This is a genomic window from Algoriphagus zhangzhouensis (genome assembly GCF_900148515.1).
Taxonomy (GTDB): domain Bacteria; phylum Bacteroidota; class Bacteroidia; order Cytophagales; family Cyclobacteriaceae; genus Algoriphagus; species Algoriphagus zhangzhouensis.
On record NZ_FRXN01000003.1, the window covers coordinates 636786 to 867471 of the forward strand.

The 230686-nt window shown below is 39.8% G+C and carries 181 protein-coding genes, 2 tRNA genes and 1 other RNA gene (2 of these 184 only partly in view); 101 read left to right on the forward strand and 83 right to left on the reverse strand.

The genetic code is table 11. The features are described 5' to 3' along the window. The 3 genes from BUF13_RS13080 to BUF13_RS13090 all read left to right on the forward strand — a co-directional run. Positions 1 to 150 carry the 3' end of a sulfatase family protein gene (locus BUF13_RS13080; RefSeq protein WP_073572239.1) on the forward strand. Its footprint begins 1263 nt before the window's first position, so 150 of the gene's 1413 nt are visible here — the last part of the coding sequence; the start codon falls outside the window, past its left edge; its stop codon occupies positions 148 to 150. Between the two features lie 101 nt (positions 151 to 251). Then, on the forward strand, positions 252 to 1778 hold the full coding sequence (gene purH / locus BUF13_RS13085) for a bifunctional phosphoribosylaminoimidazolecarboxamide formyltransferase/IMP cyclohydrolase (protein ID WP_073572240.1): 1527 nt from the start codon (positions 252 to 254) through the stop codon (positions 1776 to 1778). Positions 1779 to 1990: 212 nt separating this feature from the next. Next, positions 1991 to 4063: a S9 family peptidase gene (locus BUF13_RS13090; protein ID WP_073572241.1), complete on the forward strand. Its 2073-nt coding sequence runs from the start codon at positions 1991 to 1993 to the stop codon at positions 4061 to 4063. A 75-nt stretch (positions 4064 to 4138) separates the two neighbouring features. On the opposite strand, the gene BUF13_RS13095 is transcribed toward BUF13_RS13090, so the two are convergent. Continuing rightward, positions 4139 to 5482, reverse strand: coding sequence for a vanadium-dependent haloperoxidase (locus tag BUF13_RS13095; RefSeq protein WP_083586452.1), 1344 nt, complete (start codon positions 5480 to 5482; stop codon positions 4139 to 4141). A 207-nt stretch (positions 5483 to 5689) separates the two neighbouring features. After that, complete coding sequence (locus BUF13_RS13100) at positions 5690 to 7210, reverse strand: glycoside hydrolase family 43 protein (protein ID WP_166669832.1); 1521 nt, start codon at positions 7208 to 7210, stop codon at positions 5690 to 5692. A gap of 234 nt (positions 7211 to 7444) precedes the next feature. Between BUF13_RS13100 and cysS the strand changes: the two genes are divergently transcribed. From cysS to BUF13_RS13140, 8 genes are all read left to right on the forward strand, one after another. Then, positions 7445 to 8938, forward strand: a complete 1494-nt coding sequence (cysS, locus tag BUF13_RS13105; RefSeq protein ID WP_073572243.1) for a cysteine--tRNA ligase — start codon at positions 7445 to 7447, stop codon at positions 8936 to 8938. Beyond that, positions 8928 to 9905: a M28 family peptidase gene (locus BUF13_RS13110; protein WP_073572244.1), complete on the forward strand. Its 978-nt coding sequence runs from the start codon at positions 8928 to 8930 to the stop codon at positions 9903 to 9905. Before cysS ends, BUF13_RS13110 begins: the two co-directional genes overlap by 11 nt. 76 nt (positions 9906 to 9981) lie before the next feature. Further along, the gene (locus BUF13_RS13115) at positions 9982 to 11007 is read left to right on the forward strand and encodes a LacI family DNA-binding transcriptional regulator (RefSeq protein WP_073572245.1); all 1026 of its coding nucleotides are present in this window, start codon (positions 9982 to 9984) and stop codon (positions 11005 to 11007) included. 182 nt (positions 11008 to 11189) lie between these two features. Continuing rightward, positions 11190 to 14636 (forward strand): ThuA domain-containing protein, encoded by a 3447-nt coding sequence (locus BUF13_RS13120; RefSeq protein ID WP_073572246.1) that lies wholly within the window; start codon positions 11190 to 11192, stop codon positions 14634 to 14636. 57 nt (positions 14637 to 14693) lie between these two features. Continuing rightward, positions 14694 to 15248: a GNAT family N-acetyltransferase gene (locus BUF13_RS13125; protein WP_073572247.1), complete on the forward strand. Its 555-nt coding sequence runs from the start codon at positions 14694 to 14696 to the stop codon at positions 15246 to 15248. A 94-nt stretch (positions 15249 to 15342) separates the two neighbouring features. Continuing rightward, the gene (locus BUF13_RS13130; protein WP_073572248.1) at positions 15343 to 16962 is read left to right on the forward strand and encodes a mechanosensitive ion channel family protein; all 1620 of its coding nucleotides are present in this window, start codon (positions 15343 to 15345) and stop codon (positions 16960 to 16962) included. Between the two features lie 55 nt (positions 16963 to 17017). Next, complete coding sequence (locus BUF13_RS13135) at positions 17018 to 17614, forward strand: DUF2911 domain-containing protein (RefSeq protein ID WP_073572249.1); 597 nt, start codon at positions 17018 to 17020, stop codon at positions 17612 to 17614. A gap of 116 nt (positions 17615 to 17730) precedes the next feature. Next, positions 17731 to 18828 carry an acyltransferase family protein gene (locus BUF13_RS13140; protein ID WP_073572250.1) on the forward strand — a complete coding sequence of 366 codons (1098 nt, stop codon included), beginning with the start codon at positions 17731 to 17733 and terminating at the stop codon, positions 18826 to 18828. A 7-nt stretch (positions 18829 to 18835) separates the two neighbouring features. On the opposite strand, the gene BUF13_RS13145 is transcribed toward BUF13_RS13140, so the two are convergent. The 6 genes from BUF13_RS13145 to BUF13_RS13170 form a co-directional block, all read right to left on the reverse strand. After that, the gene (locus tag BUF13_RS13145) at positions 18836 to 19255 is read right to left on the reverse strand and encodes a hypothetical protein (RefSeq protein WP_073572251.1); all 420 of its coding nucleotides are present in this window, start codon (positions 19253 to 19255) and stop codon (positions 18836 to 18838) included. Positions 19256 to 19261: 6 nt separating this feature from the next. After that, positions 19262 to 20299, reverse strand: coding sequence for a proline iminopeptidase-family hydrolase (locus BUF13_RS13150; protein WP_073572252.1), 1038 nt, complete (start codon positions 20297 to 20299; stop codon positions 19262 to 19264). 111 nt (positions 20300 to 20410) lie between these two features. Beyond that, entirely contained in the window at positions 20411 to 21577 is a 1167-nt protein-coding gene (locus BUF13_RS13155) for a Gfo/Idh/MocA family protein (RefSeq protein WP_073572253.1), read from the reverse strand. A 99-nt stretch (positions 21578 to 21676) separates the two neighbouring features. Further along, the gene (locus BUF13_RS13160) at positions 21677 to 22696 is read right to left on the reverse strand and encodes a sugar phosphate isomerase/epimerase family protein (RefSeq protein WP_073572254.1); all 1020 of its coding nucleotides are present in this window, start codon (positions 22694 to 22696) and stop codon (positions 21677 to 21679) included. A 92-nt stretch (positions 22697 to 22788) separates the two neighbouring features. Continuing rightward, the gene (locus BUF13_RS13165) at positions 22789 to 23997 is read right to left on the reverse strand and encodes a cupin domain-containing protein (RefSeq protein WP_073572255.1); all 1209 of its coding nucleotides are present in this window, start codon (positions 23995 to 23997) and stop codon (positions 22789 to 22791) included. Between the two features lie 79 nt (positions 23998 to 24076). Continuing rightward, entirely contained in the window at positions 24077 to 25132 is a 1056-nt protein-coding gene (locus BUF13_RS13170; protein WP_073572256.1) for an aldose 1-epimerase family protein, read from the reverse strand. 522 nt (positions 25133 to 25654) lie between these two features. Here BUF13_RS13170 and BUF13_RS13175 point away from each other — a divergent pair. The 7 genes from BUF13_RS13175 (at position 25655) to BUF13_RS13205 (ending at position 35274) form a co-directional block, all read left to right on the forward strand. After that, on the forward strand, positions 25655 to 26254 hold the full coding sequence (locus BUF13_RS13175) for an RNA polymerase sigma factor (RefSeq protein ID WP_073572257.1): 600 nt from the start codon (positions 25655 to 25657) through the stop codon (positions 26252 to 26254). A gap of 183 nt (positions 26255 to 26437) precedes the next feature. After that, on the forward strand, positions 26438 to 27316 hold the full coding sequence (locus BUF13_RS13180) for a FecR family protein (RefSeq protein WP_073572258.1): 879 nt from the start codon (positions 26438 to 26440) through the stop codon (positions 27314 to 27316). Positions 27317 to 27474: 158 nt separating this feature from the next. Then, a complete protein-coding gene (locus BUF13_RS13185) occupies positions 27475 to 30939 on the forward strand; it encodes a SusC/RagA family TonB-linked outer membrane protein (RefSeq protein ID WP_073572259.1) in 3465 nt (1154 codons plus the stop codon). A 27-nt stretch (positions 30940 to 30966) separates the two neighbouring features. After that, on the forward strand, positions 30967 to 32433 hold the full coding sequence (locus BUF13_RS13190) for a SusD/RagB family nutrient-binding outer membrane lipoprotein (RefSeq protein WP_073572260.1): 1467 nt from the start codon (positions 30967 to 30969) through the stop codon (positions 32431 to 32433). A 26-nt stretch (positions 32434 to 32459) separates the two neighbouring features. After that, positions 32460 to 32903, forward strand: coding sequence for a hypothetical protein (locus tag BUF13_RS13195; RefSeq protein WP_073572474.1), 444 nt, complete (start codon positions 32460 to 32462; stop codon positions 32901 to 32903). Between the two features lie 39 nt (positions 32904 to 32942). Next, complete coding sequence (locus tag BUF13_RS13200) at positions 32943 to 34112, forward strand: pyridoxal phosphate-dependent aminotransferase (RefSeq protein WP_073572261.1); 1170 nt, start codon at positions 32943 to 32945, stop codon at positions 34110 to 34112. A 16-nt stretch (positions 34113 to 34128) separates the two neighbouring features. Further along, positions 34129 to 35274, forward strand: a complete 1146-nt coding sequence (locus BUF13_RS13205; RefSeq protein ID WP_073572262.1) for an AEC family transporter — start codon at positions 34129 to 34131, stop codon at positions 35272 to 35274. Positions 35275 to 35324: 50 nt separating this feature from the next. Here the strand turns inward: BUF13_RS13205 and BUF13_RS13210 are convergent, their stop codons facing one another. The 4 genes from BUF13_RS13210 to BUF13_RS13225 form a co-directional block, all read right to left on the reverse strand. Further along, positions 35325 to 36131, reverse strand: a complete 807-nt coding sequence (locus BUF13_RS13210) for a 3-keto-disaccharide hydrolase (RefSeq protein WP_073572263.1) — start codon at positions 36129 to 36131, stop codon at positions 35325 to 35327. Next, complete coding sequence (locus tag BUF13_RS13215; RefSeq protein WP_073572264.1) at positions 36128 to 38818, reverse strand: c-type cytochrome; 2691 nt, start codon at positions 38816 to 38818, stop codon at positions 36128 to 36130. Before BUF13_RS13215 ends, BUF13_RS13210 begins: the two co-directional genes overlap by 4 nt. Before the next feature lie 209 nt (positions 38819 to 39027). After that, positions 39028 to 40539 carry a RagB/SusD family nutrient uptake outer membrane protein gene (locus tag BUF13_RS13220; protein ID WP_073572265.1) on the reverse strand — a complete coding sequence of 504 codons (1512 nt, stop codon included), beginning with the start codon at positions 40537 to 40539 and terminating at the stop codon, positions 39028 to 39030. A 45-nt stretch (positions 40540 to 40584) separates the two neighbouring features. Then, positions 40585 to 43686, reverse strand: a complete 3102-nt coding sequence (locus BUF13_RS13225) for a SusC/RagA family TonB-linked outer membrane protein (protein WP_073572266.1) — start codon at positions 43684 to 43686, stop codon at positions 40585 to 40587. 342 nt (positions 43687 to 44028) lie between these two features. Between BUF13_RS13225 and BUF13_RS13230 the strand changes: the two genes are divergently transcribed. From BUF13_RS13230 to BUF13_RS13240, 3 genes are all read left to right on the forward strand, one after another. Further along, positions 44029 to 47178, forward strand: a complete 3150-nt coding sequence (locus tag BUF13_RS13230) for a PVC-type heme-binding CxxCH protein (protein ID WP_073572267.1) — start codon at positions 44029 to 44031, stop codon at positions 47176 to 47178. Positions 47179 to 47277: 99 nt separating this feature from the next. Next, positions 47278 to 48387, forward strand: coding sequence for an FG-GAP repeat domain-containing protein (locus BUF13_RS13235; RefSeq protein ID WP_073572268.1), 1110 nt, complete (start codon positions 47278 to 47280; stop codon positions 48385 to 48387). Between the two features lie 214 nt (positions 48388 to 48601). Further along, positions 48602 to 50161 (forward strand): arylsulfatase, encoded by a 1560-nt coding sequence (locus BUF13_RS13240; RefSeq protein ID WP_073572269.1) that lies wholly within the window; start codon positions 48602 to 48604, stop codon positions 50159 to 50161. 72 nt (positions 50162 to 50233) lie between these two features. Here the strand turns inward: BUF13_RS13240 and BUF13_RS13245 are convergent, their stop codons facing one another. Beyond that, positions 50234 to 51916, reverse strand: coding sequence for a sulfatase family protein (locus BUF13_RS13245; RefSeq protein ID WP_083586453.1), 1683 nt, complete (start codon positions 51914 to 51916; stop codon positions 50234 to 50236). A 194-nt stretch (positions 51917 to 52110) separates the two neighbouring features. Here BUF13_RS13245 and BUF13_RS13250 point away from each other — a divergent pair, with 194 nt between their 5' ends. From BUF13_RS13250 to BUF13_RS13260, 3 genes are all read left to right on the forward strand, one after another. Beyond that, a complete protein-coding gene (locus BUF13_RS13250) occupies positions 52111 to 53400 on the forward strand; it encodes a nucleoside hydrolase-like domain-containing protein (protein WP_073572271.1) in 1290 nt (429 codons plus the stop codon). 149 nt (positions 53401 to 53549) lie between these two features. Further along, positions 53550 to 55097: an arylsulfatase gene (locus tag BUF13_RS13255; protein WP_073572272.1), complete on the forward strand. Its 1548-nt coding sequence runs from the start codon at positions 53550 to 53552 to the stop codon at positions 55095 to 55097. A 201-nt stretch (positions 55098 to 55298) separates the two neighbouring features. Next, on the forward strand, positions 55299 to 55634 hold the full coding sequence (locus tag BUF13_RS13260) for a HopJ type III effector protein (protein ID WP_073572273.1): 336 nt from the start codon (positions 55299 to 55301) through the stop codon (positions 55632 to 55634). Positions 55635 to 55702: 68 nt separating this feature from the next. On the opposite strand, the gene BUF13_RS20650 is transcribed toward BUF13_RS13260, so the two are convergent. Beyond that, the gene (locus BUF13_RS20650) at positions 55703 to 55873 is read right to left on the reverse strand and encodes a hypothetical protein (RefSeq protein WP_166669833.1); all 171 of its coding nucleotides are present in this window, start codon (positions 55871 to 55873) and stop codon (positions 55703 to 55705) included. 838 nt (positions 55874 to 56711) lie between these two features. Between BUF13_RS20650 and BUF13_RS13265 the strand changes: the two genes are divergently transcribed. The 3 genes from BUF13_RS13265 to BUF13_RS13275 all read left to right on the forward strand — a co-directional run bounded on the left by BUF13_RS13265 (position 56712) and on the right by BUF13_RS13275 (position 62029). Then, positions 56712 to 59942, forward strand: coding sequence for a SusC/RagA family TonB-linked outer membrane protein (locus tag BUF13_RS13265; RefSeq protein WP_073572274.1), 3231 nt, complete (start codon positions 56712 to 56714; stop codon positions 59940 to 59942). Between the two features lie 11 nt (positions 59943 to 59953). After that, on the forward strand, positions 59954 to 61429 hold the full coding sequence (locus BUF13_RS13270; RefSeq protein WP_073572275.1) for a SusD/RagB family nutrient-binding outer membrane lipoprotein: 1476 nt from the start codon (positions 59954 to 59956) through the stop codon (positions 61427 to 61429). Positions 61430 to 61540: 111 nt separating this feature from the next. Further along, on the forward strand, positions 61541 to 62029 hold the full coding sequence (locus tag BUF13_RS13275) for a hypothetical protein (protein WP_073572276.1): 489 nt from the start codon (positions 61541 to 61543) through the stop codon (positions 62027 to 62029). A 99-nt stretch (positions 62030 to 62128) separates the two neighbouring features. On the opposite strand, the gene BUF13_RS13280 is transcribed toward BUF13_RS13275, so the two are convergent. Continuing rightward, entirely contained in the window at positions 62129 to 62845 is a 717-nt protein-coding gene (locus tag BUF13_RS13280) for a 3-ketoacyl-ACP reductase (RefSeq protein WP_073572277.1), read from the reverse strand. A gap of 173 nt (positions 62846 to 63018) precedes the next feature. On the opposite strand from BUF13_RS13280, the gene BUF13_RS13285 reads away from it, so the two are divergent. From BUF13_RS13285 to BUF13_RS13305, 5 genes are all read left to right on the forward strand, one after another. Beyond that, positions 63019 to 63588: a Crp/Fnr family transcriptional regulator gene (locus BUF13_RS13285; protein ID WP_073572278.1), complete on the forward strand. Its 570-nt coding sequence runs from the start codon at positions 63019 to 63021 to the stop codon at positions 63586 to 63588. 176 nt (positions 63589 to 63764) lie between these two features. Further along, positions 63765 to 65348 carry a sulfatase-like hydrolase/transferase gene (locus BUF13_RS13290; protein ID WP_073572279.1) on the forward strand — a complete coding sequence of 528 codons (1584 nt, stop codon included), beginning with the start codon at positions 63765 to 63767 and terminating at the stop codon, positions 65346 to 65348. Positions 65349 to 65439: 91 nt separating this feature from the next. Beyond that, entirely contained in the window at positions 65440 to 66000 is a 561-nt protein-coding gene (locus BUF13_RS13295) for a YdeI/OmpD-associated family protein (RefSeq protein WP_073572280.1), read from the forward strand. Positions 66001 to 66025: 25 nt separating this feature from the next. Further along, positions 66026 to 66676, forward strand: a complete 651-nt coding sequence (locus BUF13_RS13300; RefSeq protein ID WP_073572281.1) for an NAD-dependent epimerase/dehydratase family protein — start codon at positions 66026 to 66028, stop codon at positions 66674 to 66676. A gap of 76 nt (positions 66677 to 66752) precedes the next feature. Continuing rightward, complete coding sequence (locus tag BUF13_RS13305; RefSeq protein WP_083586454.1) at positions 66753 to 68066, forward strand: sulfatase family protein; 1314 nt, start codon at positions 66753 to 66755, stop codon at positions 68064 to 68066. A gap of 92 nt (positions 68067 to 68158) precedes the next feature. On the opposite strand, the gene BUF13_RS13310 is transcribed toward BUF13_RS13305, so the two are convergent. Then, positions 68159 to 69541: a sulfatase family protein gene (locus tag BUF13_RS13310; protein WP_073572282.1), complete on the reverse strand. Its 1383-nt coding sequence runs from the start codon at positions 69539 to 69541 to the stop codon at positions 68159 to 68161. 121 nt (positions 69542 to 69662) lie between these two features. On the opposite strand from BUF13_RS13310, the gene BUF13_RS13315 reads away from it, so the two are divergent. The 4 genes from BUF13_RS13315 to BUF13_RS13330 all read left to right on the forward strand — a co-directional run bounded on the left by BUF13_RS13315 (position 69663) and on the right by BUF13_RS13330 (position 72268). Next, the gene (locus tag BUF13_RS13315; protein WP_073572283.1) at positions 69663 to 70829 is read left to right on the forward strand and encodes an MFS transporter; all 1167 of its coding nucleotides are present in this window, start codon (positions 69663 to 69665) and stop codon (positions 70827 to 70829) included. Between the two features lie 80 nt (positions 70830 to 70909). Beyond that, positions 70910 to 71341: a DoxX family protein gene (locus tag BUF13_RS13320; RefSeq protein WP_073572284.1), complete on the forward strand. Its 432-nt coding sequence runs from the start codon at positions 70910 to 70912 to the stop codon at positions 71339 to 71341. Further along, entirely contained in the window at positions 71338 to 71814 is a 477-nt protein-coding gene (locus BUF13_RS13325) for a glutathione peroxidase (RefSeq protein WP_073572285.1), read from the forward strand. The genes BUF13_RS13320 and BUF13_RS13325 overlap by 4 nt, the downstream gene beginning before the upstream one ends. 1 nt (position 71815) lies before the next feature. Next, positions 71816 to 72268: a MarR family winged helix-turn-helix transcriptional regulator gene (locus BUF13_RS13330; RefSeq protein ID WP_073572286.1), complete on the forward strand. Its 453-nt coding sequence runs from the start codon at positions 71816 to 71818 to the stop codon at positions 72266 to 72268. Positions 72269 to 72372: 104 nt separating this feature from the next. Here BUF13_RS13330 and BUF13_RS13335 read toward each other — a convergent pair whose 3' ends face one another. Together BUF13_RS13335 and BUF13_RS13340 are read right to left on the reverse strand one after the other, a co-directional pair. Beyond that, entirely contained in the window at positions 72373 to 73017 is a 645-nt protein-coding gene (locus BUF13_RS13335) for an NAD(P)-dependent oxidoreductase (protein WP_073572476.1), read from the reverse strand. A 130-nt stretch (positions 73018 to 73147) separates the two neighbouring features. Further along, a complete protein-coding gene (locus tag BUF13_RS13340) occupies positions 73148 to 75520 on the reverse strand; it encodes a TonB-dependent receptor (protein WP_073572287.1) in 2373 nt (790 codons plus the stop codon). Positions 75521 to 75704: 184 nt separating this feature from the next. Between BUF13_RS13340 and BUF13_RS13345 the strand changes: the two genes are divergently transcribed. The 11 genes from BUF13_RS13345 (at position 75705) to BUF13_RS13395 (ending at position 87078) form a co-directional block, all read left to right on the forward strand. Further along, positions 75705 to 76739, forward strand: a complete 1035-nt coding sequence (locus BUF13_RS13345; protein WP_073572288.1) for a sensor histidine kinase — start codon at positions 75705 to 75707, stop codon at positions 76737 to 76739. Beyond that, positions 76736 to 77428: a LytR/AlgR family response regulator transcription factor gene (locus tag BUF13_RS13350; RefSeq protein ID WP_073572289.1), complete on the forward strand. Its 693-nt coding sequence runs from the start codon at positions 76736 to 76738 to the stop codon at positions 77426 to 77428. The genes BUF13_RS13345 and BUF13_RS13350 overlap by 4 nt, the downstream gene beginning before the upstream one ends. A gap of 17 nt (positions 77429 to 77445) precedes the next feature. After that, positions 77446 to 78378 carry an FAD-dependent oxidoreductase gene (locus tag BUF13_RS13355; RefSeq protein ID WP_073572290.1) on the forward strand — a complete coding sequence of 311 codons (933 nt, stop codon included), beginning with the start codon at positions 77446 to 77448 and terminating at the stop codon, positions 78376 to 78378. 194 nt (positions 78379 to 78572) lie between these two features. Beyond that, complete coding sequence (locus tag BUF13_RS13360) at positions 78573 to 79751, forward strand: DUF3500 domain-containing protein (RefSeq protein WP_083586455.1); 1179 nt, start codon at positions 78573 to 78575, stop codon at positions 79749 to 79751. A 28-nt stretch (positions 79752 to 79779) separates the two neighbouring features. After that, the gene (locus tag BUF13_RS13365; protein WP_134204466.1) at positions 79780 to 80445 is read left to right on the forward strand and encodes a hypothetical protein; all 666 of its coding nucleotides are present in this window, start codon (positions 79780 to 79782) and stop codon (positions 80443 to 80445) included. A gap of 182 nt (positions 80446 to 80627) precedes the next feature. Beyond that, positions 80628 to 81569 carry a bifunctional Delta(1)-pyrroline-2-carboxylate/Delta(1)-piperideine-2-carboxylate reductase gene (gene lhpI, locus BUF13_RS13370; protein ID WP_073572292.1) on the forward strand — a complete coding sequence of 314 codons (942 nt, stop codon included), beginning with the start codon at positions 80628 to 80630 and terminating at the stop codon, positions 81567 to 81569. Positions 81570 to 81629: 60 nt separating this feature from the next. Beyond that, positions 81630 to 83303: an N-acyl-D-amino-acid deacylase family protein gene (locus BUF13_RS13375; RefSeq protein WP_073572293.1), complete on the forward strand. Its 1674-nt coding sequence runs from the start codon at positions 81630 to 81632 to the stop codon at positions 83301 to 83303. A gap of 94 nt (positions 83304 to 83397) precedes the next feature. After that, positions 83398 to 84288 carry an arsenite methyltransferase gene (locus BUF13_RS13380; protein ID WP_073572294.1) on the forward strand — a complete coding sequence of 297 codons (891 nt, stop codon included), beginning with the start codon at positions 83398 to 83400 and terminating at the stop codon, positions 84286 to 84288. Between the two features lie 279 nt (positions 84289 to 84567). After that, positions 84568 to 85485 (forward strand): NosD domain-containing protein, encoded by a 918-nt coding sequence (locus BUF13_RS13385; protein ID WP_073572295.1) that lies wholly within the window; start codon positions 84568 to 84570, stop codon positions 85483 to 85485. 201 nt (positions 85486 to 85686) lie between these two features. Beyond that, on the forward strand, positions 85687 to 86598 hold the full coding sequence (locus BUF13_RS13390) for a carboxypeptidase-like regulatory domain-containing protein (RefSeq protein ID WP_073572296.1): 912 nt from the start codon (positions 85687 to 85689) through the stop codon (positions 86596 to 86598). A 60-nt stretch (positions 86599 to 86658) separates the two neighbouring features. Further along, positions 86659 to 87078 carry a hypothetical protein gene (locus BUF13_RS13395; RefSeq protein WP_073572297.1) on the forward strand — a complete coding sequence of 140 codons (420 nt, stop codon included), beginning with the start codon at positions 86659 to 86661 and terminating at the stop codon, positions 87076 to 87078. 35 nt (positions 87079 to 87113) lie between these two features. On the opposite strand, the gene BUF13_RS13400 is transcribed toward BUF13_RS13395, so the two are convergent. From BUF13_RS13400 to BUF13_RS13420, 5 genes are all read right to left on the reverse strand, one after another. Further along, the gene (locus tag BUF13_RS13400) at positions 87114 to 87965 is read right to left on the reverse strand and encodes a sugar phosphate isomerase/epimerase family protein (RefSeq protein ID WP_073572298.1); all 852 of its coding nucleotides are present in this window, start codon (positions 87963 to 87965) and stop codon (positions 87114 to 87116) included. A 54-nt stretch (positions 87966 to 88019) separates the two neighbouring features. Next, positions 88020 to 89024, reverse strand: a complete 1005-nt coding sequence (locus tag BUF13_RS13405) for a ThuA domain-containing protein (protein WP_243839744.1) — start codon at positions 89022 to 89024, stop codon at positions 88020 to 88022. Positions 89025 to 89229: 205 nt separating this feature from the next. Further along, complete coding sequence (locus BUF13_RS13410) at positions 89230 to 90114, reverse strand: phytanoyl-CoA dioxygenase family protein (RefSeq protein ID WP_073572300.1); 885 nt, start codon at positions 90112 to 90114, stop codon at positions 89230 to 89232. 244 nt (positions 90115 to 90358) lie between these two features. After that, positions 90359 to 91861 (reverse strand): RagB/SusD family nutrient uptake outer membrane protein, encoded by a 1503-nt coding sequence (locus tag BUF13_RS13415; RefSeq protein WP_073572301.1) that lies wholly within the window; start codon positions 91859 to 91861, stop codon positions 90359 to 90361. 18 nt (positions 91862 to 91879) lie between these two features. After that, positions 91880 to 94978, reverse strand: coding sequence for a SusC/RagA family TonB-linked outer membrane protein (locus tag BUF13_RS13420; protein ID WP_073572302.1), 3099 nt, complete (start codon positions 94976 to 94978; stop codon positions 91880 to 91882). Positions 94979 to 95420: 442 nt separating this feature from the next. On the opposite strand from BUF13_RS13420, the gene BUF13_RS13425 reads away from it, so the two are divergent. After that, complete coding sequence (locus BUF13_RS13425; RefSeq protein ID WP_073572303.1) at positions 95421 to 96845, forward strand: Gfo/Idh/MocA family oxidoreductase; 1425 nt, start codon at positions 95421 to 95423, stop codon at positions 96843 to 96845. Between the two features lie 323 nt (positions 96846 to 97168). Then, positions 97169 to 98266, forward strand: coding sequence for an acyltransferase family protein (locus tag BUF13_RS13430; protein WP_073572304.1), 1098 nt, complete (start codon positions 97169 to 97171; stop codon positions 98264 to 98266). 42 nt (positions 98267 to 98308) lie between these two features. On the opposite strand, the gene BUF13_RS13435 is transcribed toward BUF13_RS13430, so the two are convergent. From BUF13_RS13435 to BUF13_RS13445, 3 genes are all read right to left on the reverse strand, one after another. Next, the gene (locus BUF13_RS13435) at positions 98309 to 100411 is read right to left on the reverse strand and encodes an FG-GAP repeat domain-containing protein (RefSeq protein ID WP_073572305.1); all 2103 of its coding nucleotides are present in this window, start codon (positions 100409 to 100411) and stop codon (positions 98309 to 98311) included. Positions 100412 to 100576: 165 nt separating this feature from the next. Next, positions 100577 to 101809 (reverse strand): M48 family metallopeptidase, encoded by a 1233-nt coding sequence (locus tag BUF13_RS13440; protein WP_073572306.1) that lies wholly within the window; start codon positions 101807 to 101809, stop codon positions 100577 to 100579. A gap of 8 nt (positions 101810 to 101817) precedes the next feature. Then, positions 101818 to 102864 carry a PorP/SprF family type IX secretion system membrane protein gene (locus tag BUF13_RS13445; RefSeq protein WP_083586456.1) on the reverse strand — a complete coding sequence of 349 codons (1047 nt, stop codon included), beginning with the start codon at positions 102862 to 102864 and terminating at the stop codon, positions 101818 to 101820. An 83-nt stretch (positions 102865 to 102947) separates the two neighbouring features. On the opposite strand from BUF13_RS13445, the gene BUF13_RS13450 reads away from it, so the two are divergent. The 5 genes from BUF13_RS13450 to BUF13_RS13470 all read left to right on the forward strand — a co-directional run bounded on the left by BUF13_RS13450 (position 102948) and on the right by BUF13_RS13470 (position 117032). Beyond that, the gene (locus tag BUF13_RS13450; RefSeq protein ID WP_073572308.1) at positions 102948 to 108473 is read left to right on the forward strand and encodes a T9SS type B sorting domain-containing protein; all 5526 of its coding nucleotides are present in this window, start codon (positions 102948 to 102950) and stop codon (positions 108471 to 108473) included. Continuing rightward, a complete protein-coding gene (gene yaaA, locus BUF13_RS13455) occupies positions 108473 to 109225 on the forward strand; it encodes a peroxide stress protein YaaA (protein ID WP_073572309.1) in 753 nt (250 codons plus the stop codon). The genes BUF13_RS13450 and yaaA overlap by 1 nt, the downstream gene beginning before the upstream one ends. Positions 109226 to 109321: 96 nt before the next feature. Beyond that, on the forward strand, positions 109322 to 112831 hold the full coding sequence (locus BUF13_RS13460) for a T9SS type B sorting domain-containing protein (RefSeq protein ID WP_073572310.1): 3510 nt from the start codon (positions 109322 to 109324) through the stop codon (positions 112829 to 112831). A 104-nt stretch (positions 112832 to 112935) separates the two neighbouring features. Next, complete coding sequence (locus BUF13_RS13465) at positions 112936 to 115677, forward strand: hypothetical protein (protein ID WP_073572311.1); 2742 nt, start codon at positions 112936 to 112938, stop codon at positions 115675 to 115677. A gap of 110 nt (positions 115678 to 115787) precedes the next feature. Continuing rightward, on the forward strand, positions 115788 to 117032 hold the full coding sequence (locus tag BUF13_RS13470; protein ID WP_073572312.1) for an MFS transporter: 1245 nt from the start codon (positions 115788 to 115790) through the stop codon (positions 117030 to 117032). A 45-nt stretch (positions 117033 to 117077) separates the two neighbouring features. Here the strand turns inward: BUF13_RS13470 and BUF13_RS20530 are convergent, their stop codons facing one another. Then, the gene (locus BUF13_RS20530) at positions 117078 to 117338 is read right to left on the reverse strand and encodes a hypothetical protein (protein WP_134204468.1); all 261 of its coding nucleotides are present in this window, start codon (positions 117336 to 117338) and stop codon (positions 117078 to 117080) included. A 166-nt stretch (positions 117339 to 117504) separates the two neighbouring features. Between BUF13_RS20530 and BUF13_RS20535 the strand changes: the two genes are divergently transcribed. Next, positions 117505 to 117939 (forward strand): DsrE family protein, encoded by a 435-nt coding sequence (locus BUF13_RS20535; RefSeq protein WP_134204470.1) that lies wholly within the window; start codon positions 117505 to 117507, stop codon positions 117937 to 117939. Positions 117940 to 117993: 54 nt separating this feature from the next. Here BUF13_RS20535 and BUF13_RS13485 read toward each other — a convergent pair. Further along, positions 117994 to 118067, reverse strand: a tRNA-Arg gene (locus tag BUF13_RS13485). 180 nt (positions 118068 to 118247) lie between these two features. On the opposite strand from BUF13_RS13485, the gene BUF13_RS13490 reads away from it, so the two are divergent. Then, entirely contained in the window at positions 118248 to 118994 is a 747-nt protein-coding gene (locus BUF13_RS13490) for a porin family protein (protein ID WP_073572315.1), read from the forward strand. Between the two features lie 53 nt (positions 118995 to 119047). On the opposite strand, the gene BUF13_RS13495 is transcribed toward BUF13_RS13490, so the two are convergent. After that, the gene (locus BUF13_RS13495) at positions 119048 to 119668 is read right to left on the reverse strand and encodes a PA-phosphatase (protein ID WP_073572316.1); all 621 of its coding nucleotides are present in this window, start codon (positions 119666 to 119668) and stop codon (positions 119048 to 119050) included. After that, positions 119668 to 121122 (reverse strand): RNA polymerase factor sigma-54, encoded by a 1455-nt coding sequence (gene rpoN, locus BUF13_RS13500; protein WP_073572317.1) that lies wholly within the window; start codon positions 121120 to 121122, stop codon positions 119668 to 119670. The genes BUF13_RS13495 and rpoN overlap by 1 nt, the downstream gene beginning before the upstream one ends. A gap of 175 nt (positions 121123 to 121297) precedes the next feature. On the opposite strand from rpoN, the gene asnS reads away from it, so the two are divergent. Next, positions 121298 to 122749 (forward strand): asparagine--tRNA ligase, encoded by a 1452-nt coding sequence (asnS, locus tag BUF13_RS13505; protein ID WP_073572318.1) that lies wholly within the window; start codon positions 121298 to 121300, stop codon positions 122747 to 122749. Positions 122750 to 122782: 33 nt separating this feature from the next. Here the strand turns inward: asnS and BUF13_RS13510 are convergent, their stop codons facing one another. The 17 genes from BUF13_RS13510 to BUF13_RS13590 all read right to left on the reverse strand — a co-directional run bounded on the left by BUF13_RS13510 (position 122783) and on the right by BUF13_RS13590 (position 138671). After that, positions 122783 to 124264, reverse strand: coding sequence for a sulfatase (locus BUF13_RS13510; RefSeq protein WP_073572319.1), 1482 nt, complete (start codon positions 124262 to 124264; stop codon positions 122783 to 122785). A gap of 76 nt (positions 124265 to 124340) precedes the next feature. Continuing rightward, positions 124341 to 125528 carry an MFS transporter gene (locus BUF13_RS13515; RefSeq protein WP_073572320.1) on the reverse strand — a complete coding sequence of 396 codons (1188 nt, stop codon included), beginning with the start codon at positions 125526 to 125528 and terminating at the stop codon, positions 124341 to 124343. A gap of 57 nt (positions 125529 to 125585) precedes the next feature. After that, a complete protein-coding gene (locus BUF13_RS13520) occupies positions 125586 to 127055 on the reverse strand; it encodes a bifunctional ADP-dependent NAD(P)H-hydrate dehydratase/NAD(P)H-hydrate epimerase (protein WP_073572478.1) in 1470 nt (489 codons plus the stop codon). Between the two features lie 4 nt (positions 127056 to 127059). Next, on the reverse strand, positions 127060 to 128373 hold the full coding sequence (locus BUF13_RS13525; RefSeq protein WP_073572321.1) for an MFS transporter: 1314 nt from the start codon (positions 128371 to 128373) through the stop codon (positions 127060 to 127062). A 71-nt stretch (positions 128374 to 128444) separates the two neighbouring features. After that, on the reverse strand, positions 128445 to 128906 hold the full coding sequence (locus tag BUF13_RS13530; RefSeq protein WP_073572322.1) for an ExbD/TolR family protein: 462 nt from the start codon (positions 128904 to 128906) through the stop codon (positions 128445 to 128447). 1 nt (position 128907) lies between these two features. Then, positions 128908 to 129540: an ExbD/TolR family protein gene (locus BUF13_RS13535; protein WP_073572323.1), complete on the reverse strand. Its 633-nt coding sequence runs from the start codon at positions 129538 to 129540 to the stop codon at positions 128908 to 128910. 1 nt (position 129541) lies between these two features. Continuing rightward, positions 129542 to 129871: a hypothetical protein gene (locus tag BUF13_RS13540; protein WP_073572324.1), complete on the reverse strand. Its 330-nt coding sequence runs from the start codon at positions 129869 to 129871 to the stop codon at positions 129542 to 129544. A 61-nt stretch (positions 129872 to 129932) separates the two neighbouring features. Then, positions 129933 to 130742: a MotA/TolQ/ExbB proton channel family protein gene (locus BUF13_RS13545; RefSeq protein WP_073572325.1), complete on the reverse strand. Its 810-nt coding sequence runs from the start codon at positions 130740 to 130742 to the stop codon at positions 129933 to 129935. A gap of 624 nt (positions 130743 to 131366) precedes the next feature. Further along, on the reverse strand, positions 131367 to 131942 hold the full coding sequence (locus BUF13_RS13550) for a YceI family protein (RefSeq protein ID WP_073572326.1): 576 nt from the start codon (positions 131940 to 131942) through the stop codon (positions 131367 to 131369). Positions 131943 to 132324: 382 nt separating this feature from the next. Then, positions 132325 to 132412, reverse strand: a tRNA-Ser gene (locus BUF13_RS13555). A gap of 95 nt (positions 132413 to 132507) precedes the next feature. Next, positions 132508 to 133575 (reverse strand): asparaginase, encoded by a 1068-nt coding sequence (locus BUF13_RS13560; protein WP_073572327.1) that lies wholly within the window; start codon positions 133573 to 133575, stop codon positions 132508 to 132510. Then, positions 133572 to 134348 (reverse strand): TatD family hydrolase, encoded by a 777-nt coding sequence (locus tag BUF13_RS13565; protein ID WP_073572479.1) that lies wholly within the window; start codon positions 134346 to 134348, stop codon positions 133572 to 133574. Before BUF13_RS13565 ends, BUF13_RS13560 begins: the two co-directional genes overlap by 4 nt. Then, positions 134345 to 135448, reverse strand: coding sequence for a glycosyltransferase (locus BUF13_RS13570; RefSeq protein WP_073572328.1), 1104 nt, complete (start codon positions 135446 to 135448; stop codon positions 134345 to 134347). The genes BUF13_RS13565 and BUF13_RS13570 overlap by 4 nt, the downstream gene beginning before the upstream one ends. Beyond that, complete coding sequence (locus BUF13_RS13575) at positions 135449 to 136072, reverse strand: polysaccharide deacetylase family protein (RefSeq protein WP_073572329.1); 624 nt, start codon at positions 136070 to 136072, stop codon at positions 135449 to 135451. Next, positions 136073 to 137284: a PP2C family protein-serine/threonine phosphatase gene (locus tag BUF13_RS13580; RefSeq protein WP_073572330.1), complete on the reverse strand. Its 1212-nt coding sequence runs from the start codon at positions 137282 to 137284 to the stop codon at positions 136073 to 136075. It abuts the gene before it with no gap. Positions 137285 to 137287: 3 nt separating this feature from the next. Next, the gene (locus BUF13_RS13585; protein WP_342039404.1) at positions 137288 to 137545 is read right to left on the reverse strand and encodes a hypothetical protein; all 258 of its coding nucleotides are present in this window, start codon (positions 137543 to 137545) and stop codon (positions 137288 to 137290) included. After that, positions 137532 to 138671 carry a glycosyltransferase gene (locus BUF13_RS13590; protein WP_083586457.1) on the reverse strand — a complete coding sequence of 380 codons (1140 nt, stop codon included), beginning with the start codon at positions 138669 to 138671 and terminating at the stop codon, positions 137532 to 137534. The genes BUF13_RS13585 and BUF13_RS13590 overlap by 14 nt, the downstream gene beginning before the upstream one ends. A 21-nt stretch (positions 138672 to 138692) precedes the next feature. Between BUF13_RS13590 and ruvC the strand changes: the two genes are divergently transcribed. Further along, complete coding sequence (gene ruvC / locus BUF13_RS13595; RefSeq protein ID WP_073572333.1) at positions 138693 to 139268, forward strand: crossover junction endodeoxyribonuclease RuvC; 576 nt, start codon at positions 138693 to 138695, stop codon at positions 139266 to 139268. Positions 139269 to 140094: 826 nt separating this feature from the next. On the opposite strand, the gene BUF13_RS13605 is transcribed toward ruvC, so the two are convergent. Then, positions 140095 to 140658 (reverse strand): porin family protein, encoded by a 564-nt coding sequence (locus tag BUF13_RS13605; RefSeq protein ID WP_073572335.1) that lies wholly within the window; start codon positions 140656 to 140658, stop codon positions 140095 to 140097. A gap of 86 nt (positions 140659 to 140744) precedes the next feature. Here BUF13_RS13605 and BUF13_RS13610 point away from each other — a divergent pair, with 86 nt between their 5' ends. From BUF13_RS13610 to katG, 4 genes are all read left to right on the forward strand, one after another. Further along, a complete protein-coding gene (locus tag BUF13_RS13610; RefSeq protein ID WP_073572336.1) occupies positions 140745 to 141308 on the forward strand; it encodes a Crp/Fnr family transcriptional regulator in 564 nt (187 codons plus the stop codon). A gap of 74 nt (positions 141309 to 141382) precedes the next feature. Beyond that, positions 141383 to 142678: a parallel beta-helix domain-containing protein gene (locus tag BUF13_RS13615; protein ID WP_073572337.1), complete on the forward strand. Its 1296-nt coding sequence runs from the start codon at positions 141383 to 141385 to the stop codon at positions 142676 to 142678. An 11-nt stretch (positions 142679 to 142689) separates the two neighbouring features. After that, positions 142690 to 143784: an SO2930 family diheme c-type cytochrome gene (locus BUF13_RS13620; protein ID WP_073572338.1), complete on the forward strand. Its 1095-nt coding sequence runs from the start codon at positions 142690 to 142692 to the stop codon at positions 143782 to 143784. A gap of 278 nt (positions 143785 to 144062) precedes the next feature. Further along, positions 144063 to 146336 (forward strand): catalase/peroxidase HPI, encoded by a 2274-nt coding sequence (gene katG / locus BUF13_RS13625; protein ID WP_073572339.1) that lies wholly within the window; start codon positions 144063 to 144065, stop codon positions 146334 to 146336. A 70-nt stretch (positions 146337 to 146406) separates the two neighbouring features. On the opposite strand, the gene BUF13_RS13630 is transcribed toward katG, so the two are convergent. From BUF13_RS13630 to BUF13_RS13660, 7 genes are all read right to left on the reverse strand, one after another. Beyond that, positions 146407 to 146985, reverse strand: coding sequence for a porin family protein (locus BUF13_RS13630; protein ID WP_073572340.1), 579 nt, complete (start codon positions 146983 to 146985; stop codon positions 146407 to 146409). 65 nt (positions 146986 to 147050) lie between these two features. Then, positions 147051 to 148127, reverse strand: a complete 1077-nt coding sequence (locus BUF13_RS13635) for an alanine racemase (RefSeq protein ID WP_073572341.1) — start codon at positions 148125 to 148127, stop codon at positions 147051 to 147053. A 1-nt stretch (position 148128) separates the two neighbouring features. Then, the gene (locus BUF13_RS13640; protein WP_073572342.1) at positions 148129 to 148569 is read right to left on the reverse strand and encodes a GNAT family N-acetyltransferase; all 441 of its coding nucleotides are present in this window, start codon (positions 148567 to 148569) and stop codon (positions 148129 to 148131) included. Further along, a complete protein-coding gene (locus BUF13_RS13645) occupies positions 148566 to 150002 on the reverse strand; it encodes a sodium:solute symporter family protein (protein WP_073572343.1) in 1437 nt (478 codons plus the stop codon). Before BUF13_RS13645 ends, BUF13_RS13640 begins: the two co-directional genes overlap by 4 nt. Positions 150003 to 150188: 186 nt before the next feature. After that, entirely contained in the window at positions 150189 to 150938 is a 750-nt protein-coding gene (locus BUF13_RS13650; protein WP_073572344.1) for a succinate dehydrogenase/fumarate reductase iron-sulfur subunit, read from the reverse strand. A gap of 23 nt (positions 150939 to 150961) precedes the next feature. Beyond that, entirely contained in the window at positions 150962 to 152896 is a 1935-nt protein-coding gene (locus BUF13_RS13655; RefSeq protein WP_073572345.1) for a fumarate reductase/succinate dehydrogenase flavoprotein subunit, read from the reverse strand. Positions 152897 to 152908: 12 nt separating this feature from the next. After that, entirely contained in the window at positions 152909 to 153589 is a 681-nt protein-coding gene (locus BUF13_RS13660) for a succinate dehydrogenase cytochrome b subunit (RefSeq protein ID WP_073572346.1), read from the reverse strand. A 320-nt stretch (positions 153590 to 153909) separates the two neighbouring features. On the opposite strand from BUF13_RS13660, the gene BUF13_RS13665 reads away from it, so the two are divergent. The 3 genes from BUF13_RS13665 to fabD all read left to right on the forward strand — a co-directional run bounded on the left by BUF13_RS13665 (position 153910) and on the right by fabD (position 158093). Next, a complete protein-coding gene (locus tag BUF13_RS13665; protein ID WP_073572347.1) occupies positions 153910 to 156687 on the forward strand; it encodes a T9SS type B sorting domain-containing protein in 2778 nt (925 codons plus the stop codon). Further along, on the forward strand, positions 156684 to 157118 hold the full coding sequence (locus BUF13_RS13670) for a thiol-disulfide oxidoreductase DCC family protein (RefSeq protein WP_073572348.1): 435 nt from the start codon (positions 156684 to 156686) through the stop codon (positions 157116 to 157118). Before BUF13_RS13665 ends, BUF13_RS13670 begins: the two co-directional genes overlap by 4 nt. Positions 157119 to 157217: 99 nt before the next feature. Then, entirely contained in the window at positions 157218 to 158093 is an 876-nt protein-coding gene (fabD, locus tag BUF13_RS13675) for an ACP S-malonyltransferase (RefSeq protein WP_073572349.1), read from the forward strand. 34 nt (positions 158094 to 158127) lie between these two features. Here fabD and folK read toward each other — a convergent pair whose 3' ends face one another. Then, the gene (gene folK, locus BUF13_RS13680; protein ID WP_073572350.1) at positions 158128 to 158613 is read right to left on the reverse strand and encodes a 2-amino-4-hydroxy-6-hydroxymethyldihydropteridine diphosphokinase; all 486 of its coding nucleotides are present in this window, start codon (positions 158611 to 158613) and stop codon (positions 158128 to 158130) included. A 70-nt stretch (positions 158614 to 158683) separates the two neighbouring features. Between folK and sppA the strand changes: the two genes are divergently transcribed. Next, the gene (gene sppA, locus BUF13_RS13685) at positions 158684 to 160450 is read left to right on the forward strand and encodes a signal peptide peptidase SppA (protein ID WP_073572351.1); all 1767 of its coding nucleotides are present in this window, start codon (positions 158684 to 158686) and stop codon (positions 160448 to 160450) included. A gap of 829 nt (positions 160451 to 161279) precedes the next feature. Here the strand turns inward: sppA and BUF13_RS13690 are convergent. Both BUF13_RS13690 and BUF13_RS13695 read right to left on the reverse strand, forming a co-directional pair. Next, positions 161280 to 162173, reverse strand: coding sequence for a flavin reductase family protein (locus BUF13_RS13690; protein WP_073572352.1), 894 nt, complete (start codon positions 162171 to 162173; stop codon positions 161280 to 161282). Positions 162174 to 162270: 97 nt separating this feature from the next. Next, a complete protein-coding gene (locus BUF13_RS13695; RefSeq protein WP_073572353.1) occupies positions 162271 to 163560 on the reverse strand; it encodes an aminopeptidase P family protein in 1290 nt (429 codons plus the stop codon). Between the two features lie 150 nt (positions 163561 to 163710). Between BUF13_RS13695 and BUF13_RS13700 the strand changes: the two genes are divergently transcribed. Genes BUF13_RS13700 through BUF13_RS13715 form a run of 4 tightly spaced genes read left to right on the forward strand, consistent with a single transcriptional unit; the run spans position 163711 to position 168227 of the window. Then, a complete protein-coding gene (locus BUF13_RS13700) occupies positions 163711 to 164937 on the forward strand; it encodes a M16 family metallopeptidase (RefSeq protein ID WP_073572354.1) in 1227 nt (408 codons plus the stop codon). Between the two features lies 1 nt (position 164938). Next, entirely contained in the window at positions 164939 to 165583 is a 645-nt protein-coding gene (locus tag BUF13_RS13705) for an O-methyltransferase (protein WP_073572355.1), read from the forward strand. A gap of 59 nt (positions 165584 to 165642) precedes the next feature. Then, a complete protein-coding gene (locus BUF13_RS13710; RefSeq protein ID WP_073572356.1) occupies positions 165643 to 167223 on the forward strand; it encodes a LysM peptidoglycan-binding domain-containing protein in 1581 nt (526 codons plus the stop codon). A 14-nt stretch (positions 167224 to 167237) separates the two neighbouring features. After that, positions 167238 to 168227 (forward strand): DUF3078 domain-containing protein, encoded by a 990-nt coding sequence (locus BUF13_RS13715; RefSeq protein ID WP_073572357.1) that lies wholly within the window; start codon positions 167238 to 167240, stop codon positions 168225 to 168227. Here the strand turns inward: BUF13_RS13715 and BUF13_RS13720 are convergent. Both BUF13_RS13720 and BUF13_RS13725 read right to left on the reverse strand, forming a co-directional pair. Then, the gene (locus BUF13_RS13720; RefSeq protein ID WP_134204472.1) at positions 168224 to 168586 is read right to left on the reverse strand and encodes a hypothetical protein; all 363 of its coding nucleotides are present in this window, start codon (positions 168584 to 168586) and stop codon (positions 168224 to 168226) included. The genes BUF13_RS13715 and BUF13_RS13720 overlap by 4 nt on opposite strands. A gap of 206 nt (positions 168587 to 168792) precedes the next feature. Then, positions 168793 to 169938 carry a DNA polymerase III subunit gamma/tau gene (locus BUF13_RS13725; RefSeq protein WP_073572359.1) on the reverse strand — a complete coding sequence of 382 codons (1146 nt, stop codon included), beginning with the start codon at positions 169936 to 169938 and terminating at the stop codon, positions 168793 to 168795. Positions 169939 to 170179: 241 nt separating this feature from the next. Here BUF13_RS13725 and ssrA point away from each other — a divergent pair. Then, positions 170180 to 170580, forward strand: a transfer-messenger RNA (tmRNA) gene (gene ssrA, locus BUF13_RS13730). A gap of 232 nt (positions 170581 to 170812) precedes the next feature. Here the strand turns inward: ssrA and BUF13_RS13735 are convergent. Beyond that, complete coding sequence (locus BUF13_RS13735) at positions 170813 to 171700, reverse strand: hypothetical protein (protein WP_073572360.1); 888 nt, start codon at positions 171698 to 171700, stop codon at positions 170813 to 170815. A gap of 861 nt (positions 171701 to 172561) precedes the next feature. Between BUF13_RS13735 and BUF13_RS13745 the strand changes: the two genes are divergently transcribed. From BUF13_RS13745 to BUF13_RS13770, 6 genes are all read left to right on the forward strand, one after another. Continuing rightward, positions 172562 to 173056 (forward strand): hypothetical protein, encoded by a 495-nt coding sequence (locus BUF13_RS13745; RefSeq protein ID WP_073572362.1) that lies wholly within the window; start codon positions 172562 to 172564, stop codon positions 173054 to 173056. A 95-nt stretch (positions 173057 to 173151) separates the two neighbouring features. Beyond that, a complete protein-coding gene (locus BUF13_RS13750) occupies positions 173152 to 174312 on the forward strand; it encodes a helix-turn-helix domain-containing protein (RefSeq protein ID WP_073572363.1) in 1161 nt (386 codons plus the stop codon). 91 nt (positions 174313 to 174403) lie between these two features. Continuing rightward, entirely contained in the window at positions 174404 to 175597 is a 1194-nt protein-coding gene (locus BUF13_RS13755) for a serine hydrolase domain-containing protein (RefSeq protein WP_073572364.1), read from the forward strand. A 600-nt stretch (positions 175598 to 176197) separates the two neighbouring features. Next, on the forward strand, positions 176198 to 178909 hold the full coding sequence (locus BUF13_RS13760) for a glycosyl hydrolase (protein ID WP_073572365.1): 2712 nt from the start codon (positions 176198 to 176200) through the stop codon (positions 178907 to 178909). Between the two features lie 323 nt (positions 178910 to 179232). Continuing rightward, positions 179233 to 182259, forward strand: a complete 3027-nt coding sequence (locus BUF13_RS13765) for a SusC/RagA family TonB-linked outer membrane protein (protein ID WP_083586458.1) — start codon at positions 179233 to 179235, stop codon at positions 182257 to 182259. Between the two features lie 34 nt (positions 182260 to 182293). After that, positions 182294 to 184042: a RagB/SusD family nutrient uptake outer membrane protein gene (locus BUF13_RS13770; RefSeq protein WP_073572366.1), complete on the forward strand. Its 1749-nt coding sequence runs from the start codon at positions 182294 to 182296 to the stop codon at positions 184040 to 184042. Between the two features lie 190 nt (positions 184043 to 184232). On the opposite strand, the gene BUF13_RS13775 is transcribed toward BUF13_RS13770, so the two are convergent. Together BUF13_RS13775 and BUF13_RS13780 are read right to left on the reverse strand one after the other, a co-directional pair. Beyond that, positions 184233 to 186758, reverse strand: coding sequence for an ABC transporter permease (locus tag BUF13_RS13775; protein WP_073572367.1), 2526 nt, complete (start codon positions 186756 to 186758; stop codon positions 184233 to 184235). Then, positions 186751 to 187428, reverse strand: a complete 678-nt coding sequence (locus tag BUF13_RS13780) for an ABC transporter ATP-binding protein (RefSeq protein ID WP_073572368.1) — start codon at positions 187426 to 187428, stop codon at positions 186751 to 186753. The genes BUF13_RS13775 and BUF13_RS13780 overlap by 8 nt, the downstream gene beginning before the upstream one ends. A 247-nt stretch (positions 187429 to 187675) precedes the next feature. Here BUF13_RS13780 and BUF13_RS13785 point away from each other — a divergent pair, with 247 nt between their 5' ends. After that, positions 187676 to 188359, forward strand: a complete 684-nt coding sequence (locus tag BUF13_RS13785; protein ID WP_073572369.1) for an arylesterase — start codon at positions 187676 to 187678, stop codon at positions 188357 to 188359. Here BUF13_RS13785 and BUF13_RS13790 read toward each other — a convergent pair. The 4 genes from BUF13_RS13790 to BUF13_RS13805 are packed head-to-tail and all read right to left on the reverse strand — an operon-like array spanning position 188320 to position 191833. After that, complete coding sequence (locus BUF13_RS13790) at positions 188320 to 189384, reverse strand: ATP-grasp domain-containing protein (protein ID WP_073572370.1); 1065 nt, start codon at positions 189382 to 189384, stop codon at positions 188320 to 188322. The two genes, BUF13_RS13785 and BUF13_RS13790, sit on opposite strands and share 40 nt — an antisense overlap. A 1-nt stretch (position 189385) precedes the next feature. Beyond that, positions 189386 to 190081, reverse strand: a complete 696-nt coding sequence (locus BUF13_RS13795) for an LbetaH domain-containing protein (RefSeq protein ID WP_073572371.1) — start codon at positions 190079 to 190081, stop codon at positions 189386 to 189388. Between the two features lie 31 nt (positions 190082 to 190112). Then, positions 190113 to 190961, reverse strand: a complete 849-nt coding sequence (locus tag BUF13_RS13800; RefSeq protein WP_073572372.1) for a glycosyltransferase family 2 protein — start codon at positions 190959 to 190961, stop codon at positions 190113 to 190115. 8 nt (positions 190962 to 190969) lie between these two features. Next, on the reverse strand, positions 190970 to 191833 hold the full coding sequence (locus tag BUF13_RS13805) for a beta-keto acid cleavage family enzyme (RefSeq protein WP_073572373.1): 864 nt from the start codon (positions 191831 to 191833) through the stop codon (positions 190970 to 190972). 127 nt (positions 191834 to 191960) lie between these two features. Between BUF13_RS13805 and BUF13_RS13810 the strand changes: the two genes are divergently transcribed. The 7 genes from BUF13_RS13810 to BUF13_RS13840 all read left to right on the forward strand — a co-directional run bounded on the left by BUF13_RS13810 (position 191961) and on the right by BUF13_RS13840 (position 201817). Beyond that, positions 191961 to 193007: a sugar-transfer associated ATP-grasp domain-containing protein gene (locus BUF13_RS13810; protein ID WP_073572374.1), complete on the forward strand. Its 1047-nt coding sequence runs from the start codon at positions 191961 to 191963 to the stop codon at positions 193005 to 193007. 184 nt (positions 193008 to 193191) lie between these two features. Next, positions 193192 to 194937 (forward strand): GMC family oxidoreductase, encoded by a 1746-nt coding sequence (locus BUF13_RS13815; RefSeq protein WP_073572375.1) that lies wholly within the window; start codon positions 193192 to 193194, stop codon positions 194935 to 194937. Between the two features lie 3 nt (positions 194938 to 194940). Continuing rightward, positions 194941 to 195651, forward strand: a complete 711-nt coding sequence (locus tag BUF13_RS13820) for a gluconate 2-dehydrogenase subunit 3 family protein (protein ID WP_073572376.1) — start codon at positions 194941 to 194943, stop codon at positions 195649 to 195651. Between the two features lie 90 nt (positions 195652 to 195741). Then, complete coding sequence (locus BUF13_RS13825) at positions 195742 to 196929, forward strand: hypothetical protein (protein WP_073572377.1); 1188 nt, start codon at positions 195742 to 195744, stop codon at positions 196927 to 196929. Further along, the gene (locus tag BUF13_RS13830) at positions 196926 to 198065 is read left to right on the forward strand and encodes a hypothetical protein (protein WP_073572378.1); all 1140 of its coding nucleotides are present in this window, start codon (positions 196926 to 196928) and stop codon (positions 198063 to 198065) included. The genes BUF13_RS13825 and BUF13_RS13830 overlap by 4 nt, the downstream gene beginning before the upstream one ends. Next, positions 198062 to 199219: a hypothetical protein gene (locus BUF13_RS13835; RefSeq protein ID WP_073572379.1), complete on the forward strand. Its 1158-nt coding sequence runs from the start codon at positions 198062 to 198064 to the stop codon at positions 199217 to 199219. The genes BUF13_RS13830 and BUF13_RS13835 overlap by 4 nt, the downstream gene beginning before the upstream one ends. 93 nt (positions 199220 to 199312) lie before the next feature. Continuing rightward, entirely contained in the window at positions 199313 to 201817 is a 2505-nt protein-coding gene (locus tag BUF13_RS13840) for a WD40/YVTN/BNR-like repeat-containing protein (protein ID WP_073572380.1), read from the forward strand. Positions 201818 to 201868: 51 nt separating this feature from the next. Here BUF13_RS13840 and BUF13_RS13845 read toward each other — a convergent pair whose 3' ends face one another. From BUF13_RS13845 to BUF13_RS13895, 11 genes are all read right to left on the reverse strand, one after another. Beyond that, positions 201869 to 202468, reverse strand: a complete 600-nt coding sequence (locus BUF13_RS13845) for a porin family protein (protein ID WP_073572381.1) — start codon at positions 202466 to 202468, stop codon at positions 201869 to 201871. Between the two features lie 78 nt (positions 202469 to 202546). Continuing rightward, entirely contained in the window at positions 202547 to 202918 is a 372-nt protein-coding gene (locus tag BUF13_RS13850) for a response regulator (RefSeq protein ID WP_073572382.1), read from the reverse strand. Between the two features lie 123 nt (positions 202919 to 203041). Continuing rightward, positions 203042 to 204427 (reverse strand): sodium-dependent transporter, encoded by a 1386-nt coding sequence (locus BUF13_RS13855; RefSeq protein WP_073572383.1) that lies wholly within the window; start codon positions 204425 to 204427, stop codon positions 203042 to 203044. Between the two features lie 41 nt (positions 204428 to 204468). Then, positions 204469 to 205386 carry an SDR family oxidoreductase gene (locus BUF13_RS13860; protein WP_073572384.1) on the reverse strand — a complete coding sequence of 306 codons (918 nt, stop codon included), beginning with the start codon at positions 205384 to 205386 and terminating at the stop codon, positions 204469 to 204471. After that, positions 205376 to 206221, reverse strand: coding sequence for a peptidylprolyl isomerase (locus tag BUF13_RS13865; RefSeq protein WP_073572385.1), 846 nt, complete (start codon positions 206219 to 206221; stop codon positions 205376 to 205378). Before BUF13_RS13865 ends, BUF13_RS13860 begins: the two co-directional genes overlap by 11 nt. Next, entirely contained in the window at positions 206218 to 207153 is a 936-nt protein-coding gene (gene hemC / locus BUF13_RS13870; protein WP_073572386.1) for a hydroxymethylbilane synthase, read from the reverse strand. The genes BUF13_RS13865 and hemC overlap by 4 nt, the downstream gene beginning before the upstream one ends. Further along, on the reverse strand, positions 207150 to 208058 hold the full coding sequence (gene rimK, locus BUF13_RS13875; protein ID WP_073572387.1) for a 30S ribosomal protein S6--L-glutamate ligase: 909 nt from the start codon (positions 208056 to 208058) through the stop codon (positions 207150 to 207152). Before rimK ends, hemC begins: the two co-directional genes overlap by 4 nt. A gap of 5 nt (positions 208059 to 208063) precedes the next feature. After that, positions 208064 to 208492 (reverse strand): ATP-dependent zinc protease family protein, encoded by a 429-nt coding sequence (locus BUF13_RS13880; RefSeq protein WP_073572388.1) that lies wholly within the window; start codon positions 208490 to 208492, stop codon positions 208064 to 208066. Between the two features lie 7 nt (positions 208493 to 208499). Then, positions 208500 to 209636, reverse strand: a complete 1137-nt coding sequence (locus BUF13_RS13885; protein WP_073572389.1) for a DNA polymerase III subunit — start codon at positions 209634 to 209636, stop codon at positions 208500 to 208502. A gap of 9 nt (positions 209637 to 209645) precedes the next feature. Then, entirely contained in the window at positions 209646 to 210842 is a 1197-nt protein-coding gene (locus BUF13_RS13890) for a GlmU family protein (RefSeq protein ID WP_073572390.1), read from the reverse strand. A 69-nt stretch (positions 210843 to 210911) separates the two neighbouring features. After that, complete coding sequence (locus BUF13_RS13895) at positions 210912 to 211157, reverse strand: type B 50S ribosomal protein L31 (protein ID WP_073572391.1); 246 nt, start codon at positions 211155 to 211157, stop codon at positions 210912 to 210914. Between the two features lie 231 nt (positions 211158 to 211388). Here BUF13_RS13895 and BUF13_RS13900 point away from each other — a divergent pair, with 231 nt between their 5' ends. From BUF13_RS13900 to BUF13_RS13925, 6 genes are all read left to right on the forward strand, one after another. After that, positions 211389 to 213086 carry a hypothetical protein gene (locus BUF13_RS13900; protein ID WP_073572392.1) on the forward strand — a complete coding sequence of 566 codons (1698 nt, stop codon included), beginning with the start codon at positions 211389 to 211391 and terminating at the stop codon, positions 213084 to 213086. Positions 213087 to 213136: 50 nt separating this feature from the next. After that, positions 213137 to 214969 (forward strand): ABC transporter ATP-binding protein, encoded by a 1833-nt coding sequence (locus BUF13_RS13905; RefSeq protein ID WP_073572393.1) that lies wholly within the window; start codon positions 213137 to 213139, stop codon positions 214967 to 214969. Between the two features lie 50 nt (positions 214970 to 215019). Further along, complete coding sequence (locus tag BUF13_RS13910; RefSeq protein WP_134204474.1) at positions 215020 to 215379, forward strand: hypothetical protein; 360 nt, start codon at positions 215020 to 215022, stop codon at positions 215377 to 215379. Between the two features lie 167 nt (positions 215380 to 215546). Further along, positions 215547 to 217232: an arylsulfatase gene (locus tag BUF13_RS13915; RefSeq protein ID WP_073572395.1), complete on the forward strand. Its 1686-nt coding sequence runs from the start codon at positions 215547 to 215549 to the stop codon at positions 217230 to 217232. Between the two features lie 92 nt (positions 217233 to 217324). Next, positions 217325 to 218863 carry a YifB family Mg chelatase-like AAA ATPase gene (locus BUF13_RS13920; RefSeq protein ID WP_073572396.1) on the forward strand — a complete coding sequence of 513 codons (1539 nt, stop codon included), beginning with the start codon at positions 217325 to 217327 and terminating at the stop codon, positions 218861 to 218863. Positions 218864 to 218959: 96 nt separating this feature from the next. Next, the gene (locus BUF13_RS13925) at positions 218960 to 219700 is read left to right on the forward strand and encodes an MBL fold metallo-hydrolase (RefSeq protein ID WP_073572397.1); all 741 of its coding nucleotides are present in this window, start codon (positions 218960 to 218962) and stop codon (positions 219698 to 219700) included. On the opposite strand, the gene BUF13_RS13930 is transcribed toward BUF13_RS13925, so the two are convergent. The 3 genes from BUF13_RS13930 to BUF13_RS13940 form a co-directional block, all read right to left on the reverse strand. Next, the gene (locus BUF13_RS13930; RefSeq protein ID WP_073572398.1) at positions 219697 to 220530 is read right to left on the reverse strand and encodes an MBL fold metallo-hydrolase; all 834 of its coding nucleotides are present in this window, start codon (positions 220528 to 220530) and stop codon (positions 219697 to 219699) included. The genes BUF13_RS13925 and BUF13_RS13930 overlap by 4 nt on opposite strands. After that, the gene (locus BUF13_RS13935) at positions 220527 to 220922 is read right to left on the reverse strand and encodes a PAS domain-containing protein (protein ID WP_073572399.1); all 396 of its coding nucleotides are present in this window, start codon (positions 220920 to 220922) and stop codon (positions 220527 to 220529) included. The genes BUF13_RS13930 and BUF13_RS13935 overlap by 4 nt, the downstream gene beginning before the upstream one ends. A 121-nt stretch (positions 220923 to 221043) precedes the next feature. Further along, on the reverse strand, positions 221044 to 221493 hold the full coding sequence (locus tag BUF13_RS13940; protein WP_073572400.1) for a hypothetical protein: 450 nt from the start codon (positions 221491 to 221493) through the stop codon (positions 221044 to 221046). Positions 221494 to 221641: 148 nt separating this feature from the next. Between BUF13_RS13940 and BUF13_RS13945 the strand changes: the two genes are divergently transcribed. Beyond that, positions 221642 to 222067, forward strand: a complete 426-nt coding sequence (locus BUF13_RS13945; RefSeq protein WP_166669834.1) for a rhodanese-like domain-containing protein — start codon at positions 221642 to 221644, stop codon at positions 222065 to 222067. Here BUF13_RS13945 and BUF13_RS13950 read toward each other — a convergent pair. Next, entirely contained in the window at positions 222064 to 223173 is a 1110-nt protein-coding gene (locus BUF13_RS13950) for a trans-sulfuration enzyme family protein (RefSeq protein WP_073572401.1), read from the reverse strand. The genes BUF13_RS13945 and BUF13_RS13950 overlap by 4 nt on opposite strands. A gap of 140 nt (positions 223174 to 223313) precedes the next feature. Here BUF13_RS13950 and BUF13_RS13955 point away from each other — a divergent pair, with 140 nt between their 5' ends. The 3 genes from BUF13_RS13955 to BUF13_RS13965 are packed head-to-tail and all read left to right on the forward strand — an operon-like array spanning position 223314 to position 225297. Next, positions 223314 to 223844: an RNA polymerase sigma factor gene (locus BUF13_RS13955; protein ID WP_073572402.1), complete on the forward strand. Its 531-nt coding sequence runs from the start codon at positions 223314 to 223316 to the stop codon at positions 223842 to 223844. Beyond that, positions 223841 to 224515, forward strand: coding sequence for a hypothetical protein (locus tag BUF13_RS13960; RefSeq protein ID WP_073572403.1), 675 nt, complete (start codon positions 223841 to 223843; stop codon positions 224513 to 224515). The genes BUF13_RS13955 and BUF13_RS13960 overlap by 4 nt, the downstream gene beginning before the upstream one ends. Positions 224516 to 224541: 26 nt before the next feature. After that, complete coding sequence (locus BUF13_RS13965) at positions 224542 to 225297, forward strand: mitochondrial porin family protein (RefSeq protein WP_073572404.1); 756 nt, start codon at positions 224542 to 224544, stop codon at positions 225295 to 225297. Between the two features lie 59 nt (positions 225298 to 225356). On the opposite strand, the gene BUF13_RS13970 is transcribed toward BUF13_RS13965, so the two are convergent. Further along, positions 225357 to 225833, reverse strand: a complete 477-nt coding sequence (locus tag BUF13_RS13970; protein ID WP_073572405.1) for a DUF4293 domain-containing protein — start codon at positions 225831 to 225833, stop codon at positions 225357 to 225359. Between the two features lie 103 nt (positions 225834 to 225936). On the opposite strand from BUF13_RS13970, the gene truA reads away from it, so the two are divergent. The 6 genes from truA to hemE form a co-directional block, all read left to right on the forward strand. Then, on the forward strand, positions 225937 to 226695 hold the full coding sequence (gene truA / locus BUF13_RS13975) for a tRNA pseudouridine(38-40) synthase TruA (protein WP_073572406.1): 759 nt from the start codon (positions 225937 to 225939) through the stop codon (positions 226693 to 226695). Positions 226696 to 226701: 6 nt separating this feature from the next. After that, positions 226702 to 228474: an ABC transporter ATP-binding protein gene (locus BUF13_RS13980; protein WP_073572407.1), complete on the forward strand. Its 1773-nt coding sequence runs from the start codon at positions 226702 to 226704 to the stop codon at positions 228472 to 228474. 38 nt (positions 228475 to 228512) lie between these two features. Continuing rightward, the gene (locus BUF13_RS13985; protein WP_170865148.1) at positions 228513 to 229097 is read left to right on the forward strand and encodes a hypothetical protein; all 585 of its coding nucleotides are present in this window, start codon (positions 228513 to 228515) and stop codon (positions 229095 to 229097) included. A gap of 3 nt (positions 229098 to 229100) precedes the next feature. Next, positions 229101 to 229619 (forward strand): hypothetical protein, encoded by a 519-nt coding sequence (locus BUF13_RS13990; protein WP_073572408.1) that lies wholly within the window; start codon positions 229101 to 229103, stop codon positions 229617 to 229619. A 79-nt stretch (positions 229620 to 229698) separates the two neighbouring features. Continuing rightward, a complete protein-coding gene (locus tag BUF13_RS13995; RefSeq protein ID WP_073572409.1) occupies positions 229699 to 230235 on the forward strand; it encodes a hypothetical protein in 537 nt (178 codons plus the stop codon). Between the two features lie 111 nt (positions 230236 to 230346). Beyond that, positions 230347 to 230686, forward strand: the 5' end (the start) of a protein-coding gene (gene hemE, locus BUF13_RS14000) for a uroporphyrinogen decarboxylase (protein ID WP_073572410.1). 686 nt of this gene lie beyond the right edge of the window; 340 of the gene's 1026 nt are visible here — the first part of the coding sequence; it begins with the start codon at positions 230347 to 230349; its stop codon lies beyond the right edge, outside the window.

Sequence of the window (230686 nt, forward strand, 5' to 3'; positions counted from 1 at the left end):
GAAACCTTTGAGTTATATGATTTCGATTCGGACCCGTCAGAAAGTAACAACATCATTGACCAACACCCTGAGATAGCCGCCAAAATGAAAAAGGAACTTGCCGATTGGATTCTTTCTGTGGGAAAAAGTAGAGCTGGAGGAGATTATTAATCTAAATCCAGGATGAATTCTCTTCCCCTCAAGATCAAGCCTTTTCGACCTTTTTTCCTACCTTTGCAAACTCATTAGAAATCATACAAATCCATTTCGTAATGGCAGTTAAAAAAATCGAATCTGCACTGATCTCAGTCTTCTACAAAGACAATCTTGAACCTATCATCGCTTTGTTGAAAAAGCATGGCGTAAAAATCTATTCTACCGGTGGTACTCAGAAGTTTATCGAGGAGCAAGGAGCTGAAGTTATTCCTGTTGAGGAGTTGACTAGCTACCCATCTATCTTCGGCGGACGAGTTAAAACCCTTCACCCAAAGATTTTTGGTGGAATTCTTCACAGAAGAGACAACGAAAGTGATTTGGCTCAAGCAACAGAATTCGATATCCCTGCAATCGACTTGGTCATCGTTGATTTGTATCCATTCGAGGAAACAGTTGCTTCTGGAGCTTCTGAGGCTGACATTATCGAGAAAATCGATATCGGCGGAATCTCTTTGATCAGAGCTGCTGCCAAAAACTTCAAAGATGTAACCATCATCGCTTCAAAAGCGCAGTATGGAGAATTGGAAGCAAAACTTTCAGAGCAAGATGGAGGAACTACCATCGAAGACAGAAGATACTTTGCTGCTCAGGCATTCCAGGTTTCTTCCAACTACGATACGCATATCTTCAACTACTTCAACCAAACTGAAAGCATCCCAGCTTTGAAAGTCTCTGAAAGCAAAGCAAAGGCTCTTCGTTACGGAGAAAACCCTCATCAAGCTGCTCATTTCTATGGTGACTTGGAAGATCTGTTTGATCAGTTGAATGGAAAAGAACTTTCTTACAACAACTTGGTTGACGTTGACGCAGCTGTCAATTTGATCGCTGAATTCCCTGAGCAAACTGCTTTTGCGATCTTGAAGCATACCAATGCTTGCGGATGCGCAACTGCTGACACTGTAAAAGAAGCTTACCAAAAAGCATTTGCTGCTGATACTACTTCCGCTTTCGGAGGTGTATTGATCACCAATAAAACTCTAGACAAAGCTGCTGCTGAGGAAATGCACAGCTTGTTCTTTGAGGTTTTGATCGCTCCGGAATTTACTGAGGAAGCTTTGGAAATTTTGACTGGTAAGAAAAACAGAATCTTGCTTCGTCAGAAAATGGCTTTGCCAGGTACCAAAATGATCAAAACCCTTTTGAATGGTGTGATCGAGCAGGATAAAGATTTGGCTACTGAGTCCAAAGAAGACTTCAAAGTAGTTACCAAAGTAGCTCCTACTGCAAGCGAAATAGATGCGTTGGTTTTTGCTGCCAAAGTATGTAAACACACCAAATCAAACACCATCGTATTGAGCAACGACTCTCAGCTTTTTGCTTCTGGAGTTGGACAAACTTCCAGAGTAGATGCTTTGCGTCAAGCAATCATCAAGGCTGCAGAATTCGGATTTGATTTGAAAGGTGCAGTGATGGCTTCTGATGCTTTCTTCCCTTTCCCTGACTGCGTAGAGATCGCTCATGAAGCTGGAATCACCGCTGTGGTTCAACCAGGTGGATCTATCAAAGACCAACTGAGCATTGATTATTGTGATGCCAATGGAATGGCAATGGTAATGACAGGTGTAAGACACTTCAAACATTAATTCTAGATATAAGATCTTGGAATCAAGATTCAAGACCTCCGGGATTTAATTTCCGGAGGTCTTTTTTTGTGCTTCACGTCCGGTTAAAAAGGTTTGAATTTATGAGCAAAATCAATAATTCAAGATTTTTCCTGCCTCCCATGTATTTAGGCCAGCAATTCAAATTAAAAACCCTTATCATCGCAGCTGAATAAATTTAACCCAAATAGAAAATGAAGAATATGTTCTTCCTAGCAGCCGCATTGGCTGCTACAGTTTCTGTTACTCAAGCTCAGGACAAACTAAAAACTATGCCTGGCTATGAGCAATATCAAAAAGTAGCACCTCAAATTTATACCGCTGTAAAATCCGGAGCAATCTCAGCAAAATGGAGTGAAGATGGTAGCTCTTTTGAATATTCCCAAGACGGGAAACTCTTCAAATACGATGTCAAGTCCAAAAAAGCGACTGAAATCGGAGATGCCCCAAAACCAGAACCTAGAAGAAGAACCGGTCCAGCCAGAGGCCGTCAATATGATTCTTCTGTTTCTCCAGACGGAGCTTTAAAAGCATTCACAAAGGACAGAAACATGTACCTCAGCAATGCTGATGGTTCAGGAGTAGTTCCTTTGACGACAGATGGAAACGAGACCAATCAGGTAAAATACGGAATTGCAACCTGGGTTTATGGAGAGGAATTGAGACAAAACACCGCTATGTGGTGGTCTCCAGACAGCAAAAAGATCGCTTTCTATCGATTCGAGGAGAAAGATGTCAAGAAATACTATGTCCTTTTGGATCAATTGAGCCTGTACGACTCTTTGGAAATCGAAGCCTATCCTAAAGTGGGTGAGCCAAACCTTCCTGTGGATTTGATGGTCTATGATTTAGACACCAAAAAGCTTACGAAGCTAGACACCAGAGACGGAAAGCCGTTCCAAGACGGTGAATTAGGTACTTACATTTATGATATCTCTTGGACTCCTGACGGCAAAGAATTGCTTTTCCACAGTACCAATAGACTTCAGAATGTCATGGAGCTTCGTGCCGCCAATCCAGAGACAGGAAAAAGCAGAACTGTAATCCGTGAAGAATGGCTTCCAAGTTGGGTAGATAATTCTCCAGAGATGAAGCCTTTGGACAATGGAACTCAGTTTATCTGGGCTTCAGAGCGAAGTGGGTTCAAAAACTATTACCTATACAACTACGATGGGACTTTGGTAAGCACTATCACTTCCCATCCTTATGAAATTGCAGGTATTGTTAAGGTAGATGAGAAAAACGAGACACTTTACTACATGGCTAGAAGTGGTGACAACCACATGAAAATGCAGCTTCACCGAGTGAAGTTCGATGGAACTAAAGATGTCCGTTTGACAGATCCAAGCTTGAATCACAGCGTTTCTATTGCTCCAAATGGAAAGTATTTCGTAGATGTTGCGCAAGCTCATGATGTAGCTCCTTTCACCAATTTGATCGATGCGAAAGGCAAAGAAGTGGCTGAGTTGGAGAAAAGTGACATGAGTAAGTTCGAAGAGCTAGGTTTGAAAAAAGTGGAACATTTCACTTTTACCTCAAAAGATGGAGTAACTCAACTTGACGGCTTGATTCACTTCCCTTCTGATTTTGATCCTAGCAAAAAGTATCCGGTTATCTTGAGCAACTATGGTGGCCCTGCTACCAATGCATTCCGCGAGACTTTCGTCAATCCTGATCCTTTGACTGAATATGGATTTTTGGTATTGAACATTGATGGAAGAAATGTAAGAGGCAGAGGAAAAGAGCTATTGGACCAATTGTATGGCAATTTGGGCTTGGTCGAGATGGATGACTTTGCTGAAGGTGTCAAATCTCTTCATGATCGTCCTTACTTTGATAAAGAGCGTGTGGGTGTTTATGGTACTTCTTACGGAGGAACCACAGCCGCAACCATGCTTTTGAGATTCCCTGAGCTTTTCCATGCAGCTGTAGCAAACTCTTCTGTAACTGACTGGAGAAACTATGACAACATCTATACAGAGCGATTCATGGGAACTTTGGAAACTAACCTAAAAGGCTACAACAGATTCAGTTTGATGAATATGGCTGACCAATTGGAAGGCGAGTTGTTGATTTTCTTTGGAACTGCAGATAACAATGTACATCCATCCAATTCTCTTCAATTGATCAAAGCATTCCAAAATGCCGGAAAAAGCATCGAAGTTCAAGTGGCTCCAGATGGAGGTCACACGGCTTTGAACAGAGACAGAATGATGGAGTTCTTCATCAAACATTTGGTAACTGACTATCAAAAAGTAGTTAGATAAACTTTTATAGATCGATATTAAAAAGCCCTATTTCAAAATGATGAAATAGGGCTTTTTGATTGGTATTGTTCAGAATTACCTCTTGAATTGTATTTCACCAATATTTGCTCCAACCTCAATCCCTTGATCAACACCAACTTCAATAGCGGATCGAAAATGGATTCCTCCATAAAGTCTACTTATAGCAGCCTCATCAGCAAAATCATAAAAAGACTCAAAGTTTCGTGGACTTCCATCGATATCACCTCGAGACAAATGCATGTTATCTGTAAATGAATGTTCTTCGCCGAATAGATCTGTCAACACTTTTGCTGCCGCTCCCGACTGAACAGAGTGTCCAGAAGGGTATTCTGGAAAAGGTGGGGTATTCAAAGGTATTTCCCAATCAGGATCAATGTTAGTATGTATAAATGTAATTGGGCGAATTAAGTTATAAATGTATTTCGCATTCCAACAAGACACAAAAGCATCATTGACAGCCATCCCCAACTTGGCCAAAGTGACAGCACCAAGCCCTAAGTCTCCATTTTCAATTCGGAGGATTTCTAATGCAATAGACAAAGAATGACCTCCAGGGGTCGCAGTAGTCTGAGGATCATCACTCCAAAAATCAGCAATTGTCTTTTCTTCTGTGGTAAGGTGCCCTACGGTTTCATACACCTCCATTGCCTCTAAATAAAATGGAGAAGTAGGTAATATAGAATAGGCAGGTGGTGGCGCAGGCAATACCTCTTCTAAGTTGACTTTCATCCAAACTCGCGCTTCTCTCCAATAGGGCTGAAGGGCTGGCTGGTAAGCAGGAGGAGTTGGTACCCAAGATCCCGGAGTAGTAGGCGGAACATAGCTACTTGGGAAATTATTCAAATAGGCATCTTGATAAGAATCTGTGTCAGAAAAGTCTGACATGGCAATTCCTACAGCTTCCCCAAAAGCAACTGATCTGTCAATTACATCTTGAGATTCCAATTCATATTTAGAATCCCATTTTTGCTTAATTTCATTAATCAAATCCAGATTCTCCGCACTTGCATTTGGAAACACATGGACTACCAATTTGGCCAATGTTGCATTGGCTACCAGATCCCAATTGTAGGGCACATCGGATTCAATTGCTGGAATAGTCCCTAAAGGAAACACCTCTAGCTGACCTTGCAAAGATTGATATTCAGGCATTCCCGGCACCATACTCTCATACAAACCTACACCGATATACCCCATAGCTCGAGCCACAACTGGAGGAGAAAACCCGGGACATTCTTTAGATAATTTGAGGATAATTTCTCCCCAGTCAGAAACAATTTCTCCAGAATAATCAGAAACTACAGGGTAGTCAATTGGCTTTTCTTCATCGGGTTGACAGGAAAAGAATATTAGTCCCAAAAATAGAATGGGGCTAAATCTTAAAAAGATTTTATTCATGATAAAGTAAAATTAGATTTTGATTAGGGCTCCAAAAAATTCAATCCCTTGCATCAAAAATTGATGGAACATAATTAAACAGAAACCAAAATTGATTCTACTTTTTAACAAATCCAATATTATTTGGACTTTTTAAATCTAATTTTCAATATTTTATTAAACTAATTTTTAAATAAACAATATTTGTTAGGTACTTATATATCGATATCAATATTTAATTTGGAAAGCCTCAAAGCTACCCATCTGATTATCAGTAGCAGAATCTGCTTTCACAGAAATTCCAGCCTTCATTCCCCAGGACCACCAAGCAAGATTGTCTCCAATGACATTTGTAGCTAAGTCCGTCCAAGAGTTTCCATCCAAACTATATGAGAAAACAAACTCCTTCCCCTCTTTCATTTGGGCATTTAAATAGACTTTTTCCGAAGGTTCCAATTCGATTTTCTCCAACTCTTCCCAGTTCCCTCCACTTTGTTTCCAAATAATCAAGGAATCTCCTTGGGCTCCTATACCCAGATTATTATCTCGAGTCACATAAAAAGTCAGACTTTTAAGGGCATCCCCTCCTATTTCCACAATAGTCTCAAATGTACCATTGGCCGCATCAGGACTGATTCCCAAGAATGCTGGATATTGGCCATTGCTGTCATCTTTGAGTTCCAATTTTCTCTTAGAAAGCTCATAAGACACATTTTCAATCCCCACATCAAATCTCCATTTTGGATTCAATTCATTTCCATCAAAATCATCTCTGAAATCCTGAACGATCAAACCCCTATCGGATTCAGCATTGAAATAAGGCCAGCCTTTATTCTTATCCCATTCGATTTGACTTAGGAGTACAGTTCTTCCAATATTCGGAAAACCGGTAGAGGGATAAGCATGATACAGGTAATACCAGTCTTCTCCTTTTTGAAGTGCGGTACCATGCCCCGGACATTTCCAATTTTCATTTCCAACCAAGATTGGATTCCCGTCATATTTTTCCCAAGGTCCTTCCATGGTTTTTGCTCTTGCTACTCCTACTTGATAGTCACAATTGGCCCCACAACACGCATTTCCAGAATATAGCATATACAAGTAGCCATCATGTTCCAAAATAGTCTGTCCTTCGATCCCACCTCTTTCCCAGGATTCCGCCTCGGCAGTTACCACTTCGAAAGCTTCTCCCTCCAGGGAAAGTCCATCCTTGCTCAATTTGGAGCCCAAAAGCTGAATTGGTTTTCCTTCTGTCAAGCCATAGGCTTTCCAAGTGATGTACAGATCTTCTCCTTCTTGATAGACGAAGGCATCAATGGCTTCCTCTCCCCACTCAATGATTACCCCATGATCTTCAAAACCTTTGCTGATATCATCAGTGCTCGCGACTCCTATACAGGATACTCCATCGGTTCTTCGCGCGGTGTAATAGCAATAAAACTTCCCATCCTTATAGAAAAGCTCAGGGGCCCAAAAACTATTGAGTGTCCAATTGGGCTTTTCCCGGAATACGTAATCAACAAAATCCCAATTCTTCAAATCCTTAGATTGATAAATCGGATAAAATGGTCCCCAATCATTGGATGAGCCTGTGGCATAAAAAACACCATCTACTTCAATCATACTGGGATCTGGCAACTCACCCGGAATTACTTGCTGCTGAACAAAAGGTGTCTTTTCTTCTTGAATTGGGCTACAGGCCAAAAGGGCTGCTGAAAAACATAAGGTCAAAAAGGCAGTCTTGGTCATCTTTTGAAAATTTGAAAAGCTAAAACTCTTAAATAATAGAAAAGTCAATTTCATAGTGTGATGATTAATTTGACAATGTAAACCCCCATTTTTCAAAATCTAATTCAAATATGATGGTTGGCAGGATATTAGTTTTCATTTAGCCCGACAAATACCCTATTTTGCCCATTGGTTATCAACCCTAAGCCTGAAAAAATCGTAATTCCTATTTCGTAAATCGTATTTTTGCAACTTATGAAGTCGCATCAACTGAAAATATACAATACCCTTTCAAGGGAAAAAGAAGAGTTTCAAGCCATCAATCCTCCTTTCGTAGGAATGTATGTCTGCGGTCCTACAGTCTATGGAGATGCACATTTGGGCCATGCCAGACCGGCTGTCACTTTTGACACAGTCAATAGATATCTATCCTATTTGGATTATCGGGTTCGCTATGTCCGAAACATAACAGATGTCGGCCACCTCCAAGGTGATGCGGATGAAGGCGAGGATAAAATTGCCAAAAAAGCCAAATTAGAGCAGTTGGAGCCTATGGAAGTAGCCCAACAGTATACCGATTCTTACCATCGGGATATGGCGGCATTGAATACCTGGAAGCCAAGCATCGAACCTAGAGCAACAGGTCATATTCCTGAGCAAATCGCCTTGGTGGAAGCTATTTTGGCAGAAGGACTTGCCTATGAAGTAAACGGCTCTGTTTATTTCGATGTATTGAAATACAACGAAAGCTATAAATACGGCAAGCTTTCTGGAAGAATCCTAGATGAGCTAATGAGTGGAAGCCGTGATTTGGACGGCCAAGGTGAAAAGAGAAATCCTGTTGATTTTGCTCTTTGGAAAAATGCAGCTCCTGAACACTTGATGAAATGGGATTCTCCTTGGGGAATTGGTTTCCCGGGATGGCATTTGGAGTGTACAGCTATGAGTTCAAAATACTTGGGAACTCAATTTGATATTCACGGAGGAGGAATGGACTTGATGTTCCCGCATCACGAATGTGAGATTGCTCAGGGCAATGCATGCAACCATCAAGATCCTGCCCGCTATTGGATGCACAACAACATGATCACCATCAACGGTCAAAAGATGGGGAAATCACTGGGTAATTTCATTACGCTTCAGGAGCTTTTCACAGGAGATCACAAACTTCTGGAACAAGCATATAGCCCGATGACTATCCGTTATTTCATGTTGACGGCTCATTACAGATCCACTTTGGACTTCTCCAATGAAGCACTTCAAGCGGCTCAGAAAGGTTATAAAAAGCTAATCAATGGCTTAAGAATAGCTCGTTCTCTGGAGTTTTCTCCAGAGTCTGGAGCCGATTTGGATGAAAAGCAAATCCAGCAAATCGAATCAAGCATTGCTGCAGCATTCCGAGCTATGGATGATGATTTCAACACCGCACAGGCGATTGGACACCTTTTCAACTTGTTGAAAAAAATCAATTCCATTTTCACAGGACAGTTGAAGTATTCATCTTTGGGAGAGGAGATATTCAATAAGCTAAAAGATACCTTCATCACCTTTGTAGTGGATATTTTGGGTCTTTTGGAAGAGAAAAGTGAAGTGCAGGAACCTATGTTGAGCTTGCTACTGAAACTTTACTCTGAAGCCAAAACAGCAAGAGATTATGACAAAGTGGACGAGATCCGTGCAGGATTGAAATCAATGGGCTTTGTAGTAAAAGACATGAAAGAAAAAATTGACTGGGCATATGAAGAATAGAATCTGGCTTTTAGCCCTGTTGATTTTTGCTTGGGCTTGTTCTGGGGAAAAAACAACAGAATCCACAGTCCCAGAAGTAGTAGTCAAACCCTATCCTAAATTCAACGCTGATTCGGCATATACCTATGTTGAAAAGCAGGTGAGTTTTGGACCTCGAGTACCCGGTACCGCAGGACACCAAGCCACCAAAGATTGGCTTATTTCCAAATTCGAGGGATTTGGATGGGGAGTACAAACTCAGGATTTCCAAGCAAAGACCTATGATGGTTTGACCTGGGACTTGAGTAATATTATCGCCTCCTATAATCCAGGAGCCACCAAAAGAATCTTATTGGCAGCTCACTGGGATACCCGAAGAATTGCCGATAAGGATACTCAAGACATTGATCAACCGATTGATGGAGCAAACGATGGTGGATCTGGAGTAGGAGTTTTGTTGGAAATTGCTCGTTCGGTTTCCGCTCAAGAATTGAAACCGGATGTAGGGATTGACATCATTCTTTTCGATGGAGAAGATGATGGTGAACCTGACCATGCTTCGATGAGAAACAACTCTCAGATTTGGTGGTGCTTGGGATCCCAGTATTGGTCCAAAAACAAACATGCACCTAATTATTCCGCTTATTATGGAATCTTGGTGGATATGGTTGGAGCAAAAGGAGCGCGTTTTTTCAGAGAGGGATACTCAAGAAAATATGCCTCTGGTATCTTGAAAAAAGTTTGGGATAATGCTGCTCAAGTAGGACATTCTGCATTCTTTATCAATAGAGATGCTCCTGAGATTACAGACGATCACGCCTTTGTAAATGAATATGGCCAGATCCCAATGATTGATATTATTGAGTTTTCTCCTGATTTGGGATTTAGCAGGTATCACCATACTCATATGGATAATATGGAACTGATTGATAGACGTTCCTTGCAAGCTGTAGGAGAAACTGTTTTATTTACAGTTTACCAAGAATAGGTTTACTCCAAAAACGCCTTGATTTCAAACGTTTTAGGCATTAATTGAATAGATATTTAAGGAAACTTATTATACCATGAAAAAAGGGCATCAGGTTACTATGAAGGAAATAGCCAAGAAACTGGGAGTCTCAGTTTCCACTATTTCTCGTGCTTTGAAAGATTCACCCGAATTGCATCCAGAGACGAAGAGAAAAATCGTCGAGATGGCTAAAGAGATGAATTACCAGCCCAATTTATTGGCTCAGAGTCTCCGAATCAGCAGAACCAAAACTCTTGGAGTGATTGTACCAGAAATCACTTCACACTTCTTTGCCTCTTGTATAAGCGGGATTCAAGATCATGCAAACCGTAGAGGATACAATGTCATGATCTGTCAATCCAATGAATCAATAGATCAAGAAATTGCCAATATCAAAACTTTGGTTTCTTCCCAAGTTGATGCCTTACTGATTTCTCTTAGTCGGGAAACCAATCATTACGAGCACCTATACGAGCTATACAGCAGAGAAATCCCTTTTGTTCTTTTTGACCGCGTTCAGGAAGACATCCCTGTTTCGAAAGTAACTTTCAATGATGCTGGCGGTGCCTACCAGGTGACTCACCACTTGTTGGAGATGGGTTGCAAAAACATTGTTTATGTCTCAGGACCAGAGGATCTTTATATTTCCAAAAAAAGAAAAGAGGGTTATCTGAAGGCATTAAAAGAATATGGGATCGATGAAAACCCTGAATATATCAAAGTTTCAGATTTGACTTTAACAGGAAATATTCAAGTAGCAAAAGCAATTGCGGAAATGAATCCAAAGCCCGATGGTGTGTTTTGTATGATTGACCCAGTGGCTGTGGATGTATTGACTTATTGGAAGTCAGTTGGATTGAAAGTACCAGAAGATATAGCCTTAGCTGGCTTCACTGACAATCCTACCGCTGCAGTAGTAGAACCTCCTCTGACTACAGTTTCTCAACCTGGATATGAGATGGGGAAATTGGCTGTAAGTCACTTGTTGGATCAACTGGATGGACAAGCTTCTGATGACCCGATTTCTATTGTACTAGAGACTACTTTAGTTCCCCGAAAATCATCTAATAAGCACTTGTAAAGCAGTTTTTATTAACGAATTGAGCCTCCTTTTTAGAAATTTTTAAAAAAGGAGGTTTATTTTTTTTCTTTAATGTTTCTCCTTGAAAAATTAGCTCTTTTTTGTCCTGAAAAATCCGCGAAATTCAATTACTTAGTGCAGGAAATTTGAATATCACCTCTTTTCCCCAAACTTAACCATTTATGAAATACCCAAAGAACCTAACAAACCTAGTGGTTTTGCTCCTAGTTGGTTTGCTCTGCTTTACAGGCTGTAGCAACAAAAGAGAAGGAGAGCCCAAAGTATTAATTTTTTATAAAACAGCAGGATTCGTGCATGAATCCATTCAAGACGGTATCGTTGCTATCGAAAAACTTGGAGCCGAAAACGGTTTTGAAGTTGATAAAACGGACAATGCTGAGGACATCAATGAAGATAATTTGGCAAAATACGCTGCAGTTATCTGGCTAAGCACTACTGGCGATGTCTTAAACCAATATCAAGAAGCTGACTTCGAAAGATATATCCAATCTGGAGGTGGTTATGTAGGTATCCACGCAGCAGCTGATACAGAATATGAATGGGGTTGGTATGGAAAATTAGTTGGAGGATACTTCATAGATCATCCAGGCATCAACGATCCACACCCTAACGTTCAGCCAGGAACAGTCCATAAATCTGGAGTTTCCAATCCTGCCGTGGACTTTTTGCCCGATCCATGGGATAGAACAGACGAGTGGTACAGCTATAAAAACATCAACCCAAACACCACCAAACTTTTGATGTTAGATGAAGCTTCTTATCAAGGTGGATACGATATGGGAGAGCACCCTACTTCTTGGTTCCATGACTTTGATGGAGGAAGGGCATTCTATATCGGCGGAGGTCATACAAAAGAGTCTTTTGTAGAAGAAAACTACTTGAAGCACCTTTTAGCAGCAATTGAGTATGCAATCGGAGGCAATGAAAAGCTGAATTATACAGCAGCTAAAAGCAAGCGAGTTCCTGAGGAAAACAGATTTACAAAAACCATTTTGAAGCAAGGTGAATTCACAGAACCTACCGAAATGACTATTCTACCAAATCTGGATATTTTGGTAGCTCAGAGAAGAGGTGAAATCCTGTATTTCAATGATGAAACTGAAGAGCTGACTGAAGTAGCCAAACTGGACGTGTATTGGCAAAGTGGAGTTCCGGGAGTCAATGCTGAAGAAGGCTTGATGGGAATCCAAAAAGATCCGAATTACGCTCAAAACAATTTTGTATTTGTTTACTACTCTCCTTCAGGAGATGAGGAAATCAACAGACTTTCCAGATTCGTTTTCAAAGATGGAGTTTGGGACATGAGTTCAGAAGTTGTGATCATGGACATTCATTCCGATCGCTATATCTGCTGCCATACAGGAGGTTCTATCGCCTTTGATGGTGATGGAAACTTATTCCTTTCTTTGGGAGACAACTCTACTCCTTTCAACCAAAATGACGCAAAATATGTCTTGAACGGCTATGCTCCATTGGATGGAACCGAAGGCAGAAAGCAATGGGATGCGAGAAGAAGTTCTGGAAACGCAAATGATTTGAGAGGTAAAATCCTTAGAATCAAAGTTCAAGATGATGGTTCTTACACTATCCCAGAAGGAAACCTTTACCCTGAGGGAACAGAAGGCACTCGTCCTGAAATCTATGTTCAGGGAAATAGAAACCCTTATAGAATCTCGGTCGATCAAAAAACAGGCTTCTTGTATTGGGGTGAAGTTGGTCCTGATGCAAACAATGATTCCTTGGATATCAAAGGCCCAAGAGGATATGATGAAGTAAACCAAGCTAGAAAAGCAGGAAACTTTGGATGGCCATACGCTATTGGAGACAATTATACCTACCGCGAATTCAACTATGCCACTGGTGATCCTGGTTCCAGATTTGATGCTGCGGGTCCAATGAATAATTCCCCTCACAATACAGGGATTAAACAGTTGCCTCCTACTCAATCGGCATTTATCTGGTATCCTTATGCAGCTTCACCTGATTTCCCTCAAGTAGGAACAGGAGGAAGAAACGCAATGGCTGGTCCAGTTTACTACTCTGACATGTTTACTGCAGATACCAAGTTCCCTGATTACTTTGATGGAAAACTGATCATTTACGATTGGATTCGAGGTTGGATTAAAGTAGTAACCATGGAAGAAAATGGAGATTTCTCCAAAATGGAGCCTTTCATGCCTAACACCAAATTCAATTCATTGATTGATATGGAATTGGGACCTGATGGTAGAATCTACACTTTGGAGTATGGAAATGGATGGTTCTCTAAGAATCCAGATGCTGCTCTTTCAAGAATCGATTACAATGGAGGCAACAGAGCACCTGTTGTAACAGACCTATCAGTAGATCATTCTTCTGGTAAAGCTCCATTGAAAGTTACCTTGACTGCCAAAGCAAGCGATCCTGAAAATGATCCAATTTCTTACCAATGGGATTTGGGTAATGGAAAAACTGAAACTACAGACTCTCCTACCCTGACTACTACATTGGATGCAATAGGAGATTACGAAGTTACTGTGAAAGCTACAGACCCTTCTGGATTGGAAGGCATAAGCTCAAAACTTCCTATCTATGTAGGGAACGTTGCGCCAGTAGTGTCTATCAAAGTAATTGGAAACCAATCTTTCTTCTTCCCAGGCAAGCAAGTAGCCTATGAGGTAATCGTCAATGACGAAGATCATCCTGAGGCAAGCACAGATACCCAAAACTTGTATGTTGCAGCAGATTATATTGAAGGACTGGACCAAGCTGAGGCTGACATGGGCCACAAAATCATGAGTGAGGCGATGACAGGAAAAGCTTTGACTCAATCTATGACTTGTAAAACATGTCATAAAGAGAATGAAGCTTCCATTGGACCTCCATTCGCTGAAGTAGCTAAAAAGTATAGAGCTGGAGATGCTGATTATTTGAAAAACAAGATCAAAAATGGAGGTAGCGGAGTATGGGGAGAAACTGCCATGCCTGCTAACCCTGATTTGAAAGATGTCGATTTGAATGCCTTGGTAGCTTATGTACTTTCATTGAAAGGTGATCAAAAGCCAAGTTTAGGAGCAAAAGGAAGTCTTAACCCAACCATGGGTAAAACTCCAACTCCAACAGGAGCATTGATGATCAATGCAAGCTATACCGATGCTGGCGGTGAAAATATCAAACCTTTGTCTGGAAGTAGCACATTGGTTTTGAGAGGAAATACTTTAAGCATGGGATCAGCTTCCAATCTGGAAGGCTATACCTCAATGGCATTCGATGGCATGGATCTTTTGATGGCTCCAAGCGAACCTGGATCCTTCTCTTTGCCAAATATTGACATGACAGGAATTGGTTCGATCACTTTCGTAGTAGCGACCCAAGAGCCATTGTCAATCCCTGTAGAATTTGAAATCAGAGAAGGTAGCCCTACAGGAAAAGTTTTAGGTTCTGGAACATTTATTCAGAAAAACACTGTCAAAGCTCCGGGTATGCCAATTATCAATGATATTGCTACAATTCCGATTACTGGAGAAACAGATGGTGAAAAACATCCAATCTATATCCTAACCAGTCCTGGTGAAGGTGGAGAATTGGGAACATTCATCATTCTAAACGCAGTATTTAACGCAAAATAATTTGACCGCCAACCATAAATCTAAGCCGGGTTCTTTGGGGCCCGGCTTTTTTAGTCCATGGAAAAAACAATCATCCGTCAGTCTTCATCAAATTCTGATTTAGAAGGAATTCTAAAACTTCAGCGAGAAAACTTATTGGAAAATCTAGATCAGGAAACCATCCAAAAAGAAGGTTTTGTTAGAGTGAAACATTCATTGGAAGACCTTGCAAATCTCCAAAAAGATGAAGGACATGTCATTGCTGATTTTCAGGGTAAAGTTGCCGCATATATTTTAGCGATGACCAAACAATCCAGGGACAAAATCCCTATGCTTTTACCCATGTTTGAGCAATTTGATTCCATTTCCTATGCTGGAAAGAAGGTTTCAGATTTTAATTATATGGCTGTGGGCCAAGTCTGTGTAGGTAAAGATTTCCGTGGAATGGGACTCTTTGCTGAAGCTTATCAAGCATACCGAGATTTTTTCAAACCAAAGTATGATTTCGCAATTACAGAGATTTCTCTCAATAATAAGCGATCACTAAGAGCTCATGAAAAAGTAGGTTTTGAAACCATACACACCTTCAAAGACCAATACGAAGAATGGGCAATCGTTCTTTGGAACTGGTAAAATCGAAATCACAAAATTTATTTTTAAATTCACACTTGATTACAAACGTTTATTTCATAAAAACTATTTTACCAGTTATTTCCAACTGTTAAAAATGAAAAAAGCTCTATCAGTAGTTTTCAATATTATTCTACTTGGTCTTTCCTTATATGGATTTGCTCAGGAAAATGACAGACTTCCAAAAAAGCCGAGATTAGACTCAATTCCTGTAATCTTTTTTGAGGATACTCTTCATTTTATATCTACCTCCATAGGTCCTTTTAGTCCTGCTGAACGGGCCAATCAGATGAGTTCAAAACTATCGCAATTGGTAGAAGATGAGAAATTTGACACCACTTTGCTTTCGCTTAGGGAAGAAGATTTAGCGATTGAACTGCTTCATGGTAATACAATCATAGGAAGTGTCACCGATAAGGATGCAGAGAAACAAAATCTCAGCAAATTAGAATTAGCTGAAATTCAGCTTCAAAATATTAAAGACACCTTTCGGGAAAACCACTCCAATCACACTTTAATCACCCAATTGATTAGAGTAGCCATCTTGCTAGGGGTTTTACTAGGAGTATTCCTTTTGGTAAGGCTGATCAATTTTGGGTTTGATAAACTCATCAAGTTCATTTTCAATAAATTTAAGCACCTATTCAAAGGAGTTACCATTCGAAATTTTGAGGTGATATCCGTGATTAGGCAGGAGCGCTTGTTTTTGATTTTTTTCAAGGGTCTCAAAATCGTTGTTATTGCTTTTTTACTCTATCTATCTCTCCCGGTAATTTTCAGCGTATTCCCATCTACGAAGGCACTCGGAACCAAATTGCTTGGATACATCATTGATCCATTCAAAGCTATTTTCAGCTCTTTTCTGGGATACATTCCAGAGATGATCATGATCTTTGTGATTGGGGTTATTACTTTCTATATCGTAAGGTTTGTCAATTACATCTCTGGAGAGGTCGAACACGAACGCTTAAAAATTCCTGGATTCTATCCAGACTGGGCCAAACCAACTTTTAATCTTACAAAGGTCATCATAATTGCCTTCGCCTTTATAGTTATCTTCCCTTACCTGCCTGGGTCGGATTCCCCAGCTTTTCAGGGAGTCAGCGTATTTTTAGGCCTTTTGATTTCCCTTGGTTCTTCATCTGCCATAGGCAATATCATTGCGGGACTTGTAATAATTTATATGAGAGCTTTCAAATTAGGAGACCGAGTAAAAATCGGCGATACAACAGGAGATGTGATTGAAAAAACCATGCTCGTCACCAAATTGAAAACTATAAAAAACGAAGAAGTAACCATTCCAAATTCAGCCATATTGAATGGAAAAACCATCAATTATAGCAGTGTAGGTGAACCTGGATTGATTTTACACACGTCGGTTACCATCGGTTATGATGCACTATGGAGAAAGGTTCATGAATTACTTATTGGGGCAGTACAAAAAACAGAATTTCTCAAAATGGACCCTGCTCCTTTTGTATTGCAAACCAGCCTTGATGATTTTTATGTAAGCTATCAGATTAATGGATATACTGATCAACCACAGAAATCGGCATTTATTCTCTCTAACCTCCACGCAAATATTCAAGATGGATTCAATGAGGCTGGTATTGAAATCATGTCCCCTCATTATCGGGCCAATAGAATAGGTGACAATCTTACTTTCCCGCCTCAATATATCTCCGAAGAAAAAACAGATTCCAATTCTCAAGAATAAAGAGAGGGATTCTAAAATTTTTGCTAGTTTCAGACACAAAACATAAATCCAAACCATGAAAAAAATCAAAAGTACTTTTGCAGTGATTGCATTGACAGTTTTTACATCAATCGCTGCATTTGCTCAATTACAAACCCCTTCTCTAAGTCCAGCTTCCAGCGTATCCCAAGTAGTTGGATTCACCAAAATCAATATTGACTACTCTTCTCCGGGTGTAAAGGGAAGAAAAATATTCGGAGAAATTGAAAAATATGGCGTGACCTGGAGAGCCGGTGCCAATGCTCAAACCATCATCGAGTTCAGCACTCCTGTCAGCGTAGGTGGTCAAAACCTTAGAGCGGGTAAATATTCCATCTTTATCACTCCGACCGAATCTGGCGATTGGACTGTTCACTTGAACAAAAAAGCTGAATCAGTATTTGCCTACATGGTAGATGGAAAAATTGACGAGGCAGCAGTAGCTAAAGATGATGCAGTTTCATTAAAAGGAAAAACCGAGAGAGGTGGTAGCACTGAAAGGTTGACCTACACCATCTCAGCTGGTGACAATAAAACTGCCATGATCTCTATGGCTTGGGAAAATATCAAAGTCACATTCCCTGTAGACACACAAGTAGACCAAAAACTGGAGCAGTTCAAATCTCAGTTTTAATCTCAAAAAGCTTTAAGCCTTCCAAAATCGGAAGGCTTTTTTATTCCCCACCCATCAAATTTTACCCTTCATTTTTTCAGCATTTTTTATCTTAGGTATTTCTCATTCAACACATTATGACCACCATCAACCCTACCCAGCGATTAGTTTCATTGGACGTCTATAGAGGAATCACCATGTTTCTTTTAGTTGCAGAGGCATCATTGGTTTATGATTCTCTTTTGGAGCTTTTCCATGAAGGAAATCCACTTCACACATTTTTTGTCCAGTTTACCCATCACCCTTGGAACGGTTTGAGATTTTGGGACCTGATCCAACCATTCTTCATGTTTATAGTGGGGGTGGCCATGCCTTTTTCTTTGAATAAAAGATTGGCTTTAGCTGAAAATCGAGGCAAAGTAACTTCCCATATTTTGAAACGCTGCCTGATCCTTTTCCTTTTTGGAACAGGATTACACTGCATCTATTCTGGCAAATTGGTTTTCGAACTTTGGAATGTTCTGACCCAATTGTCATTTACGATCTTGGTCACCTATTTCCTATTGGACAAAGGATGGAAAGTTCAATTGGGCGTTTCTTTGGGTCTTTTAGCTTTAACAGAAATCATGTATAGATTGTATAACCCTGAAGTTCCTTTTGAACATGGAACCAATTTTGGGAACTATACTGACATGATCTTGATGGGCAAAATCAATAATGGAGGTTGGGTTGCTATCAATTGTATTCCGACAGCAGCGCACACGATTTGGGGTGCGATTTGTGGAAATATTTTGCTTTCCAAGAAAGCAGATTCAGATAAAATCAAAACCATTGCCCTCTCGGGAATTGTTGCTTTGGTCATCGGCTTTGGTCTCGATCTGGCAGGCATCACTCCTATCGTCAAAAGAATCAGTACCACAGCTTTCGTCTTTGCCTCTGGTGGCTGGGCCTTATTGGTATTAGCACTTTCATTTTATTGGGTAGATATCAAAAACCACAGAAAGGGAATTTTTCCATTCTTGATTGTAGGGATGAACTCCATTTTCATCTATCTCTTTGCAGAAATCCTTGGCAGATGGCTGAATAGAACGGTAGGCATTTTCACCACTGGCTTTCTCTCATGGACTGGAATGAATGAGCACCTACTAGCTGTAATCACAGCATTTGCAACATTAGGAGCATTGTGGGGACTTTGCTATTTCTTATATAGAAAAGGGATTTTCTTCAGGGTTTAAATCACTTTCAAAAATAGAAGCAAAAAATCAGGAAGAAGATAAAAAGCAATGGTCCAAAACCAAAAGCCATATAGGTCCTTAAGTACTTCTTTCTTTGGGTCTCTTCTAATTGGACTTTGGGTTCTTCCTTTGGAACTAAAATAAAATTTAGTCTCCTATGGATAAAGTAGGTGAAAATAATGGTAATACCTGAAAGGATCAGAGTCCAAATTACCTCCTTATTTTCTGATTCAAACTGATACCTAAAACCAAATTCCACTGCGATCAAAGCGGAAATAATTAATCCATACAAACAAGGGAAAAACACTAAGGTAAAAAGCCCGAAATTATCACCAGACCTAGCGTATTCCACCCCATACTTTTTCAATTCCTGTGTATAAAAGAAGTTTCTAAAATTTAAATAGTGTTTTTGAAAAAAGTAAAACATTACAATTTAGAATTTCCCTTCATCCACATCTTTCAAAAATTGAATCAAGCCCGGGAAAAAGTGCTCTGGATCATCGAATTGAGACAAATGAGACCCTTCAGGACAATATAGATATCGGGCATTTGGGATCTCCTGAGACATCCATTCCATGTGTTTGGGATCCATGGTATCATGCTCTCCACCCACCACTAAGGTTGGAATGGTAATCGTTGACAATTGATCTCGAACATCCCACCCCTCCAAGCTAGCTCCTGGGGTAATCCCAAATTCGGAATGACCCTGCATAAAAACATAAACATTGGGATTCACCTGAGACATCATTCTGGTGATTTCCTCTGGCCATTCATCCATGGGTTTTCTCAATACATGTTGAGGGTAATGATATTCTCCAAGCAATTCCATGTATCGCGGATTTTCGAAATCACCTCTTTTCTCTATTTCCATCACCTCCGCAAAAACTTCTGGCGGCATTTGCGGGCCTAAAACCTCCTTGGCGTATTTTTCATATTCATCCAAGCTGGACATCATATTACAAATGACCAATCCTTTCAGATTATTCTGATATTTGAAAGAATACTCCATTCCTAGCATTCCTCCCCAAGATTGTCCAAGCAAATAGAAATTATCCTTATTTAGACCCAGTTCTTTTCTGACCTGCTCTACTTCATCCACAAACCTCTCAATCGTCCAAAGACTGGGATCATCAGGCTGGTCCGAACCAGCTGATCCTAATTGATCATACCAAATGAATTCTATTCCTTCCTGTGGCAAATAGTCTTTGAAATTGGCATACTGCTCATGAGTCATTCCAGGCCCACCATGAAGCAGGAGTAATTTGATTCGTGGGTTATCGCCTACTTTCTGAGTCCAAACCTTCATTTCTCCTTTTGGCGTCTGAATAGGAATCATTTTGACTTCATCAATCATAGCCTTCATCTCTCCATTATCAGGAATTAGATCCTCGAGTGAATCACTTTCTTTTTCATTTTTACAAGACCAACAAAGTAAAGTGAGAGCGAATAGAATAAAGTAGGATCTTTTCATAAGGCTGGGATGATTTTAGAATAAATTACCACAATTCTAAATCTTGCTCAAATTCAGGGCATAAAAAAATCCAGACTAAGTAGCCTGGATTTTTCCATTACATAACAAACCTTATACTTTTTCTACCCAATCCACTCCGGTATCTTTCCATGCTCTTTCATTGGCTGAATTGATCACGGCTTCACATACTTTTTGAGTTTCAAAGGCATCTCTAAATGTTGGATGACAAGCCTCTCCAGTCTGAAGACTATGGAAGAAATCGGCTACTTGATGGATAAATGAATGCTCATATCCGATGGAAGTACCCGGAATCCACCATCTGTCCATATAGGGATGATCTCCGTCAGTGACGTGAATAGATCTCCAGCCACGAACGATACCTTCATCGTCATGGTCAAAATATTCTAATCGGGTCAAATCATGCAAATCCCATCTGATAGACGCATGTTCCCCATTGATTTCAAATGTATAAAGAGCTTTATGGCCTCTTGCATATCGAGTCGCTTCAAAAAGTCCCAAAGAACCATTATCAAAATGACACTGAAAAGTACAAGCATCATCGATTCCTACAGCTTTCTTTTCGCCAGTTCCTTGATGAACTCTCTCTTTGATAAATGTCTCAGTCATGGCAGAAACATCTTTGATCCCACCATTGATCCACATAGCAGTATCGATACAGTGCGCCAAAAGATCACCTGTAACACCTGAACCTGCAGCTGCCACATCCAATCTCCAAAGCGCATCTCCACCTTGAGGCAAATCTGGACTGATCGTCCAATCTTGAAGGAAGTTTGCTCTGTAGTGAAAAATCTTTCCAAGCTTACCTGAAGCCACAATATTTTTAGCCAAAGTCACTGCTGGGATTCTTCTGTAGTTATACCAAACAGTATTTTTCACACCGGCTTCCTCAACAGCTTTTAGCATTCCTTCAGCCTCTTCTACAGTTCTTGCCAATGGCTTTTCGCAAAGAATCATCTTTCCAGCTTTTGCTGCTGCAATGGCGATCTCAGCATGTTTATCATTTGGAGTACAAATATCTACAGCATCGATATCATCTCGCTCAAGTACTTTTCTCCAATCAGTTTCGTAGGAAGCATATCCCCATTGCTCAGCAAATGCTTTTGCTTTTTCTTCTCTTCTGGAGCAACAAGCCTGCAATACAGGAACGTATTCATAATCTGGAAAAAAGTCTTCCATACGCTTATAGCCATTCGTATGGATTCGGCCCATCAATCCAGTTCCGATAAGCCCTACTCTGATTTGTTTTTTATTACTCATGTTTTTTGAATTTGAAATTTGAAGATTGAGTTTAAAGGTTGAAAAATTGGAAATTTGTAAGGTTTCAGCTTTCTCATTTTAGCCTTCTACCTTTCAATTTCAGCCTTCCCATCCATGTGCCTCACGAACCGAAATCAAGGCCGCAAGAATATCATTCCAGGTTTGTTGGCTTTCCATCACAGAATTTGTGAACATACATCCATCCCAGCAAATGTGCTGAACTGCTTTGGTCAATTTCCCATCACTATCTCTCAACCAGTAACCTGCATCGTGAGCTATATCCAACAACCCATTCGGGTCTGTGGCCTGGCAGTGTCTGCCTGTTTTATCATGAGAACCTGAACCGAATACAGATCCGTCATTTTGAGCTACGTGGAAGTCAATCGTCCATGGTCTTAGCGCATCGGTCACAGTCTTCAATGCCGCTTCAATTGCACCACGATCCTTCTCGTCTTCTTTTGCCAAGATTCTATGCTCTGGAGCATTGTAACCCATGGTGTACAAAAAGGTATGGGACATATCCGCCTGGAAACCTACATTTTTTCTATCCACCCTTTCTAAAAGGTCCACCATATGTTTCCAGCTATGCATAGCACCCCAGCAGATTTCTCCCTCAGCAGCAAGTCTTTCACCAAAATCCGCAGCTACATCGGCAGCTTCCTGAAAAGTCTGAACAATCAGCTTGGTATTGCCTTCAGGGTCTTTTGCCCAATCGGAAACTCCCGCCGCTGAATCAATTCTCACCACACCATAATGTCTTACACCCAACTCCTTTAGCTTTTGACCAAATTCACAGGATTTTCTGACCATATCCACAAAAGTCTTTCTCTGCTCAGCAGATCCCATCGCAGATCCAGCCCAAATCGGGGCAACTAAAGAGCCTACATTCAGATTGTATTTGGAAACTTTATCCGCCAGTTTTTTGGCTTCATCTGGATTATTCAAGTCAAAGTGCGGCTCTAAAAGTCCCACATCAATTCCGTCGAATTTGACACCATTAACCTCTGCAGCGGCCGTCATTTCCAACAAAGAATCAAAAGGGATCACTGGCTCAGAATCTGGTCCTTTTCCGACCAATCCCGGCCAAGTGGCATTATGAAGTTTAGGGAAGTTATTCATAGTTATTAGGGATTTAAATATTGAAAGATTGGAAAAATTGAGAATCAAGCTCTAAGGGTAAAAGCGCTGGATTCTCATATCCTCCTATTAATTTACAAAACTGTCAAGTCAGGGTTTCTTGGTCCAAAATGCTTCAACATCACGATAGGATCAGTTTTAGACATATTGGTAATTTTCACACCTGCTTTTGCCGCATCTTCAGACACGAAGTACTCATCATGAGTCAACTGACCAAAACGGATCAAAGCTGGGGTTTCAATATCCCAAGCACCCATTTTTCCATAACCCTGCATCATGATCATACCATAAGCTGCAGAATCTGTAATGGTCACCGTCTCACCAGGAAGAACTGTCAATTCTTTAGCTGAATAATCATGAGATCTATAGCAAATCCAGTTTTCATGATATCCAGCTGCGTGCATTTCATTGACATCAGAAACTGGCTTCGGCTCCATATAGTGATTATCCATCAAGTTTGGATTTACATTGAGATCCCAATCGATCATCTCAACCAATAATTCATAATCTCCCCAACGGTTCTTCGGAGTAGCATTCCAAAGTAGTTCTTCAGGGATAATCGCCTCATTTACCAAAGATTGGTACATGGCAAAAATATCGGAAGCCTTCTGAGGCTCATAAGTACAAAGGGAACCTGGCGCATGAAGCATCCCTGGAGGAACATCCCATCCTGTACCCGGTTGCAATCTGAATGCTTGAGAATAATTGGTGATTTTATTATCGCCTTTATTGAAGTTTTTCAAACAGTCTAGGATGATCTCTTTGCTTGTTCCCGGAGCGATCCCAAAGAAGGTATATGGAAAATCACCTCCGTGGTTATTGAGCTGAGGAGGGAAATAATAGGCCTCTGGCTTTCCGTTTTGATTGGTCAACTTTCCAAATTCATCGCTTGGGTGAATGTGATGAGGAAGTGGTCCCATGTTATCAAAAAACTTGGAATACATCGGCCAGGACTTGTATTGATCCCAAAGTCTGGATCCAATAACCTGAGCTCCTAATTCATCGATTGCATCTTTTAAAAGGAACAATTCGGTTTTACCTCCATCTTCATAGGCAATATGCGATAGGCCTTCATTTTTGGAAGTCAAAGGACCATTTTCTGCAGGGGTAGTAGACGAAAACCAACGCTCGTCAATTCCTCCTCTTGCTCCACCTAATGCATAATAATCATCTGGATGTAGCTTTATTCTTCTTCCCGGCACACAAAAGGATCGGGGTACCCATGTTGGGGTGAGTCTTAAAATTCCTTCCCCCTGCTCGAGGGCCTTTTTTGCTAAACTCATGGTAATGGTTATTAGATTTTTGAGTTATTATTATTGAAAAATTGAACTTAGGGAAATTCCCCCTTGGCCAATTTATTTACTAGTTAAATTCATTCACTTCATCTCCAGTCAACACTTCCAACTTCAAATTATAGGTCCTCTTTTCTCCAGGCTCAAGCAGGATCAAGCTCCCATTTTCTCTTGCATTTTTCTGACCTATCGGCGGGTGAGTAGCTGGCTCTAATGCCGTCACGTATTCGCCTTTTCCCCAATGCTGCCAATTGATTAACCAAGGCAACTGATTCTTGGAAAAAGTGATTTTCAATGCCAAGCCCAAATCGTCATTGGCATAACCGCAAACAACTGTCCCTCTAGAATCAGCTTTTGGATCTATAAAAGCCACATCTTCACCAAATCCAGCATGCTCATCCATTGGAGGTGCGCATCTGGTAAATTCATGTTTTATATTAAACTGGGTATTGTTAGCATCTGTCGCCTTAGGCTTCTTTTCCCCTTGCCAAATGATTCTTGCTCCTTCATCGATCAATGGCCAACCACAATTGATATGGTACAAAAGCATATGAGGTGCTTTCTGATTTCCCAGATTAGCCACAGTATCTTGTATCTGGATCTCTGCACTTCCAATCCTCCCAGAAATCTTCCTGGTCATTTCCAAATGAGGTCCAAAAGTGGAAGATTCTCTGACTTTAGCTACTATCTCAAAATCAAGATCCCCTGAATGTATATCAGGCTGTTTGATAGAAACCAATTCAGCTGGAGTATTCGAATATTTACCATGCAATCCTTTGGCACCGCTTTCATCTTCATTAGGCGGTCCGGCATTGGACAAACCACAGGTGGTCAAAAGCCCGCCAGCAAAAGTTCTTAGCCATTCAATGCCCTTGTCAGAGAATGCCTGTGGGGAAGCGACTCCATTATGTGAGATCCAAGCAAGACTATGTTCATTATGAAAGGCATCTACGATGTCCATCCCTCTATCAAGGACCAACTTATACCTTAGACCTGTCCCCGTATTTATCCAGGCAATTCGGGTTCCTCGACCTAATCCATTGTCTAAAACGGAGGTTTCGATGCCTCCCAACTGCTGAAAGTTGGATATTTTATTTTTCCAATTGGATACTTTTCCGAGGTTCATTTTGGGTATAATAGAATCTGTTAAACCTATAAAAATGCCTTCCAGAGTCCATCCTGCTGTATCAGGACAAAACTTGGATTGAATTTTAAAAGTTAAAAAATGAACGGAATAAAATTCCGCCGTTAATCAAAAAATCAATCTCTAATTTTTAAAGGCGATTTATTTCAAACTAAAAATCCCATACACCAACACTCCAACCTTTTGTTAAGGAAAGAAAATCTTACTCCACAATTAAAAAAACATAAAACTCATTTCAACAAGGATGAATTAGCCCATCTAATATTTGAAATGCATAAAACATAGCTCAAAAAGACTAAAAATGTAATCAATTGACATAAAGACACTTACATTTAAATTATTTCAGAGAAACCAGTTTTATCAAAAGTCACATATTTTTTATCTTTTTATACAAATTATCAAACCATGATTTGACTTTTCAACAAATTTTAACTCAATTCAATAAGATTATTTACCCTGTTTTTAAGTTTTACTCAATTTCAAATCTCTTTTTCCCTTCTTTTTATGTCCGAAAAATCAAATATCGACAACAGGCTTCTCAAGGGAATTAAAAATGGATCTGACCTAGCTTTTGAAGAAGCCTACAACAGATATTGGAAACAGCTTTTCAATTTTGGAATGAAAAAACTTGATCAAAGGGAGACCGTGGAAGGAATTGTTCAGGAAGTCTTTATTGATCTTTGGGTTCGTCGCAGTAAGTTGGAAATCAATCAAACGCTTTCAACCTACCTTCACTCTTCTGTAAACTATAAAATCATCAATCAATACAAATCTCAATCAGTCAGGAGAAAATATCTAGACACACTGAAAAGTCAATATGCACATTTGGAATTTTCAATTGAGGAAATGATCCATTTTAATGACTTAAAACTAAGAATCAGTAGTATAACTGAGGAATTTCCCTCCCAAAGAAAAAAAGCCTATGACTTGAGGTTCAATAAGGGATTGAGTTATAAAGAAATCGCCGAAACTATGAAAATCTCCGCCAGTACTGTGGAGAAACATTTAATCAGAGCCATCAAAGACCTTCGAATAAGCCTTAAAGAGCTGACTTTAACTGGCAGCCTACTCCTATCACAAGACTTTTTATTCTGCATTATCTAATTAATTCAAAATAACCACCAGACAAAAGGGCATTTAACAGACCAAATACAAACTTTTTTAAAATTTTTTAATTTTTTATTCAAATCACACTGGAGGAAAATTCATTCTCAGTTGACTAATAGGGGAAAACGATCCAAAATACCCAAACATTTCCTAACTAGCTTCTGAGAAACTTAAACAAGCATGCAGAACGACAAGGAGTATTTGGATGGATTAGATGAAAGCGAAAAAGTCGCTTTGAAATCAAAGTTGTTGAAAGGAATTCGAAAAGGAATAGCTAAAGAAGACGCTCGAAAGAAAACAAGGGAATCAATTTGGAGAACAACAAAAATTGCCGCCTCATTCTCCCTTATCATTCTAGGCCTTATTTCAGTTTGGGTTTGGACAGGAAAAAATGAAGTGAACTATCGGACCTCTGATAATGAAATCCTTGAAATATCATTACCCGACAGCTCAACTGTCATTCTCAATTCCAACTCTAGCTTGACATATCAAACTAGTAGGTTTTCGGGTTTTGACAGAAAAGTAAAGCTAGAAGGTGAGGCTTATTTTTCTATCCAAAAAGGCAACAACGGAGAACTCTTTGAAATAAATAAGGAAAGTGATTTAAGCGTAACTGTTTTAGGCACACAGTTTAGTGTCAAAAGCTCGGAGAATCTTCAAAAAGTAATCCTTATAGAAGGTAGTGTAAAGCTAGATTTTCATTCTGAAGAAAGCTCTTCTGAATACCTAATGACTCCTGGGGAAGCAATCAGGTTAACCACGGGTAATAATCAGCTGCACTCTAAAAAGTTTGAAGACCCTGAAATTTTGATTTCATGGAAAAGCCGAAAGCTAAAACTGAAAAACCAATCATTGTCTGAAGTTCTAAATACCGTAGCGGAGATTTACGACTTAAAATTAGACTTGGAAGGGATTAGCCATGACAACAATAGGGTTTCAGGAAGTTTACCGCTGTATGACGACCCAATGGAAGTTTTTACGAATCTGGAAATTTTGTTTGAAACTCCCATCGAATTAAAAGGGAATCAAGTCAACGTAAAACACTCCGAACTCAATTAACTATTTCTAAAGAGCAATAGACCAAAAGTGATATAAAGATTTAACCGGGTCATACGGAACCGGATAGAGATATAGAAGCTAGCCGCAAGGCTTGGAATGATTAGTAATAAACCCAAAAGCACCTACTAGTACCATTCTAACCTCTAACCTTTTTATCTATGCTCTCAAATTTTACACGCTGCTTGCTGGTCGCAGGGATAGCGAGTGTCATATCGACACCGTCTATCGTCGGGGCCCAATCACTTCAACTCGCCAAGGGTCCTAGCCCCACTTTAGCGATAGCCTCCAAATCTCTGGAGTCTGCATTTAGAGATCTTGAAGAGATCTATTCCATTTCGATTGCCTATAATTCAAGTTTGGTTACAGGCAGTACTACTCAAACTACTATCAACTCCAAACTTTCAGCAGAGGAGAATCTCAGTAGAATCCTGAAAGGAAGCCGTTTGAAGTACCAAAAAGGTTCAGGGAATTTTTATTTGATAGTAAAAGACAACGATTTCCAACCCAATTCAGCGCCTAGCTCCACTTATTTAAACTCTCCAAAAACTGAGGTTAAACAAGCAAATAGAACCATCCAAGGTGTGATATTTGACGATACGGAAATGGGCATCCCTGGTGCCAGTATTTTAATCAAGGACACTAAAATCGGTGTCGTCACAGATTTGGATGGAAAATTCTCATTGACTTTCGACGAAAGCATCCCTAACCCTGTCTTGGTTGTTTCCTTTATTGGTTTTACTACGAAAGAAATCCCTGTAACATCCCAATCTGAATACAGCGTATTCTTGATTCCTTCAGATTTAGCCTTGAGCGAGGTGGTGATTACAGCATTTGGTTTGGCAAGGGACAAGAAAGCACTAGGCTATACCACGCAAAGCGTCAATGGAGACGCATTAAAAGACGCGAGAGCCTCCAATGTTGCCAATTCTCTTTCAGGCCGAGTTGCAGGCGTTCAGATCACAGGTAACTCCAGCCCAGGAAGTGGATCTCATATCGTAATTAGAGGTTCATCATCAGTAGCAGGAAACAATGAACCATTGGTCGTCGTCGACGGTGTTCCGCTGGAGCAATCTTCCTCTAAAAGATATGGAGGCGGATTATCAGAAATTAATCCAGACAATATCAAAGAAATCAATGTCCTCAAAGGAGCAACTGCCGCTGCATTGTACGGGTCCAGAGCTGCCAACGGGGTAATAATGGTAACCACCAAAAACGGTGAAGGAACCAAAGGGATCGGACTGGAAATCAATTCAAACATGACTTGGGACAACCCGCTCGTCAAGCCAAACTTTCAGAATATATATGGGGGTGGTGCTGGATATAGAACCTGGTATGTGGATGGAAGAAATGGATACGATGCTGAAAGGATCCGTGGTACTGCAGGTGTAGACGAAAGCTGGGGAGCGCCTATGGATGGCAGCCTAGTCCCACTTTGGTATACAGCACCTGAAAGAGCAGCTCTACTTCCACAACCTAACAACTGGGAAGACTTTTGGGAAACTGGAAGCACTCAAACATTCAACGTAGCCCTCTCAGGCGGAAATGAGCAAGGAAACTTTCGCCTTTCTGTAGGCAAAATGAATCAGTCCAGCATCATGTATAACAATGATTATTGGAGAAACAATTTCAAACTCAACACTTCTTACAAATTCACTCCTGATCTACAAGTTGTAGTAAATGCCGAATACATCAAAGCGGGATCTGACAATAGAAGATACTCCAATAGCTCGGATTTTATCTGGTCTCATCGACACTCGGATTTTACAAAATTGAAAAACTGGGAAGATTATTATGCTACTCAACAACTCACATTTAGAAGTGGGGATTTCTACCCTTATGCCAACTGGCAACATGAGTACTTTTCAAATTCATTCTTTTATCAAGACAACTACACAAATGCAAACGAGAAAGATCGGTTAGTAGGGAATATTGCTCTAAACTATGATTTCAATGAACATTTCAGCATCATGCTGAGAAGCGGAACTGATTTTTGGTCTGACCTAAGGGAAAATGTAACCGGTGTAGAATACACCAAAAATAACGTCAAAAGACTCGGGTCATATCAAGAAATAGCTCTAAGAAGTCAAGAAACCAATAATGATGTGATCCTGACTTACGACAAAGAGCTTTCAGACATTTTCCACATGAAAGTTCAAGCTGGAGCAATTAATAGAACCAACACCTATAGAAGAACACAGGTCAATGTAGGTGAATTGACCATCGATGGGCTTTACAACTTAGGAAACTATGCCAGCCCTACCACACCATCGAGTGAAACAAGTGAACAGGTAGTAAATAGTGTATTTGGCTCTGCACAATTGGGGTATAAAAACTTCCTATTCATGGATATCACGGGAAGAAATGATTGGTCAAGTACCTTACCAATTGACAACAACTCATTCTTCTACCCATCCATAGCTTTGAGTGCGGTTTTAACCGACATGTTCAACATCGACTCAGATGTATTATCATTTGCGAAAGTCCGAGCAAGCTTGGCTCAGGTAGGAAATGATGCCTCTCCTTATTTGCTAAATCAGGTCTATTCTTCCGTTGGGCTTTGGGCAGGGACTACCCCTACTTACACCGAGTCCAAAGAAATCGCCAATAGGAACCTAAAGCCAGAAATCACTACCGGAAAAGAAGTCGGTTTAGACATCCGATTCTTTCAAGGGAGACTGGGACTGGACATGACTTATTACTATCAGTCTACTATCAATCAGATCTTAGCAGTCTCGATATCAACGGCTTCAGGATATACAAGTCAAATTTTGAACGCTGGTGAAATCACCAACCAAGGGCTCGAAGTTATGTTGAATGGAAGACTATTAGAGCATCATTCCGGATTCACATGGGACATGGCATTAAACTTTGCCAGAAACAGAAACAAAGTAGTTGAACTGGCTGAAGGCCTTGAAAACTATATATTGGGAACCCAAAACAGTTTAACCTCGGAAGCTAGAGTTGGACAACCATATGGCACATTATATGGAAGACGGTATCTCAGAAGTCCAGAAGGTGAAATTATTTACAGAAATGGTCTCCCTGTTTTAGATTCTGGCACTCATCCTTTAGGAAATATTCAGCCAGACTGGATAGGCGGTCTTTCTAACACATTAAGCTATAAAGGCTTTACATTTTCTTCCCTCATAGATGTGAAAATGGGTGGGGATATTTTTGATGTGGGTACCGGACTGGCCCGAAAGACAGGACAATATGCCGAGACTGCTTTAGGCAGAGAAGAAGGCATCATTGGACAAGGTGTAATGAATATTGGTTCAGATGAGGAACCAGTTTACGTACCAAATGATGTAATAGTGAACGCTACTACATTTTGGAATGCGCAAAATCCTAGAACCTACCATGAGGCAGGTGTTTTTGATGGCACATTTGTCAAACTCAGAGAGGTAACCCTTGGATATAGTTTCCCAAAGAACTTTTTGAGCAACAACTTCATCCAATCCATGAGGCTATCCTTTATAGCTAGAAACCTAGCCATCCTCTACAAAAACCATCCTCATATGGACCCAGAGGTAGATAATAAAGGTGGAAATGCTCAAGGATTTGCTTATGGAGAAATGCCTAGCACCAGAAACATGGGCTTTAATCTGAACATCACTTTTTAATCCCCTACACTCTAAAAATTTAATGTCATGAATAAATACTTTATAAAACATATTTCAGCTCTCTTAATCGTGTTGGCATCTTGGACTGCTCTGTCCTGCACCAGCGAATTCGAGGAGATGAACATTGATCCAAACAATCCAGTGGAGATTTCCCCTGCATTGCTTTTGCCAAATGCTATCCAAACAGTTGTAGATAGATACTGGGGACATAGTACCAGATATCAACGATTGAATATCGATGCTGCCATGTGCTGGGTTCAATACTTATCTAGAAACATTTACATTAATGCAGAAGGGGACAGCTACGAAATACCTCTTACAGTTTCCTCAGGAACTTGGAATGCTATTTACACCCAATCTCTTGTCAATTTTGAAAGAGTTCAAAACCTAGCCTCACCTGAAGCAGCTTTTGAAAACTCCAATTATGTTGGAGTCGCCCTAGTAATGAAAGCTTTTGCTTTCTCCTATCTGACGGACGTATTTGGTCCTATTCCTTATTCTGAAGCCTTAAAAGGCACTGCTGAGGAAGTAATCAATTCTCCAAAATATGATTCTATGGAGTCAATTTATACAGGACTATTAGCTGACCTCGAGGAAGCCAATGACAACTTAAATGTAGATGGCCCAGCCATCGCAGGAGACATCCTTTTCAATGGAGACATTCTAAGATGGAAAAAGTTTGCAAATTCTCTCGCGCTTAGAATCGCGAATAGACAATCTGGAAAATTACCATCGGAATCTCGAGCCATTATGACAAAAATCTTGGGAGACCCTTCTACCTATCCAGTCTTTACAAATCAAGAAGAATCTGCCAAACTCATCCACTTTGATGTAATCGGAAGTAGAAACAAAATGTTTGATGTGTTTTCTACTAGGTCCGATTGGAACATTAGCACCACTCTGATTGACAAACTTCTTGAATTAGATGATGAGAGAATCACTGTCTATGCACAGCCTTTGGCTGATGGAACTTATGCAGGACTTCCCAATGGCTTGACGGACGCTGCCGCTGGAACCTTCAATGCATCTCGAATCGGAACAAACTACTTAAGCCCAATCGCTCCAAGTCTTCTTCTTTCTTACCCTGAATTGCTCTTCATAAAAGCTGAAGCAGCCTATGACGGAGACATTGATGGAGACGCATCAGCATTGCTTGAGGAGGCTATAACTGCAAGTTTTTCGCAACACGGGTTGACTATACCTAGTGACTATATGAGCAGAATAGGGGCTGTTTCGAAAGAAACCATTATGACCCAAAAATGGCTGGCACTTTTCGGACAGGGAGTAGAAGCCTGGACTGAATACAGACGAACTGGATACCCTGTTATGCCAGCACCCCACCCTAGTTCGGTTTTCTACAACGAAGGGGTATTACCAACCAGATTGGAATATCCTACCTCCGAGTATTCACTGAATGTGACAAACTTAAATGAAGGAGTCGGTCTTCTCGGCGGAGCGGACAATATGAGAACACCACTTTGGTGGGTAGAATAAACCTCCACTTTCAAAAAATGAACAACATGAAAAAATTCATAAAAACACCTTTCCTATTAGTCGCGCTTTTCGTCATGCTTTTGGCTCAATCTTGTGTGGAAACAGATGACTTGGTTACTCCGAACGTCGCTTCACCTGTACTGATTTTATTGGACGGATCAAGCTTTTCATCCACTTCTTCAGTTTCTGTGAATTCGATGACTTATGAGCTTGACAAAACCAATATTCTTGACCATACCCTAGGTATAGATTCCATTCCTGTATCAAACCTAAACTTGGAGGTTTATATAGAAACCACAACGAAGGTAGCTTCATTGACAACAGACACCAATGGAAGTGCAGACCTAGAAATCACTTGGGGAGAATTAGGAATTGATGAACCAACTAGCGGCACTCAAGTTCGACTTGAATTTGCTGGATCCTACAAGGACATCGCTTTTAGAAAATACCACACCGTCACTGTAGAATAACAACCTGAACTTTAGATATCCACCTAATTACATAAAACCATGAAACAATCAATAAGTAGAAGAAACTGGCTGAAATCCAGCTTTTTGGCGATGGGCTCATTGAGCCTAGCCCCTTCTTTAGCTTTGGCAGCAAAAGAAAACCTTCACTCCTACCATCCAAAAAGTAGATTAAAGGAGTATATACCTGCCTTTTCCTATGATGAGGCGAGACTGGTAGCTAAGCTAAACGCGAATGAAAATCCATATGGCCCATCTCCAAAAGTGGTAAAAGCTATTTCTGAATCTGTATCATCTGGAAATAGGTACGGACACGGGGAAGCAAAAATTCTAATTGAAATGATCGCCGAAAAAGAAGGCGTTACCCCTGAACATATCATGATGGGACCAGGCTCTTCAGATTTATTAGAAAAGACAGCATTCGTACAATTCATGGAAGGGGGAAACATAGTTTCTGCAGATCCGGCTTATATGTCCATCATGAGGACAGCACAAGCCTTGGGAGCTACTTGGAAGCCTACTCCTTTAACTCTAGACTATCAGCATGATTTAGATGCCATGGCCAAAGAAGTTGATTCTGACACGAAGCTTGTCTATGTCTGTAATCCAAACAACCCAACAGGCTCGATCACAGACCCTAGCAAACTCAAAGCTTTCTGCTCCAAAACATCAGAGAAGGTACCAGTATTTGTTGATGAGGCATATTTGGAGTTTTTGGATGATCCAGAGGCAAATTCTGTAGTCGGGCTAGTCGCTGAAGGCAAGGATGTCATAGTGGCCAGAACTTTTTCCAAAATCCACGGAATGGCAGGCCTGAGAATAGGATATATCGTGGCTCAACCTGAGCGAATCAAATCAATCACTTCCAAAGTACGAAGTACAATGGGCCTTTGTGTCACTTCTCTAAATGGAGCAATTGCCAGCATGAGTGAGCAATCATTTTTAGCCAACTGTCGAAAAATGAATACTGAATGTAGAGAATACACTGCATCTGAAATCAGCTCATTGGGATATGACATTATTCCATCAAATACTTCCTTTATGATCTTCCCAATTGCAATGGAAGGACAACCATTTCTGAAAGGCATGTATGACGAAGGCGTAGGAGTCCGTGTATTCAATATTGATGATAAACCTTGGTGCCGAGTGAGTATGGGAACCATGGGAGAAATGCAGCAATTCGTCGAAACATTCAAAAAAATTACCGCTTGATTAAACCGAATTCCCCATGAGCTTTGCTTTGGAAAAAACTCTTTCTTTGATCCTTCTGATTGGAATTGGAATTTTACTTCAATCGAAATTCCGATCGGAGGATCAGAAAAAGGGAATTAAGACAATGATTTTGTCGCTTGCCTTACCAGCTATGATTTTTGTCGCTTTGATGAAAATCGAAATCAATACAGATCTCCTTATTCTACCAGTTCTGGCCTTGTCCTTTAATCTGGTGATGTGGTATATCACGAAGATTTCTCTTCCAACTTTTGGGATCAGAAGGAATTCAAAAGAGATGCGAACCTTATCACTTTTGATCCCTTCCTTAGCACCTGGTCTGACATGCTTTCCATTCATTGTTGAATACCTTGGAGATGACCTGCTGGCATGGGCGGCATTAGCAGATATAGGAAACAAAATATTTGTCTTGATTCTAGCCTATTTGATTGCAATGTCTTTGTACTACAAGACTCAAAAATTAGAGTCTCGATCAAACAAAGAAAAGGTCAAAGAATTGCTAATTGCCATGGTCAGTGAGCCCATTAATTTGGTAATCATCCTGGCAATTATACTTCTTAGCTTTGGGCTTTCTATGGACAGCTTTCCTGGATTCCTTTCCACTTCTATTATCATGATCAAAGACATCATGACACCATTAATCTTGTTGTTTATGGGAATAGCAGTGATGTTTAAATGGAGTCAGATTAGAAAAATCTTTTCCATTTTGACTTTTAGAGCAGGGATTACATTCCTTTTAAGTGGTATTTTTCTTTGGCTTGCACCTGAACTTACCCCAGCTTTATCACTTTTAGCAGTGGTTTTCCCACAGAGTGCAGTTAGTTTTTGGCCATTTGCTCACATGTCAGCTGTACGAAAAATGGAATTGGATTCAGAAAGCCTAAGAAAAACTTTCGATTTGGACCTTGGTATTAACGTGCTTGCAGTCTCAATGCCTTTTAGCACTTTGGTGATTCTCGGAATCTTCACAAGTGGAAATCTCTGGATTATTCCCACCAATGTATTAATTCTTGGAGCCTCATTAGTAGCCTTATCACTTTCTCCCCAATTAATAAAAATCATAGTTGCCAACAGAAAAAAACTAGTAGTGGAAAAGGAGGAAAGAAATCATCGAAATTTGAAACTCGAAGAAATGGAAAAATAAAAAATGAACTTCAAAAAAAGGCTGATCAATCGACCAGCCTTCATTTTTTCTTACAATTTCTTCAATTGAATATCCTTGAACTTGACCATCATTGGAGGCCCTACGTGAACTTGCATTCCCAGTAAGCCTGAAAGCATACGATTTTTCTCATCATCATCATGAACTTCACTCATCAGAGTTCCATTCACATAGTGCTTCATCACATTTCCTTTGATCACCAAATGGATTGAGTTCCATTCTCCTTTTTTGATCAGGTTGCCCAGCTCTTCTCTGTCTCCTAGTTCTTCAGTCACATGTAGACCTTTCCAGGCATTTCTTTCTACATATTCTCTGACAGTCATCCCATCAGGCTGAGAGGTGATATCTGTCTTTTGACCTCTGTAGGCCAACGTAGTTCTCTTCCTCTCCTCATAATTCTGACCTGTATATCGATTTGCGGCATCAATATCTGCCTGATATCCTCTTAGAGCAAAAGGAACCTCAGTAAATCGATCACTTCTGTATTGAACACCTGAATTTCCGACCTCAGAAATCCAATAATCCAATTTCAATTCAAAGTCCCCTACTTCTCCACCTTTCCAGATGATAAAAGTATTGCTTTTCAAAATGGTCTCAGGAGTAATTTCACCTACGATTGCACCATCTTTCACGGACCAATAGACAGGATCATACTCCCATCCTTCCAAATCTTTCCCATTGAAAATCGGCTCAAAATCAACCTCACTCATCAAAGGATCTTTTGCATATCGCGGCCCTTGCTTTTCAGGAATTGATGCAAAATCCACCAAATACCCGAATAGCATCAATAAACCAACCGCCTCTACGAATAAATATTTTTTAAAGAAATTCAATTTCATTTTTCTGCTGTTGCATTGTTTTGAAACACCTCGTTATTCTCGTTTCCACCTGAAATCAGGTAGGCCATCAAATCTTTCAATTCCTCTTCATTCAATCTATTGATCAAACCTGGCAACATGATTGAAACATCAGATTCTTTAGCAAGAGTAACCGTGTTTTTCGGCACAGTTCTGATGGTCTCAGGAGCAAATGGATTTTGAGAAATGTAGTAATTCGCATCATCCTGATCGATCATTCTGCCGACGATAGAACCACCATCTTTCAACTCAAGAACGGTTGCTTCATATTGCTCAGAAATCGTCTTACTTGGCTCGATAGTAGCTTCCAAGATATCTTTCTTAGAGAATCGAGTTCCTAACTGCGTCAAGTCCGGACCAATGATTCCGCCTTCTCCTCCCATTGTATGGCAAGAAGAACAAAGAGTCGCTTGGAACATCGCCTTTCCTCTTTCAAAATCCCTGCCAGCAAGAACTTCAACTACTGGTTCCGCCTCTTCTACAGTCCATCTTCTTCCTGGACCTTCTGGCTGTATTCCAGTATTTGCAATATCATTTCCATTGGAAGTCAATAAAGCCGCACCAGACATTTCATCGTATTTAGCAAAGTCAGCTTGAGGAACATTTTCCAAGGCCATTTTTCTGGCTCTATCAATAAAGCCTACATAACTTCTACCTCCTTTATACTTGAAGGCATCCTTAATCCAAGTGAAGTATTCCTCTCTCATCTCAGGAGTCCAGCCATGATCAGCTCCACCCAAAACAGTTGCAAAATAGGTCTGTTGAGCCGGTGGCACATTTGCCAACATATTTGCGATATCCATTCCGTACTGAGGATTTCTAAATACCAAGTCAGACGAAGAAGTGAAAGTCTTTTGATAGTCTGCATCATCTTTCGCAGTCTCCAAAAGTGCCAAAGTCTTCTCAACCGCATCTGGAGCATCCAAGTGAGTCAACAAAACTGCCAAGGATCTATCCAACATATTGTCGTTGGAAGGGAAATTAGGATCCAAGTAAGCAACCAAATCCTGCTTCACCGGATTGGCAGCAGCATCATGACGATACAAAGTCACCTCGATTGTTCTCAGTAAATCTTGCTTCTCTTTATCAGACAAAGAAGAATAATCAATCTCCATCAAGGACTTCAACATAGGAACCACATCAGCATTACTTCCATGTCTTGCCAATGCCAAAGCAGCTTGCGTCTTTTTCACTGCATTGGTTTCTGAGATAGCCTTATCTCTCCAGCTAGCAACCGGCTGATGCTCCAGTGCAATTCTAGCCGCATACTGAACGAAACGATCCTTGTTATCCAAGTTATTCCAGGCCATTTCCAGACCTTCAGAAGGTGCTCCATCTACATGATAGCTTTCCAGTTCTCTTCTGATTTTGGCCTCTTCCGGCATATCAGCCATGGTCAAAGGCTTATAGGTATCAATATCACCTTTGTAATAAACTCTATACAAGTCAGACTCTAATCTTCTACCTCCAGTAGCGAAATACATGGCACCATCAGGGCCAATAGTACCATCTGTCAATGGAAGCGGAGATCCAGAAATAAATTCTTCTGCTTTTGCATCATAGGTACCGCCATTTGGTGTCAAATGCATGGCGTAAATAATTCCGAAACTCCAATCGAAAGCGTAAAGAGCTCTTTTATACTTATCTGGGAAATTTGCTTCGGTTCCAAACATCACGTTGGTAGGAGAACCTTGTCCGATATTCACCAAAGCAGGCAGGTTATCTGGATAGTTTGGAGACCACTTGGAGTCACCTGTTCTCCAACCAAATTCTGCACCGCTAGGTACATGAAGTATTCTGGTTGGTCGATACCAAGGCATCCCAAAATCCCACTCCATATCAGAATCATAGGTGAATAGATCTCCTACTTCATTGAATGCAATGTCAAATTCATTTCTAAAACCTGCGGCGATCAATTCCCAATCTTTACCTTCTGGATCAATTTTGGCAATCCATCCACCTGGAGCCATTCTACTATTTGCATGACCTCTTGGGTCTTTGATCAATGGGAAAAGATTATCCTCATCCCAAACCCTTGGAAGTCTGTAGCGATTCATCTCCGGAACATCCACATGATTACCAGCAGAAAGAACAATTGACTTACCATCAGGTGTCAATTTCATAGAGTGAGGTCCATGTTCTCCAGGAGAACCTTCGAGCGTTCTAATTGTAGAAACAGTCTCAAACTGATCATCTCCATCCAAATCTTGGATTCTATACAATCCGGTATTTTTCTCAAAAATCTGGTTTGAATGGTGATTTACCATTACATACAAAGAGTTGAAAGCATATAGTAAACCTTGTGCATAGCCCATTCCTACTTGAGGCTCATCTACTCCACCTATGATCAGTTTTTCAACTTTTGGTTTTACTGTAGAATCAGAGCCAATAGGTGGCAACTCCAACCTATAAAGGAAGCCATACTGATCGGCTGTGATCATCCTTCCTTTGTCATCAAAAGTCATGGCTACCCAAGACCCTTGATCATTCTCACCTGGGCTATAAAGAAGCTCAGCTTCAAAGCCATCTGGGAGTTTTAACTTATCTATTTTAGGATTTCCGGTCAGTTTTCGGCCGGTAGTCGTTTCATCGCTTTTTTCACAAGCTGTAGCCAAAACCATCACACCTAGAAGGACTGCGATCGATTTCGGGATTCTTTTCAAAAACATATATCTCGGATTTATTGCTTCAATTAAGGCTTTCCATTTCTAAAACAATTTGCAAAATATTTCAGGGTCAGGAGAGCCATTCACAAAGGCTATTTACTATTTATCATTTTGTTTACCATCCTGCCATATCTGCCAAAAAATAACCCAGATTCTACAGAACTCACGAAAGTTCATTTGGAATCCGGGCTATCTACAAACAAAAAACCAGCTTAGAAATAAGGGCTCAAATCCGATTCTGCCGCAGGATACGGATAGAATTTACTCAGATTTGAAAACACATTCGGTCTTGGTACTGCTCCCTCCAATGGAGGATAGTAGTAATCCAGTGGATTAGCCACTATCCTTTGTCCATGAGGAATAATGATCTCTTCAATTCTATTTGTTCTCTGGATATCAAACCATCTTTTATTTTCAAAGGCTAACTCAACTCTTCTTTCTTTGAAAATAGCTTCTCCGAGATCCGCCTGACCTGATGCAGTAGTATCATCTAATCCTGCACGATCTCTAACCATATTCAAATACATGGCAGCCTCGGTGGTTTTCCCTTGCTCGTTCAGTGCCTCTGCCATGAACAAAAGAACCTCAGCATAACGGTAAACTGGCCAGTTCATCCCATGGTTATTGTGCTGAGAATGGAAACTCTGGAACTTCTTGATGTAAGGATAATTCTTATTATCTCTGAAACTTCCTTCTAGATAGACATTTCCGATAGAAGCTTCTTTTCGAAGATCACCATCTTCATAAGCTTCAATGATATCTGGAGTTGGAATATTATTTCCTTCACCGTCAATATTCTGAGGGTTGCTTGTCCCCATGATTGGCTCCAATTCAGAAGCAGAAATCGGTCTTGGCATGAACTGATACATAAAGTTCCCATTTAGACCAGCAGATCCTTCCAGGAATTGTACTTCAAACACAGATTCAGAATTATTCTTATTAGAGGTATTTTTAGAAAATGCCATATCGTAGGAAGTCATCAATTGATATTGATTACTTGTCACAACTGGCGTCAGAATTTGCTCAGCATCAGACCATTTTTCTTGATTAATATAGACATTTGCCAGAAGAGTCCTGGCAGCACCAGAAGTCACTCTTCCAGCCTGCTGCTCTGATTTATTTGGTAAAAGCGGAACAGCTGCTTGCAAATCTTGCTCTATTTGTGAGTAAATCTCAGCTTCACTAGAAAGGGGAAGTGCAGCCTCTTCTCTTGCCGCCACAGGAGTTAAATGCAAAGGAACGCTTCCCCAATAGCGAACCAATTCAAAATAGGCATATGCTCTCAAGAACAAAGCCTGACCTTTTACATTAGCTTTTGCATCCGCATCAAATTCAACATCATCAATCAAGTCCAAAATCTGATTGGTTCTGGCTATAATCTGATAATCCTGTCGCCATTGATCGGTCAAATGACCGTTGGGATTCGTCCCATTGGATTCCAAAAGGGAAAAATCTGCCAAATCCTCTTGAGGGTCTACAGCTCCAAACAGGACATTTCGTGCATAATAAGTATTATCAGAATGCATCTCTCCAAGCAACCAAGCACGGTTGTTTACAATATTTCGGAGAGGAACGTAGGCTGCATTAACAGCTTGCTCAAAGTCATTTTGATTTTTAAAGAAGGTTGCCGAACTCAATTGAGTTTCTGGTACCACGGTCAAGAAATCATCACAACTGGTTGACAAAATCCCTACTGCAGCGATGGCTAGAATATATTTTTTCATTTTTAAATTCAATTAGGGTTAGAAATGTGGTTCAACATCATTTGATTAGAAATTGATATTTGCACCAATTGTGATTGTTCTTGGAACCGGATAAGGACCCAAATCCACACCTGGACTCAAGTTACCACCATCACCAGTACCACTATTTTGCATACTAACCTCTGGATTTGGACCACCCCAATATTTTGTAAACACCCACATATTTTGACCAGAAAGGTAAACTCTAGCTGATTTTAGGGATTTTGAAATATTGGAGAATGTATAACCTAATGTGATGTTACGGATCGTGAAGTAAGATGCATCCCATACGAAGTTGCTGTTGTTCCAGTCTCTTTCTACACCTGTCACATTACCACCACCTACAGTAGTACCAAAGATCCCTTCTCCTGGATCTTCTGGAGATCTGAATCTGTCAATTGCTTTGGCAACCATATTAAATACTCCATCCAGATTCGCAGTTGAATAAAGGTGTCTCATATACAACTGATTACCATAAGAACCCGATGCTGTGATACTTGCATCAAAGTTTTTATATCTAAAGTTGTTCACCAAACCGTAAACGAACTTAGGGAAAGGATTACCGATGATGGCTCTATCGTCATTATCGCCACCATAAGTGATTACTCCATCTCCATTGACATCATCCAATTTGATACTACCTACAGTAGATCTACCTGGAATGATTGGAGAGCTCGCCAAATCTTCTTCATTAGCATAGTTACCCAACTTCACCAATCCATAGAATTGACCAAATGGCTGACCTACCTGAGTAATGTGATACGATCCATACACGCGATCGATACCATCAGCTAATTCGATTACCTTGTTTCTGTTGAAAGAAATATTCGCATTTGTCGTCCACTGGAATTCCCCTGTGGTGTTGACCGTATTCACTGCAAACTCATGACCCCAGAAATGGATCTCACCGATGTTGTCATTGAAGTTTGTAAAACCTGATTCCTGAGGAATCTGTACTGCATACAATAGATTCGTAGTGTTTTTGGTATAGAAGTCATAAGCAAACTGAACTCTATCATCCCACAAACCCAAATCAAGTCCTAAATCCAACTGCGTGGTTGTTTCCCAACCCAAATTGGAGTTGTTCAAGGAAGTAACACCAGCTCCTGCAACTACTTGGTCTCCGAATACCGCATTGATCGTATTATTCACCAAGGCATATTGTGTGTAGTTACCGATATTATTATTACCTGTTACACCATAACTAGCTCTAAGTTTAGCAAATGATACCGTAGAACTTGTATTCAAGAAGCCTTCGTCAGACATGACCCAACCCACAGATGTGGAAGGGAAAACACCCCATCTATTATCAGCTCCAAATCGAGAAGATCCATCTCCTCTCACGGATGCAGTAAATAAATACTTACCCATATAATTATAGGTCAATCTTGAGAACACGGAAGTCAAAGACCACTCACCTACACCAGACTGAGTTCCTCCACGGTTGATGTTGATCGCACCTTGAATAGTTGGAAGCCTATCATCTGCATAGGTATCTGCCTGTACTCTGGTACTTTCAAATCTAAATTTCTGATTTGAAAATCCGACCAAAGCTTCAAAAGTGTGATCACCGACCGTTTTAGCATAGGTTGCAATATTTTCATTCAACCAGGAAAGCGCTTCAAAATTTTGTCTCACTGAAACCGCAACTGTCGGAATTGCCACGTTAATAGCAGATGTAGCAGTCGATGGATTAAAGAAGAAAAATTTGGAGTTATTAATCTCGGTATTAAAAGTAGATTTCAAAGTCAATCCAGGAATCGGCTGCCAATCAACAAATGCATTTGCCAACAAATTGGTCTGTTTGGTTTCATTGGTGATCTCTCTAGCAGATCTTACCCAGTTAGGATATGCAAAGATATTTCCTGTTTCAGCTGGGAATCTATTATAATAGGTCAAGTCGCCATTATCATCATAAATAGGCATTACTGGCCACGTATGCAATGCATTGAAAATAATACCTGTACCACGAGTACCATCTGTTCTTGGTGTATTATCAACAACGTAATTTGGAGCCAAGTTAAACCCAACATTTACTTTATCTGAAATATTGTACATGTTGTTAATCCTCAATGAATATCTCTGATACTGCGTATTTTCCACTACGCCTTCTTGATCAAATACACCTGCAATGATTGCGGTATTTACTTTTTCCTTATTGGAAGTAATGGTCAAGTTGTAAGAAGAAATTGGAGCATTTTGGACGATCAAAGCATCATACCAGTCGTTATTTTGACCTCTATATTCAGATGGATTTTGGAAAGCAGCTGGAACAGATTGTCCTGCATCTTCATAGTATTCTTTTTTGAACTGAGCGAATTCCTCAGCATTCATCATTTCCAACCTTCCTCTTTGAGGAACATTTTGAATACCCGTGTAAACATTGAAACCAATATTGGTTTGACCTTGCTTTCCTTTTTTAGTAGTAATCAAAACTACACCGTTGGCAGCTCTAGACCCATACAATGAAGTAGATGCCGCATCTTTCAATACAGAGATTTCTTGAATCTCATCAGGGTTGATTTGATTGATATCTCCTGTAATAGGAAAACCATCCACAACATAAAGCGGCTGACTACCACCTGATACTGACAATTGGCCACGAATACGAACGTTCATCCCTTGACCTGGCTTACCTGTGGTCTGATTGATTTGAACACCGGCTAGTCTCCCTTGTAGTTTTTGAGCAGTCGAAGACACTGGCAAATCTGCCATTTCAGCTTCTGAAACAGATTGAATCGCCCCTGTAACTTCTCTTTTGATCTGGCTACCATAACCGACAACGACTACTTCACTCAGGTCTGAGGTGGAATATTCCAATGAAACATTGACCGTTGATTGCCCGGCTACAACAGCTACTTCTTTGGCAACAAATCCAACAAAACTAAAAACTAAAGTTTCTCCTGGAGCGGCCTGGATACTAAAAGAGCCATCGATATCGGTGACTGTACCCTTTTGTGTCCCTTTTACGGAGACCAAGGCGCCTGGGATGGGCTCATTGTCCGGCACCGAAACGACAACCCCAGTGATAGTCTGGGTTTGTCCAAAACTCGATATGCTTATGCACAGCGTTACTAGCAAAAATCCGATAAATCGGATTTTCACCCTAGATAGATAGTGGTTATTCATACTGGCGGGTTTAAAATTAATTGATAAAATTTCAACCAATTTTCATGAAATCACGTACAAACCCGTCCTGCCTTATCCTGCGTAACATACTGAAAATCAATACTTAATACACAGGACAGAGCAGGATACACCGACTATCACCTTCTTTTAACTATTTAAAATAGCAAACGTTGGCTTTATCAAAAAGACTCACAAACTCAGGATAGAACAGGACAGAAAGCCTTAGAAAATTCTGTATTTAAATTTTATTATTTATAATTATTCTAATAAAGACCACAGATAAAAAATATCTTGAATAATTAGGGCAATCCTTCTAATATTAGATTTCAATCTTCCTAATCTATGCAAATCAATATTAGACCCTGGTGGTTTTCACTATTACTTTTAGCTGGAATCAGTAGCTGTACTCAAGAAAAAACCCTTGAACTTCGCAAAAACTCACACATTACATTAGTAGGTAATAACCTTGCTTCCCGAATGATGGAGTTCGGCTGGTTCGAAACCGAAATGCAAGTTCGATATCCGGATAGCGCTTTAGTTATAAGAAATCTAGCCGATCCTGGCGACACTCCTGGTTTCCGACCAAGATCAGGGACCAATGATCCTTGGGTTTTCCCTGGAGCTGAAGATTTCCAAGAAGAATATGCAACTCCCTCTGGAAGTATTGGTTTCTTGGAAAAGCCAGATCAATGGCTTACCCGAATACAAGCAGATATAGTCGTTGGATTCTTCGGATTCAATGAATCTTTCCAAGGTTTAGAAAAGCTTCAAAATTACAAAGACGAGTTAGAGGCTTGGATTCTCCATACCCAAAAACAGAAATACAATGGCAATGCCGCTCCACAGATTGCTTTGGTTTCACCTATTGCTTTCGAAGATATTTCAGACCTAATCGATGTGCCGGATGGAAAAAAAGAAAATACCATCCTGAAGCAGTACACTGAGGGCATGCGTGAAATCGCTCAAAAATACGAATTGGTATTTGTGGATGCCTTTGATGCAAGCCAAGATTGGTATAACAGTTCTGATGAGCCTCTAACCATCGATGGCACACAGCTGACGGAAGAAGGCTATAAAATTTTTGGAGACTTTTTAGCAGACAAACTTTTCGGCCAGGCTAATCATCAAGTTGAAGCCAATCTTGACATGATCCATGCGGCAGTGCAAGAGAAAAACTGGATGTGGCACAATGATTACAAGATTCCAAACGGAGTTCACGTTTTTGGACGTCGCTATGATCCTTTCGGTCCTGACAATTACCCATTTGAGCAAGAGAAGATCCGTCAGATGACAGCGATAAGAGATTCTGCGATCTGGGATGCTAATCAAGGAAAGACTTTTGACTTGGCAACGGCCGATGCCAGAACAAGAACGCTTCCTGAAGTCACAACAAATTACAATCCTGAGGCAAACGGCAGCATGGAATACCTTTATGGTGAAGATGCTCTAAAAACCATCAAGGTTCCAGAAGGCTATAAAATTGAGCTTTTCGCTTCCGAACAGGAATTTCCAGATTTGGCTAACCCAGTTCAACTCTCCTTTGATAATAAAGGTAGACTTTGGGTGGCGACCATGCCTAGCTATCCTCATTACAAACCAGGTGATCCAAGACCTCAAGATAAATTGATCATTTTGGAAGACACAGATGGAGATGGAAAAGCTGACAAACAAACAACATTCGCAGACAATCTTCATATCCCAGTTGGTTTTGAAATTGCGGCTGATGGTGTCTATGTTTCTCAAAGCCCTAATCTGGTATTTCTAGAGGACACTGACGGAGATGACAAGGCTGATAAAAGAACCATTCTTCTTTCTGGCTTTGATGATCATGATACTCACCACGCTATTTCTGCCTTTACTACAGATGAAAGTGGAGCCATATTCATGGGTGAAGGGGTTTTCCTTCATACCAATGTGGAAACATCCTATGGGCCTGTTAGAGCAACCAATGGTGGTTTCTACCGCTACGAACCAAAAAGACATAAGCTAGAGCGTGTAAATCAGGTTTCTATTCCGAATCCTTGGGGAATTGCTTTTGATGAATGGGGTCAAAACTTCTATGCTGAAACCTCCGGACCAAATGTCAATTGGATGCTTCCGGGATCGACTTTACCTCGCTATGGAAATGCCAACTACAAAGGTCCAAACTTGGTAGAAAAAGCACATTTGGTACGTCCTACTTCCGGATTGGAATTCATTTCCAGTAGACATTTCCCAGATGACATTCAAGGTGATCTGATCATCAACAACACCATTGGATTCTTGGGAACCAAACAGCATCAAATGGTGGAAGACACCGTTGGTTTTACTTCCAAATGGCGTCAGGATCTGATCACTTCTACAGATCGCAATTTCCGACCAGTAGATATGGAAATAGCTCCTGATGGTTCTTTATACGTAGTCGATTGGCACAATATCTTGATCGGGCACATGCAGCATAATGCAAGAGATCCATTGAGAGATCATGTCCATGGTAGAATCTACCGTGTGACCTACCCTTCTCGACCTTTGATTACTCCAGCAAAAATCGACGGTGCGAGCATTTATGATCTTTTGGAAAACCTGAAGCTTCCTGAATACAGAACTCGATATAGAACCAAAAGAGAACTGAGAGGCAGAGATACTCAAGAAGTATATGATGCCGTAGAAAAATGGCTAACAGAATTGAATCCAGATGATCCAAACTATGAGCACAATCGTTTGGAAGCACTTTGGGTAACTTGGGGTGCTGACAAAGTGAATCAAGACTTGCTTCGTCAATTATTAAAATCTGATGATTACCGAGTGAGAGCAGCCGCTACCCGCGTATTGAGATATACAGGTCATCAAGTCAAAGATCAAGCGGAGCTATTGATGCAGTCGGTCAAAGATCCAAATGGAAGAGTGAGAATTGAGGCAATTGCAGCAGCATCTTGGCTTCCTAGAGAAATCGGCACGCCTATTTTGGCGGAAGCTGAAAAACAAGAAAAAGATAATACCTGGATTCCAAGAACTTTGGAAACTGCAGTTGCGCACATGAATGGACTTTCGGTTTCTCAGAAAAAAGAAGAAGACATCAAATCCTCACTGACTGGATCGGATAGAGAACTATTTGTGATTGGAAAAGAAATTTATGCCCGTGAAGGATTCTGCGCTACATGCCATCAGGAAGATGGTGGTGGCTTAGCTGCTTCTGGCTTCCCTCCTTTGAAAGATACTCCTTGGGTAACGGGAAGCCCAGAAAGAGCCATCAAAATTGTATTAAAAGGCCTTTTGGGACCAATCGAGGTGGCTGGAAAAGAATATCCGGGACAGGTTCCGATGACACCTTTCGAAGGAATGTTGGATGATTCTGAAGTAGCTGCGGTGTTAACTTTTGTAAGAAACTCATTTGGAAATCAAGCTTCTCCAATTTCTCCGGATATGGTGAAAAAGATTCGCGCGGAAATCAAAGATCACGAAGGATTCTACAACCCAAGTGATTTGCTGAAGCAACATCCAATGGAGAAATAAACCTGTCTTTCTAAAATTTTAGACTTAACAGGACAGTTTGAATGGGAAGGAATTGTAGATTTCTTCCCATTCTCATTTAAACCCTACAACCTTATCTTTATGAAGTCCTCAATACCTTTTTTTCTTTTCCTTGCTTCCTTTTCAGCTTTTTCACAAAGCAAAAACCTAAGTTTCTCCAGACAGAATATCGCCAGTGAAAGCTATGAGTCCGTGGGCACATTTGATGTGGATGGGGATGGGAATTTGGATTTGATTTCAGGGAGCTATTGGTACAAGGGCCCGGAATTCATGGAAAGAAAAATGATCGGCCAGGTCAAAAGGTTTGGAGAGTATTACGAAGATTTCTCTACCATTCCATTGGATGTGAATGAGGATGGCAAGATGGATTTCATCACTGGGGGATGGTTTGAAGGAACTTTGACCTGGAAAGAAAACCCCGGAAATGGCTCAGAATGGCTTGTTCACAAAATCGCTGAAACCGGAAACATAGAAACCACCAGAGCTTGGGACATTGATGGAGATGGAGTCATAGAAATAGTCCCAAACACCCCCGGAAAGCCATTGGCTTATTTCAAAAAAACGGGGGCTGGGCAATTTGAAAAATATCCCGTTCATGAGATTCAGGGACATGGCTTGGGTTTTGGAGATATGAATGGAGATGGAAGAGGAGACTTGATTATTACCGAAGGCTGGCTAGAAGCCCCTGCTGATCTTAAAAATGGCGAATGGATCCTACACGAAGACTTCAAACTGGATCATGCCGGAATCCCTGTAATTATCACGGACTTGAATAAAGATGGTTTGAATGATCTAATTGTCGGTCAAGGACACGATTATGGATTGGTTTGGATGGAGCAAAAGAAAAATAGCAGCTCAATTACTTTCGAAAAGCATGAAATAGACCCTTTCCAATCCCAGTACCACACCATGGAATGGGTGGACCTAGATGGAGATGGTCAGGAAGAATTAGTGACGGGAAAGCGATATCGTGCACACAATGGAAATGATCCTGGAGGGAAAGACGATGTCGGCCTTTACTATTTCAAATGGAATGGAAGCAGCTTTACCAAAAACATCATCTCTTTTGGAGAACCTCTAAATGGGAAAGGAACCGGTCTTTATTTTTCAGTTGCCGACCTTAACAAAGATGGAAAGCAAGATATTGCCGTGGCTGGAAAGGATGGATTGGTAGTTTTTTGGCAGAAGTAATAAACCATTTTTTGAATTACTGGTTACTAAGCAGTTAGATTAGAAATCGTTTTCGTATTATCTATTTTCTTAGGGAAAATATTCAAATGTTAATTATATTTATTGTTAAAATGTGACAATTTCACACTTTCAACATCGAAGATTTTCTTATTTGTTAGATAAATAGTGGAAATTCGTCCTCTAATTCTTTCATGACAAACCAATTTTCTCTTTTATGAAAAAGCTATCTTTTATCGCTTGCCTTCTGCTATTAGCCCAGTTGGGATTTGCACAAGACAGGCCAAACATCCTAGTCATCATGGTGGATGACGTGGCGCCAAACTCGCTTGGAGCATACACCATGGGCATGCAATATCCAACACCAAACATTGATCGTATTGCCAATGAGGGAGTTCTATTTACAGATCATTATTCTCAGCCAAGTTGTACTGCTGGGCGTGCGGCATTTATTATGGGTCAAGTCCCAGTAAGAACAGGCTTGACTACTGTAGGTCAGCCAGGTAATCCACTTGGAATTAAGCCAGAGGATCCAACGATCGCAGAACTTCTGAAACCATTAGGTTATATGACCGCTCAATATGGAAAAAACCACTTGGGTGACAGAAACGAGCACCTTCCGACTGTTCATGGTTTTGATGAGTTTTTTGGAAACTTGTATCACTTGAACGTATCTGAAGAGCCGGAGCAAGCAGATTATCCAAAAACCGAAGAATTCAAAAACACATACGGCCCTAGAGGAATCATCGAATCCTATGCGAGTGACAAGTATGATGACACGGTGGATCCACGTTTCGGTGTGATCGGGAAGCAAAAAGTGACAGACATTGGTCAATTATCTTCCAAAAGAATGGAGACTTTTGATGAGGAATTGGTAGCAAAAACCAAAGACTTCATGAAGCGTGCAAAGGATGCTGACAAACCATTCTTTATCTGGCATGCAACAAGTAGAATGCACGTGTACACTCACTTGAAAGAAGAATCCAGAAACCTAGCAACTCCAATTAGTACAGACATGGATTTGTTTGGTTCTGGTTTGATGGAGCATGATGGACATGTAGGGATGATCTTAGATTACATGGATGAATTAGGTTTGACGGACAACACCATTGTTATCTACACCACTGATAATGGTCCTGAGCAAAGTACTTGGCCAGATGCTGGTGTGACCATGTTTAGAGGTGAAAAAATGACAACTTGGGAAGGTGGTCTAAGAGCTCCATTCTTGGTGAGATGGCCAGGTAAAATCCCTGCTGGGTTGAAAAGAAATGGTATTTCTTCTCATGAAGATGTTCTTCCAACTTTGATGGCTGCTGTTGGTAATCCAAATATTTCTGAAGAATTGTTAGCAGGAAAGAAAGTTGGAGACATGACTTACAAAGTTCATATTGATGGTTTCAACAACTTAGATTATTGGACTGGAAAGACTGATGTGTCTGCAAGAAACCACTTCTTCTATTATTACGAGGCGAATTTGACTGCTTTGAGAGTAGGTCCTTGGAAAATGCACTTCGCTACGAAAACTCGTTATTTTGACGATATGGTAACTCATACCATGCCACGCCTATTCAACTTGAGAAAAGATCCATTTGAAAAATACGATGACGTATATGCTTTCGAATTGATCATGCATAAATCTTGGGTATTCCAGCCTGCGATTGGAGTTTTGAACAACCACTTGAGCACATTCATTGACTTCCCTCCTCGTCAGGCTTCTGCTTCCTTGGATATCAATAAGGCAATTGAAAAAATCATGAATTCAAGTACCAGAAATTAAGTTTTCTGATACCCAATAAAAAAAGCTCCCTGAATCAAATCAGGGAGCTTTTCATTTTTTTAGAATTGAGTATTATTCCTTTTTCTTCTCTCCTCCTTCTCCTCCACCGGAGAAATACTTTTGAAGTTCCTCTCTAGTCAACTTCCAATACTCGATTACAGGATTCTTTTTCACCTTTTCCTTGTACTCCTCGATAAACACCTGATTCAATGAGTCATTATCTTGGTACTTATTCCGAAGTGCTTCCAAGTCCTGATGTAGTACTTTTTGAACTTCAGCATAAGCTGGATCACCATAAACATTGTTCATCTCAGAAGGATCTTTTTCTAGGTCAAACAACTCCCATTCATCGATGTCATAGTAAAAATGGATCAGCTTATACTTACTGGTAGTAATTCCATAGTGTCTCATCACATTGTGCTCAGAAGGATGCTCGTAATAGTGGTAATAATGTCCTTTTCTCCAATCTTCAGGAGTCTTTCCTTCCAAGATAGGTAACATACTTACTCCTTGCATTTCAGCCGGAATCTGAGCTCCAGCAACATCAATCAAAGTCTCTCCAAAATCTAAATTGGAAACCAAATCTTCATTAACTGTTCCAGGCTTCACTACTCCTGGCCATTTGATCAGCAAAGGAGTACGAAGTGATTCACGATACATCCATCTCTTGTCAAACCAACCATGTTCTCCCAAGTAAAACCCTTGGTCTGAAGTATAAATCACAATGGTATTTTCGTCTAGTCCATTGGCCTTCAGATAATCCAGAACTTTACCTACACTTTTATCTACTGCAGAAACACTAGCAAGATAGTCCCGCATGTAGCGTTGGTATTTATAGCTTGTCAATTCGTCACCTGAAAGATTTGCCTTTTTGAAATCATCATAGATAGGCTTGTAAACCGCATTCCATTGCTCTTTTTGAGCCTCTGTCATAGCGGCTGGAGCATTTTCCATCAACTTGAGATCTGTCTCCAACTTCATTGTTTTGGCGATAGACATATTATTCAAAGAAGCAGCTTCTCTATTTCCGGAATAATCATCAAAAAGGCTTTCTGGCTCAGGGAAGGTAACATTCTCATACATCCCTAATTCATTTGGACCTGGCTCCCAATTACGGTGAGGCGCCTTGTGCCACATCATCACCATGAAAGGTTTCTCATCATTTTTGGCGGAATCCAACCATTCGATGGTCTTATCTGTGATGATATCTGTCGCATAGCCTTCTACTTCATATTGGCCATTCTGATTGATAAATTGAGGATTGTAATAGCGTCCTTGACCAGGTAAAATATCATAGTAATCAAACCCAGTTGGCACATCACCCAAATGCAGCTTTCCGATTGTTGCTGTTTGATAACCCGCTTGCTGCAATACTTTAGCAAAGCTTTCCTGACTAAAGTCAAATGTAGAACCGATTGTATTGTCTATAAATCCATTTTTATGGCTGTACTTTCCTGTTAGAATGGCTGCTCTAGAAGGCCCACAAATAGAATTAGTGACCAAACAATTGACAAAAAGCATCCCGTCTTTTGCTATCCTGTCAATATTGGGAGTAGGAGCCAAATCAGCCAAAGGCCCTCCATAGGCACTGATAGCTTGGTAGGCATGATCATCACTCATGATGAACACAATATTGGGCCTCTTTTTAGGTTTCTCTTCCACTTTGACTTCTTGAGAGCAGGCAGAAAGCAGGAGAAATGAAAGATAAACCATGCAAAGGCTTATCGAATTGGTAAATATCTTTTTAGGTTTCATATAGGGCGGATTGGTTAATTGTTTATCAAGCTGTAATGTATTAATTATCAATATCTTTTTCTTCAATTCACCATTTGGAATAAAACTTAAGGTTCAAAATCCAGATTTTTATTTCAAATAATCCCACTTTCACAAACCACAGGACAGCTATCATTCTAAAGATCCGCATCTTAAGGATTGAATGAATTCTAGATATGTATAGAAATTTCCTGCTTTTCCTTCTTTGCCTAATCTCTATTCAGCTTTTTGGACAAAACACTACATCATCAAAACCCAGAGTTTTGATCAGTACAGATATTGGAGGTACCGATCCCGATGACAATCAAAGCATGGCTCACTTACTCATGTATTCTGATCTTTTTGATTTGGAAGGATTGGTCTCATCTCCATCCTATGGAAGTGGAAATAAGGAAGAGATTCTACGGATGATAGATCTGTATGAAAAGGACCTACCTCTCTTACAAAAACACAAAACCGGTTTTGCTAGCCCAAATTATTTGAGATCTATTACCAAACAGGGAAGAAAAGGGGCCGCACCATTTAAGGGTTATATCAGCTCTACAGAAGGTTCTGATTGGATCATCAAATCTGCAAAAAAGAAAGACAAGAGACCTCTTTGGGTCTTGGTTTGGGGAGGACTGGATGATTTGGCTCAAGCACTGCATGATGCACCGGAAATTCAGAAAAACATCAGAGTTTATTGGATCGGAGGACCAAACAAAAAATGGTCTGCCAATAGCTATGCCTACATCGCTGCCAATTTCCCAGATCTATGGATGATCGAGGTCAACTCAAGCTACTATGGCTTTTTCTCAAACAATCAGAAACCTGATGTGGTCAAGACCACGGATTACTACCAAAAGAATATAGAGGGAGCCGGACATCTCGGAGGCGATTTCAAGGACTATTATGGAGGGGAAATCAAAATGGGGGATACTCCTTCCTTACTCTATCTGATGAATGGAAATCCCGATGATCCCGAAGGTGAAAGCTGGGGAGGAAGCTTCGAAAAGATCCGAAGAAGCTCTCGTGTGATCTTTGAAAGAAATACCACAATTGAGGATTCAATGGCTTTTTGTACCGTAGTGGAATATCGATTCCAAGGTCCAGAGATCAATGTCCCAGCTGATTCTGCTGTTTTCCAGATGGAAGTCCCTTATGGCGATGGCAAACAAGTTTGGCCGGGCTTTTATTTAGGAGATGGAATTTACAGTCTTCGCTATGCACCCAAACAGGCCGAAGTTTTGAAATTTATTTTCACATCAAAAATCGATAGATTTCCCACTGGAGAAGGTCAGCTCGTTGTCACCAATCTCTGGCCAGGCAAAGCCCGTCCTGAGGATTACTTTCTGGGAGAAAACTGGTATTCAGACTCCAGCAAACCGGAAGATTTTGATGGAAGATTACAAGGTGGAAATACCATTTTCAAATGGAGAAATGACATTCTAAATGACTGGGCTATTCGCTGGTCTTGGCTGAAATAAGAATCAAGCCATTGTTAAATTTGTTAAAATCACCTCCATAATAATCGAAACACCTAGTTAAACCATTTTTCGAGTTGTCAGTTAGTTAGGTTAAAAGTCAAAAAATTCTGAACTTAGTATTACTAACCAACAATTTTATTCACTCTAAAATGAAAAAACTTCTTTTTATTATTCTTTTTGCCATAGGCAATCTTGCGATGGCTCAAGAGAAGCCCAATATCCTAGTAATCATGTCAGATGATATGGGTTGGCAAAACCTAAGTATTTATGGATTGGGTACTATGGGATATACCACCCCAAACATTGACAGAATAGGTCGGGAAGGGATTGTATTTACTGATCATTACGCCCAGCCTTCCTGTACTGCAGGTAGAGTGGCATTTATCACTGGTCAATATCCAATCAGAAGTGGTATGACCACGGTGGGACGTCCAGGAGATGATCTTGGTCTCAAAAAAGAATCTCCTACACTAGCAGAAATTTTGAAAGGACAGGGTTATGCTACTGCACAGTTCGGCAAAAATCACCTAGGCGATCAAAATGAGAACCTGCCTACTGTTCATGGATTTGATCTATTTTATGGCAACCTCTATCACCAAAATGTGTCTGAGGAATATGCAGATATAGACTATCCTTCTGATCCGAATTTTGAGAAAAATTATGGACCAAGAGGCATTATTCACTCCGTGGCTTCCAGCACTTATGATGACACAGTCGACCCCCGATTTGGAGTGATAGGAAATCAAAAAATCCTAAGTGATGAGAAATTCACCATTGACTGGATGAAAACTATCGACAAGGAGTTTTTTGCAAAAACCGAAGAGTTTATGTCTGAAGCCCAAAAAGATGACAAACCATTTTTTGTGTGGTTAAACCCGGTTAGAATGCATATGCACACTCACCTTTCAGATGAATCAAGGTACTTAGCCAAGGATTATACTTCTGGGGATGATAAATACGGAAGTGGCGTAATAGAGCACGACCAAATGGTGGGAGATTTATTAGAATACATGGAGAAAAATGGTCTCCTAGAAAACACAATCGTCGTATACACCACGGATAATGGACCAGAACATGAAGCAATGTTCCATGCAGGAGCAACACCTTTTAGAGGTGATAAAATGACCACGTTTGAAGGAGGTTTGAGAGTTCCGACAGTTGTAATGTGGAAAGATCATATCAAACCAGGTCAATATTTAAATGGTATCCAATCACATATGGATCTATTCACCACACTTGCTTCTGCAGCTGGCGTTGATAATGTCGCAGAGAAAGTAGCTACTGAAAAGAAACAATATATCGATGGAGTAGACAATTTGGATTATTGGTTGGGCAAGGAAGATAAAAGTAAGCGTCAAGACTTCTTATACTTCTATGAGTCCAACTTGATGGCGATTAGAATGGGAAATTGGAAGGTTAATTTTCAAACTACTGAAAATTATTACGGAACCTATACCAAGTATAAATTCCCTTTGATGTTCAATCTTAGAATGGACCCCTTTGAATCCTATGACAACACAGACGCACAGACTTGGGCCATTCAATCCAAACAGTTCGTCAATGATTTCATAATGAAAAGCTTAAACAACTTTACAAAATCAATGGTGGAATACCCACCAGTGCAAAGAGCCAAGTCACTGGACTTTAGCTCCATGATGGATCAAATCATGTCCAATGTCGGCAAAGGAGGACACTAATTAGTTCTTTCAAGATTTTTAAAAAGCGCTGGAAACTCACTTCCAGCGCTTTTTTTACCCAATTTTAAATCGGGAAATACGAGAAACAGAGAATCGCTATCTCCATACTCCAATCTCTTTGTCTCATATCTCTATTTTCCACTCTCTCAATCCCTATTCTCGATTCTCCATTTCCCTCAATATGCCTTATCTTCGCGACCTATGAATATCCTAGAACAGCTAAAAGACTCTCCTCAGAACATTCAATTCTCTGATGTCATCGAATACATCGATTCCAATTACAACTTCACTCCTACCCAATTCACCAATGGAAACACGGTCAATGAAGCCGGTCAAAATAATGGAAGTTGCAAGGTATTCTCCTTTGCAAAACTCCAGAACCTAGACCAAAATCAAACATTGGCACTGTTTGGAGATTACTTTAGAAAGGATGTGTTAGAAAACCCTGATGGAACAGACCATCAAAATATCCGAAACTTCATCCAATTCGGTTGGGAAGGAATTCAGTTTGAAGGAGAAGCACTTTCTGAGAAATAACAAATACCATCTTATAGAAAAAGCGCAGAAAATCTGATTTCTGCGCTTTTTTTTTGGTTTTTACCTAATTACGAAATACGAAGAACTGAGGAGCCTCTATCATCAATCTCTCCATCGGTGGTGACGATTGTTCTCGGCTTGGTAGAAGAAGGTTCAGGCTTGGCTTCGATTTGGGATTCCCTCTGAGGCTGACAAGCAAAAAGCAAGGCCAGAAGAAACAAAGAGTAGATTGGTTTCATTGGTTTTGGGTTTGGGTGATAAATCCTCTGAAAATAAGAAAATAAGACAGTGAAGTAAAAAGGGATAAAAATAAAAAGCTAAAAGAGAGTTCTGTCAATCCCAAAAGAACAAAAAAGGCCGGTCTTTAATGACCGGCCAAGCAGGGGGCTTTAAGCAGCCTTTCTCATGTTAAGTTTAATCCGAGGAGTTCTTCCTCCGGCCTTGCCCTGCGAATCTCTTTCTTAGATCCTCATCGATCGATTAACCTTATGGGAAATTTATTTTGCCCCTACTTTAATATTTTCTTGAAGTATTTGGAATACAAAATTAACAAAATAGGTGTAAACCTATAGTCTTATTAGACTAAAGGGTGATTTTGCAGCTGAAAGGAAGGCAAAAAATTCTTTTATCAAGTGAAGTTAAAAGTGGGACTAGCACCATATCAAAATTTAAGAAATGATCTCCTTTATTTTTAGGAAAGCAACAACATTGTAAAAACATCTTTTTCGAAAAAAAACAAAACTATTCACCTGTCGATTTTCAAAACACCCAATTTAATAGACTAATTCTTTAATTTAAAATTATATTCTGTCATATTCAGTATATACGGAATTTATACTACGTTTATTCATACTAATTCCAAACTATTCAACATTAAATATCTTCTCAATAGAATAGAGGAATACAACGACCTAAAAATCAACCACATTTTTAACCTTTCATGTATATTTTTAAAAGTTTGATATAAATTCAAAGCTATTTTTTAATAAATGACAAAAATCATTAGCAATTGATGTGATTTTTTAATGTACATTTCGGCAATTTTAATCAAGTTCAAAAAACCAAAACCTTACTTAAATGAGAAGAATTTTATTGATTTTCTCGTTCTTTCTTGTCGCCACAAATTTGCTGGCGCAGGATCGAATGGTTTCAGGTAAAATTACCGCTGCCGAGGATGGCAGCCCAGTACCTGGCGTGACTGTTTTGCTCAAGGGCACAGCAGTAGGAACAGTTTCCGACATGGATGGTGGATACCAGATATCAGTACCATCATCAGGGGGAACTCTCGTGTTTTCTTTTATCGGTTATGAAACCGTAGAGGAAGTAATTGGAGAACAAGCAATCATCAATGTGTCGCTTGGCCAGGATGTAACCAGTCTATCAGAAGTGATCGTAACAGCTCAAGGGATTGAGAAGACAAAGAATGAACTTTCTTATGCCGCTCAATCTGTCAGTGGCGAATCCCTTAGCCAAGCTCGAGACAATAACCTGATGAACTCTTTGTCTGGTAAAGTATCCGGGGTTCAGATTCAGAAAAACAACAGTATGGGTGGATCCACTAACGTAATTATCCGTGGATTTAAATCCCTTACTGGAAACAATCAGGCTTTGTTTGTAATCGATGGCGTTCCGATTGACAACACAACTCATAATGCTGGCGGTGTAAACCGTGGCTATGCGGGTGTCGATTATGGTAACGTGGGTGCTGATATCAACCCAGACGACATCGAGTCAACTACAATCTTGAAAGGTCCTGCAGCAACTGCTCTTTATGGGTCTAGAGCAGCTAACGGGGTCGTGATGATCACTACCAAAAAAGGCAGAAAGAATGGCATCGGAGTTACTATTAACACCGGTATTACAGTATCAACCATTGACAAAAGCACTATGCCAACCTACCAAACTCAATATGGTGGTGGTTATGGTAAATATTATGGTCCTACAGAAGATGGATACTTCGACATGGCTGATGTAGATGGTGATGGAACATTGGATCCTATCGTACCTACTTATGAAGATGCCTCCGTTGGGGGAGCTTTTGATCCAAGCCTTTTGGTTTACCAATGGAATGCATTTGGTGATCCTACCAGCCCTACCTATTTGCAAAAAACACCTTGGGTAGCTGCTTCTTCTGATCCTTCAGAGTATTTCAAGACTGGGTATGTGTACAACAACAGTATCGTAATCGATGGTGGTTCTGACAGAGGACAATTCAAATTGGGCTATACTAGAACCAATGAAAAAGGTGTTCAGCCAAATTCTTCTTTGAATAAAAACTACTTAAACTTCAGCGCTTCTTATGACATCGTGAAAAACTTGACAGCATCTGCTTCAATGAACTTCACTCAACAAGATGCGATAGGTAGATATGCTACAGGTTACGGTGGAAACAACAACCTGTCCAGCTTTAGAGAATGGTGGCAGGTCAACGTAGACATCAATGAACTAAAAGACGCCTATGACAGAACCGGTCAAAACATTACTTGGAACTGGTCCAGTGGTCTTCCAAATAAGACAGGTTTGATTTATTGGGACAACCCTTACTTCGCTGCTTATCAAAACTATGCAAGTGATGATCGTCTTCGCTACTTGGGTTATGTAAAACTTGATTATAAAATCACTGATTGGTTGAATATCATGGGAAGAGTCTCTCTAGATAGCTACAACCAACTTCAAGAAGAGCGTACTGCTGTGGGTAGTATCAACTACCAGCCAGGGGAATACCTTCGTAGAAACATTTCTTTCAGCGAGTACAATTATGACTTGTTGGCCACCATCAACAAAGAGTTGAATGATGACTTCAAATTGACTGGTGCCTTGGGCTCTAACGTTCGTAGAACTTCAATTTCAGGAATCAGTGCTGTAACAAACGGTGGTTTGACTGTACCGGGCATCTATGCATTATCAAACTCATTGAGCATGATCGAAGCCCCTGCAGAATCTTACTCTGACAAGCAGGTAAATGGCTTATTTGCTGATGCTGAATTGGGGTATCAGGATTACCTTTTCGTAACCGGTGCTTTCAGAAGAGACGTTTCTTCTACTCTACCTGACGGTGAAAATGCTTACAACTACTTCAGAGTTTCCTCCGGATTTGTATTCTCCAATTTCATCCCTGACAACCCTACATTTACTTATGGTAAATTGAGAGTGAACTATGGCGAGGTAGGTAATGACGCACCATTCAACTCATTGGCTGACCTTTACAACAAGCCAACTGGTTTTGGAACAGTTCCTTTATTCTCTATGCCTAGCACCAAGAATAACAGTGACTTGAAGCCAGAAAGAACAAAAAGTTACGAAATCGGTACTGAGTTGACATTCTTTGACGGAAGACTAAGCTTGGACGTCAACTACTTCAAATCTTCTACTATCAACCAAATCCTTCCGGTAACAGTATCTACAGCGACCGGTTATTCTTCTAAATATGTGAATGCTGGTTCAGTAGAAAACAAAGGATGGGAAGTAACGGTAGGCGCTAATATTGTCAAAGCTGGTGACTTCAGATGGGATGTAAACCTGAACTGGACACGTATCAGAAACAAGGTGACTGAACTATATGGTGATGTAACCAACCTTCCTCTAGGTAGCTTCAGAGCTGGTGGTGGATCCCTAAACGCTCCTTTGGGAGGCACCTATGGTACTATCTATGGTTATGACTATGTCTATACCAATGGCCAAAGAACTGTATTACCAAACGGTAGATATCAAAGAACAACCACTGCTTCTAACCCAATCGGTAACATCAACCCTGATTGGACAGGTGGTATTCAAAACTCCTTCTCTTACAAGACTATTTCAATGAGCTTCTTGATCGACATGAAGCACGGTGGAGATGTTTACTCTGCTGATATGTATTATGGTTTGGCGACAGGTTTGTATGCTGAAACTGTAGGAACCAATGAACTAGGCAACCCGATCAGAAATCCTATTTCTGAAGGTGGTGGTATCCTGAAAGAAGGCGTTCAAGCTGATGGAACAACCAACACTGTAAGATTGGCTATGGATGCATATCCAATGAATGGTGGCACTGTAAACCCAACTGCGGCTTATGTGTATGACGCGAGCTACATCAAGCTCAGAGAGTTGTTGGTTTCTTACTCAGTTCCAAAAAGAATTGTTGACAACTGGAAAGCTATTGGCTCTTTAACCTTCTCAGCTGTAGGAAGAAACTTGTGGATCATTCACAAAAACCTACCATATGCAGATCCTGAAGACAACTTGGGAGCAGGTAACAACCAAGGATATCAAGTAGGTAGTTTACCGGCAGTTAGAAACATGGGCTTCAACATCAAAGCAACCTTCTAAAGAAAATCAACATGAAAAAATATATTTCAAAGACAATTCTCGCTGCTTCCGTATTAATGGCAACAGCATGTGTGGATGATCTTACGTCATTGAACGTCAATCCTAAAGCATATCAGTCTGGCCTAGTTCCAGAAGGACCATTTTTCGCAAATGCTTCTAGAAATGTGGTGGATCAGGTCACTTATGGAATGAACTTCAAGATTTGGTCTCAGCAGTTTGCACAAACCACCTATTTCACGACCAGTAATTATACTTTGACAGACGTAGGAAGTGGCTTTTGGTCATCTTTATACCAATCAGTATTGATTGATTATAAGGAAGCTAAAAAGATATTAACCGACAATCCTTCATTTTACGCAGGGGTAGACCAAAACAAAATGGCTCAGATTGAGATCATGGAGGTGTTTACCTATTCTCTGTTAGTAACAACTTATGGAGACATCCCTTATTCTGGAGCTCTAAACACCAGCTTAAAGGCGGAAGCATTGGATCCAGACAACTTGACTCCAGCTTACGATGATGGAGAGGAAGTTTTTTATGATCTATTGGACAGATTGGATGCAGCTATTGCTGATCTAGATCCAGATGTTGACAATGGTGGAGATTTGGGTTTCGGAGCTTCGGACTTATTGTTTGGAGATGATATCACCCTTTGGATCAAATTTGCAAACTCATTGAAGTTAAGAATGGGGATGTTTATTTCTGATTCAAACCCAAGCTTGGCAAAGAGCATTGTGGAAAGTATCAGCGCATCAGATTTGATTACTTCAAATGCTGAAATTGCACAGCTTCAATACCTAAGCACCACTCCAAACACAAACCCTATTTGGGTAGGTTTGATCCAGAGTGGTCGTGAGGATTATGTAGCTTCCAATACCATGATGGATATCATGCAGGAGCCTGCTGTGGATGATCCACGTATTCCAGAGTACTACACACTTGATAACTTTGGTGGATACTCAGGAGGAACTTACGGAACAAGTAATGCTTATGTCAATTTCTCTAAAGCAGGTGCAAAAGTAACTTCTGCAACTTGGCCTGGAATCCTTATTGACTATACAGAGGTGGAATTTCTTTTGGCTGAAGCTCTTGCAAAAGGATTTACAGTTGCAGGAACTATTGCTGAGCACTATGAAAATGGAATCAGAGCTTCCATGGATTATTGGGGTGTAGCTGAGGCTGATGCTGATCTTTACATCGCTGATCCAGATGTGGCCTACGCAACTGCAATTGGCAGCACTGATCTTCAAAAAATCGCTCGTCAAAAGTACATTGCCATGTTCAACAGAGGCTTTGAAGCTTGGGGAGATTATAGAAGATTTGACTATCCAGTATATAATGTACCACCAAATCCAGGAGGACCATTCCCTGTAAGATATACCTACCCTGTTGCAGAACAAACTTCAAATGGCGAAAGCTATACTGAAGCAGCTGCAGCAATCGGAGGAGATGACCTAGATGTGAAACTATTCTGGGACGTAAACTAATTACCAGCTAGTTTTTTTTAGAAGGGCCGTTCTGAAAAGAGCGGCCTTTTTATTTTGGGACATGTTGGTTCAAAATGATATTTTACAAGGACAAATACCAAATCAGGATAAATGGGAAATTATAAAGCCAACGCAAAAAACACCTGGAATTTCAGCTTAACCGAAGATTCTCGAAAAATCGGTGATCTGGCATATGAAAAATGGTATTCATTCAAAGCTGAGATTAAGCTATCCGGCAGAGAGAAATACAAATTGGAACCCAAAGGATTTTGGGACTCAAAAATCGAACTAACTGATGGGAGGCAATCTCTTCTGGAGTTTAAAATGGGCTGGAAAGGAATTCTCATCAACACATTTTTTGAAGGAAATGAGAAAACCTATTTATTAAAACTCAAAGGTCTTTTGAGCAATCAATATGTCTTGCTCGATACCGACCAAGAAGAGCTTTTGGTAGCTCAGGCTAACTTCAAATGGAAAAATCTAACCTTTGATTTTGACATTGAAACAAGCGAAAAATTTGAAGGTTTTGAACAAAAGGAGCTACTCCTATTGACTATACTCCACTGCATCAATTATTATATGAATAATTCTGCAGGATAGGCCTGCTCCTTTATTTCGATTCATCCCAACTCCTAAGCAATAGGCCAAAGCTTAAAAAAAAGAGACAACTACTAATTAGCTGTCCCTTTATAATTTTAATCAAGGATTGGTCGAGAAAATAGAACCATTGGCAATCAATGCACGACGGTTCATTTTTAGGATATCTCTCACCCACTCTGCAAAGTCTTCCGGCTGAAGAACCTTTTCTGGATTTCCATCTGTCAAGCCAGCTTGGATACTCATATCAGAAGCGATGGTACTTGGAGTCAAAGTGATCACACGGATATTTTGCTTCCTCCACTCGGCCATCATAGACTGGGAAAGTGAAATCACTGCAGCTTTGGAAGCTGCATAAGCAGACATATGAGCCCCACCTTTCAGTCCGGCAGTAGAGGATACATTGACGATATCACCTTCTCCTTTTTCTTTCAAATAAGGATACACAGCCATCGCTGCATAATACACCCCAAACAAATTCGTCTGGATTACTTCTTGCCAATCCTCAGAAGACATGGCCTCCAGAGTTCCCATCTTTCCGATACCAGCATTGTTCACCAAAATATCTACTCCACCCAACTCAGCTACCAAAGCATCGATTCCAGATTTTACTGCAGCTTCACTTGAAATATCAAATGCAGCATAAGCAGCTTTTACTCCCAATCCTTTAAGCTCCTCAACTGCTGACCTAAGGTTTGCTTCATTTCTACCTGTTATACCAATATTTACACCCTCTTGAGCTAAAAGTGTTGCGATAGCTTTACCCAAACCACGACTTCCCCCAGTGATAATGGCTATTTTTCCTTTTAATGAAATCATATCTTATATTATTATTCAAAATGAAAATCCGAGATTAAATCATAAAACCTCAATTAAAGAAAGTCAGTTTCATAAAATGAATGTTTTTAATTAACTAAGGACAACTCATTAATTACAATTTGAATACTTTGGGTTGTTTCATTTTGATAATTTTGTAAAAAACAGAGTTTACTGTGGAGAGACTTCAAAAGAAATCCCCTTACCTAACTACGAATGATCTTTTAGAACTTTCTGGATTTGCTGAAGTTGTTCAATATTCAAAAGGTGAAATAATCATTGATTACGGACGCTATTGCCCATACTTTTTTCATGTATTAAATGGAGTCGTTAGAGGAAGTCAATATACTGCTAATGTGGACGAGCATAATCTTTTCTTTATCCATGACGACCAATGGTTTATTACTCCAGAAAAGCTTCTGAGCAAAGAAACAAAGCCTAGTTCTCACATATTTGAGGCTGTCTCTGATGTCACCCTCATAAAGATAGACCATGAAAAACTACTGAAATCCGCCACCCAAAACCCACATCTTTTTGAGTTCTATCATGATGCTATCTTGGTAATCATGACGTCTTTTTTAGAAAGAATTAAGTTATTGACTATAGAAAATGCAGAGGAAAGATATAAGAATTTAGTTGCCACAAGACCACTATTATTTCCTCATGTTCAAAAGAAACATTTAGCTCAGTTTTTAGGCATTACACCGAATTCATTTTCTAGAATTTTAAAGAAACTAAAGGAGTAATAAATAACGATTAATTCAGTATATAAATACCTAGAATTACCATTTGAATAGTATTGCTTTTTTAGAATTCCCGTTCTTTAATGAAGAATTTATTATTAGTAATTTAAAACACTTATATAAGCCAAGTGTTTGATTTTTAAACCCTTTTTCAGAACCAATCCAAAATTTTAATTACTATGAAACATCAAATTTTAGGCTTGTTCTTTTTGATCTCATTGGTCGGAAATTTAGCAGCCCAGGAAAAAATTAGTGTTTTCGACGAAACTGTAGTTGTCAAAGACAATTTGGAGCCAGTGATCCCAAGACCTTTACAGGAAAGTATTGCTGAAAAGAAATTGGCTTCTTTGGAAAGCCGTACCGGATCCAAACCCAATATTTTGATCTTCTTGGTAGATGATCTTGGCTGGGGAGATATCGGAGTCAATGGTGGAGGGGTGGCAGTAGGCGCTCCTACTCCTCATGTAGATAAGCTAGCTCGAGAAGGAAAACAATTCAAATCCTTCTATTCCACCCCGACTTGCACCTCTTCTCGTGCAGCATTAATTACTGGACGACTTCCAATCCGCAGCGGATTAACAAGACCTTTATTGAGTGGTGACAAAGTTTCCACGAACCCTTGGAAGATCGAAGTTTCCCAAGCCAAACTATTGGCAAATGCTGGGTACAAATCCGCTTTAATCGGAAAATGGCACATTGGGGAGGGTGAAGACATGCTTCCTCATGAGGTTGGTTTTGATTATTTCTACGGTCTTCCAGCTGTGCAATCCGATTACACACAATACTTGGTGGACAGACAATATGCCGATATGATCCGAAACAAGGATCTTCATGACAAAGCTTTCCAAATGCGTCCTGAGGGCTTGATCATGGGGCATAAAGGTGGTCCAAGAGAAGTTGGTTTCGAAATCAACAATTTGGATGACATGAGAATGGTGGATGAAAAGTTGAAAGATGAATCAATCAAATTCATCAATGAAAATGCAGGCGAAAACCCATTCTTTTTAGTGCATTCATTCACTGCCATTCACAATGACACTTACTCCGGGAAAGATTTCATCGGCAAAAGTCCTGCAGCCATGCCTGTAAAAGATGCCATCGTTGAAATGGATGCTATCATTGGAGAAATCATGGATGTCTTGGAAGCTTCCGGTCAGCTGGAAAACACTTTGGTATTCTTTACTTCTGACAATGGTGCCAATGAAGATGTATTCCCAGATTCTGGATATCACCCTTGGAGAGGTGGAAAAGGAACGACTTGGGAAGGCGGTGTAAGAGTTCCAGGAATTGCCTATTGGAAAGGAATGATCGAACCAGGTCAGGAAACCAATGAATTGATTGATTTGACAGATTTGTACATGATTTCATTGCGACTTGGGGGAGTAATGGATCAGCTACCATCCAATTTATATTTTGACGGGATTGATCAGACTGCTTACCTATTAACTGAAAATGGACATTCGAAAAGACAGGCTATTTTCCTATGGAATAGCACCGATTTCTGTGCTGTGAGATGGAAAGACTATAAGATTCACTTCCAAATTTTTGAAACGAAGGCTCCTCGAAGAAATCTGGATATGACGACTCTAACCCGAGTCGGAACTGCTCCTTGGGTATTCAATCTGAATGTAGATCCAAAGGAAATGAGCAGTGAAGGGCATCGCTACTTTGAATGGGGAATGCCAGCAGTAATTGCTTTCCAAAAAAGACATCTGGCAACCATGAAAAAATATCCGAATACGGATTTGGGATTAGGGTTTTAATCGACTTTCTGCTTGAATCTTCAACCCTACCAAGCACTTAGTTTCGGTAGGGTTATTTTTTTTCTAACTTACTTTCCAAACCCGTCTAAAAATGACCAAAGTAGACAACTGGCCGGAGGCCCTAAGCCGACTCAATGAAATTATTTCCAAAACTGAATTGGTAAAAACTGTCAAATGGGGAATGCCGGTCTTTACGATCAATGGAAAAAACGTGGTCGGTTATGCTGGGATGAAAAATCATTTTGGAATCTGGTTTTACAATGGAGTTTTCCTTTCTGACCCATATGGAGTTTTAATTAATGCTCAGGAAGGCAAAACCAAAGCCATGCGTCAATGGAGATTTGAATCCATGGAAGAAATAGATGAGATCAAAATCTTGGAATACCTCCACGAGGCTATTCAAAATGAAAAGGATGGAAAATCCTGGAAGGCTGAAAAAGGGTCTGAAATGGAGATTCCGGAACAATTGGATGAAAAACTTCAAGCAGACAACAAACTAAAAGAGGCTTTTGAATCTTTGACTCCTTTCAAGCAAAAGGAGTATATCGAGTACATCACAGAGGCAAAAAGAGAGGCCACAAAGCTAAGCCGATTAGAAAAGATCATTCCCATGATTTTGGAGGGAAAAGGCTTAAATGACAAATACAGGTAGAGAATAGTTAAGAAAAGTAATCCCTATGAAAGTTATACTTACAGGAGCCACTGGAATGGTAGGAGAAGGCGTATTAATGGAATGTCTTGAGAATGAACATGTTTCTCAAGTCTTGGTGGTAGGCCGTCGATCCATTCAAAAATCTCATCCAAAACTATCAGAATTAATTGTTCCTGACTTTCTAAAGATCAAGGATTTTTCGGAGCAACTGATAGGCTATGATGCATGTTTCTTCTGTGCAGGAATCAGCTCTGTGGGGATGAAAGAGGAAGATTATGTCCGAATCACTTACGATACCACTTTAGCATTTGCCAAGACTCTTGTGGATAAAAATCAGGACATGGTATTCAACTTTGTTTCCGGTCAAGCTACAGACTCAAGTGAAAAAGGACGGGTGATGTGGGCCAGAGTGAAAGGAAAAACAGAAAATAACCTGATGAGATTAGGTTTTAAAGGACAATACAATTTCCGTCCTGGAGTAATGCTTCCAGTTGAGGGTCAAAAGAACTCTAAAAGAGCATACGTAGGAATTGCAAAAATCATGAAGTTCTTCACCCCAAAACTTGTTCTTTCCATTGGAGATATTGGAAAAGCGATGATCAACGCTGTACTCAATGGATATCCAAAGCAGGTATTGGAAATTAAAGATATCAGGGTTTTAGCCCAGGAAGAATAAAAAATAATAACACAAAGGGAAATTGGTTCTATCAAAATTATTAGGGTAATAGGCCTAATTTTAATAGTTTTATTGCATGAATTCAGGATTCCGTATTACTCGCATCAGCTCTTTCCTTATCTGCTTTTTAGCACTTATTAATTCAGCTTTTTCTCAGGAAAGGAAACCTAATATTATCCTAATTATGGCTGATGATCTAGGAGTAGAAACTATCAATTCTTATGGGGGAACCTCCTACTCTACTCCATTTATCGATGCGATGGCTGCAGAAGGAGCTCAATTCGAAAATACCTATGCCCAACCGCTTTGTACACCTTCTAGGGTGCAATTGATGACAGGGCAATACAATGTGAGAAACTATACAGTATTTGGTCAGCTGAATAGAGATCAGACCACTTTTGCCAACCTTTTGAAAGATGCTGGATACAAAACAGCCATCGCCGGAAAATGGCAGCTTGGAAAAGAAAAAGACTCCCCTCAGCACTTTGGCTTTGATGAATCATGTCTTTGGCAACACATGCTAGGAGCAACTGATAAGGATGGAAATGACACCCGCTATTCCAATCCTGTTTTAGAAATCAATGGAGTTGCCAAGCATTTTGATGGCGGCCAATTTTCCACGGATATCACCAGTGATTTCTTGATTGATTTTATTGAGAAAAACCAGGATCAGCCCTTTTTCGCCTATTACCCGATGATTATTACCCATTGCCCTTTTGTGCCGACACCGGACTCAAAAGACTGGGATCCTACTAGCCCAGGTTCTCCAACCTACAAAGGCGACCCTCAATATTTTGGAGACATGGTAGCTTATATGGACAAAATCGTCGGGAAAATCATAGCGAAAGTTGATGAATTAGGATTGAGCGAGGATACGATAATCATATTCACGGGAGATAATGGAACGGACGAGCCGGTAGTTTCTATGTATCGCGGAGCAGAATATCCTGGAGGAAAAAAATATACCACTGAAAATGGAATGCATGTTCCTCTAGTTGTCAAATGGGATGGTCACATCGCACCTGGCACCCAAAGTAATGACCTAGTCGATTTTAGTGACTTCCTCCCTACTCTATTGGATGTTGCTGGGGTAAAAGCCCCTAAAAACCTTTCTTTGGACGGGGTAAGTTTTTATCCTCAGCTTATGGATAAAAAAGGAAAGTCTAGAGACTGGATCTATAGCTGGTATACCAGAAATGGTGATCTGGAAAGCCTTAAGGAATTTGCCCAAAACACTGAATACAAGCTTTACACCACAGGAGAATTTTTCAATGTTGAAAAAGACTGGCTAGAGAAATCCCCTCTGATTTATAATGAACTGGACAAAAGTGGTAAAAAGGCATTCAAAACCTTGAACAAGGCATTAAAGAAATACGAAGGGATTCGATAATTAAAAGCTAGAAGACTGAGGACAGAAGACAGAAGGTTTTCCTTACCCTCCATCTCTTTTGAGGATATTTTTCCTTGGTAAAAGGTTTGAATCTAGCCCTTTTTTGCCTTCAAAAACATCTTTGACTTCTTCTCCATTTTCTTTCTCATTTTCTTCAAAATAGATTGAAAATTGGGGTTAGATGCAAGATTGGTTACCTCCAAGGGATCCTCGCTTAAATCATATAATTCTTCATGGCTAGGATCATTGATGTATCGGAAATACTTCCATTGGTGAGTTCTCATCGCCTCACTGGGGGCAATGATAGCAACCTGCCACAAATGCTCAAATAGGAAGTCCTTTCTCCTCCCCAATTTGGAAGAAATCAAACTTTCGCCTTGCCAGGTTTTGGGAGTTTTGATTCCTGCAAAATCCAAAATGGTATAGGGAACATCAATATTTAAAGCATACTCTGGCGTTCTAACCCCCCCCTCCTTTCTTGGATCAAAAACTATCAAAGGAACTCTAAGAGAATTATCATACATCAGCCATTTCCCAGCTAGCTGCCTTTCTCCCAAAAAGTAGCCATTGTCTCCCATCAGGATAATCACCGTGTTGTCAGCAATACCCTTCTCTTCCAAAGCTTTCCTGATTTTCCCAATCTCAGCATCTACCTGAGAAATCATCCTATAATAGCCTTTTACTGAATGCTGGTACTTTTCTGAAGTTTCATAGCGCCAGTGCCAACGAGTTCTATTTTCACCGGTTCTGACGTATTCAGGTTGTTCGAGAAAATACTTTTCATCTCCCAATTTGGGATCAGGGATCGTGATGTTTTGATATATTGTATCGTATTCCTCATCCCAGAAATATTGCAAAGGAGCCGGATCATGGGCATGGGGAGCAGAAAAACTCAAGGACAACATAAAGGGCTTTTCTTTCGGAGAATTTTCAATGAATTCAATAGCTTGATGACCCGTATAGCGAGTTAGATGAACAGTATCTTGATCGATAGTTTTGTAAAAATACCCTCTTCGATCTTTGAATTTGCCATTTCGATCGTAGCTATCTCCTTCATCAAACAAATTTCCAAACTCAGGATAATTGACACCAAACTTTCCGAAAAAACCAGTGTAATACCCGTTTTCTCTCAGAATTTCTGGATAAGATTCATCCATGTAAACCTGCTTGATATCCCCCTGCCCAAAAGTATAGCCATGGGTTCTTTCATATAATCCCGTCAACAAACTTGCACGACTTGCCGCACATATTGGAGTTGTCACAAAGGCATTTTCAAAATAAATCCCTTGCTCCGCAAGACGATCCATTTCGGGAGTTTGGATAATATCATTCCCAGCAAATCCCAAAGCATCCCATCGCTGATCATCAGTCAGGATAAAAATGATATTGGGACGTTCGGTTTGAGAAAATCCATTCTTAGCTGAAAAGAAGAAAAGCAAACAGGCGAGAATAATCCGGGTCTTAGATTTGTTCATTTTGAAAAGAAATAAATTTCAAATAGATATCCATCCTGTACTTTAATTTTTTACTTCCTTGGCCCAAAGTGTAAAATAAAATTTAGTTTATATATTTAGTTTTACCCTTTCCCCTATTCCATTGAAAAAGAGAATTCTCCTCCTCATTATTTATTTGGCATTTATTAGCTTGGGATTGCCTGATTCCCTTTTAGGTTCTGCATGGCCAGCCATGTTTGATGATTTGGGAGTTCCTTTGGATTATGCGGGAATCATCTCCATGATTGTGGCGGCCGGCACGGTAGTTTCCAGTCTTTTTAGTGGTAAAGTCATCGATAAATTCGGAGTACCTTCAGTGACCACATTCAGTGTATTTCTGACTGCCGCTGCATTGATGGGCTTTTCTTATTCTCATCAATTCATTTATCTCTGCTTTTTAGCCATTCCTTTGGGTCTAGGCGCAGGAAGTGTAGACGCAGCTTTGAATAATTATGTAGCACTGAATTACAAAGCCAAACACATGAATTGGCTGCATTCCTTCTGGGGTGTGGGAGCTGCAATAGGCCCGATGATCATGGCTGGATACTTGGCACAAGGGGAGTCCTGGTCAAGGGGATATAATACCATCGCTTGGATTCAGATCTGTTTGGTTGTGATTTTATTGATTTCCATTCCTCTATGGGTTAAAAAGAAAAACCCTTATGACGAAATTGAAGAAAAGTCCCACGATCATCTGTCCTTACTGAAAAATACTCCCGGACTTAAGCCTGCACTTATACTCTTCTTTTGCTATTGTACTATAGAAGCTAGCTTTGGACTCTGGGGAGCCAGTTATTTGGTATTTGAAAGAGGTTTCGAAGCAGAACAGGCGGCAAGATTTGTCTCACTTTACTATTTGGGAATTACAATCGGAAGGTTCCTATCAGGTTTCCTGACACACTTTTTCACCAATCGACACCTAGTCTATTTAGGACAAGGAGTCATCGCTCTTGGATTAATTTCATTGTTTTTACCTTTCGATTTCTTAGTCCTTCCTGGCTTTCTATTGATTGGACTGGGATGCGCTCCAATCTTCCCGAGTTTGCTGCATGAAACTCCCGTGAATTTTGGACAGAAAAAAAGCCAGGCAATTATGGGCATGCAAATGGCCAGCGCTTATGTAGGGATCACATTGATGCCCTATATTTTTGGAAAAATCGCCACAATATCTGGCTATTCTTTTCTATTGGGATTCTTGGGAATATTCTTGGTTTTGATGTTTGGGCTAACCAGAGCAGTAAACCAGATTACTAGTAAGGTGTCTCGATAAGCCACTCAATCCATCAACAAATTTGTTTTTAAGAAATTGATATTTACATTTGTATCGTTCACGATTTAATCTCTAGCGATATGAAAAATAAAACAAACTGGATTCAATCAGGTTTTAGAATTCTATTGGGAGCATTTATGACCCTTGCTGGAGTTGGTCATTTGACATTTCAGAGGGAGGAATTCCTAGCACAGGTACCCCGATGGCTACCTTCTGACCCTGCTTTTATGGATTTTGTAGTCCTTTCTTCAGGTGTTGTCGAGATTGCTTTTGGACTTTCCATGATCTTTCTGGTCAAGCATAAAATAAAGGTGGGGATCGCTTTGGCTATCTTTTACATCCTGATTTTCCCCGGAAATATCTCTCAATACACCAACGGAATTGATGCTTTTGGACTGGATACCGATCAAAAAAGACTAATCCGCCTCTTTTTTCAACCCGTCCTAATTCTTTGGGCACTCTGGTCTACAGGGGCGTTGAAATATTTAACCACAAAAAATAACACACAATGAGTTTCTACGATTTTGAAGCAAAAAAACTAAACGGACAAAACACCTCCATGGGTGATTTCAAAGGCAAAACCGTGGTAGTCGTCAATACTGCCAGCAAATGTGGTTTGACTCCACAGTACGAAGGATTGGAAAACCTATACAACAAATACAAGGATCGTGGCTTGGTGATTTTAGGATTCCCGTGTAATCAATTCGCCAACCAAGAGTCTGGTTCTTCCAAAGAAATTGAGGAGTTCTGCCAGCTAAATTATGGCGTGAGCTTTCCGATGTTTGACAAAATTGATGTAAATGGGAAAGACGCCCATCCTATATTCAAATACTTGAAATCTCACTTGAAAGGAGGAATCTTGGGAAGTAGAATCAAATGGAATTTCACCAAATTTGTCATTGATAAAAACGGGAAACCAGTAAAAAGATTTGCCCCGGTTACCACTCCTGAAAAGATGGAGGAATACATCCAAAAAGTCTTATAAAATGAGTAACAAACTAGCCAGTTTATATTTGGAAAATCAGCTTTGCTTTCCGCTGTATGCGGCATCAAGGCTGACTACCAAGATATACACCCCTTTCCTCAACGAGCTAGATATTACCTACCCTCAATATTTGGTATTGATGATTTTGTGGCAGCATCCAGAACAGTCCGTCAATGAGATAGGTAAAAAATTGCTTTTGGAATCAAACACTTTGACTCCTCTACTCAAGCGGATGGAGCAAAAGAATCTGATCCAGAGAACTCGCTCCAAAAGTGATGAAAGGTCCGTTGTGATCACTTTGACTGAGAATGGATTATCCCTAAGAGAAAAGGCACTTTCTATTCCAGAAAAAATTGCTGATTCATTTCAGGATGAATCCATTTCAAAAGAAGAGGTAGTTTCATTTAAGCAGACTCTCGATAAGTTATTGGGGATTTTGGCTGAAAAAGCTTAATACTGAAACCCAAAAAAGAATTTGTCGCTTTGAGCGACCCGACAATTGTGCGGGATCAAAATTTGAAGGATTCGACCCCGCTCTGACTGACAAAAAACTATCCTTTAAAGATTATACAAAAAAGGAGCTTCTTGGATAAACTGATCAGAATGAAGCTGCTCGATCAGAAAACGAGCCAAAGACTTAGCACTGATTTTTTCCCCTTTGCAATCCTTCAAATCGGTTCCAACGGAACTTTCCTCATCTGTCAAATCTATCATAGGAAGCCTAACCAAAGTCCATTTTAGATCCGATTTTAGCAATAGGTCATATTCCTTTTGCTTGCTTTGAGTAGATTTTGGAAAAGTTTGCTCCATCCAAGCTGTGGCCTGAAGATTTCTTTCACTTTTCTGATCTTCAGGAGTATTGACATTCAATCCAGTTGTCACCACGTATCTTTCAACCCCTTGGGACTTCATTGATTTCAGAATGATGGCTGTAGCTATTTCAAATAAATCAGGTGCACTTGTAGGAATTCCTAACCCCAGAGTACTGAGGACCGCATCGCAACCTTCAAGCAGTTTTTCAACATCTTTTTCTGAAGTCACATCTCCCAGAATTGGAAACAGATTTGGATGGGATTCAGGGATTTTTTCAGGATTCCTAATTAGAAGATTTACTTGGTATCCTTGTGATGAAAGCTCTTTTACGAGGTAAGTTCCTGATTTACCTGTACCGCCTATGACGGCTATTTTTTGAAATGATTTCATGATTTTCTCTATAAAATGTATGGAAATAAAAAGAGAGCCTTCCATCGAAATGGGGCTCTTTTGGACTAAAATGGTCCTTTGACACTATTTATAGAGAGATTCTAATAGCCTAAAGATAAGAAATTAGCTGCTAAAATCTTCTTCTCGTACCACTAAACTCCATCGCTTCTCCTTTACCAAATCCAAAGCTGACCCCGAAGGTTATAAATCGGCCTCTTAATCGATAACTATATTGAGAGAAATCGGTAGAAACGATCTCATTTTTCTGAACTCTGGAAGCGAATACATCTCGGACACTTAGGTTGGCAATAACTTTCCCTTTGATAATTTTCTTTCTGATTCCGATATCCGCCAATGCATACCCCTTGTTGGTCCTCTGGAAGGTCTGAAATGATGATCGGTAATCTCCCACAATCTCTAGGGTAAAGTCTGCAGGAAGATCAAACTTATTGGTCAATTTGCTGGACCATTGACTGGATGTAAAACCAAAAAGAGTTGATTCATATGTTCCTGACCTATCGAAGTAATTATAATTGAAGTCAGCATTGATTCCCCACCATTGAGTTGGTGTGACTTTCCCATTGACTTCCAAACCAGTTACCTGATTTGTCCCAATATTCATCGGCATGGTAATATTGATACCGTTTTCAGAGAAAGTTACATCCTCCACTGTTTGGGTGATGTATCGATGATAAATCGAACTACTCAAGGAAAAAAGTGCATGATCAAATATTCCAGTCACCTCATAGCTATCTGTATACTCAGGAAGTAGGTTGGGGTTACCCGTTCTGACACTGTAGGTATTTCTGATATTATAGAAAGGGTTCAAATCAAAAAATCGTGGTCTTGAAATTCTTCTGGAATACCCCCCTTGGACTGAAAATCCTTTGGTAAGCTTGTATGAAGTATGCAGAGTCGGAAATAAATTGGTAAAATTCTGATTATTTGACTCCCCCGTTTGCTTGAGCTCGGTGCTGAGATCTGTACTTTCCATTCTAAGCCCCAACTTTAGTCCAAATTTATCCCCTTCATATGCGCCCGTTCCATAAATCCCCAAGACATTCTGAGAATAATCAAAATCATTGGAAAGAGTGGGAATGACAACCCAGATACCATCTTCCAAATCACTGATTGAATAGTTGTTTTTAACCTTACTGATAAAATATTGTCCTCCTGTCTCTAGGGTGAATTTTTCAGCAAATGGACGGGTATAATCTGCCTGGAACGTATATTCCGCCTGACTAAAATCGTTTTGGGTTTGTTGTTGGGAGGTTTGAGCTCCTTCTCCAAAGGTTGGTGTATTGCCAAATTCTGAAGATTGGTCTTTGGCAAAGGAACTACCAATTGCAGATATCAATAAAAAGTGGTCTTCTTTATCTGAAAAATCACTTTTATACTGCAATTCATATTGCCACTTAGGATTATCAGCGATTGTAGATTCATTTCTAGTCCAGCCTGAAAGCAAGGTATTTGCGGCACTATAAGACCCGAAATTGCCTGTAGAATATTCTGTTTCTCCCTCGAAAGCATAATTACCAGAAAGTGTAATTACATTTTTATCATTGATATAGAAGTCAGAACCCAAAATCAAATTAAAGAACTTCTCATTTTTCTCTGCATCTCCTATATTTTCCACTCGGGTACCATCGCTAAGATTTCGGTTTATTGTCTCAAAATCTTCAGGCATAGTCCTATATCCCACACCTAACTGACTGAAGATATTAAATCGGTCTGTTCGTTTATTCAAACTAAAACCCAAACTGTGATTATTGGGTACCCCAGTATTTAAAGTCACTGATCCATTTATTCCCTTTTTCTCATCTTTTTTCAGAACGATATTGATAATTCCAGACGTTCCTTCCGCATTGTATTTTGCTGAGGGATTGGTGATCACTTCTACTCGCTCAATCATATCGGCAGTTACTGTGCCTAAGGCATTCCCTCCATCACTGGTTAACACTGAAGGTTTACCATTGATCAAAACTTGAACCCCGCCAGTTCCTCTAAGTAAGATCTGCCCTTCGATATTCACATTGACGGAAGGAATGTTATTTAATACGTCAAGGGCACTTGCACCGGTACTGCTTAAGTCTTGTCCAACATTAAACACTCGTTTGTCCAACTTGAACTCAGTAGTAGATTTTGCACCTTGTACAACTACCTCATCCATCAATTTTGAATCTTCTTCCAAAACAATTGTCCCTAGATCTACTTTGTTATTGATCACTTCAAAATCAGATAATTCTTGAGTTATAAACCCCATAAAACTGATCTCTAGACTAAAGTTTTCACTTGATGTAGCCAAAAGCAATGTTCCATCGGCCTGTGTTGTCGTTCCTGCAAGCATATTCCCTGTGACTTTATCCAAAAGCTTGACCGTAGCGAATTCAATTGGGGCTTGACTTTTACCATCAATTACTTTTCCAGTAATTTCCACTTCTTGTGAAAAAGCAGTGTTCAGCCCAATGCTGAAAAAAAGAATACATATCAATGAAAGTCTCATAGGTCCTGGTTTTGTTTTCGAAGTCAAATTGCTTTGGATTCTTTATCTTAAAAAATAAACTCGGTGAACGACCGACCTTTCCAGACAAACAACAAATAGATTCAGGAATGGTCGTTTATCTGGAAAAAAGTGCCGTTCACCCTAAGCCTGATTCAATATGAATTAAGACTCTTACCTTTCTTTTATGGAAATAGAATTGACTCATAATAAACTCGCCAAAAAGGAACTGTTATTTCAGATCATCCTCCATTTGATGGTTTTCTATTTTCTTACTATTGACAATGTTAGAGGAAAGGTGGTTTATGAATTGGGTTGGTTTCAAGTAGCTTCTTTTAGCAATTATATTCTTGCTAATGTTCTTATTAGCTATGTCCTTTTACCCAAATTCTTTTATAAAAAAAAGTATCTGCAATTCGCTATTTCCTTCCTTTTCATTGTTCTGGCAGTGATTTTTATTGAGGAATTTTTCTTAGATAAAATCTTTTTCCCAGAAACAAGAATTGCCGACTTTAAAGGTGTGATACTCAGTTTGGGAGAGTCATTATCCGTATTAGTTACTTTGTGCGGGATGAAAATTGCATGGGATTCGGTCAATAGGCAAAAAGAACTGGATCAGCTCAAAATCATGGTAAAGGAAAGCGAATTATCCTTTCTCAACTCTCAAATCAATCCCCATTTTCTATTTAATAACCTAAATAATCTCTACTCATATGCCGTGGAGCAATCTCCCAAAACTCCAGAAATCATCCTTGGACTGAGTGGAGTTCTGCGCTATATGCTCTATGAATGCCGGGAAAAAACCGTTCCCCTACTTAGTGAAATCGAACATCTCAAAAATTTCATTCAGCTCTATGAGTTACAAATTGAGGAAAGGGGAACCGTAGATTTCAAGATCCAAAACGTCAACAATCATTACCAAATCGCTCCATTGATTCTGAATGTTTTTGTGGAAAATGCTTTCAAACACAGCCAAACTGGACAATCTGAAGAAATTCAAATTTCAGTTTCTGCCAGAGTCAATTCAAGGGGAGAATTTGAATTCACCTGTATCAATAATTTTGAGGAAAGTGAATTTGAAGAAAATAACCACCATGGAATCGGTCTCGAAAATGTCAAAAAGCGACTATTTCTTTTGTACCCAGACAAGCATCAATTGACTATTCAAAAATCAAAAAATGTCTATAGCGTTTCCCTAATTATTCAATTAGAAGAAGTATGAATTGCATCATTATAGAAGATCAGCCACCTGCTCAACGGATTTTGAAAAAATACATTGAGGACCTAGGGACTCTGGATCTGAAGGGGGTTTTTGGAGATCCACTGAAAGCAATGGTATACCTTCAAGAAAACTCTGTGGATTTAATCTTTTTGGATATCAACTTACCCAAGCTAAGTGGAATTTCATTTTTGAAAAGTCTATCGAAAAAACCTCAAGTAATCCTAACAACTGCCTACTCTGAATATGCATTGGAAGGCTACGAATTGGATGTGACAGATTATTTACTCAAACCTTTTTCCTTCGAAAGGTTCCTCAAAGCGGTTTCAAAAGTCAGAAATTCTCAAAACCCTGAACCAATCCCTCAATCCCTTCCACTTAAAAAGGAACACTTTATCAAAATCGGATATGAACATATCCGGATAGCTTTTGAGGAAATTTTATACCTATCTGCTGATGGTGACTACTGTGAAATTCATCTGAATGATAAAAAACACCTATCCTCAGAAACTCTTAAAAAGTGGATAGAAATGCTTGAAGGATGGGATTTCTTTCGGGTTCATAAATCATACGTGGTAAATATCCATCAAATCGAAAAAGTAAGTGGGAATACTCTTTATCTCTATAATGGAACTCAATTGCCTATCGGAAGAGCTTTTAAAGAAGAATTTATGGAGAGGTTTTTAAAGTAACTTTTCTAAATTCCTCCATGAATTCAGCAACAGTGGTAGGCTCTGGAATTATCGGATTGACCTCGGCAATTGCATTGCAGAAGGCCAGTTTTCAGGTAAAAATCATTTCCAAAGAGGCTTTTCAAAACAGCCTTTCCCATAAGGTGGGAGCTATTTGGTTTCCTTTTGAAATAGCCCCCAAGGAGAAAACCAACCTTTGGGCTAGCCAATCCTACACCAGATACCTGGATGATTTAAATAAGCCCTCAGGAGTTTCCATGATTCCCTTTATCAATGCTTATGTACCCGGATCCAATACTGAATGGAAAGAGCAATTACCTAAAGGGACCGTTCGAGAGGCTAGTAAGGAGGAACTCCCTGCAGGAATGGAAAATGCCTTAATCGCGAAAGTTCCTCTGGTGGAACCCATACAATACCTACCCTATCTTTTTGAGAAATATTTAGCTAATGGCGGAGAGTTTAAACTCAAAACAATTTCCTCTCTTCGGGAATTAGCTGACTTGGATGATATCGTTATTAACTGCACCGGTTTAGGCTCAAAAGAACTTTGTCAAGACGAAGAACTTTACCCGATTCGAGGTCAAATATTGAGATGTAAGAGATTTGATTCGATTTCTTTCGCAGATCCCACGCAAAAAGGAGCATTGCGATACATCATCAACCGAACCCATGACGCAGTAGTTGGTGGGACGGACTATGAAAACGACTGGAATGAATCCATCGACCCGAATGACACTGATTTGATTTTAAATAGAATCGAAAAATCAGGCGTCAAGCAAAAACCAGTCATCCTAGAAGAACTGGTCGGCCTAAGACCCAAAAGAACGGCTGTCAGGTTTGAGTTTGATTCAGAGTTTCCAAACGTTTTTCACAATTACGGACATGGCGGGGCAGGTTTTACTGTTGCTTGGGGATGCGCTTTGGAGCTAGCGGAAAATGTAAAAAAATAGGTTAAAGGGCTTTAACCGGAGACTATTTATTCTCGCCAATAATTAACTAACTTCTTATATAATCGATGTTTTTTACGACGAAATCGGATTTTCATTGAATTTTTGTTAATAAAATTAATTTAGGTTAAGAATATCAATAATTGAATTTATAGTTCATACATTTACGACCAGTATCAACTAACAACCACTCAAATATGAGAGCAATATTCAAAAATTTACTTTTCATTTTGGTAGCGATGCCAATTTTGACTTTGACATCCTGCAAGGATGATGATGAGCCTTGTACCGAATCCACCTGGTATCAAGATTCAGACGGAGATGGATTAGGAAATCCAGACGTAAGCGTTTCAGCATGTGAGCAGCCTGACGGCTATGTCTCCAATGATGACGATGATGATGATACAGGTTCCACTGGAGCTCTTGACTGTACCGAGTATACAGGCTATGATTTGGTAGAATGTCTGGCAAATTCCTTCCTAGGGACATTAAGCTCTTCCCAACTTGATGAGGCTCAACTCACCTACAGCGTGAGCACAGCTCAAGAATGGTCCAACTTACCTGTGGGAAATGTTCCCAGACCTGGAATTGGCCTGGAAGATTTATCCACTACACAATTGGCAGCAGCAAAAGCTCTTTTGGTAGCTGCTTCTGGCGAAACCGAAAATGAAGGCTATGATGAAATGATGCAAACACTAAATGCCGATGATTACTTAAATAATGTTGGAGGAAATGGATATGGCTCAGGCCTCTATTATTTAGCGATTTTAGGAACGCCTTCTTCAAGTGGAACTTGGGAGGTCATGTTTGGTGGACATCACTATGCTTTTGGAAACACCTATACAGATGGCGAATTGGTTGCAGGAACACCTTCTTTTAGAGGGATTGAACCTTTTGGTACTTTCACTTGGGATGGAGAAAGCAATCAACCATTAAATCAAGAGCAAGAAGCATTTGCTGCATTGCTTCAATCTTTTTCAGATTCGGAATTAGCAACAGCAAAACTAAGTGGTTCTTGGAGTGATATCCTTGGAGGTCCAGGAGAAGATGATAATTTCCCATCTACCTATTCTGGGATCAAGGTTTCAGCACTTTCCGATTCTCAAAAAGAGCTAGTCAAAACAGCTATTAAAACATACGTTTTGGATATCACCGATGCCGATGCAGTACTGATTTATGAAACTTATGTTGATGAATTAGATGAAACCTATGTGGCATATTCTGGTACGACAGGGGTAGAAACTGTAGGGGATTATGTTAGAATTGACGGCCCATCAGTTTGGATCGAATATAGTGTTCAGAATGGAATTATCTTATCTGATCCACATCCACATTCAGTATGGAGAGATAAAGGAAATGACTATGGAGGCAACTAAATTGAAAAAAGCTATCCTATTAAATTGCATGCTTTTAGTAAGCAGTTTAATGTTTGCCCACCCTTTACCTAGTACCAAAGTCAATTTAAAAATCAAAAATGAATTGATCTACGGTATCGCAACCATGCCTGTCCATGAATTGGAAACTGCCACCAAAAGAGAACTTGATAGCAACAATCTAGATCTATCATTTCTCAGGGAATATTTCCAAAAACATATTCAGGCAAGTAGTCCTAATCAAACTTGGGAGGTAAAGATTAATTCCATTGATTCTTTCAAAGAAGATGATGGAGAGCAAGGTGGACACCATGGAGTGATTGAGTTTTTAACAATTGATTTTGAACTCTCCCCAAGTAAAGGAGACCTAACTGAACCTTTTGTTTTTGACTTTGATGCAATTACCCATGAGGTGGTAACCCACGATGTTGAGATTTTCCAGATCTCTGAATCAAACGATGATTTGGAAAAGAAAAAACTAGGAGAAATTACCTTGAACATTCAATCAGGTGTATTCGATCCTGTAGAAATAAAATTGGATGGACCTATCCAAAAAACTCAAACTATTGCTCTCAAACCTGTAGATGAATCAATTACCGATCCTAAAACCATTAGCAACAAAATGCTTTCTTATATTGGAATCGGGACTTTCTTGGTTTTAGGTCTCTTTGGAATATTTAGATCCAGAAAAAAATAAAGCCAACCTTCAACCAGAAACGTGCCTGCAAGAAATTGCATGGCACGTTTTTTTGCCCATTTTTTTTAAATCACTCAAATCATTAGAACAAATTAGTCATATAGGTCTTTTTCACTAATCAATTTCAAATCCAAAAGTTTTTTGAGGAAATTCAAGCTTTGTAAACTTTCAAACTATTCCTCATGTTGATTATTCCTGACGAGAAAATCATTGAACTTCTTTCATATTCAAGCCTAATTGAAGCTTTAAGTGCAATTTTTAAATCTGATTTCACCATGCCTGTCAGGCATCATCATTTTTACAAAACAGAAGAGGGCGAGGAAAACACCTTGATCCTAATGCCGGTTTGGAACAATGAGTACATGGGAATGAAGCAGGTGACTGTGGCGCCTGCCAATGCAAAAGCCAATATGCCATCGATTTTTGCTCAGTATATCTTAAGTAATTCAAAGACCGGACAGCCACTGGCAATGATGAATGCAACTGAGCTCACTGCAAGAAGGACGGCATGCACATCAGCCCTTGCAGCTTCTTTTCTTTGTAGAGAAGATGCCGAAAACCTTTTGATTGTGGGTGGTGGAAAAGTTGCCCAACATTTAGTTCATGCCCATTTAGAAATAAGAAACTTCAAAAAGGCCAGTGTTTGGATGCGAAATCAAGAGAAATTGGAAGAGTTTGTAAGCAGTTTGAAGGAACAGGGAATTCCAGCAGAATCTGTTTCAAATTTAGAAGAATCAGCCAGAGAGGCCGACTTGATTTCTTGCGCAACCCTTTCTCCTACTCCCGTCATTATGGGCGAATGGATAAAACCAGGCACGCACTTGGACATGATTGGCTCTCACAAGCCGACAACTCGTGAAACGGATGATGACGCCATCCGAAAGAGCTCCATTTTTGTAGATTCTCGTGAAGGAGCTTTACATGAAACTGGAGAGTTGGCAATCCCAATTGCCGAAGGAATAATTAGCGAGAAAGATGTCAAAGCAGATATTGTAGAACTGGTCAAAGGAATTCACCCTGGAAGAACAAGTCCTGAAGAAATCACGCTATTCAAATCTGCCGGTTTGGCAGTCGAAGATCTTGCAGCCGCGCTTTTGGTTTACAAGGGCTTCAAAAAGGCATAAGAAATTGAATATGTTTTCATAATTTAAAAGGATACAAACCACCACCTCAACCTTTTAAACATGAAATCTTTTTATTCCCTTTTTGCTGGAATCCTGCTATTCACAGCCTGTTCTTCACCTGAAAAATATGATATCCTAATCAAAAATGGCCAAATCATGGATGGTTCAGGCCAGGCATCATATATCGGAGATGTTGGAATCATTGCAGATACCATCGCAGCGGTCGGCAAATTGGATGGAGCACAAGGCGAATTGGAAATTGACGCTACTGGCTTGGTAGTCGCTCCGGGATTCATCAATATGCTGAGTTGGGCTGTTGAATCTCTGATTGAGGATGGTCGATCCCAAAGTGATATTCGACAAGGAGTGACTTTGGAAGTATTTGGAGAAGGAGCTTCTATGGGCCCTTTGAATGAAACCATGAAGGAAGAGGAACTCAAAGCCCAAGGAGACATCAAATTCCCTATCGAATGGACTTCATTAGCAGAATACCTGGATTTCTTGGTTGAAAAAGGAGTGTCCACCAATGTCGCTTCTTTTATCGGAGCTACCACAGTTCGGGTCAATGCCTTGGGCTATGAAGACCGAGCTCCCACCGCTGAAGAGTTGGAATCCATGAAAGACATGGTCAGGAAAGCTATGGAAGAAGGAGCTTTGGGGGTGGGATCATCCCTGATCTATGCCCCAGCTTTTTATGCCAGCACAGAAGAGTTGATTGAGCTTTGCAAAGTCGCCTCTGAATATGACGGAATGTACATTTCCCATATGCGAAGTGAAGGTGGGCGATTATTGGAGAGTTTGGATGAATTGATTCGCATCGCCTCAGAAGCAGATATCAGAGCAGAAGTCTATCACCTCAAGATGAGTGGTCAGGACAATTGGGGCAAATTTGATCAGGTAGTCGCCAAAATAGATTCGGCTAGAGCTGCCGGCTTGGAAATCACCACAGATATGTACAATTACATCGCTGGAGCGACGGGTTTGGACGCTTCCATGCCGCCTTGGGTTCAGGAAGGAGGCTATGAGAAATGGGCAGAAAGACTTCAGGATCCCGCAATTCGCAAGAAAGTCTATCAGGAAATGGTCACTCCTACCAATGAATGGGAAAGCCTGATGCAGGCTGTAGAAGGACCTGAAAAAATCATTTTGGTAGGTTTTAAAAACGACAGTTTGAAATACCTGACAGGCAAAACCTTGGCTGAAGTAGCCGAAATGAGAAATACCACACCTGCTGAAGCGGCCATGGACTTGGTAGTTCAGGATGGAAGCAGAGTAGGTACAATCTATTTCTTAATGTCCGAGGAGAATGTCAAAAAACAAATCGCATTGCCTTATATGAGCTTTGGCTCTGATGCCGGCTCTTACTCGATTGAGGGAGTTTTTTTAAAGTCCAGCTATCATCCAAGAGCTTTTGGAAACTTCTCCAGATTATTAGGGAAGTATGTTAGGGATGAAAAAGTCATTCCATTGGAAGAAGCAATTTACAAGCTCACTACCTTACCCGCTACCAATTTGAAAATCAAGAAGCGTGGAGCTTTGAAAGTAGGCTTTTATGGGGATTTGGCGATTTTTGACCCAGAAAAAATTCAGGACAATGCCACTTTCGAGGATCCGATGCAATATGCCACAGGGATGGTTCATGTCTTTGTCAATGGAACCCAAGTCCTCAAAGATGGAGAACATACCGGAGCACTCCCTGGAATGGTGGTAAAAGGGCCAGGGGTGAAGAAATAGTGGAGGAATTTTCTTCAAGACACGTTTTTTGTGACTTTTGATCCATTTTAAGCCAAATGCTGTTTGTACTTTAGTAACGCAAATTAGAGTAATCATGAAAGAAGAACAGGAATTAAAAAATATAGTCAGAGAGCGATATGCTAAAATCGCTGAGCAAGGAAAAGCAGAAAATGCCGCTTCTTGCTGCGGAGCCACTACTCCATCCAACAAGATCTACAATATCATGATGGATGATTACTCGGAAACTGAAGGTTATTTGGAAGATGCTGATTTAGGATTGGGATGTGGACTTCCAACCCAGTTTGCAAAAATCCAAAAAGGTGACACCGTCATTGATTTAGGTTCAGGAGCAGGAAATGACTGCTTTGTAGCCAGACATGAAACGGGGCTAGAAGGAAAAGTCATTGGAATCGACTTCACCCCTATCATGATCGAAAAAGCTCGTGCCAATGCCGAAAAACTAGGCTATAACAATGTGGAATTCCGTGAAGGAGACATTGACAATATGCCTGTCAATGAGAATGTAGCGGATGTGATCGTTAGTAACTGCGTTTTGAACTTGGTTCCCAACAAGAAAAAAGTAATTGGTGAAATCTTCCGAGTCTTAAAGCCAGGAGGTCACTTTAGTATTTCTGATATTGTCTTGGTTGGTGAGCTTCCCAAAGAACTTCGAGAGGATGCCGAAATGTATGCGGGTTGTGTAGCAGGAGCCATCCAAAAATCTGAATATTTACAATACATCCAGGATCAAGGATTTGAGAATATCACCATTCAAAAAGAAAAGCCTATCCAAATTCCAGAAGATATCCTTTCCAAATATTTAAGTACTGAAGGCATTCAAAACTTCAACAATGGTGGAACAGGAATCTATAGCGTCACAGTTTATGCAGAAAAAGGAGGAGCTAAATCTGCAAAACCAAAATTAAAGCTATCCGAATTGCAGGCCGGATCATCCTGCTGTGAACCAAGTTCTGGTTGTTGTTAAATATTTAAAAGGATTGAAATAGAACATCCAATTCTTACTCTGAAAAGGAGCCTTCATTAAATAATGAAGGCTCCTTTTTTTATTATTATCATAATAAAAATCTAATCGAGAGATTTATGATAAGCTATTAATCGAATTAAACATATAATTAACTACTACATAAATTACAAGCCTCGATGATCAAAAACTAATTTATAAATACCTAACTATCAATGATTTAAAATCTATTTTTTATAATATTTCATTATATTCAGTTTATAATATCTAATTTTTAACGCTATGAACTATTTTTCTTTTCTGTTCTTTAGTCTATTGGTTTTATTGACTTTAGGAAACACCAATCAAAAATCTACTCAAGAATTCTTTTATCCATCATTTGATAATTTTGGAGATACACTATATGTAGATCCTCCCACGGGTTTATTTGATGAAGATAGAGAACTCATTATTTCAACTCTTAAATTATCAAAGCCTGGGGATGTCATTTTATTTTCACCGGGAACCTACCGAATTGGTAGCTTAATTGACCTTGACGTTCCAGAACTAACTTTAATAGGTCATGAAGAGGGAACAATCATCCGAGGATGCGAGCCCGACGAGATGGTAGACATTGAACCATCAATTTTCGGATGTGGTGGTTTTGAATTAATCGCAGATTCGCAGACAATTAAGAACTTTACTTTTGAGTATGCTTGGCATGGAATCATTATTGGATGCTGTATGCCAAAAAATATAGAAGAAGCTGAATCTGGAAGCAGTTTTACCACGACTTCCTATGGAGGTCATATTATTGAAAATAATACTTTCAGGAATAATCCAACTGGAATACGAGTTACTGGCAATAGTCCAATACCCACGAAAATATCAAACAACATTTTTCATGACAACTACCATGGCCTTACCATAAATGGAGGTAATGTGACAGTTGAAAACAATCATTTTTTTTCAAAAGAGCCTACAAATGTCCCCATAGATCATGTCACTCACAATGCAATTGGTGTCTGGCCTTACGAGGAATGGTTAACTAATACAGAAGGAATTGAAAAAGAGAAAGATTGCACCAACAACTATATTCTCAATAACTATATAGAAAACTTGGAAATTGGAATTGAAGTCTATGGTAATAACCCAGATGAATTGGAGAAGGATGGTAAATGTGGAACTACTATAGTGCAAGGAAATAAAATTGTCAACTAATTTGATTCAAGATTTCCCATCACGCTTTTTTCTCGGCTTAGAAAGAAAAATAATTGAGAAACGACATTAGGATTTGTAGCGGATTTTTTGGTTATTTCTTTATTTTCCAATCGCCAAGATCCAAAAAAGAAGAGTATTTAAAATACACAAACTTTAAAGAATGAATGGCCCCAACAACTTGAATCCAATTACAACCAAACATTGACAAAAAGACTTTCACTTTTATTATTTCTTTTCTTCTATTTTTCATTTCAAACTTGGAGTCAAATTCGAATAACGGGGAAAGTCATAGACAAAGACGACAAGTCTCCAATTCCAGGGGTTCAGGTTCAAGAAAAAGGTATTGAGAATGGAACTGTTACTAAAACAGATGGAACATTTGAATTAAATGTAAGTGATCCAAATGCAGCATTAGTTTTTTCATTTATAGGGATGAGAACTGAGGAAGTTCCTCTAAAAGGAAAAAATCAGATTGTATTTGTAGCAAAATGGGATTGTAACAAAGATTTTTTCGATTCACAAGAAATCAGTTTTTTTACCAAAAGTGGAATAATAAATAATCCCATCGGCGGAGAAATTGAAATTGCCTCACCATGGATTTTTAGAGGTGTAATAAAAGGAAAATATGGCTACCAGACGAACTTTAAAGAAAACCATCATCAAAATGCCCAAATCGAATTTGCTCATTCCATCTCAAACTGTGACTTTGATATAGATTTTAGATGGGACTATAGAGAAATTTCTTGGGAACAAAACCTGAGATTTCATGCCCACTCTTTTGAAATAGATTTAAATATTCATGAAATTAAATTCATTGCCGGGTATTCACACTTAAATTTTTCGGAAATAGAAAATCAATTCAACAAGACATCTTCAGGAGTTTTGATTGGGGTTGGTAAATATTTTAGTCTCCCGATGTACCCTACAGCAATTTTTAAGTTGGGTATCTACCAAGACAAATTAGAATACCAAGCTAAAATTCAAGGTGGAATTAAGAACCTTCAGACTTTTATAAAATTTTACAAACTAAATGACTATAACGAATTAAGTTTAGGTATTGGAATCAGTTTAGGATATAAAACAAAAAGGCAGAAATTGAATTCGAAGGATTAAAATTGAACAAAAAAGAACAGAAATAATATTTAATGGTTAATTGATAAATCTCCTTCAATAATGAAATACTTAATTCTTCTTTCAAGTACTTTCCTTTATTTCATTGGAGCTTTGGCTATATCTTACTATTTATGGAATATTGAGGATAATTGGATTTGGAAAGGTTCCATGGTTCTCTGTCCAATTACCACCGGTTTACTTTTTTTTTGGATAATTCAATCTTACTCCAAAGTTCACCATAACAACACTATTCTAAGAATCACAAAATTATTTTCAACCAAAAGTTATGATTTAAAAGGGTTGACATCCTGGAATGAGGACAACAATATAATCAGGATAAGCTTTAGAAAACTAAATCTTCAGTTTAATGAGGATAATGTTACAATTATTGACTTTGCCGATAGAGATAATGTCGAGCAACTTTATCATTATTTGAAAACTCACTTTCCTGACAAAAATAAAAAAAGCCTTGAACAGTAATATTCAAGGCTTCCATGTATTCAATCTATCTCTGATTACAATCCATACTTCTCCCCTTTTTCTCGGATCAGTTTGTATCCGTTTTCAGCCATATCCCAAGGTTCTGAGAAGTTTCTCCAAACTCCAATAGAATTGGCAAATGCTGGATCATTTCGGGTAAAGCCTTCAATTGTCAACCAACCGGAATAGCCTACCTTTTTCAAAGTGGCAAAAGTCTCATCAAAGTCCACATGACCAGAACCCGGAGTTCCTCGGTCATTTTCAGAAATATGGAAATGCCCCAATTTTGGTGCGATCAACTCAATCGCAGAACCCAGTTTCTTCTCCTCCATATTAGCATGATGCGTATCAAACATCGCCTGAACATTAGGATGATTTACTTTGGTCAACAAGTAATCCAATTGTTCCATAGTATTTGCCAAATAGCATTCAAATCGATTCAAGGCTTCCGGCGTCAATAGGATTCCCAACTTCTGGGCATAGTCTCCCATTTCATGCAAAACCTCCGCAGACCAATTGTATTCATCCTCCATCGGTGCACGGGAAGCAAAAGTCGCGAAAGCTGAATGAAATGGCCCACAAAGCACTTGCGAATTCAAATCAGCAGCTCTATCCAAAACCCAACGAAGTCTTTCTTTTGATTTTTCTCTTACTGCACCATCAGGAGAAATCGGGTTTTCTTCCGGGCTCAAAACAGTCACAGTAGTTACTTCCAATCCAATATCTGCACAATGTTTCCCCACCATTTTGAAAGACTCTTCCGGAGATCCTCCGATAAAAAATTCAGCACCATCATAACCGATCTCTTTCAATCGATCCAAGATGGGCAATAATGACTCTGACATTTCTGCTGACCAGGCCAGCACATTAAATCCTATTTTGTTCATATTTCAAGTTTTTTGTCGATAGACCTTGGTCCATAGCTTATTCAAATCTATGGTCTATTTAAAATCCTCCACTCTCATTCCCTTTCTAAAAGTATCAAAGCCGAACATGGTTGGCTTGTATTCACCTACTATTTCAACTGACATATCTGGAGTAATTTCATCTGACATCCCCACTAGCCAAAAAGCAGCATTGATCACCATTCGTCTAAGGTCAGCATTTTCAAAGTCCATAGAAGCTCCCATGGTCGATGCAAAAGCCATCCCCGGAGAGCCTCCCTCGATTTGATAAGGCTTTGTCCAAGCAACAGGCATTACCGACTTTTCCCACATCATAGGAGAATCAGGTGTCATCCCTGCTGTACTTTGCCCATACATCAAAACATTAGCCTCGGCTGGTAGATGCTTGATTCCATATACATCGGAATATCCCCAGATGTCTTTCACGCCTCGAAGCACCGGATGATCATTCAATTGATCTGTTCCATCCAAAAGTCCCCTGGTACCCTCATGTGCATGATGACCGTGGTGATTTACCCAAGTTTCGCCTAGAATTCTTTGACCGAAACCTCTCTCCCAGCCTTCCTTTTCACTTCTCCAATGCCATTTAGCAAATGGAGAATCCGGATTCTTTTGATAGGCAAAAGCGTGGGTTGAAGTTCTCAATCCAATGATAGGCTTTCCAGCCTTTAAAAAGTTTTCGATGTACTGCGACTGCTCATCTGGAAGCTCACGGAATCTTATCAGCATGATCATCAAATCGGCAGTTTCCAAATGCTCCAAGCCAGGAATATTGTTTTGATAATTGGGAACGATATCTCCCGATTCTGGATCTATCGGAAATAGAACTGTAGTTTTGAAGCCATAAGTTTGTGATAGAATCTTGGCAAACATAGGCATGGATTCTTCGGAGCGGTATTCATCATCACCAGCTACAAGAACTACATGTTTCCCTTTCCCAGGACCTTGACCACCCTCAAACTGAAGAAAAGTCACACCATTTTGGGAATAGGCGCAGGAAATAAAAAGACAGAAAATAAATAAAGAGGCAATCTTTTTCATCAGGTTATTTTTATTCATTAGTACAGAAGCCCTAAAATAAGTGATTCTAATTTGGGCACAATTATTTTATTTCATTTTGAATAAGAATCAGAATTTTGAATTGAATTTCTTTAACAATCTGGATAGAGAGACATAAAATCTACCATCCAAAATAGGCTTGACTTCGCTCAGCCTGACAAAACAAGGTTTTCAATTTTGAAATCTTTCAATTTTCTAATTCGGCTGGATCAAATATCAAAGGAAAGAATTTACCTCCCATTTTTTCTCCTTTAGAAATCACTGGAACACCTTCCAAAAGCGGTTCATCCGAATTGGAAATTGTACCATCGGCAAACACGTTCAACACAAAGGCTTTTCGAGATTTATCAGAATAATTTGCAAAACTCCCATGTACCAACAAAGGGTGATGAAATGCTGCATGTCCCGCTTTCAAAGGAACTGAAACAGGCTTAAATTCAGCTTTCTGCTGCTCGCTCAGCATGGCCATCAACCCATCCATTTCACCTGCCAATGCGGGCTTTTCCAGTAATCCCCACCGATGTGATCTTGGAACATATTGCAAACAGCCATTTTCTTCCGTAGCATCATCCAATCCACACCAACAAGTCAGGTGCTGCATCTCTATTGTCCGAGTCCAATAGGAATAATCCTGATGCCAAGCCACCACTCCACCATGGTGTGCAGGTTTACAAAAGAGCTGATCATGCCAAAAGCGAACTGCTCGATTTCCCAACAATTGGGATGCGACCATCCTGAAAGCAGGATTCCAAATGGCATCATGAAAGGCTTCCGCTATCCTCCAATGCCCCAAAGAGTGAAATAAGACTGTGTTTGGATCCGCTGATTCATTGCTGTGAAACTCATGAAAAAGCCCATGCAAAGGATGCTCAGGATCCATGACTTCGTCCAATGCCTTCTTCAAAACTTCAATTTGATTTTCATCCAGCAATTGAATTCCAGCCACATATCCATTTTCATTGAAAAATTCGATTTGTTCCTGGCTGAGTCTATATTTCTCCCAATCCAGAGCCAATTGTGGCTGAGAAAACAAATCAGTCAAGGGATAAGGATAATCTGCTAAATCTTTCATTTTGGGTTGATTGGAGAGTAAAAAGATAAATAAAAACTTCTCTCTTCTTACTACAGGCCAATATATTTAATTCAGGAATTGTACTTAAGAAATTTTAAAAGGCATTCAAATTATTCCTGAAAATCATTGAAAATAAGAGGAATTGCTAGATGAAATAGAAGGCTTTACCTTTTCAAATAAAGCCTTCTGTGAAGGACATTGAATCTCGACAGTCAAGCCCTCACCTTGTGGCACCCAGCCAGTATTAATACCCTGCGTTTTGAACCAAGTTGGAATTATTTCTAATCTCTGCAGTTGGGATTGGGAATAGCAACTCGCGTTCTTTCAGAGTCGGTCCATATACAAATTGATGTCCAACGTAGTCTTCAAATTCATGGGTAGTAACATTGAATCCTTTTCGGATTCTTACCATGTCAAACCATGTTTTGTTTTCGAAGGAAAGCTCATAGAATTTTTCCCTCCAAACAGCTTCTCTCAATTGAGATTGGGACAAACCTGAAAGCGGGCTCAATTCTGCTCTCTCTCGAACCAAATTCACTGCATCATATGCGTCTTCATTTGGACCATTGGCTTCATTGGATGCTTCAGCGAAAATCAACAATACCTCGGCAAATCTGAAAATCGGCCAATTCAGATCACTACTCGTGGTACTTGTCTGAGCTACTACATCGAAATGCTTGTAGATATAATAATCTCCCAATTCCAAAGTTTGGCTTCTGTCTTCCCTCAGTGTATAACTGCTATAGTAAAATTCCTTTTCATCAGCTCTCTTATCACCTTCCTCATAAGATTTCACAAATTCTTCCTGAGCAAAGATCCCACCGGTCTCAGCGCTATAATTCGAAATCCCTCTGTTGTAGGGAATGATCGAAACTTGCCAATTAGATGGTTGTATATAAGCTGCAAATTGAGACATGAAGATATTCTCTCCCAAATTTTTCATGGCAGGATCATGTAAATCCCCATAAGAGCCAAATAGAGAAAACTCATTGGAATCAATCACTTCTTTGGCTTTGGAGGCAGCAAGTCCATAATATTCATTTCCTTTTTGAAGGGGATAACCAGCCATAGTCAAATAAACGGAGGATAACAGGGATTTAATAGCTCCCATGGAAACGCGTCCTGATACATCCCTCATTGGCAATCCAGAGTTTTCTGCCTCTTTCAAGTCAGCAACAATCTGATCGTAGATGGCAGCTGGTGCTACAGGATTTGGGTATAGCTGCTCTGAAGTCAAGTCCACTGGTTCAGTGATCAAGGGGATATTCCCAAACATCTGAACCAGATTAAAGTAATAATAAGCCCTCAGAAATCTAGCTTCACCCAAAAGGCCCTGCTTTTGAGTTTCATCCATATTCATGTCTGGAATCTTTGCTATCGCAAGATTTGCATTTGCAATTCCCCGATAATAATTGGTCCAGAAAGTCTGACCATATCCATTATCAGAGGTGTTCACTAAATCTTTGACAAACAAGCTGTTTTGAGCTTGTCCCAATTCTGTATCTGCCAGACCTGTCGCAAACTCTAACATCATCCAAGTACCTCCACCAAAACCACTATTCATAATGGGCTGCATACTTTGATAAATTGAGTTTACTACACTGACGGCATGCTCAGGCTTGGTGAAATAATTATCCAAAGTGAAATTGGATTGATCTGTTTCATCAAGAAAATCCGCACAGGAAGCAGTGATAACAACCGCTGACAGACAAATGATTCTTCTTATATATGATTTGATATAGTTCATGATTTTCAGAATTAATAATTAAAGACCAACACTAACACCTAGCATAAAAACTCGTGGCTTGGGATAAGCATAGAGATCAACACCCTGATCAAAGGCTGCACCTGAGGTAGAAACTTCAGGGTCATATCCAGCATAATCTGTTGCTAGAAAAAAGTTTTGGACAGAGAAGAAAGTCCGTAGGTTTCTCACCTTGATTCTCTCCAATAATTGTGAGTCAAAATTGTAGGAAAGCATCAAGTTTCTACCTCTTACAAAAGAGCCATTTTGAACTCGATCGGAGTCATTATTGGTATTATAACCTGCCGTCAATGGTCTAATCTGAGCAATATTGGTATTTTGATTTTCTGGAGTCCAGGCATTCAGCACAGTTTTGAAACTGTTTGCAATACCTGTTCTATCTTCAGCAGAGTGCTTACTTCTAAACAAGACATCATTGCCATAGCTAAATTGGATATCCACCAATAATTCGAAATTCTTCAATCGGAATGTGTTGGCAAATGTCCCATACCCATCAGGTATTCCTTTCCCGATAATCACTCGATCTTGATCATTAATGACTCCATCTTCATTGACATCTTTGTACTTGATATCTCCTGGTCTCTTATTATAAGTTGCTGCAATTGACTCCTCCTCGGTATTCCAGGTTCCCTCATGAATGAATCCAAAAAATGATCCTACAGACTCCCCTTCTCTCACAATGGTAGAGCCTAAGAAAATATCTGCACCTCCAGTCAATTCTTTAACAGTATTCTTATTATAGGAGAAATTAAAAGTGGTACTCCAGGTGAAATTGGTCTTTTCAATATTCACAGTATTCAAACCAATTTCAATCCCTTTGTTTTCCATGCTTCCCACATTTCTACTTACAGTAGAATAGCCACTACTGGAAGGAACTGGAGCACTCAACAGCATGTCATTGGTTATTTTCCTATAAAGGTCAACCTCAAACATTACTCTATTTTGAATGAAACCAAGTTCAAACCCAAAATCGACCTGACTGGTTTTCTCCCATCTCAAATCAGGGTTTGCCAATCGGCTGATTCCAATACCGATTTCCCTTTGATCATTGAAAATGACAGAATAATTACCCATACCAGCCAAAGACTGATAAGCTGTAATTTCAGAGTTACCAGTCTGACCATAACTCGCCCTAAATTTCAAATCTGAAATGGTATTGCTACTCTGTAAAAATCCTTCATCAGAGGCTCTCCAAGCAAATGCTGCAGACGGGAAAAATGCGTACTGATTTGAAGAACCAAACTTTGAAGATCCATCCACTCTACCGGTGAAGGTGAATAGATACTTATTGTTTAGGGTATAATTTATTCTACTGAAATAAGAATTCAAGCCATAAGCAACTCTACCAGATTGTGGTTGGATCGCATTGGCACCAGCACCGAGATTATTGAACATAAAATAATCATCCTGGAAGTTTTGGGACCTTGCTTGAGCATTAAATCTATCCACATGTTGCCAAGAAAGGCCAGCCATGGCATTTAGTCTATGATTTGGAGTAAATTCCTTGACATAGGTAAGGTAGTTTTCAAATTGCCATGAATTCAATCGATCATTAAAAATATAAGCATCCCCTCTTTGGTTTTTAGCTATATAATTCAGCTCCCTACCTCCATAGTAATCGACACGCTGGTTGACAATGTTGGCAGAAATATTGGAGCGCAACTCCAATCCTTTCGCCAAATATATATTCGCATATACATTCCCGATTACAGTTTGGGTATTCACCAAATAAACCCTCTCTTTGGACACTTGAAGTGGGTTATTGCCACCTTCCATACCAGGATAATCTGCATTTCCAGCCCAAGAACCGTCTGGATATCTAACAGGAATAATTGGAAGGGCTTCCAAAACTTGCCTCATTGCTACAATCCCACCATTTCCTAAAGGATCAACTTGACTTTCTTTCTGGTCATTATAGCTTAATACCCCACCTACTTTGATCCAATCTTTGATTTTGCTATCAAAAACAAACCGAGAAGAATACCGCTTCAACCAAGAGTTCTCCATCAAACCATCCTCATCTCGATATCCTAAATAAACCCCGAAACTGTCATCGACATTTCCTGAAGTAAAATTCAACTGATGATTTTGAGTAAATGCCGGTTGGAAAGCTTCTTCTTGCCAATCAGTATCATAAAGAGGGTTTCCATTGGCATCAAAAAGTCTAGGATCTGTTCTCTTGAGTGCCGGATCTTTATATATTCCATTTGCCCATCCATTTGGATCATATTTTTGAGCATTTTGATAAGCAAGATCCTCAGTTGCCAAAAACTCCTCAGAATTCAACAGTGGAATTTTTCGAGGCAAAACTCCTATGCTGTAATTGCCCTCATATGTGATCAAGCCACCGGTTTGACTACCTCTTTTGGTCGTAACGAGAATAACCCCATTAGCACCCCTTGCTCCATAAATAGCAGTCGCTGAAGCATCTTTCAAAACTTCCACAGATTGAATATCATTCGGATTGATATAATCAATCGGTGTACTTCCGTTTGCCAAACCAGCTGCGTGCATGATAACCCCATCAATTACATAGAGGGGGTCATTTGCAATACTTACTGAAGTATTTCCACGAATTCGAATATTGGCTCTACCTCCTGGTCGCCCTGAGTTGATAGAAACATTCACTCCTTGGATTTTTCCGGAAAGAGCATTGGACAAGGATGCCGCAGGTCTTTCCTTTAATGAATTCTCATCCACGGATCCAACTGAACCAGTCAGATCTGATTTTTTCTGGGTACCATAGCCGATGACAACTACCTCATCCAATTCAGCCTCATCAACATCTAAAGAAACTTGAATCTCCTGATTTTGGCTTGTCACTTGTACTTCTTTGGTACGGTAACCGATGAAACTAATCACTAAGGTCTCATTAACTGAAGCTTCAATAGCGAAGCTTCCATCATTTTCTGTTACAGTTCCTCTTTGGGTGCCTTTGACTACGACTAATGCTCCTGGAACAGGTTCATTTTGATTTCCTGAAGTAACGACTCCTTTAATCTGAGAGGATTGTGAAAAAGCCGGAATTTGACATAAAAAAATCAAAAATAAGGTCAATATCCATAGACCTTTCAGATGAATTTTTAAAATTTTGATCATATATTGCTGGGTTTAATGAATTGATATTAAACCCAAACTATTTGATTTTGGACCAGACGGTATCCTGTATCATCCTGACACAAATCATTGAATAACAACAGGATACATCAGGACTGAATCTAGTTGAAAAAGAATATATTATAGAATTAGTTTTTACACCTGTTTACTTTTTACATTAAAATTTATGTAGTATGAACTATATTTTAAACCTTTTAAATAAATCCGCTTTGGAGCAAAAAGGGCGAACGCCCTAGATTTAAAAAATTCGAAAATGGAATTAATTGAATTTATTTTAGAATATTTCCTTAGATATATCCAAAATTAATTTTGCAATTCGAAATCCATTCCGTTGGTTTTGCTTTTGCTTATTGTCGATTCACTGAATCTTAGCTAGGATTTTCTTACATTTTAATCCCTTTTCAATTAGCTATAAACTCTCCATATGAAGACGAATAGAAGAAATTTTCTAAAGACCAGTGCCACAACAGCCTTGGGGCTTTCAGGTCTTACAGTGATCTCACCCTCAGTTCTCGGTAAACCCATGGGATATGTTGCTCCATCTGACAAAGTCAACTTAGCTTGTGTTGGTATTGGAAACAGAGGAAATCAAATCATCAAGGCACTTGCTGCAACGGGCCTTTGTAATATCGTAGCCCTCTGTGATGTGGACATGGGGGCTCCTCAGACTTTGGAAGTAATCAACATGTTTCCAAAGGCAAAACATTTTCAGGACTTCCGTGTCATGTTTGACAAAATGGGAAATGAATTCGAAGCTATTAGCGTAGCAACACCAGATTTCTCCCATTTCCCAGTGACCATGATGGGCTTGAAATCAGGCAAGCATGTCTATGTGGAAAAACCAATGGCAAGAACTTTCCGCGAAGTTGAATTGATGATTCAGGCGGCTAAAAAATATCCAAAGCTTGCCACCCAAATGGGGAATCAAGGACATTCTGAGGCCAATTATTTCCAATTCAAAGCATGGAAAGAAGCCGGAATCATCAAGGACATTTATGCTGTAACTGCACACATGAACAATCCGAGAAGATGGCATGGATGGGATCCTAACATTACCTCTTACCCAGCAGCGGAATCCATCCCTTCTACCTTGGATTGGGATGTTTGGACAGCACAGGCAGAACCTCACGCATACAACAAAGATTACCATAATGGCCAGTGGAGATGCTGGTATGATTTCGGGATGGGCGCTTTAGGTGATTGGGGAGCTCATACAATGGATACCGTTCACGAGTTTTTGGATTTAGGACTTCCTTATGAAGTCAACCCAACTTTACTCAAAGGTCACAATCCATTCTTTTATCCTATGTCCACCACTCTGGAATTCAAATTCCCTGAAAGAGGAGATATGCCTGCTTTGACTTTGTCATGGTATGATGGTGTGGACAATATTCCTCCTGTGCCTGCAGGATATGGGGTTTCGGAAGTAGATCCGAATATTCCTGCAACCAATCAGGGCCAAGTTCAACCTGCAAAATTGAACCCTGGTAAAATCATTTATGGGAAAGATTTAACCTTTAAGGGAGGTTCTCACGGAAGTACATTAAGCATTATCCCTGAGGAAAAAGCGAAGGAGATGGAATCTATGCTTCCTGAAGTTCCAGAAAGCCCTTCCAATCACTTTGCAAACTTCTTGAAAGCTTGTAAAGGTGAAGAAAAGACTAGATCTCCTTTTGAAATAGCAGGACCACTTTCTCAAGTATTCTGTTTAGGAGTGATGGCACAGTGGACTGGATTAAAATTGGAGTTTGATCGAGAAACCAAGCAAATCACCAACAACCCATTAGCGAATCAAGTTTTGGCGGGAATGCCTCCGAGAAAAGGTTGGGAGGAGTATTATACTCTTTAAAATATAAGGTAGTGAAATACCATCTTCAACACTTGTGAACCCAAAAGGATATCAAATTTATAGAATCAAAAGCATCTAAATAATAGATGCTTTTTTTGTTCATTTATTTAATTGAGGCTAAATTTTCGTCTAGTTCCTATTAGAAAATTAATTTTTAAACCATTTACTTTTCGTCAAACAGACTATTTTTACAAAAGTTTAGAAAAGTCCCCTTTTTCACAATCAAGCTTAGTTCTTAATTGTTTTTTCACAAGTAAGTTTTAACGAAGACAAACTTTTACCAAACCTCACTTCAAACCCCTTTTTGCAAGTCATTTTAACATATGATTCTCAGACATTATAAAAACCTCGATGGAGTAAGAGGTGTTGCCGCATTGATGATTATTGTTTTTCATTTTTTCGCATTGACTGATTATAATAGCAATACATACCACCTAATGGAAAAAATCACCCCATTTGGAAAGTCTGGTGTTACTTTATTCTTTGTTTTATCTGGATTTTTAATCAGTAGAATTTTATTTAACACGAAGACTGATAAAAATTACTTCAGCAATTTCTATTTGAGAAGATCATTGAGGATTTTTCCTCTGTATTACTTTTCACTAATCCTTTTCTATATATTTTATCCCATTATTTTTAATAATCCAGTAGCCTCTTTGAAAGATATTGTAGTATTCGCTACCTATTTCCAGACCTTCCCAATAACATTTAATTGGCCTATTGAAGGCCCAGGGCACTTTTGGTCACTTTCTGTGGAAGAACATTTCTATTTAATATGGCCTGTATTGATCTATTTCTTAAGCGAAAAATCTATTAAAACATCCATTTTCATCTTATTGATTGGATCATTTATTTTTAGAATCATCCTTTCCAATCAAGGGTATGATCCATTTTATTTCTCATTTACAAACTTTGATTCCCTTTCGCTAGGAGCTTTGACAGCATTAATGGAAAGAAATAAAAAATTCACAAGTTCAACTTTCCTAAAACCAATCTCCTATTTCCTTTTAACCACAATAGGGATAACCGCAATGGTTTATATTATTTTCAATGGAAAGGAAATTCATATGATAACTAGCCTAAAATTGACCTTAATTTCAGTAATATATTTCCTTGGTATCAGTTTATTAATCCTTTTAAAACCACAAAATCTCATCAATAAAACTTTAGAAGCCAAACCTCTTTCTTTTTTTGGAAAAATTAGTTACGGAACTTATGTCTACCATATATTCATTATCCAAATAGTTCGAGATATGATCCCTACCTCCATTTGGTTTCTAGATTTAATTATTGTGATTTTATTTAGCACTTTGATAGCATTCCTTAGCTATAATTTATTTGAAATCAGATTCTTAAAGCTTAAAAACAATTTCACATATTCAGGACCTAATTTAAAAGATGCTAAAATTAGAGTGTCCTAGTTTTGGGTAATTAATCACACTAATTCGCGCATTAATAAATCCCTACCTCTTAAAGTAAGAATAAGAAGCAGGATTTTGCTTTCCTTCCGAGGTCATTGTACTGGTTTGACCCCAACTTTTCCTTTGCCAATAATAGAACTGCCCAGTTTCTGTTCCAACCAATAAATCTGGAACACCATCTTTGTTGAAATCAGAAACAACTGGGCCATCAGTATGTCCCATCAAGGTAACGGACAACACCCTGCCCATATATTCGAAAACAGTCTTCCCATCCTTTTTCCCCATATTTCTCATCCAATCTACTGCTGGTTTCGAAGCTACAATCAGGTCTTCTAGACCATCTCCGTCCCAATCATGAAAAGTAAACTTCAGTCGCCCACTGCTTTTTCCAGTCAATTGATTTAACAATATGGGTTGGCCATCTGGAAAGACAAAATTGCGTTGGGGATGCTTCAACACAAGTTTTCCATCTTTCTTCTCGCGCAGGTAAACCGATAAATACCCTTCATAATCCATCAAAACTAGATCGCTTAACCCATCTCCATCGTAATCCATAATCCAAGGTGAGGTTCTCCAAGGAGCCAGTAATTCATTTCCATTTGACACTCCCGGTACCCAAGCAGGCTTTTGCGGATCACCTTCCCACTCTACAGGCAATGGCTCCGGTCTGGCTAGTTTTGGTTCGGTTCTCGTTCCTATATTCTTAATGAAAACAATGTTTCCATTATGTTCATTGGCCAAAATATCTGGTAACTCATCCTCATCCCAAAAGCCTACAGCAATGGTTGAATAGCCCCATAAAGGTTCCTCGGTATTGGGTAAAGCTTCATGAGCTCTCAACAAAATCGGTTCTCCATCAATTTCCAGAAGCTTAGGGGCATCCCATTTCGGAGATTTTCCTCCTAGATTTTTGATAAAGCCAATATGGCCAACGCCATTTCCACTGAGAATATCATCCAGACCATCTCCGTCCCAATCAAAAATTCTAGGTGTGGTTAAAGCTCCAAAATCAACATATTTTGCCTCGGCTTGAATAAATTGAGGTGGCAAAAACTGGGGTATATCATTATCCAGCTTTCCTGTATTTTTCAAAAAAGAAATCTTGCCATCCTCATCTCCTCCCAGCATATCAATATGTCCATCCTTATCCCAGTCTATCGCCGTTAGGTGGATAGTTGCCCGAGATTCCATTTGGATGGGTAGATTCTGATGCAAAAGAACTTTCCCTTCTTTAAACTTAGCTTCAGTTTTAGATCCTGCATTTTCGAAATAGAGGTAAAAATCATTATTCCAGGGGATATCAAACTCTTCCTGCCCTTTTCCCATACTGATAAAGTCTAAATCTCCGTCTCCGTCAAAATCAGCCATCATTGGCATGAGTGAAAGTCCCTCTGCGAGGGAAGTTCCGTCATCTTTGAGAATACGTTGGGGCTTCCCAAAAACAGGATCTTCATCTGTACCCGAATTCTTCAAAAACAAAACATGGCTTTCCCCATCAATCTGTCGATCCAGATTTTCTATTGCCTTTGCTACTTTTCCCCGGTACTTTTTCCCACTATCTCGAGTGGCAACCGCAATCAAGTCATGGATACCATCACCATCAAAGTCAATAAACTTCCACTCTGTTTTTTTATTGTGTAAATAATCATAGCCATCATCGGGCAGATCAATTTCATCTTGATCCCAAAAGACATTTTGGGGAACATTTTTATAGATCAGCAAGGATTCTCTTACTCGATCAGGAGTCAAAACATGGACCGAGCCATTGACATTGGAAACCTGAAATCTAGAACCATCATCTCCCAATCTTCTACGCTCAAAAGAAACTTTCATTCCCCTTCGGAATACGGGCATGGGAACATTCCCTGAAATATTCTCGAAGTAAAAAATACCTGATTCGGCATAACTTCCCGATTCTGAAATCAAAAGATCTAAATCTCCGTCTCCATCAAAGTCCATGGGCATCGGAACAGCTTTGAAGCCAACATCCAAATCCACCAGCATTCCAGGGTTATTATATTCAAGCTTTTGAAGTTGGTTACTTCCATACTGCTCAAAAGAGTCATTTTCAGTAGAAGATTGGCAAGAAAACAGAAGAAGGATAAAAGCTCCTGTAATGGAACTTCTCAAAAAAATTAAATCCATAGATCAAAGGGTTTAGTGTCAAGTCAAAATAAAAACTTAAAACCAATTGACTATCATGAGGACAAGCAAAGTAACTGGATTTCAAAGCTTCACACTCTTAATAGCCTTGCGCTGTCAAAATGGACTAACCCTAATAACTTCTTAGATCTTTGGAAAAGATGGACCTTACTTTTCCAACTTCGCCAATCTCTCCAGCAATGGAGGATGCGAGTAATTGACAAATACATAAACCGGATCCGGATTGATATTGCTGAGAGTTTTTACAGAAAGAGTCTTCAGCGCTTCCGCCAATGGCTTTCCTGCATAAGTATTTCTAGCAAAGGCATCCGCCTCAAATTCATTTTTTCTACTCAATACGTTCATTCCAATGCCAATGATCATGGAGATTGGGGAAAATAGCATGGTAAAGGCGATTAGATTCAATTGTACGGACCATTCCGATCCCCCTAAAGCCAAACTGAGGTTTTTACTAAAAATAAATTGAGCCAAAAGAAATAAGATCACCCCCACCTGAAGAACCGATGTCACCATACTCAAAATGATATGCTTCTTCTTAAAATGCCCAACCTCATGAGCCAAAACAGCCACCAATTCTTCTTGAGTATGCTGCTCAATCAAAGTATCATAAAGCACCACTTTCTTTCTCTTTCCAAAACCAGAGAAAAAAGCATTGGCCTTCGAAGATCTTTTGCTTCCATCCATGACAAAAACATTATCTAGTGGAAAGGAAACAGATTTGGCGTAATCCATGATTTTGCTTTTCAATTCTCCATCTTCTAACGGAGTCAATTTATTGAAAAGAGGTAGAATCCAGGCAGTATAGAAGAAATTGACCAAAACCATAAATCCTGCAGCAAAAATCCAAAAAATCCACCAAAACTCTTTCCCCATTTGATCGATTAGCCACAAAAACAACAATAGAAGGCCTCCACCTATGATGATGGAAAGAAGATATCCTTTGATTTTATCACCGAAAAAAGTACCAATTGAGGTTTTGTTAAAACCATATTTTTCCTCAATCACAAAAGTGGAATAATAATCAAATGGCAAGCTCAACAAATCAGCCCCTACAAAGATGACCCCAAAGAAAATCAAAGATTGAATCATGGAATTATCTACAAAACTTCCGACCCAAGCATCAATAGCTCCAAACCACCCGAACCAAATCAAAAGAATACTCAATGCAAATGAAAACAGGCCCGAGAAAAGTCCAAACTTATAATTCTCAGTTTGATAGGCTTTTGATTTCAAGAGTTCATCCTGATTTAAATGGTCAGATAAAGTATCCGGGATAGCTGGAACAGGTCTTTTGACATTCCGGTAGCTCAAAATTTTATCCACCAAAAAGCCAAACACCACCACTCCCAACAAGAGGTTCTTTAATAGTTCTGGGCTCATCAAATATTTTAGAATTTAGGACAAGGCAATATTGTATCCCTTCTTGAAGGTTTGCCTTGATATTTGTTTGGAAGGGTCCATGATAGACTCAACTCATGAGCGCCCCCTGACTGAATTCCCAATTGAGAAACGGTATAATCGAAGCTATATCCAATATTTAACCCACTCAAGAGATTCACCCCCACCATCATCACAATGGCATCTCTGTTGCTTTGCTCATTGACAGGTTTATACGGTAACCCTCTATACCAAAGTCCAAAAACCATTGGTTCCACATTGAAATAGGCACCTACATCAAGCTGCTCGAAAGGACCTTGTCTTTTGTAATTGAAGGTTGGAGTTAATGATCTCTGTCGACGCATATGGGTAAAATCTCCTCTATATCCGCCTTGTCCCAAATCGATTTTATAACCTCCATGCAAAGAGAATTTTGCAGGCAGTGGACTGATTCCATCTATGAAAGATTGATTGGGTTCATTGACATGATGTGCAGAAAGTCCCAACCAGAAATTTTCTGTAAAGAACAAACCACCCAAAGACAAAGAAAGCATACTAACAGGATCACCTAAGCCTGGAATATCCGTTCCGGGTAAAATCGGACCAAAAGGATCGCTTGGGTTAATTTGATTGGCAAAAACCAAATTTTCATAAAACCCGATTTGTCTGCGGATATAGGTTGCCTGAAAGCCTGGTCTGAAATAGGAATTGTCCCCCAGTTTCAATTCGTAAGAAAATATTCCAGAAATCGAAGTTGATCTCAATTTGGCAGCCCCTTCTGTATCTTGCATAACATGAATTCCTACTCCGGCATTGTAATCCGGCAGGTAGGTATCATAATAGGCCGAGAAGGTAGTAAACTGAGCGTCAATGCTTGGCCATTGATTTCTGTAATTGAAGCCTACCCTACCAGTTAACTCTCCTCCAGCCATGGCAGGATTTAGGTAAAGTGGGGCTGCATAATATTGGCTATATTGCGGATCTTGGGCATAGGCAGAAAGACTCAGCAAAAATGCCAAGCACCCAAAAAAAACAATAGACAATGAAGACCGTAACAAGTATTTGTTCGTTTATTTGAATATTCAGTCGCTTTTTAAAACGAAACTACGTTTCGGTTGTTTTAGAAAGCAGTTCGAAAAATATGAAAAGCAAGCCGCATTCCATACATATACACCTTTTTTTAGCGTTTTTGACCCTGCTTTGTTGCACTTTAAATGAAAATACAGCTAAAGCACAGGGGTACAACGACAATGAATGGATTTTTGGCTATTGTGGTGGAAGCACAGAAAACAATTATTTATCCTTTGGTAAAGGAACTAATCCAACTGTTCAAACTCTCCCCGGATCAGTAATTGTTGACAAATTCAGCAACTCGCTGGCAATAGACCCAATTACTGGGCAGCCATTCTTTTATTCCAATGGTTCAATCGTATATGATTACAGTGGAGCTCCGATTCAAGGGCAGGTAGGAAATCTCAATGGACCAATTGACACCAGACAGCAAGTCGCAACAGGTTTTTTGGAATATGAACCAGAAGGAAATAAGTTGTTCTACTTATTTTATGTTTCACCAGGAGGTCAATTATTATACACATTGATCGACATGAATGCTCCCGGTCAAGCAACTGGAAATGAGCGCCCATTGGGAGAAATCACCGAACAAGACCAGCAAATCGGAAATGCACAAGGTGCAATTCTCGTAGTCAAATCACCATCTTCGCCCTCCTATTTAATCAGCTTCGACGGAGGGAATCTTATTTCTCGAAGACTTGGCGATACTGCTGGAGATTTCACCCAAACAGACAGTCAAGGCATTCCTTTTACTCCAAAAGCAATCATTTTTGACGAAGAAAAAGGACAATTGATCCTAATTCCTGAAAATGCCGGAGATGATATCGTCGTTGTTGATTTCAATACTAGTAGTGGTAATTTTGGATCTTCTACCTCCATTTCTCAATCCGGAGGAACCGAGCCAATTGAAGGGGCGGCCTTTTCTGAAGACGGCAGCTATGTTTATTTCTCAAGGGGAAATCAATTGTTCAGGGTTCCTTCTTCAGACCTTTCTGCAACTCCTGAGGAAATACCTCTAGATCCTCAGCCATCAACAGTATATGATTTAAAAGTCGGACCAGATGGAGAGCTTTATTTTATCTATGAAGAAGTAGATGGAGGACCTCAATTGATTGGAAGAGTCAGCAACCCAAATGAACCGGATTTAACGTTGATTGAAGTTGAAATCGATCCATTTAATGGAACTGATTTTTGCGGAACCATTTTTCCCACATTTGCACCCAATGCAGATGTCGCTGCAACAGTAGACTTCACTTGGCAACCGGAAATGCCTTGTTCAAATAATCCGGTACAGTTGACTAGTGAAATCACACCAGAAAATTATCAACCTGTTTCGTTCAATTGGGAATTTGATCCTCCTTTGACAGACTCCGATGGCAATCCTCTAGATGCTGATTACGAACAAGAGCATTTCCTGATCCCCGCAGATGCTACTGAAGGGCAAAGTGTCACGGTAACTCTTACAGTAACCTATGCTGACGGATCCACATCTGTGCCTGTCACCAAAACTATTCCCCTGACTGAAAACAATTTAGAAGCGAACTTCAATCCTTCAGACACTACAATTTGTGAAGGACAATGTGTGGATATTGCAGCATTGCTTCAAGCACAAAATTCCACCGGTGAAACAGGGGGAGAAGCTCCTCCAAGTGGTGGAGGTGATCAATACGAATATTTCTGGTCCAACTACCGTGAAGAAGGATGGGGAACACGTCAGGAAAACACGGTATGTCTTCCAGGTTTGTATTGGGTTTTAGTAAGAGAGCCGGACTCGGAATGCTATGCCTATGCAGAAATCCGAGTCAAAGTCTGGGATCTGGAGGACCAAAGTAACAATATCTGGTACTTTGGCGATGGAGCTGGGCTGGATTTTAATCCCGATCCAGATAATCCAGACGCACCAACACCTAGACCCATTGCCGAACGGCACCCTCAAAATATACCAGCCGGCACAACTACAATCTCAGATCAGGCAGGACAGGTTTTGTTCTTCACGGATGGCGCCTCTGTCTGGGATTTAAACGGAGATCTCATGGAAAATGGAGACTCCATTGGTGGGGACAATAGCTCTAGTCAAAGTGTCATTGCTGTAGCAGTACCTCAGGAGCAAACCCTCTTTTATCTTTTTACGACTCAGCAAAGCGCAAATGGAAGTAATCAGGTAAAATTCTCTTTGGTGGACATCAAATCTGACAACCCTGAGGGAGTTGGAAATGTAGTCACCAAAGACAATTTCTTGTTTAGCCCATCTACTGAACAATCCGCAGCATTTTCGGATGGAGATACCACATGGGTACTTTTCCATGAATTAGGGAATAATACTTTCCGGGCCTATCCAGTATCATCTGAAGGTATTGGTCAACCCGTCATGAGTTCAGTAGGTAGTAACCATGGATTCAACTCCGGGGTTGGAGCCATGAAATTCAGTCCAGACGGGTCTCAGGTTGCAGTCACGATTTCTGAAGGAGGCTGTAATAAGCTGGAGATTTTTGACTTCGACGCTGAAACGGGCGAAATGACAGAATATGCCAGAATTGACCTAGGTTGTGATGGAGATGTATATGGTTTAGAGTTTTCAGATAGTGGAGAAAAAGTCTTTGTTTCCTACAGAAATGGAGGACCAGGAATTGAAGAATTTGCCGTCAAACCTGTAGAAAACGACGATCCAGATGCCGCCACTTGTCCTGCCTGCTTTGATGGCGCTTCAACTCGAGCGCAACGAGAATCCTGTATCATTTCTACTCGACATGCAATCAGTCAAACTGGAGGAATGGATCTTGGAGCTTTGCAAATAGGGCCTGACGGAAATATTTATGTGGCTGTAGTTGGCTCCAATCAAATCGGTCAAATCTCAGTTGGATCAGGATGTGACTCTAATAGCACCTTCAACATGGATGCGGTGGAACCTATGCCAGGAACCACCAATCTAGGGTTACCAAGTTTCGTTCAAAATAGTGGAAGTTCAATTCCAGAACCATCTCTCTTAGGACCTGAAAGGCTTTGCCTTGATCCAGTAGAAGGAGCAACAGCAACTTTAGAAGGTGGTGGAGAGGCTGATATTGACTCTTATTTCTGGACTATTACAAGAGACGATGGTACAGTGATTTTGGATAATTATGGAGGACCTGGAGATCAATTCCAGACCTTGGATCAAGTATTTGACGAACCTGGAACTTATACAGTCGAATTAGATGTGACTCGCTGCGCAACAGAAAACTATTTCTATGACAGCATGGAAATCCAGGTGGATGCACCTCCTGTTTTGACTTTGGAATCAGATGCTACACTTTGTTCTGGAAGCCCTGTAACTCTTACAGCAATAGATGGATACGATCCTGCGGAGGGTCTATATGATTTTCTATGGACCAATGCCGCCGGACAAGTTTTTGGAGATGAAAACTCAAACTCCATCACAGTGGATGAGGAAAGCATTTATACAGTCTCTGTTTCTTACAGATTACCAGAAGGGCTTTCTGAAGAGGAGGCACTCCTCTATGAAACCTGTCCATCCGAAGCAGAAGTATTTGTAGGCCCAGCCTTCGAATTTGACATCAATCAGGATGCTCAAGAGGTTTGTTACGAGGAAACTGTAGTCACTTTTGCCCCTGACACTCCAATTTCCGGAGAATGGTTCTACGAACTAAATGAAGACGGAAATAGAGTTTCTTTGGGTGAGTATTTTGAATTGGAATTGACAGTGACTACCCTTCCAAGTGCTGGTGATTATGAAATTATTTTTGTGACAGAAGATCCGATTCTAGAAGGATGTGTGGTAGAGAAAAAGGTTGATTTGATTGTCAATGAAATTCCACTGCTTACGGCAATTCAAACAACTCCAGCGACTGACTGTAACACAGCTGATGGATCCTTTGAAATTACAATGCAGGCAAATGCCTCCACAGTAACTATTCAAGAAACTGGAGAAGTTTTTTCAAATGTTTCAGCAGGAGATGTCATTCCAGTTTCAAATGTTTTACCTGGAGTTTACACAATCGAAGCTGTGAATGATTTCGGCTGTACCTATATAGGAACTGTGAATATTGAGAACAGCAATCCTCCAATTGGCTATGAATTTACAGTCTCCACAACGGACGAAACATGTAGTATAAATGGAGTTGAAAATGGTTTAATAACGATCACATTTACCAGTGGTACTCCTGTCACAGCAACATACGAAATTACAAGACAAGGTGACGGTCAATTATTTTCCGGATCCATTTCGGGAGTATCCATGATAGAAATTCCGGTACCTTACGGGGATTATTCTGTAGAGATTATCGATCCAAGCAACTGTAATATTCCAGACCCTGACATCCATACTATAGCACAAAAGTTCCAAGTAAATTTCTCTGCTCCTACCTCGTTTACGGCCTGCGAAACTTTCACTTTCCAGCCAACTCCTGATAATGGACTCACCTATACATTGACTGGATCGGGTGGAAACGTGATATCGGCTGATGCTGATGGAAATTTCACAATTAGCCAATCTGATATTTATACACTTTTAGGAGAAGATCCTACAGGAGAAAATTGTCCAAGAGAAATAGAAATTGATGCTACCATCACTCAACCTATCGATTTTGCATTAGTTGGTCCTATCGACGATTGTCAATCAGGAATTATCTATGAAGCTCAACTAAACAATGTGAATCCAGAAGATGTGATTTTCCTCTGGAGAGATAATTTGGGAGTTATTGTCGGGAGAAGACAAAGCTTTGTTCCACCAAGAGATGGGGATTATAGTTTGGAGGTACAGCCTCAAGCCGGTGGCTTATGTCAAACAGCTCCAATTGATTTTACTGCAGAGATTCGAAGTTTATCTGTAGAAGTAGAATTGGATGTGATGCCTTTCTGCGTGGACCAGACCAGCACAACTTTGACAGTTATTGCAGATTTAAGCGATGTGGCAAATATCGAATGGTACACTGTTTCAGCAGGTACAAGAACAAGAGCCTTCCAATATGATGATATGCCAATCATTGAAACTAATGTCGAAGGTACTTATGAGGTATTACTGAGAAGCGCTGCTGGATGTGATTTAGGAAGAGCCTCCGGAATTGTTGCCAAATCTGTGATTGTTCCACCTGTAGTTCCAACCGAATTCACTATTTGTGCGATTGAAGGAGTAACGCAAAGTATAGATCCAGGAGAATACGATAATTATTCTTGGGTTTTGAATGGTGAAGAAGTTTCGCAAGATGCAATATTTACTCCTACTCTACCTGGAACCTATGAATTGACAGTTTCGGATAATTTAGGGTGCTCATATACCGAGTTCATTGAGGTATTAGAAGACTGTTCTTTGAAAATCATTTTCCCGAACGGAGTTGTTTTAAATGATCCAAATCGAAACTTTATCCTGTATGCAAATGAATATATTGATTTTGCTGAAGTCTTTATTTTCAATCGATGGGGAGAATTGATTTTTCATTGTGACCATGAAAATCTAGAACCAGCACAGCCATTCTGCCCTTGGGATGGAATAGTCAATGGAAAAACTGTACCAAATGGAACATATGCGGTCGTTGTGAAGTTTATCAGTAGAGATCAAAATAAAACCGAACAAGTTACCAAAGCAATCACCATCATTCAATAATGTTAATCTTAATTTCCCCAGCTAAAACACTAGATTACAGCACTCCTCCAATTCAAGAATTCACTCAACCAGATTTCACTACTGATGTCAAGGCTTTAGTTTCAGTGATGAAGAAAAAGTCAGCAGCTGACATCGCCAAGCTGATGCACATCAGTGACAATCTTGCCAATCTCAATGAGGAGAGATATAAGACATTTCAAAAAGAATTCAATTTTGACAACTCCAAGCAAGCGCTTCTGGCTTTCAAAGGAGATGTTTATACTAAAATTGATGTAGATAATTACTCTGATGAGGACTTTGCATTTGCACAGGATCATTTGAGAATCCTTTCAGGTCTATATGGATTATTAAAGCCTTTGGATTTGATTCAGCCTTACCGCCTTGAGATGGGAATAAAACTGGAAACCAAAAAAGGCAAAAACCTATATGAATATTGGGATAAGAAAATAGCGAAAGCAATCGATACTGTTGCAGCAAAGAAACCCATCATCAATTTGGCTTCACAAGAATATTTTAAGGCAGTTGACCTTAAAACCTTGAAGTCTCCTGTGATTACCATCCATTTCAAGGAGCATCGAAATGACAAATACCAAGTGGTTGGTTTCTTTGCGAAACAAGCGAGAGGGATGATGACAAACTATGCCATTAAGAATAAAATAACTGACCCAGAGCAATTGAAAACTTTTAATGAGGAAGGCTATGAGTTCTCTGAATCGTTAAGTTCGAAAAGGGATTGGGTATTTATCCGATAAACTGACCAAAAAGCTCCTCAATTTAATGATATTGAGGAGCTTTATTTTTTGATACCTAAGTATTTTGGTAGATTTATGAGGGTAAAAAGAACATAAATGAAAATAGTCCCCAAGAAAATATTTTTTTCCTTGTTCTTGGCAGTAGTTTTCATTTTAATACTGCAAAGGATTTTCCCATACCCTACCATCAATACAAAGAAGGCTCAAATTGAAGCCATTTCTTTGCAAATCACCCAAGATGAGCCAAACCTTACAGGGCCAGAAATACTTTGCTATGCTATTGGAGGACAAAGTATAATCGGGACATTTTCTGGAGGAGGAAATCCGGAAATCGACACTTACACCTGGAATATTTATGGCCCAGACAATAGCCTGATTTTCACTAAGCCAAATGCTGGCGGATTATTTGAAACAATCAGCTATACTTTTAATTTAAGAGGAACCCATAGGGTTGAACTAACCGTAACGAGAGGGTTATTATCTTTTCCTACTCAAACATTGGAGGTATTGGTACAGGACCGTCCAACTCCAAGTTTAAATCTCAACTATACACTTTGTGAAAATGATTCAATATCTCTTCAGGCGATAGATTCTCAATCTCCCAATTTCGACATCTATAACTTTGCATGGAAAAATGCTAATGGTGACACTCTAGGGACAGAAAATCTGCTTTCTATTTCTCAAATTGGAGAATATTATGTTGATATCTACACAATCAATAGTCAGGGAAGTATAGAATGTAGTACTTCACTTTATACGCAGGTTTCATCCTCTTCGGACATTACAGTATCTGCGTCAACAGATGCCATATGTACCAACCAATCCATTTCATTACAATCAGAACCAGAAACTTTAGGAAACTGGTATTTAAAGAAGGCTGGAGAATCCACTGAGAATCTAATTGGTACTGGTTCCGAAATCAATATTCACTCAAATACCTTGACTTCAGGTTATGGAGATTATGAAGTAATATTTGAAGTCATTACTGAAGACTCATCTGGTTGTCAAATTTTAGTTTCAGCTCCTTTTACATACAATCAAATTCCAGACTTTAAAATCCTGGATCCAATTGGAGCGAGTGATTGTAATGCCAATGATGGTGGAGTTACTATTGAGGCAATTACTCCGATTGATTATATATACGTTGAGGAAACTACATTCCAAACTCCCCCATTGGCTCCTGGGGATCAATATACTATACCAGGTCTAGTTTCCGGGGCTTATCAATTAATAGCCGTTTTAGGAAATTGCGGAAATTCATACGGAGCCATTGTCCCAATTATAGATCTACCACCAGATTTAGAGTTCACTATTACAGACCAAATAGGAGAAACTTGTACCACGGACGGAAAGCTTGACGGAAGTTTCAAGGTCAATTTGACTAATGGACCCATGGACGGTTATTACAAAATCTTAGGAGAAAAAGGTGAATTAATTCAGCAAGAGTCTTTTACGGGGCAATCTACAATCGATGTCCAAATAAGAGGAGGAAGCTTTATTTTCGAATTAAATAATCTGGACTCATGCTCCTTTCCAGCCAAGCAACCAATAGAAATCCCTTCCAAAGGATTGGTTAATTATTCTATTCCTAAGAGTTTAGCGATTTGTCAGACATTTGATCTTTATCCTCAAACCAACCAAGCTTTAGAATTTGAATTAATAGATCCAAATAATAATTCCCAAACGATTCTTGCTGGGGACTTTTTCACCATTACTGAAGATGGGGAATACAAAATGATTGGTCGATTGCCTGAACAAAGTGATTTCTGCCCAGTTTCTAAAATCTTTAATGTCACTCTGGTAGACCCTGTTGAATTTGAAGTAGTCCAAACAGAAGAAGACTGCCTAGGAAACAAAACCTACAAAGCAGAGATATACGATAGAGATTCGACTGCGGTTATTTTCACCTGGTACAATAACGACGGGGATATTGTAGGGACAAACCAATACTTGAACCCTATTGGGACCGGAACTTTCAAACTGGATGTCCAACCAGCAAATAGTTCAAGCTGTCCTAATCCTCCACTAGAATTTGAAATCACAGACCCGGTCCTTTCTGTAGATGCGACCTTAACCTCTACCAAACTTTGTGAATTTGGGCCAGAGGCTATAGTAAATCTGGAGACTACATTTCCTGAGGCTGTTACTGATGTAAGATGGCGGAGATTTGATGAAGATGGCGAAATAATTGAATTGTCCGAGTATGACGATTTATGGGAAATAACGACAAGGATTGGAGGAACTTATGAAGCTTCAGTTTACAGTATCATACCTGCGATCAATAAAAACTGCGAATTAGGAAGGTCGAGTATTCAATTGAACCTCGTCCCAGATAAAGTTCTCTTTGACATCCCAAGTGAAATTTCAGTCTGTCAATCATTTGCTTTAATTCCTGAAACAGAAGACGGTTTAAACTTCTTTGTCACATCTCCATCAGGAGAAATTTTGGAAGGAGTCAGTGGGGATAGTTTCATCTTGGATCAGGAGGGCACTTATACTTTCTTAGCCTTTGATCAAGACTCTCCTACTCCTTTTTGCCCAGAACAAAAAGAGATTGTAGTTACTTTAGTCGAACCAGTGATCTTCAATCCTGTACTCTCGGAAGCCTTTTGTGATGGCAGCAGAATATATCAAGCCGAATTAGAAAATTACAGTCCTGATGATGTCTTATTTACATGGAGAGATTCCAATGGAGGCATCATAGGTGAAGAAGAGTTCTTAACCCTGCCCGGAGCAGGAACCTATTCATTGGAAGTTCAACCAAAAAACTCTGAGGCTTGCCCATATTTACCTAAAGAGTTTACAGAAGACCCTCCTATTTTTGAAGTAGAAGTCAGCTTGGATCCTGAACCTCTTTGCCCTGATGCAGATTCAGCAATTATCACATTAAACACAGATCTTGATCAAGTCACGAGTATTGAATGGTGGTTTACTGACCTAAACGGAAATCAAACTCAACTCACAAATTTTAATGATCAGACTGAGATTTTAGCTATTGAAGAAGGAACCTATGAAGCAAGAGCTTTTAATTTCATCCCATGTCTAGTCGGAACAGATCAGGTTATTATCTTGAGAAGCCAAGATGACGTAAGACCAATTGTAGAGGAGAGCTATCAGATTTGTCCTAGATATGAAATTGGTCCAAATATTGACCCCGGCGATTTTGCAAGCTATGAGTGGTATTTTGAAGGACAACTAGTTTCTGAAAATCCAATTTTCAAACCACAACAAGTTGGCAACTACCAACTGGTTGTTTATAGTTTAGAAGGATGTGCTTATGAGGCAACTTTTTCTACTTTGGAAGAATGCGAATTGAAAGTTGTATTTCCAACAGCACTAACTCCAAACAATCCTGACAAACCATTTTTAATTTATACTAACTATCTGGTCGATGAGCTAGAACTATGGATTTTCAACCAATGGGGAGAATTGATTTTTCATTGTAAAAACACGGACCTGATTAATGAAGAGTCAACCTGTGTATGGGATGGCACTTTTAATGGGGAAAAAGTACCCAATGGAGCGTACTCTTTTAGGGTGAATTACAGGAATATTGAAAAAAACATACAAGAAGAATACCTAGGGTCACTTTTGGTGGTTGAGTAATATAGGTTCAATAATGTTGGAATATTTTTTGCAAAAATTCTCAAAAAAGTAATTCTTCGATCAAAAGGCAGTATTTTTGTCTTGCACCCAAAAACTTAACACCCTTGTCTGAAAAGGCTCAATTTCCAAATTGGAAGATTGGGATATTCGTCATCTTGATTTCACTTTCTGCATTAGTAAGTAAAGCAGGAAAAAGTGAAGTCACAAAAGAAAGCATGATCCCCCATGTTTCCACTGAATTTGCTGAACCCAAAATTGTTGGTCCGGACGCTCTTTGTGTTGTATTTGGCCAAGTAGTTGGAACCTATAGCGCGGGAGGTGATGTCGGTGATGTGTATGATTGGACTGTTACCAACCCTGCTGGAGAGGTAATTTTGACTAGAAGTGGAGGAGAGCAACTAGAAACGATTCAAGTTGTGTTTTCTGAAATAGGCACTTATACCATTGCACTTCAAGTTAGGAGAGGAACAAATTTTAATTACTACCAAGAATCGAAATCAGTTGAAGTTCAAAAAGGGCCTCAACTAGCTTTGCTCCCTGACTATCTACTTTGTGCTGGATCTGCAACTGTTCTCACCGCACTTGATCCATCAAGTAGTGATATATCAGAGTTCACCATAGAATGGAAAGATATCGATGGCAACCTTTTGGGAACTGGAAATGAATATCTCACCTATAGTGCAGGATACCATTTAGTCGAGCTTTATAGAACAGGAGCAAATGGGGCTCAGTCTTGTTTAATCACTGGATCTACTTTTGTCGGTCCCCCTATTGATTTCGAGATTGAACTATCATCCACTACTTTTTGTGAAGGAGGAACCATCGAAGTAGGGTTAGACACACCACTTACAGGGGACTGGTTTATCCAAAAAGGATTTACCGGTGCAAGGGAACTTGCAGGCCAAGGATTCGAAATTGAATTTGAATCAGAAGACCTAAGTGGCCCTGGACTTTATATTGTTACTTTTCAAACAACTTCCGAAGAATATCCTGATTGTATTTCAGAGAGATTTGTGGGCTTTGAATTATTGGAATCTCCTCAAGCAACTATCAGCATCACAGAACAACCGGATGATTGTGTTCTTACTAATGGGGCTTTTGATATTACCTTGAGTACCGATGTTGATGCTTTATATATCCCTGAATTAAACTATACTCAAGGTTCATTAAGTTCAGGGCAGTCCATATCCTTTCCTGATTTAGAGCCAAAGGTATATTCGGTGGTAATTGAAAAAGCGGGGTGTCAGACAACAACTCTGGTTCAACTAGATTCTAAAAATCCTCCAACATCCTCCAATCCTCCTAGCCAAACACCACCTACGATCACTACAACTGATGAGACCTGTTCTCCAAATGGTGTGGTATCAGGCAATGTCAATGTCCAATTTGGTATTCCTATTTCAAATGGCACCTATAGAATTCTTGAAAAAGGCAGAGGATTGACAGATTCTGGTGAAATACCCGCCAATGGAGAGTTTCAAGTAGAATTGAAAGACGGAAGTTATTTACTTGAAATAAATATCGATGGATGTACCTATCCCATTGAAGAAATAGAGATCGGAGATGCTCCTCAGGTTAACTTCACTGTCCCAGCCGAATTAAACATCTGTGAGACTTTTGTTTTAGAACCCGATACAGATCAAGATATCAGTTTTACACTTACTTATCCAGACGGAACAGAAGAGTCCTTAAATTCCGGTCAGGCCTTCACCTTAACTGAAGAAGGAGAATACACCATATTTGGTGAAGGAAATGGAAACAATGCAAACCTTTGCCCTAAAATTATTGAGTTTTCTGCCACCTTTTCTAAATCGATTTCATTCTCTCCCTATTTGGCAATAGACAAATGCTTCGACCCAATCCGATTTAAAATTGAATTGCAAGGAATTTCCATCGAAGAAGCTAGTATCAGATGGTTTAATGATCAGGGAGATATTGTGGGGAGAGCACCTGAGTTTTATCCTGCAGGTGTTGGACTCTATTCTCTTCTAGTCCAGCCTTTAGCAAGTGGATATTGCCCGGTAGATCCTGTAGAGTTTGAGGTTGTAGCCCCGATCACCTCAGTGCCAATGAATATGGCGGCTACCAAAATCTGTCCTCTACCAAGTTTTGGGGTTGTCACTCTTACAACTGATGAGGAAGAAGTAGCAAATACGGAATGGATTTATTACGATTCATTAAATAACCGTCAGGAATTACCAGAGTTTTTAGGACAATTTGAAATAGAAGTAACAAACCCAGGAACCTATGAGGCGGTAGCTTATAATCAAATGGGATGCGAGATCGGTAGAAATCTAATTGCTGTTGAAGCCAGCACCTTGCTCACACCTCCACAATTAGATGACACTTACGCTATTTGTTCAAAGAAAAACACCATGGAAGGCATCAATCCTGGTGATTACGAAAGCTATGAATGGTATTTTGAAAATGAGCTAGTTTCCACATCAAGTACCTATAAGCCTACACTTGTGGGTGAATATTCGTTGACCGTCACGACTATTGATGGATGCGTATTTACAGATTCTTTTACTACCTATGATGCTTGTGATTTTCAAGTAGTATATCCTAATGCGATGGTTATTGGAGATTCAAATAGAAATTTTGGAGTAATAGTATCAGAAGGAGTGACAGAAGCAAGTCTGTATATTTTAAATAGACAAGGAGCTCTTATTTACCAAGAAGACACTCAGGAAATAGCCTATGAGACACCGATCCTACAATGGGATGGAATGATGCTCAATGGAAAAAAAGTCCCATTGGGGACCTACGTGGTAGTTTTACTTTTGAGAAATCCAACCTATGGATTTGAGGAAAAGCTAACTGGCTCATTGTTAGTAATTGAATAGGAACATTTTTAAAATTTACATTGGCGGAAAAGCCTGAATCCAATATTTTTCATATTTTCAACGGATTTAATCAACCGAAAATTCATTCCTAATCCAAAAAAACCTGTTCTATGACGCAAGCCATTAATCGCAGTGCTCTTTTCAACGCCAGTTGTTTTGCGTTGATTACCACAGCATTCTCATTTAGTATTAGTGCCGGGACATTGAGATCCCTTGGTACTGACTTAGGTTATTCGGCCGAACAACTCGGCTTTATCAATTCACTTTGGTTCTTTGGCTTCCCTATCGCTATGATTATTGGGGGGTTGGTATACCACTCCCTAGGTCCAAAGAAAATCATGAACATCGCTTTTCTTTCTCACTTTTTAGGTGCAGCCCTGACGCTTTATGCTATCTATTTTGTGTCTGAATCAAGCTATGTTTTATTACTTGCCTCTAACTTGCTGATGGGAATCGGTTGCGGATGTACTGAAGCTGCTTGTAACCCAATGATTGCCGATATGTATACCGGAGAGAAAATGAATAAAATGCTAAACAGATTCCACATGTGGTTCCCAGGTGGAATTTTCGTAGGAGCCTTGCTTTCTGAGTTGATGTCAACTCTTGGTTTCTCTTGGCAGTCCCAATTCTGGTTGATCCCTATCCCAGCATTGATTTATGCATTTTTGTTTAGAGGAAAAGCTTTCCCTCAATCAAGTGAAGAGCAGGCGGCATCTCTATCTGGAAATATCAAAGGAATGTTAACCCCATTGTTTTTCTTTATTTTCTGCTGCATGGCTTTGACAGCCATTACCGAATTCGGACCTCAAAAATGGACTGGTTTGATCATGGAAAGCTCTGGAGCTAAGCCTATGTTGATTTTGGCACTTACCACTGGTTTGATGGCCGTTTTAAGATTCTTCGGGGGGCCTGTCACCAATGCTTTAGGTCAAACTGGTGTCTTATTAGCAGGCGCGATTATCTCTACTTTAGGTATCTATTTATTCAGTACTCAAACTGGCGCTATGGCATACGTAGCTGCAATTTTCTTCGCTTTAGGTGTTGCTTTCTTCTGGCCAACCATGATTGGTTTTGTAGCTGCAAAAATCCCTAAGAGTGGAGCTCTTGGTATGTCAATCATCGGTGGTGTAGGTATGTTCTCTACAGCAATTTTCCAACCTTTCATTGGAAGCTGGATTGACAGTGACATTGCCGAGCAAAAGGCTTTGGGACTAACAGGCACTGAACTAGATTTGGCTGCAGGTCAAGCAACTCTATCTACCATGATGACTTTCCCAATGATTTTGATCGTGGCATTTGTAATTCTCTTCTTCTGGCAAAAAGGTAAAAAACCAGAAGTAGCAGTTGCTCACTAAAATATTAAAGCAGCCTTCGGGCTGCTTTTTTTATGTATTTTTTTTCTAAGGGCAGGAATAGCTTTCGTATTCATCTTTTTCCAAAGACCAAATTTTATCATCATCATCTCGATAAGTCAAGGTCTCTGTTCTAATAGAAACTTCAATCGTGTGATTAGTTTCTACCACTCCTCCTCCATTGGCTAAAACTATCGTACAAGGACCTTCAAACTTCTGAATGTCTTTTATTCCTATGTCTTGTAGCCAACTTTCGCAAGAAGTCAATGAAAGTGCGACAAAAAGGATGAGTCCGTATTTAAGTTTCATTAGCCATGGAATAATCAGACTAATGTAAACTATACATTTCAAAAGAGGAAGCTTAAGCTCTTCAACCTCACCAAATTTCCAATCAAAAGTTCTCCACTCACATTTTTTAATCGAATCTACCTCTCCTATCCAATTCTCCTTAAATTGAATGTAAATCTTGAATACTATGAAAAAATACACATTTCTTCTCCTCGCTTTTTGCTTTGTATCTGTCTCAACTGCATTTAGTCAGACTGTCATTAAAGAACAAACAATCTCAGACCTAAATAAAAATCCAAATTATGCCTTTGGAGTCCGAGACGCCGATGGATTTAACAGCGCATTAGGAATGTTTGATGCTCTTTCTGAGAATGGAGTCTCAATTGAAAATTTCGAAATAGTTGTAAAAGGACCTATTGTGAAAGAGTTGGTAAAAGGCTCTGAAATGGAAAAGCAGTTTCAGAAATACAAGTCCAAAGTCAAAGTAAGTATCTGTAGCATTGCTATGAAGAGACTGAATGTTTCAGAAGAAGAATTATTTGATGGATTGGATATAGCAGAGTCTTACTCCATTAGACTTTTACAGCTTCAAGCACTGGGATATAGCTACTTAATCTATTAGCCGATTAAAAATTGAAGCAAAAAAAAGCCCACCTTTTTGCAAAGATGGGCTTTGTGACCTCGTCAGGATTCAAACCTGAAACCTCTTGAGCCGTAATCAAGTGCTCTATTCAGTTGAGCTACGAGGCCGAATTGGTCTGCAAAGGTACCTATAAATCGAATTATTCCAAATATTAGTTGCAAGGTTTTTTTATTTGCAACCTTCTACCCTGATTTTCAGCCTTAAGAATTATTAAGACTAAAAGCGGGTTTATTCCTGTAGGATTTTCTATTTTTGCCCGCACTAGCACGTAATTAAGCATTCTTTTAATGAAAAAAATATTCACCTTCCTACTCGCATTTTCATTAGTTCAATTAGCATTTGCTCAGGAAGAAGCCAAAAGTCCTAAGACTCCAATTGGAGGCCGACCTAATATTCCTTCTGATTTGAAAATTGAATTTGGATTCAATGTCCTCAACAATAGACCTGAAGACATGGGAACCAACTTTTTCGGATCAAGATCTTTGAACGTATACTATCAGCATCCTATCAATATCTTCGGCGCTACCTCTGGTTTTACTTTGGATCCAGGTGTTGGCTTTGGAACTGATAAATGGTCATTTCAAGAAACAATGAACCTTTTCAACGATGCAGAGAAAGGAACAGATGCAAGTGATTTCCTTGATTTGTCTGACGTATATGGAGATGGCCTTTCTGTAGACTACAATAAGTTCGCATTGAATTATTTTGAAATTCCTGTGGACTTGGTTTATCACGTGAACAAGGCTAACTACACAAAAGGGTTTAGAGTAAGTGTCGGAGGTAAAGTTGGAATTCTTTATGATGCTCATACCAAAATCAAATTCACTGATAATGATGGCCTAGAAAGAAAGATCAAAGAATCCCAGAACTATGGTTTGGAGAAAATTCGATATGGATTGACTTTCAAAGCTGGTACTCCAGGATTCTATGTATGGAGTTATTTCGGATTGAATAATGTATTCCAATCAGGTATGGGACCTGTAGAAAACCAAGCAAAGCAGATTAGCTTTGGAGTAGCTGTGAATCTATTCTAAAAAGAAATAAAGATTGATATTTGAAATCCAGGCTGAAAAGTCTGGATTTTTTTTTATCCCCAAATCCAAAGAAATCCTATCAAACAGGAAATAAACCCATAGGCAAAGCCGACATACACTTCAACAGGCTTATGGGCATCTAAAAGCAATCTGGAAGAACCTACAATCCCACACAGCATCAGTGCACCCAAAAGTGGGTACAAAGCAGAAAAATTAGGAAAGTACATCCCCAACACCACTACCAATGCCAACAACCCACCTACACCAGTCATATGTGCTGACATTTTCCAAAAGAAAGTAACAATTGTAAGCACCACCACGACAGCTGTCATAATGGCCAAAGATTGCCAAAGAATGGGATCAAGCTCAGTCATTTGATACATGAAATAGACTGTCATCAGGTAATAGATTGATATGACTGAAAAAGGAATCAATCTATCCTTTAAATCTATCATGTGTAAGCTTTTAACGGTCCCACTTACCCGAAGACCAATTACTGTAATCATTGGAATAGCTAAAGTGGAAAGTGAAACCAAATAAAAAATCCTTGATTTGAACTCTTGCGGTATACTACTCGCCTCAGGTACTCCAAATAATATCAAGGCGAAACCTAAGGCAGGAATTACTAATGGTTGAAAAATTACCGATATAATCTGAGCTAAAAATCTCGCCACTACAATTCTTTTCTTAATCTGGCAACCGGGATTTGTAACTGCTCTCTGTACTTAGCCACTGTTCTTCTGGCGATATTGTAGCCCTTTTTGTTCAGCATTTTCACCAACTTATCATCAGAAAGAGGCTTCTTCTTATCCTCTTCATCCACCATTCCTTGAAGCACAGATTTCACCTCTCTATTACTTACATCTTCGCCACTGTCGGTAGATATACCTTCAGAGAAAAAGTATTTCAATGGATAAACCCCAAATTCAGTTTGAATTGCCTTACTATTTGCCACTCTAGAAACAGTAGAAATATCCATATCGATTTTTTCGGCAATATCTTTCAAAATCATAGGGCGAAGGTTGGTCTCATCACCATCTAAAAAGAAATCTTTTTGATACTGGAGAATCGCCTCCATGGTACGCAACAAAGTGTTTTGTCTTTGCTTGATGGCATCTATAAACCATTTTGCGGCATCTAGCTTTTGCTTAACAAAAGTGACTGTGTCTTTCAGCTTTTTATCTTTTTTGTCAGACTTATCATAAGCATCAAACATATCCGCATAAGACCTAGAAATTCTAAGTTCAGGAGCATTTTTGGAATTCAAACTGATTTCCAATTTTCCAGAATTATTGGTCAGAATAAAATCTGGAATGATGTATTGTGTTCGAACCAAGCCATCTGAGATACCTCCTGGCTTAGGATTCAATTTTGTGATCAGATTAACAGCATCTTTGGTTTCTTCCTCTGTCAATTCGCATTTCCTCTGAATTTTGGAATAATGCTTCTTAGTAAATTCTTCAAAGCAATCATGAAGAATTCTAAGCGCATGAAGAATCACAGGATCATCTGGATGCTCTTTTCTCTCCAATTGCAAGATCAGGCATTCCTGAAGATTACGAGAGGCGATACCGGCTGGATCAAATGACTGGATCTTTCTTAAGATTTCTTCTAACTCATCGATGTCTGTCTCTATATTTTGAGAAAAAGCCAAATCATTGATGATAGCTTCCAAATCTCTACGGATATAGCCATCATTCTCTATACTTCCAATTAATTGCTGGCCGATGATTTTTTGTCGTTCATCCAGCTTCAAATAATTCAATTGTTGAATTAGCTGCTCATGCAGTGAGGCCTGAGAAGAAATGGGGATTTCACGATCCTCTTCATCAGAATTATAGTTCCCATCACCTTGCATCTTATACCCACCATACTCATCATCCAGATATTCATCCAAATTAATATCTCTATCATCTGTAGGGACATCATCTTCATAGCTATCCTCAAACTCTTCCTGAGTAGACTCTTCTTTCTCTTCTCTACCTTCTTCCAAAGCTGGATTCACCTCTAATTCTTCCTCAATTCTTGCATCCAATTCGGCTGTAGGAACCTGCAACAGCTTGATAAATTGGATCTGTTGAGGGGAAAGCTTCTGTGAAAGTGACTGACTAAGATGTAGCTTTTGCATGTATGATTGAGTAAAACCTGCAATTTGGGTTCAAAAAAGGCCTTTTCTCATGAAAAAGCCCTGAACTCAAAGTTAGGAAAAACGAGCAAATTTTTGATAAAAAGGTGATTTAATCGTTTTTTTGCAAACTATAAAAAATAGTCGCTCTGCGCTGTTTTAAACTTTATTCGAAATCATGGCATTCAACAAAAGGGTCAAAATCAAGACCATCCTGGATCAAAATCCAATTGGCAGTGAACTTACCATCATGGGATGGGTAAGAACCAAACGTTCCAACAAAAACGTCACCTTCATTGCGATGAATGACGGCTCAGTTATAACTAATTATCAAGTAGTAGCTGACCCCAATTTGATTTCTGAAGACGTATTGAAAAAATGCAGCACCGGAGCTTGTCTGAAAATCACAGGAACTGTGGTAGAATCTCAAGGATCGGGACAAGCTTCTGAATTGAATGCAATTTCCATCGAAGTATTAGGTGAAGCAGATCCTGAAAAATATCCACTTCAGCCTAAAAAGCACTCATTGGAATTCTTGAGAGAAATCGCTCACCTAAGAATGCGTACCAACACGTTTGGGGCAGTTTTCAGAGTGCGCCATGCTTTAGCATTTGCGGTACACCAGTATTTCAACAATAAGGGCTTTTTCTATATCCATACTCCAATCATCACTGCCTCCGATGCAGAAGGTGCCGGTGAAACATTCAAGGTAACCACTTTGGACATTGCTAATCCTCCAAGAACAGAGGAAGGAGCTGTTGATTTCAAGCAGGATTTCTTCGAAAGAGAAGCAAACTTGACAGTTTCTGGACAATTGGAGGGTGAATTGGCAGCGATGGCTCTTTCTGAGATCTATACTTTCGGACCTACCTTCCGTGCCGAAAACTCCAACACTACTCGTCACCTGGCTGAATTCTGGATGATCGAACCGGAAATGGCATTTTATGACGCAGAAGACAATGCAGATTTGGCTGAGGACTTCTTGAAATACTTGATCCAATATGCTTTAGAGAACTGCATGGAGGATTTAAAATTCTTAGAATCAAGATTGCTTGACGAGGAAAAATCAAAACCAGCAGATCAACGTTCTGAATTAGGGTTGATTGATAAGTTGAAATTTGTTTTAGAAAACGAATTCGTAAGAATCACTTATACCGAAGCGATTGAAATCTTGAAAAGATCGAAACCAAATCAGAAGAAAAAATTCCAATATTTGATCGAAGAGTGGGGTGCTGATTTACAATCAGAGCACGAAAGATATTTGGTTGAGAAGCATTTCAAAAAGCCAGTTATCCTAACTGACTATCCGAAAGAAATCAAATCTTTCTACATGCGTCAAAACGAAGATGGAAAAACCGTAGCAGCGATGGACATCCTTTTCCCTGGAATCGGAGAAATCGTAGGCGGTTCCCAGCGTGAAGAGAGAATGGACGTTCTTCTGAAAAGAATGGAAGAAATGAACATCCCAACTGAAGAGATGTGGTGGTTTTTGGATACCAGAAGGTTTGGATCTACTCCACATGCCGGATTTGGATTGGGCTTTGAAAGAATGGTCCAATTCGTTACCGGAATGGGAAATATACGAGACGTAATTGCTTTCCCTCGAACCCCAGGAAACGCAGAATTTTAATCCTTCTATCCCCGGCAAAAATGTCGGGGATTCTTATTTCTCAAAAATCCCCGTATTACCTTTTTCCAATAACTTTTTGAGCTTAGGCAATGATTCCAATTGAGGCCCAGCTATATTATTTGTCTCATTGGGATCACTGATCTGATCATACAATTCATATTCAGGACCATTTGAGCGATAATAACGGGTTAACCTATACTCAGAAGTCCGAACCGAATTCCCCTGGTTGAAATAGCTGTAAGCTGTATTTCTCCAACTTTGAAGCTTCGGGTTCTTCATTAGATCTACCAAACTCTCTCCATCCAGTTTTTCTGAAGGTTTTACACCAGCCAGTTCCAACAAAGTAGGAGCAATATCCACTGTGCTGACTATCTGATTGATGTAATTTCCTTTTCCGTCAGGAGTTTTTATCATTAAAACAGATTGTAATGCCCAATCAAAAAGCGTATGCTTTCCCCAAACTAAATCATCCCCTAAATGCCAACCATGATCTCCCCAGATTACGACAATAGTATTTTCAGCCAGCCCTTGCTTTTCTAATTCATCTAATACTTTTCCAATCTGAGCATCTACATAGCTTACAGAAGCTAAATAGGCATGTCTAATTTTTCTAGCATATTCATTGGAAACGGCATGATCCAAACCTGCTTTTTCCTCCCCTAGGGCATATTGGTTAAACTCACCACTTGTGATCAAACTAGCAGCTGCAGAACCTTCCGGTATGGCCGCAAAGGGGGCCAATGGAATTTCAGACTCCTCATACAAATCCCAATATTTCTTCGGTGCTGTAAAAGGCAAGTGAGGCTTAAAAAAGCCAACACCTAAAAAGAATGGTTCTTTCCTCTCTTTCAATTCGGACAATTTCTCAATCCCTAACTCTGCCGTTAAGCCATCCGGATAGCCCATATCGTCCACGTCAGCGGATTCATAGGGTTTGACTTGCTTATTCATCCCAGTTCTATTACTTCCATCTGCATAGCCAAAAAATGCATTATGGCCTGTTCCCCATTTTCCGGAATCAAAGAGCATTTCATCCCATGTTCCAGGTAATTCTAACTGGTTACTTTTGGGTTCGTCGTATTCATAAACATAACCATCCGGATGATGCGATAATTTCCCAATTCCAACAGTATAAAATCCATTTTCTCGAAGGTCTTGAACAAAAGTCTTGGGCCTTTCACTTTCTGGCTTGTTAGAGATATTATTAACTGCGGCCATATTACTCAAATCACCTTTGGATTTCGGCAGTTTCCCAACAAGCATACTATATCTAGAGGCTCCACATGTTGGAACTGTTACAAAGTGATTCTGAAAAACAGAACTTTTGGAAGCAAACTGATCCAAGTTTGGAGTATAGGTATAGCTTTTACCATAAGCCCCCAACTCTGGCCTCAAATCATCCACTGCTATAAAAAGAATATTGGGTCTTTTAGGAACATTTTGTGCCTTAATCCTAAAAGTCTGAGAAAGAAAAATTGCTACTAGAATAAAGAGATGTCGAAAAGACAATTTCATGGGAATTACATTTTCAACCAATTTAATGATTGAAATCAGTAATGCTGTCCTGAGTTATAAAGAAAAATCAGAATGGTTAACTGACCACTTTTACTCTTCTGGCCAAAGGAATACATAGCAGACTAAAGAAGATTGCCAAATAGCCTACCAGATTAAAATTTGTCAATTGACCAGTGGCACTTTCACCTATAATCAAGCCCGCAATTAAGGAAGCTAATCCTGCCGCCAACTGCTGAATTGCAGAGTTAAAACTCAAGAAACTCCCACGGTTTTCTGGCCTTGCTGTCCCTGTGATTATTGCTGCAGCGGGTACATATCTCCCATTAGATGTCACAAAAAACATCGTTGTAATGATTAAAACCAATGGCACTGGTGTAATCCCCAAATGGGTAATTATTCCAATCGGAATGACATTGAGTGCCATGAAAATCGTAAAGACCTTCAATTTTCCATATTTATCTGATAACCTACCCACCCATGGAGAAGTAAAAATGGTAAAAGCTCCTCCGGCTATATAGATATAGGTCAATTGCATTTCGGTGAACCCGACATTGGCAACATTATAAGGGCTCAAGAATGGAATAATCATAAACTGACCAAACATCATCATAACAGAAAGAGCAATAGCCCTCATTTGATTTGAATTGCCAGTTACTCTTTTGACCACTTCAACAGGTCTAGGCTTTTCTATTTCTTTATTCAAATGGTCTGTAATATTCGGAATGAACTTGATAATCATCCCTAAGCTCACTACGGACAATCCTGTCAAGATATAAAACGGAGTATGCCAATCAGACAAACTAGCTAAAAACAATCCCAAAGGAACTCCAAGAACAGAGGCTAAAGAAAAGGCTGCCATTACCAATCCCATGGCTCTCCCTCTTCTGGAATCAGGAATTACATCGCCAATAATAGCCAAAATCAGAGCAGATGTAAGGCCTCCAAAGAAGCCGGAGATTACCCTTGCAAATAGAAGAATATGGTAATTTGGAGAAAGTGCACAACCTAGTGTGGCAATAGAAAACCCTATATAAACCCACAATAGAATCCTCTTACGATCGAATCGATCCAAAAAGAATGCTCCAAAAAAACTTGAGGCACCCGCACTAAAAGTATAGGATGATACTAATAGGCCAAACTCCCTTGGAGAAATCTCAAAGACTCTCATTAATTGTGGCCCTAGTGGCATCAAAATCATAAAATCCACAATGTGGATAAAATTGATTGCTGCTAAAGTCCAGAGTAGTAGTTTCTCCTTATTCATAAAAATACTTTAACGCAAAACCCTAAGTAAAACTTAATAGTTTCGTTGGTAAGAATTTTAAACGTTTAATTTCAGATAGGTTTCCGGAATCGCTTCGATAATATCAGAGGCGATTGCCCCCCTCCTTTTCTTTGCCCCTGCAATCTCACCTGCCAATCCATGATGATATACCCCACAAAGCGCTGCAGATTCGGAAGAATATCCCATTCCTAAGTAGGCTGTTATCATGCCTGTCAAAGTATCACCAGATCCAGCGGTTGCCATAAAGGGAGATCCGGAGCTATTGACAACCTGTTTCCCATCAGGAAGAGAAATAACTGTATTTGCTCCTTTGAGCACAAGAATGTGCTGATGTTTGGTAGCAAACTCTTTAGCCTTTTGAACACGTTCGATATGGCTATCAAACTCTCCTATCAGTCTGCCAAATTCACCCACATGAGGAGTTAAAATACTCCCCTTAGGTAATTTTTCTATCATTTCTGGATATTTAGCCAAAAGGTTGATCCCATCAGCATCTATCACCATGGGCTTTTGAAAGTCCTTCAGAAGTTGTTCCATCAAATTTTTTCGATGGTCTAAGCCCCATCCAGGCCCAATACCAATGGCATCATAATATCCAGCATTTGGGATAAGGCCCCAATTACACATTACTTCTGGTACTGCCATTTGTAGAATATGGTGTTCACTTTCCTCCACGTGACAGGTCACTAAACCAGCCCCAGTCCTCAATGCACTTTTAGATGCAAGAACCATAGCCCCCATTTTTCCTAAACTACCACCTACCAACAATATTTTTCCAAAATCTCCTTTGTGTGAGAACCTTGTAAATTTTTTATGCAAAACAGGGAGGTCATTTTCTTGAAGAAAATACATCTCTCCTTCAAATTCTTTATATAATGCAGGATCAATTTGAATATCTCCGACAACTAAGTCACCAACAACATTGGCATTTTCAGGAATCAATAAAGCTTCTTTTGGGAATGCCAAAGTAAAAGTCAAATCTGAAATTACTACCAGTCCTCCACCGATTCCTTCGGAATGTAATCCACTTGGAATATCAATTGAGATTTTATATCCAGAAAGCTCATTGATTTTTGAGACCACTATTTGTGCTTCTTCTCTTAGTTCTCCATTGAATCCAACCCCAAGAAAAGCATCAATGATAACTGGAAAACCAATTTGAACTTCGAAATCTTTAAGAAAAACTTCTTTGACTTTTGTTGGAAGCATTTCAAGATTTTTCGCAGAATCAGCACTTAATTTGGCATTTTCAGGAAAACATTTGACAACAGTTACTTGAAAGTTCTTTTGTGAAATCAACCTTGCAATTACTAATCCATCTCCTCCATTATTACCTGCACCTACAAAGATCAAAACGTCACGGTCCTTGGAAAAATCTTGTTCATATAACCATTTTTCAAAGGCCAAACCGGCTCGTTCCATTAATTCATAGGACTGAATTCCTTCCTTATCACAGGCGAGTTTATCAAGCCTTTTAACATCGGAGCCTTTTAATATTTTGATCATCCTTTTAATTGGATTGAGGTGAAAGTTGATTCTTCGGAATACTGACAAGCATTAGAAAGCCTAATCCTACCAAAAAGAAAATTCCTAAAGTCAATGCTGAATTTCGCATACTACCAGTAAGCTGCTCAATAACACCATAAGAGAACGTACCAATTACGATAGCAAGCTTTTCAGTCACATCGTAAAATGAGAAAAAAGAGGCATGCTCGGTAGTGGATTTTGGGATTAATTTGGAAAAGGTTGATCTAGAAAGTGATTGAATTCCTCCCATTACCAAGCCTACTACGAAAGCTAAAGCATAAAACTCATAGACCGTATAAACATAATATGCAGCACCACAGATTCCTGTCCAAATAAGAACCATAATGACCAAACTGAGTTTGTTTCCATATTTTTTGGAAAGGAATGCGAAAAAGTAACTTCCAATTATCCCTACAAATTGGATAATCAATATGGTCATGATTAATTGATCGCCAGGCAATCCTAATTCTTTATCTCCAAAAGATGCTGCTAAATACATTACTGTTTGAACTCCCATTGAATAAAAGAAAAAGGAAGCTAGAAAACGATTCATAACTTTAATTCCCCGGACTTCTTTAAATACTTTTCTAATTTCTTGATACCCATGAAAAATTAGCTCCCTCTTTATCTTTTTATTGTAGGGATTCTTAGGCAATACTCTAAACGGTATCTGAGAAAATCCAGCCCACCAAACTCCAGTAATCAAAAAAGAAAGACGTGCTGCAACGCCTCCATCAGGAATACCAAATAGATCTGGCATTTGAATCATCAATAAATTGACAACCAACAAAATTACAGATCCGATATATCCTAAGGCAAAACCTTTGGCGCTTAATAAATCATATTCTTTCTCTTCAGAAATCTCAGGCAAATAAGCATTATAAAAGACGATACTACCAGCGTATCCAATACTTGCAGTAACACTACAAAGAATACCAAATTCAACATTATTTTCATCAAAAAAGAATAAGCCGACGCAGGCAATTGAGCCTAAATAGGCAAAGAATTTCATGAATTCAAGCTTTTTCCCACTAGTATCCGCCATACCAGAAAGAAGGGGTGAAATCAAAGCAATAACCAAAAATGAAAAGGAAATAGAATAAGAATACAATACAGTATTAACTATTTCAAACCCGAAAAAAGAAACCAAATCACTTCCATCAATTCCTTTGGTAACTGAATTATAATAAACTGGAAAGATAGTAGATGTGATCACCAAGCTATAGACAGAATTAGCCCAGTCATACATGGCCCAAGCATTTTGGACCTTCTTCTTATTTTTAAGATTTAACAGCATGCAGGTGTAAACAATAAAAAAGCTGTCTCGATTAGGAGACAGCTTTAAATATAAAGAATTAAATCAATTGATTACTTCTGGAGTTTTCCTGTTGATGCATATAATACACGACGTGCATCAGCTTCTCTTAATTCAGTTTGAACATCGGAAATAGGTCCCATCTTAACATCTCTATCTACTTTCATAGAGATAGTGATCATTCCTCGATCTGCTTCTGGAAGCAAATCTCTTTCCTGGTTTACCCACTGAACTACATCTTCAGCTCCAATAAGAACATCATTAGCCTGAACTTTTGGCTCAGAACCGTACAATGATGTATTCTTAGGCTTACCAATGTAGATGTAAGAAATCAATGTTTTCTTTTGCAATTTCTGAAGCTGAGTAGCTTGAGGAATTTTCTGCTCAACCAAGATATCTTGCTCTCTCAACACGGTAGTTACCATGAAGAAGAATAGAAGCATAAAGATAATATCTGGCAATGCTGAAGTCGGAATACTTTCCTCAGTTTTTGTCTTTTTGCTAAACTTTGCCATATCAACTACCTATTTTATCTGGTTCTGCAATTGAAATCGCCATAGGGATTCCTTCTTTTCCTCTATCAATTAATGCCTCTTCTGCGTCATCTTTACCAGTTAGAGTTCTATACTCATCAGTAGTAAGATTTACACGTTCAGCATAAATATCAAAGTACGCTTTCTTAGCTAAATCAAAGATCTCCAAATATTTCTCATAGCTAGTTCCACGGTTAGTTTTAATAGAAACTACAGCTTCACCAGGAGAATCAGAAGATTCAGGATCTCTTTTAACCTGAGCTTTCAAAGATGCAGGCAAAGTATTATACAATGCACTTGCCTCTTCATCAGGTAAACCGAAATTCAAAACGAAAGCTTTGATTTCCGCATCCAAACCGTCCGCATTATCTCTAAACTCATCTTCGATAAGAAGTTGATCATTTGCGTTGATCAAAATGTTAAAGATGTTACGCTCGTTTTTATCAATTTCCGGCGGCGGGTTGTTCGGATCCAACTTCGGAGGGAGTACGTTTAAGATACCCTTGTCCGAAGCGATCGTAGTTGTGACAAGAAAGAAGATTAGAAGCAGGAAGGCGATGTCTGCCATCGAACCTGCATTAACCTCCTGACTTGGTCTGCTTTTTTTCTTGCCCATATTACTTAATAGCTTTGCTTAGTTCAGTAAATACGATACCAACTACAGCTATAACTGCCAGTACATAAGTAGTAATCAACATGCCACCTACAAACTGGGAACCTGCTGGTGTTAGATTAAATGGATCAGCCTCGAACTTCGGAAGTACCTCATTGCTAGAAATGCTGTAAGCAATGAAGAACAATACCGCGATGCCGACAATACCGACTACAGTTTTTAATAGAGATTTAGGATTATCAAGAGACTTGATAAGTGGCATAACCACTGCGAAGATCGCACCCAAAATCACTAGACCATAGCCAACGTATAAGAATATATCATAAGTATCCATAGTATATGTCTTCTTTTGGGGTTAACTAATTAATTTGAAATTCAACAAAAAGGCCGGTAAATTATTTACCAGTCAATTTGTGCTTCACAAGGATATCTACCAAAGTGATAGAAGCATCCTCCATATCGTTAACCAAAGAATCAATCTTAGCTACACAATAGTTGTAGAACAACTGTAGGATAATCGCAACGATCAAACCAGCTACAGTAGTCAAAAGGGCGATTTTAATACCACCTGCTACCAAGGAAGGAGAGATATCACCAGCTGCTTCGATTGAGTCAAATGCACCAATCATACCGATTACAGTACCCATGAAACCCAACATTGGAGCAAGAGAGATAAACAAAGAGATCCATACTAGACCTTTTTCCAATCTACCCATTTCTACAGAACCGTAAGCGATGATAGATTTTTCTACCATTTCGATCCCTTCAGAATATCTCATTAGACCTTGAGTAAAGATAGAAGCAACAGGACCTTTAGTGCTTTTGGTAATGTCCTTAGCAGCTTCAACACCGCCAGAAGCAAGTGCATCTTCAACTTTAGCCAATAATTTCTTTGTGTTTGTAGTGGAAAGATTCAAAGTAACGATTCTTTCCAAAGCTACTGCTAGACCCAAGATCAAACAGATCAATACTGGTGTCATAAACACTGGATCACCTTCGATAAATTTCTCTTTAACGATTTGGTGAAAGCTTTGCTCCTCAGCGACGATCTCGTCGTCAACTACCATAGGAGATGCTGCAGCAGGTTCTGCTACAGGGGTGGTTTCTTCTTGTGCTGCAGAATCCGATTCTGCTTCTTGTGCGTTAGCGAAAACAGGCGCGAATAAGATACCTGCAAGCATGAACAAAGCGATTAACTTTCTCATAATGTGATTTTTAAATAGACTTTTGATAAAGGTTAAATGGTTTCTACACTAAAATCGAGTTTTAAAGTTATCATTTTTTAAATTCAAAAAACAATGACCTCTTTCAGATTTTTCCGAAAAATTCCGCTTTTAAAGCATGATTAAGCCAATTTTTACATGAGCGGGGAATTTTCTTTTTTCTCTGAAATAAGCCAGATTACTCAAAACTCAGCGAAAGGTTCGCAATTTTAATCAAAAGAAAAAACAATTTTTAAAAAGATTTGAAACCTAAATGAGAATTCAATCGAATCTTTGGTTTATCTCCATTTTTCAGTCTAAATCCCAATAATAATTATGTTTCCTACTATTTCTTACGTTTATTCTTATTTGATTTTTTTAATAAAAGCCTTGAGTTCTCTGTCATATTTTCAATAAAACGACCAAAGAATTGAAAATCAATAAGATTCCAACTCTTTTCACATTAAAAATTTAACTAATTAAAATACACGCAACAGTTATTTTTTCTTAAAAAACACTGATCATCAATTTTTTATAATAAATCCGACAAACTATTATCCAAAAAAAGACCCTGAGAAATTCAAAAATTCTCAGGGCCGATTTATTTTGAAATCAAATATGGAAGTCTTATTGCAAAACTTCAGCATTGATATTGATTTTCACTTCGTCGCTTAACATGGGCTCAGGGAAGCCATCTCCAATTCCAAAATCAGATCTCTTAAGTGTACCTGTCATTTTAAAACCTGCAGATGTTTTTTTGGTCTGAGGATTTAATACACTTCCCCTGTAGATCATATCAAGAACAACTTCTTTAGTAATTCCCTTTGCAGTGACATTCCCAGTTAGTTTATAGGTATTCTCTTCTACTTTTTTGATTCCCGTACTTTTAAAAGTCATTGTCGGAAATTTTTCAACTTCAAAGAAATCAGCACTTTTCAAGTGATCATCTCTCATGCTGACTCTAGTATCGATAGACGCTGTTTGAATTGTGGCCTCCACTACCGCATCACTGAAATCCTCCTTGTTGCTGGTCACAGTAGCTGTAAAATCATTGAAGGTTCCGGTTACATCTGAGATGCCCATATGAACAATGCTAAAACCGAACTCAGAATGGGGCACATCTGAAGTCCAGATTCCTTTGGTAGTGAATGCAGTAAATGCAAATAGAGCAAATGCCACTGCGATTAATCCTGTCTTTTTCATTTGACTTTTGGTTTGAAATTTATGCTAGGTTTTGTTTTTGAAGAATTTATAATTTATCTGTCACGACTTTTAATGTCTATACATTAATTAGACTACATGTATGACGAATAGAATGAAGAATAAGTTCATTTTTGATTAATTTTTTTCGGTCCAAGGAAAAAACCGCTTAAATGAAGTTTAGAATAGACTTAAAAAACTACGTCAATAAAATTTAGAATAGATGAAGGAACTCTCGGAATTACAAGTCGCACTATTTAACCTCTCGCCAATTTCCTCTTTGGCCAATTAAATTCAAATTGACTTCACAGAGGGTTCTCCCAGGCCTTATTTAAAATTGAGGACTTAATACAAAAAAAGCCAAGCTGTTTAGCTTGGCTTGTTGCAGAGAGGAAGGGATTCGAACCCTCGATACCCTTTAGGGGTATACACGCTTTCCAGGCGTGCTCCTTCAACCACTCGGACACCTCTCTGTGTTGAAATTTTGATGCGCTTTGCGAATCGGAGTGCAAAGAAAAAAATTATTATTTCCCTTTCCAAATTTCCTTCGAAAATAGAGCAGAAAATATCAGGTCGTCATCTCACCCGCAATAGGAATAGTCAATTTTCGACGGATTTCCTCTGTGTCTTTTTCCTGCCCCAGAAGGAACATCAATTTGGTAACCGCTGCTTCTGTCGTCATATCAGCCCCACTGACAACCCCAACTGCCAATAATTCTTTAGATGTCTCATACCGTCCCTGAATGACACGTCCACCATTACATTGGGATACATTAAGAATAATCAGACCTTTTTTGATTGCCCTTTCCAAAGACTTCATAAACCAGGCTTCACTTGGACTGTTCCCTGACCCGTAAGTCTCCAAGACAACACCCTTTAATCCTTCAATCGCAAAGCAGGCGTCCATGACCTTTTCAGTGATTCCCGGAAAAAGTTTTAAAACCATCACCCTATTATCTAAGTCATTCAAATTGACTAATTTTCTATGAGACTCATAGGGACGAATCGCAGCAGTATTATAGTCAATAACGATTCCTGATTCTGCAAGATTTGGATAGTTTTCGGATTCAAAAGCATCAAAGTGGACACTCTGAACCTTTTTCGCCCTATTTCCTCTAAGCAACATATGATTAAAAAAAATACAAACCTCAGGGACAATCGGATAGTCGTCGATTTGAGCTGTAGCGATTTCCAAACTGGTCATCAAGTTTTCACGAGCATCCGACCTCATTGCAGAAATAGGCAATTGAGCTCCGGTGAAAATAACAGGTTTATTTAAGCCATGAAGCATGTAGCTTAACATGGATGCAGAATAGGCCATCGTATCAGTACCGTGCAAAACCACAAAGCCGTCATAGCTATCATAGTTTTCGGTAATGATATAGGCCATATCCTTCCAATGATGCATGGAAACATTGGATGAATCGATTGGCTCAGGAAATGATATCACCGTGATCGCAATATCCATATTGGACAGGATCGGGATTTTCTCTAGAATCTGACCAAAATTAAAGGGTACCAGGGAACCACTTTCATCGTAGGCCATCCCCAATGTACCTCCTGTATAAATGATCAAAACAGAAGATGTCTTACTTGATTTGATCCGAGTATTGAGTCGAACTATTTTATAATTCATAGCTGATAATCCTTAAATAAACTCAACGCATTTTCTTTGGTTTTCATTGCAACCAATTCCTTACTCATGGAAAGCAGATCCCCCACTCGCTCAGCAATATAAGGAAGGTAGGCAGGAGTATTTCTTTTTCCCCTAAATGGAACAGGTGCCAAATAAGGAGCATCTGTTTCCAGCACTAAGTTTTCTATACCAATATGAGGTAAAACCTTGTCCAAACCACCATTTTTATAGGTGCTTACCCCACCGACTCCCAAAAGGAATCCCATTTCGATGATTTGATTTGCTTGAACCAGATTCCCAGTAAAGCAATGAAAAATCCCTTTGAGTTTTCCATCATGCTCTTCTCGGATGATCTCAATTGTCTCATCCATTGAATCTCTACAATGAATAACAATCGGAAGTTCCTTTTCTTTAGCCCAAGAGATCTGTTCTCTCAAGGCCAACTTTTGTTGTTCAAAAAATGTCTTATCCCAGTATAAATCAAGACCAATCTCACCTACTGCAGCAAATGGTCTTTTATCCAACCAGCCTTTCATAATTTCCAGCTGGGATTCAAAATCCTCCTTGACATCACAAGGATGAAGCCCCATCATGGATATACATAGGTCTGGATATTTCTCTTCACATTCGAGCATTCTCGGGATAGTTTCTACATCCACATTGGGCATGTATAGCTTTTCTACACCAGCTGCTCGTATCTCTTCGATCACTGCATCTCTATCTGAATCAAACTTGCTGGAATAGATATGCGCGTGGGTTTCAATTAGGCTCATGGGTATATTCTGGATTTCCATTCGATTGGAGAGGGCCAAAAGTAATAAAGAATTGTCAGGGCGGTGGTAGGGAAAAAGTAAAAATCGAAGGAAAGAAGACTAAAATAGGACAATTTAAGCCCAGCTCTACTGGCTATAGACTTATGAAAGCCTGCCTGAAGGAAAATTTTGGCCAGAATGAAAGGAACCATAAGCCAACCCAGTTGAAAAATCAGAAAGAAAGTAGCTGGAAAATAAAAGAACTGAAAAGCCAAGATTACTTTCCAATACCAGGGTAAAGTAAGCACACCAAACATCCATCGCTTCCTTTGAGCCAATAGTTTTTTCAGGCTTTTTTCAGCTTTTGTCAAAACGAGAGTTTCAGGTTTGATTTCGGAATGCACCCTATAGCCAGCTTTTGCTATGGCTTTACTCAATTCAAGATCTTCTGTTAGGTTGAATTTCAGATTTTCAAAACCTCCACAATCCTCGTAGATCCTTTTTTTTACGGCCATGTTGTTACCCATCCCAGAAGTAGAAACTCCCAAGTCAGAAGCAACTTTCATAAAACCCTGAGTATTCCACCAATCCAAATCTTGAAAAAAACGGAGAAAGCCTTTCCAATAAACATGTGTCACCCCTACAACCATCCCTACATTGGGTCCAAATCCTGACACCATTCCTTTGACCCAATTCTCGGAAACAGCGCAATCAGCATCTGTAAACAGATATATCTCTCCATTTGCAATCTCTGAAAGTTGAGCCAGCGCTTCTGCCTTGGGATTAACAGGGTGTGAATCAGATAGTTTTTTGGTAGTGATAAAACGGGCATTGGTTTGGCTTTTGCACCAATGCTTTAAAATTTCAGGCGTCTCGTCCTCACTTTGATCATTTGCAAAAAGAAACTGAATCTTATCCTTAGGATAATCTAGCTTTTCAAAGGACTCTAATAATTTAGGGAGATTCTCTTCCTCGTTTCTGGCAGCAACCAAAATCGACACTTTTGGCCAATCATGAATTTTAGGCGCAGGAAATTCAAGCCAATTCCATTTGAATCGCCATAGAATCAAAAAGAATTGAATCAGGATTACCGATAGAAATAAAAGTGCTAATTGTACCATTTAAAGACAGGCTGTTTCCCAACCTTGATCTTTTACAAAATCCAAAAAATCTGGCAAAAATGCTGGTAAAATATGTTCTGTTTTCTCCTGGTCATGAAACAAAATAATCGAACTGGCAGCACTATTTTTTTGACAAATGTTGAGAACCTTGTCTGGTGAAACTTTGGAATCATAGTCTGTAGATAAAACATCCCACATAGCGATTTGGTAAGATTTGGATACAATCCTAGCCTGAGAATACTTCATCCAGCCATAAGGAGGGCGAAATAAGGTCGACTTTACACCAAGCTTTTCTTGAAAAATCAAATCACAAAGCTCCACATTGTTCAGATATTCTTCTGTCGGAGTTTTTAATCCCAGCAAATGATTATAAGTGTGATTTCCTATCTTATTCCCAGCATTCAACACCTCTTTGGCTAGACTTTCATGCTTTCTCACATTGTCTCCAACCATGAAAAAAGTGGCTTCCATATTCCTTTTCCCTAATTCATTGATCACAAAATCAGTGGCTCCTGGAACAGGCCCATCATCAAAAGTCAGGTAAATTTTAGATTCATTTCCATTCCACACCCGATTTGGAAAAAGCCTTTTGACCCAAGTTGGAGTTTTATGGAAAAGTGCCATTTAAAAGAATCGTAAGCTAAACAAGGTCAAATCATCCCGAAGGGGAACTTCACCCGAGAAATCTTTGAGCTCTTTCAAAAACTCCTGATGAAATTCAGTTGGATGCATGCAAATATGACCTGAAACGAAATCCGAAAGGCGCTCTTCTCCATATTCATTTTCCATCACATCCATAGTTTCTGTCAATCCATCCGTATATAAATGAAGGCTAAAGCTGCTTGGGATTTCCCTTTCTCCGATTTCCAAAAAAGGCAATTCCTCAAAAGCACCCAAAATGGTTGTGCCTGCTTCCAAAAGCTCCACAGACATCTCATTTTCCCGACAAAGTACAGGAGGGTTATGTCCCGCATTCACGTATTCCAGCTTTCTGGTTTTGAAATTGAATTTCCCCAAAAAGAAAGTAATGAATCGCTCCCCTTTAGTGTTTTCAAAAAGCGTGTAGTTCAACTGATGGACGATAGTCTCCAGATTTGCATCACTTCTCAAAAGCGTTCGTAAAGCGGCTTGGAAATTTGACATTAGCAGGGCCGCAGAAATTCCTTTTCCAGATACGTCAGCAACACAGAAATAAACCACATCTTCAGATTGCCTGATGAAATCATAATAATCCCCACCGACCTTACTATGTGGAAAATAGGTTACAGTTGCCTTGATTTCATCTGTGTCAGGCAAGTTATTGGGCAAAAGCATTTGCTGAACTTGAGATGCAATCGCCACTTCCCTATTCAAAACCTCTTGCTGCAGCTGCCTTCTTGCGAAACGCTTATTCTCCAATGCCACAACCAAGATATTACTCAAAGCCTGAGTGAAATCTAAGTCCAACTCTTCGGTTTCCTCTTTTCTTTTTAAAAACAAAATTGCGAGCAAACGATCCTTGTGATAAACCGACAGGTATGTCTCCAGTTCTTCAAAAGAAAATTCAGAGTCCAGCTCCAAAAGTAACTGTCCGGATTTCTTTTCGTCCTTGATCTGATTGTTGGGAATCAAATCAGGAACCCTCCCCTTGACTCCATGAGAAATCTTCTTCACAAAACCTTCATCCTGCAACACATACAAAATCAAAGATTTGATATTCAGGTGAACAAGGCAGGTAAATTTAAAAATATTGCAAAGCACTCCTTCAGACTGATTTTCATTGATCGCCTGAGTGATTTCCAATAAAGCTTTCAGCTCTAATTCTTTGCGTTGATATTTATCGTTTTCCGAAATCAAAATTTAAAGGGCATTATGGGCCATCAATCCTTTTTTAGTTGCCAAAAACAGCAACTCTTTTCCATCTTTTAATATGTCTACCTGATCAAATCTTTCTTCATCTGGAGCAGATAGACATTTGATAAACGCTTTTTGATAAAGTGAATCCAGTATCTCCAAAATCTTAGAATCCTCCCAGCCTAGGATTTCCTGCAGATAACTGAATGGCTGAACAAAATACAACTCATCCAGCAAATCAAACTCGTCTTCATTCATCTCCATAAGAATCCACTATTATCTCTCTTTTGATATTTCTTCCTTTCCATTGGATTTTTGAATTAAAACTCTCAAAGCCAACACGAATCACATAAAAGGGATGGATTAGGCTAGTGTATACAAATGACCTCCACCCCACATGTATTTCAAAACTACTGAGTACTTTTCCCAAAGCCAGTTTTTCTGCTAAAATTTTTAGGATCCCGACTCCTAAAAAAACCAAAAACCCCTCGGGTCCGAATAGCAACAAGAGATAACTTCCTACCCAGATAAATTGAAAGAAAAATGGAAGTAATGATGCAATCGCATGAAATCCTATTCCATGAAGCCCCCATTTAGATGCCCATCTGGCCCTTTGTTGAATCAATTCATTCCAAGATTTTTCAGCCTTTGTAAAAATCAAGACTTCTTTCCCATGAAGCATATTGAATGACTCCGTACCGTATTCCAGAATCACTTTTTTCAATAAAAACTCATCATCTCCTGAAAGATATTGGAGGTTTCCCTGATAGCCTCCTACGTTTTCAAATACAGATTTTCTGAAAGCCAAATTTGCGCCACTGCACATCAATGGTTTCTTTGAAAGGTTTGAAACCTGATTTACCAGAGAAATGCTTGCCCAATCCAATCGCTGAAAGTCAGTCAATGAGGTTTCTTTACCTGCAACTTGGACGGGGCCTGACACCATCTGAATTGTTTCATCACGGAACGGTCTGGTCATTTCCTCAATCCAGTTTTCCGGAAATCTACAATCGGCATCTGAAGTGAGAATTAGCTCTCCTTTCGCATTTGTAATTCCGAAAGCCAATGCGTCTTTCTTCCCTGATCCAGTTGATTGGATTACTCTAATGTTTGGAAGCTCTTTAGTCAGGCTTTTCACCAAGTCAAAGGAATCATCCTGACTTTGATCATCAACTAGCAGAATTTCAACTTCTGACTCCATGAATTTGGACAGTTCAGTGATTAAATCTCGCAGTTGATCAGACTCATTCCGAAATGGAATTATCAATGTAATTGGTAAATCATTCTTTGGATTTCCCTGAGCTTTCCGAATTGACATCCGCCAGCATAATCTCATTCCTAAGAGAATCAGAAAATAGAATCCAGACCAAATCAGGTAAAAACTTAGCATCTTTTGGGCTAACTTGCAAAGGTGAGTAAAGCAACTAAAAAAGAGGCAAAGGAAAAAATCATCTTGGGAATTGACCCAGGAACAAATATTATGGGCTACGGCCTCATTCTAACTGAAGGGAAAAAATATAAGCTGATTCAATACGGGGTAATTCATCTCAAGAAATATGAAACTCATGAATTGAAACTGAAAAAAATATTTGAGCGGATCACCGGAATCATTGATGAATTTTTGCCTGACATGGTGGCCCTTGAGGCCCCATTTTATGGAGCAAATGTCCAATCCATGCTCAAGCTTGGAAGGGCTCAGGGAGTAGCTATGGCAGCTGCTTTGGCGAGAGATATTCCAATCACAGAATATTCTCCTAAAAAAGTAAAACAATCCGTAACCGGAAATGGAAACGCATCAAAGGAACAGGTAGCAGCGATGCTTCAGACACTTTTCAACTTAACAGAAATCCCGAAACTATTGGATTCAACGGATGCCTTGGCAGTTGCTCTTTGTCATCATTTTCATGAGGGTAGAGTACAAACGAGAGGTCGAAGTGCTGGATGGAAGTCTTTTATCGAAGAAAATCCCGATCGAATCAAAAAATAAAGCTTTTCACCTTTTCAAGTTGAGTTTTAATGTTCTTTTAACATTCGAATAGGATTTACCAAATTATTTATATTTGGCACTTTTGAAAGACCAAAAGTACCCAAAAGTCTTTTGCTTGAATTGGCTTGAAAATGCCTGCGGACATTTTCTGCCGGATTAGGTCAAACGCTAAAAATCGCCGGATTTCCGAACAAGTTCGGAACTAGCCGATTTTCTTAACGCTTGTTGACCTCAATCTGTCAACAGCCAATTCAAAGCAGCTTCCGAATCATTCAAGTAATCTTTCAAAATTTCAGATCTTTTGAATTTTGTAAATAACTCAAATCTAGCGGTGCGGTGGGAGGTCGCAGCCGCGAGGTGTGGGTAGGCTATTTGCGGGGGAAGCTTAGCCGCGACTAGGCCTTTTCGTACTTTTGGGCCATGCCAAAAGTACATTCAATAATTTGAAGCCCAAGTTGATTGAATTAACTATTGGTGTTTAAAAAATTTGAAGTTTAAGGGCAAGTGAAGATTTCAATTCCCTAGATTAATTTGATTATCCCAAAATTGGATAGTAATGGTCCTGAATCCCGATATTTTTCGGATTGGTCCTTTTTCACCTAAAGGAAAAAGGACGAAGATATTAAATAGAAGAACAAGGTGGATTTTATTTAAATTTAAAAAGGGTTGATTAGGAAATTAAAACCGAATCAACCCTTTTTCATAATAAATTATTCTGTTGTCATTGGAAGCCTAATTGAATACAAAGGCTGCAAAAAAGCCTGCATTTCGACTCCGCTCAATGTAACAAATTGCAAAAATGACTTTTAAAAAGTAATACCCCAGATCAATACCTTCTATAAATATCATAACCTACAGAGAGCTTTAAAACTCTATTTTTCACATTAGCATCGTAATAATTCAAGTTTGACATCCCCAAATCATAGCTCAACTGAAAGTTCAATCCCATCGGAAATGAAGCCCCAATACCTACCACACCTCCAATATCATATCCTTTGATGATATCCGTGGAAGTTTGATTATTACCTGGCTCTTCTCTATTTCTTGAAAGAAGCATACTTGCTTGGGGGCCTGCAAAAACATTGAGTCCCGGCAGAAAACTCAAGCGAACCAATACAGGCACATCCACATAATTGAAACTTTCTGTAATCACATCCCCAGATGGAATCTGATTGGTTTCAAAGCCTTTTTGAGCAAACTGAACTCCAGGTTCTACAGATAAAAACTCGGTTCCCAAAGTATAATACACGCCCCCGTGAAAACCTAAATGGGCTTTGTAATTCGTGTCTGAAAAATTAGCAGAAGACAAACCCGCCCTGATACCGAATTGCGCTTGAGCTGTACTTGCTATCAATCCAAATGCGAAGAATAGGAACAAAATCTTTTTCATGTGTTCTTTATTTTTTAATTTCCAATAAAACTAGTCGATGCGTTCGATAAAATTGTCCGCATCCTATTTTTTTAATCCCTCTGTTTATGAAACAATCTTTAGGCCTATTTGAAAATATCACAGGGGTCAGTGATGCCGCAAAACAAAAATTCATATCATTCCTTGAAGAAGTAAAAGCTGAGAAAGGACACAAATTAGAGCAAGAAGGCCAAGTCAGCCATAACCTTTATTACATAGCAGAGGGATCAGCAAGGAGCTATTATGTGAGAGACAATCGGGACATTACTGTTTCATTCTCTTTAGCTGGTGAATTTGTCACTGCGATGCACTCTTTCATCACCCGAAGTCCCAGTTACGAAACAATAGAAACACTAGAAAAATCAATTGTTTACCGGATTTCATACGAAGACCTTCAACAATGCTTTCTAGATTATCCAGACATGGAGCGCACTTACAGAATAATTTTGGAGAAATATTACATCGCTTTAGAAGAGCAATTGATTTTTTCAAAATTTAAATCTGCAAAGGATCGATATCTGGAACTAATGGAAAACAAACCTAAAATCATCCAAAAAGCTTCTGTAGGTCAGATCGCCTCTTTCCTTGACATGACTATTGAAACACTCAGCAGAATAAGGGCTAAAATTTGAGTTTTTGACTTTTATCAAGGGTTTGTACTGAGATATAAGGTAATTTTGATAGGAAATTCCGTCAAAACCAATCTATGAAAAACCCAAGTAAACTACTACTCACCTACTTAGCTGCATTTTTTCTTTTTGCATGTGGAGAGACCAGCAATGAACAACTTTTTGACTCATCCTTATTACCAAAAAGATCAATAGAGGAAACCGAAAAAGTAATCGAAGACTTCATAATGGCAGAAGATGAAGCTGTTATCCAAATTCCAGAAGGTTTTTATGAAATCAACACTCAGCTAATTCTTGACAATAAATCGAATGTTACCATCAAAGGCGCAGGCCTAAAGAATACTGTTCTTTCTTTTCGAAATCTAAAAACAGGTGGAGAAGGTGTAAAAATAGTTGGAACCAATATCACAATCGAAGACTTAACCATCGAGGATGCTCCGGGAGACGGAATCAAAGCACAACATACGGATGGGATTACTTTTCGTAGAATCAATGTCACATGGACTCATGGTGACAAATCCAAAAATGGAACCTACGCCATCTATCCAGTTCAATGTAAAAATGTTCTGATCGAAGAAAGTATAGCCTCCCACTCAAGAGATGCTGGAATTTATGTTGGCCAATCAGAGAACATAGTGGTCAAAAATTCCCTAGCCTTCGGCAATGTGGCAGGAATAGAAATAGAAAACTGTGACAATGCGGAGGTATTTGGAAATATCGCGAGAAATAATGCTGGTGGAATTTTGGTTTTCAACCTACCTGGACTACCAAAATCTGATGGAAAAGGCACCAAGATTTACAATAATCAAATAATCGATAACAATCACGAGAATTTCGCTACTCCTTTAGGCGAGGATCCCAATGGCAACACTGTAACCATGATTCCTCCAGGTTCAGGAGTTATTTTATTGGCAGCTAAAGAAGTAGAAATCTATGGTAATGAAATTCTCAGAAATAAAACTACCGGAATTGCTGTAGCCAGTTATCAAATCACCGGATTCCCTTCCGAGGCTCCAAATTGGTCTCCCTACACTTCCGATGTTTACATTCACGATAATCAATACGACCGAAGCAAAGGCTTTCCTGATCTGACGCGAGAGATGGGTCAATTAATTAGCATTTATAATGCACATGGAAAAGCCAAAACCCAAGACATCGTTTATGATGGAATTTGGGATGAATCCATTTCTGAATCCATCGAATCCAATCCTATGAATCTGTGTATTTCGGAGCCGAAAATCTCTGAATTATATTTTACCAGGTTTTACCTGATGGATGGAGATGACAATATTGAATCATTTGATGACCCCATTCCATTTAGCAATTGTCAGGTGAGTGTGAAGACTGATAAATCCTTTATTTCAGGATTATAATTATTAAGTAGATGTTGATTCAAAAAAAACCACTGGCTTATGTTTCCAGCCTAGTTGCAGTTTTGGTGATTCTCTTTTCTTGTAAGAAGGAGGAAGTAAAAGAACTGGCTCAAACCCAAGAAATCGAAACTGAGGAAGCAGACGGGCTTTATCCATACAAATGGCTTTCAACCTATGCCTTTTTCGAAGGAGACATATCGAATTTAAATCCGGCAAGAGATTTAATTTTTTACAAACCCTCTTCTTCCCTTTTTACTGATTACGCTCATAAAACTCGCTTTATTCAATTTCCAGAAGGTGGAAAAACTGAATTGGTAAATGGCGAATTTGACTTCCCCGAAGGAACGATCTTAATCAAGAACTTCTACTACCCATTGGATTTCCAAAAACCAGATGGCGAAAGAAGGATAATTGAAACTCGACTTTTGATTTTGGAAGAAAGTGGATGGGAAGCCTATCCTTATATCTGGAATGAGGAACAGACAAATGCTCAATTGAAAGTAATTGGAGGGCAAAAGGAGGTGCATTTTAAAGACCTTGAGGGGAAAGATCAGGTAGTTGACTATTTGATTCCCAATCGAAATCAATGCAAAACCTGTCACAATAAAAATGAAGAAATGGCTCCCATCGGAGTTCAAGTAAAGCATCTGAATAATGACTTAGATTTCCAAAGTCAGCATGGAAATCAACTAGAATTCTGGAGTCAAGCAGGAAAACTGGAAGGATTTGAGGGAAAAGAGCATTACCCTTCTTTAATAAATTATGAAAATGAGTCCCTTCCATTGGATGAAAGAGCTATGGCTTATTTAGATATCAATTGCTCACATTGTCATAGAGCTGAAGGTCCTGCCAGTACTTCAGGTTTGTTCTTGACTTATAATGAAAAAGAACCTATGAAGCTTGGCATCAATAAAACTCCGGTAGCTGCAGGTATAGGAGCGGGAAGTCACAAATTTGATGTGGTACCGGGTAAACCGGAAGAATCCATCGTTATTCATCGAATGAACTCCACTGATGTAGGCGTAGCCATGCCGGAATTAGGAAGAACCACCATACACAAAGAAGGAGTTGCATTGATCCGCGAATGGATCAAATCTCTGGAATAAATCAATTGCATATTTCTCCAGATTAGCATGAAATAAGAGTCTTCAACTAAACTCCATTTCATGCTTTTTTTGTATCCCTATTAGAGAGATTCTATCGTATTTCACTTTTTTAATTTCAAACGCTTGAATTTAAAGCTTTTTGAAGATTTCACCAGAAAGTCGTTTTCATATAATAGTTTTTATCTATAGATAAATAAAAACAATCAATCGGATTTATATCAATCCTGACTCAACCTCCATCTATACTTGCAGCAGCAAAAAACAAAAACACTCGATAGATGAAAAAAATATCCACCTTTTTAGGATTGATTCTAGTAATTGCTATCACTTTTTCCTGCCAACAAGGCGGTTCTGGTGAAGTAAGCACAGATGGACAATCAGGTGCAACCAAGAAAAGTGCATCCAATCAAAAAGCTACCAGCAACAGCGATTGGTGGCCAAACCAATTGAATCTGACAATTCTTCGTCAGAACTCATCTCTTTCAAACCCAATGGAAGAGAATTTTGATTACATCAAAGCTTTCAACGAATTGGATTACAATGCACTGAAAGGTGATATCCGTGAAGTTTTGACTAATTCTCAAGACTGGTGGCCAGCAGACTTCGGCCATTATGGAGGTTTATTCATTCGTATGGCTTGGCATAGTGCGGGTACCTATAGAACTGGTGACGGTAGAGGTGGATCCAGAGCTGGACAGCAAAGATTTGCACCATTGAACAGCTGGCCAGACAATGCCAACCTAGACAAGGCTAGAAGACTTCTTTGGCCTATCAAGCAAAAGTATGGTAACCAGATTTCTTGGGCTGATTTGATGGTATTGACCGGAAATGTGGCTTTGGAAGACATGGGCTTCAAAACTTTTGGTTTTGCGGGAGGTAGAGTAGACGTATGGGAGCCAGAAATTGATGTCTATTGGGGACCAGAAAAGGAATGGTTGGCTGATGAGCGCTATTCTGAAGGCAGAAAATTAGAAAACCCTCTTGCAGCTGTGCAAATGGGCTTGATCTACGTCAATCCAGAAGGACCTAACGGAGTTCCTGATCCACTTTTGGCAGCTGATGATATTCGCGACACATTCGGAAGAATGGGGATGAATAGTGAAGAGACAGTTGCTTTGATTGCTGGTGGACACACTTTAGGAAAAGCACATGGTGCTGGCCCTGCTTCTCACGTAGGCCCAGACCCTGAATCTGCTCCTATTGAAGAGCAAGGTTTCGGATGGAAAAGTGATTACAAATCTGGAAAAGGAGCCGATGCTATCACTTCTGGACTTGAAGTAACTTGGACTCCTACTCCATCTCAATGGAGCCATTTGTTCTTTGTCAGTCTTTTCGAAAATGAATGGGAATTGACAAAAAGCCCTGCTGGAGCCCATCAGTGGGTAGCTAAAGATTCTGACATGACGGTTCCTGATGCATATGATCCTAACAAAAGACATGCCCCGGCTATGTTTACTACCGACCTTGCATTGAGATTTGATCCAGAATTCGAGAAAATCTCTAGAAGTTTCTACGAAAACCCTGAGTTATTCAACGACGCATTTGCAAGAGCTTGGTTTAAATTGACTCATAGAGATATGGGACCAAAAACAACTTATTTGGGACCTGAAGCTCCTTCTGAAGATTTGATCTGGCAAGATCCTATCCCAGCGGTAAATCATCCCTTGATTGGAAAAGCAGATATCGCAAATTTGAAATCTCAAATCTTGAACTCAGGATTGGGTATCAATGAATTGGTTTCTACTGCTTGGGCATCAGCATCTACTTACAGAGGCTCTGACAGAAGAGGTGGTGCAAATGGTTCTAGAATCAGACTGACTCCTCAGAAAGACTGGGAAGTAAATAACCCTACTCAATTGGCCAAGGTGATAAGTACCTTGGAAAAAATTCAAAATGACTTTAACTCCAAATCAGGAGCTAAGAAAGTTTCTTTGGCCGACTTGATCGTGCTAGGAGGAGCTGCAGCTGTTGAGAAAGCGGCATCCAATGCAGGATACTCAGTAAACGTACCATTTGTTCCAGGAAGAATGGATGCTACTCAGGAACAAACTGACGTAGAATCTTTCGCAGTATTGGAACCGATGGCTGATGGATTCAGAAACTATCTGAAAACTCAATACACTCTTTCTACTGAAGAATTGTTGGTTGACAAAGCGCAATTATTGACTTTGACCGCTCCTGAAATGACTGTTTTGGTAGGTGGAATGAGATCTTTGAATGCAAACTTTGACGGTTCGAATAAAGGAATCTTCACTGACAAAAAAGACCAATTGACAAATGACTTCTTCGTCAACTTATTGGACATGAGCACAGAGTGGAAAGCTGCAGACAATACTAAAGAGCTTTTCGAAGGAAGAGATAGAGCTTCTGGAGAAGTAAAATACATGGCAACCAGAGCTGATTTGATTTTCGGATCCAATTCTGAATTGAGAGCGTTGGCAGAAGTTTATGCAAGCAATGATTCCAAAGAGAAATTCGTGAAAGACTTTGTAGCCGCTTGGGACAAGGTTATGAAATTGGACAGATTCGATTTGGTCTATCCACAGAAATAAGGTTTTCTTAATTCACACAAAAAGGGCGATCCAATGGACGCCCTTTTTATTTTTCTCTCTTTCCAAACGCTTAAAAGGTATAACCTAGAGAAAGTTTAAATCCTCGATTGTATATATCAGCGTCGGAGTCTTTGAAAACAGTAGTCATACCATAGTCATAAGATCCCTGAATATTCAGCCCATGTGGCAAATTATACCCCAGACCTACAACGATTCCCACATCCGTATTTCTGACATTTTCGGTTTCAAATGAGAAAGTAGAATCTCCCAAATCACCTTCAAATTTGGAATTAGCCAAGAAAGATAACTGAGGTCCTGCAAAAACATTGAACCCATCGCCAGCTTTCAATCTAAACAACAAGGGCACATCCACATAATTCAAAATAGCTCTTGAATTAATCGCATTGTCAGCTTGAGTACCTTTCACTGAATAGTAAACACCTGGCTCCACAGCAACAGCTCCTCCCCCATTAAAACTTGCATAGAGACCCGCATGAAAACCTGCTCGGTTGATATAATCATTCTCTCGGGCATCTTCTCCACCGAAATTGAAGAAGCTCCCCCCTCCACGGATACCTAAACTTGATTGCGCATTGACTGCAAATGTCACCAAAAGCAGCATAGATAAAGACAAAACAATTCTTTTCATCTGTAAATAATATTGGTTCGCCCTCTAATGGCCAAAACCAATGCCAGTGACAGAAATCGCAGTTTTTAGGAAGAAATGACTGTTTTGTCGATGTAATTAGAGTTTAATAGGGAAAGAGCCCCCATATATTTGAGGTCAAAAGTCAACACATCCCCCACTTTATATTCATTTGGGTTTTTCCCCAAATTCATAATCAACATATCAGAACTGGCTCCCAAGACCTCAATGGTTTCATCAGTTGGCGCCAAATATTTAGGATCCACATCCAACAATCCTACATCTACAATAGCACGATAGGATGTCTGTCCATAAAGGCTTTCATCTATTTCAGCAACCTCACCTTGTGGATTTGCAGCCAAATTTCCGACAGGAAGCAAAGGCTTTTCTTGCATCTCGATGATCTCAGTATGAAGCTCAAAAACATCCCCATGCATTCCTTCAATCACTTTTTCCTCGAAAAGATCTACTCCAAAAAACAAAGTCTCTCCTACTCTAAAATGGTTAATCCCTTTGGGTAATTGATGTGTCAACATCAAAGGAATGGTCACAGACGTCCCAGCAGAAACCCAAGGAATCTTTTTATTGAACTTCAGTTCGATAATCTGCTTATACAAAGAAAGTTGAATCAATTTGTCAGTGGATGGCATAACACCGTTCAAACAATTCAAGTTAGTCCCCAATCCGATGATTTCAATATTGGGAAGCTTGAAAACATCAGAATAAAAATCAAGTAAATGCTCACCCATGACTCCCTCACGGAGGTCTCCGGTTTCGACCATGATGATGATTTTATGCTTTTTATTCTGCAAAACTGCCTCTTCGCTAATCCAATGAATAGTCTCCAATTCACTATTCAAACTCACGTCAGCAAACTCAATCATTTTGCCCACATTCTTCTTTGAAACTGGTTTGATATAAACAGTTTGAACCTCCTGATTTAATTTTTTCACCATAGCCAAATTACTGATTCGGCTATCATGAATCTCATCTACTCCCAGGTTGATCAATTCCTGAAGAAAAAGTCTATTACCACAAAGTAATTTCGATACCACTCCCCAAGCGACACTAGAATCATTGAAGGTCTTCTTGAGGAATTCAAAATTATCCTTGAGTTTGGTTTTATTTAATGTCAGGTGTGCCATTTTATTTGGTCAATCTCATTTCGAGATATTTGTTGGTAAAGCCCAATCGTTCATATAATTTTTTAGCAGGATTATCTGGTTCGACATGAAGTGCTACTGCTCCATTCGCCATTTTGATGGCCAAATTCATGATTTTTCCTCCAATGCCTTTTCCTCTTTGGGAAGCATCTACAGCGATGTAGACTAGAATATTCTCAGGAATATACCCAGACATACCGGTTTTGTTCATGACTAATGCGCCTACAATTTTTCCATTTTCTCGAGCCAACACCACAAAGCCACCTGCTTGAAGACCTTGGTCCAAAGCATAGTCTAGGCACTTCATGATATCATCTTTTGGATCTCCATATTTCCCTAAATGCTCAAAAAGGAAATCGGCGATCTCATTCTTTTGAAGAAATGTGGCATTATCTATTGCTGAAAGTGATTCTAATTTTATCATATTCTTTTATTACTAGGGGTGAGGGTTTTATCTATTTGATATACGATTATATAGGTTAATAAGGAAGCTGTCAATCCAAAAAGGTTTGCATCAAGTCCAAATGGAAGATTCACCTTTAAAAAGGTCAAAGAAGCCGTGAGAGTTCCCCCAACTATCATGGAGCAAACAGCGGCTCTGGAATTATTTTTCCCAAAAAACAAGCCGGCTACCACCGGAACCAGCAATCCTGAAACCATGAAAGCATAGGAATATAGCATCAAACTGAGTACTTCCGTCATTTGCCAGGCTATCAGAATTGCGACAATCCCAATTAGCAATGTTAGGACTTGGGAGATTCTAATTTCTTGATCATGAGGTTTCCCTTTGAAGAACTTACCAAGAAGATCTGTTGTCAAATTTCCAGAAGCTGCCATCAAACAAGAATCGGCTGTTGACAAAACCGCTGAGAAATAAGCTGACATCATCAGGCCCAAAATCCCCGCTGGCAATATCTGACTCAACAAAACAGGAAGTCCCATTTCAGGGTCCATGCTTGCGGTAAAACCTTCCAGAGCACCTTGTTCGACTGCTACTCGAGATAAAAGCCCCAATGTAACTCCCATCAATGCCATTATTGGCCACTCGAACAGGCCCGCAATAAACCAGGCCCTTTTAGCAGTCTTTACGTCCCTTGCGGCAAATATTCGCTGATACAAGGTCATGCCTACAAACCAAATTGGGATGATAGTAATCCCCCAGTTAAACAAATCTTGCCAGCTAAGGTTTGAAAAAGAGAAGAATTCCTCAGGCAGTGTAGACTTCACGCCTTCCCATCCACCTACATAATTATAGGACATTGGGATTCCGATAAACATCAAGCCCAACATCAGAATAATCCATTGGATGGTATCGGTATAGATCACAGCTTTCAATCCACCCATCACCGTATACACTACAGCGATGGCTCCCATGATCAGTAAAGCAGTTTGTAAATCTAAGGCTTCGAATGTTCCAGAAGCTAATTTGGCTCCTGCTAAAAGCTGGGAGGAGGTAAATCCCAAATATCCCAAAAAACAGATGATGGCAGCTACGCGGGCAGTAGTGGAATTGTAGAGGTAGCCTACGATTTGGGGGAAAGTGAAAAAGTTTGCAAAAGCTGGGTCCGATTTGACTCTAGGGATTAAGATGACTGCTGCAATCCAAGCTCCCAATAATCCAGTGAATAACATCCAGGAACCTGAAAGCCCCATCGCAAATCCTAGTCCACCCAGCCCGATGGAGAATCCACCACCTACATCTGTAGCTACCACTGATAGCCCGATGTGAATGCTACCTATACTCCGGCCTCCAACATAATAGTCCTCGTGTCCTGTATTCTTTTTCATGAAAAAATAACCCACACCGAGCATGGCCAGCATGTAAATCAGGAAGATCAGAAGATCTATAAAATGCATTATGTTTTTGGATTTGTATCAAATTATTTTAAAATATAATTTTTCAAAGGTAAGCAAATAGGCTCAATTTTGAAATTTTATTGGGTTTTTATCTGAAATTCATTCTTTCAGTGCAATTTTGATATAGAATAGTACAAAAACAAAAAAGCCGGATCTCTCCGGCTTTCTATCTAATCAATCTTAAACTTAAACATTCTCGCTGCTCAACACAGCAGAGAAATACTCTCGGTTCATTCTGGCAATGTTTGTCAAAGAGATTCCCTTCGGACATTCGGCAGAACAAGCGCCTGTATTGGTACAAGCTCCAAATCCTTCTGCATCCATCTGAGCAATCATCTTCTCAGCTCTAGCTTTTCTTTCCACTTTTCCCTGAGGCAACATTGCCAACTGGGAAATCTTAGCTGAAGTAAAGAGCATAGCGGAGGCATTTTTACATGCTGCTACACAAGCTCCACAACCGATACAAGTAGCTGCATCAAATGCTTCGTCTGCGATAGTTTTTGGAATAGGAATCTCGTTAGCGTCAGGAACACCACCTGTATTCACAGAAACGTAACCTCCAGACTGGATGATTCTATCAAATGCAGAACGGTCAACAACCAAATCCTTCACCACAGGGAAAGCTGCAGCTCTCCAAGGCTCGATAGTAATGGTGTCGCCATCATTAAAAGATCTCATGTGCAGCTGACAAGTAGTAGTCTGCTGAGGGCCATGAGGCTTTCCATTGATATATAGAGAACACATTCCACAGATCCCTTCTCTACAGTCGTGATCAAAGTGAACTGGATCTTCTCCTTTTTCTGTCAATTCTTCATTAAGGACGTCCAACATTTCCAAAAAGGACATGTCAGTGGAAATCCCATCTAATGGATAGGAGACAAACCCACCTTTATCAGCGTTGTTTTTCTGTCTCCAAACTTTTAATGTCAATTTCATAGTACTATGAATTTTTGTCTTGATTATTTGTACGAACGCTGGGTTAATTTCACATTTTCAAATACCAAAGGTTCTTTCTCAAGAAGTTCCTCTTGTTCATCTCCCTGGTATTTCCAAGCCGCTACATAGGCGAAGTTTTCATCATCTCTCAATGCCTCTCCTTCTGGAGTTTGATATTCCTCCCTGAAGTGACCTCCACAAGATTCATTTCTATTCAAAGCATCATCTACCATCAATTCACCCAATTCTAGGAAGTCAGCTACTCTGTGAGCTTTTTCCAATGATTGGTTCAATTCTTCATTTTCACCCAAGACTTTTACATCTTTCCAGAACTCAGCTCTCAAGGCCTTGATCTCAGCTTTAGCACGAGTCAAGCCTTCAGCAGTTCTAGCCATACCGCAGTCATTCCACATGATCTTTCCAAGTTTCTTATGGAAATAATCTACAGACTTGGTCCCCTTGATACCCAACAATTTGCTGATCTTGTCTTTCACTCCCTTCACAGCTTTTTCAAACTCAGGGTGATTGGTATCAACCGGCTTGGTACCCAAACCTGCCAAATAATCTCCCAAAGTGTAAGGAATCACGAAGTATCCGTCAGCCAAACCTTGCATCAAAGCAGAAGCTCCCAATCTGTTTGCTCCATGATCTGAGAAGTTTGCCTCTCCCAATGCATAAAGTCCAGGAACGGAAGTCATCAAGTTATAATCAACCCAAAGTCCACCCATTGTATAGTGAACCGCAGGATAAATTTTCATTGGAGTTTGGTAAGGATTCTCACCGGTAATCTGCTGATACATATCAAACAAGTTACCATATCTTGCTCGGATAGTAGCTTCACTGTCTCTATTGATAGCGTCTCTAAAATCCAAGAATACAGCCTCACCAGTTTCATTTACACCACGTCCTTCATCACAAACATATTTTGCGTTTCTAGAAGCAACGTCACGAGGCACCAAGTTACCGAAGGAAGGATACTTTCTTTCCAAATAGTAATCTCTGTCTTCTTCCTGAATATCTCTAGGTCTGATTTCGCCTTTTCTAAGCTTCTCAGCCATGGCCACAGTCTTAGGAACCCAAACTCTACCGTCATTTCTCAAAGATTCAGACATCAAAGTCAACTTAGACTGATGATCACCTGAAACAGGAATACAAGTAGGGTGAATCTGCGTATAACATGGGTTAGCGAAGTGAGCGCCTTTTTTATGTGCTCTCCAAGCTGCAGTCACATTGGATCCCATAGCGTTGGTAGAAAGGAAGAATACGTTACCATATCCACCAGTACACAAAAGAACCGCATGAGCTGCATGGGTTTCGATAGCTCCAGTGATCAAGTTTCTGGTCACAATACCTTGAGCATGTCCATCCACTGTCACCACATCCATCATTTCTGTACGAGGATATAGTTTCACCTTTCCATTCGCCACCTGACGGCTCAATGCTGAATATGCACCTAAAAGCAACTGCTGTCCAGTTTGGCCCCTAGCATAGAATGTTCTGGATACCTGAGCACCACCGAAAGATCGGTTGGCTAGCAATCCACCATATTCACGTGCAAAAGGAACACCTTGAGCAACACACTGGTCAATGATATTTACAGATACCTCAGCTAGACGGTAGACATTCGCTTCGCGAGCTCTGTAGTCACCACCTTTGATAGTATCGTAGAAAAGTCTATAAACTGAGTCACCATCATTTTGATAGTTTTTGGCGGCATTGATTCCACCTTGTGCAGCGATGGAGTGAGCTCTACGTGGGCTATCCTGAAAGCAGAATGCTTTTACATTGTAACCCAACTCTGCCAAAGAAGCGGCTGCAGAAGCACCTGCCAAACCTGTACCCACAACGATGACCTCATATTTTCTTTTGTTTGCTGGGTTGACCAGCTTACTTGTAAACTTATGCTTTGTCCACTTTTCGGCTAATGGACCAGCAGGAATCTTAGAATCTAGTATCATACGGGAAATCGATTAGCTAGTGAAATAGATATAAAGTGGCATCAATGCGAATAAAATCGGCACAACCACTGCGTAAATTTTTCCGACAGCTGCGATAGCTGGAGAATATTTGACATGATTTAATCCCAAAGTCTGGAATGCACTTGCAAATCCGTGAGATAAGTGGAAAGCCAAAAAGCCCATAGCGATTACATACCCAGCAACGATCAACTCATTTTGAAATGCGAAAGTGACAATAGAGAAAAGATCTTTGTAAGATTCTCCGTCATACTCCACAACTGGAAGATCTCCCCAGTGCATTTGATACCAAAAACCTTGAAGGTGAACTACCAAAAAGATCAAAATAATGGTACCAAGAACTCCCATATTTCTGGAAGCCATGGTAGAATTGGTAGATGCTTTGGACTCTGCATACCCGATAGGTCTTGCAGATTTGTTTTTGCTAGTCAACATGATTGAATAAATCACGTGGCCAATCACGGAAATATAGGTCAAGTAGGACAAGATCTTAACTGCAGGATTGGTGGTCATGAATTTGGCATAAATATTAAATGCCTCTCCTCCATCTCCCTTGAAAAGCAACATGTTGCCCGATACGTGACCTGTCAAAAACAGGATCAGGAATAAGCCAGTCAATGCCATGATCAGCTTCCTTCCCAGAGTGCTACTAAAGGTTTTTGTAACCCAACTCATACGATTTTAGGATTAATTTTAAAACGAATGTCTTATTATACTGCTGCCAAATTTAACTGTGGAACAGCTAGCAAACAATCCATTCTTCAGGTCCTTTCTTATTTTAAAAGGTTCTAAATAAAAGAGCGCACCAAAAGACCAAAACAGCCTTAAATTTCACATTTCAACAATTAGTTTAATTTTATTGTTTGATTTTGCGGTGATTTTCTACTTACTTCCATTTATTTCGTATAGGTAGATCATTAGCAATTGTTAACACTTTAGCAGAACATTACGTCTTGTCAAGTGTTTGCAAAAAACAGGAACCAATAGGCAACAACATGAAGCTCAAACTTTCGCTAGGACTTTTTTTCTCTTACCTCATTCTTGGGCTTTCATATGCTTGGGCAACCCACATTCGAGCGGGTGAAATCATAGCCGAACGGGTCAATGTTCAAACACTAGAATACAAAATCACAGTAGTTGGCTATACCGATACTCGTTCCAATGTAGTATTCGGTCCGGGGATCATCAATTTTGGAGATGGCAGAGAGGTCCAATTGAATACTGAAAATGACTTCGCTCTTGTTGAGAGCCTCGGAAACCAAATTGAAAAAAACACATTTGTCATCACACACACTTTTCAGGGGCCTGGCACATATACCATCCGTTTTCAGGAATTCAACAGAAATGATTTGACCCTGAACATGGATAATTCTGTGGATACTCCTTTTTATGTTGAAACCCAGATTACTATTGACCCATTCATAGGAGTGAATAACTCTCCGGTATTAACTATCCCTCCAGTGGACAATGGAGCAGTTAATTCCACTTATATCCACAACCCAGGTGCTTATGATCCAGATGGAGATAGCTTGTCCTATGAAATGACAATCCCACTTCAGAATTTCCAAAGACCTGTAAATAACTACAGAAGCCCAGCTTCTGCTGAATTCAGCTTCAATCAGCAAAGTGGTGCTACTCCGGCCTTCTTGGAATTAGACCCGATTTATGGAGACTTAATTTGGGATGCTCCAGGCACAGCCGGTCAGTTTAACGTAGCATTTAAAATTATAGAGTGGCGGAAAATCAACGGTGAATGGATTCAAATAGGCTTCGTCGTTAGAGATATGCAGATCATTATCGAAAACTCAAACAACCGACGACCCGAATTGATTTTACCTCCTGATATTTGCGTGGAAGCGGGCACTTTGATTGAGGAAATTATCCAAGGAGAGGACCCAGATGGTGACCCAATAAAGATTGAAATTTTCGGAGAGCCAATCGAAATCACCACTTCTCCGGGCAGCTATGACCCTGAGGCTACTTTCCAACCTTCACCTGGCATTGTGGATTTCACCTGGCAAACTGTATGTGGCCATGTCAGAGCTAGGGAATATGACGTAAGGGTTAGAATCACGGATCAACCTAGATCAGGACCTGCATTGGTAGACATCAAAACTTGGAGAATCAAAGTAGTTGGCCCTCCGCCAGTTTGGTCAGACATCGAGCAGCAATCAGGAAGAACTGTTGAATTGAATTGGGATCCGTATGCATGCGCCAATTCGGCAGAAGAAATGCAAATCTGGAGGAGAATTAATTCAGATCCTTACGAACCAGACAGCTGTGAAACAGGAATCCGTCCTGGATATGAACTGGTAGGCACCACCAATATGGAGACTTTCTCTTTCACAGATCTGAATGATGGAGAAGGTTTGGCTCCTGGAAACACCTATTGTTATAGATTAGTTGCTGCTTATCCAGCTCCAAGACTCGGCGAGAGTATTGTTTCTGAAGAGATATGCATCACTATTGACGTAGATGTTCCGATTATCACCAATGTCAGTGTTGAAGAAACTGATGCCACAGAAGGAGAAATTTTTATCAAATGGACACCTCCTTACGACATTGATAAAACACAATACCCTGGACCTTACAGCTATGAACTGTTAAGAAGTAACGGTTTTACAGGAAATCAAGGCAGAGTTTCATTGGGAGTTACATCGGACACATTGTACACCGATACTGGATTGAATACCCAAAATGAAGTTTATAATTACAGGGTTGTACTTTTGGATCAAGGGACCAGAATTGACACTTCTTCTTCGGCTTCCTCGGTTTGGCTAGAACCAACGATTATCAATGAAGCTATTGAATTGAATTGGGAATTCACTGTACCTTGGAACAATTCTATCAGTGAGTTTAAGCATGAAGTTTACAGAAATCGTACGGATGCAAATGCAGAAGATGCCGACACCTTTGAGTTGATAGCAGAGGTTGATGTTACTTCAGCAGGATTTACATTCTTGGATGATGGAAGCTTCAATAATGTACCTCTTGGAAAAGAAACAGAATACTGCTACTACGTGATCACCAAAGGTGCTTACAATGTAGATGGTTTAGTTTATCCATTGGAAAACAAATCCCAGATAACTTGTGCCAAGCCTGATGACAATAGGTTACCATGTCCACCTGTTTTGACATTTGAAGGACCAGAATGTTCGGTTTACACTGCTGAACAATCCTGTAATATCAACACCTATTATCATGATTTGAGCTGGACTCCTGATTTTTCAGGAGAATGCGATGACGAACTTTCAGGCTATAAGTTATACTACACCAATGATGGTGAGGAAAGTACATTCGAATTGATTGCAGAGCTTTCCTCTTTGGAGCTTGCTACTCGAATTTCGGAATTGACCACATACAGAGGCTGTTATTACATTACTGCCATTGATCGTTCTGGGAATGAAAGTGAGCCTAGCAATATCGTTTGTGTGGAGAATTGTCCTAATTACGAATTGCCAAATGCCTTTACTCCAAATGGCGACGGAGTGAATGACACCTTCTCTTCTTTCGACAATCCATTTGCAAAATGTCCACGTTTTGTCTTAGGAGTAGAAATCCTAATTGTTAACCGTTGGGGAGTGGAAGTTTTCAACTACAATAGCCTTGAGGCAACTGAAAACGACATCTACATCAACTGGGATGGGAAAGACAAAAATGGAAATGACCTTCCTGCCGGAACTTATTTTTATTCTGGAAAAGTTTATTTTGATGTACTGGATCCTGGACAACAGGAGCAGACCTTGAAAGGAACTATCCAGATTCTAAGATGAGTCAGCCAAAATCCATCGTTTTCTTTGACGGAGTATGTAACCTCTGCAACTCCTCTGTTGATTTCATGATCAAAAGGGACAAAAATGATAGATTCTTGGTTGGAGCTCTTCAAGATGAAACAAGTAAAGAAATCCTTTCCCAATTCGATGTGAAAGAGGACTATCTAGACTCCATTGTCCTTCTTGAAAATGGAAAAATATTTTACAAAAGCACTGCTGCTTTAAAAATCGCCAAGCAACTATCTGGCTTTTGGCCAGCACTTTACCCCTTGGTATTTTTTCCTCAAAGTTTGAGAGACGCAGTTTATGATTGGATTGGAAAGAACAGGTATAAATGGTTTGGAAAACAAAATACCTGTAGACTTCCAAGCCCTGAAGAACAGGCCAAATTTCTATCCCCTAGCAATTCTCCTTTCAAAGAGATCGCCTAGCCCCTTTATTTAAGTGCAAGGTTTCTTACCCATGTTTTGATGGATTGACATGGCAAAATAGAAAAGCTGTATATTTGCCGCTCAACCAAACAATTACTCATGAAGGCATTTGTTTTCCCGGGCCAAGGGGCCCAGTTTCCCGGTATGGGAAAAGCTCTTTACGAAGAAAATCCAGAAGCAAAAGCATTGTTCGAAAAGGCTAATGAAGTTCTTGGATTCAGAATCACAGACATCATGTTTGATGGAACTGCCGAAGAGTTGAAACAGACCAAAGTAACTCAACCTGCCATCTTTTTGCATTCGGTAGTATTGGCAAAAACAACTCCTGATTTCAATCCTGACATGGTTGCTGGACATTCATTAGGAGAGTTTTCTGCTCTTGTAGCAAATGGCACCTTGGCATTTGAAGATGGATTAAAATTGGTTTACCAAAGAGCGATGGCGATGCAGGAGGCTTGTGAAATCAACCCTTCCACCATGGCTGCAATCTTGGGTTTACCTGATGAAAAAGTTGAAGAAATTTGCGCTGGCATCGCCGATGAAATCGTGGTACCTGCCAATTATAACTGTCCAGGACAATTGGTAATCTCCGGTTCTAATAAAGGAATTGAGATCGCTTGTGAAAAAATGAAAGAAGCTGGGGCAAAAAGAGCTCTTCCTCTTCCTGTTGGTGGCGCTTTCCATTCTCCTTTGATGGAGCCAGCTAGAGAGAAGCTTCAAAAAGCGATCGAAAGCACCAATTTCAACACTCCAAGCTGCCCAGTTTACCAAAATGTAAGCACTACTGCAGTTACTAATGTGGATCAAATCAAATCAAACCTGATTGCACAATTGACAGCACCTGTTAAATGGACTCAGTCCGTTCAGAATATGGTCAAAGATGGCGCTACAGAATTTGTAGAATGTGGGCCTGGAAAAGTTCTTCAGGGACTTGTCAAAAAGATACATAGCGAAGCTGAAGTCTCAGGACTTTAATTCATACCTCAAAAGCCCGCCTCGAGCGGGTTTTTTATTGCTTAAATAATTTGACTTCCGAATGATCCCTACACATTTCCAGCAATTCCCGGCAAGTCTTATTTAGTTCTGGATGAACAAAATCAGGCATGATTTCTACCAATGGAACCAAAACAAATCTTCGGACTGCCATAAATAAATGAGGCACTTTTAAATCAGGCAACTCAATGACATCGCTGCCCCAAAAAAGGATATCAATATCCATGGTCCTGTTTCCCCAGACTGTTTCTCTAACTCGTCCTAATTCTTTCTCTACTTTTTGAAGGCCCACCAAAAACTTTAAGGGATCCTTATCGGTTTCTACCACAATTACCTGATTTAAGAAATCTTGGTCAGCCGCATCTCCCCATGCTTCCGTCAGATAGATACTCGATTCTTTGATTATCCTATCTTCGGTATTGATCATTTTTTTTGCAGACTCTAAAAGCTTGGTGGTATCCCCTTGGTTGCCCCCCAATATCAAAACTGCTTCTTTTAGCATTTTACTTGAAAAATTAATTTTTAATCGTTCATCAATTTAGCCTATTTTAGCCATTCTAATAGCATACAACATGAAATTCTTAGGAAACGTCCTAGCAGTAATAGTCGGATTATTTGTCTTTTGTATCCTCACCTTTTTCCTCTTTTTTGGCTTGATAGGAATCATAGCCGCTTCAGGAGAAAAAGAAGTGAGTCTAAATGACAACTCAATCCTCCACCTCAACCTTAATGGAAGAACTTTAGTCGAAAGAACTCGAGAGGAGGATTATTCTTTTGGAGGTTTTGGCAATCCATTTGGTCAAGAATTCAATGCGGGCTTGGTGAATCTGAAAAAAGCAATCCGTGAAGCCAAATCCAATGACAAAATCCAAGGGATCTATCTAAATACAGGTTTGATCATGGCTGGCCAAGCCAATTTATTGGAATTGAGAGAAGAACTCGAGGATTTTAAAGAGTCAGGCAAATTCATTCTAGCTTATGATGAGGCCTATACCGAGGGAGGATATTACTTAGCTTCTGTGGCTGATGAGATTTATTTAAACCCTTTGGGCGGCATTGATTTTAATGGATTATCCTCTGACGCTGTGTTCTTCAAAGGTCTTTTTGAAAAAATCGGAGTAAAACCGGAAATCTTCAGAGTAGGTGAATTCAAAAGTGCTGTTGAGCCATTTATCTTGGACAAAATGAGTGATGCAAACCGTCTTCAAACTCAATTTTTCTTGGATGACATCAACAACGAAATGTTGAAATCTGTTGCTGAATCCCGAGGGATTTCATTGGATAGCATCACTTTGATCAATGACCAAATGTTGGTAAGAAAGGCTGCTGATGCAGTTACCTACCATCTCGCAAACTCCCTCAAATACGAAGATGAGGTTCATGCAATTTTAAGAGAGAAACTAGGAATCGATGAGGATGGAGACATCCATACAATCAATGCCACTGATTTAGGCTCTTTAGCAAGTTCCAAAAATATCACTTCCAAAAATCGAATTGCCGTAATCCTTGCCGAAGGTGAGATCGTGGACGGAAATGCAGATGGAGTAATAAGCTCAGAGAAGTTTGCTAAAGAAATCAGAAAAGCCAGAAAAGACGATGATATCAAGGCTATCGTCCTTCGTGTCAATTCCCCAGGAGGTTCGATTTTGGCTTCAGAAGTCATTTGGAGAGAGATGAAAAAAGCTCAAGAAACGAAGCCAGTTGTTGTTTCAATGGGTGAAGTTGCCGCTTCCGGTGGTTATTACATTTCTAGCCCTGCAGGCACTATTGTGGCCCAACCTAATACTATTACAGGTTCCATCGGGATTTTCGGTATGTGGTTTAATGTTCAAGAATTGTTGAACGAAAAACTGGGTATCACCACCGATGTGGTTTCCACAGGGGAATTTTCTGATTTTATGAATCCTACCAGACAGTTGGAGGATGTAGAACGAGGAATCATTCAAAATTCCATCGAGGAAGGCTATGAAACTTTCATCAGCCGCGTAGCTGAAGGAAGAAATATGAGTCCTGAAGAAGTGAAAGAAGTAGCGTCCGGCCGTGTTTGGACTGGAAATCAAGCCTTAGAAAGAGGACTTGTTGACGAATTGGGAGGCATGGATAGAGCTATCCAGATTGCAGCAGAAAAAATTGACGCCGGTGATGATTATCGTATAATCTTCTACCCGACAATCAGGCCTTGGTTTGAAGAATTCATGTCTGACTTTGAAAACAATGTTCAGCTCAGATTAATCAAAGCTAAACTTGGTGATCAATATGAACTGTATCAGCAAATCGAACAAGTCAAAAAATACCAGGGAATTCAGGTCAGACTTCCTATGGATATCAAGATTAAGTAATTGGAAAAGTTCAGCCTCTTTGTAAGGTTGAGCGGAGTCGAAGCCTATTGTTTGTTTTATAGATACATTTAGATCCCGTACATCTGTTAGGAAACTTCCAATTAAAACAGAATAATATGCTATAAAAAGGGGTTGACTCGGTTTAAAACCTCCAAATCAACCCTATTTATTTGGAATACAATCTTCACTAGTATTTAATTTCGCCGTCCTTTTTCCTATAGGTGAAAAAGGATCAATCCCGACAGCTGTACGGGACCACCGCTGTCCATTTTTGGGTTAAAATCAATTTCCTCCCCACACGTCGGCAAACTCCTCAATTTTGCATAAACTCTTTTCTAAACTTGAAGTTTGTGGTAGCAAAATTTTCGTCAAACAAGCCTGCCTGCAGCAGGCAGGCCTCCTAATTGCAACCCTCACTTTTGATTTCTTAACACCCAAAACTGGAAGGCGGATCTAGACTAAAATTGATATTATCGACTCAAATTAAAGCCGCTATCTTTTCTATAAGTCTGAAATTTTACCCAAGAATTCATTAGGTCCATTTGCTTTGAAGTGGCTGGTGACTGATTGAGGTCAACAAGCGTTAAGAAAATCGGCTAGTTCCGAACTTGTTCGGAAATCCGGCGATTTTTAGCGTTTGACTCAATCAGGCAGAAAATGTCCGCAGGCATTTTCAAGCCAATTCAGGCAAAAGACTTTTGGGCACTTTTGGTCTTTCAAAAGTGCCAAACATAAATAACTTGGTATATCCTTTTTTTGAATGTTCAAAGAAAATTAAAGACTCAATGTGACTTAATTATTAAAATTCAATTTTAAGGCATTCTCCTTTTTACTTTTCTTGTAGCAAAATTTTCCAGGCTTTTTCAACCTCCCCTTCTTCAAGTGCTTCTTTGGCGAACTGATGCAAATGATCCAACCAGCTTGCCTGATCATTTTGAAATCTGATCCGCATCTCCTGAATCTCCCTTCCGGCACCAAACAATTCAAGTTCCTCTTTTGTCGGTAAACTCTCTACATTCCCCAACCTTCCCAAGTTATTTCCAGTCAATACCGTACTATTTCTGATTTCTTCTGGAATTTGATCTATCCCAATCCCCAGTGTTCTCAAAGGTTTTGGAATTTCAAAAAGTGCTTCACCATTGGAACGGGAATACCAGTTTCCCCCCATCCTAGCAACCAAATCTATTTTGTAAGGATCAATTACTCCTTTTTCATCTAAAATATGCTCATCCACGTGAGCCACAAGAACTTCACAAATTACCAAATTACCAGCCCCTCCAGTTTCACCAAGAGGTTTCACTTCATTGACTTTACATTCAAAAGCTACTTTGGCTTCTTTCACCCTAGGGGGTGCTACTTCTTGGGAAGGCACTGCAGTAAAACCTGCTTTCTCAAACTCATTGACCCCTTTAGCATATTCGGTACTAGCCAAAGACATTTGCTCAACCATTCCATAATGGACCACGTGGATCACCACCTCAGGAACTTCCTTGACATTTTCTAAAGTATGCTTAGTGGTATTATCCCGAACTCTTCTGGAAGGAGAAAAAACCAAAATTGGCGGATTGGTACTGAAAAGGTTGAAAAAACTAAAGGGACTCAGGTTTACATTTCCTTCTTGATCGATAGTTGACACAAAAGCAATTGGTCGAGGAGCAATACTTCCTTGGAGCAAAGCATGAAAATCTGGTACAGCTAGATCTTTGGGATAGAAGGTTTTCATAATCTCAATTTATGATTCAATTTTAATACAAATTCCATTTTCAACCATAATGAAAATAGTTCATGCATAAAAAAAGCCCCGAATGGGGCTTTTTTCTTTATGAATTCATCAAATCTTCAATTTCATCTGCCTCGATCGGAATATTTCTCATCAGATCGAAATATCCATCTTCGAGAACAACAATGTTGTTTTCCAATCTTACTCCAAAACCTTCGTAAGGAATATAGATTCCCGGCTCAACAGTAAATACCATACCCGGCTGAATAGGTCCATACATCGTTCCTACGTCATGTACATCCAATCCTAAGTGATGGGAAGTTCCGTGCATGAAATACTTTTTATAGGCCGGCCAATTAGGATCTTGGTTTTGAATATCAGTCTGATCGATTAGTCCCAACCCGATTAATTCAGATTGCATAATCAATCCCACCTCTTTATGATAATCCTGAATGGTCACACCCGGTCTTAGCATGGAAGAAGCCTCCTTGTGCACTCTTAGTACAGCATTATAAACAGCCTTTTGGCGATCCGAGAATTTGCCACTAACAGGAATGGTACGGGTCATGTCTGCATTGTAATTCCCGTATTCTGCACCAACATCCATCAATAGCAACTCTCCATCATTACAAGCTTTGTTGTTTTCCAAATAATGCAAAACACAAGCAGAAATTCCAGAAGCGATGATTGGCTCATAAGCAAAGCCTTTGCTTCTGTTTCTCACAAACTCATGAAGGTATTCAGCTTCGATTTCATACTCGGTCACACCGGGTTTCACAAAGTTCAAAATTCTTCTAAATCCTTTTTCAGTGATATCACAAGCGATTTGCAACTGGTCAATTTCCTCTTGCTCTTTCACTCCTCTCAACTCATGCATCAATGGAGCAGCTCTTTCATACTCGTGCAATGGGAATTGCTCTTTGCAAGTCTTGATAAAACGAGCATCACGGGTTTCTACCACTACACCTGCACGCAAATGTTCATTGGTATTCAAATAAACTCGATCCGACAATGCCATCACGGTACTGAAAATCAAATCAAACTTATCCAACCACTGGATATTCTTGATCCCAGAAGTAGCCTCCGCTTCTTCCTTTGTGTATTTATGTCCTTCCCAAATTGCGATATGCTCATTGGTTTCTCTTAAGAAAAGCACCTCTCTCATAGAAGGATTTGGACAATCTGGAGCCAATAGTAAAATGCTTTCTTCCTGGTCTATGCCGCAGAGATAAAACAGATCATTGTTTTGTCTGAATTTCATCGTACCATCTGCATTCGTTGGCATGATATCATTGGAATTGAAAATAGCCACAGAGTTTTTGGCCATTTTTGCAGCGAGTTTTGCCCTGTTTTTTATGTAAAGCGAGGCAGGAAGTGGAGTATATTTCATAAAATGATTTTAACTAAAGATTCAAATTGACTTTCGGGAATTTTTCTTCCCCAAAAGGCCTTACATTTAGATTAATCCCGACAAACTTAACATTATTCGCACGGAGTTTAAAAGGTAGATTTTTTCTATCTTCATCTGAAACAGAAATTCATGTACCAAATAAAAGAGCTTGCAAACGGCATTCGCATTGTCCATCAGGAAGTCACCCACACCCGATTGGTACATTGTGGCTTTATTCTCAACATTGGAAGCAGAGACGAAACCAAAGAGCAAGAGGGACTTGCACATTTTTGGGAACACATGGCATTCAAGGGTACTCAAAAGCGCAAAACCTTCCATATCATCAATAGATTAGAATCTCTTGGTGGTGAGCTGAATGCCTATACTACCAAGGAAAAAATCTGTTTTTATGCTTCCGTACTCAAAGAGCATTATTCCAAAGCAGCCGATTTGCTCTTCGATATTACTTTCAACAGCACCTTCCCTACCAAGGAAATAGAAAAAGAAAGGCAGGTCATTTTGGAAGAAATGTCCATGTATCGAGATTCACCGGATGATTCCATCCAGGATGAATTGGACACTTTGGTCTTCGAAAATCATGCTTTGGGTCGAAATATTCTAGGGACAGAGGAGACTGTCTCCAATTTTAGCCAACAAGACTTTTTTGATTTCATTTCAAGTAGACTCGACACCTCTCAGGTCGTCTTTTCTATTGCAGGAAATATCTCATTTGCAAAAGCTTTAAAAGCTATTGAAGGACCACTTTCCCAAATTCAGTCTAAGAAAACCCTCTATATCAGAAGTGGTTTTCATGACTACAGCCCTCAAAACAAAATTGTCAAAAGAGACATCACACAGTCACTTTGTGCGATCGGAAGGCCTGCTTTTTCTCAGCATGACAAAAATCGCTACAAACTTTTTCTGCTAAACAACATACTTGGAGGACCAAGCATGAATAGTCGTCTCAATCTCGCATTGAGAGAAAAATATGGCTACGTCTACTCCATTGAGTCTAGCTATCAACCTTTTTCAGACACTGGATTCTTTGGAATATTTTTTGGAACAGAAGAAAAAACTTTGAAAAAATCCATGCACTTGGTGCACCGAGAATTAGTCAAATTGAGAACTAAGAAGCTGGGAACAATGCAACTTCACATGGCAAAAGAACAAGCAATTGGGCAGATGGCTATGGCGGAAGAAAACTACGCCGCATTGATGTTGGTTTTTGGTAAAAGCCTCATAGATCATGGGAAAATCGACCCTTTAGAGCGTATCTTTGAGCAAATAAGAAGTACGACTGCTGAAGAAGTACTGGAAATCGCTGAACAGATCTTCGATCCAGAACAACTTAGCTATCTAACTTATCTACCGAATTAAGATGGAATTCATTGATCCAGCACTCCTTGCCTATTGCGAGGACCATACTAGCCAAGAAGACGATTTACTGAAAAAGATTACCAGAGAAACTCAGGCAAAAGTCCTGATGCCTCGAATGATTTCAGGTCACCTTCAGGGAAAGTTATTGGAGCTTTTTGTCAAAATGCTTCGACCAAAAACCATTTTGGAAATCGGGACTTATACGGGTTATTCTGGCCTCTGCATGGCTAGAGGATTGGCAGAAAATGGAAAACTAATCACCCTGGATATCAATGATGAACTGGAGAAAATGGTGAGAGGATTTTTTGATGAATCTGGACTTTCCGATCAGATCGATTATCGCCTAGGCAATGCCCTTGAAATCATTCCAACCCTAGAAGGTCCTTTTGATCTGGTATTTATAGATGCCGACAAGATCAACTATGCCAACTACTATGACTTAGTGATTGACAAGATGTCTACAGGCGGAATCATTCTGGCTGACAATGTCCTTTGGTCTGGAAAAGTCCTTCCAGAAGGTCGAAAAAAATTGGACAAAGACACAGCTGCAATTTTGGATTTCAATCGGATGGTTCAGGATGATCCAAGAGTAGAAAACAGCCTTCTTCCGATACGGGATGGAATAATGATGGCCAGAAAACTCTAAAATTTTAAAATAGGAACCATTTTTGCTCAAAGTGGAAAAAGCATCCGAAACTACTGAGCATGAATTCCCGAAGAGTTATATTTTTCACGTTTTTCGCATTCTTTCTAGCCCAATCTTCCCTCCTTGCACAAATCCCTCAAGTGCCTGCAGAGTTGGAGTTTGCTGATTTGATTGTGAGAATCAATCCGCAAGCAAGACGGGAAATTCAACTGGATGTAGACGCGCTTTACAGAAACCCAAACTACCTAAAAGTCAAACAAGACCGCTTTAACCTTTACCGACCCATTATCGAAAGAGAATTGAATAACGTCGGAGTTCCTTTAGACTTACAATACCTGGTAATTCAAGAAAGTGGATTGATTGCTGATGCCGTTTCCACTTCAAATGCGGTTGGTTTTTGGCAATTTAAGCAAGGGACAGCAGAGGAAGTTTTCATGCGGGTTGATGGCCAAATCGATGATCGAAAGAACATTGTAAACTCTACTAGAGGAGCTGCTCTCTATTTGAAAAAGCACAATAATTCTTTTGACAACTGGATGTGTGCATTGGTTTCCTACCAAATGGGTTTAGGAGGTGCTAAAGCCTATTTCGGGACCAGATACAATGGCAAACGAGTGGTCGACATAGACCGAAATTCTCATTGGTATTTCAAAAAATTCCTAGCTCACAAAATCGCATTTGAAAACTCTTATACCACACTGGTGAGTAACAACCAAAGACTGGTAGAAGTGAAGGTTTCTGGACCTGTTACTTTAACTGCTTTAGCAAAAAAATACGGGGTGACAACGGAGCATTTGAAAGAAATGAATAAATGGGCCTCAAATGGCAAAGTACCTTCAGGGAGCGGTTATTCCCTAGTTTATATTCAGGAAGGTGATACTCCATTCAAGCCTGCTGTCATAGAACAAAAGCCTTCTACTCAGAATCAAAACTCATACAAAAGCAATCCAGCTTATAAGCAGGCTAATTCTTTCCCAAGAATCGCTGGTAATACGACTAAAGCTTCTCAACCTGATCAAATCACAGTCAATGAACTAGATGGTGTGCAAGCAAGCAATAATGCCACCCAAGGGAGCTTTGCGGACAAAATCGGAATGAAAGAAAAGAAATTCCGAAGATTGAATGATTTGGACAAAGGAGAGCGAGTAGAAGCTGGTGAGTATTATTATACTGAAAAGAAGAAAGCCAAAGCCGAAGTGGAGACTCACATTGTCATGCCAGGCGAAACACTTTGGAGCATTTCTCAGAAATATGGAATCAAGCTCTCTTCTTTGAAAGCCAAAAACAGGATCAGAAGAGATAAAGACTTGAAAGTAGGAATGGTCTTAAATCTTCAGGATCACCGAAAAAGAGGAGAAGAAATTCCTATGGTCAAGGTGCAATCTTTGTCTAATCAGCGAATCAGTCAAAATACCAATACTCAGCAAAAGGTAGAACCACAGGTAAGCCAACCTGCTCCTGTTCAATCCTCTACTCCTTCCCAACCTAGCCAATTAACGCATACAGTTTCGTCTGGAGAGACACTCTATGCAATCAGTAAAAAATACGGAGTAACAGTAGATCAACTGAAATCTTGGAACCGAATCGGTAGCCAAAACATTATCAGTGTAGGTCAGAAATTAACTATTTACAAGCCCTGATCTTGCCCTTTTTCATGCGCAAACCACTTCTTCTCCTATTTGGACTTTTATTTCTTTGCCTAAGCGGAAAAGCTCTAGCTCAGGATCTTCAATTTATCCCCGATACGGTCTTGATCAATGGAGACACCCTATTGATGTTGGGTGATTCTGTCTTGATTGAAGAACCCGTAAAAGAAATCTTTTGGAAAACCGGCGGTAACTATAATATGAACATCCAGCAGGTAACACTGAGTAACTGGGCTGCAGGGGGTGCAAGTTCTTTTGCATTGAACACAGGCGTCTCCCTTTTTGCCAATTACAAAAAGGATAAGAAAGTCTGGGACACACAACTGAATGTCAGTTTGGGCTTCAACCGTCAAAATGATCGGAATTTTGAGACACGAAAAACTACGGATGCATTTAAATTCGTCAGTAACTATGGCCGGGAACTATCAGAGAAACTATATCTCTCTACTCAGCTGGATGCGAGCACCCAGTTGTTAGCGGGTTTTAAATACGCCACCTCAGGCGATGGAGATACACGGACAAAGATCTCGGATCTCCTATCACCAGGCTATGTCCAATCCTCCACGGGTTTGAACTACCGAAAGACCTATGAAAAGAAAGGTAAGCTATCCATGATCCTTTCACCCTTCACAGGCCGTTTTACCATTGTGATGAATGACTCTCTGAGTAATGCAGGTGCGTTTGGTGTGACTCCCGGAGAAAATGTAAGAGCTGAGGCAGGTATGTCATTGAATACTTCAATTACCGATTTTGTCTTGATGGAAAATATCACCTGGAAGGCTGACCTCAACCTATTCTCCAATTATGAGACATTTGGGAATATGGTAGTCAACTTCAACTCCATCATCCGAATGAAGGTAAATAAATACATTTCTACGAGGATAGAAACAGCCTTGATCTATGATGAAAAAGTATTGATCAAGCAAGATGATGGCACATCCAAACAGGCAGTCCAACTCAAAAACCTGATCAACTTTGGGGTCAGCCTGGACTTTTAGAAGTCCGTTTCCAAATTAAACTTCTTGGTAAATTCTTTCAGCGCAGGATGCTTTTCCAACAGGAAATTAAACTTATCCGAATTGGTATACAGTTTATTTTTCTGATCTGTGATCTCTTCTTTGTGTTCCAAAGAAACCCGAAAATGACCGACTCCTGCAACTTGACGGATAATACCGATTAGTTCCGGCTTCATTTTTTCAGCAATCTCTTCCTGCATATGGCCTGTAATCTCCAGCACAATACCCTTTTCATGAACTTGAATAGACTGGTTTAGAATAGCCCATTCTAGATTCTTTTTTTGTTTTTGGAAATGGTCCAGAATCTGTGGAAGGTGTTGATCCAACAACTCCTGAGTCAAAGGCTTCAGAGACTCAGTAGTTGAAACGAACTCAACAGGTTGATTTGATTTAGTTTCTGTCTCTGCTGCTTTTTGAGTAAGCTCTTGGGCAAGCTTTTTAGTCTGAGAAAGACTCGTGGGAATGGAAATAGTCTTTTGAACAGGAGTGGTTTTAGCTCCTAACTTGGGTGCTGGAGGAGCTTCTTGAGCGGGCTTTTCTTCCTTAGTTAGGCTTTTTTTTTTGAATCTTCAGCCACTACAGCAGCCAAGCTCAAAGCCTGAGGCAATTTAGCCATTTTCATCAAAGCCAATTCCACATGAAGACGCTGATTCTTGCTAGTCTTATAGTGGATATCGCATTGATTGGCAACATTCAAAGCCGATAGCAAAAAGGAAGGACTGATTGCCTGAGTCTGGGAAAGATACCTCTCTTTGACATTTTCAGACACCTCAATCAAATCTATAGTCACTTGATCTTTTACGACCAATAAATCCCTGAAATGCTCACAAAGTCCGACGATGAAATTATGTCCATCGAACCCTTTCTTCAGGATTTCATCAAAAATCAATAGGGATTGAGAAATATCTCCAGCAATCAGCGCATCAACTACTTTGAAATAGTAGTCATAGTCCAAAATATGAAGGTTGGAGATAGTTTCCTGATAGGTAACTTTCTGACCTGCTGAATAGGTTACTATCAAATCAAAGATGGAGAGTGCATCTCTCAATGCTCCATCCGCCTTAGTTGCAATTAATCGAAGCGCTTCATCCTCATACTCTACCTTTTCTTGATCTGCAATATACTTCAGGTGGTCAGCGATATGCTTGATCTGAATTCTATTGAAGTCAAAAATCTGGCAACGAGAAAGAATAGTAGGAATGATTTTATGCTTTTCCGTAGTCGCCAAAATGAAAATAGCATACTTGGGAGGCTCTTCCAAAGTCTTCAAAAAGGCATTGAAAGCTTGGTTGGAAAGCATGTGAACCTCATCTATGATATAGACTTTGTATTGTCCTTTTTGAGGAGCATAGCGCACCTGATCCACCAAATTCCGAATATCATCAACGGAGTTGTTGGAGGCAGCATCTAGTTCATAGATATTGAAGGAAGAGTTGTTTTGGAAAGAAACGCAAGACTCGCAAGTGCCACAAGCTTCCTGATCATCTCCCCGGTTTTCACAGTTGATTGTTTTGGCCAAGATACGTGCACAGGTAGTCTTACCTACACCTCTTGGACCACAAAAAAGGAAAGCCTGGGCAAGGTGATTATTCTTGATAGCATTCTGAAGCGTAGTAGTGATATGCTGCTGCCCTACTACACTCTTAAAATTAGCTGGTCTATATTTTCTTGCCGAAACGACGAAATTTTCCATCGCTGCAAGATATAAAAATCTAGCTATTCGGAAACCCGGAATTTTAGCCTTCTGACTTTTTTTTCGGTAAGAGATTGATTTTTAGAAAGAATGAAAAAATGAAAAAAAGTAGGCACATTGAGGTATTCCATTGACTTCTGGAAAAGATCGCAACTTGTTAATAGGCAACTGCTCTTTTCAAAAACGCCAAATCATTTCCTTGGAACTAAAATTGGATTACTTTTGTCTTCCCAAAACAAATGGGGCTGACCGGTTTTGACAGTAAGTGTAAAGATCGGGCTTGCATGCAGGCTGGAGTATGTACGGCCTTGAAAGATTCATACGAACTATAAATGGCGAAACTTCTTACGCCATGGCTGCCTAATCTAACCTTATAGGATAGATCGCTTAAAGGGTTGAGTTACGAGAGTAATTCCCCGGCCACATCTCACCATCCGTTGTCTGATCCGGCTGGATTTGAGGTGTCGACTTGATCGGGCTGCTGCTTGTGATGCGATTAAGCAAGCTTAAGACCAATCGATAAGCCAAGCTCAGGTGTGTCACCCAGCATAGTTTGGTCGAAAACCCAATCGGTGACTAAGCATGTAGACGGTACGGTGTTTCCTTATCTGGACGCGAGTTCGAATCTCGCCAGCTCCACCAACCTCTGGATTTTCATAAATTCAGGGGTTTTGTTTTTTTATAGGTGAAATGGGTTCAAACCCATTCCAATAGAATAGAATCTTTCCTACCGGAACTAAAATTGCCCAGTGCTTTAGCGCAGGGGAGGGATATTGAAAATTCGAGAAAATAAAAAGGTGTAGTAACAAACTACACCTAGTCTATAAGGTTCTCTAGGCTCTGAAGGGCTAGTGGGGTATGAAGGAAATCCTCCTCAATTCGCCATATACAAAAGCCGAAGATCCGTGTCATTTCGGGAAATAATTAGCCGATTCCCCTGAATCTGGAAGTCCAACTCTCCTGGAGCGATCACGCGCTTGACACTATCTTGCTTTTCGTAGACTCTTTTGGTCGTTAAAGGAAAGGAAGTTTGATGCCGATTAGGACCGTAATAATAGGAAGTATAAAGACTCACCTGATTTCCCTTGATTTCATAGAAAAAAGGGGAGTCATAAAAATTACTGACTCCGGTGCTGAATTCCACCAGCAGGGCATTAGGTTGGTTAGTAACGTAACCAGGCACACTTTGTCCTTTTTGAGTGAATTGGATACTGCCAGAAGGTCCTTCGCAATAAGGGTGGGAGTAAACCTCACCGGATTCGTCGATAAATCCGATCCATTTCCAAGGAATATTTTGTAGGGGATAGTCCGTTCTTCTCTCTGGAATCACCACTGGACACGGGGGAGTTTGAACGATCTTTTCCAACAAAAGGGGAAGACCTGGCAAGGAATCTCTGGGATCGCTTTCTTTGATCTGACCTGAACCTAGGATGTAGAAAGGATAGAATTCCCAGCCGTTGTTGTAAAAAAAATTATTCATGCCCCCGCTGTAGGGGCTATTCCATGGTATCCAACCAATTTCCCTTACAAATTGGCTCATTACCAAAGTGTCTGCCAAGGTCAAGGAATCTTTTCCGGGCTGGTTGACCCGTTTTAGACTCAGGATCTTGGAAGATGAATTTTCTGGAAAATACCAACTTCGGATCTCGATCAGTTCTTGGTCCAAGATTTCCACCGTTTCCCTCTGCTCTACGGGAAGGTAGGGAATCTCCTCCGGTCCGCAGGAGGCCAAAACAAAAAATAGCACCCAATATTTTTTCATCCTACAAGTGAGTTTTAACTCCAAATTAATGCAAACCAAGCAAACCATTCCTCTACTCAATATAGCTCGTTTTTAGGTTCGGATGAAAACAGGACTTCTTCCTAAACGGTCTTCCCGCTGTTTGGGGTTTGCAATCCCGAACTTCTTTCCCTGAATTGCTAATTCTCTTATCACAATTGGGCTAAAGCCCAGAAAGAATCATTCTCAGCAGCATTATTGCCTAGCCTCGTGTTTTTGCGCGGGGCAGGGTATTGAAAATACAAGAAAATAAAAAAGGTGTAGTTACAAACTACACCTAGTCTTCCAAGTTTTCTATGCTTAGAGGAGATCCCCGAAACTGGGAACAAACCAAGTATGGAGTTGCTGAATTGACTGACTTGAGCAAAAAACTTCTAGGTCTTGAAAAGTGGTAAATTTCATTCCAAATGCACTTCTGCATTTGTATTCTACTCTTAATTTCCTTTGATTATCTGGGCCGGATGACTGATGAGCAAATTTTGCAAGCCTGGAACTTCAATGCTAATCTTTGCCACTTTTTTCCAAAACTGGCAAGTTTGCGGGTGATCAAATTATATCAAAAAGCCTTTCAGAAAATTTCCAAAAGGCTTTTTTATGGCACTAGCAGCTGCTTTCATTGTAAATGGATTTTTTATCCAGAGGCCAAAAAAATCATTCTGAGAGATGAAGTTTTTTAAAAAAAACAACTGGCTACTACGCCCTGATATTCTAGACTATTTACTGACCTGGGACCTTGTTATTTAATAAAACTTTTGTCATAAATTAAAGGAAAGTGATCCAATATCTGCCTAGATACAAATCCGGATTCTTTTGACATCTTTTGGTTTTTTAAAAATTGAAATCATGAGGTACTTACTTATTTACTTATTGATTTTTATCCCTTTTAGCATTGCAAATGCTCAACAGAATGCCTATTTAAAAAACAACGAAGATGGACGGGTTATTAAACTCAAAAGGAAAACCATCTTAACTTTTAAAACTTCCGACTCCACCTTAGTCACAGGTAGAATCCTTATTGTAAAAGACCAAATACTAGAAATTTCAACCTCCAGAAAGAAAAAGGACTCAGAAATAATCCTTGTTCAAATTAATTCAGTCCAAGAAATAACAAACAAATTAATGAATAAGCAACCTGCTTTGGCTGGAATCACGGGATACATTGGATTAATCGGTCTGATCACTTCTCCCCTTTTAATGATCACCGATTCAAAAGAAGATGCTCAAGGTCTATTCGAGGCTAGTGTGGTATTTTTAGGAGTCAGTGTCGTCGCATACAGCCCACATTTAATTCAAAGAAAATTTGAAACAGAGAAAAAATGGACTTTGTTCACTCAATAAATAAAGCTAAGAGAAGTTAAAATCACCCATCTTTTTTAGGATTTTCTGCTTTCTTTGAGTTCCGAACTTAAAACCCAAATCACCTCACTTTTTCAATGCAATTGATTTTAGATTTTCTACTGATTGGCGGCATCATCATCTGTTTTTTGATCCTGATGCTGATCTTCAAAAAAGAGAAAAAAACAAGGTCTAATATTATTCTTGGCTTGTTTTTCATTTTGATTTTGTTGGTTTTCATCCATTCTTATTCCCAAATCCACCAAATCAAATGGCTATTTACTCTTACCTACCTACCATTTGAAGCTTTGGCCTGGATTGCGGCACCATTACTATGTCTTTACATAGAATCCCTTTTCACCAAACAAAAACAGTTTTGGAGAAAAAAGTGGTTTCACTTTACCCCTGCCCTCCTGTTTACTTGCTTTTTCTCATTACCGATTTTGATATTTTGGCTGAGTGGCGCACCAAAACCTTCCTATATCCAAAACCTGATTGGGTTGGGTGAAACGCCTTTAGTTTTTCTGGAAAGTATTTATCTGATTGGATATTTAAGCTATTCGATCCGACTTTATAATCGATTTAAAAATCTACTAAACCAAAGCTATTCAAATTATGACATCCAATGGATTGGGAGGTTACTTTGGGGAGCAATATTGATTACCAGCATTGATCTTTTGACTGAAATCTATTTGCTACTTTTTGGTGAAGAACTGACTTTTTTGGCGGGATCAGATGCCTATATCACTTTGGCAGGAATCCTTTTTTTGGTCTTTCATCTGGGCTATTACGGTGTAAACCAATCCAAAATCTTAATCCCAAAACACCTTTACTCACCTTCTATTCCTCACTCAGAAATAATTACTGAAAAACCTTCCTCTCCAGTCACCAGTCCAAGCTATTCTCCAGAAGATCTGAAAGGTCTTGAGTCAGATTATTTACAATTGATGCAAGAGGAAAAGCCTTATCTCGACGAGGATTTGACTTTGGGAAAAATGGCCAAACTGATGGAGGTCTCAGACAAGAAGCTTTCTGCCTTTTTGAACCAATATCTCAAAATCAGTTTTTATGATCTGATCAATCAGGAAAGGATAAAGGCCGTTTGCGAAAAAATAAAAGATCCAGCCTTCTCTCATTTGACACTTTTAGGGATTGCCTTTGATTGCGGATTCAAATCAAAAACCTCTTTCAACCGGATATTCAAAAAAGAGACAGGACTTTCGCCTTCGGAATACAGGAAAAAGTACGGAGAGAAGTGAAAAAAATGGACCCATTTAGGCCCAATGCATCCATTGGGACGTCTGAAGTCTGTTTGTTGGCTTGATTTGTCCAAAACAAACCAACAAACACATGTACAACAAATCATTCTTCCCTCTCCTTCTTTTCATCCTCTTTTTAACTACTGGATGCCTTTCGCAAGAAGTGAAGCCTACCAAAACGGAATCTGAACTTGAAGCCAAACTCCAAAAGATTTTTGATGAATCTGAGCTTCCCGGATTGAGTGTATCAGCCTTTGATGACACTGGAATTCTCTTCCAAAAAAGTTTTGGCGTAAGCGATCTAAGTAATCAAGCTCCCTACTTGAACACTACTGTCCAGACCATTGGATCCACTTCCAAAACCTTTATTGCCGTTGCTTTGATGATCGCACAAGAACAGGGGAAATTAGACTTACAAGACCCCATCAATCAATACCTACCATTTGAAATTCATCATCCCAAATTCCCGAACACTCCGATCTCCATCGAAGATTTGGCAAGGCATAGCTCAGGTATCGAAGATGAGCTGATCTACCCCAGAGCTTATGTTATTTTAGACCCCAACTATGATCCTAGCCTCCTTCCTTCAGAAGTTCAGGAGTATTATGAGATTTTTAAGCAAAACGAGGATATGGATTTGGGTTCATTCCTGAAGAACTCTCTGGCTTCGGAAGGAAAGTGGTTTTCTGAAGATAATTTCGGTTCCAAAGAACCCGGAAAAAGTTACAGTTATTCCAATGTAGGCTCGGCATTGGCTGCCTATGTTTTGGAAAATGCAACTGGCATGGCATTTCATGAATTCACTCAGAAATACATCTTCGCCCCCCTTCAAATGACACAATCCAGTTGGGATTTGGGAGATAATCTACCCGAGCAATTTGCGACTAGATACCTGACCAATTTCAATCCAATTCCACGCTACAAACTTATCACATATCCAGACGGAGGAGTGATTACCAGTTCTGGAGATTTTGGATTATTCATGGCGGAAATGATGAAAGGAGCTAAAGGACAAGGAACTCTACTTTCCAAAGCATCTTATGAAGAAATGTTTTCTAGAAAGGTATTTGGAAAAGAATCGTCAGGCATCTTTTGGGAGGTTTCCGAATCAGGAGTTTTCAGTCATACCGGGAGTGATTTGGGAGTTTTGAGCCTATCTGCTGCAAATCCCGATCGAAATGCAGGAGCATTTTTAATGACAAACATTATGGCCGAAGACGATGAAGGAATGGTTGAAAGTATCCGAGAAATATGGAACACACTCAAAGCTCATCAATGGGAATGAAATAGGAAATATTATTTGCATTTCAATAGTCGATATTCAACTTGTCAAAGGAAAGAATTTCAATATCCTATCATTTACCACAAATGATAGGATGTTTTAATGAATGGATCACTCAGAAAGGTGAAAATAAAAACAACTGTCAATGAAACTGTTTGAAAAAATTGTTAGCCAATTAAAGAAAAATGTTCATGTAATCCTCACTAAAATAATTCCCCAAATCCTGATCAATTTCCAATGAATACTTCTTTGGTTCTGTCACAAATAAACGTTCGACTTTATTCAAGGTTTATTCAGGGTTTATTCAGGCTTTAAGCAGGTTTTTTACAAAAAAAAGATAAAAAAACCTTGTATAAAACCTGTAAAATGACTCAATAAACATTGTGGAAAATAAACCACTAATAAGCTTTAGATTTGTAATACAAATGCGGATATAAATAACAAGAAATAAGTAAATCTGATTTTGAATTAAAGGAGTCTGAATTTCGGACTCCTATTCTTTCCATTTGTCAGAAAAGGCTCCAGGTCCATGACAGTCCACCGGATTGAAAAACCTATATTGGAAATTCAAGATTACAATCAATTCAGGATCTGTCCAATTCCATGAAAAGAACCTATTTCTTATCTCTGTTTTTCGTTTTCCTTTTTACCAGTCAGTCCATTTTTGCTCAAACTGAGGATCCAAATGCCAAACCCTGGACCCGTTGGTGGTGGCTGGGAAGTATAGTCACAGAGGAGGGAATCACACATAATTTAGAAGACCTCAGTAAAGCCGGGTTCGGCGGAGTGGAAATCGTTCCTATTTATGGCGTCATGGGCGAAGAGGAAAAAGAAATACCTTACCTCTCTGAGCTCTGGCTTCAAATGCTGGACCACACCATTCAGGAAGCCCATAGATTGAATTTGGATGTAGACATTTCCATTGGTTCCGGATGGCCAATAGGTGGCCCGCAGGTAAGCCCTGATATCGCTGCCAAAAAGTTTGAAATCGAATCGTTTCAATCCACTACCAAGCCTGATCTTGAACAAATCAAAAAATCAGACAGTGCCATCGTCTGGGCGAAAGCGGTCATGAGTGAAAACAATACCAAAGAAGTTCCGCAGGATGGAAACTTGAATTCTCCACAACCAACTTGGGATATTTTTCTAATCAAATCTTCTTTGACTGGCCAAAAAGTAAAACGAGCAGCACCGGGCGGAGCAGGCTTGGTCATGGATCATTTCAATGAAGCCGCGCTTCAGCAGTTTCTGGTAAAGTTCGACTCGATATTTTCAGATAGAAACCAAAAGCCCAGATCCTTTTTCAATGACAGTTACGAAGTCTATGGAGCGAATTGGACGGATGAGTTTTTGGAAGAATTCGAAAAGCGCAGAGGCTATGATTTCCGAAATTATTTTGAATTGCTTTTGGGAGCAGAATCCGACCTCAAGAAGCGAGTTTACATGGATTATCAGCAAACCATAGCAGATTTGCTTTTGGAGGAATTTGTCACGCCACTACAAAAATGGACCAATCAAATGGGCATTTCTTTGAGCAATCAAGCCCATGGCTCTCCGGGAAATCTTTTGGATTTATATGCTGCGGCAGATCTTCCCCAAACGGAAGCATTTGGAACCAGTCGATTTGATATTCCTTTGGTCAGAAATGATCCCGATTTTGATGAAAGTCGCTTCGGAAAACCAGAACCTCTCACTTACAAATTCGCTTCATCTGCCGCCAATTTGACAGGCAAGAAAAGGTCTGGTTCGGAAAGTTTCACCTGGCTTGCAGACCATTTCAAAATCGCACTTTCCATGATCAAGCCGCAAGTGGATGAGCTTTTGGTCAATGGCATCAATCACATTTATTATCATGGGCTCCCCTATTCACCTTATGAAGAAGGTTTTCCGGGTTGGCAGTTTTATGCCGCTGTTAATTTTGGACCTCAGGCTGGGTTTTGGAATCAGACCCCTCTTCTGAACCGCTACATCTACAACTCACAACTGATTTTACAAAATTCTCTTCCTGATCAGGATGTATTGCTTTATTTCCCTATTGATGATATCTGGGCAAATTCAGGAAATTCTACCGGCATCGTTCAACTGGATGTACACCATGCCGAAAGGTGGCTTTTGAATACTTCTGTGGGGCATTTGGCAGAAGAACTGATGAATTCGGGCTATCAGTTTGATTATATCTCAGATCGATTGTTAGAAAATTTGACTATTACCGAAGATGGTTCAATTCTATCGGGGAAAGCCAAATACAAAGCGATAGTGATTCCAGAAGTTGAGTTTATTCCACTTTCGACACTTCAACAACTTGAGCAGCTATCTCAAAAAGGGGCAAAAATCATATTCAAAAATCAATTGCCTAGCTCTACAGCTGGACTTTTTGATTATGAAGAAAAGAATAAAAAACTCGAAGTAATCAATCAAAAATTGAAAGCTTCAACAAATGTGATAATCAGCACCTCTATTTCTAAGGAACTTAGAAACTGGAGGATCCAATCAGAAGAGTTTTCCGAAAAAGGCTTAAGCTTTTTGAGAAAAAAAGATGAATCTGAAAATCACTTTTATTTCGTCACCAATTTGAAAAATGAGTTTCATAGCGATTCTATCTCACTTTCTATTTTTGGTAAATCTATCGAGTTGTATGACCCAAATACCGGCAAAAAGGGTTTTGTAGATTTTTCAAAAACTAAGGCTGGTACCCCTAAAATATTCCTACAGCTACAACCAGGGCAGTCGATTTTTATCAAATCTTATGCTTCTGAGAGGAATGAAGATGAAAAGTGGAATTACATTATTCCTGAAGGAAATCCTGAATCGATTCAAGGACCGTGGAAATTAAGTTTCCTTCCTCGATATAGTCCCTTACCTGAGTCGACCACTCTTTCCGCGCTAAAATCCTGGACAGAATTATCGGATGAAAAAGCAAAGTATTTCGGAGGAACAGGAGTTTACACTACAAGCTTTGATTTACCTGAAAGCTGGAATGAAAAGGAAAGCTTTCTCCTCAAATTGGGAGATGTCCGAGAATCCGCAGATGTCTATATCAATGGAAAACTGGTTGGCAATGCCTGGTCAGTTCCTTTTGACTTGGTGATTCCAGAAGGATTGCTTCGTAAATCCGGTAATGAACTCCGAATTGAAGTGACCAATTTGGCGATCAACCAAATCATCGCGATTGATCAAAAAGGAGAGAAAAACTGGAAGAAATTCAAGGACGCAAATATTGTCAACATCAATTATAAGCCATTTGACGCATCGGAATATCCTACGGCATTATCTGGCTTATTGGGCCCTGTGCAACTTTTTAGGTTGAAAAATTAACCCCCACACAAACACACATTTCTCGACTTTACAATTTTTTAATCTAATGGTAATTTTTTGGGACCACCCTCTTTGAAAGGATTGGCGTAACCTTGCGCCCGAATTCAAAAAAACCAGACACCTTAAAATCTCAAATTAAAAATCAGTATATTATTTCAGTTTTTTCATAAAACTAGATATATACAACCTATTTATTCGCTAGAGTCGAAATTTTGTATTAGGGTATTTTTAGAAGCAATATTTTCACAAAAGAGACAATCTCTCTGCCAATCGCTTTTCAAAAAGACCATAAACCCAATTTAAACTCTCAAAACCATCGCACTATGATGAAACTTTTATCCAAAAAACATTGGTCTGCCCTCCTTTTAATAGGACTGGGCTGCCAATTCACATTTTCGGCACCGAGCTTTGCCGAAGGTAATTTCGCAAGGATTTCAGCCTATGAAAAACAGGCAGAAATCAGAGGAACTGTAACCGATGAAAGCGGCGAGGAACTCATAGGAGCCTCTGTCAGTATCAAAGGAACAGTAACCGGAACCATTACAGATATTGACGGAAGCTTCTCTATCAATGCGAACCCGGGAGATGTTTTGGTATTTTCTTACATCGGATACATTTCTAAAGAGGTGACTCTAGGAAATGAAACCACATTGAATGTAGAATTGACAGCTGACATTACCCAATTGGAAGATGTAGTCGTAGTTGCTTACGGTGTTCAGAAAAAATCTGACGTAACTGGTGCAATTAGCTCTACTAAATCTGAAGACTTCAACAAAGGTGTTGTGGTCAACCCAGGTCAATTGCTTCAAGGTAAGGTTGCTGGTGTCAATGTCACCAATACGAGTGGCGAGCCAGGTGCTGCGCAGGATGTAATTATCCGTGGTATCGGTAGTTTGAGATCAGGAACCACCCCACTTTATGTAGTAGATGGTTTTGTTTTGGACAATACCACTACCGGTTTGGCAAGTAACCCTCTGAACTTTATCAATCCGCAGGATATCGAAAGTATCGATGTATTGAAAGATGCTTCGGCAGCAGCCATTTATGGTGCTCGTGCTGCAAACGGGGTAATTGTTATTACTACCAAAAGAGGAAAAGAAGGTAAAACTGAAATGAATCTTTCCGTTTCTACTGCTTGGTCCAACATGGCCAACAAAATCGATGTTTTCTCAGCTGATGAATTCAGAAGACAAGTTCCTGCTATTGGCGGAACCTTGTATGATGCTGGTGGAAATACTGATTGGCAGGATGCATTGACTCAAACTGGCCGTTCCAATAACATCAACTTCTCAATGAGTGGAGCTGCAAGTGAGAGATTCTCTTACTATGTATCTGCAGGTGTAGAAGATTTGGAAGGTATTCTATTGAATTCTGAACTGAAGCGTTATTCAGGCAGAGTAAACATGACTCAGAAAGCTTTGAATGGTCGATTCAATGTTGACTATAATTTGACGGCTTCCAGAACGGAAAACTTCAGACCTGACAATGGCGGAATAATCGTGAACATGTTGCAATTGAACCCAACTATTCCAGCCTTTACAAATGGATCGCCAACTCAATTGGTGGACATGTTGAATCCGGTGGTGAACAATGAGATCTATTCAGATGTAGCTATCAACAACAGAATGTTGGCAAACATTTCTCCTTCATATGAAATCATCAAGGGACTGACTTACAAATTGAATTTGGGTGTTGATTTCTCTACTACAAATAGAGATGTTCAGAGAAAACCATACAACCTTTTGGAAGGATATGAATTGGGCTATTTGAACTCTGCTATCACAAGAAACTCCAACCAATTGGTTGAAAATATCCTGACATACAAATTTGAATCAGGTAAAATTGAAACCACTGTTTTAGCAGGTCATTCTTATCAAAAGACTTTTGTTCAGCAACAAGCATTCAACCTTACAGGCTTTGCAAACAATGATGTAGATCCGATTTATCAGGATCAAACCAGTACTCAAGAACAACCTACTACAGTAAACTCTTATGCGATTGAAAATGAATTGCAGTCATTCTTTGGAAGAGTAAACTACGGATATGATGGAAAGTACCTTGCCACTGCTACTTTGAGAGCGGATGGTTCTTCCAAATTTGGAGAGAACAATAAATACGGAGTGTTCCCATCCTTTGCATTGGGTTGGAACATCAGCAGAGAAGGATTTATGCAAGAGTCATTTTTTGACAACTTGAAATTGAGAGCGAGCTGGGGACAAACTGGTAATCAAGAAATCCCTTCTAAAATTACTCAGTTGAGTTTTTCTGAAAGCAAAGGAGGAAACGATACTTATCCTTTGACTCCAGGAGCGACTACTTTGGACGGCTATCCTTATGGTACAATCTTCACCAGGCTGGCAAATCCTGACATCCAATGGGAAGTTTCCACCCAGACCAACATTGGTCTAGACTTCAGCTTCTTTGATTTCAGACTATCAGGTACTGTTGATTACTTCAACAAAATCTCTGAAAACATCCTATTGGAAGTAGTTCCAGCCGATCCGATTCAGCCAACAGCTACCTACTGGACCAATGTGCCAGACATGCAGATCCAAAACCAAGGCTTCGAATTTGGTTTGGAATACAATAATGATCCTCAGCGTCCTTTCCAATTCAACTTGGGCGGTAATGCTACTATCATTGACAACAAAGTTGTTAACTCTCCATTTGCAGTTTTGACAACAGGTGCGGCGTCAGGTGCAGGCCAAACAGGTGCAACTATCAATGGTTATATCAACGGTGAGCCTATTGGTGCTTTCTATATGAAAGATTTCATCGGAATCGGTGAAAATGGTTTGAACGCTTTCCGTGATGTAAACGGTGACGGTCAAGTATTGGAAAATGACAGAACAGTCGTGGGGTCAGCTCTTCCAAAAATGTTGTACGCATTCCACACAAACCTTAAATACAAGGGCTTTGATTTAGGTATCAATTTCAATGGCGCTTCTGGAAATAAGATTTTCAACCACACCACCATGTCTTTGTTCCAAAAAGGAATGTTGGCATCTTCTTTCAACACTACGGATTTTGCTACCCAATATCCTGAAGAAGACATCACAAATGCCAATGAGGTTTCCACTCGTTATTTGGAAGATGGAAGCTTCTTGAGATTGAACAACGCAACTTTGGCATATAGCCTAAGACCAGAAGCAATTGGATTGGGTGATGTTGTGAGAAATATCAGAATCTCATTGACAGGCCAAAACTTATTTGTGATCACAAACTATTCTGGTTTCGATCCTGAGGTAAATACAGGTAGCTCTACTGGTGGAGTTCAAACTTTCGGTATTGATCGATTCACATACCCTAAAGCTAGAACTATTCTATTGGGCTTAAACGTAGCTTTCTAAGCTCCTGATTTTTAGATCTTAAAAAACGAAAAAGATGAAAAAGAATATATTCAATAAAACAATATTAGGGACTTTGCTCTTGTTTGGAGCAGCCTGTACAGACCTAGAAGAGCCGATCTTAGATGAATCCTTGGCTGGTGAAGGTCAAGCAGAGCCTATTAGTGGAGCAATTGCTCCAGCATACGGACAGATCTCATCCGTTTGGTACCATACTAATTACTACGGATTACAATTAATCTCATCAGATGAAGCGATCCTCCCTTACCGAGGTGGAACAGATTGGTTTGATGGGGGTAAATTTATTGCTACTCATCAGCATTTGATGACTCCTGGAAACGACCTAGTTGGTAGTTCTTGGAATGAGTTGACAAAAAATATCTCCAGAGCGATCTCTGCGATTGAAGTATTGAGACCTTTGGCAGATGCAGGTGATCAGCAAGCAGCTTCTGCATTGTATGAAATGATTGCCTTAAGAGCCTACTTAAACATGTTGGCTTTGGATAGTTGGGGAATTGCTTTTGACAAAGAAGTTTCCAGTGACATTTCTGTAATCTTGAGAGGTGATGATGCTATCAATTACATCAAAGATGAATTTCTTTCAGTAGTTGATTTGATCAATACAGATTTGGGACCTGGTAGATTAACCCAATCAGCAGTTTATGGCTTTTTGGCAAGACTCCACTTGAATGCAGCAGTTTATCGTGATCCTTACGGAACTCCTAATTTCACCTCTGAGGATATGAATAAGGTGGTAGAATACACCAACAATATCATCAGTTCAGGAAAATTCAATTTCTCTGCAGAATACTTCGACCTTTTCAATGATGATAACAACAGCAATTCTGAAATCATCTTCGCATTGGATCAAAGAGGTGTATTGAGAGACGAGCATAGCCGTTGGGCTTATTGGTCTATCGCTGGATCCATGTTCCCTAGACCTGAGTCGCCAAGTGCAGACGGTACAGATGGTCCTGCATTCACCTCTGACTTTATTCAAACTTGGATGGATGCTTATGAGGTGGATCCTGCAGAGGCTGATGCAAGGTTTTTCAAAATGAATGAAATGATCCCTGAGGACATTCAAGATTTGACTGGACTTTCACCATTGAATGACGAAGACAATTACTATTGCATCACAGATGAAGATTTTGAAATGAACCGTGGTGTATTAAGAGGAGTGCAGTGGGGACCTAGAAAAGGGGATGATGGAGCATTCTTGAGATGTGATGATGGAAAAGTGAGAATCTACCCAGTAATCCAAAGAAAAGGAAATGGACCTGATAAAGACGTCGGATATGTAAATCATACCATGATGGTAGACTTTACTAATGAAGGAAGATTGCATAATACTGGATTCAGATGTGCGAAATACCAGTTTAGTCATACATCTCCAAACGGGAACCATTACAGCAGCGTGGACCTAGTTTTGATGAGATTGGCTGAGATCTATTTGATGAGAGCTGAAGCAAAATTAAGATTAGGAGATTCTGCAGGAGCATTGACTGACTTGAATACAGTGAGAACCTCCAGAACTGCTCGTCCTGAAGTGACGCCAGCAGCTTTGAATTCTATCGATTTGGAAATTCTTTTCAGAGAGCGTGGATTCGAATTGTATTGGGAAGGCTTCAGAAGAGCAGATCAAATCCGATTTGGAAAATATGAGGATTCCTGGACCGAAAAAACTGATACAGACGTCTATAAAAGATTGTTCCCAATACCACAAAGCGCCATTGATGGTGCATCCAATGTGGAAGGATTCCTAGTTCAGAATCAAGGGTATTAATCGATAACCTATTCAATTAAAAATGGCAGCAAAAGTATATTTTGCTGCCATTTTTTTATAATCAGTAGTCTATCGGTATAGTACCAGTCCCAAGAGCATTAGAGTTAACAGGAACAACCCCATAAGGATCATATACATCCACTTTACTTTTTCCCAAGGAAAAAAACTCATATTTCTAACCAGTTTTAAATCATCCATTCCCTCTCAAAATCTCCATCGGAGGCTGATTGATGATTCTTCTACCATTCAACCAACCTAGGACAATTGTCAATCCCGTGATAGCCAAATAAAGTATCAAACCTGCTCCCCAAGCGGGACGGAATTCCATTTCAAAGACAAAAGCACTAAGTAACCACGTCGCCAAGAATGACAATAAGATTCCAGAAAGCGATGCCAAACTTCCCAGGAAGAAATATTCCAAGGTATTGATCTTGCTGACTGTTCCAGAGTCCGCTCCCAATGTTCTTAACAATATGCTTTCTCGCATTCTTTGGTATTTACTGATGATCAAAGAACTGATCAGAACCAAAATACCCGTAGCAATACTGAAGAAAGCCATAAACTGGATCACAAAGCTGATTTTCCCCAGAATATCTTCTAGCGTTTCCACGATGGTACCTAAATTGATCACCGAGATATTTGGGAAAGCTCGCACCACTTCCGCCTGTACATCTGCTGCTTCCCGGTCATTTTTTGTTTTGGTGATCAGCACATGGAATTTCGGTGCCTGATCTAGGACTCCTCCGGGGAACAAAACCAGAAAATTGGTAGAAACCTGATTGAATTTTACATCTCTCAAGCTACCGATGTAGGTTTTGATAGGTCGGCCTTGAACATTGAATTCCACTTCATCACCGATCTTTAAGCCATTTCCTTCTGCAAAGCCTTTTTCAAAGCTTACAAAAATAGAATCCCCTTTTGCACCAACTGGAATTAATTCCCCATCAGTCAAGGTCTCTGAAGAAATCAATGTATCCCGGTAGGTCACTCTAAACTCGCGATTATACAACCATCTCGAGTAATCTTCCTCCTCTGGCAATTCTTCATTTTCCTTTTTATCAATCCCATTGATTTCATTCAATTGCATGGTTACAATAGGAACTTCCTGCATGATCCGGAGATTTCTATCCAACAGCTTTCCTTTCACATCATCCAACTGGGCAGTCTGAATATCAAACATCAACATATTGGGTTGATCCTCTTTATCCGCAAACTTTGCCTCCGCTAGAAGTTGATTTTGAAGGAAAAACAAAGTGGAAATCATGGCAGTCCCCAAACCAATTGTCGCTATCAAAGAAATAGTCTGGTTGTTCGGTCTATACAAATTTGCCAAAGCCTGTCTGACGGTATAACGAAGTGAAATAGGCAAAAACTTCCTCACGGCCCACATGATCAACTGCCCTATTCCCCAAAGGATTCCAAAGGCAAAAACCACAAAAGCTGCAAATCCCAAGGCCATCATCATGGAGCCTAAAAGGTAAAAGCTGAATCCCCAAACGAATAGTAGAATCCCAACAATCACCATCCATCTCAATGGATCTTTGAGCAAAGTAGAATCTGCAGTTTCAGGTCTCAAAGTAGCCATTGGAGAGACATTCCTAACCTTTAATAATGGCAGAAGAGCAAATAAAACTGAAACAAAAAGCCCAGTCAACACTCCAAAACCAACGGACATCCAGGAAATCCCAAAAGTCACTTCTACAGGTAGGAAATCCGCAAAAACAGCAGGTAGAATAAACTGAAGCAAGGTTCCCAGAACAGCACCCAATATGGCCCCGACCAATCCCATGATTTTGATTTCGGTCAGGTAGATAAACAGTACATCTCTTGAAGAAACTCCCAAACATCTCAAGACCGCAACCGATGCCAATTTCTCTTTCACAAATACATTAACTGCGGAAGCCACTCCCACACAGCCCAACAAAAGAGCGATGAATGCTACCAGACTCAAGAAATTGGATAGGTTACCAAAAGAGCGGCCTGTTGATCGTTTTCTATCCTCCACTGTATCGGCATCCACTCGATCGATCTCCCATTGTTCTTGATATGGCTCAATCAATTTCTCTACATCGGTACCATCTGCGAATTGGAAATAGCGATTATACTCCACTCGGCTACCGTATTGAACCAAGCCGGTTTCTTCCAAATATGCCATTGGAATATAAACTGCTGGAGCCACAGTTGCCGTAATCCCGGTCTGTCCAGGTACTTTTTGAAGTTCTCCGACAATTTCAAACTCAACCTCCCCTACTTTGATCTGATCTCCTACTTGTGCATTGAATTGAGCCATCAGAGTCTTTTCGACCAAGGCTTTCTTCCCTGCAGTTCGGAAATTAGATTCTCCATCCAAAGGAATTGTCTCTAGAACACCATAAAAAGGAAAGGCCCCTTCTAAAGCCCTTACCTGAGTCAATCTGCTCGCACCTGTTTTTGGGAAAGCTACCATGCTGGCAAAATTGACTTCAGCAGCAGTTTGGATAGCCAAAGAATCGATTGGCTGATCACCAATCGGATTTCGATTTTCCAGCACCAAATCCGCTCCCAAAAGCTCCTTTGCCTGATTATCTATGTCTTTAGTCAAATTTTCACCAAAGGAACTTATCGCCACCAAAGCCGCGATTCCAACCACAATGGAGGAAACAAAAAGTAAAAGGCGTGAGATGTTTTTCCGAAAATCCCGGAAAGCCATCTTTATAATCCAGTTAAAATCAGGCATGTGCTTCCTCCTGTATTTTTCCTCCTTTGATATGAATGATTCGCTGAGTTTTAGCCGCCAACTCCAAGTCGTGAGTCACCAAAACCAAAGTTGTTCCTTCTTCTTTATTTAGGTCAAAAATTAATTTCTCAATCATTTCACCTGTTTCAGTGTCCAAGTTTCCAGTTGGCTCATCTGCAAAAAGGATTTTCGGTTCATTGGCAAAAGCTCTGGCAATAGAAACACGTTGTTGTTCTCCACCAGAAAGCTGAGTTGGATAATGCGTCGCACGGTCACCCAGCCCCACTTTCTCCAATAATTCCTGCGCTTTCTTACGGGCATCTTTCCTTTTTTTCAATTCCAGAGGAACCATGACATTTTCCAAAGCAGTCAAAGTCGGGAGAAGCTGGAAATTCTGAAAAATAAAGCCAACATGCTGATTTCTGACTCTGGCCCTCTGATCTTCATTGAGGTTTTGTAAGTTTTCACCGTTCAAAGTCACTGAGCCTGTACTAGCAGAATCCAATCCGGCACATAGCCCCAAAAGTGTGGTTTTCCCACTTCCTGATGGCCCAACAATTGAAATGGTTTCTCCTGAAGAAATATCAAAATTCACGGAATCAAGTACCGTTAATTTGCGACTTCCACTTTGATAGGTTTTACTAAGGTCTTGTATAGAAAGTATATTCATCTTTTATTTTTAGGCAAATAATATCCCATTCAAACGAATAGGATCGGACAGGGTTAGAAATAGAATCCAATTGGTTAAAATCGAATCAATTGAACCGAAAATAGGACGAAATCTTCATTTCCCCTTGCCCACTGATAAAAATTCAATCTACAGGATGATTTTGAGATTCTGCTCCTTTCCTTTGATTTCTGAAAGAATTCGAACTTTTTTACTTGAAATCCATTAAATAGGAATAGAAATTTGAACTATGAATATTTCCAGAACCATACTTTCCTTTTGCCTCATTTCTTTAGGCCTTGCTTCTTTTTCCTGCTCTGAATCCAAAAAAGCAGAAACAGTACAAACTGCTTCAGCGGATCAACCAGGGGCTCAAGAACCTGAGATGAAAACCATACTTTTCTTTGGGAATAGTCTAACAGCAGGCTATGGAATTGATCAGGATGATTCCTTTTCAGGCTTGGTTCAGGACAAAATCGACAGTCTAGGATTGAATTATAGAGTAATCAATGGAGGATTGAGCGGAGAAACTACCGCAGGAGGTCTGAGCCGATTGGATTGGTTTTTGGAAGATCAGCCAGAAATCTTCATACTGGAATTGGGCGGAAATGATGGGCTTCGTGGTATCCAATTGAGTGAAACCAAAAGTAATCTGGAGAAAATCATAGATAAGGTGAAAGGCAAATTCCCTGGAACCAAAATCATCTTGGCAGGAATGCAAATCCCACCTAATATGGGACAGGAATATACTGATGAGTTCAAGGAAATTTATCCCGTAGTGGCACAAGAAAAAGACGTGACTTTGATTCCTTTTTTATTGGAAGGAGTAGCTGGAGATCCTGAATTAAACTTGCCCGATGGCATCCATCCTACAGAAGAAGGACATAAAATTGTCTACAAAACTGTTTGGCCTTTTATTGAATCCAATCTTTGAGTTTTCTTTTGGTTTGTAGATATCATTGATATCCCTTTTAGAGAAACAGTCCCAAAAGCAGGAGATAAATATTCGGATGGATCAAAAGGTTCTCTTTTGACCCACCTGATTAATGCTTTAGGCAGTTGAACTCCTGATAGGTGAGAAAATGGGTATCCCCCGCTAAACCTTGGATTAAATTCTAGAATAAAGCAGCCTTTTTCATTGACAAAGACATCTGCATCCAATACCAAAGGGTGCTTGGTCAAGGTTGCTATTTTTAAACCTAACTCACTTAATTCAGGCTTATCAATAGTTTCTGCACCTTCAGTCTCTCCTCCTTTTCGAAAGATTTTTCTATTGACCACAGTTATTTGATGATTCCCATCAAGATCATTGATAATATCCAGCATATATTCTTCCCCAGACAATTTTTCCATGATCAAAATCGCCCCTTCAAAATCCTGACTACTCTCAAATTTTAAAATTGAGCTTTCGACTTCCTTTCTGAGTTTTTTATAATAAAAAGTAAGCTCTTCATCATTTTCGGCAACATAAACTCCCACAGAGCCCATCCCCCATCTTGGTTTTAATACCACAGGAAAATCAATTAAGCCTGCTGATTTTGCCGAATGAAATTGGTCCAGAGACAAAAACACAGGAACTGTCTGAAATCCATTTTCTTTCAGAAACTGATAAGTTTTGAACTTATCGTTGGAAAGAAGAGCCAAATCTAAGCTAGGCACTAAAACATGGATACCCAATTCCAAAAACTCCTCCTTTTCCTTTGCCAAAACAGGTAGTTCCAAATCAAGAAGAGGAACAATCAATTGAATACCATTTTCCAAACAAAACTGCTTAAGAAAAGGAATATAATCCTGGGAAATAATCGGAGGGGCTATTTCCATAGCATCAGCCACATATAAGGCAGGAGAATTAGAATGACTATTGACAGCATAGACTTTTCCTCCATAAGGCGAAACAGCTTCCTTAAAATAGTCTATCAGATAATTTCGTCTTCCTACACTTGTTAAAAGAACATTCATCCTATTTAAAATCAGGTTCAAGCTCTATTCCTTTCCATCTTTCATTTTCACGAATAACCTTACATGGGTTCCCATAAGCGATTACTCCATCAGGAATGTCCCTAGTAACTACGCTTCCTGCCCCAATGAGGCATCTCTTACCAATAGTCACATTATTTGAAACACTTACCCCAGTTCCTATTTCTGTTCCTTCACCGATATTCACAAATCCGGACAAAACAGCTCCGGGATTAATATTGACAAAATCCCCTAAAACAGCATGATGACCTACGGATGCAGACCTTTTGATCGTAATTCCAAAGCCCAATTGGCACATGGAAGAAACTAAAGCCATCGGCTCTATCAAGATTCCACCAGCCTGTTCTGAACTTGGGCCAAAGTAGGTTTGAGGATGGATCACATCCACATATCGACTTTGAGAAACTCCATGTTTATTCTTGAAAAAATGATAAAGCAGATATTTCACATTGGAATGATGAACGCCAAACTGGACAGGCAAAGCAATATTTTCATTAAAATCGTATTCATTCTCGAAAAAATGTGTTGCGGAATATCTATCCGATATAATACAATTAGGTCGATCCACATTCTTTACAATATCGTATTGATTAATCCCCAATAGTTCGGAAGCCAAATCCATTGCCACAGCTACACCACCGTCACTATGACCCACTAATATCATTTTATTTTCATTCATAGGTTTATATAGTTGAAAGAAATGTACTTGCTCATCTTACTATAAAATTGGAGTAATACCTCTTCATGGAATAAGCTATTGATCTAATAAATAAAAACGGATCATGATGGATATACCTAAATAAAAACCAATTATTCCTATACAAAGCCTTATGATTTTTCTTTTTGGATTTGCTTAAATAAAGTCCATTCGGATTATATCGATAAAAGCTAGTTGTATCTGGAAGATAAATAACGGAGCCTTTTTTCTTATAGAATGAGAACAAAATCTGATCAAGGGGAATTGGTTTTTTGACAATTGGATTCTCTAGTAATTCACTCATACTATTTCTAATCATCCAACTGGATATATGTCCCATATAAAATATTTTCTTTAGATCTCTTTTCACAAAAATCTTAAAGGAATCTGGGACCCCAGGAGGCTTTTTCCCAGGCTGTCGATCAATTTCCGTGTTTGTTAGACAAATGGAGCAATCCTTGTTTTTCTCCATTATATCTACCTGCTTTTGGAGTTTATATGGATCTATCCAATAATCATCTCCGTCACAAATACATATATATTTTCCTTTTGCATCCCTGTATAAACCCAAATGGTTGAACCGGCCAGCCCTCCTTCCATACATGATTGCTTTTTCCTCTTCTTTTCTTAAAAAAAGTCGAATCTTTTCTGGGTATTTATCAGCAAAGGTCTTGGCTATTTCACGCGTACCATCAGTACTTGCATCTTCACCGATAAGGATCTCAAATGGAAAGGCTGTTTTCTGAGCGAGAATGCTCTCTAGACATTCGCCAATATAATCCTCATGTTGAAATGCGGGAACACAAACGCTGACCAAAGGATCTTCTGAAAAATCTGATTTTTGTCCTTCTTGGGCCTTCATTTTTAGATTTAATTTGACTGAAAAAATTCAGCTTTCGAAGTTATCCTACTAGAGTTATAAAAACCCATTTGCCCCATTTCTTTTGGTTTCAAGAATTCTTTCCCATTAATCTCAATCAAATCATGGACTCTTTTCACCAATTCTATATTAGAACAAAGCCTTGTTTTCTTGGAATCCCAGTAAATATTGTCTTCCAAACCTACCCTTACTCCATAGCCAAGAGAAATCGCTATAGAATTTACTGGCAATTGATATTCGCCTAGACCAGCAAGAGTGATCCAATTGTCCTTAGATATTTCCTGGATAGCCTGACCGATATGAGATGGACTAGCCTGATAGCCGGCTATGTTTCCAAAAAGCAAATTCCAATAAACTGGACCTTGGATTATTTTCTTTTTGATCAAATAGTTTCCATAATTAATCATCCCAAGATCAAATGCTTCCAACTCCGGCGTCACACCATAGGATTTCATTTTTTCTGCTAGCGAAATTATCATTTCAGGCGCATTGACTGAGGCCTGTCTTAGAAAGTTGAGGGAGGAAAGTGTTAAAGAACACATATCCGGCTTCAATTCAATTACTGCAGATCTTTTCTCAAATTCCGGAAAATTTCTTCCAGAGGTACTCCCGCAAATAATCAATTCAGGACAATACTTACGTACACCTTCAAATATCTGCTGGTAAACAGATTGTTTATAAGTAGGAACCCCATCTTCATTTCTCGCATGGAGATGAGCTATAGTAATCCCTATCTCATAGGCTTCATGGGTTTGCTCTATCACTTCTTGAGGACTGATTGGAACAAAAGGTGTTTGGCTCTTTTGAGGAATCATTCCAGTTGGACAAAAATTCACCAAAATCTTACTTTTCATGATATTTCGGGAGTGTTAAAAAACTTTTGATTTTTGTTATATAAATATCAAATTTAATGATGAAATTCAAAAATCAATATACAAACGTAATTTTAACTAGATAAAACAAACTTTTCAGCCTTAAGAAATGTCACTTAAAAAATTGGTTAGAAAATTTATTAAATCTTGGAATCAGCACCAACATTATAAAAATTGGCACCTCAAGGATCATTACTCAAATATTGAAGGGAAACTAAAAAAGCAGCTTATTGATAAGGGGTTTTATCCTAGCGATTCCATTATATATGATTTCGAAAAGCATGGCTTTGACGCATTTCTAAATCAGAGAGATTACAAAATTCTTAATCATTTAAATGGAGTAACATCCCAATTGATAGATAATAAGGCGTTTTTACCAATAATTCTACAGTCCATTCCCGAATTCCTACCAGAGTTTTTTGCATTCGTTTCTAATGGAAACCCCAAATTTACACGAGGTGACAATTCTTCATCAAACAATCTTGACAAAATATTAAATAACGCCCTTTCAAAACATAAGAAAATAATCATTAAACCAACGTCGGATTTTGGAGGGAACAACATTTTGGTTGTTGATAAAGAAAATATCGATCAAGGAATCCAAAAAATTAAAAAAGGGAATTATGTCATTAATAATTACCTGGAAAATGAGGATTTCATCAAAGCTATTCATCCCGGATCACTGAATACCTTCCGAGTGGTTTTTTTCAAAAATAAACTGGGGAAAAATGAGATTCTAATGATTGCTCATCGGTTTGGAAGCTCCTTATCCAAATCTGTTGACAACATTTCCCAAGGAGGGCTTGCATGTAGTATTGATTTAGAAACTGGTCGGTTCTCCAAGGCTTGTTCCTATGTCAACCCTTCCTTCATTGGCTGGTATGATAAGCACATGGAGTCAGGAGCAAAAATTGAAGGAGTTTCTGCCCCAAACTGGAAAAAAACTAAAGAAGACATTCAAAAAATAGTGGACACTTTGGACTTTATTGAATTTGCCGGGCTAGATCTGGCATTTACTACACAGGGACTTAAAGTCATCGAAATCAATTCAAAACCCCAAGCACAACTAATGCAGGTAAGTGGTCCAGCTCTGATTAATCAAGACTTTAAAGATTTCATTTATTCTAAGGGATATAATCCAAAAAGAAAAGCTTGAAAAGGAATAAATTTATAACTAAAACTCAATCTGTGTCAGTAAAATACAGCTTCTAATTTTTAATCATTTTAAATTAGCACTCCATACTTCCCCACATCATCATTTTTTCCCTTTTGGCATAATTCGAATTTCGATACAGGTTTTTTTTATCTTAAATTTTCGACTTCATTAAAAATTTTTGGAAATGAGTTTTCAGATAAAAGAAACTCCTGACTCCTATGATGTCATCATCGTAGGTTCTGGAGCAGGCGGAGGGATGGCCTCCAAAATCCTTTCCGAAGCGGGCCTTTCTGTAGCAGTTGTTGAGGCGGGCGGAGACTTCGACCCAGCTAAGGACGAGGACAGAACGCAATTGAGACCACCATGGGAATCTCCTCGAAGGGGTGCCGGTACCAGAATCAGACCTTTCGGGGATTTTGATCAGGCTATCGGTGGCTGGGATATCGAAGGAGAACCATACACACATAAAGACGGAACCAAATTTGACTGGTTCAGATCCAGAATGGTCGGTGGACGTACCAATCACTGGGGAAGAATCTCCCTTAGATTTGGTCCTAATGACTTCAAAAGAGCAAGTATAGATGGTTTGGGTACTGACTGGCCAATAGGCTATGATGACTTGAAGCCTTACTATGATAAAGTAGATAAGTTGATCGGGGTATTTGGTTCCAAAGAAGGAATCTACAACGAGCCGGATGGTTTCTTCCTTCCTCCTCCAAAGCCTCGTCTACACGAGCTATTCTTGAAAAAGGGAGCTGACAAAGCAGGCATGCCGATGATTCCTGGTCGTCTTTCTATGTTGACCAGACCTATCAACAATGAGCGTGGAACTTGTTTCTTCTGTGCTCAGTGTAATAGAGCTTGTCAAGCCTATGCTGATTTCTCTGCAGGTACTTGTTTGGTGCATCCAGCTATGAAGAAGGGTAAAGTTGATCTTTACACTTACTCTATGGTGAGAAAAGTGATCACTGATGAGCAAGGTTTGGCAACTGGTGTTTCTTTCGTTTCCAAAATGGATATGAAAGAGTACAAATTGAGATCTAGAGTTGTGGTATTGGGAGCTTCTGCTTGTGAGTCTGCCCGGATCATGATGAACTCTAAATCCAAAACCCATCCAAATGGAATCGGTGGTGATTCTGGAGCTCTTGGTAGATATCTTCATGATTCTACAGGCGCTGACCGTATGGGTATCTTGCCTGATCTTTTCGATAGAGAAAGATACAACGAGGACGGTGTAGGTGGCATGCACATGTACACTCCTTGGTGGTTGGATAATAAGAAACTGGACTTTGCCAGAGGATACCACATCGAGTATTGGGGTGGAATGGGCCAGCCATCTTATGGTGCCGGCGGAGGCATGGATACCATGAGAAAATATCTGAAGGATGAATTCGGTAATCCAAGTCCAAACGGAGGATATGGCGAAGGCTTGAAAAAAGACATCAAGCGGGTATATGGAGCCACTCTAGGTATGTCAGGTCGTGGGGAAAGTGTTCCTCGCTACGAAAACTACTGTGAGATCGATCCAAACGGAACTGTCGATAAATACGGTATTCCAGTTTTGAGATTCAAGTATAACTGGACTGATCAGGAATTGAAGCAAGCGCAACACATGCATGATACCTTCGAGGAGATCTTGACAAATGCTGGAGCAATCCTATTGGGTTCTAAACCAGGGCCTGAATCAGATTATGGATTGCATGCACCAGGTCGAATTATCCACGAAGTGGGAACTACTCGTATGGGTAGCAGTCCAAAAGGATCTGTTTTGAACTCCAACTGTCAGGCTCACGACTGTAAGAACCTATTTGTTGTAGATGCTGGTTCTTTCGTTTCTCAAGCAGATAAAAACCCTACTTGGACGATCTTGGCCTTGTCTTGGAGAACTTCAGATTACATTGTTGAGCAATTGAAACAAAAAAACATCTAAGCCATGAACAGAAGAGAAAATCTAAAACTACTCTTTACAGGCTCAATTGGAGCGGGCTTGTTGATGACAGGATGCGAACCTGAGCAAACCACTTTGGCGCATGAGCCGGTGCTTGCTTCAGGAGGAACTCCTGGAAATAGAACTGAAGAGGAAAAAATCAGAGATGCAGAATTGCTTGCTGAGAAATTCTTCACCGAGGCTGAAAGAAAGAAACTGGATACGCTAGGGGATATTATTTGCCCGGCAGACAGTGAATCTCCTGCTGCCTCTGAATTGAAAGTTACTGACTTCATCGACTTCATGATGGTAGACCAGCCAGGAAACCAAACTCGCATGAGAGGTGGACTGATGTGGTTGGACTTTGAAGCCGACGAGAAGTTTGGTAAGCTATTCAATGATCTATCACAAGATCAGGTAATGCAGATCGTAGACTTGGTGGCTTGGCCTGACAAAGCTACTCCTGAATATGAAGGAGCTGTAAAATGGTTCAACCTAGTAAGAAACATGGTTTGTTCCGGTTATTTCTCTACCCAAGCGGGTTGGAAATACATCGACTATAGAGGGAATACTCCTAACGTATGGGATGGTGTACCTCAGGAAGTCTTGGACAAACATGGACTTTCAAATCCTGAGAAATACAAAGAATTATATTTGAAACCAGAGGATAGAGCCAATGTCGTTCAATGGGATGACGAAGGCAACATCATCGGATAAGCATCAAAAACTCAGTCAATTCGGCTGAGTTTTTTTTATTGTATCAGCTAGTTCCCTATCTTTTGATAACCAACTGATATTTAACTCTTAATGCGACACTCTTTTTGGGCAGCAACACTTCTTATTTTGCTGTTTTCTTGTGGCACCTCAGATCAAAAGACTGAAACAAGTGCTGATTTATCATTGAGTCTGGAATTAGCCGACTCTTTGGATCTTGACTTTCTAGGCTCCCCCGTTTTGGCATCTTGTAATCCTGAAGGAACTCGCCTGGCATTTTTCGATTATCCCTCTAAAAAAATAATTGTCTCGGATGGATCTGGAGAAATCCTGGATACACTTTCCAAGCAAGGGGACACTCCAGATGCTTATGGTTTTATGATTGATTTACCAGTGATTTATGGGAAAGACAAATTGATTCAGGTCGGAATGAATGGCATTTTCATCTATACCCAAAAAGGTGAAATGCTCAAAAAAATCAAACATCCCGAAGATATGGGGAGAGCAGTCTTTGCCTCCAGAACTGGAAAGACTTCAAAAATAATAGAACTCAATGGCAGCCCCTATCTCTTGATGAACTCTGTCCGGACTCGGGGTACTTTTGCCGGAGCGCAAGAATTTTACGACACTTACAAGGCACTGGAATTGATCAATCTAGAAACTGGTGAGGCTCAGGATTTTGGTCCTTTTGAAGAAGGAAGTCTATTTTTAAATGGAAAAGGATTTATTCAAAGCGATTATTTCCCTTCTTATGCAGAGAATAAAAGTAAATTATACCTTTCCCATGGAGGAGAACCCAAACTGTGGATTTATGATTTTTCCCCAAGCATGACAAGTCTGGACACTGCACTTTCATTGGATATCCCCGGATTATTTCCAATCGAAGGAGTCGAGCGACAAGAACTTTCAGAGGGATCTTATTCATTCCACGGAGGTACTGCCGCTATCAGAAATATCTTTATACAAAATGGGTTAATCCTGATTTCGTATTTCCCTGGCATGGATCCTAAATTAATGGAGGAGGCTAATAAATTATGGTCAGAAGGAAAAGAAAAGGAATCGCAGGCAATTTATGAGAAACTGAATAGAGAAACCCCTCCTGGAATTATTGTTTTTGATGAAACTTCATTGGAATTTTTAGGTAGGCTTAGTTACCCTGAGAAAGCTAATACAGGAGGGCTTTTGGCAGATGATAAATTCATCTACTTCCAGAAAAAGCCAGATCCAGATGTCGAGGAAGATTTTTTAAGAGTTTATAAATACAAATTGACACAAGAATGAAGACCACCCATTTTTTAGCAGCCAATTTCATTTTATTCTTTTTCTCCTGCACCACTTCTGAAACCAAAAACGAAAACCCTGAAGAACTTTCCAATGAATGGGAACTGGTGATTTTGGATTCGATTCAGGTGGATTATTTGGGTAATATATCAACTGGAGATTTTAAAGGAGGATTTGGTTTACTCTACGACATCACAGCCAATACTTTAGTCAAAATCAATTATGAAGGGCAAATGCTGGCCACCCATACTTACCCTAAGATTGGCCCAAATTCAATCTCGTATGTTTCCACGGTCAAATTTGATCCTTACGGAAATCCCTACATCGGTCACTATAGAGGCCCCTACTTAGAATTAAATGAAGACCTTTCAGTCAAAAGAAACATTGACATGCCCTTTCCATCCCAATCGTTTGGTGGCTTAATGGACGAGAAATCATTTGAGTTTTGGCAAGACAACATCATATTTCACTTTCCAGGTAGAAATGAAGAAAGCCCCTACACAGAAACTTACCTAAGTGAAAGCTTTTTGCTGGAAAAGCTAAATCCTGCCACAGGAAAAAGTAGTCCCATAATTCGTACTCCTAATACATCTAAATTCAGTACAAGCTCGCTTTATGAAAGACCTGCCATTTCATTTACGCTATCGGGCGATAACTTACTGCTGTATTTCAGCAATGAACCCAAAATACACAAGTTTAACCTATTAGATTCCGCTAAGCACACCGAAACTATAGACGTTAACCCGACTAGATTTATCGAAGCTCCAAAGCTGAAAGATATTACAGAAAACTATGGTTATGAAAAACTGGTAGAGGGAAATATTTTTGGAGTATTTGCTGATCAAAAATATATTGTAGTGCACTATTCAGAAGGAATTTCGGAGGAAGTTTTTACTGCAAACCAATTCAATTTCCCTGACGACTTCCCAAAACTGACAGTCCTAAATCAATCCTATTTCAAGATTTATGATGAAGAAAAAGGCTGGTCAAACGAGATCCCAATTCCTAAAAAAGTTAAGAGCATTTTTGCTATAGAGGATCCGATCAAACCTTTCTTCGCGCTCCGAAACGACGATTATATCGGTGAGGAACAAGATTATATCACTTTTTACAAACTGAAACTAGTACAGAAATGAAAAACTACTTTGGCCTAATACTTTGCAGTCTGGCACTTTTCTCCTGTGGAAAATCGGATTCCAAACAAGAAAAACCTGCCACTCCCCTTTCTGAGCAAAATCTCAAGTTTGAAATTTATGATTCCCTTATTATAGATCATATCGGTAACTTGGTTTTGATGGACATCAGTCCAAATGGCAATAATTACCTGCTGTCAGATCAAAATTCTGGAGACATCCTTATAACTGACTCTGAAGGGAGCATTCTCCATCAATACAACCGTACTGGGGATGGCCCCAATGACTATGTAGGCAATAAAAGCGGCAGGTTTTTATTTAGAGATAATTCCTCCTATTTAGTCCCTACAACTCAAGGCTTTTCTATTTATTCACTCGATGGAGAGAAAATTGAAAACTTCAAACCTGAATTTTCTCCATTTGCCAATCTGGTGGTTTCATTTTCAACATCTATCCAACAAGCCGGCAATCAAGTGTTTCTCAAATTACAAGGAAGGTATGCAGATAATGGGAATTTGGACTCTGCAAGAAATTTGGAAAGAATAGATATTAATACAGGAGAGTACCACCCAATCATTCCTTTTCCAAAAGGTTCTAAATATTTAGGCTCTGAAGCAAATTTTCAGGGTTTTGATTATCACCCTGTCTTCACAGTAAAAGGGGATTCACTCTATTTTCTATTTAGAAATGACCCTACGTTCTATGCTTTTTCTCTTGATAATCTTGAAACACCCGCAAGGTCTTTCAAACTTCCAATTGGAGCATTCGAAGAAAGAGATATGTCCAAGGAAGTGGAGCCAGGAAGCTTTGATATGAGAGATTTCTTATTGGGATCCTTCAATAGTATCGACCCAATTGAAGATGGAGAAATCCTGATTTATTATTCTTCAGGATTAACCGATGAAAAAGCAAACGAGGTGATTTCCGAGGCAGGCACAGATTTCAATCAAATCTTTACTTTGGCAGAAAAGTATAACACGGTTGGTTACAGAATTCTAAAAGGAGAATCATTAAGTCCAATTATTGAAAAACCTGAGATACTTGGAAATATGGGCAAGTTTGTTTCCAAAGATGAAATCTGGTTTTCACTCAATTTTGAGCAAGCCGAAAATGACTACTCTGTGATCTACAAAACCCGGATTGTCCCAGCAAATTAACCATTCTTCTTTACCCCTTTCCACTGAGCGGGCATGTCTATCCAGATTTGCCCGCTTTTGTTTATCTTCCCTAGTCATCACATCACAAATTGAATGAAAAAATCATCTACCTACCTGATTTTGGCAGCGGCAGGAATTCTTTCCATCGGAAGCCTACAAGCCCAAAATATCAAAGCCACCACTGAAAAAGGTTTGTTGGAGTCTGTTGAAAAACACAAACAGCTCCTTAACTCAAGCCCTTTGAAAGATTTTAAGGCCAAAAACGTTGGACCAACCAATATGTCTGGAAGAATTGTAGACATAGAAGTTGCCCAAAACCCCAATACATTTTACATAGCTGCCGCATCAGGCGGAGTATGGAAAACCGAGGACAATGGCCAATCCTTTTCTCCCATTTTTGATGGCCAAAGCGCTTTGGGAATCGGAGACATGGCGCTTTCCCCTTCCGATAACAATGTCCTTTGGGTAGGAACTGGAGAAAACAACTCCAGCCGCTCTACCTATGCAGGTTCTGGAGTATACAAATCCACGGATGCAGGCAAGACCTGGGAATTCATGGGACTTCCTTACACCCATCATATAGGCCAGATTCAAATCCACCCAACTAATCCTGATATCGTATGGGTTGGAGCGATGGGTGGACTCTATTCCAAAAACAAGGAAAGAGGTTTGTTCATGACTACAGATGGAGGCAAGTCTTGGAAAAAAGTCCTGTATGTCGACGACAATACTGGAGTAATCGACATTAAAATCCATCCAGAAAATCCAGACATCTTGGTAGCTGCGACTTGGGAAAGATTCCGTCAAGCTCATGATTTCATCGGCAATGGAGAAGGTTCAGCCATCTGGAGATCAGAGGATGGAGGAAAAACCTGGAAAAAAGCTGTAACAGGTTTCCCGCAGGATGAATTTGTAGGAAGAATCGGTTTTGATTTTGCACAAAGCAACCCTAATGTAGTCTATGCGCTTCATGATAGTCAGAAGCCGAGCGAAGGATCTTCTTCAGGATTTAGAAGAAGAGGTCCACAGGAAGAAAACCCGTTGAAGTTTGAGGATTTCAAAGATCTCACTGTTGAAGATGCGATGGGACTGGAAGATGAGCGCCTGAATTCATTTTTGAGAAGAAATCAGTTTGCCAGCAAATACACCGCCGCCGAAATCAAAAGACAGCTCAAAACTGGTAAAATCAACACCACGCAAATCGCCAATTACAATGGTGATCTTGAAAGTGCCAACGAGGCTCTTTACAATGGGTCAGTAGTCGGAGCGGAAGTTTATCGCTCAGAAGATGCCGGGAAATCATGGATAAAGGTTTCTGAATCTGATATCAGTAGGCTTTACAATACCTACGGATACTATTTTGGGGAAATCAGAGTAAATACCCAAGATGAAGATGAGATTTTCGTTTTAGGTGTTCCTTTGTTGGTTTCACGGGATGGAGGTAAAAACTTCTCCAGAACCGACTCAGTTGGCCGCCCACACTCTGATCATCAATCTATGTGGATCAATCCAAAGGATGGAAAACATATTCTTTTGGGAAATGATGGAGGTCTTTACAGAAGCTATGGAGGCGGAGCTAAATGGGATCATTTGAATACCCAAATGCCGATATCTCAGTTCTACTCTATTATCACTGACAATGCCGCTCCTTACAATATTTACGGAGGAATGCAGGACAATGGAGTTTGGTTTGGTAGTTCTGCCAATTCTCCTGAAGACCCTTGGGAATCGTTGATGGGGGGAGATGGAATGGTAGTCGCTGTTGACACCCGAGACAATAACATTGTATACACAGGATTCCAATTTGGCACTTACTTCAGAATTGACAAGACCAGTGGAGATCGAAGGAGAATCACTCCAGGGCATGATATAGGAAACACTCCAAATCGTTGGAACTGGAGAACTCCAGCCCGTTTGAGTCATCACAATCAGGACATCATCTACATGGGATCTCAATATGTTTATCAGAGTTTGGATCAAGGAAGAACGTGGACAACTATCTCTCCTGATTTGACCAAAAATGAGAAAAGTGGAAATGTGCCTTTTGCTACTTTGTCAGTAGTAGAAGAATCTCCATTTGAATTCGGGACCCTATATGCAGGTTCGGATGATGGAAATGTCTGGATCACTCGTAACAATGGAGGCAACTGGGAATCTTTGAATGCAGGGCTTCCGGAAGATCGTTGGGTGAGTTCTATTGCTCCATCCAAACATGTGGAAGGTGTGGTTTATATTACCCTAAATGGGTATAGATATGACGAGTTCAAGACCTATGTTTTCAAAAGCTCAGATTATGGAAAAACCTGGAACGCCATCAACGGAAATATGCCTGAGGAATCCACCAATATTATTTTGGAGGATCACACCAATCCAAACATACTCTATTTAGGCACTGATCATGGTCTTTACGTGACGATGGACGGAGGAAACAACTGGAACCTATTCCAAGGAGAAATCCCGAATGTGGCCATTTATGACATGGTCATCCAGGAAAGAGAAAATGACTTAGTCATCGGAACACATGGAAGAAGCGTTTATGTAGTTGAATTGGAGCAACTCCATGATTTAGCCAAACCGGACCAAAAAGTAATGAATTGATAAAAGAAAAGGCTGTCAAAATTGACAGCCTTTTCTCATTAAAATACGTTTTTAAAAGATCCTGAATCCAAGTGAAAGAACCCATTGATTCATTCTGTTATCGGTGTCATATGATCCTACATTTTCAGTCAGTTTGCTTAGCCCTCCTTCATACTTGCCTTCAATGGAAAGGTTTCCTATGTCAATACCTAAACCAGCCTGGTAACCAAAGGTGGCACCACTGAAGTCTGCATCGCTAACTGTATCTGGAGCTTCATCCAGCTTCGAATTGATATTTACACTGGCAATCGGACCAGCCATCAATCTAACTACTCTTAAAAGCCTAAAACCTACCATTACGGGAATATCTAGACGATTGAATGTCGCTTTATAATCCTCTGGAGCAGAACCACCAGAAACTCCTCCCGGAACATATGCAAATTCACCTTTGGTCTGAGTAAACAAAACCTCTGGTTGAACAAAAAAGCCTGCAGCCCCAAAGCGTCCAAAAAGGCCTACATGGTACCCTGTTTGGGCATCAGCAGGAACAAAGTCATCATTTTTAAAATCCAGTTTGGAACTGCTTAAACCTGCTTTGATTCCAATCCCATTTTGGGAGAAAACAGGAATACTCAGGCAAAGGGCGAGGATAATCAGTGAAAGTTTTTTCATGGAAAATATAGTTGGTTAGAAAATAGTAACGAATACGTTTCTAAAAAATTAGCAAATCCCTTGCCACCAACTCAAAAATCAATTCAAAAGAGCTATTGCTTTCTTTTTAGCCAAGTCATGGAGCGCCCAAAAGTCCATTGGCTTTGGCACTAATGAATCAAATGGAACTTGAGATTTTTTTCGAAAATACTCTACATCTCCTGCTGTAAACCCAATAACAGGAATTCCCATGGTTTTTAAGTTGGATTTTACTTTTCCTAAAAGCTCCACCCCGTCCATTTCAGGCATCATGATATCTGTCAAAATTACATTGAACCCTGGGTCTCTTTCTAGCTCTTGAAGAGCTTCTTTTCCGTTATGCGCAACAACCACCGTATCATCGGATTTCTCAAATATCTTCCTTAAGATCAATAAGTGGACAGCATCGTCATCTACAACAAGTATTCTCATACCATGAATTATATCCCTTAATATATTGAGTTTAAACCACTTTTTGTGCTTTTTGGATAAATTTTATTCAAAAAAAGGGAAGCCTCACGACTTCCCTTTAAAATATCTTTTATGATGGATTTATTAAGCTGCTTGCGGAGCTCCAAAGATCCCAACCATATTCAAAATCAAAAGAATAATCACAATTGGGCAAACCCACTTAATGAAGAACATCCATGCAGCTTTGTAAGGTCCTTTAAAGCCAGGAGCTCCATAACTCAATTCAGTAGCATAGTCAGAGATTTTTTGTGCCCAACCTGTATAAAGTGAAAGCATCAAACAGATCACGATTACTGCGAATGTACCGAAGATAAAGTCCATTGCTCCGAAGAACCCTTGAACTGGATTGCTAAGGAATGTGAATTCAATATTTGCGAAGAAGTTTCCTTCAATATTGGAAAGAGCTGAAGGAACAGACAAAATCATCGCTGCAATACCAACCACCCAAGTAGCTTTCTTTCTATTCCATTTTCTATCATCGATCAAATAAGAAACAGGAACCTCCAACATAGAAATGGTGGAAGTCAATGCAGCCACCATCAACAATAGGAAGAACAATGCCCCGATGATATGACCACCTGGCATTTCAGCAAATACTTTTGGAAGAACATTAAATACCAAGCTTGGTCCATCAGTCAAGTAATCTGGAGAAAGAAGAGCAAATAAAGCCGGGAACACCATCAAACCACCCAAAAGGGCAACCATGGTATCCATCCCTGCAATCCATCCTGCGGACTGAATGATATTGGATTCTTTAGGCAAATAAGAGCCGAATGTGATCATCAAACCCCATCCTACTGACATGGAGAAAAATGCTTGTCCAAGTGCCTGTAGAACAACTGTACCATTGATTTTAGAGAAATCAGGGTTCAAATAATACTGGATACCTGCTTCTGCACCTTCCAAAGTCACTGATCTACCTGCAATAAAGATGATAATCAAGAATAGAACTGGCATCAAGAATTTAGCTGCCTTTTCGATACCACCTGATACACCACCCAATACGATCAAAATCGTGAATAGAATGAATAAGAAGGTCAAAGGAATTACATAAAGTGGAGTCTGAACGAACTCAGAGAAATCAACAGGAATGTTGATAATTTCAGTCACGATGTAACCAACTGTCCATCCAGCAATCACTGAATAGTAGCTAAAAACAAAAAAGCAGACCAATACACAAAGTACGCCTGCTAATTGCCAGAATTTATTTCCTCCAGTTTCTCTAACTGCACCAATTGGGTTTTTCCTAGATCTTCTACCCAGGGCAATCTCATTAAGCAATAGTGGAAGCGCGATAAATAAAACGCAAATCAAATAAACAAAAACGAAAGCTCCCCCTCCATTTTCAGCGGTCAAATAAGGAAATCTCCAAATATTACCTAGTCCTACTGCGGACCCTGCCGCGGCCATGATAAAACCTAGACTAGAACCGAACTGTCCTCTCTCTTCGGTGTTTGCATTTACTGCCATAAATTGATGCTAAAGTTAAATTAAAGGGTATAAACTGGTTTTCAAGAACGGGCTAAGATAATTTGTTTTGATAAAATACCAATTGCCGTTCGGAAAGTTTTCGGTTCAAATCCGAGCTCTTTTCTGGCTTTTTCGATAATAAACCCTGTTTTCAGGGGTCTTTTTGCGGGCTGAGTGAACTTTGTGGAGTCAGTTCTTTTGATCAGGTCTTTATTGAGATCAAAATAATCCGCCACCTCTAAAGCCATCTGATAGGGAGTCATCAATTCATCTCCTGAAATATGATAAATTCCGGTCGCTCCTTTTTTAGCGATGAGAATACATCCAGCAGCCAAATCCTCTGCAAGGGTTGGAGTCCTAAATTGATCATCCACTACTTGAATCTCTTTTCCTGCTTCCAAACTTCCTTTGACCCACAATACAATGTTGGATCGACTCAAGTCATGTGCTATTCCAAAAACCAAGACAGTTCGTGCAATAGCCCAAGGAGTCTTCAGGTTCATTACTAGCTTCTCTGCTTCCTCTTTTGTCTCACCATAATAATTCACTGGTGCCGGAATCGCATCTTCGGCGAGAGGACCTTCTTCACCCGAGAAAATAAAATCTGTTGAAACGAAGATAAAATGAGCACCTATTGCTTCTGCGGCCTTCGCCAAAGTTTCCGTCGCTACCACATTTGCCTGATAGCAAGCGTCCTGATTCAACTCACATTGATCCACATGAGTCATCGCTGCTCCATGGATTATTACGTCTGGAGAAAGTCCTTGGATCGCTTCTTTTACGGCATTAGCATCCTCTAAATCCAACGAGATGTAAGTAAAACCACCTTCTGGCAATCTACATTCTCCTCTTCCCGATGCAAAAACTTCAAATTCACCTGCCTCTACCAACTGAGAGACCAACTTTTGGCCCAAAAGCCCATTGGCTCCTGTTAGGAATAACTTCTTTTTATTGCTCATTGGGATATTTGTATCCAAACTCCTTCTCTATTTTATTTTTAGCCATTTTCTCAACAGTCACTGTCATGTAAATAGGCTGAACAGGCTTATCTCTAGGCCCAGTCTGAACTTCTGAAATTTTCTCAGCGACATCCAAACCCGAAATCACCTCACCGAATACTGTGTATTCACCATCCAAATGCGGTGTACCTCCGATGGTCGTATAAGCTTCTTTCTCCTCATCTGAAATCTCCTTGGTCAGATTCAATTTCAAGGCATCTTCAATTTCTACTCTTTTGGAATACATTAAAGAAGTCAAAGAATCATATTCCCCTGCGTTGTAAAGTCGGATATACTCATTTTTAAGAGGTTCCTGACTTTTCAACTGGACATATTGCATAAATGCTTCTTGCAATCTTTCCATTTCAGTTACCAACATTTCTTCGGTGTATTTTTCACCTAAAACAATGTAGAATTGCGAGCCACTAGATCTCTTCTCAGGATTAATTCCATTCCCTTGTCTCGCAGCCGCAATAGCTCCTTTTTTATGAAAATGGTTCGTGCGGATTTCCGCTGGTAAAGTAGGCCACTCTTCAGCAGGCATCGCCTCTTTGGTAAATACATCACCACCTTGAACCATAAAATCTCGGATCACCCGATGGAATTCCGTACTATCAAATCTTCCATCCTCAGCTAATTCAATGAAATTGGATTTATGCGCAGGTGTGTCGTCAAACAAGATCGCCACAATTTCACCATAGCTGGTATCGATTCTGACAATTTGATCTTTTTGACCAGCGCAAGACACCAGTAATAATATGCCCAGCATCGCTGAGGCCAAAGTCCCTAATCTCATGGGTTCAATGTGGATTTAATCTGATCTAAAATTTCTTTTCCTCCTGCGGCAAAAACTTTATCTGCCAATTCTTGGCCGACCTCCTCTGGATTAGAAGCATCGCCTTTGACTTCAATTGATATCCTTTCACTCCCATCTAAGGAAACTATCCCTCCTTTTAAGGTTAGCTCATTTTCATTTAATGAAGCCAAAGCAAAAACGGGAATACTACATCCTCCTTCTAAAACTCTGAGGTAAGCTCTTTCAGCTCTTAATTTCAAAGAAGTCGGCAAGTCATTGCAAGCGGCGATCAATTGGTCTTTTATGACAGGATCAATCGAATTAGATACTTCTATAGCCACGGAACCTTGTCCTACAGCAGGTGTAAATTCATCCAGTGAAAGCTTTTCTACGATTTGGGAGTCATATCCCATGCGATGAACACCAGCATAAGCCAATAGCAAGGCATCGCAAAGCCCTTCTTCCATTTTTCGAATTCTGGTTTGAAGATTCCCGCGAACCTCCACAGTTTTCACATGGGGATAAAAATGCTTCAAAGTCGCAACTCTTCTGGTAGAGGATGTACCTAAAACCAAAGGTTTGGAAGCGTCAGCTATTGAAATATCGGTGTTGGATGAGAGCAAAACATCATTTTCTTTCTCTCTTTCAGTAAAGGCAATAATCTCAAAACCTTCAGGCAAATTGGACTGCATATCCTTGGCCGAATGAACTGCTATATCAATCCTTCCATCCGTCAATTGGTCTTCCAATTCTTGGGTAAAGACTCCTTTGCTTCCAATTTTTGAAATGGAAACGTCCAAAATCTGATCCCCTTTGGTATCTATGATTACAATTTCGGATTCCAGACCAGCTTTTTTCAAAAGCTCCTCCACATGATACGCTTGCCAAAGAGCCAACTTACTTCCTCTGGTTCCTATTTTGATTTTTCTCATTGTTCTGTTGCCCGCTTTGAAGGGCTCTTTTTGACCATTTCCTCAATAAATCCGACTATCTCTCCAGCTATATTCAATCCGGTAGCCTTTTCAATCCCCTCCAAACCAGGCGAGCTATTTACCTCAAGAATCAAAGGCCCTCTATCTGATTGGAGCATATCAACACCAGCCACATCCAGTCCTAAAGCTTTGGCAGCTTTCAAGGCAGCCTGCTTTTCTACTCTGCTAAGTTTGATCACTGTAGCTTTTCCCCCTCGGTGCAAATTGGATCTAAACTCTCCTTCAGCACCTTGTCGCTTCATTGCTCCAACAACCTTCCCATTCACTACGAATGCTCGGATATCGGCACCTTTAGCTTCTTTGATAAACTCCTGAACAATAATCCTAGCTTTCAAGCCATGGAATGCTTCAATTACTGATTGTCCTGCTTTTTTGGTTTCTGCCAAAACTACCCCAAGCCCTTGGGTACCTTCCAAAAGTTTGATGATTAGTGGAGCACCACCTACATGTTCGATCAATTGCTTTTCTCCACCTTTGGAAAAGTTTGTAAAAGCAGTCTTGGGCATTCCTAATCCAGCTTTTGAAAGAATCTGTAAACTTCTCAGTTTGTCCCTACTGCGGACAATGGCTTGAGAGTTCACAGCCGAAAAAGCCCCCATCAATTCAAACTGACGAACCACTGCTGTTCCGTAAAAAGTCACAGAAGCACCAATTCGTGGTATAATGGCATCCACACCGGTCACTTTTTGTCCCTTGTAAATAATAGAAGGTCCTTCTTGCTCGATGATCAAATCACATAAACTGTGATCTACAATGATCCCTTCATGACCTGCTTCTTGAATGGCCTGCAAGAGTCTTTTTGTTGAATATAATTGAGGGTTCCTCGAAAGGATTGCAATTTTCATAACACTTATTTTCTGTAGGCTTTTGCTAGATTCATTCCTGACACATCCACTAGAAAACGTTTTCTGAGGATTTTTCTACCTAAAAGAATCGCATTTTTCATACTTGATCGATCGGACAAAGTGATTTCCGCATCAAACTTTTCACCAGCCAATTCCATTTGAGTTTCAATCAAATACCTTGATTCTCCATGTCCAAAGGAGTTTTTCACTTTCTTTTCCCTGAACTGCTCAAACACCAACTCCTCTCCAGAATAGCTTTTATGTCCTGGCAAAAGAGCCTGAAAAACCAAAACCTCTTTCCCGTTTCTGATTTCGGTACGGATATTTTCCGCGTGAATGGAACTGGTGTAGGCCCCCGTATCCACTTTGGCCCAAACCAATTTCAAACCCAATTCAGGGAGACTGATTTTTTCTTTTCTACCTATGACTTTCATATCAATCTTAGTCGATTTTCGCCATCAATAGGACTACTTCCATGGAAAGATCCGTGAAAATCAATTTAGCATTTCCATTTCTTTCCAAATGATAATGTGCCTTATTGAATAGCTCATACAGACCCGGAATATGATCTTCCTTTAGGACATTCCCGCTGATCTTATTGATAAATTCCCGATCATCTCCTTTGGTTCTGAGCAAAGAATCGACCGAGGCATTCTTTAATAAAATCTCCCTCAGCACATTCATTCCAGTTTGCAGGATGGACTTTTGGGCTTCCTTATCAAACTTGTGATAGGAGTCCGACAGTGCAAATATATCCTTGAATTGCTTGCTATGACACAATCTGAACCAATTCCTGATCCATGCCACCTGTTGATCCTCGACTTGATTGACTAAACGCATGGCTTCGCGAAGATTTCCGTCGGCAATCATCGAAATCTGCATGGCAGTTTGATCATCACAAAGACCGGAAGAAACCAAATATTCATGAATTTCCTCATCAGTAAATCCCCGAACCATCACTTTTTGAGTCCTGGATAGGATCGTAGTCAGCAATTGCTCTGGCTGAGTAGTGATCAACATGAAAATGGTTTTCTGCTGCGGCTCTTCCAAAATCTTCAACAAGGCATTGGCTGCCTGAGGATTCAAAAACTCTACTCCCCAAATCATCATGATCTTATATCCACCTTCAAATGAAACCAAAGAAAGTGTCTGAATGATCTGCCTAGCTGCCCCTACCGATATATTCAATTGCTTTTTCTCAAAGCCATTGAAGTAGATATAATCATGGACATTCCCATAAGGCTGTTCCAGCACAAACTTCCTCCAGTTTGCCAACATGTCCACTTTTTGATCATTGTCCTTATCCGTCTCCTTGGCTTTCGCAATAACAGGGAAAGCAAAATTCAAATCCGGCATGACCAGTTTGGCCATTCTCTGACAGGCAGGGCATGTGCCGCAAGAATCTGTTTCTGTAGGATTTTGGCAATATAAATAGGTCGCCAATGCCAATGGCATCGTCAAATTTGCAGAACCTTCTGGCCCATAGAAAAGAAGCGCATGAGCCAAATGGTTGTTTTTGACCGCATTAAGCAAATGGGCTTTAGTTTCTGGAAGTCCGGGTATTTCAGAAAATTGCATGGTCTAAGATTAGGAGTTTTTTTCCCAAATTCGATAGTTCTTGGACATCTCAAATAGCTTCAACAACATCTCCTCTTCAATATCGGTCCATTCAACTTTTCTGCGATTCATCACAGCAATAGCCGTTTCTTTGAATTTGGGAAACTGAAAGGTAGAAAATCCAGCTGCTCCACCCCAAGCAAAGGAGGCAATAAAATTTCGGGGATAGCCATCGCCAAAGATATTCGCTCCAATACCCACAACTGTACCCGTATTGAACATGGTATTGATTCCACATTTGGAATGATCTCCCATCATCAGACCACAAAACTGAAGTCCTGTATTGGTGAATCCTCCTTTCACATAGTCCCAGACTTTGACAGGAGCATAGTTATTTTTCAAATTGGAAGTATTAGTATCTGCTCCCAGATTGCACCATTCTCCAAGTACAGAATTCCCCAGGAATCCTTCGTGCCCTTTATTGCTGTATCCAAAAATCACGGAATTTGAAATCTCTCCTCCTACCTTAGAATGAGGACCAACCGTGTTGTCTCCACGTAGTTTGGCTCCCATATTCACAGTAGAACCTTCGCAAAGGGCAAAAGGCCCACGTATTAAAGCTCCTTCTTGGATTTCGGTATTCTTGCCAATATAAATCGGTCCGTTTTCAGCATTCAATACTGCTGCTTTGACTACTGCACCTTCTTCAATGAAAATATTCTCAGGAGCATAAACCTGAGTATAGGGATCTTTCAGTTTTTCTGATTTTCGCCCCTGCGTGATCAAAGAAAAATCTTTTCTGATTTCCGCCCCATTGAATTGAAAGATATTCCAAGTCTTAAGTAGCATATCCGGCACAGTTTCAATCTGCACGATTTCCTTTTCAGCAGCTATACTCAGATTTTTTTCAGTCTCACCGATATAAGAAGCCAAAAGCGTCTTTCCGAAGTAAAGTGATTGGTTTTCTCCCAAATTCCGGAGAATTTCTACAGAATTAGAATCTGGCAACCAAGCTCCGTTTACTGCCAACAGACTACCCTCGGATCTAGGAAACTTCTTTTGAAGGTAATCCTGAGTAAGATACGAAACGGTTTTCCTGCTGTATTTCTCCCATTTCTCAGAGATCTTCAATATCCCAATTCGGATATCTGCCACAGGTCTGGTAAAAGTAAAAGGGAGTAATGACCCGCGAATTGATGGATCATCGAACAAAAGAATATTTTCCATGTGGCAAAAATAAAAAAGTCTCCCGGAATCCATGCTCCGCGAGACTTTTTAGCTGAATACGCTTTGGAATTACTTCTTCGCGTATCTTCTGTTGAATTTCTCAACTCGACCAGCAGTATCGAGCAACATTTTCTTACCAGTGTAGAATGGGTGAGACTGAGAGCTCACTTCAATTTTGTACACAGGATATTCTTGTCCATCTTCCCAAGTGATTGTCTCTTCGGTTTCGATGGTAGATTTAGTCAAGAATTTAAACTCAGAAGAAGTGTCATAAAACACAACGTCTCTGTAGTTTGGATGAATATCAGCTTTCATATCACTAAGTATTTTTGGAGTAGCTTTTTCAAATGAGGCACAAAGTTATCCTTTTTCGCAAAAATCACCAAATCTTTCTAGAAAATTCTGTGAGTTTGGATTTCTCTCACCTCTTACCACAAAGGTAAGGTTTTCAAGAAATTAATTTTCCTTTGACCACAATATCATGAGTCATATAGGGAAATTCGGTCTGACCTGCTATTTTCAAATCAGTTTTCAATTCTCCAAAGCATGAGGCAACCCTTACTTTCACTCCCAAAACTTTTCTTTTTTGTTAGCTTTTTGATTTTTACACAAAGCCTTGCCCAAGCCCAAGGAAGTTATATCCCTTTTGATCGGGATTACTATCATCGCTTTGAACGCTATGAGATTCTTCAGGGAAAGAACAATCCCTTTTTCCAAACGGCCTACAAACCTCAAAGGAGAGATCTTCTTGCCAAGTATTTGGATTCCTTGGTAAATGACCCTGTGATTTCTACCGCATCCGACAGGTTCAATTTGGCATATTTGGCACAAGACAATTGGGATTTTGTAACTCAAGAAACCCCAGACTCGAATAAACCTTTCCTCAAAAAGCTTTATCGAAAACCTGGAGACTTTGCTCATTATTATAGTGAGGATTTTGACATTCATTTGAGTCCTGTGATTTATTTGGCGGGAGGAACGGAAACAGATAATGATCAAAACCCTGCTCAGCTTTCCAGAGGAATTGTTGTGAGAGGAGCCATTGATAAAAAGGTGAGTTTCTTCACCTATATGACCACCACTGAATTATACTTTCCTTCATGGGTAAAAAATTATGCAGAATATAATGGTGCTGTTCCTGGAGAAGGTTTTTGGAAAGAATACAATACCGATGGCTACAATTATTTCTCAGCCAGAGGTCATGTGAATTTCAACTTGACCAAAAGTATTCAAGCTCAAGTGGGACATGACCGAAACTTTATAGGAGAAGGATATCGCTCCTTTTTGCTTTCGGATTTTTCCAATCCTTACATGTTTGTCAAACTGAACACCAAAGTCTGGAAGTTTCAATTGACTAATCTCTGGACTCAGATGACAGCCGACGTCTTTTATGACAGAGGTAGACCAACTGATGGAAGGTATCCCCAGAAATATTTCTCCATGCACCGCTTGGGATTCAACATTGGCAAAAACATCAACCTTGGTTTCTTTGAATCAGTGATGACTGACAAGGTCAATTTCAACTATTTCAATCCAATCGTATTTTTCCGCTGGGTAGAGCAGCAATTAGGAACCCCTGACAAAGTCATGTTAGGGTTTGACGGAAAGTGGAATTTCTATCCTGGAATGCAATTCTATGGACAATTTGCTTTGGATGAGTTTGTGTTTAATGAATTTTTTGGAATAGACGGCAAAGGCTCAAAAAGAAATAAGTTTGGAGCACAGGCAGGATACAAATACATCAATGCATTCGGACTTTCAAATTTGGATCTCCAGCTTGAGTTCAATGCCGCAAGACCTTATACTTTCCAGGAAAAATTTGATGATCAATCCTACAGCAACTGGAGAACTCCACTCACCCATCCAAGAGGTGCAAACTTCAGAGAGTTCATTAGTATCATCCGTTATCAGCCAATTCCAAAGCTGAACCTGAGCCTATTGGGAATGTATCAATTGTACGGCACCGATCCAGATACCGAAACCAATTACGGAGGAGATGTTTTGAAAAACAGATTGGAAGGAAGTCCGACAGGACTATTTGGAAATTACATCGGTCAGGGAATCGAAAACAAGGTTATTCAGACCAATTTGGTGGCTAGCTATATGCTCAAGCATAATTTCTTCATCGATGCAAATCACACTTTTAGAAGGAGAACTGCACAAGATCTGGATTCCCCAGAAAGCAAGCAATTTATCCAATTGGGTATCAGATGGAACTTTATTAGACCTGATTACAATTTCTAGGCATAGCGCAATTTTGCGTAAATGCCCACTGGAATTCCGATATTTGCAACATGAAGACCTATTTGCGGATCCTTTCTTATGCCAAACCATTTGGCAGATTCGTCCCAACATACATTATCTACACCCTCTTTTCCATCATTTTTGGCTTGGTAAATTTCACTTTACTCAAGCCTCTTTTTGATGTGATTTTTGAGCAGGTGGATCCACAAAGCCTTGAAAAATACAGGGCTCTTCCTGAGTTTTCTTTTAGTATTGAATACTTCACAGGCCTTTTCAACCACTATTTTCTACAAGTAACAGATGATTACGGCAAAGTCGGCACTCTGATTTTCGTTTGTATCATCATTGTGATTTCTGTTTTCCTTTCTAATCTTTTCACCTACCTGTCTGGAGTGGTTTTAGCAAAAGTGAGAGCAGTAGTCATCAAAAAAATGAGAGCAGACATCTTCGGGAAAGTCACTCGTTTTCACATCGGCTATTTTTCCAATGAAAGAAAAGGAGACCTGATGTCCAAAATGACCAATGACGTTCAGGAAGTAGAAAATACCATCGTTCAGTCCTTGAGAGTAGTTTTCAGAGAGCCTGCGACTATAATTCTGTATTTCGCAGTTCTTTTCTTTATGTCGGTTAAGCTGACGCTTTTCACCATTTTGATCATCCCTATCTCCGGAGCGATCATTGGAGGAATTACTCGAAGACTAAAAAAGAAAGCCATTCAAAGCCAGGAATCTTTAGGTCGAATCGTGAATATCCTTGATGAGACTTTGGGAGGCATGCGAGTGATTAAAGCCTTCAATGCCGAGAAATTCATGTTCGGGAAATTTGATCAGGAGACAGATCACTATGCGGCAGTCAATGTCAATATGGCGCGAAAAAATGAGCTAGCTTCCCCTATTTCCCAGTTTTTAGGAGTCAGCGTCGTAGCAGGAATATTGGTTTATGGCGGTAGTTTGGTTTTGAGCGGAAACTCCAACTTAAGCGCTTCGGATTTCATTACTTATATCATCATTTTCACTCAGGTCTTGAATCCTGCCAAGGAAATCTCAAGAGCTGTCAGTAGCATCCAGCGTGGAATTGCGTCTGCGGAGCGAGTTTTCGAAGTGGTAGATACTCCAACTCAAGTCAAAAGCCCAGAAAATCCGATTGTACCAAAAGCATTTGAAAACTCCATCGAATTCAAAAATGTGAGTTTTGCTTACCAGGACAAAAAGGTTTTAAAAGACATCAACTTCTCTTTAGGTAGAGGAAAGACTGTTGCTTTGGTCGGACCTTCTGGAGGAGGAAAATCGACATTGGCTGATCTGGTACCAAGATTCTACGATCCGACCGAAGGAGAAATTCTTTTGGATGGAAATGATCTGAGATCTTTTGAAGTTGGAAGCCTGAGAAAACTAATGGGGATTGTGACACAGGAATCTATTCTTTTCAATGATACAGTTTTCAATAACATCGCATTTGGTTTAGAAAATATAACGGAAGAGCAAGTCATTGAGGCGGCTAAAATCGCCAATGCTCATGAGTTCATTTCCAAAATGGATAATGGCTACCAAAGTAGCATTGGGGAAAGAGGTTCTCTCCTTTCCGGTGGACAAAGACAGCGATTGAGTATTGCAAGAGCGGTATTGAAAAACCCTCCGATTTTGATTTTGGATGAAGCAACTTCTGCTTTGGACTCCGAGTCTGAATTATTGGTTCAAGAAGCTTTGACTAAGCTAATGGCCAACCGAACTACCTTGGTGATTGCTCATAGACTGAGTACCATCCAGCATGCAGATGAAATCCTGGTCATTGAGCAAGGGAAAATCGTTCAAAGAGGTACTCACAAGGAATTAATCTTAACGGAAGGACTATATCAAAAGCTTTCCAGTATCCAGTCGGTTTAGTATCTTTAAAAAAATAAGAGATTAGAATAATGAAAAAGTTTCATCAAATCATGCAGATAGTTCTACTGGTATATTTTGTAGCCTATCTGATATTTTTCATCACTTTTGACACCTTGGGAAGTCTTTTTGGAATGGCAGAAGTTTCTTCTCAATCCATGGTGACTATTTTCTTGATCGGGCTGGGAATATTCTTGGTCGCTTGGTTGACTGGAAAGGGAGCGATCTCATCGCTTAACTCAAAAATCACCAAAATGGACAATGAGATGAATAGACTCAAAGCAAAAATTTATGACTTTGAGCATCCTCATACACCGGAGCCTGCAAAACCAAGTACTCCAAAACCTGCTCCTACAAAAGCACCGGAAAGTGATAGCGGAAACATTCCACCACGTCAAAATTATACTGATTAATCAGTATAAGACTTGAAAACATTATTGAAAGGAAGCCGGCGGCTTCCTTTCTTCGTTTTTAACCGCCTCATTCTAAACCCATTCCCCACCTATAAAAATCAAATCGTGAAATAATAAGGATTGGTTTAACTTCAGTTTTCATTCCTATTCTATTGCACATACCAATCATGATTACAGTCAAGAATTCAAACAGACTTCTTATAATTCTTCTTTTTTTAGGCCTCTTTTCTTGTGAAAAAGCTCCCAAAACTACGATTGAAAAAGCACCAAATATCATCTTAATCCTTGCAGACGATTTAGGATATTCCGATTTGGGAGCTTTTGGAGGCGAAATTGATACTCCGAATCTCAACTGGCTGGCAAGTCAAGGAATCAAATTCACCCAGTTCTTTAATACATCCAGATGCTGTCCAACCAGAGCCTCTCTTTTGACAGGATTATATAACCATCAAGCAGGAATCGGTCAAATGACCACAGATACAGGCCTCGATGCTTACCGAGGGCACATCACCACCTCCGCTGTTACATTGGCTGAAGTATTGAAAAACTCGGGATATCACACTGGAATGGTGGGAAAATGGCATGTTTCCAATACGGTTGTTCAAGAAACACCAGAAGCCCAATTGGCTTGGCTCAATCATCAAGAAGAACACCCTCTGTTTTCACCGATTGAGCAATACCCAACCAATCGAGGATTTGAAAAATACTTTGGAAATATCTGGGGTGTGGTGGATTTCTTCGATCCTTTCAGTTTAGTCAATGGCACCGAACCAGTTACAGAAGTTCCCAAAAACTATTATCATACTGATGCCATCAATGATACAGCTTCGGTTTATATCCGAGATTTTGTCAAAGATGACAAGCCCTTTTTCCTTTATGTCGCTCACACTGCTCCTCACTGGCCACTCCACGCCCTACCCGAGGATATCGAAAAATATAAAGACACATATAAAGTTGGTTGGGATTCTATCCGAAATCAGCGCTATAATCGACTAGTAGAACTAGGCATGATTGATCCAAATGTTGCTCCACTATCAGAAAGATGGGATAGCGAAGTGACATGGGAAGAAAATAAAGATAAAGATTGGGATGCTCATGCTATGGCTGTTCATGCAGCCATGGTAGACCGAATGGATCAAGGAATAGGCAGAATCATCGAAACTCTCCGAGAATTGGACGAGCTAGACAATACCCTTATAGTTTTCTTGAGTGACAACGGAGCAAGTTCTGAGAATGCCATGAGATATGGGCCTGGCTTTGACCGACCTAGCCAAACGAGATCTGGAGAAACGATTCATTATCCTGTACAAAAAGATGTGCTTCCGGGTCCTCAGACTACTTTCACATCCATTGGGATTAGATGGGCCAATGTGGCAAACACCCCTTTTCAATATTGGAAAATGGAATCATTCGAAGGTGGAATCCATACTCCGATGATTGCTTTCTGGCCTGACAAAATGAAAGAATCTGCAGGTACCATCTCTAATCAAGTTGGGCATGTGATGGATTTCATGGCAACTTTTGCAGACGTTGCAAAAGCGGAATATCCACAAAGCTGGAATGGAATTCCTATTACTCCTTTGGCAGGAAAAAGCCTTCTTCCCATCTTTGAGGGAAAGAAACGAGAAGGACACCCTATCCTCTTCAATGAACATGAAGGAGGCCGGTATGTCAGAACTTCTGAATGGAAACTGGTTGCATTGGATGCCAAGCAACCTTGGCAATTATTTCGAATTAATGAAGATCAAACAGAAACTGAGGATTTAGCTAATAAATACCCAGAAGTCGTTCTTGAATTGGATAGTCTTTGGCAAAATTGGGCAATCAAAAACAAAGTTCTTCCAAATCCATAACGACCCAAAACTTAAAAATAAGTTGAAATTAAAGATTTAATCTTACTAAAAACCTATATTAAGGAAACCAAAACGGTTTCCTTTTTTATACCATGGTAGCAAAAACTTTTGGAAGCGCCGTCTCAGGCGTAGACGCAAATTTGATTACAATTGAAGTGAATGTTGGGCAAGGCACTAGCTTTTATATGGTGGGTCTTCCTGATTCTGCTGTCAAAGAATCACAGCAAAGAGTTGAGTCCGCACTCAAATATTTTGGATACAGAATGCCTAGGCAAAAGGTTGTCATCAATCTAGCTCCTGCAGATATTCGAAAAGAGGGATCGGCTTACGACCTACCAATTGCCATGGGAATTTTACAAGCTTCAGAACAAGTGGAATTCCCAGAATTGGATCGCTATGTAATCATGGGCGAATTATCATTGGATGGAAATCTTCGTCCGATCAAAGGAGTGCTTCCCATTGCAATAGAAGCCAGAAAACAGGGATTTAAAGGCTTCATTCTCCCTCTTGAAAATGCCAAAGAAGCTTCAATTGTCAACAACCTGGATATTATTCCAGTTGAAAACCTGAATCAAGCGGCAAATTTCCTAATGGGAGAATTGGAAATCGAGCCATTGGTAACTGATACAAGAGAGATTTTCTACCATTCCTTGGATGATATCGAGTTTGATTTTGCGGATGTCCAAGGACAAGAAAATATCAAAAGGGCCATGGAAATCGCTGCTGCCGGAGGTCACAATGTAATCATGGTAGGTCCTCCTGGAGCTGGAAAAACGATGTTGGCAAAAAGACTCCCTTCCATTTTACCACCTCTTTCTCTTCAAGAAGCTCTGGAAGCTACAAAGATTCATTCCGTGGCAGGAAAACTAGGAAAAAACGCCTCCTTGCTGGCAAGCCGGCCATTCAGAAGCCCTCACCATACGATATCTGATGTCGCATTGGTTGGAGGCGGCGGCAACCCTCAGCCTGGAGAAATCTCTTTAGCCCATAATGGTGTTCTATTTTTGGATGAACTCCCAGAATTCAAGCGTACTGTACTAGAAGTGATGCGACAACCCTTGGAAGAAAGAAAAGTGACCATTTCCAGAGCAAAAGTTTCTGTGGATTATCCAGCCAACTTCATGTTGATCGCGAGTATGAATCCATGCCCGTGCGGCTACTACAATCATCCTGAAAAGGAATGCGTTTGTGGCCCAGGAATCGTTCAGAGATATCTCAATAAGGTGAGCGGGCCACTATTGGATCGTATTGATCTCCATGTGGAAGTGACACCTGTGAAATTTGACGAGATGACCTCCACTCGAAAAACGGAATCTAGCAAAGCCATTCGGGATCGAGTCATTTTAGGGAGAGAAAAACAAAAGGATCGCTTCAAAGACAATCCCGAAGTCTATTGCAATGCAATGATGCCTTCTCATATGGTCAAAGAAATCTGCCAAATCAATGATGGTGGTAAAATACTACTGAAAACAGCCATGGAAAGATTGGGCCTTTCGGCACGAGCCTATGACAGGATTTTGAAAGTGGCCAGGACCATAGCTGATATAGCAGGCTCAGATGAAATCAAAGTCGAGCATCTGGCAGAAGCCATTCAATACCGAAGTCTGGATCGTGAAGGCTGGGCTGGTTGAGAAGGTTTGAGATTTAAACATTCACCTCTCATATCAGTTAACTTGCTGTTATCAAATTCTTTGAAGAAATTAAGCAAAGCATAACCTTTACACCCTATGAAAAACTTTCTTACTCTTTTATTTATTGCTTTTTCCATTTCAGTGCATGCACAGGACATGATAAAAACAGATGATGGAGAAGTGAAAATCACTCCCATTCTGCACGGAACTGTCGCATTGGACTATAAAGACTTGACAATTTTTGTGGATCCATATGGTGGAGCAGAAGTATTTAGCGGACAAAACATTCCAGATTTAGTCCTGATTACTGATATCCATGGTGATCATCACAATCAAGAAACTTTGGACGGATTGGATCTTTCTCAGACTGTCATTGTCGCTCCAAAAGAAGTGGCTGATAAACTTCCCGCAGCTAAGTATAAAAGCATCATTATCCTAGGTAATGGAGATGTGGAGAATATTTTAGGTACTCGAATTGAGGCAATCCCGATGTATAATTTACCTGAAACAGATGACAGCCGTCATCCAAAAGGCCGCGGAAATGGATACATAGTAGAATTGGGAGGTAAAAGCTTTTACTTTTCTGGAGACACTGAAGACATTCCGGAAATGAGAGCCTTGGAAGGAATTGATGTAGCTTTTGTCTGCATGAATCTACCTTATACGATGGATGTGGATCAAGCAGCCTCTGCGGTATCTGAATTCAAACCAACCATTGTTTATCCTTATCACTACAGAGGAACAGAAGGTTTGAGTGATGTTGAAAAATTCAAGACTTTAGTTAATGCAAGTGCTCCGGGAGTTGAGGTAAGATTGAAGAATTGGTATCCGAACTAAAACTCGTAGACCAAGCCTTCTTTGCACATTTCGATTTCAAAATCGAAGCTCTTTCCCTCAAGATTCCTTCTTAGAATCTCATCGAGCTGCTCATCAGTATTTGTTGGTTCATGGTGAAAAATCGAAAGCTTTTTCACCTGACTTAGCTTTGCAAATTGAAGTGTATCACGGACAGCACTATGCCCCCAGCCTACTTTCTTTTCGTATTCAGCGAAGGAATAGGCACCATCATGAAATAAAACGTCCGCATTTTTTGCGATTTCAAAACCGGAAGTCCAATCTGGATTATTCGGGAAATCAGTAGACCCCAATCGCAGTTCATGATCAGGCATATAAGCTATAACATGATCTCCATGCTGAATTCTATAACCCAAAGTCGGCCCGGGATGACAGATATAATCGGTTTTGATTTTAAAGTCACCTATTTCAAATTCACTTTCATCCAACTTATGAATCACCGGATGATTAGGTAAATCTCCCAGGCGAACAGGGAAAAGTGGCGCGGAAAAATACTTTCGAATTCGGCTCAACAATGAATCATTACTGGCTGAAGGGCCCCATAGATGAACTTCCACATCGGGATGATACAATGGCTTGAAAAAGCCTAATCCCATCGTGTGATCAATATGCAAATGAGTCAGAAGTATATGGATGACCTTCACTTCTGGCCCCATAAATCTTCCCAATCTCTGTATTCCAGAACCTGCGTCCAAAATCAAAAAAGTCTCACCATCACTTACCTCAATGCAGGAGGTATTTCCACCGTAAACTATATTTTCAGGCCCTGGTGAAGGTAAAGAGCCTCTACATCCCCAGATTTTTGCGATCATATTATTTCACTTTTCCAAAACATAGCCATAGCTCCTAAGTATCTATCCGGTCTTCCAATAATAGGAAAAGCACTTACTGAAATAGGGACCCTCTCACCATTAAGATTATTGATAAACATAGATCCATTCGCTGGAACCTGAGTCGTTAAAGTTTTCACTAAAGGCAAATCCTCAGGTCTTAAAGGGTTTCCTTTTGCATCCATTGGAGTAAAAATAGTCGCCCATTCTTCTACTTTCATCCCTCCTGTTTCTCCAAACCTCAAACCGAAAATTTCTTCAGCAGGCTCATTGTAAAAAAGCAAATTACCTTGAGTATCCACTAAAAAAGCAGGAATACTCAAGGTATCCATAAACTGTCTGCCTAAGATCAATTCTAGGGGCTGTGCTGGCATAATTCAGGGTCTTAAATGAAAAAGCTAAAGAAATTTACAAAATATCTATCAATAATTACGTTTCTCCCTGAGAATCATAACAATCCTTCTACTCGCAGCAATAAATTTCAGATTTTTTTGATCAATAAACTTTGCTGATTTTGTAATGTTGGCCATTGAAATCAAACTCATCTCCTGACTTTTTGCCTTTCATTTGTAGAAAAATTGGGGCTTGGGTTGAAAGACCAAAAATTGAAGAGCCATTGACTTCTACCTCCTCAGTAGACACTGCCACAAAGAATACTCTCTTATCTGTCACAACTACAGCTCCTGTATCTACTACCTCATGAACCCTTTCCCAATCAATACTTTCCAACTTTGCCAATTCCGACTTCAAAAATTCCAATTCTGATTCATACCTCGCCAACACTTCTTGTCTTTCAGTAGTCCCTCCTCCGTCTTGACTAGGAATTACATCATGATCATAAATCTCAGACTTCAAGTCTTGAATTTCTTTTTCAAAATCCTGAATCTGCATTTCTTGTTTGATCAAACAGCCTTTTATGATTGCTTTCTTATCTATCATTTCCATGGTTTTATGGGTTTTATGTCATCAATTCTAATTTAAAAATCTCCAACTAAATATGACAAAGGTCAGCTTGCGGTTTGATTAAAAACTCGATTCCTTATGTAGCATTAGTCACCCAATAGCTTTAAAAAATTGGCTAATTTCGATTATGATGAAAAAACTGACCCTTTTCTTTCTACTAATTGGAGGCATGTATGCCTGTGGACCCAAATCAAACTCTGATCAAAGTAATGCGACTACTGAAACACCAGCTGGAAAAGTAACTTCTCTTTCTGCGTCAGATTTTAAGGATAAGACTGACCAAAATAAAGGAATCATTTTAGATGTTCGTACCCCTCAGGAAGTCAGCCAAGGTAAGATTGAAGGAGCCGAAGCACTGGATTTTTATCGTTCTGATTTTTTGGATAAAGCTTTGGAGCTACCGAAAGACGAAGAGATCTACATCTACTGCAGCGCAGGAGTGAGAAGTGCGCAAGCAGCAGAAATGCTAGTTCAAAACGGTTACACTAAGGTTTATCAACTCGAAGGAGGATTGGGGCCATGGGTGAATCAAGGATATCCACTTTCTAAAGATTAAAGTATCGCAAAAGCCTGATCCAAATCTTCCAATAAGTCATCCGTATGCTCTAACCCAACGGAAACACGGATTAAGTTCGGTGGAGTTAAAGTATCTGGACCTTCCACCGCAGCTCTTCTTTCGATAATGCTCTCAACTCCTCCCAAACTGGTAGCATTCGCAAATAATTTCAGATTTTGAATCAAAAGGTCAGCTTCAGCAGCTCCGCCTTTAACCTCAAAAGAAACCACACCACCAAAACCTGTCATTTGACCTGCGGCAATCTCATGTCCTGGATGCGATTTCAAACCAGGGTAGTGAACTTTATCTACCTTGGGATGAACAGAAAGATATTCTGCTAAAATCATCGCATGTTCTCCATGCCCTTTCATCCGATAGGCCAAGGTTCTCATACTTCGAGTCAACCAATAACAGTCCATAGCAGAAGGTACCGCCCCTCCTACTTTTTGCACCAATCTGACTCTTCCCCAAAAATCATTTTTCTCTTTGGTCACTAATGCTCCTCCCAAAATATCACTATGCCCACCAAAATATTTGGTACTACTATGCATCACGATATCTGCTCCAAGCAATAGAGGGTTTTGAAAAACTGGCGTAGCAAAAGTATTATCGCAAGCTAGAATTGCTTCGGCCTCTTTGGCGATCTCGGCTACTTTTCGAATATCCGTAACTTTCAAAAGAGGATTACTTGGCGTTTCCACCCAAATCAATTGGGTATTTGGCTGTACTGCAGCTTTTACAGCATCCAAATCACTCATATCTACAAAAGTCACCTCATGCACACCTTTGAAAAGCATCGTCATGGAATTATGCAAACCATGGTACATATCATTTGGAGCGATGATGTGTGAACCTGCCTCCAAAGCTTGAAAAACGGCAGTTCCAGCTGCATTCCCCGAAGAAAAAGCTGCAGCATCTTCTCCTCTTTCCAAAACTGCAATCAATTCTTCCAAAGATGATCTATTGGGATTGGCTGCTCGGGTATATAGTGCCCCGGTTTCATTCCCGTGAATAAAAGTCGTACTCAGAGTAATCGGCTGAACAACCGGCTGATTTTTATCTGTGACCTGATTTCCTTTATGAATTGCTAGCGTTTCGAATTTCATAGCTCCAAGATTTTTGGGAAATTAAGAAAGTAAAAGCAATTGGGGAAGGAGAAAGATCACTTAAACTTTTTTAAAAAATTCGCATGTTCATTCCAACCTTTTTAGCTTGAGTCTGCTCTTTAGATCAGAAAGACAATTACATGAACCAAATCCAACTAGACAGTGAATTGATAGAGCAGGTTATCGCTCAGGATCGAAAAGCTCAATTTCAGCTTTTCGAATTGACTAAGCGGATGGTTTATTCTCTGGCTTTTCGAATGTTGGATGATGAAGACATGGCGCATGATGTTCTGCAGGATACCTATGTGCAGGTTTTTCAACAAATCCGAAACTTGAAGCACCCGGAAGCTTTGACATCTTGGATGCGTACGATTGCGGCACGCAATGCCATTCGTAAAGGAAAAAAGCAGTTCCAATTTGAAAGACTGGATCAAGTAGAGGAAACTGGGGAGGATCAATTTGAAGCCTGGTTTGACGGAGAACTATTGGATCAGGCAATCAGAAGCCTTCCTCCCGGCGCTAGGGCCATTTTCATGCTGGTTGCCGTTGAAGGTTATCCACATCAAGAAGCTGCCAAGCTTTTGGGAGTGAGTGAAAGCACTTCAAAATCCCAGCTGAGTTATGCTAAGAAATTATTAAAAACAAGAATCAAAACCCTGCTTCAGGCATGAAAAATCTTCCTCAACATACTCCAAAAAGCACTAGCTGGGATAAGATTTTGCAACAGCAGGATTTCGACACTCAATTAGAAAAAGTAAGTCTTGACCTTCCTCATTTCGAACCGAGTAGCAAGGCCTGGGAGGGAATAGTCTCTGAATTGGACTCTGAGAAAAGAATCATTCCGATTTGGCAAAAACTGGCGGCGGCAATGGTTTTGGTATTCATGATTGCATTATTATGGGTCTTGTTAGAAAAAGACCAAGATCCTACTTTCGAAACAGATCTTTTGACGCAGATTCAAGATATCTCTATCCCTATACCAGTTGAGAAACCAATTCTTGAGGGAAAAGAGAGCTTTGTAGAAATGGGTAAACCGTCCACTACTGCCACGGAAACTAAACCTTTTGAATCAAAACAGGAATTGGCAGAGGTAAGTATTCCCAACATTTCCTTACCTACTATGGAAATTCCTCAGGTAAGTTTGGATCCATCTTATAATCCAAATCAATTCACAGCTTCTTCAAAAAACAAAAGCCTGCATGAGGTAGACATTTCTTGGGGTAAAGGCCGCTCAAAAATGAGAGTAAAAACTGCTTTTGGAAAAAGCCAAGAAGAGTTACAACCGGACCGAAAGTCTCATACTGCCACCTCCAAAACCATTCAAATCAAATTTAAAAACTAATCCATCACACCTTAAACACTATTAAAATGAAAAGATATTTTCTTCTCACAGGGATTGCTATGCTCTTTTCGATCTCTCTTTTTGCACAGGAGGTAGAAAACCAATTAAGCAAATTCAATCAAAATATGATCAATGAAAAATCGCCTATTACAGACACATTGGTATTTAATCTTCCCAATGAAGGAACATTTCTCCTTTACTTCAACAATCAGGAACACAGCGTTGAATCACTTCAAGAAGAATTTCAGCCTATTTTAGAGAATGCTACTAAATTCCCGGATTTTGAAACGAAAGGCTATCGAATTGCTGAAAGTTTTTCATCCACCAGTTTAGAGGCTGTAAAATATGAAGTCGAGAATAAATACGTTCAGCACTTAGATAGCCTGGAATTCACGTTCCCTGTTGGCTTGGATTATACCGGAGGGGATTTCACTCCGGTAGCTGGCTTCCGAACTCATTTAAATCTCCGAAACTTTAGTTTTGGAGGATCGATCACCAACCATATTTATTTCCCTCCACGGATCGAAGAAAACATCAAAGTAAACAGCAGCTGGTTTGTCAATGCCGAATTTTCCTGGGAAAAATACTCAAGGGAAAACAAGAAAAACACAGTTGGAATTGGGCTGCTCATGAATGATACTAAGAGTGACTTATTTTCTGGAACAACAGTGAGAGCTTTCTACAAGCATCAACTCAATAAAAATATTGCTATTGAAGTGGGAGTCGTAGGCACTGAAAACTTAAAGACTTTCTACCCAACAATCGGGGTGAGATTCTGGTAAAAAAAAGCCCTCAAGCGATCTAATTCGCTTGAGGGCCTACTTATTTTTTTAGCTTTTTTTTATCTGATCCTATCTACAGATCTCACCAAAGCTTCATCTTTCTTAATAAATCTATTGGCCAGCATATTACAAACCATAGCTGCCAAAATCGTCCAAAAACCTAATTGGTAGCTTCCTGATTCGGTAGATTCAATCGCTGTATTGACACCATTGGTAGTCAAGAAAACGGAAACAACGGCACCAACCATGATCAGACTGTTCACCATATTTAGCATCATTTGCTTCGCTCTATTTCTATATTGAAAGATTGAGATCAAGGCTAAAAGACCTGCAAATGAGGCCAAAGCTGCTATATACCACTTGGAAGAAGACTGAATCATTTCACCAGAGGCATCCAAATTACTCATCATAAATGCCGACAACTCCCAAGAATCCCCTTCAGGGGTTGGTCCTTGTACCCAAAGTGTGGTTCCGATGGTTACTCCCATACAGATCACTACTAATAGGAGAAATATTGTTTGTACTCGCTGAATCATTTTACCTTAAATTTTGTGCAAAGAAACGCCCATTTGGCGGCTTTCACAAGGAAAGACAAAAACTCTCGATGGGAATCAATAGGGAATTGTATCTTTGCGCGGTATGAGCGGATTTCAGCGATATTTTATGGAGTTGAGCTATGAGGGAAGTGCTTTTCACGGATGGCAAATCCAAAATAACTCCCACACAGTTCAAGAATCCATAGAAACAGCCCTTTCTACTTATTTCAAATCACCCATTTCTATCATGGGAAGTGGACGGACCGACACCGGTGTTCACGCTTCCATGCAGGTTTGTCATTTTGATTACTCGGAAAATTTCGATCGGGAGAAGTTGCTACGTGGATTGAACGGGATTTTACCCAAACAGATTGCCATTCACTCCATCAGAAAAGTCATACCTGATGCCCATGCTCGATTTGATGCAGAGGAAAGATCCTATGTTTATCGGATGCTTTTCAGAAAAAATCCTTTCATCGATCATTTGGCCTGGACAAGTTATGTCAGACCTGATATTGATTTGATGAACCAAGCGGCTTCTGCTTTGTTAAAACATGAGGATTTTGAAAGTTTCAGCAAAGTGAAAACCGAAGTCAATAATTTTCGCTGTCAAATAAAAAAGGCTGTTTGGGAACAAAATGGAGAAGAATTGCTATTCCATATAACCGCCAACCGTTTTTTACGTGGAATGGTACGGGCGATTGTCGGTACTTTGGTGGAAATCGGAATGGGTAGAAGGCAAGTGGAGGAAATGGACGCAATCATTGAATCAAGAGATCGAAAAAAAGCTGGAAAATCAGCACCTGCCCAAGGCTTGTTTCTATCGAAAATCGTTTATCCGGAAAAAATTTATCTAGATTAGTAGACTTTGAGTTTAGCAAAAGAAAAAGAATCATCAGGCGAAATCGTCGACACCAAGGTTCTGAAACAATTGTATCGCTATGTCCAGCCTTACAAGTTTCAGTTCTACTTTTTGGTTTTTCTGACTATTTCTTTAGCCATTTTAGCCCCTACTCGACCTTATTTTATACAGGTCGCCATAGATGATTATATATCTGTGGGAGATAGTCAAGGGCTTTTGAAAATGGTCTATATCCTCGTAGGATTGATGATCTTGCAGGCTGTGGTTCAGTGGGCACACACCTTTTACTCTGGTTGGATTGGGCAAGTGATTATCCGAGATCTACGCGTCAAACTTTTCGACCATCTATTAAAACTGAAATTAAAATTCTTCGACAATACTCCCATCGGACGATTGGTTACCAGAAACGTTTCGGACATCGAAACCCTGGCAGATGTATTTAGCGAAGGGCTGGCAGCAATCATTGGCGATTTGCTTCAACTAGTGACCATTCTTGGTGTCATGTTTTACATTGATTGGAAATTGACATTGGTCAGCTTGTGTACCTTGCCGCTGATGATCATTTCTACTTACATCTTCAAGGAAAAAATCAAAGTCACCTTTAATGATGTAAGAAATGCAGTTTCCAACTTGAACGCATTCCTTCAAGAACACATCACGGGGATGAATATCGTCCAGATTTTCAACCGTGAAGATCGAGAGTTTGAGAAATTCAAAGAGATTAATCGAGAACATAGAACTGCTCATATTAAATCTGTTCTTTATTACTCCATCTATTTCCCTGTAGCTGAAATCATTCAAGCTATCGGAATCGGATTGGTAGTTTGGTATGGAGCAGTCGGTGTCTTGGGCATGGACATTCAAGTAGGTGTATTGATCTCATTCATAATGTATCTGCAACTTTTCTTCCGTCCGATCCGAATGATAGCAGATAGATTCAACACACTTCAAATGGGTGTGGTGAGTTCCTCTCGTATTTTTAAATTATTGGATAGCACAGAACACATTGCCAATGAAGGTGATTTCAAGCCTGAAAAAGTCAAAGGACATATCGAGGTAAAAGACCTTTGGTTTGCTTATGTCGATGAAGATTATGTTCTCAAAAACATCAATTTCGAGGTTAAACCAGGACAAACAGTTGCCCTAGTAGGAGCCACCGGAGCCGGAAAATCTTCCACAATCAACCTTCTTTCTAGATTCTACGAAATCAACAAAGGCTCTATTTCTATTGACGGCACAGACATCAGGGATTTCGAGCTAAGTACACTTAGAAAACACATCGGCGTTGTACTTCAAGATGTATTTCTTTTCTCCAATTCAATCTATTACAACATCACCCTTGGAAACCCTAATATTACTAGGGAGCAAGTACTAGAAGCTGCTGAGATGGTAGGAGCCAAAAAGTTTATCGAAAGACTTCCTGGCGGTCTGGATTATAATGTAATGGAACGAGGAGCAACTCTTTCGGTCGGCCAAAGACAATTGATTTCATTTGTTCGAGCAATGGTTTACAATCCTGAGATTATCATCTTGGATGAGGCTACCTCTTCAGTTGATACCGAAACGGAGGAATTGATCCAAGAATCCATCGAGAAAATGATGAAGGGAAGAACTTCCATAGTCATCGCCCACCGACTTTCAACCATTCAAAAGGCGGATCAAATCATTGTCCTTCATAAAGGAGAAATCGTGGAAACAGGAACCCATGAAACTCTTTTGGAAATGGGAGGATATTACACCCAATTGCATCAAATGCAACTCAAGACTATGGCAATCTAGCCTAGATTTTGCTTGAACAAATTAAAAAACAATTTATCGTGAAATACAGATTACTAGTACTTCTATTAGCATTCCCATTGTTTTCAATGGCTCAAGAAAGAGGAGTTGGAGTTCGAATTGGCGAGCCATTTTCCATTACTTACAAAGATTTCTTCGACGATTACTTTTCCTATGAATTAATGGTAGGAACCGGAAGTCCGAATGGAGGAACTTATTACCAAAGGGATTTTGACAACAACCCTCCTAGTTCCAATTCATTTTATGTAAACCATAACACTCAAAAGGGAATCTCTCTTCATGGACGAGTTGCTCTCCATGAGGACTTTACAGACATGTTCGACATTACCGAAGGGTATTTGCTTGGATATGTTGGCGCAGGTGTCCAATTAAGAACAACAAATGTGACCTATACCTATACTGAAGGCCAAGTTGGAGGTTCTGTTCCTTTGACTGAGAAGCGAAACAATATTGATTTTGGACCAGAGGTATTTGGAGGTGGAGAATACTATTTTGATGAGATACCGATTTCGGTATTCGCAGAGATTGGTTTCTTTCTGGAATTGTTGGATCGTGTAGGCCACATCAAAGGTCAAGGAGGGATTGGAGTTAGATATTTATTCTAAATCATGAAAAACAAATTAGGGATTGCTTTGCTGGCCTTTGTGGTGATCATCACTGGAAGCTATATCCTTTTCAATAAACTGGGAGGAGATAATCCAGTACAAATTTCTTTGGTCGAGAAAAACCCCGAACCATTGACAGGTATCTACTACATCGGAACACCTCAAGATGAAAAATTAAAAGAGGCTTTCGAAGAAATTGAGACTCAGAAAAGTCTCCATCCCGGTACATTCCTCCATACCATTTACGAAGTGGAACCAGCAGGAAAATTGGACACAATGAAAGTCTTTATTGGCCTGAATCAAGCTCTTTCAGGTGAAGAATTCGAATCTAGAATTTTTCAGGAAAAGCAATATTTGGTAGCAAAAATCCAATCCAATAAATGGGTCATGCCTGGACCGGAAATCGTAAAAGAGCAACTAATGAACTTTGCCGATTCTGCGAAATTAACTTTAACAGGGATCTTCATTGATAAGATAATTACTGACAATGAGGTACATGTCATCGCTCCGGTAAAGGATTAAAATCCAATTTAGATTTTTTAACCAACCCTTAAAGTATTTTTAACGTGTAAGAAAATACTCATTCACCAAATATTATTTTATGAAAAGATTTACCACAATATTCAGCCTGATTGCCGTGATGGCTTTTCAGGCATGTGAAGGGCCAGTAGGTCCTCAAGGACCAGCAGGTCAAGATGGTGTAGATGGAATCACAATAGTTGGCGAAGCCTTTGAGGTAGAAGTTGACTTTACCGAAACCAATGACTACACCGAAATCTTTGAATTTGACCCGGAAATTTATGATAGCGATGTCGTTTTGATTTATATCCAATGGGAACAAGATAACGGAACTCCAATTTGGCGACCATTACCGCAGACAATCTTTTTCCAGGAAGGAGTCCTAATGTACAATTATGACTTTACTCAATATGACTTCTCTGTATTCTTGGATGGTCCATTAGACTACTCTCTACTAGGAGATGAGTGGACTCAAGATCAGTTATTCAGAGTGGTCATTGTACCTGCTGATTTCTCTACTACCAATAGAATTGATTATTCAGATTATGATGCGGTGACAAAAATGCTTGGAATCGAAGAGGACGACTTTGTGAGACTTTCTCCAAAATCGAAACAATAAGATATACTAAACCAACTTCTACTACGACAGGATTGAGGCTTTGCAGCGGTCCTGTTTTTTTATGTCTAAATTTTTCGAGGCCAAATATTATTTGCTTCCTATCTTTGCACCATGCAAATCCAAAACGATCTGCTGCTCAGAGCAGCAAAAGGCGAGAAAGTTGAGAGAACTCCTGTTTGGTTAATGCGTCAAGCTGGACGCATCCTACCTGAATATAGAGCAGTAAGGGAATCTGTTTCCGGATTTATTGAATTAGCGCAAACTCCTGAGCTAGCTTCTGAAGTGACCATTCAGCCAGTTGACCTTTTAGGAGTGGATGCTGCTATCATCTTCTCGGATATTCTGGTTATTCCAGAAGCGATGGGATTACCCTATGAAATGGTAGAAAAAAGAGGCCCATGGTTCCCTAATACTGTAAGCTCTGAATCCGATTTGAAGAAATTGAGAATCG

Bases quoted from the DNA above. Each gene is read 5' to 3' on its own strand.
- purH (WP_073572240.1), top strand. From the start codon at position 252: ATGGCAGTTAAAAAAATCGAATCTGCACTGATCTCAGTCTTCTACAAA.
- BUF13_RS13090 (WP_073572241.1), top strand. From the start codon at position 1,991: ATGAAGAATATGTTCTTCCTAGCAGCCGCATTGGCTGCTACAGTTTCT.
- BUF13_RS13095 (WP_083586452.1), bottom strand. From the start codon at position 5,482: ATGAATAAAATCTTTTTAAGATTTAGCCCCATTCTATTTTTGGGACTA.
- BUF13_RS13100 (WP_166669832.1), bottom strand. From the start codon at position 7,210: ATGACCAAGACTGCCTTTTTGACCTTATGTTTTTCAGCAGCCCTTTTG.
- cysS (WP_073572243.1), top strand. From the start codon at position 7,445: ATGAAGTCGCATCAACTGAAAATATACAATACCCTTTCAAGGGAAAAA.
- BUF13_RS13110 (WP_073572244.1), top strand. From the start codon at position 8,928: ATGAAGAATAGAATCTGGCTTTTAGCCCTGTTGATTTTTGCTTGGGCT.
- BUF13_RS13115 (WP_073572245.1), top strand. From the start codon at position 9,982: ATGAAAAAAGGGCATCAGGTTACTATGAAGGAAATAGCCAAGAAACTG.
- BUF13_RS13120 (WP_073572246.1), top strand. From the start codon at position 11,190: ATGAAATACCCAAAGAACCTAACAAACCTAGTGGTTTTGCTCCTAGTT.
- BUF13_RS13125 (WP_073572247.1), top strand. From the start codon at position 14,694: ATGGAAAAAACAATCATCCGTCAGTCTTCATCAAATTCTGATTTAGAA.
- BUF13_RS13130 (WP_073572248.1), top strand. From the start codon at position 15,343: ATGAAAAAAGCTCTATCAGTAGTTTTCAATATTATTCTACTTGGTCTT.
- BUF13_RS13135 (WP_073572249.1), top strand. From the start codon at position 17,018: ATGAAAAAAATCAAAAGTACTTTTGCAGTGATTGCATTGACAGTTTTT.
- BUF13_RS13140 (WP_073572250.1), top strand. From the start codon at position 17,731: ATGACCACCATCAACCCTACCCAGCGATTAGTTTCATTGGACGTCTAT.
- BUF13_RS13145 (WP_073572251.1), bottom strand. From the start codon at position 19,255: ATGTTTTACTTTTTTCAAAAACACTATTTAAATTTTAGAAACTTCTTT.
- BUF13_RS13150 (WP_073572252.1), bottom strand. From the start codon at position 20,299: ATGAAAAGATCCTACTTTATTCTATTCGCTCTCACTTTACTTTGTTGG.
- BUF13_RS13155 (WP_073572253.1), bottom strand. From the start codon at position 21,577: ATGAGTAATAAAAAACAAATCAGAGTAGGGCTTATCGGAACTGGATTG.
- BUF13_RS13160 (WP_073572254.1), bottom strand. From the start codon at position 22,696: ATGAATAACTTCCCTAAACTTCATAATGCCACTTGGCCGGGATTGGTC.
- BUF13_RS13165 (WP_073572255.1), bottom strand. From the start codon at position 23,997: ATGAGTTTAGCAAAAAAGGCCCTCGAGCAGGGGGAAGGAATTTTAAGA.
- BUF13_RS13170 (WP_073572256.1), bottom strand. From the start codon at position 25,132: ATGAACCTCGGAAAAGTATCCAATTGGAAAAATAAAATATCCAACTTT.
- BUF13_RS13175 (WP_073572257.1), top strand. From the start codon at position 25,655: ATGTCCGAAAAATCAAATATCGACAACAGGCTTCTCAAGGGAATTAAA.
- BUF13_RS13180 (WP_073572258.1), top strand. From the start codon at position 26,438: ATGCAGAACGACAAGGAGTATTTGGATGGATTAGATGAAAGCGAAAAA.
- BUF13_RS13185 (WP_073572259.1), top strand. From the start codon at position 27,475: ATGCTCTCAAATTTTACACGCTGCTTGCTGGTCGCAGGGATAGCGAGT.
- BUF13_RS13190 (WP_073572260.1), top strand. From the start codon at position 30,967: ATGAATAAATACTTTATAAAACATATTTCAGCTCTCTTAATCGTGTTG.
- BUF13_RS13195 (WP_073572474.1), top strand. From the start codon at position 32,460: ATGAAAAAATTCATAAAAACACCTTTCCTATTAGTCGCGCTTTTCGTC.
- BUF13_RS13200 (WP_073572261.1), top strand. From the start codon at position 32,943: ATGAAACAATCAATAAGTAGAAGAAACTGGCTGAAATCCAGCTTTTTG.
- BUF13_RS13205 (WP_073572262.1), top strand. From the start codon at position 34,129: ATGAGCTTTGCTTTGGAAAAAACTCTTTCTTTGATCCTTCTGATTGGA.
- BUF13_RS13210 (WP_073572263.1), bottom strand. From the start codon at position 36,131: ATGAAATTGAATTTCTTTAAAAAATATTTATTCGTAGAGGCGGTTGGT.
- BUF13_RS13215 (WP_073572264.1), bottom strand. From the start codon at position 38,818: ATGTTTTTGAAAAGAATCCCGAAATCGATCGCAGTCCTTCTAGGTGTG.
- BUF13_RS13220 (WP_073572265.1), bottom strand. From the start codon at position 40,539: ATGAAAAAATATATTCTAGCCATCGCTGCAGTAGGGATTTTGTCAACC.
- BUF13_RS13225 (WP_073572266.1), bottom strand. From the start codon at position 43,686: ATGAATAACCACTATCTATCTAGGGTGAAAATCCGATTTATCGGATTT.
- BUF13_RS13230 (WP_073572267.1), top strand. From the start codon at position 44,029: ATGCAAATCAATATTAGACCCTGGTGGTTTTCACTATTACTTTTAGCT.
- BUF13_RS13235 (WP_073572268.1), top strand. From the start codon at position 47,278: ATGAAGTCCTCAATACCTTTTTTTCTTTTCCTTGCTTCCTTTTCAGCT.
- BUF13_RS13240 (WP_073572269.1), top strand. From the start codon at position 48,602: ATGAAAAAGCTATCTTTTATCGCTTGCCTTCTGCTATTAGCCCAGTTG.
- BUF13_RS13245 (WP_083586453.1), bottom strand. From the start codon at position 51,916: ATGAAACCTAAAAAGATATTTACCAATTCGATAAGCCTTTGCATGGTT.
- BUF13_RS13250 (WP_073572271.1), top strand. From the start codon at position 52,111: ATGTATAGAAATTTCCTGCTTTTCCTTCTTTGCCTAATCTCTATTCAG.
- BUF13_RS13255 (WP_073572272.1), top strand. From the start codon at position 53,550: ATGAAAAAACTTCTTTTTATTATTCTTTTTGCCATAGGCAATCTTGCG.
- BUF13_RS13260 (WP_073572273.1), top strand. From the start codon at position 55,299: ATGAATATCCTAGAACAGCTAAAAGACTCTCCTCAGAACATTCAATTC.
- BUF13_RS20650 (WP_166669833.1), bottom strand. From the start codon at position 55,873: ATGAAACCAATCTACTCTTTGTTTCTTCTGGCCTTGCTTTTTGCTTGT.
- BUF13_RS13265 (WP_073572274.1), top strand. From the start codon at position 56,712: ATGAGAAGAATTTTATTGATTTTCTCGTTCTTTCTTGTCGCCACAAAT.
- BUF13_RS13270 (WP_073572275.1), top strand. From the start codon at position 59,954: ATGAAAAAATATATTTCAAAGACAATTCTCGCTGCTTCCGTATTAATG.
- BUF13_RS13275 (WP_073572276.1), top strand. From the start codon at position 61,541: ATGGGAAATTATAAAGCCAACGCAAAAAACACCTGGAATTTCAGCTTA.
- BUF13_RS13280 (WP_073572277.1), bottom strand. From the start codon at position 62,845: ATGATTTCATTAAAAGGAAAAATAGCCATTATCACTGGGGGAAGTCGT.
- BUF13_RS13290 (WP_073572279.1), top strand. From the start codon at position 63,765: ATGAAACATCAAATTTTAGGCTTGTTCTTTTTGATCTCATTGGTCGGA.
- BUF13_RS13295 (WP_073572280.1), top strand. From the start codon at position 65,440: ATGACCAAAGTAGACAACTGGCCGGAGGCCCTAAGCCGACTCAATGAA.
- BUF13_RS13300 (WP_073572281.1), top strand. From the start codon at position 66,026: ATGAAAGTTATACTTACAGGAGCCACTGGAATGGTAGGAGAAGGCGTA.
- BUF13_RS13305 (WP_083586454.1), top strand. From the start codon at position 66,753: ATGAATTCAGGATTCCGTATTACTCGCATCAGCTCTTTCCTTATCTGC.
- BUF13_RS13310 (WP_073572282.1), bottom strand. From the start codon at position 69,541: ATGAACAAATCTAAGACCCGGATTATTCTCGCCTGTTTGCTTTTCTTC.
- BUF13_RS13320 (WP_073572284.1), top strand. From the start codon at position 70,910: ATGAAAAATAAAACAAACTGGATTCAATCAGGTTTTAGAATTCTATTG.
- BUF13_RS13325 (WP_073572285.1), top strand. From the start codon at position 71,338: ATGAGTTTCTACGATTTTGAAGCAAAAAAACTAAACGGACAAAACACC.
- BUF13_RS13330 (WP_073572286.1), top strand. From the start codon at position 71,816: ATGAGTAACAAACTAGCCAGTTTATATTTGGAAAATCAGCTTTGCTTT.
- BUF13_RS13335 (WP_073572476.1), bottom strand. From the start codon at position 73,017: ATGAAATCATTTCAAAAAATAGCCGTCATAGGCGGTACAGGTAAATCA.
- BUF13_RS13340 (WP_073572287.1), bottom strand. From the start codon at position 75,520: ATGAGACTTTCATTGATATGTATTCTTTTTTTCAGCATTGGGCTGAAC.
- BUF13_RS13345 (WP_073572288.1), top strand. From the start codon at position 75,705: ATGGAAATAGAATTGACTCATAATAAACTCGCCAAAAAGGAACTGTTA.
- BUF13_RS13350 (WP_073572289.1), top strand. From the start codon at position 76,736: ATGAATTGCATCATTATAGAAGATCAGCCACCTGCTCAACGGATTTTG.
- BUF13_RS13355 (WP_073572290.1), top strand. From the start codon at position 77,446: ATGAATTCAGCAACAGTGGTAGGCTCTGGAATTATCGGATTGACCTCG.
- BUF13_RS13360 (WP_083586455.1), top strand. From the start codon at position 78,573: ATGAGAGCAATATTCAAAAATTTACTTTTCATTTTGGTAGCGATGCCA.
- BUF13_RS13365 (WP_134204466.1), top strand. From the start codon at position 79,780: ATGCTTTTAGTAAGCAGTTTAATGTTTGCCCACCCTTTACCTAGTACC.
- lhpI (WP_073572292.1), top strand. From the start codon at position 80,628: ATGTTGATTATTCCTGACGAGAAAATCATTGAACTTCTTTCATATTCA.
- BUF13_RS13375 (WP_073572293.1), top strand. From the start codon at position 81,630: ATGAAATCTTTTTATTCCCTTTTTGCTGGAATCCTGCTATTCACAGCC.
- BUF13_RS13380 (WP_073572294.1), top strand. From the start codon at position 83,398: ATGAAAGAAGAACAGGAATTAAAAAATATAGTCAGAGAGCGATATGCT.
- BUF13_RS13385 (WP_073572295.1), top strand. From the start codon at position 84,568: ATGAACTATTTTTCTTTTCTGTTCTTTAGTCTATTGGTTTTATTGACT.
- BUF13_RS13395 (WP_073572297.1), top strand. From the start codon at position 86,659: ATGAAATACTTAATTCTTCTTTCAAGTACTTTCCTTTATTTCATTGGA.
- BUF13_RS13400 (WP_073572298.1), bottom strand. From the start codon at position 87,965: ATGAACAAAATAGGATTTAATGTGCTGGCCTGGTCAGCAGAAATGTCA.
- BUF13_RS13405 (WP_243839744.1), bottom strand. From the start codon at position 89,024: ATGAAAAAGATTGCCTCTTTATTTATTTTCTGTCTTTTTATTTCCTGC.
- BUF13_RS13410 (WP_073572300.1), bottom strand. From the start codon at position 90,114: ATGAAAGATTTAGCAGATTATCCTTATCCCTTGACTGATTTGTTTTCT.
- BUF13_RS13415 (WP_073572301.1), bottom strand. From the start codon at position 91,861: ATGAACTATATCAAATCATATATAAGAAGAATCATTTGTCTGTCAGCG.
- BUF13_RS13420 (WP_073572302.1), bottom strand. From the start codon at position 94,978: ATGATCAAAATTTTAAAAATTCATCTGAAAGGTCTATGGATATTGACC.
- BUF13_RS13425 (WP_073572303.1), top strand. From the start codon at position 95,421: ATGAAGACGAATAGAAGAAATTTTCTAAAGACCAGTGCCACAACAGCC.
- BUF13_RS13430 (WP_073572304.1), top strand. From the start codon at position 97,169: ATGATTCTCAGACATTATAAAAACCTCGATGGAGTAAGAGGTGTTGCC.
- BUF13_RS13435 (WP_073572305.1), bottom strand. From the start codon at position 100,411: ATGGATTTAATTTTTTTGAGAAGTTCCATTACAGGAGCTTTTATCCTT.
- BUF13_RS13440 (WP_073572306.1), bottom strand. From the start codon at position 101,809: ATGAGCCCAGAACTATTAAAGAACCTCTTGTTGGGAGTGGTGGTGTTT.
- BUF13_RS13450 (WP_073572308.1), top strand. From the start codon at position 102,948: ATGAAAAGCAAGCCGCATTCCATACATATACACCTTTTTTTAGCGTTT.
- yaaA (WP_073572309.1), top strand. From the start codon at position 108,473: ATGTTAATCTTAATTTCCCCAGCTAAAACACTAGATTACAGCACTCCT.
- BUF13_RS13460 (WP_073572310.1), top strand. From the start codon at position 109,322: ATGAAAATAGTCCCCAAGAAAATATTTTTTTCCTTGTTCTTGGCAGTA.
- BUF13_RS13470 (WP_073572312.1), top strand. From the start codon at position 115,788: ATGACGCAAGCCATTAATCGCAGTGCTCTTTTCAACGCCAGTTGTTTT.
- BUF13_RS20530 (WP_134204468.1), bottom strand. From the start codon at position 117,338: ATGAAACTTAAATACGGACTCATCCTTTTTGTCGCACTTTCATTGACT.
- BUF13_RS20535 (WP_134204470.1), top strand. From the start codon at position 117,505: ATGAAAAAATACACATTTCTTCTCCTCGCTTTTTGCTTTGTATCTGTC.
- BUF13_RS13490 (WP_073572315.1), top strand. From the start codon at position 118,248: ATGAAAAAAATATTCACCTTCCTACTCGCATTTTCATTAGTTCAATTA.
- rpoN (WP_073572317.1), bottom strand. From the start codon at position 121,122: ATGCAAAAGCTACATCTTAGTCAGTCACTTTCACAGAAGCTTTCCCCT.
- asnS (WP_073572318.1), top strand. From the start codon at position 121,298: ATGGCATTCAACAAAAGGGTCAAAATCAAGACCATCCTGGATCAAAAT.
- BUF13_RS13510 (WP_073572319.1), bottom strand. From the start codon at position 124,264: ATGAAATTGTCTTTTCGACATCTCTTTATTCTAGTAGCAATTTTTCTT.
- BUF13_RS13515 (WP_073572320.1), bottom strand. From the start codon at position 125,528: ATGAATAAGGAGAAACTACTACTCTGGACTTTAGCAGCAATCAATTTT.
- BUF13_RS13520 (WP_073572478.1), bottom strand. From the start codon at position 127,055: ATGATCAAAATATTAAAAGGCTCCGATGTTAAAAGGCTTGATAAACTC.
- BUF13_RS13525 (WP_073572321.1), bottom strand. From the start codon at position 128,373: ATGCTGTTAAATCTTAAAAATAAGAAGAAGGTCCAAAATGCTTGGGCC.
- BUF13_RS13530 (WP_073572322.1), bottom strand. From the start codon at position 128,906: ATGGCAAAGTTTAGCAAAAAGACAAAAACTGAGGAAAGTATTCCGACT.
- BUF13_RS13535 (WP_073572323.1), bottom strand. From the start codon at position 129,540: ATGGGCAAGAAAAAAAGCAGACCAAGTCAGGAGGTTAATGCAGGTTCG.
- BUF13_RS13540 (WP_073572324.1), bottom strand. From the start codon at position 129,871: ATGGATACTTATGATATATTCTTATACGTTGGCTATGGTCTAGTGATT.
- BUF13_RS13545 (WP_073572325.1), bottom strand. From the start codon at position 130,742: ATGAGAAAGTTAATCGCTTTGTTCATGCTTGCAGGTATCTTATTCGCG.
- BUF13_RS13550 (WP_073572326.1), bottom strand. From the start codon at position 131,942: ATGAAAAAGACAGGATTAATCGCAGTGGCATTTGCTCTATTTGCATTT.
- BUF13_RS13560 (WP_073572327.1), bottom strand. From the start codon at position 133,575: ATGAATTATAAAATAGTTCGACTCAATACTCGGATCAAATCAAGTAAG.
- BUF13_RS13565 (WP_073572479.1), bottom strand. From the start codon at position 134,348: ATGAGCCTAATTGAAACCCACGCGCATATCTATTCCAGCAAGTTTGAT.
- BUF13_RS13570 (WP_073572328.1), bottom strand. From the start codon at position 135,448: ATGGTACAATTAGCACTTTTATTTCTATCGGTAATCCTGATTCAATTC.
- BUF13_RS13575 (WP_073572329.1), bottom strand. From the start codon at position 136,072: ATGGCACTTTTCCATAAAACTCCAACTTGGGTCAAAAGGCTTTTTCCA.
- BUF13_RS13585 (WP_342039404.1), bottom strand. From the start codon at position 137,545: ATGGAGATGAATGAAGACGAGTTTGATTTGCTGGATGAGTTGTATTTT.
- BUF13_RS13590 (WP_083586457.1), bottom strand. From the start codon at position 138,671: ATGCTAAGTTTTTACCTGATTTGGTCTGGATTCTATTTTCTGATTCTC.
- BUF13_RS13605 (WP_073572335.1), bottom strand. From the start codon at position 140,658: ATGAAAAAGATTTTGTTCCTATTCTTCGCATTTGGATTGATAGCAAGT.
- BUF13_RS13610 (WP_073572336.1), top strand. From the start codon at position 140,745: ATGAAACAATCTTTAGGCCTATTTGAAAATATCACAGGGGTCAGTGAT.
- BUF13_RS13615 (WP_073572337.1), top strand. From the start codon at position 141,383: ATGAAAAACCCAAGTAAACTACTACTCACCTACTTAGCTGCATTTTTT.
- BUF13_RS13620 (WP_073572338.1), top strand. From the start codon at position 142,690: ATGTTGATTCAAAAAAAACCACTGGCTTATGTTTCCAGCCTAGTTGCA.
- katG (WP_073572339.1), top strand. From the start codon at position 144,063: ATGAAAAAAATATCCACCTTTTTAGGATTGATTCTAGTAATTGCTATC.
- BUF13_RS13630 (WP_073572340.1), bottom strand. From the start codon at position 146,985: ATGAAAAGAATTGTTTTGTCTTTATCTATGCTGCTTTTGGTGACATTT.
- BUF13_RS13635 (WP_073572341.1), bottom strand. From the start codon at position 148,127: ATGGCACACCTGACATTAAATAAAACCAAACTCAAGGATAATTTTGAA.
- BUF13_RS13640 (WP_073572342.1), bottom strand. From the start codon at position 148,569: ATGATAAAATTAGAATCACTTTCAGCAATAGATAATGCCACATTTCTT.
- BUF13_RS13645 (WP_073572343.1), bottom strand. From the start codon at position 150,002: ATGCATTTTATAGATCTTCTGATCTTCCTGATTTACATGCTGGCCATG.
- BUF13_RS13650 (WP_073572344.1), bottom strand. From the start codon at position 150,938: ATGAAATTGACATTAAAAGTTTGGAGACAGAAAAACAACGCTGATAAA.
- BUF13_RS13655 (WP_073572345.1), bottom strand. From the start codon at position 152,896: ATGATACTAGATTCTAAGATTCCTGCTGGTCCATTAGCCGAAAAGTGG.
- BUF13_RS13660 (WP_073572346.1), bottom strand. From the start codon at position 153,589: ATGAGTTGGGTTACAAAAACCTTTAGTAGCACTCTGGGAAGGAAGCTG.
- BUF13_RS13665 (WP_073572347.1), top strand. From the start codon at position 153,910: ATGAAGCTCAAACTTTCGCTAGGACTTTTTTTCTCTTACCTCATTCTT.
- BUF13_RS13670 (WP_073572348.1), top strand. From the start codon at position 156,684: ATGAGTCAGCCAAAATCCATCGTTTTCTTTGACGGAGTATGTAACCTC.
- fabD (WP_073572349.1), top strand. From the start codon at position 157,218: ATGAAGGCATTTGTTTTCCCGGGCCAAGGGGCCCAGTTTCCCGGTATG.
- folK (WP_073572350.1), bottom strand. From the start codon at position 158,613: ATGCTAAAAGAAGCAGTTTTGATATTGGGGGGCAACCAAGGGGATACC.
- sppA (WP_073572351.1), top strand. From the start codon at position 158,684: ATGAAATTCTTAGGAAACGTCCTAGCAGTAATAGTCGGATTATTTGTC.
- BUF13_RS13690 (WP_073572352.1), bottom strand. From the start codon at position 162,173: ATGAAAACCTTCTATCCCAAAGATCTAGCTGTACCAGATTTTCATGCT.
- BUF13_RS13695 (WP_073572353.1), bottom strand. From the start codon at position 163,560: ATGAAATATACTCCACTTCCTGCCTCGCTTTACATAAAAAACAGGGCA.
- BUF13_RS13700 (WP_073572354.1), top strand. From the start codon at position 163,711: ATGTACCAAATAAAAGAGCTTGCAAACGGCATTCGCATTGTCCATCAG.
- BUF13_RS13705 (WP_073572355.1), top strand. From the start codon at position 164,939: ATGGAATTCATTGATCCAGCACTCCTTGCCTATTGCGAGGACCATACT.
- BUF13_RS13710 (WP_073572356.1), top strand. From the start codon at position 165,643: ATGAATTCCCGAAGAGTTATATTTTTCACGTTTTTCGCATTCTTTCTA.
- BUF13_RS13715 (WP_073572357.1), top strand. From the start codon at position 167,238: ATGCGCAAACCACTTCTTCTCCTATTTGGACTTTTATTTCTTTGCCTA.
- BUF13_RS13725 (WP_073572359.1), bottom strand. From the start codon at position 169,938: ATGGAAAATTTCGTCGTTTCGGCAAGAAAATATAGACCAGCTAATTTT.
- BUF13_RS13735 (WP_073572360.1), bottom strand. From the start codon at position 171,700: ATGAAAAAATATTGGGTGCTATTTTTTGTTTTGGCCTCCTGCGGACCG.
- BUF13_RS13745 (WP_073572362.1), top strand. From the start codon at position 172,562: ATGAGGTACTTACTTATTTACTTATTGATTTTTATCCCTTTTAGCATT.
- BUF13_RS13750 (WP_073572363.1), top strand. From the start codon at position 173,152: ATGCAATTGATTTTAGATTTTCTACTGATTGGCGGCATCATCATCTGT.
- BUF13_RS13755 (WP_073572364.1), top strand. From the start codon at position 174,404: ATGTACAACAAATCATTCTTCCCTCTCCTTCTTTTCATCCTCTTTTTA.
- BUF13_RS13760 (WP_073572365.1), top strand. From the start codon at position 176,198: ATGAAAAGAACCTATTTCTTATCTCTGTTTTTCGTTTTCCTTTTTACC.
- BUF13_RS13765 (WP_083586458.1), top strand. From the start codon at position 179,233: ATGATGAAACTTTTATCCAAAAAACATTGGTCTGCCCTCCTTTTAATA.
- BUF13_RS13770 (WP_073572366.1), top strand. From the start codon at position 182,294: ATGAAAAAGAATATATTCAATAAAACAATATTAGGGACTTTGCTCTTG.
- BUF13_RS13775 (WP_073572367.1), bottom strand. From the start codon at position 186,758: ATGCCTGATTTTAACTGGATTATAAAGATGGCTTTCCGGGATTTTCGG.
- BUF13_RS13780 (WP_073572368.1), bottom strand. From the start codon at position 187,428: ATGAATATACTTTCTATACAAGACCTTAGTAAAACCTATCAAAGTGGA.
- BUF13_RS13785 (WP_073572369.1), top strand. From the start codon at position 187,676: ATGAATATTTCCAGAACCATACTTTCCTTTTGCCTCATTTCTTTAGGC.
- BUF13_RS13790 (WP_073572370.1), bottom strand. From the start codon at position 189,384: ATGAATGTTCTTTTAACAAGTGTAGGAAGACGAAATTATCTGATAGAC.
- BUF13_RS13795 (WP_073572371.1), bottom strand. From the start codon at position 190,081: ATGAATGAAAATAAAATGATATTAGTGGGTCATAGTGACGGTGGTGTA.
- BUF13_RS13800 (WP_073572372.1), bottom strand. From the start codon at position 190,961: ATGAAGGCCCAAGAAGGACAAAAATCAGATTTTTCAGAAGATCCTTTG.
- BUF13_RS13805 (WP_073572373.1), bottom strand. From the start codon at position 191,833: ATGAAAAGTAAGATTTTGGTGAATTTTTGTCCAACTGGAATGATTCCT.
- BUF13_RS13810 (WP_073572374.1), top strand. From the start codon at position 191,961: ATGTCACTTAAAAAATTGGTTAGAAAATTTATTAAATCTTGGAATCAG.
- BUF13_RS13815 (WP_073572375.1), top strand. From the start codon at position 193,192: ATGAGTTTTCAGATAAAAGAAACTCCTGACTCCTATGATGTCATCATC.
- BUF13_RS13820 (WP_073572376.1), top strand. From the start codon at position 194,941: ATGAACAGAAGAGAAAATCTAAAACTACTCTTTACAGGCTCAATTGGA.
- BUF13_RS13825 (WP_073572377.1), top strand. From the start codon at position 195,742: ATGCGACACTCTTTTTGGGCAGCAACACTTCTTATTTTGCTGTTTTCT.
- BUF13_RS13830 (WP_073572378.1), top strand. From the start codon at position 196,926: ATGAAGACCACCCATTTTTTAGCAGCCAATTTCATTTTATTCTTTTTC.
- BUF13_RS13835 (WP_073572379.1), top strand. From the start codon at position 198,062: ATGAAAAACTACTTTGGCCTAATACTTTGCAGTCTGGCACTTTTCTCC.
- BUF13_RS13840 (WP_073572380.1), top strand. From the start codon at position 199,313: ATGAAAAAATCATCTACCTACCTGATTTTGGCAGCGGCAGGAATTCTT.
- BUF13_RS13845 (WP_073572381.1), bottom strand. From the start codon at position 202,468: ATGAAAAAACTTTCACTGATTATCCTCGCCCTTTGCCTGAGTATTCCT.
- BUF13_RS13850 (WP_073572382.1), bottom strand. From the start codon at position 202,918: ATGAGAATACTTGTTGTAGATGACGATGCTGTCCACTTATTGATCTTA.
- BUF13_RS13855 (WP_073572383.1), bottom strand. From the start codon at position 204,427: ATGGCAGTAAATGCAAACACCGAAGAGAGAGGACAGTTCGGTTCTAGT.
- BUF13_RS13860 (WP_073572384.1), bottom strand. From the start codon at position 205,386: ATGAGCAATAAAAAGAAGTTATTCCTAACAGGAGCCAATGGGCTTTTG.
- BUF13_RS13865 (WP_073572385.1), bottom strand. From the start codon at position 206,221: ATGAGATTAGGGACTTTGGCCTCAGCGATGCTGGGCATATTATTACTG.
- hemC (WP_073572386.1), bottom strand. From the start codon at position 207,153: ATGAGAAAAATCAAAATAGGAACCAGAGGAAGTAAGTTGGCTCTTTGG.
- rimK (WP_073572387.1), bottom strand. From the start codon at position 208,058: ATGAAAATTGCAATCCTTTCGAGGAACCCTCAATTATATTCAACAAAA.
- BUF13_RS13880 (WP_073572388.1), bottom strand. From the start codon at position 208,492: ATGAAAGTCATAGGTAGAAAAGAAAAAATCAGTCTCCCTGAATTGGGT.
- BUF13_RS13885 (WP_073572389.1), bottom strand. From the start codon at position 209,636: ATGCAATTTTCTGAAATACCCGGACTTCCAGAAACTAAAGCCCATTTG.
- BUF13_RS13890 (WP_073572390.1), bottom strand. From the start codon at position 210,842: ATGGAAAATATTCTTTTGTTCGATGATCCATCAATTCGCGGGTCATTA.
- BUF13_RS13895 (WP_073572391.1), bottom strand. From the start codon at position 211,157: ATGAAAGCTGATATTCATCCAAACTACAGAGACGTTGTGTTTTATGAC.
- BUF13_RS13900 (WP_073572392.1), top strand. From the start codon at position 211,389: ATGAGGCAACCCTTACTTTCACTCCCAAAACTTTTCTTTTTTGTTAGC.
- BUF13_RS13905 (WP_073572393.1), top strand. From the start codon at position 213,137: ATGAAGACCTATTTGCGGATCCTTTCTTATGCCAAACCATTTGGCAGA.
- BUF13_RS13910 (WP_134204474.1), top strand. From the start codon at position 215,020: ATGCAGATAGTTCTACTGGTATATTTTGTAGCCTATCTGATATTTTTC.
- BUF13_RS13915 (WP_073572395.1), top strand. From the start codon at position 215,547: ATGATTACAGTCAAGAATTCAAACAGACTTCTTATAATTCTTCTTTTT.
- BUF13_RS13920 (WP_073572396.1), top strand. From the start codon at position 217,325: ATGGTAGCAAAAACTTTTGGAAGCGCCGTCTCAGGCGTAGACGCAAAT.
- BUF13_RS13925 (WP_073572397.1), top strand. From the start codon at position 218,960: ATGAAAAACTTTCTTACTCTTTTATTTATTGCTTTTTCCATTTCAGTG.
- BUF13_RS13930 (WP_073572398.1), bottom strand. From the start codon at position 220,530: ATGATCGCAAAAATCTGGGGATGTAGAGGCTCTTTACCTTCACCAGGG.
- BUF13_RS13935 (WP_073572399.1), bottom strand. From the start codon at position 220,922: ATGCCAGCACAGCCCCTAGAATTGATCTTAGGCAGACAGTTTATGGAT.
- BUF13_RS13940 (WP_073572400.1), bottom strand. From the start codon at position 221,493: ATGGAAATGATAGATAAGAAAGCAATCATAAAAGGCTGTTTGATCAAA.
- BUF13_RS13945 (WP_166669834.1), top strand. From the start codon at position 221,642: ATGAAAAAACTGACCCTTTTCTTTCTACTAATTGGAGGCATGTATGCC.
- BUF13_RS13950 (WP_073572401.1), bottom strand. From the start codon at position 223,173: ATGAAATTCGAAACGCTAGCAATTCATAAAGGAAATCAGGTCACAGAT.
- BUF13_RS13955 (WP_073572402.1), top strand. From the start codon at position 223,314: ATGAACCAAATCCAACTAGACAGTGAATTGATAGAGCAGGTTATCGCT.
- BUF13_RS13960 (WP_073572403.1), top strand. From the start codon at position 223,841: ATGAAAAATCTTCCTCAACATACTCCAAAAAGCACTAGCTGGGATAAG.
- BUF13_RS13965 (WP_073572404.1), top strand. From the start codon at position 224,542: ATGAAAAGATATTTTCTTCTCACAGGGATTGCTATGCTCTTTTCGATC.
- BUF13_RS13970 (WP_073572405.1), bottom strand. From the start codon at position 225,833: ATGATTCAGCGAGTACAAACAATATTTCTCCTATTAGTAGTGATCTGT.
- truA (WP_073572406.1), top strand. From the start codon at position 225,937: ATGAGCGGATTTCAGCGATATTTTATGGAGTTGAGCTATGAGGGAAGT.
- BUF13_RS13990 (WP_073572408.1), top strand. From the start codon at position 229,101: ATGAAAAACAAATTAGGGATTGCTTTGCTGGCCTTTGTGGTGATCATC.
- BUF13_RS13995 (WP_073572409.1), top strand. From the start codon at position 229,699: ATGAAAAGATTTACCACAATATTCAGCCTGATTGCCGTGATGGCTTTT.